The sequence below is a fragment of the Alteromonas sp. RKMC-009 genome, from assembly GCF_003584565.2.
GTDB lineage: Bacteria > Pseudomonadota > Gammaproteobacteria > Enterobacterales > Alteromonadaceae > Alteromonas.
Genome location: NZ_CP031010.1, coordinates 807,402 through 1,038,087 on the forward strand (window position 1 = coordinate 807,402; position 230,686 = coordinate 1,038,087).

Genomic DNA, 230,686 nt, shown 5'->3' on the forward strand with positions numbered 1-230,686 from the left:
AACGAGCTGCGTACTGACTGAACAGTCTGACGATAGGTCAGTTCCAGATCCTGACTGGCAGAAATGTAGTTAAACTTCGCCTGCTCAGTTTGTCCCGATACGCTCAGGCCCTGGAATATTGGTACGTTCAGTTGCACACCAACGCTGTAACTGTCGAGGTACGGCGTGGTGTTGTCGATAACTTCGTTACCTACAGTCGTTGTACTGTGAGTTTTGTCCTTACCTGCAGACGCAGTTAAATCCAGTGTTGGCAGGTGACCGGCACGGGCAGAAGAAATGTCTTCTTTCGCAATGTCCATTGCCAGGCGGTTAACCAGTAACGATAAGTTCTTCTCTTCGGCGGTTTCCAGCCATTCATCCGGGGTGGCCGGTTGTGGCATGGTTGCAGAGAAGTTCTCTGTGTTGAGTTCGTACAGTCTGTCGTGGTACTTACCGGAAATTACACGAAGTGCTTCAAGTGCCAGCTCGACAGCATTTTCTGCCTGAATTTCCTGAGCAATAGTATTGTCGTAGTTAGCTTGCGCTTCATGGACGTCAGTGATCGCCGTTAAGCCCACTTCAAAACGTTGCTTGGTTTGTTCAAGTTGACGTTCAATGGCACTTTTCTGAGCTTTAACAAATTCCAGACTGTCTTTTGCACGTAACACATCAAAATAGGCAGTGGTTACCCGTACAATCAGTTGCTGCATGGCAGAGGCCAGAGTGGCGTCACTTTGTTCTGCTACTTTTTCCGCGCGGTCCAGACCTACCCAGTTGGCATGGTCGTATAATGACATGGAAAGGTTCAGGCCATAGCTGGTGGTATCACTGTCGGAGTCGATCATGGTGATACCTTCGCCTAAAAACTGGGCACGTTCAGCAGAAGACGTGGTATAACCTACGGTTCCTGAAATTTGTGGCAGTAAAGAGGCACGGCTGATGGTAATACCGGAGTAGGCAGCGTCCCGTTGCGCTTTGGCCTGATTTACAACCGGATCATTTGCCAGTGACTGCTGATATACTTGCAAAAGGTCGTCTGCAAATGCCGTTGCCGGAACACCTGCGGTAATACCTAATCCAACCATCAACGATAAGAGTGTTCGTTTCATTAATGTGCCTTCCTGTAATTATTGACGGTCCACTGGACTCATAAGCTATGAAGTGTATGAAATCACTCCGTAAACCGGTAGTCTGTTCTGGTAACAGGGCGTGTTTAACTGTAACAGAATATGTTATCGCCGCTTTTCTCTGTAAGCTTGAGTACGGCTTTTTACCAGAAAACCAAAATGGTGATTAAACAGCCGGTTTCAAGTTGACCAGTATCATAAGGCTTTTACATGCGAGAGTGAATGTAAATGAGCAAAAAAATCGGGATGTTTAACTCAAACGATATAAAGATTGAAGCAAAAACGCCACTGTATCAGGGCTTTTTTAAAATGGTGCGTTACGACTTCAAACACAAGCTGTTTGCCGGTGGATGGAGCGATACAGTGCGCCGTGAAATATTTGAACGGGGTCATGCCGTTGCCGTGTTGCCTTACGATCCTGATACGCAGGAATTCGTACTGATAGAGCAAATCCGGATAGGGGCAATGGCCACCAGTGACAACCCCTGGTTAATTGAAGTGATCGCCGGCATTATCGATGAAGGTGAAACCGAAGCGGATGTGTGTTGCCGCGAAGCTGAAGAAGAAGCCGGTATTGTACTCAGGCAACTGAGTAAAGCGACCAGTTACCTAGCCAGTCCGGGCGGCACCACGGAACGTATTCATATTTTTATGGCCACCACGGATGCCACTACCGCCAGCGGTATTCACGGCCTTGATCATGAGTCAGAAGATATCCGTGTTCACCGTGTAGCAGAAAAAGACGCCCTTGAATGGCTGGAAAATGGCCGCATTGACAACGCTGCTACCATAATTGCGCTACAATGGTTCTTCATGCATAAAAAAGTACTGTTGAAAAACTGGAGTCAGGTTTGAATCAGACAACGCGAAAATATGTACCACATCTTCCCAGCATGCAGGCACTGTGTGAACTGAACTACAGCCGTTTCCTGCGTTTGCTGCCGGACTGTGATACCGAATCGCTTGTCTACCGGTTTTCCGTGGCTGAGCAGTTCACTTATCAAATTACCATTGATGAGGCTGCCCGTTACACCACCACGCTGACGGTTTCTCAAAACAGTACCGGCACGCCGGAATATCTGAAACCGTCTATGTCTGTCAGGTTGTATCACGATGCCAGAATGGCTGAAGTCATCACCAGCCAGAACACCGGCGCGTTTGCCCCGTCATACGATTATCCCAACAGCAAAATGCGCCAGCGCAATGAGAAATTGATGATTAATATCTTTCTTGCAGAATGGCTGCAGTTTTGTCTGAAAAATAAACCTGTGGTATCGGCCCCGGTTTAATGCGGCTGCTGCAACTTTCCGACTGTCACCTGTTCGCCGATCATGCTCAGACAGGATACGGTGTAAATCCTTATCAGTCATTGAGCCGTGTGCTTGAATGTGCCGCCGGGGAATCGCCGGACTATGTGATAATTACCGGCGATGTGAGCGGCGATAACAGCGAAGAAAGCTACCGGCATTTTTTGTCACTGATGGACCGGTATCTGCCCGGCTGTGAATGGCGGGTCATTGCCGGAAACCATGACAGTAACACTCACTTTGAAGCTATATTCGCTGATCACATTCTTCATGCCGGAAACGCCTGGTGTATCGATAACTGGAAAGTACACGGGCTCGACACCCGTTTTCAGGGCGCCCGGGGGCAAATTCTGCCGGCAGAATTGCAGGCGGTGAGTGCAGATATCAACAGTACCGCTAATTGTTTTCACTTACTGGCACTGCATCATCATGTTTTGCCTAGCGGTAGCTGGATGGATAAACACGCATTAGAAAATCCGCAGGATCTGCTAGCCTGGCTTGAGTCCGCTACCGGTATCGCTCTGGCAATACATGGTCATGTGCATGCCGGATTATGCTATGAAGCCGCAGGGATACCCGTGCTGTCAGTACCGTCGACCTGTTGGCAATGGCAGCTAAACCCTGAATTTGGCACTGCTGCGTTACCCCCGGGATTCCGGGAAATTATGTTGTCGCCTGATGGCGAATGGACCTCTTCAGTCAGGAGAATTGAATGATTCACGTGTTGTACCTGCACGGCTTTCTAAGCTCACCTAAATCAGTAAAAGCGCAGCAAACTCTTGCCTGGTGTGAAAAGCACCGGCCGGATATCACGCTACATATCCCGCAACTGTCGAATTACCCTTCTCAGGTGGGGCAGCAACTGACAGACTATATTCAGGCTCATCCCCAACTGACAGAAACGGGTCTGCGCGCCATAGGCAGTTCAATGGGAGGCTATTTGTCTACCTGGCTGGTGGAGCAGTACGGCGGCAAAGCGGTATTAATCAATCCTGCGGTAAAGCCATTCGAATTGTTGCTTAAGTACGTCGGTGAGCATGTTAACCCGTATACCGGTGAGCCGTTTAAGATTGTGCAGGATGATATGGCGGTGCTGAAGGCAATGGACAGCGAAAGTTTAGCGGCACCGGAAAGCTATAGGGTACTGCTGCAAACCGGTGATGAAACCCTTGATTACCGCCAGGCTGAGGAAAAGTACGCTGACAGCGACCTTATCATTGAGCAGGGCGGCGACCACAGTTTTACCGGTTTTGAAAAACACCTGCCGGCTATTTTCCGCTTTCTTGATTAAAATCCGGCAGGGGGCTGTGTTGCAGCTTTTCTACAAAAAAGCTGAATTGTCTGCGCTGGACATAGTCTACCGGGCCGGTTGAGCGCCCGGCAGAATGCTCTCCGCCCGGAATGATCAGCAAATCAAAATCTTTGCCGGCTTTTACCAGTTTGTCGACGACCTGCATGGTTGACGCCGGATCTACGTTGCTGTCCTGTTCGCCGTTAATTATCAATAAGTTGCCTTGTAAATCCCCGGCATGTTCCATCGCCGATGAGGCCACATAGCTCTGATCGACAGGGTATCCCATCCACAGTTCATTCCAGCTGATTTTATCCATGCGGTTATCATAGCAACCGGCGTAGGCAACACCGGTGGTATAAAATTCAGGGTGGAACACCAGCGCACCCAATGTACTCTGGCCGCCTGCAGAGGCACCGTAAATGCCTGCGCCTTTTGAAATATCATACCAGGGATATTGAGCGGCAGCGGCTTTATGCCATTTTATCCGGTCGGGAAAACCTGAATCGCCAAGGTTTTTCCACGCCACATCATGAAAGGCTTTCGAGCGGTTTGCCGTCCCCATGCCATCCATCTGCACCACAATGAAACCCATATTTGCCAGCGCCTGCATACCAATGATTTTATCGCCTCCGGAATGGTAGCCAAACGGCCAGAAACTTTTAGGCACGAAACTGTCATGGGGGCCGGCGTAGATATTCTCTATCACCGGATACTGCTTTGTCGCATCGAAGTTCTGTGGTTTCACAATCAGGCCCCAGATGTCTGTTTTATCATCCCGCCCTTTTGCCACAAATACGTCAGGGGCAGTAAACCCGGCAGCGGTCAGGCGGGAAATATCCGGCTTCGCCAGTGTGCGCAGTAATTTGCCATCTTTTGTGCGTCTGAGTTCGGCCACATTGGGCAGGTCGGGTCTTGAATACACATCCACATACCACTGCATATCATCAGAGAAGCGCACTTCGTGATTTGCCTTCGCGCCGGTAAGTGGTGTCAGTGCCGTACCGTCAAAATTGATCCGGTAGTAATGCATGAAGTAGGGATCTTCGCCTTCATTCATGCCACTGGCAGCAAAATAGATCTGGCGGGCTTCATCATCAACATGCACCACTTCCCGCACCGGCCAGTTCCCCTGCGTAATTTGTTGCGGCTGGCTGTCATTATCCCCGTCATATAAATACAGGTGGGCATAGCCGTCCCGCTCAGATAACCAGATTCGCTCTTTGCCCGCCTTGTTTACATCGTGATAAAAGCCTCGCCAGCGGTTGATAAAGGTCTCAGCGTTCTCTTCAATGGCAACGGTTGCACGGCCGGATTGTTTATCCACCGTGATGATGCGTTCCTGCTGGTGGCCGCGGCGGGTGTAGTGAAACGAAAACGCACGGTTATCCTTATGCCAGTAAATACCGCTGATGATGTAAGCCTGATCTGTCAGTGAACGTGCCACATCCTGTTGTGATGATGTTGTCAGGTTAATCAGTACAGGCTGGTCGGCATCAACACGGTCACCGGGCTTGGGGTAGAGCTGTTTAACCACCTCAGGCTGCAAGCGGTTTTCAGGCGCTGCCACCACCCGTGTCACATACCGGGCTTCTCCCGGCACAAAACGGATGACCACCAGCGCGTCATTTTCGCCGGACCATTTTACCGAAGCAATGTCGTACTGATTTTCTGCAGAGCCGTCTGAAGTTTGATAAACAATGTCATCGTTGCTGTTTTTTATTACCAGGTTATAGCCTTCCTGCATGGCCCGGTATTTACCATCCGGTGACGCCGACTCCATATCATCCAGCGAAACGGTTAAATCCCGAACCACGCCAAACGCTTTGGGGCGATAAAGGTCGTACTCCTGCGCTCGGCAATCTGCACGGGACAAACTGCATTGCCAGTTCTCATAGTCCATACTGAAATGCAGGGTGTCATTTTCATTATCAAGCGTGACATGAGACAAGGGTAAATCTGATGGCAATACTTCACTGCCCAGGGCAGCCGACAGTCCTCTGGCAATGATGTCATGGTCAAACGCTTTCACCGGCTTAGCACCGGATACGGACTCACTGAACCAGGTGAAGCCGCCGGCTACTGTTTTGCGGTAAATGAATGTCTCATTGTCTGGTTGCCAGTCTGCGGGGAAAACAATGTCGCGGGTGAGGGTCTTCCAGTTTTCCCTGAGTGACACGGCAGCTTCAAAGTCAGCAGCGTCCGGCGATGATGCTTGTGAGGCAGGGGTGTAAGTGACAATAAGAGTGGATAACAAAGCTAAATGCGCAAATTTCACGGTTTCTCCCGGTTCTTTTTATTTTTTCTTCGTCCTGAATAATGAGACATCAGATTACGAAGTTTTCCGGGCAAAGGTAAAGCGTCTCTGTCTGCGTCAGATGCCCGCCGGACGCAAACGGGCAATTGCTCACATAACTGATGCCTGCTAACATCGTTTAAAACTGTGGCACGCCCGTGCCTATAATAAACAGCGTCCTGGAATAAGCAGCACTATGTCTAATCAATATAATTCCGAAGCGATAGAAGTCCTCAATGGTCTGGACCCGGTTAAACGCCGTCCGGGCATGTATACCGATACGATGCGGCCAAATCACCTCGGTCAGGAAGTTATCGATAACAGTGTGGATGAGGCGCTGGCCGGACACGCGACGAATATCAAAGTTATCCTGCATGAAGATCAGTCGCTGGAAGTCATTGACGATGGCCGGGGTATGCCGGTAGACATTCACCCGGAAGAAAAAATGTCCGGTGTGGAATTAATCATGACCAAGCTTCATGCCGGCGGTAAGTTTTCCAATAAAAACTATGCTTTTTCCGGTGGTTTGCACGGGGTAGGGATTTCTGTTGTTAACGCTCTGTCTACCCGCGTCGAAGTGGTTATCCGCCGTGACGCAAACGTCTATCAGATTGATTTTGCCAATGGTGAAAAGGCGGAAGAGTTACGGGTTATCGACTCCTGTGGTCGCCGGAATACCGGTACCCGCGTAAGGTTCTGGCCTGATCCTCAGTATTTCGATTCTGCTAAATTCTCTGTTTCCCGCTTAGTGCACAACTTACGTGCTAAAGCGGTGCTTTGTCCCGGGCTGCGCATCCGCTTCGACAACAAAGTAAGCGGCGATACCACCGAGTGGTATTTTGAAGATGGCTTGCGGGACTATTTGTATCAGGCTGTGCAGGAGTTTGAAACGCTGCCGGCAGACACGCCTTTTATCGGCAACTTTTCCGGCAATGCCGAGGCTGCGGACTGGGCTGTCATGTGGCTGCCTGAAGGTGGCGAACTGGTTACCGAGAGTTACGTAAACCTTATTCCTACTGCTCAGGGCGGTACCCATGTTAACGGTCTTCGTCAGGGCCTGCTGGAGTCTATGCGGGAATTTTGTGAATTCCGTAATCTGATGCCCCGCGGTGTAAAATTGTCCCCTGATGATATCTGGGACCGCTGTGCTTACATTCTGTCGACGAAGATGCAGGATCCCCAGTTTGCCGGTCAGACAAAAGAACGTTTATCCAGCCGTCAGGCATCAGCGTTTGTGTCCGGCGTGGTGAAGGATGCTTTCAGTTTGTGGCTGAACCAGCATACTGATGTGGCAGAGGCCCTGGCGGAAATGTGTATTAACAACGCCCAGCGTCGTTTGCGCCAGAATAAGAAAGTAGCCCGTAAGAAAGTGACGCAGGGCCCGGCACTACCCGGTAAGCTCACGGATTGTTCCGGTCAGGATATTACCCGTTCAGAACTGTTTCTGGTGGAAGGGGATTCTGCGGGTGGTTCTGCCAAGCAAGCCCGTGACCGTGAGTTTCAGGCCATTATGCCGCTGCGGGGAAAAATTCTGAACAGCTGGGAAGTCGAGTCTTCTCAGGTACTGGGTTCACAGGAAATTCACGATATTTCCGTTGCGTTGGGTATTGACCCTGACTCTTCGGATTTATCCGGTTTGCGCTACGGGAAAATTTGTATTCTGGCTGATGCCGACTCAGACGGTTTGCACATTGCCACGTTGTTGTGTGCCTTGTTCGTTCGTCACTTCCGTGCGCTGGTAGATGCCGGTCACGTATACGTTGCCATGCCGCCGCTGTTCCGCATCGATGTGGGTAAAGAAGTGTTTTACGCGCTGGATGAAAGTGAGAAGCAGGGTATTCTTGATCGTATTGAAGCTGAGAAAAAACGCGGCAAAGTGAACGTGCAACGCTTCAAAGGTCTGGGTGAAATGAACCCTATCCAGTTACGTGAAACCACCATGGATCCAAATACCCGCCGGTTGGTTCAGCTTACCATTGATGACAGCACTGAAATGTTAGAGATGATGGATATGTTGCTGGCTAAAAAGCGCTCCGGTGACAGAAAGTCCTGGCTGGAAAGCAAAGGGAATATGGCCGAAGTGGTGTAATGCCCCGCTGCCTTTATTAATACTAAAAATAGCCACATCTGTGGCTATTTTTGATTCTGGATACCGCGTTGAATACCCGGCCGGATTATTTATCCAGTGCCAGCCTGACACCCAGGCCTACCAGTAATGTGCCGGTAAATTTGTTTAAATAATTCAGGTATGCCGGGTTTTCCCGCAGTTTTTTACTGATAAAGGCTGATGCCGTCGCCAGGCACAGGCCATATACTGAACTGGTGACGACGAAAGTCAGCCCCAGAAGCAGAAAGCTGGTGAAGTGACTGGTACTGTCAGGTGCAATAAACTGAGGCAGAAAAGCAAGGAAAAACAAAGCAACTTTCGGGTTCAGTGCGTTGGTTATCAGGCCCTGGCGAAATACGCCGCCAAAACTCTGATCTGTGAGCGGACCGTTACCGCCCAACCCCGACTGACGGGTGAGCACCATTTTAATTCCCATATACACCAGGTAAGCGGCGCCTGCCCATTTTACGGCTGTAAACGCAACCGGTGAGGCAGTGATTAATGCAGACAGACCCACCGCCGCCATAAGCGTATGACAAACCGCACCGGCAGAAATGCCCAGTGCAGATGCAATACCCGTACGTTTACCCTGCGCCATACTTCTGCCCAGAATATAGAAAGTGTCCGGGCCGGGGATCAGGTTCAGCATAATGCTGGCTAGCACAAAGGCTTCAAAATTTTGAATACCGGACATGTAAGGCTCCTTTCTTTAACGGGTGAGTTTCATATCAATATGGGGAATACCGTCTTCCAGATACATGGTGGATGTCGGCGTAAAGCCAAATTTTCCGTAGAAACCTGCCAGATGTTCCTGTGCGCCGATTTCAATATCCTGCTCCGGCCAATATTCAGCGCAGTACGCTAATGCTTTTTCGATCAGAGTGTATCCCTGTCCCGAACCGCGACACTGGCTGGTTGTCAGCACCCTGCCAATACTGACTGAAGGATAGCTGAGCCCGGGCGGTAACAACCTGGCGTAGGCGACTATGTCTCCGTTCTCATAACCAAGCAGGTGACGAACACCGGCCTGAGTATCTTTATCATCCAGCTCAGGATAAGGACAATTTTGCTCTACGACAAACACATTTATTCGTGCCTGAACCAGGGCGTACAGTTGGGTGGTTGTTAGCTCACCGAAAGTCAGGCATTGCCAGTTGAGCATAGTATTATCTGCATTGTCTTTAAAATGAATAAGGGAAATGTATCAGGCTTACCGGATTATTGCACCGGCATTCCGGAAGCATAGTCCTTCATTTCACCTGCATATCAGGTGGCACTCTGGTCAATCTTTGCTAATTTTTGTATGAGGCGGCAATCAGGCTGCCTTCTTTTTTAGCGATCCGGCTTCGGAACATTTTTCAATGAAAGACATCAGCTTACACGATAACGGATTTGAGGCCGTTTTCAGGGCCTCAAAAGATGGTCTGGGTATTTTCCGCGAAGGTATATTCTTCGATTGTAATCAGTCGATGCTGGATCTGGTCGGTATCGCTGATAAAGAACAGTTCATCGGCCTGACACCTTTCGATTTTTCCCCTGAATATCAGCCTGACGGTCAGGTGTCGGCTGAGAAAGGCGCAAAGCTCATTGAGCGTTGTATGGAGGAGGGGAGTTTACGGTTTGAATGGCTGCATTCTAAATTCAGCGGAGAGCCATTCTGGGCGGAGGTCATCATCACAAAAATGATGATGAACGACGAAGTTGTGGTGCATGCAAACTGGCGGGATATTTCTGAAAAGAAAAACCTTGAACTGGAAATCGCTGCACAGAAAGATGCCTTTGAAACACTATTCAATGAGTCAGTAGACGGATTATGCCTGCTCACCAGCGAGCACTATCTGGATTGCAACCGCGCCTTTCTCGATCAACTGGGATTCAGTACAAAAGAGGACATTATTTGTCTGACGCCCATGGATATTTCGCCCGAATATCAGCCGGATGGCCGGCCGTCTGAAGAGGCTGCCGTAGAGATCATCGAAAACGCATTTAATAAAGGCAGTGTGCGGTTCGAATGGGTGCACAAAAAAGCCTGCGGGTCCGAATTCTGGTGCGAAATTATTGTCACCCGAATTACTCTTGGCGGAGATGATGTGCTGTACGCCATCACCAGGGATATATCTGAAAAGAAAGCACTGGAATTACAAATTGTAGAGCGCAATGCGGCTCTGAAAGACTCCAATGCCAGTCTTGAAACCATGATCAATGATTTGAAGCAAACTCAGGATAAGTTAATCGAGTCGGAGAAAATGGCCAGTTTAGGGTCACTGGTGGCGGGGGTGGCTCACGAAATAAATACGCCGGTAGGCATTGGCCTGACGGGGGTAACCCAATTAATGGAAGAGTGCACAGATATCCGTCAGCGTTACGAGAAAGGCAGCCTGACAGAAAACGACTTCGAAGACTTCCTTAACAGTGCCAATGAAATCGCTGATATCGTGAAAAAGAATCTGGTAAGAACCGCTCATCTGGTGAGAAGCTTCAAGCAAGTTGCGGTGGACCAGACCAGCGAGGAAGACCGCGAGGTGAACCTGAAGCAATACTTCGATGAAGTGGTGTTCAGTCTTGCCTCGGTGTTACGAAAAGCCAGTGTCGTGGTTGATATTCATTGCCCTGATAATCTCAATGTTATTACTAACCCGGGTTTGTTGTCTCAGGTACTGACCAATCTTATAGTCAATTCAGTCAATCACGGTTTCAGTGAGCGTGACAGCGGACATATTGCCATGACGCTCAGTGAGCTGAACAGTCACGAATTTTTGCTGGTGTACAAAGATAACGGTAAAGGGATCAGCGAGGAAAATGCACCGAAAATCTTCGACCCGTTTTTTACTACGCGGCGGGGTACCGGCGGCACCGGACTCGGGCTAAATATCACTTACAATATTATTACGAATGCATTGGGCGGAAGCATCAAATGCAGAAGCAAAGAAGGCGAAGGCGTAGAGTTTACCATTCAGTTCAAAGTGACTGACCGGCTGTTGTAATGTTCAGCCCTTGACCAGTGACAACGCATTTGCGGTAAGAAAGCGGGTGTTATTCCGTCCGCCTTTTTTCGCCGCATAGAGTGCGTCATCAGCTCTTTCCAGCACCACATGCCAGCCGAGATCGCCCTGTTCCATGGTGGCCATTCCCACACTGACAGACAAGGGAAGGGATTCGGTTACCATACACAAGGGCGTTGACTGAATAGCGAACCGCACCCGTTCAGCAATGGCTTTCACATCGCTGACTTTCAGCCCTGCCAGCATGATCACAAATTCCTCGCCGCCAAGACGGAAGTGATAGTCGTACTCCCGTGTGGCTTCCCTGGCGACATTCGCAATATGACGAATGGCTCTGTCACCGGTTGTGTGTCCGTACTGGTCGTTTACATTTTTAAAAAAATCGATGTCGAAAGTCACAAACGCGAAGGATAGCTGATTACGCTGGCAGCGGATAAATTCTCTGCTGGCAGATTCATTCAGGGCATGACGGTTAAACCAGCCGGTAAGCGCGTCGGTTCTGGATACGGTTTTAAGGGTGACTTCCCGTTTCCAGGCGTGAACAAATATTAATCCCAGTGTCAGGCCGGAAATGTACAACAGCACAACCAGTGAATTAGTGGTCTGAATAATATCGTTACCAAGGAACTCAAGGTGGTCAGGGAAAAGAAGAATTGCCACAGCACTGCCGGCGGTGTGAACAATGAAAAGCAGAATAATCGTCATGACAGCCCAATAACTCTTACCATGGGCCGAGTGTCTGAAGCGCCACAAGTGGAAGACGCTCAGCAGGTTTAATGTCAGCATAACCGGGTAAATGGCCAGCATGCGGAATTCCACATTGCTGCTGATTGCATCGTTAAAATGCATCAGCAAAACAAAAGCTGAAAACACGCCAATGGAAAGGTGGCTGTTCACCGAGCGGGTTTGGGATGTAATCCCGCTGAGCACAAAACCATGGGCGGCGATGTACAGTGTGTTAGATAATACAGGGGTAAGAAGCCAGGGAACGGTGCGAACTGACGCAACAAGGATTAACAGGCTGCAGGCAAGAAAACATACACCGGCCAGGGACCAGTCACGCATAGCTTTATCAGCGGTGTTGGTCAGAAAGAGAGCTGACAGCGTAATAGCCATCATTGCACTTAGTAAAACCGTGCAGAGGGAAAGCGTAAACAAGTCCATGTGAGTTCCACGTCAGGGAAGAAATATCGAAATCCGTGATATGGAAAAGTAATTTGCAGCAATACCGGATGCAATTCAATACTAATGCGATGAACGGATTAAGATTGATCCGAATCCGGGGTAAGGTTAGTTTCAATGAGATACCCGCTTAAACAAGGACATTCACACCCTATGACATCTCCCCGTGCAATCAGCCAGTCAACCCGCGCCATTTTGTTCGATCATGACGGTACCCTCATTGATTCTGAACAGGTGCATTATGAAATCTGGCGAACCGTGCTCCGCCAGCATGGTGTGAGCCTGAGTGAAGCTTTTTACAGTGATGTAATGGCCGGTATTCCTGTTGCCCAAAACGCGGTTGATGCAGTGACAATGTTTAATCTGCCCGTTGCCGCAGAAAGTCTGGCGGAAGAAAAACATGAACAAACCCGCCGGTATCTTGCCGGGCAGCCTTTTCCTCTGATGCCTCACGCGGTACAGACCATTAAAAAGTGTTACCAGAGCGGCTATCAACTGGCCATTGTGACCGGTGGAAGCCGTATTTCAGTAGAGCGCACGCTGGAGGCCCGGAACCTTCGTCATATGTTTTCCGCAACAGTATCCGTTGAAGATGTGACTGACAGCAAGCCGGCACCGGATTGCTATTTACTCGCCATGAAAAAGCTGGGACGCCAACCCCATGAATGTGTAGCCGTTGAAGACACTGAACATGGTATGCGGGCAGCGGTGAACGCCGGTGTGCCATGCGTCGTTATACCCACTGTCCATTCAGCCGGACACAATTTTAACGATGCCACATCCAGATATTCATCCCTTCAGGCATGGTGGATGTTAGAGTCCTGATTGTCTGAAGACATACCGGGATTGAATTTATTCCGGAATTCACAAAGAATAATAACCTTCGGTTTAAGAGGCGGATCCGTTTGCGAATATTACGTGGTGTCATTATAGCGTTGCTGGTGAGTGTATTGCTGGTGGCGGGACTGATTGTACTGATGATAGAAAGTGAACCTGTGGTTGATGTAAAAGCAGCGGAACAGGTGGCAGATGCCGATACTGTACATGAACTGCTGGCTCAGCTGGAATCCAGTGTTTCAGATCGCCATCAGGGCCACACTATTACCATCACAACTCAACAGTTTGACTCCATTGTGGGCTTTTTACAGCGTGCTACGCCGGACTTCCGCGGTAAGGTAACTGTGCACCCCGATGCCACCCGTTTACAAGCCAGCATTGCTATTCCGGTGGATTTATTTGACAGTTACCTGAACGTTGATGCCACGATTTTGCCGGCTAATTTTCTGTTGCTGGATGAAGTGAAAATTGGCGATTTACATATACCCGGACATCTGGCGGTAGGGTTGGCCGAGTGGCTGGTTAACCGCTGGACTAAAAGTGATATCGCCACCCAGGCAAGGGAGCAGATTGAAAAAGTCAGTATGACTGAACAGGAAATGATGGTCAGTCTGCGTCCTATGGACGGCTTCCTGCGCAATCTGAACGAAGTCAAAAATGGTTTATCGGTGGATCAGGACGACGAGCTCCGGGACTTAACGGCCTATTACCTGCGCTACATCTCGTTTCAGGATATTACCCTGGCGGATACCCCGCAACCGGCAGTGGATTTTATCCGCCTGACCATGAAACGCGCTGCTCAGCGAAGCACACCGGAAAACGCGGCGGAACATAACCGTGCAGCCATTCTGGCGCTGGCAATTTTTATCGGCCATCACCGGGTTGCCAACTTTGTCGGAGACGTTCAGCCTGATGCCGATAAAGCTCTGAAACCGTTAACGCCACCATTATTGCGGGGCCGCAATGACCTTGCCAGGCACTTTCTGATTTCCGCTGCATTAAAAGTATTAAGCGAGCAGGGTGTCACACTGGCAATCGGCGAATTTAAAGAGTTGATGGACCGTGCTATGGGCGGAAGCGGTTACTCTTTCGTGGATCTGACTGCTGATATGGCCGGCATTGAGTTTGCGCGTGTGGCAACGTCACCGGTTCATGCTGTCCGGGTGCAGCAACTATTATCTGACATGCATGACGACGATGTGATCATGCCGCCGGTTGACGGTCTGGCAGAGGGATTGTCGAAAGACCAGTTTATTGAACAGTTTGAGCGGGTAGACAGCGACGCCTACCTGCAGGAAGTGGCAAAGATAAAGGCCCGTCTTGCAACGGTGCCTCTTTACCAACTTGAAGACAACTGAGGGCGGGTCAGGCTTTGCCTACCGCCTGAAACTGTGACAGGGTCGTCAGCGCCAGTTCTATCTTTTTCACCAGCGGAGCCAGACCGGCTTTGAAGGTCGCTTCGTCAGCGTCTTTGATGGCCTGCCAGTCGCGGGCGATTTCTTCCACGTAGGGCGAGAAACGCTTTGCCTGTGTTTCAAATCCGCTGTCTTCTGCGAATACTGCCTGAAACTTGCCTTTCTGAACCTGTTGTAACTGGTCCAGCACCGCATCGGCATCTATCGCTTTGCGGTAGAGGGTTTGTAAGGTTTCCTGAAGTTGTTCGTTAATTGCCTGCATGACTTTCCGGATTTCTGCTAAAGTTTATGAGTGTATGGTCGATAACGATATACCCGTACTGCATCATTAATGATGGAGTACGCTGATGAAGGTGGGCAATTCTGCCTACTTTTTTACTTTGCTACAAGCAACAAAGGAAACTGGTATGGATATACAAGGTGCTGGTGCATCTGCAACATCCGGTGCGTCGCTTGAGTTGGCCTCTCTTAAAATGGCGAAAAGCCAGCAACAACAAGAGGGACAAGCAACGCTTCAGCTGCTGGAATCAGCCGCTGACGTACCAAAACCGTCATCCGGTAATCCGTCGTTGGGTGCCAACGTCGATACCTACGCGTAATTACGGGTGAATATGTAAGTCGACAGGCGTTTTGCCGGGCTGGCCACCGATTTCTCTGGTGAGTTTCGGTACCAGAAAACCCGGTAAGCGCTTTATCACTTCCGCCATTAATGTTCTGGCTTTATCGTCAGGTACTTCAAAGTGGGCCGCGCCCTGTACTTTATCCAGCAAATACAGGTAGTAGGGCATCACGCCTGATTCAAAAGAGGCTTCCTGCAAATCCACCAGTGCATCAGCCGTATCATTAACGCCGTTCAATAATACTGCCTGATTGAGCAGCGTCACGCCGTGTCTGCGTAATGCATGTAAACGGTCGTTCAGTGCCGGACTGAATTCATTGGCGTGGTTAGCATGTAATACCAGAATTGTTTTCACCGGCAATGACGTTATCCAGCCAATGAACTCTGCGTCCAGTCGCTGGGGTAGCACCACCGGCAGACGCGTATGAATTCGTAATCTGCGGATATGAGGGATCCGTGTTATTTCACCGGCCAGCCAGGCCAGATGGGTATCTTTTGCCATCAGCGGATCACCGCCCGAGAATATGACTTCGTTAATGGCCGGATCGGCAGCAATATAAGCAATGGCGTTTTCCCATTCCTGTTTGCTCACCGCATTGTTGGCGTAGGGGAAGTGGCGACGGAAGCAGTAGCGGCAGTTTACAGCGCATCCGCCTTTTACTATCAGCAGTACGCGACTCTGGTACTTATGTAATAAACCCTTACCGGCAGTGTCATGTTCATCCAGCGGGTCGGTACTGTAGCCCGGGGCGGCTTCAAATTCCTGAGATAAAGGCATTACCTGGCGGAGTAACGGGTCATGCCAGTTACCTTTTTCCATCAATGAGGCGAAGTGGCGGGGGACGCGCATGGGAAATAACCGTCTGGCAGCGCCGTGATGACCCAGCTGATCTACATCGAGATCCAGATAGTCCAGCAGGTCTTCCGGGCGGGTAAACGCCATTGCAAGATCTTTTTGCCAGTTTGTCTCTACAGACAGCCGATTTTTAGGTATTATTTGCGCCACTTCGTATTTACACCTTATGTATTGGCAGAGAAAAATATGGCTTTTTACAGCACTAACGAATTCAAAGGCGGCCTCAAGATCATGCTTGACGGCGAACCTTGTAACATTCTGGAAAACGAATACGTAAAACCGGGTAAGGGTCAGGCTTTTAACCGCGTTAAAATCCGTAAGCTGATCTCCGGTAAAGTTCTGGAAAAAACGTTCCGCTCCGGTGAAACCGTAGAAGGCGCAGACGTGATGGATACGGAACTGGCCTACCTGTACACCGACGGCGAATTCTACCACTTTATGAATAACGATACATTCGAACAAATCGCAGCAGACGAAAAAGCGGTTGGCGAAAACGTTAAGTGGCTGAAAGAGAACGATGTGTGCACCATCACACTGTGGAACGGCTCACCTATCACAGTCACACCGCCTAACTTTGTTGAGCTGGAAATCACTGAAACAGACCCTGGCCTGAAAGGCGATACAGCGGGAACCGGCGGCAAGCCTGCTACGCTGTCTACCGGCGCTGTTGTTCGTGTACCTTTATTCGTTCAAACCGGTGAAGTTATCCGTGTGGATACCCGCTCCGGCGAGTACGTATCACGGGCGCAGAAGTAATCTGAACCCGCTGCCGGCCGGTACGCACTTACGTGCACCGGCCGGATATATTCTTATGCCCTCTCCGGCCCGATAATTCCCGTATCCGATCACATGTCATCAAATACTCCCTGGCAACCCACCGCATCGCTGAATAATTTGCGTGAGCGGGCTGAACTGCTGCGCCAAATCCGTGATTTCTTCGCCTGCAGAGATGTGCTCGAAGTCGATACACCATTGCTGAGTCACGGGACTGTTACCGATGTACATCTGGCTGCCTTTTCAAGCGAGTTTGATCACAGCGTGACAGGCAGCAAGGAAACCCTGTATTTGCAAACGTCGCCGGAATACGCCATGAAACGGTTATTGTGTGCAGGCTACGGTTCGATTTATCAGATTTGCAAAGCGTTTCGCCATGAAGGGGCAGGGCGCTTTCACAACCCTGAATTTACTATGCTGGAGTGGTACCGTACCGGCTATGACCATCATCAGTTGATGGCAGAAATGGACACCCTGCTGCAACTGACATTGTCGACCGGAACTGCGGAAAAAATCAGTTATCAGGATGTATTCCTCAGGGAATTAAACGTCGATCCTCTTACCGCCACAGTGGACCTTCTGCAGCAAACCGCTTTGCAATGCGGGCTGGATATGCATGCCGGCATGCCGGAAGACGCAGACACCCTGCTGCAACTGCTGTTCAGTCTTTACATCGAGCCCCGTATTGGCGCTGCCGTACCCTGTTTTGTTTATGGCTTTCCAGCCTCGCAGGCAGCACTGGCAAAAGTGAATGAAGATGACGCCCGTACTGCTGATCGTTTCGAAGTGTATTTTAAAGGCGTGGAACTGGCGAACGGATTTAACGAACTGGCTAACCCTGCAGAACAGCGTCAGCGCTTTCTTAATGATAATGCACAGCGCCGTCAATCCGGTTTACCGGAACTGCCGGTGGATGAGCATTTCCTCTCTGCGCTGGAGCAGGGATTACCTGACTGCGCAGGTGTGGCGCTGGGCATCGACCGTTTGCTGATGCTGAAAACCGGTGCTGAACATATTCAGGACATTATTGCGTTTCCTGTATCGCGGGCCTGATACGCCACTATCCATACTTTCACCGTTAATTCTGCTTTTTTTCACCCTGAACGGCAGTTCATCCCACCGTGAATTCTCGTTTTTTAAAATGATATGTTATATCATCGATAAACTGCAGGTGTTGTCGATAAATTGCCGTTGACCTCAATGTGAATTCGTTTAAAAATGTTATAACATCACAAAATAGATAAAAGCAGTAACGGATTCAACCATGCATACTCCCTCTCTTATCGCTGTTGCTATGATGACAGCATTCAGCAGCGCCGCACTGGCCACTACTATAACCGGTAAAGTCACAGATCAAGCCGGCGCTCCCGTTGCAGGAGCAGAAGTCTCAGTAGAAGGTTCAAGGCGCGTAGTCTATACCGACGAAAATGGCATTTATTCAATGGATAATGTCACCGCTCAAGACGTCCATATTCATGTGGCAACGCCGAAATATCTGCATGGTGATAAAGATTTAGGTCCTGTTTCTGAAGACCAGCAGGTTAACTTTACGCTTCTGCCAGCTTCCATTGAAAACATCACGGTAACCGCTACCGCTATGCAAACTTCTGTACTGGAAAGCGTGACGCCGGTATCGGTTATCAGCGCTGAAGAACTGCGCAGAAAACAACAGCCGACTTTGGGTGAAACGCTGAAAACCGTTCCGGGTGTGCATTCCAGTTACTTCGGACCAGTCTCAAGCAGTCCGGTCATTCGTGGTGCCGGTGGTCCGCGGGTTAAAATTGTGCAGAACGGCCTGGATGTATCTGATGTATCACGAATTGGTCCTGATCATAACGTAGCGGCCAGCACGTCCAGTGCCACTCAGGTGGAAGTACTGCGCGGTCCTGCCACATTACAATATGGCTCCGGCGCGATCGGCGGTGTGGTCAACGTGGTTGACAAACGTATTCCTCAGGAAATGCCATACGGCACAGAAGGGGAAGCAGAAATGCGTTATTCCACTGTGGACAACGGTAAGTTCGGTAAGGTGGACGTGACCACCGGAACCGGCAATGTGGCATTTCACTTCGATGGTTTCAAACGCAAAACCGATGACGTGGATATTCCCGGCTACTCAGAGGCTGAGCCGGATGATGATGCCACCTTCGGCACACTGGCCAGTACAGATATGGATACAACCGACTTCAATGCCGGTATCAGCTATGTAAAGGATGAAGGCTTCTTCGGCTTTTCTGTAGAAAAACTGGATAACCTGTATGGCGTGCCCGGTCATCATCACCACCACGAAGAAGAAGAGGAAGCGGCAGAAGAAGAAGGCGCAGAAGAAGGTACCAAAATTGATGTGGATATGACCCGCTATCAACTGGCGGGTGAATGGCATTCGCCCACTGCCGGCATTGATAACATCCGGTTCTCTGCTGCTTATACAGACTACACCCACGTTGAAATTGAAGATGGCGAAATTGGTACGCAATTTAATAATGAAGGCGTGAATGCCAAGCTGACGATTGCCCATACCGGTATTGCCGGATGGCATGGTGTATTTGGTTTCCAGCTGACGGACAGCGATTACGAAGCGATTGGTGAAGAAGCATTTTCCCCGCCAACCAGCACAGATACACAAGCTGTTTTTCTGATTGAACAGAAGAAAGTGGGCGACGTGACTTTTGAGTTGGGTGGTCGTCTGGAGCAAACCTCCTACGATGCAGATGACGCTGAAGTAGAACTTCATGTGGAGCATCTTGATGAAGAAGAGCATGAGGAAGAGGAAGAACATGAAGAAGAGGCTATGGTCTTCAATTTCCCTGACTATGACTTCACCAGTGTTTCGGTTTCTGCCGGTGCAAACTGGGAGTATCAGCCGGGTTACTCTGCCGCACTGACATTATCCCGTAATGAACGTGCGCCAAGTCAGCAGGAATTGTTCTCCGGTGGTCAGCACATTGCGACCCGGACTTATGAAGTCGGGTTGGTGTATCAACTGGATGATGAAGGTGAGTTATCTGACACGCTCAGAAGTGTAGATGAAGAAGTCAGTACCAACCTGGATCTCACATTCCGTAAATTCAGCGGCAACTGGGGTTACACTGCGTCACTGTTCTACAACCAGGTAGACAACTACATTTATGAAAGTGGTACAGGCCTGATTGCTGTAACCGAAGAGCATGAACACGGGGAAGAAGGGGCAGAAGAGGAAGGTCATGAGGAAGAGGGCACGCCGGTGTACTACTTCCGGCAATCCGATGCTGACTTATACGGTATGGAAGCCGAGGTGTTCTACAACATTACCGGTGAATGGCGTGTGGATTTATATGGTGACTACATTCGTGCCAAACTGGATAACGAAGACTTGCCACGCATTCCGCCTTTGCGTATCGGCTCGTCAATCCGTTATCAGGGGCAATCACTTTCCGGTGAAGTGGGTGTGGAATGGTATGACGACCAAACCCGTACTGCACCGTATGAAACTGCAACTGATGGCTACACCTTGCTGAACGCCAGTGTTGAATATGACATCGCATCTGCCGGGGTGGACTGGGTGCTCTTCGCTACTGCAGACAACATCACAGACGAAGAGGCCCGTGTACACACGTCGTTCCTGAAAGACTTAGCGCCGCTGCCCGGCCGCAACTTCTCGGTGGGTGTAAGAGCCGTGTTTTAAGTCCCTGGCATGCCGGCATGGTGATGTGTGTGTTCGTGTAGTAACTGAATCTGTCAGTTTGCTGCGTGAAGCCGGGCCGGCGAGACGCTATACTGACTCCCGTTATGGTTTTCCATTGCGGGAGTTTTTTTGTTAAAGGGCACATCTTTGATTCTTTCTACATCGCGGCTGCGTCTGCGCAAGCCGGTGGCAGATGATCGCAACTGGATTTTTGCGTTAAATCACGATCCTCTGTGGCTTCGCTTCATTGGAAACCGGGGCGTCCATACACTTAAAGATGCGAACCGGTATATTGATAATGCGCTGGTGCATTTTGAAAATCATGGCTATGGCCTGTTTGCCGTAGAAGATAAATTAACCGGTAAACCGTTGGGGATGTGTGGTTTGATAAACCGCGGTATTTTCAGTGCGCCTGATTTAGGATTCGCCTTGCTGCCGCAAGCCCGCGGGCAGGGGATAGGTGGCGAAGCCGGTGAAGCGGTTATCAGCTATGCCAGAGACACCCTTGGCGTGAATTACCTCACTGCGATGACTCATGCTGATAATACGGATTCTCAGAAACTGTTAATGAATCTGGGCTTTAAGAAGCGGGGCAATCTGTTTATGTCAGGTGTCTTTGCGCAACATTTTTTCTGGCTGGATTTAAAAACGCGGCAGCGCTGAATTTACGCGCTGCCACAGCGTCAGCTTTTTTACACCGCCGGAAGTAAAGTGACAGATTTCAAAATGATGGGCTCTTTAGGGGAATTCGGTTCACCCAGTGCAGGCTGATAGTCCAGCTCTACTTCCATCATTTTTTCCACAACAGCTTCGCCTTCCACAATCATACCAAACACGCTGTAACCCCAGTCTCTGCCGGGGTCAAGGTTGGTATTGTCATTCATGTTAAAGAAGAACTGTCGTGTCGCTGAATGCGGGTCGTTCTGACGTGCCATGGAAACCGTGTACATTTTGTTGCTCATGCCACTGCCGGATTCGTTGAAAATCGTGCCGTAATCCGGCTTTTCATCAAACTCAGCATTGTAACCGCCACCCTGGACAATATAGCCGGGTACAACACGGTGGAAGATGGTGCCGTTATAGCTTTTCTTATCAACGTAACGCAGGAAGTTATTCACGGTGATAGGCGCACGGCGGCGGTACAGTTCGACGACAAAATCGCCCATTGTGGTTTCCATTTTCACCCGCGGGTAATAATTGTCCGGCTGAATTTGTGAGCCGTCATCTTTTGGTTTTGCTGCAATAACCGGAGTGGTTACGACAACTAAAGCCAGCAGCAAAGCACGCAGCATAGCATTCTCCCTTTAGCGTTTTGCACAACTTAAAATAACAAACTTCTGATGGCTGGCAACTTGCGTTACGCCACCAAACAAGCGCTTTAATTTAACATGGTAATCGAGATGGCGGTTACCCACCACCACCAGATGTCCGCCTCTGGCCAGACTGGCTTTGGAATCTGAAAACATTTGCCAGGCAATGTGGTCGGTTATCGCGTTCTGCTGATGAAATGGCGGGTTGCAGAACACTTTACTGAATCCGCCCTCTTCAGCCTGTTTCAAGGCGTCAAGGCAGTTCGATGGCACAAATTCACATTGCGCCAGTTGTTCAGGAAAGTTTTCTGCCACGTTTTGTCTGGCTGAGGCCAGCGCCATGAATGACTCATCAACAAAGGTGATCCGCGCCTGTGGTGCCAGTGCCAGCGCGTTCAGACCTAAAATGCCGTTACCGCAACCAAGATCAATAACCCGTTCGTTGTTGGTCACGTTCATATGATCAATCATGAACCTTGCCCCGATGTCTAAAGAGCGTCCGGAGAATACATTGGCATGGTTGGAAAGTGTCAGCGTTACGCCGTTCTGGCTTTTCGCTGTCCAGCGCACCGGATAAGGAGACTTTACGGGCTTTTTCAGTATCGCTTCATCCGGCTTTGCAAAAATAAGGCGGGATTTTTTCTTTGCCAGTGAAGTGGTGGTGTGACCGGTGTATTTCTCAAACAGCTCCAGCACATTTTTCGTAATGGCCTTCACTTTCGCACCGGCCACAATACGAGTTTCAGGGGTAATGACTTCCTGCAACATAATCAACTGATGTTCCAGCAACGCAAGAGTGCGGGGTATCTTTATAATCACCGTTTGCGGCTTTTCTGGCAACGGAGCAAGGCAATCAGCAGCTTTCAATGGTGAGGCTACCAGTCCGTTGTCATCCAGTGTGGCGGCAATATTATTACCTTTCAGGTTGTCAGCCAGCGAGCGGTGAGCAATCCATGAATCTGAAATCCAGCAGGGATTATGACTGGCATACCAGCAGCCCAGGGTGCCGAAGTCATCATTAAATATGATACATTTGCCGGGGCCTTCAGGAGCTTCTGAGGCAAGATAGTCGATAATCAATTCATCGGCGCTGTCCCAGGCCTGTAAACTGATATGCTGATGTTTTGCCGGGTGGCGTATTAAGTTCAGTTCGCGGTCGCGAAAGACAAAGGCTGTGTTGTCGCTCATGGTAACGTTAATCGGGTTCCGGATTTATGCAATTTTCACTATTCGATGATGGCTGTAACGCCGGCGCTGCGCCTCAGAAACTGGCGTTACCCGGCGCGGATGTTACTTACATACCGGGCTGGCTCGGGCCGGATGATGCTGACGCGTTGTACGCATCGCTGGCCTCATCGTTAAACTGGTCACAGGATACCATTAAACTGTTTGGTAAGCCGGTTAAAATTCCGCGTCTGCAAGCCTGGTACGGGGATGCTGTCAGCGAGTATTCCTACTCCGGCCTGACGATGGTACCGCGCCCCTGGACCGCTGATCTGCTGGCGTTGAAAACCCGTTGCGAAAATACCGCTGGTTGCAAGTTTAATAGTGTGCTGGCGAACTGGTACCGGCACGGGCAGGACAGCATGGGCATGCATGCTGATGATGAAAAGGAACTGGGCGTACAGCCGGTTATTGCATCTGTGACTCTCGGTGAAGCGAGGCCCTTTTTATTTCGTCACCGCAGTGGTGCTCCGTCAGTGAAGGTCAGTCTTGAGCATGGCTCACTGCTAATCATGCAGGGAGACACTCAGCGCAACTATCTGCACGGCATCAACAAGACGACCCGGCATGTTGATGGTAGAATTAATCTAACTTTCCGATTTATCTATCCCGCTGTGCCGGAGCAGAACCCATGCAAAATGTAAAACAGTTTATCGAACAGCAACTTAATGATGCTCTCACACCTGTGTATCTTGAAGTGCTGGATGAAAGTCATATGCACAACGTACCCGATGGTGCCCAGAGTCATTTCAAAGTAACGGTGGTGTCAGAAGCGTTTGTTGACGTACGTCGGGTGCCCCGTCACCAGAAGGTGAACGGGTTGCTGGCCGAAGCTTTACAGGGGCCGGTACATGCACTGGCTTTGCACACGTATACCCCTGAAGAATGGGAAGCCAGAGGCGGCAGTGTAACCCCGTCACCAGATTGCCTGGGTGGCAGTAAGTTGGGATAGTTTTCCATCATTTTTGAAGAGAAAAAGAGCACGCAGGTCGTGCTCTTTTTTGTTTCTCTTGACCCGCCCGTGCCCCGTCCGGAAGAGGACAGATCTCAAACCGGCGTCCGGTTCTGTCACTTGTCTAAAAATGTTAAACAATAGTTGTAAAATGATATCGATGTCATTAATGTAAAGGTTCTAAAGTGGGTGTAACAAATAATTAACTTCTTGCAGGCTCAACGGGACCAACGTGTTGAGCCTGTTTCTTACCGGAGAGAGGAAACAATAATGACTTCGTCACTTACCCGTCGACATTTTCTTAAAGCTGGTCTGGGCGTAGCCGGTGTGCTGGCAGCGCCGGGACTGATGGCCAACGCGATGACCGGAGGCTGTAATGCAGCTTCAGGCAGACCTTACGGCGTACAAATGTACATGCTGCGCGACATGTTTGCTAAAGATCCCGCCGGTACAATTAAAAAACTGGCCGCAGCCGGTTTCAAGCAGCTTGAAATGTTCGGTGTAGGTGGTTCAGTGAATGCAGAAGGCGCGCCGCTGTTCGGTTTAAGCATCGATGATATGGCAGATCTCATGGCAGAATATAAGCTGACAGTGCCGTCTGTACATATTAATTCCGACCTGGAAGACATTGAATATATTAAGGAACTGGGCAGCAAACTGAATATCGATTACTTCATCGAGCCCATGGCCGGCGAGTTCCTGAATTTCAAAGATGGTAAAGTAAACCTGAACACCCCTTCTTCTGTTGACGAAGTTAAAGCTATTGCTGCAAGACTGAACAAGCGTGGTCAGACAATGAAAGAGCTTGGCTTTAAATTCGCATATCACAACCATAACTTTGAGTTCGATAAAGTGGACGGACAGGTGATTTTCGACATCATGATGGAGAACACCGACCCGGAGCTGGTTAAAATCGAGCTGGATTTAGGTTGGGTGGCTGCAGCCGGTCATGATCCTGTTGCCATGCTGAATAAATACAAAGGCCGTGTTATCGGCTGTCATATGAAGGATTACGACGGTTCCGTTCCGCTGAGTGACGATCCGCGTATGATTATTCCTGAGATGTCACGCATCTCAACCCCGGGAGACGGCAAATCAGACTTTGCCGCCATCGTTAAACACCTGAATGAAAATAACGTGAAGTATCGTTACGTAGAAGTGGATGTAACTGATACGCCGTTTGAAGATGCTGTGCGCGGACTCTGTCATCTGAGTGCGTTAGGTTAACCGTGGATCAGAATAAGGAGCGTTTGTTATGAAAAAACGGCTGTTTGCGTTGTCTGCTGTTGCAGCAGTAATGTTAAGTGCATGTGGTGAGAAAGTGGCTGAAAGTCCTGCGCCGGTAGCTGAAGATGCATCACCGCAGGTAACGGTTAAAAATGGTACGCTGCAGGGCGTTAAAGATGATGATATCCGCGTTTTTAAAGGGATCCCTTACGCAAAACCTCCGGTAGGTGAAAATCGCTGGCGTTCTCCTCAGCCCGTTGCAGACTGGAACGGTGTGAAAGAAGTGCTGGATTACGGCAACGACTGTATGCAAAAGCCGTTTCCAAGTGACGCTGCGCCGCTCGGTAAAGAGCCTGCCGAAGATTGCTTGTACGTGAACGTATGGGCACCGCAGGAAGATGATATCAAGCGTCCTGTGGTTGTGTGGATCCATGGTGGTGGTTATGTAAACGGTGGCGCATCGCCTGCCACCTACGACGGTAGCGAGTTTGCCCGTGCCGGTGTGATTTTTGTCAGCTTTAACTACCGCCTTGGCCGTTTTGGTTTCTTCGCACATCCGGCGCTTTCAGCCGCTGAAGAAGGTCCGTTAGGCAACTACGGTTTTGAAGATCAGATAGCCGCCATGCAATGGGTGAAAGATAACGTGGAAGCTTTCGGTGGCGATAAGAATAATGTCACCATCATGGGCGAATCTGCCGGCGGCGGTTCTGTACACAATCTTATGCAGACACCGGGTGCACGGGGCACCTTCCAGCGGGCGATTATTATGTCCGGTGGCGGCCGTTCATTAACCGGCGAGCGCAGCTTAACGGAAGAAGTAAATGGTCAGCCCTCTGCGGAGCAGATAGGCGTTAATTTCGCTGAAAAGAATGGCATTTCCGGTAATGGCGCAGAAGCGCTGGCTGCTCTGCGGGCATTGCCGGCAGACAAAGTGGTAGATGGCCTGAATCTGATGGCGCTGTTCCAGCCTCCCGGCGGTGTACCGACGTATGTTGGCGGCCCCATTGCTGATGGTGACATTGTACAGGGCAGCACCCAGTCATTGCTTGAGCAGGGCAAAGTCGCGAAAGTGCCGGTAATGGTGGGTACGACCAGCCAGGATATCGGATTCAGCATGTTCCCGGATAAAGAGGCATTGTTCGCCTCATTCGGTGAGTATGCGCAGGCAGCGAAAGATGCCTATGATCCTGAAGGCACCGGTAAATTACAGGATATCGGAGCTGAAGTGGCACAGGACCGTATGATGCAGGAGCCTGCAAGGTTTGTTGCAGAGCGTATGACGGACCTGGACGAAAACGTGTACATGTACCGGTATGGTTACGTAGCAGAAAGTGTCCGTAACGGGAAGGGCGCACCCCATGCCAGTGAGATCCCGTTTTTCTTTAAAACGGCTGACGTGAAGTATCCGGATGCCACTGAGCAGGATCTGAATGCCTCTGAACTGGTTTTCGACTACGTGGTGAGCTTTATCGAAAATGGTGACCCGAATGTTTCCCGGTTGCCGGAATGGAAGCCTTATGACAATGAAGCGCATAACATCATGACGTTCACCATGGACGCTACAGCGGTGCATGGTGAAGACCCGTGGACAGAGCGTCTGGATGTGGTTCAGCGTTCAACCGAAGCGGCTCAGGCTGCCATGCGTTAACCGTGTTTTCAGCGGTATTTCAACGTAAAAGAGCGCATAGAAATGCGCTCTTTTTGTTTTCATTATCTGTTTGTTACGCCCGGGCTTTAAATCAGACCACTATACCAGATTCAGAGCAGTCAATGTTCCGAATGCCAGTGCTGTTACCGGTAATGAAACCAGTGTGGACACGGCAATAATACTGGCAGCCAGCCGGTGGTCTCCGCCCATATTTCTTACCATCACATAGCTGGCAGCGGCTGTCGGGGCAATCGACAGTAGCAGCACAATCCCCAGGCTCATTCCGGTAAATCCGGCAAGATACGCCAGCCCTACCATCAGCGCGGGATAAAGAATGCATTTGCTCACTGTACTAAGGGTGATATTAAACCAGTCGGCGGAGAATGATCGGAATTGCAGCGAGGCGCCGGTACAGATGAGCGCAAGCGGTAAGGTCAACTGGGAAACATATTCGCCGGTTTTAAGAATGGCGTCAGGCAGTGTCCATGAGTAATAGGAAAAGGGCAGCGCCACGACAATGGAAATGATCAGCGGATTTTTAGTGATCCCCTTGATTTGTTTGCTCACAGAGCGGTGGCCGGTCTGATAAAAGTTAAGCACAATCACCGACAAAATATTAAATAAAATCGTGATACAGCCCAGGTATACAGAGGCGGCAGCCAGCCCTTCGGGCCCGTACGTATTGGCGCAGTAAGCCAGACCGATAATACCCATGTTGGCTCTGAAACCGCCCTGAACCACTACGCCTCTTGCCTGATAGGGCGTCACCGTCATCCTTGCCGTAAGCACCAGCAGAGCACACATGATGAGTGTGCCGGCAATACCTACCCCAATCAGCGGAAAGTTTGCGGCATGGGCAAAGTCGGCCTGACTGATAGACAAAAACAGCAGTGCAGGTAATGTGACGTTGAAAACCAATTTAGAACCGGCTTCAACAAAGCTCTCGTTCAGCCATTTTATGCGGAAAAATAACCAGCCCATCAGCAATAAAATCAGCACGGGTAATAAGGTTTCAGTGATAAAGGAAAACATGGGCAGTCAATACAGGAGATGATGGCGGCTATTATATCAAGATTTTCGATACTTGAAGGCGTTGTAACAGCAAAATCTGTTGTATTCAGCGTATAGATTCTTCCGGTAAAGCGATCCAAAGCTGCACTCAAAAGGAATAAAGACTATCTGTCAGTGACCCTTCGTTTCTATGCAATCCGATCACATCAGGCCATCCGTGTTGCGACTTATGGCTTTTGCCGGACTTTCCGGTTTGTTTCTGCTCGCGGCATGGGTACATTTTGATCCCGTGCCCGCCATCGATAAAAGCATCATGCTGATGTTCCGCCGGGCCGGGGACCCGGGGCAGCCGGCCGGGCCGTTATGGCTTGCGGTACATTTTCGTGACATGACCACTCTGGGCAGTAACTGGTTTTTAATTGTAATTACCGGCCTGGCAGCTCTGGTGTTACATAAAAAGGGGCTGACCCGTCACGCTGTTTTTCTGATAGCAACGGTACTGTCCGGTATGGTTGTCAGTTTTGCGCTGAAGTATGGATTTCACCGGCCCCGGCCTGAACTGGTTCCTCATATTACGAAGGTGTACACCAGCAGCTTTCCCTCTGGTCATGCCATGATGTCATGTTTAACGTATCTTAGTCTGGCGTTCACCGGTGCATCAGTGAGCGGCAACCCGTCATTGACCCGCTGGTTTTCCGGTATTGCCATGTTGATTATTTTGCTGGTCGGCATGAGTCGTGTGTTTCTGGGGGTTCACTGGCCTACTGACATTCTCGCAGGCTGGTGCGCGGCTATCCTCTGGTTGTCACTGGCTTTAATGACAATGGCACCCGGACGGCAAAATGGCTGAATCATTTACTGCCTGATGTGGCTTTTACTACCCGTTCCGCCACATCAATCAGGCGACAATTCTGATCCATCGCTGTTTTTTGCAGGCGACGGTAAGCCTGATCTTCGGTTAATTGCCATTGCTGCATAATAAGCAGTTTGGCACGGTCGATACATTTTTGATCGGTAATCGCCTGGCGGGCTTCCTCCAGTGCAACTGACATGTTTTTGATGTGTTCAGTCTGATCGCATAACAAGTCGTAAAAAGACCGGTGTGCGGATAAATTTTCCGCATTGGAAATGGTATCCGGACCAGACATTTCTGATCCCCGTAAGCCAGGCATTTGCGGATCAAACAGCATGGTCAGTGGTGTGCCCGTTGGATTAGGTTGTTGTTCCAGCGTTTTTACCCGTTGATGATGATTTTTCAGCTCGGCATCTGCACGACTGACCAGCTCTGAAGCCAGTGAAATGAGTTTGGTGGTCAGAGCTTCGTCAATGGATTGCATGGCATCAATGCGGGTCGTGGCAATGTCATACCATACTTCACTGATTTGTCCGTCAATGGGACTGCCATCAGCCAGTTGTTTTATCATTGTCCGCAGGCGGGTAAGGTCGGCCTGGGCATCGCTCTGACAGATGTCTTCCCATTGCTGCAGCGTTTGCGGATCGGCAAAAGCCGTAAAGATGTCAAAACTGTGTTGCTGGTCCTGCTGGAGTTGTTCAAGGCGGTCGCATAATGATTTATTAAAATGAGTTTCAGCAAAGCCAATAGCGCCCCATGCCCGTTCCTGTCCGGCCAGTTCTTTGCCTTGTAAAAAATTGAACAGCGCCACCAGAAGCCGGGTGATATCCGGATCACTTGCCACGTCAGCGGCCTCAAAGATAACTGAGAGTAAACCCGTTACCAGCCGGCAGTATGCCTGTGTTGACTCAAGGGATGTCAGTGCCTGTTCAGCTACCTGATCCCGCAGGGAAGAAAGGTTATCCAGCCCTTGTAGCGCCATGGTGATGCTTACCAGTAAGCGCATGTTGGCGGCACTTTCGTCGCCCGAGAGATAGAGAGATTTCAACTGGCTGCGTAAGGTTTGGTCGGCAAAATTACTGTCTGCAATCTGATCTTCCCGTTGCTGACCAAACCGTTCCCCTTTCGACGCCAGATATACGTTACTGATACCGCGCTCCCGCTGGAGTTGATGGATCATGTCTTTCACTGAGGTCACCAGTTTGCAGTTGGATGCCAGTTGATTAAGTGCGTGAATTTCGGCGTGCTTTGCCGCCAGTAGGAACCGTTTTGTCGCTTCGCTGAATACTGCCATGGTGGTGGTGGTGTCTTTCTGTGGTGGTCGCAATCGACGTTGCCTGTTTATAAGATTTAGCAAAGCCTGTTCCACCATTTTAACCTGTTGATAATAAAGGGTTAGTTTCCTTGAGCTAACTTTTTAATATGCAATCCGTTTGGCTTTGACGGAATTTTCCCCGTTTCACCGGAAATTGCGGATCTTCATTGTGCGCGGATGAACTTTTTTGGTGCAATCAATAAATGAATGGTCAGCAAGTCACACGCTAATATTCATAACTGTCAGAAAAATAATGACAATTTAAATCTGGCCTTTTCCTTGCTGTTTAAAATTGCAACACGGGTTTTTGCATACAACACAATGTAAACTTGGATAACGGCGTCCAATACCACACTGGAAACAGTGCATGGTTGGGCGTTTTTTTGTGCCCGCATTTTGTTGTGTGCAACACATGTCAGCGACTAAACAACATACAACAAAAAGGTATACACAATGGCTTACTTACTTCCGAATGAATTTGTAACCAAGATGGTGGATGCGGGTGAATCCAAAATTTACATGTCTACCCGTGATACATTAATCCGCGGTTATATGGCCGGCGCAATCCTTGCTCTGGCAGCGGTTTTTGCAATTACGATTGCTGTACAAACCGGCGTATTTTTAATTGGTGCGGTGCTGTTTCCTGTTGGCTTCTGCATGCTTTATCTGATGGGATTCGATCTGTTAACCGGTGTTTTTGTACTGACACCACTGGCCTGGCTGGCAAAACGGCCCGGCGTCACCTGGTCTCAAATTCTCCGCAACTGGGGGCTGGTATTCTGCGGTAACTTTGCCGGTGCACTGACAGTGGCGTTCATGATGTCATTCATCTTTACCATGGGCTACAACACTGATGGTGGTGCTATTGCAACAAAAGTAGCCGGTATCGGTGAAGCCCGTACACTGGGTTATGCTCAGTACGGTATGGAAGGCTGGCTGACCATTTTCATCCGTGGCATGTTATGTAACTGGATGGTATCACTGGGTGTTGTAGGTGCCATGATCTCAACCCACGTGAGCGGTAAAATCTTTGCCATGTGGATGCCAATCATGCTGTTCTTCTTCATGGGCTTTGAACACTCTGTGGTGAACATGTTCCTGTTCCCGTTCGGCCTGATCATGGGCGGTGATTTCTCTGTAATGGATTACTTCTTCTGGAATGAAATCCCGACTGCTCTGGGTAACCTGGTCGGTGGTCTGGCGTTTACAGGTTTAACACTGTACAGCACGCACTTCCGTACTGCTCCCAAGCGTAAGCTGGCTGCGCAATCTGCACCGGTAGCAACAGATTCAAAACCTGCTGCAGTTTAATGAAGATTTGCCGGATATTCTCCGGCACACAGGGCTTGCCGGACACTGTCCGGCAGGCTCAATTCAAACCTCTCACTGAGCTGCTTCAATATGCTTAGTTTATCCATCGGTCAATATTCCAGTGCAGGGGAAAAGCCGCTGAACCAGGACAGTTATGGTTTCAGGCTTCCCGAAGGTGATTTGCTTACATTTAAAGGCGCTGCGGTGGCACTGGCAGACGGCATCAGTACCAGTTCAGTGAGTCACATTGCCAGTCAGGTATGTGTTAAACAGTTTCTCGAAGATTATTTTTGTACTTCAGATACCTGGACGGTCCCCCGTGCGGCTACGCAAGTTATTACAGCAATAAATCGCTGGTTACTCGGCCAGAGTCGCAACAGTCCCTATGCCGGCGAACCGGACAAAGGTTACGTTTGCACATTCAGTGCACTGATTTTCAAGCATCAACGTGTATATGTATTTCATCTGGGGGACGCCAGAGTGTACCGGTTGCGGGGCAGGGTGCTGGAGCAACTTACCCGCGACCACCGTCAGATGATAAATGGTGAAAAGCACTATTTGTCCAATGCCATGGGTATTAGTGAGTCACTACAACTTGATAAAGACAACCGCTCACTGAAAGAGCAGGACTGCTTCCTTCTGCTCACAGACGGTGTGTATGAGTTTATCGATGAGGCCAGCCTCTGCAGTGTAGTGACTGAATATGAGCATGATCCGGATGAAGCAGCGAAGAAGCTGGTGGAAATGGCCTTTGCCAGAGGCAGTAACGATAACCTGACAGCTCAGATAGTCAGGGTAAATACCCTGCCTGCAGCCAATACCAGTGCGGCAGGGCATGAAGAGGAAGAACTGCCCATTCCCGGCGTGCTGCAAAGCGGGAATTTTCTCGATCAGTTTAAAATTGTCCGCAATATCTATCACAGTGCCCGCAGCCACGTTTACCTGGCTCAGAACACAGCAGATGGCAGCCAGGTGGTGCTGAAAGTGCCTTCTGTGGAAATGGCACACGAACTGGCCCATCTTGAAGCATTCAGGATGGAAGAGTGGATAGCAAGGCGAATTCACAGCCAGCATGTAGTGAGCGCCCCTGATCAGCAGGCTGCAAAAACGGCATTATATACCGTGACAGATTTTGTGCCGGGACAAACACTGGCCCAGTGGCTGAATGATAACCCACAGCCGGATTTAGAAACTGTCCGCATGATCATTGAGCAGGTCGCCAGAGGATTGATGGCATTGCATCGCAAAGACGTTCTCCACCGTGATATCCGGCCTGAAAATATCATGATTGATATCAACCATCACATCACACTGGTGGATTTAGGTGCGGCTTCTGTTGCCGGCATCAATGAATTTGCCGGTGATAATGATGATATTCCCGGTACAGCTATTTATGCCGCACCGGAGTATTTTCTTGGTCAGGGGGGCAGTGAACAGTCTGAGCAGTTTTCGCTGGCGGTGCTGACTTACTATTTGCTCAGTGGCCGCTTCCCTTATGGCACGCAGGTTGCCAAATGCAGAAGCGTGACATCACAACATAAATTGAAATATGAAAGCGTGTTAGATCCGAACCGGAGCATTCCCTTCTGGCTTGATCACACTTTAAGAAAAGCACTGCATCCCAATCCGCTCAAGCGCTATGACGCACTTTCAGAGTTTGTGTATGCCCTGAGACATCCCGATGCAAAATTTCTCAGCAGCGAGAGACCGCCTTTACTGGAGCGTAATCCCGTTGCTTTCTGGCAGGGAGTCAGCGGTTTACTCCTTTGTCTTATCCTCGTTCTGTTACTGGAACGATTTTCACTTATCTAACCCGTGGAGCCCACTATGATTACTGACAGACAGCAAGTCACCGCAATGATTATGAGCGCAAAAGTCACTAAAGGCATTAAATGGTCACAGGCCGCAGAAGTGATCGGCGAGTCGAAAGAATGGAGTACTGCAGCATGCCTGGGCCAGATGGCTATGACCAAAGCGCAGGCTGAAGCCACCGGTGAACTATTCGGGTTAACTGAAGAAGCCGTCGCCTGGTTGCAGATTGCACCTTATAAAGGCTCTCTGCCAACGGCGGTTCCTACTGATCCGTTAATTTACCGCTGGTACGAACTGGTGAATGTGTACGGCACCACACTGAAAGAGCTCATTCACGAAGAGTTTGGCGACGGCATTATGAGTGCCATCGATTTTGAAATGGACTTAACCCGTGAACCTGATCCTAAAGGCGACCGTGTGAAAGTGGTGATGTCAGGTAAATTCCTGCCGTACAAAACCTACTGATCGCAGTCGTAACTTAAGGCGAGACGGCATCATGAAACTCAATGGTGCCGCGTCATGCTTTTAAAAGGATATTTTGAAATTAAATTATTTACGTACCACGTAAAGAAACCAGCCTACGAATACTGAAATCAGAATTGCGAAAAAACCAAGCAGGGGCAAAATCGAGAATACCCAGCGGCGAACTTCTTCAGGCTCTGCTTCCACGCCGAGTGGCAGGTACATTAACCCCACAGATGTAACGATGAAAATGGAAAGTGCTGAGGTAAGCGTGGCGCGCCAGAATGGCCTTGGCATGAACCAGTTCACGATAAAGGCGACAACAATGGCTACACCTGCCAGAAGATATGCAATCAAGGGAGCTCCGTATTAGCTTAGCAAAAACGCACAGTTTGACAGGTCGCCCGCCAAATGCAATTGCTGAACTCCGCTTTTGCACGGCAAATCATGGATGATTATCAGCGGGCAGGTGCAGGTTCAAGAAAGCCGCAGGCAAGCAAACGCTGTGTCAGGGCGACGCGCACATCATCACCTATTTCACCCGGGATATCAGCAACCCTGAACGCAGACGTGGTTATCATGAATTGCAATTGTGCTTTTACGCCGGGGTGAATCAGTATTTGTTCGCCGGGAACAGATAAATCAAGAATCTTGTCTGTCTCTACTAACTCAGCCATGGCAAGGGGGCTGCGCTGAACATAAGTATTTACGGAGACAGGATGCCGCGCATTCACTGACGGCGTCAATTTTGGCATATCCTGAATCAGTCGTGCCCGCTGGCGTTTAAGTGATTCCATTATAAACTGATCGTGTTGAGCAGCACTCAATAAGCTTTGCAGATGCTCCTTTACCTGTTGAGAAACCTGCTCCAGTGCATTATGTGACGCAAGGCAGTCCGCTCTCGGGCCTATATCTTTCCGTAACGGCAAACTAACTTCAGTTAAATGGTCCAAAACAGCATTAACTGTATCCCTGACGGTGACCGGGACAAAGCCAATGGATAAGTGGATTGACTCTGAAGTCGACTGCACAGTGTGAACGGTGCCCCGTGGCAGATAGATAAGATCGCCTGCCTTCACATCGACTGTTTGATAATGGGGCATTTGAGGAGGGAGTGAACCCGCCTTTTTCCATCGGGTAGGAAAGGAAGGCGGTGCGTCGGAAATGAACCAGCGTTTTGTTCCTTCCAACTGTATAACAATAACATCCACCTCATCGTGATGCACCGGAGCCTGTGCGCCCTGATGACTCCAGAATACGACTACACTGACCGGTGATTGAATAAGCTTTTCAAGTGACCGGGTAAAATTCGTAAGGTCAGGTGACAGTCCGGTGACATCGGGTATGCGGACTGTGTAGTCACGCTTAAAGTGATCAGAAATCAGCTGATAAAAAGCTTGTTCGTTTTCAACTTCTGTTGCCGCAGGTGGGGGCAGCTTGGGGGCATGAGAGTGACAGGTTACCGCAGGAGCATACCGGCGATGTCCCTGAAGTAATTTTTCCCTTGGAGATGTACCTCCAATCGCTGCTCTGAAAGGGTTGTTGTCTTTGATTATTAGCGGCTTTTTACCTACGTAGGAATTGAAGAAATCGTCGTAACTGACCGGGTTCAGGACCCTTTGCAGCGCGTCCCTGGCGTCTGAAAGCATTGGTTTCCCTCCAAAAATTCTTATACTACATTAAGAACGTTTGGATAAATGTAACCTTTTGTAAAGAAATTTGAACAGTGGAACACTTAGTGAATTCAGCTCGATTTATTTTCCCGTTCCAGCCTCATTCCGATTTATTTTGTATTTGTGGGGACTACCCACACCAGAATGAACGGTCACAGTAAAGGCACAATTTCACAGGTGCAATTACTGAAACCGTCCCCGGCTTCATTTGCTTGCCGGCCGGTTAGCTTTGTAAAGTGTAATCGAGAGTGATTTTCGCGTTCAGCAGTTTAGAGATCGGGCAGTTTTCTTTTGCGCCCTTCGCGATATCTGCAAACTTATATTCATCAATCCCGTCTACTTTAGCTTCAAGGGTTAATGCAGATTTCGTTACGGTAAAGCCATCACCGTCTTTTTCCAGTGTGACCTCAGCATCAACTTTTAGATCACCGTTTTGATAACCTGCATCTGATAACGCAAACGACAACGCCATGGCATAGCAACTGCTGTGAGCAGCAGCAATCAGTTCCTCAGGATTAGTACCGCTCTTGTCTTCAAAACGTGTATTAAAGCCATAAGGCTGATCAGACAAGGCACCACTTCCTGTGCTCACATGACCTTTGCCTTCTTTACCTAGTGGCTGATAGCGCGCAGAACCAGTTTTAACAATAGACATAATTTCTCCTTAGCAGAACGATGCAGAGGAGTGTCGGACAAGTGGCGGATTCGCATTTAAAACCGTCAGCCGCATGGATGCGGCTGCCGAGCGCCCAGGGATGGGTTTACAGCGAGTTTTAAATGCGAATCCGCTTCATGGCCGGGTACACTCCGGTGTACTACCGCCAATGCAGTCCTTATACCGCAAGCTATACTTTGTGCTGCAGCCCTTGCCGTAAAAGAGCTTTAGATTGTCGGACTATACTTTCGTTATTGCTCATCAACCTTCTTTTACTGTAACCCTTACAGAGCCGCTGTACCTTTTTCTGGCAGCGCACACTAACAACGTGACAGCCGGTTTTAACATTCTGTTAAAGGACTTTGCAGGTCGATGGTGATAGAATCGCCGACCGTTTTTTAACCATGTACTGAATAATTGGACACCCATGTTTGATTTGATTAATAGCAAAGACAGCAATGTTAAAAACGACGTGCTGTCTGGCATTACTGTCGCACTGGCTTTAGTACCTGAAGCTGTGGCATTTGCCTTTGTTGCCGGTGTAGAACCTATGATTGGTTTGTATGCGGCCTTTATGATGGGCCTCATTACGTCTGCCATCGGTGGCCGTCCGGGCATGATTTCCGGTGCAACAGGGGCCATGGCCGTTGTAATGGTGGCACTGGTTGCTGAGCATGGCGTGCAATATCTTTTTGCTGCTGTGGTGCTGGCAGGTTTGCTGCAAATATTGTGCGGGGTATTCCGTCTGGGTAAGTTCATCCGGCTGGTACCCTATCCGGTGATGCTGGGCTTTGTAAATGGCCTGGCTATCGTTATATTCCTTGCCCAGTTAGGTCAGTTTAAAGTGCAAAATGCGTCGGGTTCACTGGAATGGATGCAAGGCACCATGCTTTATATCATGCTGGGCCTGGTGGGGCTGACAATGGCAATCATCTATCTCTTGCCCAAGCTGACAAAGGCTGTTCCTGCCTCGCTGGTGGCTATCGTCACGATTACGCTGCTGGTACATGGTCTGGACTTAGAAGCCCGTACCGTTATCGATTTTGTCCGTGATTTATTACCGGCAGATCAAAAGGCCACGGCCACGCTGGCCGGTGAGCTGCCAACCTTCTCTATCCCTATGGTGCCGTTCACCTGGGATACGCTGATGATTATCCTGCCAACTTCAGTCATTTTATGCCTCGTTGGTTTAATTGAATCACTGTTAACACTCACGCTTATCGATGAGATGACAGATACCCGTGGTCGCGGAAACAAAGAATGTATTGGTCAGGGTGTGGCGAACACCGTGAACGGTTTCTTCGGTGGTATGGGCGGTTGTGCCATGATTGGACAGTCGATGATCAACATCAACTCAGGTGGTCGTGGCCGTTTGTCAGGGATTACTGCAGCGGTTGTACTGCTTGGCTTTATCCTGTTTGCAGCGCCGCTGATTGAAATGATTCCCCTTGCTGCACTGGTTGGCGTCATGTTTGTGGTGGTAATCGGTACCTTCGAATGGGCATCGTTCCGCATAATCCGTGGTGTGAATAAGGAAGATGCATTCGTGCTGTTCCTGGTAACAGCGGTAACCGTTATCTCTGACCTCGCCATTGCTGTTGTTGTTGGTGTGATTGTGTCGGCACTGGTCTTTGCCTGGAAAGCGGCACGGTACATTGAAGCGAAAACCCACATCGATGACGATGGCTGGAAGGTTTATGAGCTGCGCGGACCGGTTTTCTTTGGTTCGATTCATCACTTTAAAGAGTTGTTTGATGTAGCTAATGACCCGAATGACGTGGTGATCGATTTCAATAACAGCCGAATCTGGGATTCTTCCGGTATCGATGCGCTGGACAGTCTGGCCGGTAAATACGAAGAGCAGGGTAAAAAGCTGCACATCCGGCATATCAGTTCAGAGTGTCGTGGCTTGCTTACAAAAGCCGATAAGTTTGTTGAAATTAATGTCAATGAAGACCCGCGTTATCGGGTAGCAACGGATAAATTAGGTTAAGCCGGTTGGTTGCGCCTGAGGTTACCGGTCAGGATAAGGTTGGCACTAAAATGGTGCAATTGCAGTGTTAAGGTGCGTGTTTCCGGAAGCAGAATACGCATCTGAATCGCGCAGTTTAAGCTAACTTATTGATCTGTAGACATTGCTCAAACTGGCATCATATCTGCTATATCCAATACATAACCGTAAGTGATATCACGTAGATATCCACATAGCGTGAAGTTAAAGGCCGGCAAGAGCCTGACGCTGTGTATGGAAACAATTTGTGCACGTTAAGTGCGTATCAGGCAAAGAAGCCCATGTTCAGTTTATCTGAGTGTGGGCTTTTTTTATGGCTCAAAGAAAGGGTTAAACAATGACAACATCAACAACACATCCAAAAGTACTCGTTATCGGTAACGGGATGGTTGGTCACCACTTTGTCGAACAACTGGTCGCCAGTGAGTACCCCTGTGACATTACAGTGTTAAGTGGCGAAAACCGTCTGGCATATGACCGTGTTTATCTTTCTTCGTGGTTTACCGGTGCAACGGCAGCCGATCTGGCCATGACAGATGAAGAAACTTATACCAAGTGGGGCGTTAACTTTAAGCTGAATGCCCGGGTCGAAAGCATTGACCGTAAGAACAAAACCGTCAGCACCAAAACTGACACCTTTGATTATGATGTGCTGGTGATGGCAACCGGTTCATATCCGTTTGTTCCACCTATTCCGGGTAACGACCAGCCTCATTGTCTGGTCTACCGGACCATTGAAGATCTGCAGGCCATTGAAGCCTCTGCTGCCGTCAGTAAAACTGGCGTGGTAGTAGGCGGAGGATTGCTGGGTCTTGAGGCAGCAAACGCACTGAAACAAGCCGGTGTAGAAACACACGTGGTTGAGTTTGCGCCTCAATTGATGGCCGTTCAGCTGGACGGGCAGGGCGGTGATCTGCTGCGCACTAAAATTGAAGATTTGGGCGTAACAGTACATACACAAAAAGCTACCCAGGTGATTGAGGCCGGTGAACAAAGCCGCTACCGCATGGTGTTTGCCGACGGCTCATACTTAGAAACTGACATGATTTTATTCTCTGCCGGTATACGCCCGTCGGATGCCCTGGGCCGGTCAGCGGAGCTGGCAGTAGGCGAACGTGGTGGTATTGTCATTAACAATCAGTGCCAGACATCTGACCCCGACATCTATGCTATCGGTGAATGTGCGTTATGGGACAACCGTATTTTTGGTCTGGTTGCGCCCGGCTACACCATGGCCCGTGCGGTTGCAGCAAACATCGCCGGTAAAGAAGGTGAGTTTGCCGGTGCAGACATGAGTACCAAACTTAAACTGATGGGCGTAGAAGTTGGCTCTATTGGTGATGCACATGCCAGAACCCCGGGCGCACTGAGCTATACCTATCACAACCAGCCAGACGGCGTATATAAAAAGCTGGTGGTTGATGCGGCACAAAAGCAGGTTATCGGTGCAGTGCTGGTAGGTGATACCAGTGATTACGATACCTTATTGCAATACGCGTTAAACGGCATTGAACTGCCTGAGCACGCTGAATCTCTTATTCTGCCTTCTTCGTCAGACAAGCCTGCTCTGGGCGCTGACGCGCTGCCGGATACGGCGACTATCTGTTCCTGTCACAACGTGGCGAAATGCGATATTTCGGCAGCCATCGACGGCGGTTGCTGCAGTGTTGGCGACGTGAAGTCAGCGACCAAAGCGGCAACGGGTTGCGGTGGTTGTGCAGCACTACTTAAAAATGTGGTGGACAGCGAGCTTGAGAAACGTGGTGTGGAAGTGTCGAAAGCTATTTGTGAGCACTTCAACTTTACCCGCCAGGAGCTTTACCACATGGTAAAAGTGGAAGGGATCCGAAGCTTCGATGCACTGCTTGAAAAGCACGGTACCGGTTTGGGCTGTGACGTATGTAAGCCGGCAATGGGTTCTATTCTGGCTTCAGTATGGAATGACTACATTCTTACGCAAACTAATTTGCCGCTGCAGGACACCAACGATACCTACCTGGGGAATATGCAAAAAGATGGCACCTATTCAATTGTGCCCCGCATACCCGGCGGTGAAATTACCCCTGAAGGTCTTATCCTGATTGGTGAAGTGGCGAAGAAATATGGTCTGTATACCAAAATTACCGGTGGTCAGCGTATCGATTTATTCGGTGCCCGTGTAGAGCAGTTACCTGATATCTGGCAGGAACTGGTCGATGGTGGTTTTGAAACAGGCCACGCCTACGCCAAAGCACTGCGTACGGTTAAATCCTGTGTGGGCAGCACCTGGTGCCGCTACGGTGTTCAGGACTCGGTAGGTCAGGCTATTGATCTGGAAAATCGTTACAAAGGCCTGCGTGCACCTCACAAAATTAAGTTTGCAGTATCAGGTTGTACCCGTGAATGTGCAGAAGCACAGGGCAAAGACATTGGTGTCATTGCAACGGAAAAAGGCTGGAACCTGTATGTGTGCGGGAATGGCGGTATGAAGCCCCGTCACGCAGATTTATTCGCCACCGATATTGATGATGAAACGCTGGTGAAATATATCGACCGTGTACTGATGTTCTACGTGAAAACTGCTGACAGATTACAGCGCACATCTGTGTGGATGGAAAACCTCGAAGGCGGACTCGATTATCTTAAATCTGTCGTGATTGATGATGCCCTGGGTATTTGTCAGGAGCTGGAAGATCAGATGCAGGCTGTGGTTGATGCTTATCAGTGCGAATGGAAAACCACACTGGAGTCGCCTGAATCACGTAAGCGTTTCCGTCAGTTTGTGAACAGTAAAGAAAGCGATTCAAACATTCAGTTTGTAGACGAGCGTGGTCAGATCCGCCCTGCCACAGAGGCAGAGAAAATTGCGGGTACATCGCGTATTCCGGTAGAACTGGTTTAAGGAGATAACATCATGCAAGCATCTGTAGAAATTATGCCGCGCTGGCACGACATCTGTGAACAAAGTGACCTGGTTGCCAACAGTGGCGTTTGCGCCCTGATTGACGAACAACAGGTTGCTATCTTCGCCCTGAATACAGCCGGCGGCACCAACCTTTATGCAGTCTCAAACTGGGACCCGGTAGGTAAAGCCAATGTGATGTACCGCGGGATTGTCGGTTCTGTTAAAGGTGAAGCCGTGATTGCCTCTCCTTTGTACAAAGAGCATTACTCTCTGGTGACGGGGAAATGTGTCGAGAATGAAGCAGTCAGCCTGTCTGTATACGATGTCCGTCTTGAAGACGGCCGCGTACAGGTTGCATTGTAAGATTCCGGTTTAAAAGGTCTGCTGACCAACATTAAAAGCACAGGTAACTACCATGAATCACGCCCGCGCCACAGTAATTTCAGTACAGTCTGCCCCTAAGAGTGTTGCCAGGACACCAACGCTTGCGCAGACAACGTGCCCTTACTGTGGCGTTGGTTGTGGTGTGGACATCACGCTGGAAACAGCAGGCAATAAAACAACGCTTAAATCCCTTACCGGTACGCCTGAACATCCGGCCAACTTCGGCAGATTGTGCGTGAAAGGCACCAACCTGCTTGAAACCAATGATCTTAATGGCCGCCTGACTCAGCCTCAGATGGGCGGCAAGCCGGTATCCTGGGACACTGCAACCAGCGCCATTGCTGAAAAAATGCAACAGGTGATTGATGAGCATGGACCGGATGCTGTGGCGCTGTATGTTTCAGGACAACTGCTCACTGAAGATTACTACGTCGCCAATAAGTTTATGAAGGGGTATGTTGGCAGCGCGAACATCGATACCAACTCACGACTTTGTATGTCTTCTGCGGTTGCCGCGTATAAACGCGCTTTCGGGGAAGATATCGTACCGTGCAACTACGAAGACCTGGAGCAGACGGATTTGCTCATCCTTACAGGCAGTAACGCCGCCTGGACACATCCGGTGCTGTTCCAGCGTATGGAGCGGGCAAAACGACAAAATCCGGATATGAAAGTGGTTGTGGTTGACCCGCGGGCAACAGATACATCCACGCTGGCCGATTTGCACATTCCATTAAAACCGGGCACTGATGCGGTGCTGTTTAACGGTCTGCTGCATTTTCTGGCACAAAACGGTGGCCTGGATACTGATTTTATTGCCGCTTCAACCAGTGGTTTTGAGGCGGCACTGTCCAGTGCGGCAGAATATTCGCTGAGCCGTGTGGCTGAAGAATGCGACGTACCGGAGCACGATATACTGGCACTGTTTACGCTGTTCCTCGAACGTCAGCGGGCCATTACCTTTTTCTCTATGGGCATCAATCAGTCCACCAGTGGTGTAGATAAAGGTAATGCCATTATCAACTGCCATCTGGCAACAGGCAAAATTGGCAAAACAGGCAGCGGTCCGTTCTCCATCACCGGACAACCTAATGCCATGGGCGGCCGCGAAGTAGGCGGGCTGGCGAACATGCTGGCTGCTCACATGGATATTGATAACGCGCAGCACCGTGATCGGGTACAACGTTTCTGGCAATCGCCCCGTATGGCTGATAAGCCGGGGTTAAAAGCGGTTGATCTGTTTAAGCGGATTAATGAAGGCAAAGTGAAGTTTGTCTGGATCATGGCCACCAACCCCGTGGTGAGCATGCCAAACCGCTGTGAAGTCGAAGCGGCACTGAGCAAATGCGATATGGTTGTGGTATCGGATATGGTGACTAAAAACGATACTCTGAAGTTTGCTCATATTGCGCTGCCGGCATCCGGTTGGTCAGAAAAAAACGGTACAGTAACCAATTCAGAAAGACGTATTTCTCGCCAGCGCGGTTTAATGAAACCGGCAGGTGAATCCAGACATGACTGGCAGGCCTTATGTGCTGTGGCTGCTAAGATGGGGTTTGCAGAACATTTTGATTACCAGCACCCGGCTGAAATCTTCGATGAACATGCCCGCCTGACCGCTTTTGAGAATCACGGCAACCGCGCTTTGGATTTGGGCGGTCTTAGCGGTTTAACAACTGCAGAATACGATAACTTCCGTCCCGTCCAGTGGCCGGTGCCGGAAAAAACAGTAGCCGGCGCGACACGCTTGTTTGCTGACGGCGCGTTTTTTACCGCAGATAAAAAAGCCCGGTTTATCGCGATTTCCCCCTGTTTACCCGAACAGCAAACCACAACAGCATTTCCGTTTGTGCTTAACACCGGTCGCAGCCGTGACCAGTGGCATACCATGACCCGTACCGGTAAAGCAGGGAAATTACTCAAGCATGCACCGTATTCTCAACTGTCTTTGCACCCTGAAGATATAAAAGCGCTTGGACTGTCAGCACAGGAACTGGTTGCTGTGAACAGCGCCTGCAATACCGGTGAGCCGGTTATTTTACCGGTGGTTGAAGACAAACAGCTGCGTAAAGGCAATTGCTTTGCGCCTATTCACTGGTCTGCTACCTGGGGCTCTAACCTGACACTTGGTGCGTTATTCAATGGCGCCCACGATCCCTTATCCGGACAGCCTGAACTGAAACAGGGCGCGGTGAGTGTTGCTGCAGTCAGTTTTAATTTACACGGACAAATGATTATCAGCGACGCTGATGTGGCAGCGGCTCTGTCTCCGGCTTTTGATTACTGGGCGAAAACTACCACTGACGGCGGCACGGCCTTCCGCATCGCCAGCAATAACGACACCGGGAGTCTGTTCAGCAATTTGAAAAGCGTGCTTCCCGCGCACTGGTTACTCGTTACCCGTCAGCATGAAAAAGGTCTGACGGTCATCGCAACCAGTGAGAATCGTTTTGTTTTTGGTTTATGGCTGGAAAACAGCTACCGGGCTTTACCTGATGAGTGGCTGGACAGTTGTCTGCAACAGGACGACATCTCTTCAGAGCTGCTGGCTAATCTGTTGCGCGGTACACCTGATGAAGCGTTCCTCAACGGTAAACTGGTATGCAGTTGCTTCTCCGTTCGGGAAAAAACCATTGAAACTGCCATACAGGCAGGTTGCTCATCAGTCGACCGACTGGGCAATGAACTTAAATGCGGTACTAACTGCGGTTCCTGCAAACCGGAACTGCAAAAGATGATCGACAGTTATTCTTCTACTCAAACTGCAAAAGCAGTAACACCTGAGGTAATTCTCCATGATTAATTCAGCCATCGCAAAACTGCCGCAAGTGTTCTTCCGTAAGCTGATGACCGGCCAGCAACGTCACCGTGTCATGCAACCAGTGACGCCGGCATCCCTGACGGGTGAGAAAAAGCAGGGGCAGGTATTTATTGTCGGCGCCGGTCCGGGCGATGCAGAGTTGCTGACCATCAAAGCATGGAAGTGCCTGCAGCAGGCTGATGTGGTGTTATTTGACTGGCTGGTAGATGAGTCTGTCATTGCAGAAATTCCCCGTCATGTAAAAACGGAATTCGTGGGTAAGCGGGCAGGCAAACATTCAATGGTGCAGGATGACATTTGCAAGCGGGTGGTTGAGCTGGCGCAGTCAGGATTAAATGTGGTGCGGTTGAAGGGCGGGGATCCGGCAGTTTTTGCCCGTACCTGTGAGGAAACCGCTGCGCTTGAAGCCGCTGACATTCCGTTTGCCATTGTGCCCGGGATCACTGCCGCTTCAGGGGCTTCGGCTTATACAGGGATTCCTTTGACAGAGCGCAACTGCGCTCAGTCGGTGACATTGACCACCGCCAGTTTTAAAGATAAAAACCAGATGCCCGACTGGACAACGCTTGCTGATACCATGCAGCGTCAAACTGTTGTGGTGTATATGGGGTTGTCCCGGTTGAGCAAAATCACGTCTGAGCTGGTGAATGCCGGTATTCGTGAAACCCTTCCGGTGGCGGTGATTGAGAACGCTTGCACTCCCAACCAGCAAGTGATCACCGGCACTGTTTCTTCTATCGCTGAACAGGTAACGTCAGCAAACCTGCAAGGTCCTGCTTTGTTGATCTTCGGAGAGGTGGTAAAGTCTCGCCAACAGGTCTCCACAGCGCTGCTTCAGCAGGTAACCCATGTCGCAGGAATTTAGTCAGTACATCAAAATAATAGGAAAGGGTCAGAAAGGCAGCCGTAGTCTGACCCGCGAAGAAGCATTCACCGCGATGAGAATGCTGCTGGCCGGCGAAGTGACCGGTGATCAAAGGGGCGCATTTTTAATGTTGCTCCGTACCCGCGAAGAAACCCCCGAAGAAGTCATTGGTTTTGTTCAGGCATGCCATCAACTTATCCCGCAAGATTTAGCCACACTCAAACCTGACGTAGATATTGGTTGTTATGCCGGTAAAAGACGCCAGTTGCCCTGGTACCTTTTATCTGCAGCTTTGCTGGCAAAAACAGGCAAACGGGTTTTTCTGCACGGTGCCCATGAACCCGGTTCCGGTCGGTTATATGCCAGCCACGTGCTGCCAACGCTGGGCTTACAGGCTGTGACATCAATCAGCGAAGCGAAGTCTCAACTGGACAGCTTCAATGCCAGCTATCTGGATTTAGGCGTGGTTCTGCCGCCGCTGAATACGTTAATAAAGCTCCGGGAAGTTTTTGCGCTGCGTTCCTGTGCGAATACGTTGGCGCGGTTACTGAATCCTACGGTAGCCCCGTATTGTGTGCAGGGTGTTTATCATATGCATCTTGATCATAAACACCGGCACGTCAATGAAGCCTTCACGGCGTGGGATTCATTGTGTTTCCGTGGGGATGGTGGCGATCCGGAAGTGAACAGTGAAAGGCCTACGGACTTGTTTATTACCCGTAAAGGTGAAACGGAAACGGCGGTGTTACCTGCTTTTACGGAAAAGTGGGCTATGAAAGACAGGGAAATGGACATTGCTGATATGCTGGCTTTCTGGCGCGGCGATATTCACCATCAATATGGTGAGCAGGCCGTTCATGCGACCCTGGTGAGCTATCTGATGCTGACAGATTCCTTGTCATCAGAGGAAGCCGCGAAGCAGGCTGTTACTCTCTGGCAAAACAGAGACAAACAAGCTTTACCCTTCACTCAGTCTTTGTAAGGCTAAATTCTTCATCTTGCCGTTACCGGCAATATTCTGCATTTTATGGCGCAAATCAGGCAGTTTAACTGCCTTTTTTGTTGATTTAATGTTTATTTTGCACCTTAATGATACACGTCGGCGGGTTTCTATTTGCATCCCAATTGAGCGCAATGCGCGCTTTTTGTGCACAAATTTGAAACAGCCTTTACCTTTCCTAATGCTGTATTTTTCTAAGTGACTGATATTAGTATCTTTTAATTTTTGGCATACCTGATGCAATAACCAATTTGCGAAAGTTACTGCTTATTAAAAGAACATTAATAGTAACGCGCTCACAACTTATTCATGCTCCAAAGTGATTTGGAGTGCGGCAACGAAGCCCACCACCTTAGCGGTCATTCGCTAAGGTGGTGGGTTTTTTTTTGGCAACGAGGAACCCACATGAAAGCGTCAAAACCGTTATTTGGTCTGACAAAGAAAGTAAAAACGCTGGCATCTACGCTGGCTCTGTCGTTGACAATGGCAGGCGCAAGCGTCTCAGCTGTTACAGCACAGGAAATTGACTGGCCCGAGAAAGAAGAACTTAAATTCGGCTTTATCAAACTGACTGATATGGCACCTCTGGCTATTGCTTATGAGAAAGGTTTCTTCGAAGACGAAGGTTTGTATGTCACGTTGGAAGCGCAGGCAAACTGGAAGGTTCTGCTCGACCGTGTTATTGACGGTCAGCTGGACGGTGCACATATGCTGGCCGGACAGCCTCTGGGTGCAACCATCGGTTTCGGTACTGAAGCGCACATTATTACTGCATTCAGCATGGACTTAAACGGTAACGGTATCACCGTCTCCAACGACATCTGGAAGGAGATGGAAAAGCACATCCCTCAGGAAAACGGTCAACCAGTTCACCCGATTAAAGCGGATTACCTGAAGCCGGTAGTCGACAGTTACCGTGAAGCGGGCAAGCCTTTCAATATGGGCATGGTATTCCCGGTATCTACCCACAACTACGAGCTGCGTTACTGGCTGGCGGCCGGTGGTATTCACCCGGGCTTCTATGCACCGCACAAAGGTGACACATCCGGTCAGATTGATGCTCAGGCACTGCTGTCTGTGACACCTCCGCCGCAAATGCCGGCCACCATGGAAGCGGGTACCATTTACGGTTATTGCGTAGGTGAACCCTGGAACCAGCAAGCCGTGTTTAAAGGCATTGGTGTACCGGTTATTACCGACTATGAAATCTGGAAAAACAACCCGGAAAAAGTATTCGGTGTCAGCAACGAATGGGCCGAAAAGTACCCGAACACGCACCTTCGTGTGGTAAAAGCGATGATCCGTGCAGCGATGTGGCTGGATGAAAACAACAACGCTAACCGTCCTGAAGCGGTAAAAATTCTCTCTAAACCTTCATATGTAGGTGCAGACGAAGCGGTACTGGCAAACAGCATGACAGGTACATTTGAATACGAAAAAGGCGACAAGCGTGAGGTGCCTGATTTCAACGTATTCTTCCGCTACAACGCTACTTACCCGTACTACAGCGATGCGATCTGGTATTTAACGCAAATGCGTCGTTGGGGTCAGATCTCTGAAGCGAAACCTGACAGCTGGTATATGGACATGGCGAAGAAAGTTTACCGCCCTGACATTTATGCCGTTGCTGCTAAAGCGCTAATCGCGGAAGGTAAAGCGAAAGCTGCAGACTTCCCTGATTTCGACTCAGAATCTGGTTTTAAACCACCTCAATCAGAATTCATTGACGGCGTAACGTACGACGGTACTAAGCCCAATGCTTATCTGGAAAGCTTTGGTATCGGCCTGAAAGGCGACACCGTACTTTAATTACGCATACGGGAGACGAACATGAGCAAGTCAGCGTCATTAGTCACATCCATTGGATTAAAAGAAGGCAATATGGGCAAGGTCATATTATCAAACCTGCAAGCGTTGTTGTTGCCAGTCATTGGTTTACTGCTTTTCCTCGCCGTCTGGAACGGGGTAGCAAAAACCATCGATACGTCACTGGGCCAGTTCCCTGGTCCGGCACAGGTATGGACGCAGGCGCTGACCCTCATGGATGAACACAATGCGCAACGTGAAAAGGCTGACGCATTTTACGAGCGTCAGGAAGAACGTAATGCTGCGCGGGTAGCAAAGGACCCGGACTATGTACCGAAAATTCGTCCTTTTACCGGCGCACCAACCTTCTTTGATCAAATCTGGACAAGCTTGTACACCGTTATGGTCGGCTTTTTTATTGCGTCGGTCATCGCTGTACCGGTAGGGATCATGTGCGGACTAAGCAAGTCTGCTTACACCGCGATTAACCCTCTTATCCAGCTTTTCAAACCCGTGTCTCCGTTGGCCTGGCTGCCATTGGTAACGATGGTAGTCAGTGCCCTTTATGTGTCAGACGACCCGATGTTTTCAAAGTCATTTGTCACTTCTGCATTCACGGTATCACTGTGCTGTTTGTGGCCAACACTGATCAATACGGCTGTGGGTGTATCTAACATCGACAAAGACCTGGTGAATGTAAGCCGCGTACTGCGTCTCAAGCCGCCTACGCACCTGACTAAAATTGTTTTACCTGCCTCAATTCCGATGATCTTTACCGGTTTGCGCTTGTCGCTGGGTATTGGCTGGATGGTATTGATTGCCGCAGAAATGCTGGCACAAAACCCGGGGCTGGGTAAGTTCGTGTGGGATGAGTTCCAGAACGGCAGCTCAGAATCACTGGCCCGAATTATGGTTGCTGTACTGACTATCGGTGCCATCGGCTTCGTACTGGACCGCATCATGCTGATGTTTCAGCGCATGGTGAGCTGGGACAAAAACAGCGTATTACGCTAATCAGGAGAAACAGATATGACTGCAAAACATCTTGAACTGACGCAGGTAGGTATCGATTTTCCTACCCCGAAAGGCCCGTTCACTGCTTTACGGGACGTAAACCTGAAAATCAGCAAAGGCGAATTCGTATCATTAATCGGGCACTCAGGGTGTGGTAAGTCCACCGTACTGAACATCGTTGCCGGTTTACATCAGGCAACTTCCGGCGGTGTCATTCTGGACAACGCAGAGGTGAAAGAGCCCGGTCCGGAGCGGGCGGTAGTATTCCAGAACCATTCTTTGCTGCCCTGGCTGACCGTTTACAAAAATGTAGAGCTTGCTGTTAAGCAAACTCTGCGTGGTAAGTCTAAAGCCGAAATCAAAGACTGGGTGATGCACAACCTTGAGCTGGTGCATATGACCCATGCGATCGACAAGCTGCCTTCGGAAATTTCCGGCGGGATGAAACAGCGTGTTGGTATTGCCCGCGCACTGGCTATGGAGCCCAAAGTACTGCTCATGGACGAACCCTTCGGTGCCCTTGATGCACTGACCCGTGCCCATTTGCAGGATTCACTGATGGACATCCATGCTGATCTTGGTAACACCGTCATCATGATTACCCACGATGTGGATGAAGCCGTTTTATTGTCTGACCGCATCGTGATGATGACTAATGGTCCGGCAGCAACGGTTGGTGAAATTCTGGATATTAATCTGCCAAGACCACGGGATCGTCTGGTGCTGGCAGATAACCCGGAATACAACCATTACCGCCATGAAGTACTCACCTTCCTGTACGAAAAACAGAAAAAAGTTGAGCCGGTAAACAGCCGTCAAAAAGATTCAAAAAACACTAAGGCTACATCAGCAAAAAAGTCTGATGCTGCCTGACTAAAGCACACAATTTAATAAAAACAATAGGATAGCTCAGCCGCAAGGCACGGGCGGGCTATCTCTGTCTCAAAATCAGAGGAACACACGATGAAACTAACTGCAATGTACCCGCGCACACTGCTTGCTGTTGCGCTCACAGGTGTCTTTTCCCCGGCTATGGCAGCCGACTGGTATGACGCAATGAAAGAAACCACTGCTACGGCAGCGTTTAATTTGCGTTACGAAGGTGTGCAACAGGATAATGCGCTGGCTGACGCCGATGCCCTGACGTTACGTACGATGGTGGGAATCACATCCGGTAGCTACAAAGGTTTTTCTTTCACTGCTGAAATGGAAGATGTGCGTATTGCCTTAGGGCAGGGCGATTACTCAGTGCCACCGGCCGGTTATCAGGCGGGAGAATATTCCGTTATCGCAGACCCTGAAACCACCGAGCTGCACCAGGGATTTGTGCAATATAAAAATGAAGGCTTGACTATCAAAGGTGGTCGCCAGATCATTGCACTGGACGGTCACCGCTTTGTCGGCCACGTGGGCTGGCGTCAGGACTGGCAAACCTTCGACGGGGTAACCGCAAAGTACACGTCCGGTAATATGTCTGCATTTTACGGGTATGTTACCCAACGTAACCGTATTTTCGCTGAAGCGGCAGACCTGGACAGTAAAGATCACCTGCTGAACCTTTCTTACAGCAGCGATATCGGTAAGTTCACGGCGTATGCGTACTTACTGGAAGTGGATAACGGTATTGATAACGGACTTGATACTTACGGCATCAGCTATGCCGGCAGCACCGCAACGGACTCCGTGAAGTGGATTTATAATGCTGAATATGCCACGCAAACCAGCGATACCCCGGCGGCCAGCTATGATGCCGATTATTACATGTTAGAAGGTGGTGCAGTGGTTTCCGGCATCACGGCTAAAGTGACTTATGAAGTGCTGGGTTCAGACAACGGCATGTACGGCTTCTCTACACCGCTGGCGACCCTGCATAAGTTTAACGGCTGGACGGATCAATTCCTTGCTACACCGGCACAAGGTCTTGAAGACCTGGCCTTTACCGTCAGTGGCGGTCTGGCAGGTGGTAAATGGCTGGCAGCTTACCACGCGTTTGATGCAAATGAAGCCACTGAAGGCGTCAGTGATCTCGGTAGTGAAATCAATGTACAATACGTTACAAAAGTAGCTGAGCATTTCACACTGGGTCTGAAATACGGTACGTATTCTGCCGGTGATATTAAAGTGGACACTGACAAAGTATGGGTTTGGATCGGCGCGAAATTCTAAGTCATGAAACCGCAGGGTTAGTACTCTGCGGCGGCAAGTCATCCAGAATGGGGCGGGATAAATCCCGCCTGACACTGAATGGTTTGACGCTGCTGGATGCTACCCGGCAAACATTGTCAGGTGTTTGTGAGATGGTTTACACCCTTGGCAAAACAGACTGCGATTTTACCGATTTATACGAAGATAAAGGGCCGGCTATGGCCCTTTTCAGTATGCTCGGCCAGGCCCGTATTCAGGATGGTGCCAGATTACTGGTTATGCCGGTAGACATGCCCCTTTGTACGGTATCGTGCCTGCAGGCAATTCTGCAGGAGAGCCGACAGCGTGAGACCAGCGTATATACCAGTGATGCTATCATGCCACTGGTGATCTGCTACTCGCAGCAGGGCATGAATATCCTCAAACAATGCGTTGAAGATCAATCCTCATTATCCCTGCGCAGATTACTCAATTGTTTCGGCTGCGAAGCGGTAGACCTGCCACAATTTACTGACGAATTGATGAATGTGAACAACCCTGATGACTGGCAGAAGGTGCTGGACAGAAAAGGCAGTGAGTAGGTTTGTCTGAACGAAAATGAAAAATTACGTAAAGTGGTGAATGCGGCGGTACCTTATATGATGCGATTCCGGCCGGCTTTTTTTGCATCGTAAAGCGCTCTGTCAGCCTCATCAAATGCCTGCTCAAATGGAGCGCCTGTAGTTGCTTCAGCAACACCGAAACTACAAGTGGCAGTGAACTCAAAACCAGCAAACGAAAGTTGTGAGATGTTTTTTCTTAACGTAGCGGCAACCTGTCTGGCCCTCTGTACATTTGTCCGGGGTAAAAGTAAAACAAACTCGTCTCCGCCAAACCGTCCGAACACATCACTTTTGCGTAATTTTTTACGCACACAAATAGCAATCTCTCTGAGTACATTGTCACCCACAGAGTGCCCGTAGGTGTCGTTAATCACTTTGAACTTGTCAACATCAAACACAATCAGGCTGACCGGCTTGTCGTAACGTGACGCGTATTTCAGCTGCTGTTCAGCCAGAGCCGTGAAGTGTTCACGGTTTAAGGCCTGTGTCAGATAATCTATATGTACTTTTTCAAACAGTGCCCGGTTGTCTGCTGCCAGTGCAGGGACGCACATAGTAAAGTAAGCACTACAGGCGATGACATTGATGCCGAACTGGTAAATATAGGCCTGAGTGTCTACACCAATAACCGCCACTATTGCCGCAGTTAAAACACTCACTGCAGCCAGGCTGATACTGGCTCTGAATGGCGTCTCAGTAAATACAATCCAGGTGACAGGAATTGCGAGAAAGAAAATGAAGCATGCTATCTCCTCTGAGTTAAGCCATTCCGCCGTGATTAAAATTATGCTTAATAGCAAACCTGTCAGTACCAGTTTCCAGATAAACGTAGAAAGGGCTTTCGGGCGATCATAAAAATTAATTTCCGGCATGAATGAGTGACGTGGAAATAAACGGGTGACTATGCTGGCAAATATCGGGGCCATGACCACAACGCCCGTCATATCCCCAATCCACCAGGCAATCAGGCTGTCGACGCCATCGTAAGAATAAATCAGAGCCAAACCGCTTGCCGCCAGAATCAGACTGCTGACAGCGGCAATCAACAAAAATCTGGTCACAAGAGTGACTAAGTTAAAAGACGCTGAAAGCGCCATCTGGCGCTTAAGCAGTAACGCGCCTCCACCATACAGGAACGTGTGCAGGGTGGCGAAGATACTGCCGGAAGCTAACAGTTCTGCGGTATCCCTGGCCGTATTAAATAAGCTGTTTTCCCAGAATGTAGAGAACATGCAGGCAAGCCATACAGCAAGCGTTGCAGATCTGCTTCCCATGAGTAAGAAGGCCGCAAAGGTAAGTCCGGCAGGAGGAAACCAGAGACTCGCGTGAGGTGCATATTCCAGAAATACAGACAGCCTCCAGAGTAATAACCACAGTGGAAGCAGCAGACAACATTTAATGACAGCAGAGAAATTTAACAAGGATCCAGCACAGCATACGAGTATCTATACTTCCATCATAAAACGACCCTCTTGCTGTTCCAAATAAAACTGGCGTTTTTACCTGAGGACCAAAATGAAAAGAGGAAAGTACAGTGCTTGTTGAACCGTGTGAGAGCGATTTGCAGACATCCCTCAGCTCAACCAGGCTATGCCCCGTCACCGTTTTTCAGCCATCCCTTCTCAACGGCCAAATCAAGCTGTTCGTTCACATAGCGCCATAAGCCCGGGGCGGCTTGCTGCAAGTGGGCGTTGCGGGCAAGAATTTTCTCTTTCGCTACCCCGTGACGCACCCAGCTTCCGCCTTCTGCTGCCATGTTCTGAAACACCGGTAATACTCTGTCCATGGCTTTGGCAAATTTAGCATCGGGGGTTTCTGCAGCTTCAAACTCGTGCCATAACGCCAGCAAGATTTCCCCCTGGCCCCGGGGAAGTAATCCGAAGATGCGCTCTGCGGCGGCAAATTCTTTTTCTTCCTGCTCAGCATGATCGGCCGCTTCAGCAAAAGCGAACATATCACCGGCGTCGATTTCAACCAGGTCGTGGATAAGAATCATTTGTATGACACGGTGAATATTCACGTTTTGTTCTGCGTAGGGTGCCAGCACCGATGCCATTAACGCCACGTGCCAGCTGTGTTCGGCGCTGTTTTCCTGTCGGTCACCATCGCAGGGCAGACGGACCTGACGTTTTACAGCTTTGAGATTATCGAGCTCACGGATAAAAGCGGCCTGAGCCTGAATATCTGTCATAAAAAGCGTTCCTGTGTAGCAAAGAAAAAACGCGCCGTGCGGCGCGTTTTAAGTGATTTATAAAAAAACTTACTGTGTAGACAACCACACGATCAGGTCTTTCACGTCATCCATGGTCATGCCCTGGGTGAACGTTGCCTGATAACGGCCATTCACGATAAATGATGGCGTACCACGAACATAGGCACGGTATTGATCCTGCAACTTGATGTTCTTTTTCACCATGTTGTTTACGCCGAAGCTGGCGGCCAGTTTATCGAACTCAGCCGGATCAACGTCGTTTACTACGAACAGGTTTTTCAAATCAGCCAGGTTTGTCACCGGTGCACGTTGCTCATGAATATACTTGAAGATTGCGCCGTTCAGCTTGTCTTCTTCTTTCATTGCACGGCCAATCATCATGGCACGGGTAGCATCGTTCTGTGCTTCTTCTGAGGCACCGGGCATAAAGTTTACGTGAATTTTTGTGAACTTGGTGCCGGCAGGCAGATCTTTCTTAATTTCAGCTACAACCGGCTCGAAGCGGTAGCAGTGACCACACCAGAATGAATGGAATTCATACACTTCCGGTTTGGCTGTCGCCGGTTCATCCAGTACTTTATAGTGCGTACCTTCTTTCCATTTAACGTCATCTGCACAGGCCTGCAAAGGGATCATCAGTGCCGCCAGCAGAAATAAACCTATTTTTTTCATTGTTTAACAATCCGTAAAACCAAAATACAAAAAAAGAGTACCACAGCAATTCCCGTCCGGGTAGCGTACGCGACAAGTCGCTCACATCTCAGGGCTAGTAACCCAGTTTTAACGGCGGTTCATGCAGGGCTGCCAGCTGTTCCTTCAGTGCCAGAATTTGTCCCTCCCAGTATTTGTCTTCGGCAAACCAGGGGAATGCACGGGGGAAAGCGGGATCTTCCCAGCGCTGTGACAGCCATGCCATATAGTGCACCATACGCATCGCCCGCAGAGGTTCTATCAGGGTAAGCTGGCTGTTATCGAATGAATGGAATTCTTCATAGGCTTCAACCAGCACATCAAGTTGCAACATCTGTTGCTGCCTGTCACCGCAAAGCATCATCCACAAATCCTGAATGGCCGGACCGCTGCGGCAGTCGTCCAGGTCGACAAACATGGGGCCGTCGCGCCACAAAATATTGCCGGGGTGGCAATCGCCATGTAAGCGGATAAGGGTTGAATTATGGTAGCGCTGGCGGGTTTCTTTGATCAGCGGATCGAGAATAGCGAAAAAAGCGGTTTCCAGATGTGACGGCAGCAAGCGGCTGCGGGTGAGTACATCTCTTGGTGCATCCAGAAAGCTCTGAGTATTCAGCTCAGGCCGGTGAACAAAGGGTTTAGCCTGAGCCACACGGTGAATTCGGCCAATGAAGCGGCCCATCCATTCAATCTGGTCAAGGTTGTCGACTTCAAACTGTCTGCCGCCTACCGATGGAAATACCGCAAAGCGGAATCCGCAAGCCTGCTGCATAGTTTTGCCATCGATGGCAAGCGGGGCTACCAGAGGAATATCGGCACTGGCCAGCTCCAGAGCAAAGGCGTGTTCTTCGAGGATCTGTTCATCTGTCCAGCGACGGGGTCGGTAAAATTTGACCACCAGGCGCTGACCGTCTTCGGCTTTAAACTGATATACGCGGTTTTCGTAACTGTTCAGCGCCAGTAAACCGGACTCAGGATAAATGCCACAGGTTTCCAGCGCGTCTAAAACTGTATCCGGGCTGAGCCCGGAAAAGGCGAAATCACCCTGGGGTGTTTCACCGGTAGAGGAATTTTGTTGGTTCATTGACTTCCACAACATTGCCCTCAGCGTCCTGAGTACGGACACGGAATGATATTTCCGTTACCGCCTCGCTGAGGTTCTTCGGAGAGGTTTCCAGAGATATTGGCATACTGAAGACTTCTCCGCCACCCACAGTCACGGTTGTGTCACCCAAAATGTTGTAATCGGGCAGGCCTTCAACCTGAATGGTATAGGTGTGGGTGTCCTGAGATTTATTCAGAATCTTAATGGTATAGACGTTTTCCACGTTGCCTTTGCCGTTTTCCCTGTACAGAGAATTACGGTCGCGGATTAAATCCACTTCCAGCGGCGTGCGTGTGGCAATGTCGGCAATCAGTAACCCGACCATCAGCAGCAGGACAATCAGATAGCCTATCAGTTTAGGTCGGACGATATGGGTGGTTCCGCCGGTCAGCCTTTCCTCTGAGGTAAAGCTGATAAGCCCCTTCGGATAATTCATTTTTTCCATAACGCCATTGCAGGCATCCACGCAGGCGCCACAGTTAATGCATTCGTATTGCAAACCGTTACGGATGTCGATACCGGTGGGACACACCTGCACACATAAGTTACAGTCGATGCAGTCCCCTAACTGTTTTGTCGCCAGATCTTCATGACTGAGTTTGCGGGGGCGGGGCCCGCGTTTTTCACCACGGTTATAATTGTATGACACGGTGAAAGTGTCTTTATCAAACATGGCAGACTGGAAACGGGCATACGGACACATGTGGGTGCACATGATTTCACGCATCCATCCGGCATTACCGTAGGTGCAAAAGGTAAAAAACAGAATGGAAAATACTGACCAGAAGCCGGCATTGAAGGTGAAAAAATCGATAAACAACTGTCCGATTGGCGTGAAGTATCCCACAAACGTCAGTGAGGTCAGCAGGGCAATGGCAATCCAGGCGCTGTGCTTAAGTGTTTTGCGCCAGAACTTGTCGAAGTCCATGGCCCTTTCATCCAGCTTGATACGCTTATTTCGGGGACCTTCGATTTTCTCTTCGCACCAGATATACATGTAGACCCAGGTAGTTTGCGGGCACATAAAACCACACCACACGCGGCCTGCAAATGTGGTAACAAAAAACAGGGCGAAAGCACCGACGATAAATATGTAAGCCAGCAGGGTAAGGTCCTGAGGCCATAAAGTCAGGCCGAAGATGGTAAACCGCTGCTCCATGATATCGAGAAGAATGGCCTGATGGCCGTCATAGCGGATCCAGGGGATCACGGCGAATAAACCCAGGAAGATAAAACCGAACAAGCGGCGGAACGTTTCGATGGGGCCCTTCACCGCGCGCACATAAATCTGACTGCGTGCAGACTGGCGTTTATGACTTACGCCGCCGGCGGGCTGGTGTACTTTTACCGTGGATACTTGTTTAACCTGAATTTGTTCGCTCATGAGGCAACCTTAACTGGCACAGGTGTGTAGTGTACTGCGGGCAGTATAACAAGTGTATGTCTGTCTCACTTAATATAGATCAAATAAACCCCTTCTGTGCATACTACTCAGGCTTATAAAACCTCATAAATAAGTATGAAAACAAATCTGTTGCACTTGCCCTTGAGCGGTTAAATTATCTACAGGGCTAATTGTCACCAATGATTTATTACCGGGCGGGGAACGGGCCGGGGTAGTCAGAAAACAACAGGAAAAAGTAAAGCAGATGTGGCGTAGTTTTGTGGTAGTTTCAGAGATTGTAGTACTGGTCTTTGTGCTTCGGTTACCCTTCGTCCAGTACATGTTTAAAGACGCACAGGACGTGGTCGGCCAGTGGTATGCCTATGTGGCTACCTGGCAGGACAGAAATGAACTGGCTGAGCTTCATACTATCAGTGCTGCACAACGGGACCAGCTTCGTCCCTTCCAGCAGGAATATGTGGACGGTATCATGGCGAGCCGCCACAGTGTGCAAATATTCCATAAGAAATTCTGCGGTACAGACAACATTAATCCTTATATCCACGGTGCGCAACTGGCGCAGTTTTGCCACTCAATAGAGACCACCGGCCTGCTGGTGATGGACTACTGAACGCGGTTCAGCTTCCATTCATCTTTTCATGCTTTAATAACGGTGATTTAGCGGAACAATCTGCTTAATCACTGCTCTAACAAAGTGTCTGCTTATTGTCCGTGCGGGAATTCGCATAAGAGGCGTGGTAAATCCACTCAAAGCAGGCACCGGATAACCGGAGAATGTTTTCGCCGCCCGCGGGCAACGCGGCCGAAATTATCGGGGAGATGCAAAGCATGAACACATTGATTAAAACTGCACTGGTTTCTCTGACCGCCGGCAGTTTACTGCTGTCTGTACAGACATGGTCTGCCACCACAGAAATTACCTGGGAAAAGCCGGAGAAGTACACTGATGTACGTCCTGCTAATGAAAGCCGGGTGAAATTCCGCGAACGAACATTTAAAGCGCTGGACGAATACTTCGCTAAACTGGCAGAGAAGCTGCCTGAAAAAGACAAGCTGGCGATCACGGTGACAAATCTGGATCTTGCCGGCCAGGTGTGGCCAAGCAGCTTTGTCTTTGGCAACGCCACCGGCACCGATGTTCGCATTGTGAAACGGGTGGACATTCCGCGTATTAAATTCAGCTACACCCTCACTAACGAAGCGGGCAAAGTCGTGAAGAGTGCAGATGTCGACTTAAAGGATATGGGATTTTTAGATAACCCCCGTACCTTCACTCAAAATACGCACCTGGGTTACGAAAAAGCCATGATTAAAGAATGGTTTAACGAAGAGATGGCCAGCGCGCTGGTACAAAACTAACCCGTTATCTCACCACTTTTTTCAGTGCCCTGAATCCCCGGGGCACAACCCCTTTCTTGTACATCAATTTTCTCTGATATTCCTGCATCCCTTTACTGTCAGGCAGTACAGACCATGTGGTCAAAAAATTACCGCTGCTGGCCAAAAAATTGTCATTTCTTTGTAGTAATTTCTTTATACTCTGCAACTGCACTTTGGGATAGTTTCTAATTACAAGCAGGAGCACTAATAATGAAAGCACCAATCCTGCTTCCTCTCGTATTGGGGATATCAGCATCTGCCATTGGCGATGAACTGCTTATTTCTCAGTATGTTGAAGGGAGTAGCTCTAATAAAGCGATAGAAATCTATAACCCGACAGACAGCGCGGTATCACTGACTGGTTATACACTGTCCATCTATTTCAACGGAAAAACTGCAGCGGGCGCGAACATCGAACTTTCAGGTTCAATCGCAGCGCAAAGTACACAAGTTATTGCCAGTTCAAGTGCCGGAGACACTTTGAAGGCATTGGCTGATGTGCTGACTTCACAGTCCATGTTTAATGGTGATGACGCCATTGTTCTGACTGACAGCAGCGGTAACGTTCTGGACAGTATTGGCCAGGTTGGCGTTGATCCCGGTTCCTCCTGGGGCAGCGGCAGTGTAACCACAGCGAACGACACACTCATACGTTTAAGCAGTGTTGCCGGTGGCGATACTGACCCGTTTGATGCCTATGATACGTCGGAATGGGAAGGTCTGGCTCAGGATGATTTCACAGGCCTGGGCAGCCACGATTACACCGGCAGTGGTGATGAAGGCGGCGATGATGGCAGTGGCACCGGCGGCGGTGACGAAGACTTAAGCGGTGTTTGTACAAACTGTCCTGATCTGGACAAAGTTGCAGATGCCGGCGAATTTGATGCTGCTTCATACTACGCAGCGGTTCAGGCTGAAATCGATGCCAGTTCCGACACCTCAGTTATCCGTCAGGTACTCAGTGAAACCATTTCCGGTCAACGGGTGCTGACTTATTCTCAAGTCTGGACGGCATTAACGGAAACCGATGAAGATCCTGCAAATCCGGATAACATCATTCTGATTTATTCCGGCAAATCGATTCCTAAGTCAGAAAACGGCTCCGGCGAGTATTCCAGCCAGCCTGACTACTGGAACCGTGAGCACAGCTGGCCAAAGAGTCATGGTTTCAGCAGCTCGTCAAATGAAGCTTATACCGATATTCAGCACCTGCGTCCGTCTGACATTACTGTTAACAGCAGCCGCAGTAACCTGGATTTCGACAATTCCGACAACGCCCTTTCAGAAGCGCCGGCCAACCGTATCGATAGTGACTCTTTCGAGCCACGGGATGAGGTAAAAGGCGACATCGCGCGGATGATGATGTACATGGATATGCGCTATGAAGGCGCCGGCAGCGATGTTACGCCTGACCTGGTACTGGTTGACCGTATCACCTCAAATGGTGAAGCAGCGCTGGGCAAACTGTGTACGCTGATTGCCTGGAGCAATGCTGATCCTGTAGATGCAGACGAAACCCGTCGTCACAGTGCCATCTATGAATATCAGGGCAACCGTAATCCGTTTGTCGACCACCCTGAATGGATCGACTTATTTTACGATGCAGACAGCTGTGGTGATGTAACAGCGCCCGATCCTGAGCCGGACCCTGAACCGGAGCCGGAGCCCGATCCGGAACCACAACCTTCCGGCAGCGGTGCACTGATGCTTACCGGTGTATTTGACGGCCCGTTATCCGGCGGTACACCTAAAGGTATCGAATTACTGGTAACGCAGAACATTGATGATCTCAGTGTGTGTGGTGTCGGCGGCGCGAATAATGGTGGCGGTTCTGACGGTCAGGAATTCACTTTCCCTGCGGTATCAGCTGTGGCCGGCCAGTTCATTTATGTTGCCAGCGAAGCCACAGGGTTCGCAGATTTCTTCGGTTTTGCACCGGATTACACCAGTGGTGCTATGTCTATCAACGGTGACGATGCCATTGAAGTCTTTTGTGACGGCGCGCTGGTAGATTACTACGGTGACCGTGATACTGACGGCACGGGCACAGACTGGGATTATCTGGACAGCTGGGCTTACCGTACCGGCGGCAGTGCTTCTTCAACGTTTAACATTGCAGACTGGCAGGTTGCCGGTACCAATGTGTTTGACGGTGAAACCAGCAATGCCACTGCGGCAATGCCTTTCCCGCTGGGTTCTTACGTAGCACCGGCCACAGAGCTTTTCTTCTCTGAATACATAGAAGGTGGTTCAAATAATAAAGCGGTTGAGATTGCTAACCTGACATTGTCTGACATCGACCTGAGTACATACGATGTGCAGATTTACTTTAACGGGTCAGCCTCTGCCGGTCAGACATTCACATTAACCGGCACACTGGCTGCGGGTGATGTATTTGTGCTGGCGCATACTTCTTCGGAAGATCCAATCCTGAATGTGGCAGACATGACCAGCGGCAGCGTTCAGTTCAACGGTGATGATGCTGTTGTGCTGCGTAACAATGGCGTGATCATTGACAGTATCGGTGTTATCGGAGAAGACCCGGGTTCATACTGGTCTGGTGGTGACGTGCGTACACAAAACCGCACGCTGGTACGCAAGTCTTCTGTTACGGAAGGCGACAGTGATGCCTATGATGCGTTCGACCCCAGTGTTGAATGGGATGCGTACGCTCAGGATACCTTCGATTACCTCGGTTTCTACGGCACCGGCAATGATGATGGCGGCAACGCATCATTAGGTATTTGCGGTGACGAAGCGACATACATCAGTGCTGTACAGGGAAGCGGTGACAGCTCACCACTTTCAGGTCAGAGCGTGATTGTTGAAGCCATTGTAACCCACGTAACTCCGGCTCTGGACGGTTTCTGGATTCAGGAAGAGAGCAGCGACGGTGACGGCGACGAGACAACCTCTGAAGGTGTGTTCATTGCCAGCGCTTCACTGGCCGGCTCTGTCACTGAAGGTGAGATTGTCCGTTTAGCGGGTACGGTTGGTGAAGACTACGGCCGCACAATGATCACTGCCTCTTCAGAAGCCCTGTCCTGTGGTTCAGGCTCTGTGTCTGCAGTGGCGATTACTCTGCCTATGACAGATGCTTACGGATTTGAAAAATATGAAGGTATGCTGGTAACCAGTAACGAAAACTGGGTGATCAGCAATATCTATCCGTATTCTGACTTTGGTGAAATCTGGGTGTCTACAGAGCGTCTGTTCAACCCGACACAACTGTATGCACCGGGTTCTCAGGAAGCGGCAGACCTGGCGACAGCCAACGGGCTTAACAAGCTTATCATTGACGACAATGCAGACGGTTATGCGTCAGAGTGGATGCTGCCTGCAGGTGGTTTCACACCTTACAACACTATCCGTTCCGGCGACCTGATCACCGGTGTAACCGGCGTGATGGACTATGGCTATTCTGCATACCGTATCCGTCCGGTTGAGGTGCCGTCTTTACTGGCAGATAACTACCGTGAAGATGCGCCAGTGGTATCTGAAGGTAACCTGAAAATTGCCAGCTTCAACGTACTGAACCTGTTCAACGGTGACGGTAATGAAGGTGGTTTCCCAACAGAGCGCGGTGCAGATTCCTATGCAGAATATCAGCGCCAGCTGGCGAAAATTGTCAACGCGCTGGTAGCCATTGATGCTGACGTACTTGGTCTGCTGGAACTGGAAAATGACGGTTTCGGTGCTGACAGTACAGTGGCTCATCTGGTTGATGCGCTGAATGCGGAATTTGGTGAAGGCACTTACGCCTATGTAGATGCCGGTGTTGAACAGTTAGGCACCGATGCGATTACATCAGGTATTCTGTATCGTCCTGCCGTGGTTACACCTTCAGGTGCACCGCAGATTCTGATGGAAGCGAACAGTCCTTCTGATGAGGAAGGCGTGTTGTTTGCAGACTACGGTAACCGTCCGTCTCTGTCACAACTGTTTACTCACACTGAAAGTGGTAAAACCTTTGTGGTTGATGTTAACCATCTGAAATCGAAAGGTTCAAGCAGCAGCTGTCAGGAAGACGGTAATACCGAACAGGGTTTCTGTAACCGTAAGCGTACCCGTGCCGCCATGGCCATTGCACAATGGTTACAAAGCACTTATCAGGACACGCCGATGATCCTGCTGGGAGACTACAACGCTTATGCTCAGGAAGATCCTGTGCAGGTACTGGCAGAAGCCGGTTTTACCGACACCGTGTCTGAATTGAAAGGCAGTGCGTCTTACAGCTATACCTATGACGGCCTTGTGGGTACGCTGGATTACATGTTCAACAACGCCGCTGCCCGCGATATGCTGGTGGATGTCACTGAATGGCACATCAACAGTGATGAACCGGAGTTCTTCGATTATAACGAAGAATACAAGCCGGCTTCATTCCTGAACGAGCTGCCGTTCCGTGCGTCTGACCATGATCCGGTTATCGGTACTTATCAGCTGGACGCAGATGTGCAGGCAGTGACAGGTGACTGGGACGGCGACGAAGACGTGGATAACAATGATATCCGCAGTTTCATGTTTGCTATCATCGCCCGTCAGGCTATCGACATGGCTTTCGATTTAAATAATGACGGCAAAGTGAATACCCGTGACATCGCAGTAATGCGTTCGTTATGTACACGCAGCCGCTGTGCGACGGAAGACGCGCAGAACAACGGTGCCCGCCGCAATCTTGGGGCGCTGTTACGCAGCAGATAAATACTACTGATTTGATATAAATGAAAAGGGCGCCTTGCATTGCAGGCGCCCTTCTTTTTTATCTGTGGCTATTGTTGCCAGTGATGATTAGCGGTAATCAGCGGTAGTCAAACTCACTGCCAGTGACAGCAAGTACATTCTCAGCGCCGCTTAACATGGCTGACAAGTGCGCGTCCCGCCGTGGCAAGATACGTGCAACGTAAAAATCTGCACACTTTTGTTTCGCTGCGGCAAAGGTGGGATTGTCTCCCTGCGCGGCTTTATCTGCCATGCTGTACCAGCACAGACCAGTTAATGAATACGCTGTGTATGCCAGATAATCACAGGCCGCAGCCGCTACAAATACCGGATCTTTGTCCAGGCAGGCAGTGGATGCATCCATCCAGCTGCTCAGCAGAGTCTGTGCATTCTGTCTGGCGTCTGAATCTGTCATAGCGTCAACAAGTCCGGCAAAAACGTCGTAAGTCGCTTTCAGCATGTTGCCGCCATCGCGGGTCAGTTTACGGCCAATTAAATCCAGCGCCTGTATGCCATTGGTACCTTCATACAACTGGGCTATACGCACATCCCGCATCAGTTGCTCCATGCCCCATTCCCGGATGTAGCCGTGTCCGCCAAATATCTGGATCCCCAGGCTGGTGGTTTCCAGCCCCATATCAGTGAAGAATGCTTTGCAGACCGGGGTCAGAAATTGTAGAACCTGACCGGCGTGCTGTTTCTCGTCCTCTGTCCCGTAGTGCTCCGCATCCATATACTTTGCATACAACAGTGATAAAGCGCGGCTGCCTTCCGTTAACGTTTTCTGGGTGAGCAGCATGCGGGCCACATCAGGCTGAAATACAATAGGATCGGCTTTCGCGTCCGGTTGCTGAACGCCTTGTGGCGCTCGGCTTTGCAGCCTCTCTCTGGCATATGTCAGCGCGCCCTGGAAAGAGGCTTCTGCAGCACCCAGCCCCTGCAGACCTACCTGAAAACGGGCATCATTCATCATGGTAAACATACAGGCCAGCCCCTGGTTTTCACCGCCAACCAGCCAGCCTGTCGCACCATCGAAATTCATCACACAGGTGGGACTGGCTTTGATCCCCATCTTGTGTTCAATACTGCCCACAGACAGCGAGTTAGCTTCACCCGGTTCTCCCTGACTGTCCGGCATAAACTTCGGCACCAGAAACAGGCTGATCCCCTTCACACCTTTCGGCGCATCAGGTAAACGTGCCAGCACCATATGGACAATATTCGACGTCCAGTCGTGGTCGCCGCCGGTGATGAATATTTTACTGCCGGTGATGCGATAGCTGCCGTCGTCCTGCGGCTCAGCTTTTGTGTTCAACAAAGCCAGATCAGTACCGGCCTGAGGCTCTGTCAGGTTCATGGTTCCGGTCCACTCTCCGGACACCAGCTTAGCCAGATAAGTGGCTTTTAAATCCTCACTTGCATGGCGGCTGACAGCCAGAACGGCGCTTTCTGTCAGCATAGTCGTCAGGCGCCAGCTCAGGTTGGCTGAGTTCAGCATTTCATGCACCGGCACCGCCATGGTGTAGGGTAATCCCTGACCTTCGTAATCCACCGGACCAAGCATGGCGTTCCAGCCATTGGCAACATACTCTTCATAGGCCGCAGCAAACCCTTGCGGCGTGGTTACGGCACCATTTGCAAACGTACAGCCGGCTTCGTCACCGCTGCGGTTTAGCGGTGCCACCACGTCTTCTGCAAACCTGGCTCCCTGAGTGAGCACTTCGCTGGCAAGCTCAAAATCGAAATCTTCCAGTCCGGTCGACTGATAATGGTCACTGACGTTCAGCCAGTCCCGCAACAAAAATTGAAAATCCGCCAGTGGCGCCTGATATTGCGGCATGATTCACTCCAAAGTTAAACGCTTGTTTGAATTTTAACATTATATGCACAAACTCACCGGACAAGATAGCCTGCAGGTTTTAATTTTAGTGTTTGTCATCTGAATGAAAGCATAGTCTATGAGCTGAGAAAGGGCAGCGGTAGCCGTAGCAGCGTGAATTGAGCAGGCCGGTTGCGGGGTAATCCTGATTATCCCTTTAAGCGTAGTTATGTGATGACAAAAAGCGCCTGGTCAGATTCTCTGAGTACAGGCATGTGATTTACAGGGAATGAATTGCAATTTCGTAAAGATATAAACGGACTCCGTGCGCTGGCAGTGATTGCCGTGGTGCTTTTTCATTATCAACCGGAATACCTGCCCGGCGGCTTCGCCGGCGTCGATGTGTTCTTTGTGATATCCGGTTTCCTGATGACTTCAATTATCAGCAGGGGGCTGGATAAAAACACCTTCGGTACCTGGCGGTTTTATTGCGCCAGAGCTAAACGCATCGTTCCTGCTCTGACAGCGGCTTGTCTGGTATTACTGGTGTGCGGCTGGTTTGCTGTCACGCCGGTTGATTATGCCGCGCTGAGTAAGCATATTGCGTCCAGCCTGACTTTTGTTTCGAATATTGTGTACTGGCAGGAGGCCGGTTATTTTGATGCCGCATCGACGCAAAAATGGTTGCTGCACACCTGGTCACTGTCTGTGGAGTGGCAATTTTATCTCCTTTATCCACTGATACTCATCGGGTTGCGTAAGCTGTGCGGCAGTGAGTCTCTCAGGCATGCTGTGCTGGCTCTCACTCTGCTGGCCTTCTTAGTTAACCTGTGGCTGTCTTTTGCTTATCCTTCAGCAAGCTATTTTTTAATTTCTGCACGGGCCTGGGAAATGCTGGCCGGCGGAGTGGCATTCTTCTATCCGTTAAATGTTTCAGACAAAACGCGGGGTTACCTTGCACTGGCGGGACTGGCGCTCATCGCAATAACCTATTTTGTTATCAGCGAAGATAATCTCTGGCCCGGCTATCTCGCATTCTTTCCGGTTGCCGGCACGTTTATGGTTATTCAGGCGCGGGACGAAAAAAGCGTCATCACCACCAATATCATCAGTCAGAAACTGGGATTATGGTCTTACTCCATCTATCTCTGGCACTGGATCATTGTAGTGGCGAACACTATCTACCACCTTGAACTGTCTTTCTGGATTTTTGTTGCCCTGACTACTCTGGCAGGCTGGTTGTCCTACCGGCTGATAGAGCAGCACCACCGGCCCCGACGTTACTGGTTGATGTTCATCCTGACCCTTGCGGGAAGTTTATGGGTTTACCAGCAACAGGGAGCGCCGGAGCGTGTGCCGGAGAAATTCCGTCACGATGCTCTGTCTTACCATGAAACCTATTATGGCGGGGCGGGATACAGTGCCGATGAATGGATTTATTTTCATGCGAAGGGCAATGACTACAAGTTTATTCTGATTGGTGACAGTTATTCTCTTCAATATGGCCGTACGCTGCGTGACAGCGGGATCCCGGTGCTCGGACGGTTTTATCATGGCTGTCCCTTCTTTCCCACGCTGGCCAAATATGAAGAAGGCGGGGAACTTGAAGCTTGCTCAGATCAGTTTGAGGAAGTGAAACAACGGATAGAAGGTAACGACAAGCCGCTGGTTCTGGCTCAGTCATGGGACAGTTATCAGGAAAAAATCATGAAAAAAGACGCCAGTAATAAGCTGGAGCTTACCGAAGAAGAATATAACGACAAAGTCATAGCTGAAATGGAAACCTTTATCTCAAGGTTAGGTGACAGAAAGTATTTTCTGGTTGGTGTGCCACAAAAGGCGTGGGTAAATGCTTACGAATGTCTGGCCAGGCAGTCTCTTCCCGCCGCCGGCTTTTTTCCTGTATGCAGCAGTACCCAGCCGAAGCAGGACTATTCCGTTAACAGCCGCCTGAAGCAATTTGCTGAAGCGCACAGTAATGTGTGGTACGTGGATCCTGATGCCGCCCTTTGTGAAGGCGAAACCTGTACCATCATTGATGACGGGGAACCGGTTCACTCAGACCGCTCTCATCTGGCGGTGCACGGGGCAGGAAAAGTCTGGCAGGAATTGATGCAGGTGATGGCGTCTGCTGATGTCAGCCTGGCGACGGAGAAGCCCTGACCGCCTGAGATTGTCAATTATGAATCTGAACGCTGCCGGCACGGTTCATTTTTACTTTTCCGTCAACTGCAGGCATCCTGTTAGCCATTGTGAAGGCGAAAGCTGAAATAGGAAAAGTAATGCAACAATCATCACCTGTTTGCGTGGTCACCGGCGGCAGTTTAGGTATCGGTCTGGCCGTCTGCGAAAAGTTTGTGTCCGGGGGATATCAGGTCATCAATTTAGATATTCGTGATTTCGATAGCCCTCCTGAGCACGCGCACTGGATGCAGTGCGATGTCACCAGTGCTGCAGCGGTAAGTGACTGTATCAGTGACATTGCAGCGCGTTTCGGACGTATCGATTGTCTGGTAAGCAATGCGGGTATGCATTTCTCTGCCACCATCGAAGACACTACGCCGGAAGACTTCGAGAAGGTGTTCTCTTTAAACGTGAAAGGGGCCTATCATGCAGTACGCGCGGTGTTGCCGGTAATGAAACAGGCGAACAAAGGCGCAATCATCATTATGGCGTCAGATCAGGCGATTATCGGTAAGCGTAACTCTTTTGCTTATAACTTGAGTAAAGCGGCGCTGGCATCCATGGCTAAAACCACCGCGCTGGATTACGCGCCTTATAATATTCGTGCAAACGCGGTTTGCCCGGGCACAATCGAAACGCCTTTGTATCATAACGCCATCGATAAATATGTGGCCGCAAGCGGTGCGGATAAAGCAGAAGTGCACGCAGAAGAGGCCGCTGCACAACCCCTCGGACGGCTGGGACAACCGGAAGAAGTGGCAGCGTTAACATTCTTCCTTGCCAGTGATGATGCGGCTTTTATCACCGGCAGTCTGCAAAGTATTGACGGCGGCTATACCACACAGTAACCATGAAAATTATCGACGCCCATCTGCACTTTTTTGATTTACAGGCCGGTGAATACCGCTGGTTGTCCCCTGACAATCCACCATTCTGGCCAGATAAACCGGTTATAGCGAAAAATTTCTCTGAGTCTGATTTAGTGGTGTCAACCCCGTCTCAGCTTACCGGTTTTGTGCATATTGAAGCCGGATTCGACAATGCGAAGCCCTGGCGTGAGGCTGATTTCCTGGCGCAGCATTGCCATTTGCCTTTTCGCGCAGTTGCCGGTTTTGACTTGCTGGCAGGTAATAATCAGCATGTGATTTCAGAATTGCTCAAACGCCCTTGTATTACCGGTGTCAGGCATATCCTGGACGACGAAGCCGCGTCTGTTCTGAACGATGCTGAAGCCAAAGCGAGCCTGGCATTGCTGGCAGAGGCGGGATTGAGTTTTGATGCCCAGTTATCCTTGTATGACACTGCCGGCGTCCAGGCGCTGTCTGCTGTGGCTGCGGATTTTCCTGCCATGTCGTTCATTCTGAATCATGCCGGATTTCCGTTGGCAGATAACAATTTTAAGGTGTGGCAGGACAACCTGAAAGCCTTAAGCAGGGCTGATAGTATTGCCGTAAAACTGTCCGGTTGGGAAATGCATAACCGTCAATGGCGCGCGGATGATATTGCGCCGGTGGTGAACACCGTGCATCAGTATTTTGGCGAAAGCCGGGTAATGACAGGCAGTAATTTTCCCTTGTGTACCTGGCACAGTGATTACGATGCTTTCTGGCGCACAATAACGCGGGCAGTGCCCGCCGTATGTGCAGAAAAATGGCTGAGTGAAAATAGCCTGTACTGGTATTTTGGTTAGCCTGCCGGCTATTCAGGTAATCCACACCGGCAAGCTTAAAGATAAGGTCTGAGACTTTTATCCGATAGAAATACGGCTGTCAGGGTAGCGAACATGACGTTGTCTCGGACTTGCCAGCAAATAGGCGAGGGTAAGCGGCCCCAGCCGGCCAAGGAACATCAGCACAATAATAATGCCTTCACCGGCAGCGGATAAGCTTCCTGTCAGTCCTCTCGACAGACCCACCGTGCCCATCGCCGATACAGCTTCAAAGACGATATCCAGAAAAGGGGCATCTTCTGTGGTGGTTAGCAGAAAAATCGCCACCCAGGTTACACCGCCTGAAATCACCGTGAGGGCTAAAGCTTTAGAAACGGTTTCTGTACGGATGGTGCGCTGAAAAAGGGTTGGCGCGTGGTCGCGGCGCAGAAAATTGTAAGTAGCGGTCAGAAGTACCACGAAGGTTACGACTTTGATACCGCTGGCGGTACTCATTGACCCGCCGCCGATAAACATCAGCAGCAACATAAGGGTGACAGAGCCGTCTTCCAGCGCAGCGATATCCAGGGTGTTAAAACCCGCGGTTCTCGGCGTGACTGCCTGAAACCAGGAGGCCCACCATTTACCCGCCGCGTCCAGCTTGCCCAGCGTGTCCGGGTTATCGTATTCAATGACATAAATAAGCAATAACGCTACTACGTTGATGATGACCGTACCGGCTATCATGGTTTTACTGTAAGGCGTAAGCGTTTGCCAGCTTCGTTTTTTAACCAGATCTATCCATACAGAAAAGCCCAGTCCGCCGGTGATGAACAACGCGGTAATCGTGATGTTAACCACAGGATCGCTGACATACCGGGACAGACTGTCCGGCTGCAGTGCAAAGCCGGCGTTATTGAACGCGGATATGGTATAGAAGAAGGCTTCGTATGCGGCTGTTGACCAGCCTGATTCCGCCTGCCAGTAGCAGGTCAGGATTAGCATGCCTGCGGCTTCTGTTACCAGTGCAAAAAGAATAACGGCTTTGGCGGTACTGACCAGTGACGACGTGTCGGTTTCATTGAACGCTTCTTTCACCGCGCTTTGTTGCAGAAAACTTATCTTACTGCCTACCGCAACCAGTGTTACAACCGCAAAGGTCATTAAACCGAGACCGCCAAATTGAATGAGGCCGGCAATAACGGTTTGTCCGAAAAGGGTGAAGCCGGTTCCGGTATCCACAACGGCGAGCCCCGTTACAGTCACCGCTGAGGTGGCGGTGAACAGGCTTTGCGTCCAGGTGATTGGTGCTGTGGTGGCAAAGGGCAATTTAAGCAGCAGGGTGCCAAGAACGATAAAGCTCAGAAAGCTCAACGACAGGATAAGAGGCGGAGCCGCCTGAATTTTTCGCGCGCCTTTCGGCTTTCGTTCCAGCGGGCGGTTCGCCGGTAACCAGCGTTTCAATGTTTAAGTCTCGGCGCAATTTTTACCAGCAGTTCCCTGGGACCACTCAGCACCAGCTGATCTTCAGGTTTCAGCTGAAACGCCATGTCAGGCGTACAGTGTATCTGATGCTTACGCTTAACCATCAGGCAGTGAATATCGTCTTTGTAGCCGTTAATCACTGTATCCAGTGTCATGGGGGACTTTGTTTGTGGTACCACCACTTCTACAATGTAATGGCCGTGCCCCAAACTCAGATAGTCACTGACCATAGGGTAATTCAATGCCTGAGCCACGCGAACGCCCATCTCTTCTTCAGGGTGAATGATGCGGCTCACATCCAGTTTTGAAAGAATAGTGTGATGCGCCTTGCTGTTAGCCTTCACCCAGATATTTTGCACACCTTCATTTTTCAGGTTCAGCACACACAGCAAGCTGGCCTGCATATCTTCACCGATGGCGACAAGCACGGCATCACTGTCGTGAAGACTGAGTTCTGCCATTGCTCTTTCGTCGGTGGCGTCACAGATAAGGGTTTGGGTCAGTTCGGTAGAATATTGTTCAGCCAGCTTTTCATCGCTGTCGATACCGGTAACAGTGTGACCCAGATGGATCAGCTCTAAACTGGTGGTAATGCCAAAGCGGCCAAGGCCGATGACAGTAAAATGCGCCATAAGTGCTCCAGAAAACGGAAACGGCGTCGCAAGGATTGCGGCAACTGGCGTATGGTACGTGAGAGACTGGAAAAAAGAGCGGTTACTGAACGTGATAGTTAGTGGTTTCAACTATGTAAGCCATCGTTTTCCTGCGGACAGAAAAAAGCCGTTCAACGGATGAACGGCTCTGTAGATTTTAAATGCGTAACTGCGACTTATTTCAGTTCAGTCACTGACATGTTGGGGGAGCGGTAAACCACTTCATCATTCAGCTCGATACCAATTCCCGGTGTGTCCGGCGCTTCGATAAATCCGTTAACCGGTTGAGGATCCTGAATACATAACTCACGGTTCCAGGATTTTGTCGCGTAGGTGTGATGCTCGTGGATCAGGAAGTTAGGAATGGCGGTTTCAAGGTGCAGGCTGGCTGCCGTTGCCACCGGACCACCGCAGACGTGAGCCTGAATGCGCACATCGTAAATGTCGGCGTAGTCACACACTTTTTTCGCTTCGGTAAAGCCGCCGCACAGACCAATATCAGGCTGCAAAACGTCAAGAGACTGATCTTCCAGATACGGACGGATGCCCCAGCGGTTATACAAACGTTCGCCGCCGGCAATCGGCGCTTTCACGTTACGGGCAACTTTGTCATGCAGTTTCGAGTTCAGGTAGTTAACCGGCTCCTCGTAATACATACAGCCGAATTCTTCTACCAGTTCGCCCAGTTGAATAGCCGTAGTGGCACCCGGTAAGCTGTGGCATTCAAAAATAATATCGCCTTCGTCCCCCATGGCATCACGGATTGCCTGCAGACGTGCACGGAACAGTTTCATTTCACCTCTGGAAATGATCTTCGTGCGGTCATAATGGGTGTCGCCGTTAATGTCATAAACGATTGGGTCAACTTTCACCGCGGTGTAACCTTCAGCCATCGCCTTTTCTGCGGCACGGCCATATTCTTCAGGCTGGATCAGTTTGGTAATAGTGGTGTCCCAGTCGAACTGTAACTGACTGGCGTAAGAACGCAGCTTGCCGTTAGTCTTACCGCCAAGCAGTTGATAAACCGGCAAGCCAAGTGCTTTACCTTTGATATCCCAAAGGGCTGTATCCACCGCACTCATGGCGGCGTAAATGACAGGACCGCCACCTAAGCCCCAGAAGCTCTCACGGAGCATTTTCGACCATAGGCCTTCGGTGTTGAACGGGTTCCAGCCAATCAGCATGGCTTCTGCGATTTCTTTGATCATGTGCGCAGCAGCCGAATGTCCCCAGTCGTAAGCCAGACCGGCTTCACCAACACCGGTAATACCTTCATCGGTGTAAATACGCACAAAAACCGGATTCCATGGCGGACGTTCCGGGCACTCAATATCAAATATTTCAACTTTGGTAATTTTCATCTTTTGTCCTGAATGTAGTTGCTCAGACTACCGCGTCGCGCTGTTGCGGGAACGGGATTGTCATTCATAACACGGCGTAAACCCATCCATGGGGCTTCGACTGCCGCTTCCCTGCGGCAGACGGTTATGAATGACAAAACCCTTATCCCGCAGCGCCGCCGCGATAGCTGACAAGATTCCGTATAAACCGGTGCGCTATAAATGCCAGTCCCGTCCCCGCGAAAGTATAAGCTTATTCGCAGAATGTCGGGTCGAGTTTCCAGGCTTTTCTCAGCATCGCTGGCCAGGCTTTCTGGCCGCCGGTTTCGCCTGAGTGTACAATTTTTGCCTGATCATAAATGCCCTTTACAATGGGCTCGGGTATTTCAATCACTTCCTGACCGGATTGCATCAGTGACATTTGTATATCACAGGCGCGTTCCAGATCATAAAAGCGCATAAATGCGTCGCCTACCGTAGGGCCTAACGTCAAGCCGCCGTGATTGGGCAATAACATATGGTTGGTATCGCCCAAATCATCCTGTAACTGCTTTCTTTCATTATCATCAACCGCCAGACCTTCGTAGCTGTGATAGCTCAGCGACGGCAGGGAGAACAGAGAATACTGGCTCCAGGGCTTCAAACCACCTTTAACTGACGCCACGGCGATAGTGGCTTTTGTATGCAGGTGAATAACACATTTCGCATCTTCACGGACTTCGTGAATGGCGCTGTGAATGGTGAAACCGGCAGGATTGATCTGGTAGGGGGAGCCATCGAGAATATTGCCGTCGAGATCCACCTTCACCAGATTCGACGCGCGCACTTCATCAAATGCCAGACCAAAAGGGTTAACCAGATAATGCTGTGTACCCGGTACTTTAGCGGAAATGTGAGTATAGATAAGATCGCCCCAGCGCATGTTATCTACCAGCCTGTAGCAGGCGGCGAGATCGACGCGGGTTTGCCATTCTTCCGGCGACACCTTGTCTTTCAAACTGAAATGTTCAAGCTCAAACACGGGTATCACTCCTTTTATGTCCTGTTGATACAAAGTAGCAGACGGACTGACAGTCAACAATGCCAGTATCGTCTGACTTATTATTTATCATCCGGAGGAAAAAGCAGAGACGTTGAGATTTACTCTCCGGACTGGTTCGCTGTGGTGGTGTTACCACCGGCTGGTTGCGTATTCTGATGCAGTATTGTGACGCTGTCACGCAGCGGGATCAAATGATCGCGATTTTCCATGTCTTTGATATTGATTGAAAAAACATCACGCTTTACCCAGCTGAGTGATTCGCCGGTCCAGCCGGGCGAGGGAAAGTCGTCAGTGATGTTGTCCAGGCCGGCTTGCTGGGTGCATTCGTACACGGCCATATTCTGGCTGGTGGTCAGCACAAGTTTACCCACTTCCACATTTACACCGGTTTGTTGCCAGACCTGTTCATGCAGGGCGCACTGTTCACTTTGCTCTTCATTGATGCTGGCCAGCGGCATGGTCAGAAGACCTCCGGCGTTTTCCAGCAGTAATGCGTATTTATCTGTTTTGATCACACAGGCGAGAGCGTCATGAGCCGGTAAGGTGGATTCAACTGAACGGCAAACCGGGGGCGCGGGAACCTCAGAGCAGCCAAAAAGCGGCAGAAGTAACAAAACGACTGATGAGCGAATCCTAAAAAGCATACAACCAGGTAAAATAAAATTTAAATAATTATAAACAAACAGACCGGCGGCCTGATTTCATCAAGAGTTGTCCGGCAGTATAACAACAATAACAACAGCCACGTACCAAGGCTTGTTTTAATTTCTCAGTGCATGGAATAGAAATGCATACACAGTGTCAGCATCGCCCGACTGTGCAGTTGAGAAACGTTGATAGGAATCAGAGATGTCGAAAAAGTCCTTTTTGTCCCCGTTACTGGTGGGCGTTGTCGCGTTAGGTGCGTTCTTAATTTATATCAATCTGCCTGCTGAAGAATCTTCCTCAGGCGGAGGCCGTTTACCTTCTCCCGTTCGCGTGACTGTAGTAGCCAAGCAAACCTTTCCGGTGACGATTGAGGCGCTGGGTACAGCCAATGCCAACGAGTCTGTCACGATCACGGCGCAGCAGACCGACCGCGTTACGGACGTAAAGTTTGATGACGGTGATACGGTAAAAACCGGGCAATTACTGGTTCAGTTGAATAATGACGAAGAGCTGGCCCGCATTGTTGAACTTGAAGCGAACATTGTGGAAGCGAAAAGTCAGTATGAGCGGGTAGTGAACCTGGCGAAAACCCGCGCGGCATCGCAACAAATACTTGGCGAACAGCAAGCCAAACTGAAAGGACTTGAAGCGCAACTGGATGTTGCGAAGTCTCAGTTGGATGAGCTGCAAATCCGTGCACCCTTTGCCGGTCTGCTTGGCATCCGCAACATCAGCAAAGGCTCACTGGTACAACCGGGTGATGCTATTACCACGCTGGACGATATCAGCATTATTAAGGTCGATTTCAGTGTGGCAGAAGGGCAGCTGGCCAGCCTTTCTCCCGGTCAGCGGGTTATCGCACGGTCCGTAGCGTATCCGGGAGAAGATTTTGAAGGCACCATTGCCACTATCGGTTCCCGTATCGATCCGGTGTCACGCTCTGTTCTGGTAAGAGCACACATTAAAAACGAACCGGTGAAAATCCGTCCCGGTATGCTGCTTCAAATCACACTGGAAAAGCAGGTTCTGGAAACACTGGTTATTCCTGAAAAAGCGCTGGTGCCCATTCAGGATAAGCAGTACGTATTTGTCGTGAATAACGATGTGGTCGAGCAACGCGAAGTCATTATCGGTGAGCGTAAACCCGGTATCGTGCAGGTTGTCGACGGCCTGGTCAGCGGTGAACGTATTATTACCGAAGGCACGTTACGTGTGCAGGAAGGCTCTGCCGTTCGTGTACTGAATGCTGAGGGAGTGTAACCATGTGGTTATCTGATGCTTCCGTAAAAAGGCCGGTGTTCGCATCGGTGATTAATTTGCTGGTGGTGATCTTCGGCATCGTGGCGATCAGTATGCTGTCGTTGCGGGAATATCCGGATATCGACCCGCCAATCGTATCAATCAACACCAATTACGACGGCGCTTCAGCCAACATTGTTGAAACCCGTATTACTCAGTTGCTGGAAGACCGCATCAGCGGGATTGAAGGGATAAAAAATATCACCTCAACCAGCCGCAACGGACGTTCGTCTATTTCAATTGAGTTTAAGCTGACCCGTGATATCGATGCCGCTGCCAATGATGTGCGGGAACGGGTGAGCCGTGCGCTGAACAACCTGCCTGAACAGGCTGATCCTCCCGAGGTATCAAAAGAAAGTTCAGACGAAGATGTTGTGGTGTGGTTTAACCTGCGCAGTACTAACCTGGATACCATGGAGCTTACCGATTATGCCGAGCGCTTCCTGGTAGACCGTCTGTCCATTGCTGATGGTGTGGCCAGGGTTCAGCTGGGCGGCGGCCGGACCTATGCCATGAAGGTGTTTCTTGACCGTAACGCCATGGCGGCACGTGGTATCACCGTTACCGACGTGGAAGATGTGATTCAGTCAGAAAACGTAGAGTTGCCGGCTGGTGAGGTCGAGTCCAATGACCGGGATTTTGAGGTGCGGGTAGCGCGCTCATTCTTAACGCCGGATGATTTTGCCCAGTTGACTGTTGCGGTAGGTAACGATGGTTATCTGGTACGACTGGGTGAAATTGCCAATGTGGAGCTGGCACCGGAGGATGACGAAAGTGAATTCCGCGGTGACGGTGTAAACATGATTGGCCTGGGGATCATTAAGCAATCGAAAGCCAATACCCTCGATGTGGTGCGTTCTGCCAAAGAGCAGATTGCTAAAATTGAAGAAACGCTGCCGGATAACATTTTCATTGTACCCAGTTACGACTCATCGGTATTTATCGAGGAATCAATCAACGAAGTATACAACACCCTGATTATCGCCATGATTCTGGTGGTGGTAGTGATTTACCTGTTCCTCGGGAAGGTCCGCGCAACACTGATCCCTGCCGTCACCGTGCCGGTGTCGATGATCGGTGCCTTCATTGTGATGTACATGCTGGGCTTTTCCATCAACTTGCTGACTCTGCTGGCGATGGTGCTCGGCATCGGGCTGGTGGTGGATGATGCCATCGTTGTGCTTGAGAATATTTACCGTCGTATCGAAATGGGAGAGCCGCCTTTACTCGCGTCTTACCGCGGGGCAAAAGAAGTAGGCTTTGCTGTTATCGCCACCACGCTGGTACTGATTTCTGTATTTGTACCGCTAATCTTCCTGGAAGGAAATATCGGGCGGTTGTTTACAGAATTTGCGCTGGCCATGGCCGCCGCTGTGGCTTTCTCCAGTTTTACGGCGTTATCGCTGTCTCCCATGATGTGCTCGAAATTACTGAAAAAGCAGTCGCGGGATAAGGGCTTCGGCAGCTGGCTGGATAAGCGCTTCAAGGCTATCGAGAACCGCTATGAAAGCAGTCTGGGTACTACCATCCACCAGCCATGGCTGATGGCCGTGCTGTTCATCATTACGCTAGTTCTCATCTGGCAGCTGTTCGGGAAAATTCCCGGTGAGTTCACACCGAAAGAAGACCGGGGGACTTTTTATATAATGGTAAAAGGTCAGGAAGGTGCGTCTTTTGAAAATACAGCGGAAAGCATGAGAAAAGTGGAATCGATTCTGATGCCCTACCGTGAAGAAGGAACCTTCGATCGCCTGCTGGTACGTGCGCCGGGCCGGGGCACCATGGCCGGGCTGGCTGTGGTAGGCGTGATCCCATGGGATCAGCGTGACTTCACGTCTTTTGAATTAATGGAAGAGGTGACCAAAAAACTGGAAGTGATTCCGGATGTCACTGCGTTTGGCGTAATGCGAAGCGGCATCAGTGGCGGGACAGGGCGTCCGGTCCAGTTTGTGTTGCAGGGCGACACCTACGAAAACCTGGTGGCCTGGCGTGATATCGTCATGGATAAAGCCAGAGACAATCCGGGACTGGTTCGCCTGGATTCCGATTACAAAGATACCTCTCCGCAGCTACTGGTGAATATCGACCGGGACCGCGCAGCCGATTTAGGGGTGTCGATTTCTGATATCGGCCGCACACTGGAAGTGATGCTGGGACAACGCCGCGTATCTACTTACCTGGACAGAGGCGAAGAATATTACGTCATCATGGAAGGGATAGAATCGGATTACCGCAGCCCCAGCAGCATTGATAATCTGTATGTCCGTTCACAACGCACCGGTCAGCTTATTCCCATGGATAACCTGCTGAAAGTGGATGAGCAGGCGACTTCGGCGCTGCTGAACCGTTATAACCGCATGCGTGCTATTACTATTGAAGCGAACCTGGCAGAAGGTTATACCCTCGGGGAAGCGCTGGCGTATCTGGAAAACATCGTTGCGACAGAACTGCCTGATGCTGTGTCCATTGACTACAAAGGTGAGTCCCAGCTTTATCATGAAGCCGGTAACTCATTTATCTTCGTCTTCATTCTGGCACTGGCGGTGACCTACCTCATTCTTGCAGCACAGTTTGAAAGCTGGGTGCATCCGCTGGTTATCATGCTTACCGTTCCTCTGGCACTGGTCGGGGCATTTATCGGCTTGTATGTGGCTGGCATGACAATGAATATCTACAGCCAGATCGGGCTGGTGATGTTGATTGGTTTGGCGGCGAAGAACGGTATTCTTATTGTTGAGTTTGCCAATCAGTTACGGGACGCCGGTGTTGAATTTGAAGAGGCACTAAAACGTGCTGCAGCCCAGCGCTTACGCCCGATTGTGATGACGGGCTTCACTACGGTATTCAGTTCGCTGCCGCTGGTACTGGCAACAGGCCCGGGATCTGAAAGCCGGATGGTGATTGGTATGGTGATATTTGCCGGCGTAATCGTATCGGCCTTTATGACCCTGTTCATCGTGCCTACAGCCTATGCTGCATTTGCCCGCAATACCGGGTCTCCGGAAGCCCGGGAAAAAGCACTGACAGAGCAGGATGCTGCTATTCCATACCGCAAAGGGGAGTTGGAATAACCGGTGAGTAAACGACAAATGGCCTGCCTGACGCAGGCCATTTTTTTATCCGCGGGAGACTATTTCAGCAACCAGACATTTTCCTGTGCCGGCACTTTGCCTTTCAGGTTGATTTCCTTACCCTGCAGTAATGTTAAGCTGTAGTGGTCGATGTAATGTTGTTCTACTTCGTTGCTGATCACTGAGAACGGCGGGCCATCAAGCTTTTGCTGGTCGTAATCAAAGGTCACCAGTAACTGGGGAGCCGTATTGGTAATTTCACGAAGATGAGCGGCATAGCGGACACGCATTTCAAACGGTAAGGCTACCAGTGCGGCACGGTCGTAGATGGCGTCTACTTTGCCTAGCATGTCAGCGGTAAGATCAAAAATGTCGCCGCCGAAAAGGGTGAAATTGGGAACGTCGTAGCGGGTTACGCCGTTCAGCTTTTCTGAATCAGGAATAATGTTTAACTGATCGAATAACTGAATGATCGCCAGATGGCTTAATTCTGCTGCCACCACTTCATACCCCTTCGACAAAAGCCAGGGAATATCCAGTGTTTTGCCGCATAAAGGCACAAAGATACGACTGCCCGGAGCCAGCGATAACTGGTTAATATTGGCAGTCAGATTCGGGTTCGCTTCAGGCTCATGAAATCCGGTTTCATTGTTTTGCCACTTTAACATCCAGAATTGCGGATCCATACATTCCCCTAAAGAAGATAAAAAAGCAGATTATCCTAACCAGTCCGGCAGGTAAATCACAGTCAGTACTAAAATACCGGACCAGGCGGCCAGAATGGCGGCAGCGCGGTAACTGATACCCCGCACCGAAGGCAGCTTATGTGCCGCATCGTTAGGTAAAAAGCGGGATAAAACAAAGGCTGAAGACAAGGTAATCACAAAACCAATCAGGTTCCACCAGAACCAGAATAACGGGTTACCGCTCAGCCACAAAAATACGTTTACCGCTACACCGGCCAGTAATCCGGCATTAGCGGCAGCAGGAGACACCTTGCGGCTGTGAATACCCGCCAGGAATGTGGCCAGCACCGGACCGTAAAAAACTGAACCGATTTTATTTATGGCCTCAATTACCGTCGGAGCAATGTTACCGGCATACAACGACAGCACCAGAGTGATCAGTCCCCACACAATACCGGCAAGGCGAGCCCGTTTCAGATAGGTCTCATCATCGGGTTTGGCACCGGTGATTCGGCAAATGTCTTCTGTGGTCACCGCAGCCAGACTGTTAATGGCAGAACTGAGCGACGACATAGCCGCAGCCAGAATGGCGACCACCAGAATGCCGACAATGCCAGCAGGAAGATAGTTAATGATAAAGACGGGCATCATCCAGTCGGGTTCGCCTTCCGGGATTTGCGCCTGTAATTCCGGCGTTGCTATGACAAGAGCCCCGATCACCAGGCCCGCAGCGCAATACAGCAATGTGACGGGAAAACGCAGAAAGGCTACGGTCAGCATCATTTTCTTTAAATCTTTTATGCTGTGGCTGGACAGCGCCCGCTGGGCTTCAGACTGATCACACCCGTAATACGAGGCATACAGTACAAGACCGCCAAACAGCATGGGCAGTAAACCGAAATCGCTGCCATTTAGTCCGGCTGTGCTGGTATTGGCTGCCTGCAGACGTTCCGGCGGAATGATTTCAAATACTTTGTCCCAGCCTCCGGCAGCGTCCAGACCCGCCCACAGACATAAAGCTGCGCCGGCAACGATGAGAATCATCTGAATGGCATCACCGTAAACCACCGCTTTCATACCACCCATTGCTGAGTAAATCAGTGTGATCACCCCGATAACCAGAATAGCGTGGAACTGGTTCAGTCCCATGGTGCCTTGTAATATCAGGCTGATAGCGTAAATCATAATGGCAGTGGCGAAGGAACGGCTGATCTGAAAGACGAAGCTGATCAGCAAACGGGTAGAGCGGGAGAAACGCTGTTCAAGATAGTCATAGACACTTACCACACCGGCGTTGTGTAAGGTGGGCAACAAGCGCCAGAGCATAACAATTACCGCCAGCGGCAAAGCCAGTTCGTAGCTCAGCCAGATGAGACCGCCACCTTCACGAAGTCCGACAAATGCGGGGGCGGAAATGAAGCTGATAGCGGATAGCTGGGTTGCCATGACAGAGAGTGTCAGTGTGGGCCAGGCCAGTGAGCGCCCGCCGAGAAAGTATTCCTGCCCGGAATGCTGATGCCTGAACCTGAGTCCTAAAAACAATAATCCCAGTAAATAAATACCTACTATGGAATAGTCCAGCCACGTCATTCCTTTCTCCTGAATTTGCTTCCGCTGCCTGCGCGTAATGAGGTAACACGTTGAATATAAAGGGGCAGAGTGTTGATGATATTTCAACCATATCACACTGTCAGAAAGAGTTAAGTGCAGAATATATACAGATAAGAGAAAGGAAACGTTCAGACGGGCGGGAATAAAAAAGGGCAGCCGCAGCTGCCCCTGTATTTTTGACGCTGTGATTAAGCCGTCAGCTTAGCCGCTGCCGCTTTTAATTCAGTCGCGATTGTGTCGTCTTTTACTTCACCGGTTTCCATATCGAAAACATCGTAGAAGTTAGCCACAGATACCGATGCTTTTACGTTTCCGCCGAAGAAACCTGCAGAACCGGTTGCTGCTGCCAGTACAGACTTCGCGCCGCCGGGACCCGGAGAAGATGACAGATAAACGGCTGGCTTGTCGCCGTATACCGCGCGGTTGATACGGGTTGCCCAGTCAAACAGGTTTTTAAACGCTGCCGGGTAGTGACCATTGTGCTCAGCAAATGAGATAACCAGGGCATCAGCGCCGGCGATGTCATTTAAAAACTTCTGTGCGCCTTCAGCCTGACCAATCTCTTTTTCTTTATCTTCACTGAACATAGGAACATCATAATCATTGATGTCCAGAACGGTAACATCAGCACCTTCTACCAGCTTTGCCGTGTAGGTTGCTAACGCCTTATTAATTGAGTTTTTGCTTGTACTTGCACCAAATGCAACAACTTTCATGAATTGAATCCTTTTTGAGTTTTTCGTTATCAATACAATACGTTTTTTATCGTAAATGGATAAGTGCTAAATACAAAATGGTTCGTTCGATTTTATGAAATGAACGTTTTTAGCTGAAATAGCTTGTTGCATATTGTGCCAACGGAATTTAAATTCAGTCCGGATATTGTATGATGCTGAGTACGCTGCCAGCAGAGTCTGAATATTACCAGCGTCGTCAACTACATGTAGGATAGTGAATGTCTTCAGTGCCAGCAGGTCCTTTAATACCTGCGCAAAAACGTGCCACCCGGATTGCTTTTTTCAGCGCAGGATTCATTACTGCAGCCTGGGCGGCCATCATTCCATTTATTAAGATAAACCTCGCCATTGGTGACGGTACCATGGGACTGATGCTGTTATGTCTGGGCGCAGGAGCGTTAGTTGGCATGCCTCTGGCCGGTAAATTCTCATCTCAGCTTGGCTGCAAGCCTGTACTGGTGGCTTCTATGTCATGCTTCTCACTGCTTTATCCGGCACTGATCTGGCTGGACTCCGTTACTTTGCTGGCTGTTTTTCTGGTGCTCTTCGGGTTGTGCGTAGGCACCACTGATTGTGCGATGAATATTCAGGGCGTTGCGGTAGAAAAAGAAGCGGATAAGCCGCTGATGTCGGGTTTCCATGGCTTTTACAGTCTGGGAGGCATGAGCGGCGCAATTTTAATGACAGCGATTTTATCTTCCGGTGTCCCGGTGGAGTTGGCCAGTGCAGCCGGTGCGGTAATGTCAGTGGCCTTTTTGCTGGCTGGCATAAACGGATTCAGAACCGGCAAGTCACAGGAGCCGGCGGCATTTTTTGCGCTGCCAAAAGGTGTGGTAGTACTGATTGGTATCGTGTGTTCCATTGTGTTTCTGGCCGAAGGGACTGTGCTGGACTGGAGCGGCATTTATCTGACTGAATACCGTGACGTTAGTCCTGAGAACGCCGGGTTGGGTGTTGCCTGTTTTTCTGTTGCCATGACGTTAGGACGCCTGGCCGGGGATAAGATCACCAGCATACTGGGACCAAAAATGATGGTACTGGGAGGCGGCGGCATTGCAATTACAGGTTTTGCATTATCACTTCTGGTGCCGCTTCCAGTGGCAGCGCTTACCGGATATGTCCTGATTGGTCTCGGGTGTTCCAATATTGTGCCCATCATGTTTTCGGCCACGGGTAAGCAAAAAATCATGAGCGAAGCGTCTGCGGTAACAGCTGTATCAACACTGGGCTACGTGGGTGTTCTGGCAGGGCCTGCTCTGGTGGGCTTCGGGGCACAGGTTTACGGCCTGCCTGCGGCATTGGGTGTGATTGCTGTGTTACTTTGTGTTGCTACTGCCCTGGCCGGAAGAGTCAGGGTATAGGTGTTACTGCTGCCTGAGGCTGTTTGTATCGATCACCCGGTCACAGAGCTTTTCCAGTTGTTGCCGGTCGTGGCTGATAAAGAGCAGCGTACACTGCCGCTCACGGCAGCTTGATACCAGTAACCGTGAGACCACTTCACTGGTTATGGGGTCCAGCCGGGAGGCGGGTTCATCGGCGACCAGGAAGGCTGGTTTCAATAGCAGCGCCCGCAGCAGGGCTACCCGCTGTAATTCGCCGCCGCTGATCATGCCTGCGTGCCGTTGCAGTAACTGCCGGGAAAGCCCGAGTTCATTAATCAGCGGGTCAAGTTCACTGTCGTCCAGTTGGTGGAGGCGGATAACATCGTCCAGAAGCTGAATAACAGGCACGTTTTTAGCGAAAGCATTGGGCGGATCCTGATAGATTTTCAGCATGTTGTGACGGGCCAGTGGCTCAGCAATGTGTCGCTTACCGTCTGCCGGAAGTAATCCCAGAAGTACATTCCCCAAGGTGGATTTTCCGCTGCCACTGTCACCGGTTAAGCCGACAATTTCCCCTTTCCCTAATGTTAGACTGACATTATCAAATATAACGTCGGTGCCACGTCTTATCGCGCAGTTCTGTAGCGTAATTAGTGGATCAAAACTCCTTTTCTTAGTGCTCAACGGAATCCAGTTTTCCGGTAAGGCATTGAGCAGGGCTTGTCCGTATGGGGAGCGCGGAGTATTCAGCACGCTGCCCGCTGCACCGGTTTCCAAAACCTTACCTTTCTGCATAATGATGACTTTACCGCCAAGCAGCTTTGCAAGGCTCATATCATGTGTGATCGTGAGCAGGCTACCCGTTTTAGCGAACTGACGAAGCTCTTCCCCGAGAACCGCTTTGTGATGACTATCCAGTCCTTTCGTCGGCTCGTCGGCAATCATGATTCCGGCAGACGTTGCCGCGACACAGGTATAAGCGGCCCGCTGCGCCATACCGCCTGATAGTTGTGACGGTATTTTATCTGCTGCCTGAATCAGTCCGGTGCGTCCGAGTGCCCCATTAACCGATGTCTGAGTATTGTCGCCGCTGAGATTTCTGATAAATCTGAATACTTCGCCAACCTGCTGCCGGAGTTTCATCAGAGGGCTCAAGGCTTTCACCGGTTCCTGTGGCAACATGACAATGGTTCGTCCCCACAGTGAAGACGGTGTCTGCGTCGCATGCGACTGCAACATGTCATGTCCGGCGGTGAGCACTTTACCGGTGGCCTGAAGATTCCGGGGTAAATCTCCCATGATGGTGTGAGCCAGCAAGCTTTTTCCTGAGCCGGTTTCTCCGATAATCGTTACCGGCTCGCCGGGGCTGACGGTGAAACTCAGGTTGTCTACCAGTGTGCCTTCTGAAGAAACGATGGTCAGATTTTCTATTTGAAGCACAGAATTCATGGCTGTTTACCTGCCAGAAGCTGGAAAGCAAAAACCATTAAAAACAGTGCTGCAATGGGCTCCAGTAACAGCCAGGGCGCTTTATAGTAATACGGAAATAGTTCCACAATCATCAGGCCGAGTTCCGGCGTGGGAGGCTTGAGGCCGACGTACACAAATCCTGTTGATGACATAGCAATGACCGATGTCGCTGCGCCGAAGGCGGAAAGAGAATACACATCGGGTGCAATGGCAGGCCAGATATGACGTTTGAACAGATACCACTTTCCGAAGCCGTGCAATGCTGAAGACTCCAGTTCTTCTCCCTGTACAACCGGCAGAGTAATGGCTCTGACGAGTCTGAAAAACTCTACCCACAGCACCAGAGATATGGCGATGTAGATCATCAAAAATGAACCGGGCACAATTGCAGCAAAAACGAGGATCAGAACCAGCCCGGGCAGTGCCAGAATCGTGTTGGCCAGAAAATTCAGACCTGTATCCAGCCAGCGCCGGTACCAGGCAGCGGCCAGACCGCAGGCTACACCGCTTACTGCTGCGCTGAAAACGCAGATTATCGCCAGCGCAAATGAAATCCGCATTCCGCCGCTCAGACGGGCAAGCATGTCGCGGCCAAAATGATCAGTACCTAGCAGGTGTTCTGCGCCCGGCGCGGCGAATGCATGACGCAAATCCTGTGTATCAGGATCGGTGCCGGCAAGCGGTGCACAAAAGGCAAAGACAGCGAGGCATAACAGAATTACCATGCCAGCCCGTTGCTGCATGGTTAGCCTGTGAAAAACAGACATCAATTTTCCAGCCTCGTTCTTGGGTCAAGGTAGTGCTGGCTGATATCCACAAGAGTGTTTATCGCCACAAACAACATACCCATGACCAGCGCTGTGCCCTGCAACATGGGAATGTCTCTGGCAAAAACAGCGTGAGACAAACCATGGCCTATACCCGGCCAGGCAAACAGGCTTTCCACCATGATAACCCCTTCAATCAGGCCGATGAGCTGAATACCCATAAAAGCCAGGCCGGGTACGATGACGTTTGGTATTACATGGCGGGTGAAGGCTTGTGCATAGCTCAGTCCCTTGGTGCGGGCAAAATGAAAGTAAGCACTGTTAACGGCCTGGCGGGTACTGTTGCGGACTACCCGGTTAGATACTGCTGCCAGGCTGAGTGCTAAAGTCAGTACCGGAAGTACAGCGTACTCAGCGCTGCCGAATCCGGCCACAGGAAACCAGTTCAGCTCCATGGAAAAAATAAAAATGAGTAACAGCCCCAGACAAAATACCGGCTGGGAACGGATAAATGTTGATGTGATGAGTGAAGCCTTGTCTGGCACAGTTTCGGCTTTTGCACCACACAACAGCCCCACAGGAAAGGCAATGAGCGCTGCTGCAAGAATAGCCCAGAACGCCAGCACCAGAGTAAAGCTCATCTGGTTTTTTAACTCATGGACAACCGGCGCGCCGGTCACCAGGCTTGTACCCAGGTCTCCGGTGATCAAATCTCCCAGCCACACCAGATATTGCTGAAAAGCAGGCCGGTCAAGTCCTAGTTCAGCGTTCACCGCATTGGCAGCAGCGGTGCTGACTGCATCATCGCCATAGCGTCCGGTTGCAATTTTATAGGCCATATCCCCCGGCAGCAGGCGGGTAAGGATGAACGTGAGTGTGCCCACGCTCCACGCCATCAAAAGGCACTGACCAAGTCTGGAGAGTAGTATTTTCAGCATTTATTTACTCTGAAAGCGCATCTGGTCGATTCTGAACGAACGCTCATAGGGGTCGAAACTGAAATTTCTGACCCGTGAAGATGTGGCTGATTGCTGAACATAAAATGCCACCGGAATAAGCGGCATATCTTCGTTCAGCGTGCTGATAAGTTCTTTTTGCAACACATAGTAGTTGTCATCCGGCTTACCGGACGCCAACTGATTAACGATGGAAAATACCCGGTCATTGCTCCAGTTCATAGGGCCCCATTCTCCGCCTTCAACCGAGGTGAAATCGGCCAGTAAGATGCCCAGAGGGTCCGGAATATTGGCGAAGTTGCGCGCCAGCAAAGCGGTTTCCAGTGTGCCGTCGCTGTGACCTGAAGGTATGGCGCTGGCATTCTCCATATGCACCGCCAGCTCAACACCAGCCTCCCGCCACTGAGCCTGAATCGCAGTGGCAATGGTGATAAGTTCCGGCCGGTTTGCATAGGTAATCATCGATAAAGACAGCGGCTTACCGTCACGGTAGCGGATACCGTCATCACGAAGTTTCCAGCCTGCTTCATTAAGCAACGTTTTTGCTTTTTCAATATTTGTAGCAAGTGGTGGTAAAGAAGCATCATGCCAGGTGCCCATGGATGGCCCGAACAGTTGATTAGCTTCAGCACCTTTTACATGGAGAATCCCTTCTGCGATGGCCTGACGGTCAATGGCCAGGCTCAGCGCCTGCCTTACCCGCACATCACTGAGTTTTTCGTTTCCGCTGTTCAGCTTGACCAGAGTCGTTCTGGGGATAAATCGGGTGTGCACATTTACATCCGGGTCCTGTTTCAACATCTCTGTTGCCGGCGGATCGAGATTAAAAACAATATCTGCCTGGCCCGTTCTTACCATGAGGGCACGGGTTTCTGACCTGTGTCCGGTTACATAGTCAACGGACTCGATGGTTGCAGGGCCATTGCGATATTTTTCAAAACGCTTAGCTTTAATGTTATGGGGCGGTATGAAATCAGTGATTTCATAAGGACCCGTACCAATCAGTGCCTTCATCCGGTTAAATTTGCCAAACGACGCGGGCGATAAAATTGCTGTCGTGTAGTTGGAAAGCAGGGAAGGAAAAGGCCGGTAAGGCGATTTAAGTGTAAAACTCACCGTCAGCGGGTCAACGATTTCAATGTTGGTGACGATATCGACCGGAAAGGGAGCTGGCTTTCCCAGCGCCACAGCAAGGCTCTTTCGAACCGACTCTGCGTCCATCAAAGTGCCGTCGTGAAATGTTACGCCGGGTCTGAGATGAAATGTCCAGCGGGTCAAATCTGCATTGCTTTTCCAGGAAGTTGCCAGACCCGGTATCAGGTTCCCATCATTATCCACGTCTACCAGTGTTTCTATAATTTGCATCCGGGTATACATATAACCAGCGGAAGCCGGGTCCAGATTAACCGGCTCAAAGGGGCCGCTGATATGTAAAGTCGTGTCTTTGGGCGCAGGTGTACAGGCCAGAATAAATGAACTTAATAAGAATAGAAAAATAATTTGTCGCGGCGCAGTCAACGTGATTTCCGGTCAGGTCAGGCTGGATTATTTATATGTAGTATATAAATAGTCAGCCAACGAATTCCATGTTTTACGTCAGCTGACACAATTCAGGAGATTAGCAGGATTATCGCGGTGGCGGGGTGAACGGATGATGCTCTGACTTACGAAATCTGCCTTTACGTTTCCCGCAAAAGTATTTTGTCATTATTACTGTTTTTGTTAATTAGACTATCCCTCAAACTGCGCTTCATTTTTCTGCGACTGAACCTGCTTAATCTGAATTCAGTCGTAAATCGTAAAGATTGAGTATTTTCATCCCAATACTCATTTCATAGAACATGAAGGAGCAATTTATGGAATCCCATTCATCCATGCCTCAATTAGGCGCGGGTACTTTCCGGTTAAAAGACGACGTGGCATACAACAGTGTGAAAGATGCCCTTGAAGTCGGTTACCGTCATATCGACACTGCACAAATTTATGAAAATGAAGAAGCGGTAGGCCGTGCATTGAAAGACAGCGATATCAGCAGAGGCGAATTATTTGTCACTACCAAAGTGTGGAATAACAAGCTGAACAGCAAGGACTTTCTGCCAAGTGTGAAGGAAAGTCTGGAGAAATTACAGGTCAGTTATGTTGATCTGCTGCTGATCCACTGGCCTTCTCCTGAGAACGGTGAGTCCATGGAAGAGTATTTAGGTGAACTGGCGAAAGCGAAAGCGCAGGGCCTGACCAGACACATCGGTGTTTCTAACTTTACTATTGCCCACCTGGAAGAAGCGCAGCAGATTTTAGGAAAAGGGGAAATTTTTACCAATCAGGTAGAGGTACACCCGCATTTAACTAACGACAAGCTGCGTGCATACTGTACGGTAAATGATATTCATATCACAGGTTATATGCCGTTTGCTGTTGGTAAAGTATTGAAAGACGAAACGGTGATACAAATTGCTGAGAAGTATGAAGTGTCACCCGCCGAAGTTGTGATTGCATGGGAACTGGGGCACGGTCTGGCGACCATCCCGTCATCCACTAAACGGGAAAATCTGGCGACAAACCTTAAAGGGGCATCGCTGACTCTCGCTATCGAAGACATGGATGCCATCGACAAATTAAACCGCAATGAACGTGAAGCGACGCCGGACTTTTCACCTGAGTGGGATTAATCCCTGACAAAAAAGGAACTGATGATGACTGTATGTGTAATTGCCACCGCAAGGACATCGCTGAGTGATGCAGCGAAAGTGACTGCATTGTTCGAAACGTTGCAGGAACACTCACGAAAGGAAGAAGGCTGTATTCAGTATGATCTTGGGTTACGTGAAGTTGACGAAGAAGTGGAAGTGCTGGTGATGGAGCAGTGGACGTCTCAGGCGGCGCTGGACGACCACATGACTCTGCCTCATTTCACAGCTTTTCAGGAAGTGTCTGAAGGCCTGATTAAAGACATCACAATGCATGTGTATACGCTGCATTCATGAGATTGTGTTCAGTGCCTGAGGTTGTCAGGCACTGAATTTTTTTATTTTGCCATACCCCACAAAAACGTATCGGGTTGCCACATTTTGCCGTTGTCGAAACAGAAGCCGTTTTCTCTGTCCTGCGCAATGAGGATAGGGCCGTCGAGGTCGACAAAGTCAGCGCCGTCACACAGCAAATAAGCCGGCGCCATTGCCAGCGATGTGCCTACCATACAACCTACCATGACAGAGAAATCCATTGCTCTTGCGGCTTTGTACAGAGCGGCAGCTTCGGTGAGACCGCCGGTTTTATCTAACTTGATGTTGATGCTCTGATAGCGTTTGCGCAATACGTCCAGCCCGGCTGACGTATGGCAGGACTCGTCGGCGCAAAGTGGAATTGGGCATTCATAATGCTCAAGCACTTCATCGTTCTCTGCCGGTATGGGTTGCTCAATGAGTACAACATTACAGGCTTTCAGCGGTTCAGCCACGGCTTTTAAGTCTTCGATGGTCCAGCCTTCGTTAGCATCCACAATCAGCCGGCTTTCCGGCGTGACTTCGTGAATAGCGCGGATCTTGTCAACAACGGCATCGGGGTCCAGCTTCACTTTGATTATTGGCGCGCCTTTGAGTTTACGCGCAGACGCCTGCATATTTTCGACAGTAGCCACACTGATAGTTTGTGCGGTAAAGCAATGTGGCGTAACGGGTAAATCAAGTAGTTCAGACACCGGTTTGCCGGTTACTTTTGCGGTTAAGTCCCACAGGGCACAATCCAGCGCATTGCGGGCAGAGCCGGCTGGCAGCAATTCCGGTAGTCCTGCATGATCTTCAAGGCTGACAATGCTGGCCCTGACCTGTTCTAACTGGGCTGTAACCGATTCGATGGACTCGCCGTATCTGCCATAGGGCACAGACTCACCATACCCGGTATGCTCGCCGTCACTCACTGAAACATGTATCACATCGGCTGCTGTTTTGGCTCCCCGGGAAATGCGAAACACCTGCGCAAGCGGAAAGCGTTCGTGTTTAATTGTAATTGTTAATGCCATCAGAGGTTCCCGATAATTTCGCTGACACCAAAACGTACCGGGTCGGTACACGGTAAGCCTAGTTTTGAAGCCGTTTCTTCACAATATGCCTTAGCTTCAGCTTCACTGACACTGGATGTGTTCACTGCAATGCCAACAACTTTCACGTCCGGATTCGTTAATCCGGCAGCATTTACAGTCATTTCGATGACAGCTTCCAGTGTCGGTTGGGGATAGTGAGGTAACCCCCGCATATGTGAACGGTTCAGCGCATGGCAGATCACCAGTGCATCAGGTTGGGAGCCGTGCAACAACCCTAAACTGACACCGGCAAAGGCAGGATGGGACAGGGAACCTTGTCCCTCGATAATATCCCAGTGGTCTTCGTCGTTGTCAGGGCTGAGTGTTTCCACTGCACCGGATATGAAGTCTGCTACCACACAGTCGATAGCGACGCCTTCTCCGGCAACCAGAATGCCGCTTTGCCCGGTAGCACGGAAAGTCGCTTTCTGACCGGCTTCTTCCAGCGCTCTGGTCAGACACAGTGAAGTATACATTTTGCCCACAGAGCAGTCGGTGCCAACTGTCAGCAGACGCTTGCCTGTACGTTTGATGCCTTTTCCTGTTTTGAAGCGGGCTGTGGGATGACGGATATCAATAAGCTGGCGATCACAACGCTGCGCGGCTTCCACCACGGCGGGGATGCTGGTGAGTTTATCGTGCAGGCCGCTGACAACATGCATGCCGGCTTCAATGGCTTCTACGATTGTAGGAACCCACGCTTCATCAATAAAACCGCCGCTGTTTGCAAAGCCCAGCACAAAAGTGTTGGCGCCGGCATCAACCGCCTCATCAATAGTCATTGACGGGCAGCCGGTGGTGACCTCGCAACCCGGCAAACGGTATTCACCGATGCAGGCATCCGGGTTCCAGTCAGCCACGCTTTTTGCCATTTTTATGCTGAGCGGATCGGTGGCGTTGCCAATGAAAAGCAAATAAGGAGGAGTAAGTACCATAGTGCATCCTGAAAATTCTGAGAAGAAATCACTGTAAGGTCAGTGTGTTATTTCAGGCAGTGTAAAAGGCCGGAGAGCCGGTGATAAGTAGTAACTTTTGGTAAGGGTATAACGTCAGGTTATCTGTCCGATAATGCCGGACAGTGTATCGAGAAAACTTTCACACAGTTTGGATACCGGACGGCTGTCCAGAGAAAGCGCTTTTACGGTGAACGTCAGTGAAGGGGCGAAGCGGGCGATTCCGGTTTTTTCTGTCTGATTACCCTCAGCGGTCAGTCTGTCAACAATACAGCATCCGAGACCGGCATCTACCAGCCGCGCGGCGATGTAATAGGTATCCACCTGGATTTGCGTTTTAATATCCAGGCCGGACTGTTCTATGTGACGCCAGGCCATTTCTCCTAACGGTCCGCTTTCCCAGATCCCGATAATATCCAGGTTTTGTAAATCACTGATGGTCAGTGTTTCCGGCGCTTCGCTGAAAGCTTGTCTGGGATACATCACTACCATTTCCTGTTCGCATAACGGACGTTCTGCCACGCCGGGCAATTCGGGAGATGAAAACAGTACGGCGGCATCGCATTTGTGCGCCAGAAGGGTTTGCAGCGCTTCCTGGTTATGAACGGTTTTAATATTCAGGGCTACATCCGGATGTTGCCGGCGGAACATTGCCATGGTTTGGGGAAGTACGTTGAAACCCAGCGCAGGAGTAACAGCAATATTGATGATGCCACTGCGTCCCCGTTGAATGTTATTGGCAAGCTGCTTAACCGTATTCAGTTGCTTATAAATTTTGCTGATTTCCGGAAACATCATTTCTGCTTCCGCTGTGGGCGTTAACTTGCCTTTGTTACGGTGAAAAAGGTCGAAGCCAAGCTGTTGCTCTGCATGGGCCAGTACTTTAGACACTGATGGCTGAGACACATACAGTAAGTTAGCAGCGCCGGTAATGGAGCCGGTGGTATAAATGGCATGAAATACTTCAATATGGCGCAAACGCATATCACTTTCCCTGGTTCAGCAAAGGCCTGAAAAACCATTTAATGAAATTCGCAGCGGGATGACAAGGTCACGAAGACAAAAAACTCAGGAGGGGAGGGCCGCGCAACAGCAAAGAAGTGCAGAAAACAAAACAGCCACCCGAAGGTGGCTGTATTAATGATAACTTATCAGCAAGTCTTACTCGTCCAGGAAGCTGCGCAGTTGCTCTGAACGGCTTGGGTGGCGAAGTTTACGTAACGCTTTCGCTTCAATCTGACGGATACGCTCACGGGTAACGTCGAACTGCTTACCAACTTCTTCCAGCGTGTGGTCAGTGTTCATGTCGATACCGAATCGCATACGCAGCACTTTTGCTTCACGGGCTGTCAGACCGGCCAGTACTTCCTGGGTCGCGTCTTTCAGGCTGCCGCCGGTCGCTGAATCGAGGGGCTGAATAATGGTGCTGTCCTCGATAAAGTCACCCAGATGCGAATCTTCATCATCACCGATGGGGGTTTCCATGGAGATGGGCTCTTTGGCAATCTTAAGCACTTTACGGATTTTGTCTTCCGGCATTGCCATACGTTCCGACAATTCTTCCGGCGTTGGCTCACGACCCATTTCCTGCAGCATCTGACGGGAGATACGGTTCAGTTTGTTAATGGTTTCAATCATGTGAACCGGAATACGGATAGTCCGTGCCTGGTCAGCGATTGAACGGGTGATCGCCTGACGGATCCACCATGTTGCGTAAGTCGAGAACTTATAACCACGACGGTATTCGAACTTATCAACCGCTTTCATCAGACCGATGTTACCTTCCTGAATCAGATCCAGGAATTGAAGGCCACGGTTGGTGTATTTTTTCGCGATTGAAATAACCAGACGTAAGTTCGCCTCAACCATTTCTTTCTTCGCACGGCGGGCTTTCGCTTCACCGATAGACATGCGACGGTTGATGTCTTTAATGTCAGCGATAACCAGACCAGTTTCCTGTTCTACGCTGTTCATCTTGGAGACAGAACGCTCGATATCTTCTTTGTAGTTTTGCAGCATGCCGGTGTAAGGCGCGCCTGAAGATAACGTAGCTTCTAACCAGTCTGTAGTGGTTTCGTTGCCAGCAAATGCCTTAATGAAATCTTTCTTAGGCATCTTTGCGTTTACAACGCAGTACTTCATGACCAGACGTTCCTGGATGCGTACTTTGTCCATCATGTCGCGCATGTTTTTAACCATGCGGTCAAACTGCTTAGGTACTAAGCGGAATTCTTTGAAGACTTCGCTGAGTACGCCAATTTCTTCTCGGGATTTCTTGTCTGCACGGCCATGCTTTTCAATAACAGCACGGGTTTTCAGGTATTGTTCACGAAGCTTGCCGAACTTTTCACGGGCAACTTCCGGATCAACGCCGCTATCGTCCTCGTCGCTGTCATCATCGTCGTCGTCATCATCGTCATCATCTTCGTCGTCTAACTCTTCAGCTGACAATTCAGAACCGATGTGGGTAGCGGTAGGTGCGAGATCCTGCTCTTCGTTAGGATCGACGAAACCGGAAATAATATCGCCAAGACGAATTTCTTCCGCTTCAAATAAATCCCATTGTTCCAGCAGGTAAGTGATGGCTTCAGGGTATTCAGCAACAGAGCACTGTACCTGGTTGATACCGTCTTCGATACGCTTGGCGATTTCGATTTCGCCTTCACGGGTCAACAGTTCAACGGTACCCATTTCACGCATGTACATGCGGACAGGGTCGGTTGTACGGCCAATTTCACTTTCTACGGTTGCCAGCGCCTGAGCTGCAGCTTCAGCGGCATCTTCATCGGCGGTGGTTTCTTGCATGAGTAATTCATCGGAATCCGGTGCGGACTCTGAAACCTGAATACCCATATCGTTGATCATACTAATGATGTCTTCGATCTGATCTGAATCGACGATATCTTGTGGCAGGTGGTCGTTTACTTCTGCAAAAGTTAAGTAACCTTGTTCTTTACCTTTTGCAATCAGGAGTTTAATCTGAGACTGCTTGCTTTGAGCCATATAACCTACACTTCTCACATTGAATTAATAAGCAAAAAAGCACGTTCAAGAGCCGGAAAAATCCCGTCTTGTCCATGCTTGCTATCGTTTGTTACCGCACCTGTCAGAACATCGGCTATTGTAATTTCGGCCTGAATTATGCATCTTATACGTCTCAAGATTGCATCAAGGTAAGCCCGATGTTTTCTATAAAATCTGCTTGCAGCGAATTAGCCAGTATAACAGAAAGACACTATTTTTGACCAGACGTTCAGCGTGATTTTTCGCCAGAACTTTATCCGGCGGCCTCGTGAGCTACGACTTCTGACGTTCTTTCATCAATAAGGTCAATTCTGTTTTCTCTTCCTGAGAAAGCGGCTGCATACGCGACCGTGAAATCAGCGTCTCAATTCTGCTGTCGAAATGCCAGTCGAGCAGCTTTGCAAAACTGTCGCAATACACGGTATCTGCGTCATCTTCCTTAATCAGGTGTTCCTGTAACAGCAACTTCGCGATGACAGAAGAATGGGGATGGTCACGGAAGTTTTCAAGGACCTGGGCGGTGGTGGATTGTGGGTTATTTAAACAGTACCGGTGAATATCGATAAGCACGTGAATTCCGGCAACACCACTTTGTGCCAGTACCTGTGGCGAGCAGTGGGTGTGTCTGGCTGCCAGTGCCGGGTTATCCAGCAGTAACCGCACCATCGTGCGGACCGGCGATATCTGGGTCTTTTGTTGGGTGTAGTGGGAATCCTTTGGTTTTGACGACTTTTGCTTTGCCTGTTGCATATCCTGCTGCAAACGAAAGCGGTCATATTCACCCACATGTTTCGCCAGCTCTTCCTGCAACATGGCTTTCTGACTGTCACCCAGTACCTGGTCTATCAAAGGCTGCGCAGCGGCTTTCAACGCCACTTTACCTTCCGGCGTGCCGACTTCATGCTGTTTCAGCAGTGATTCAAAAAAGAACCGCGATAAGGGCATGGCGTCATCGAGTAATGCCATAAAGGTATCTTTGCCCGTCTGGCGAACCATGGTATCCGGATCTTCACCGTCAGGAAGAAACAGGAATGTCAGTTTCACACCATCTTTTAATGCGGGTAATGCATTTTCAAGTGCCCGCCAGGCAGCTTCACGCCCGGCACGGTCACCGTCGTAACAGCACACAATGTGGGAAGTGGTGCGCATCAGCATACTGAGGTGCTCCGGCGTCGTTGCTGTGCCCAGTGCTGCAGTGGCAATATGGATATCGAACTGGCTCAGCGCAACCACATCCATGTAGCCTTCCACTATCACCACTTTATCGAGGTGGCGCTGGCTTTGTTTCGCCTGATAAAAGCCAAACAGCTCGTAGCCTTTGTGAAAAATCCGTGTTTCCGGAGAGTTAAGGTACTTCGGGCCGCCGTCATCCAGCACCCGGCCGCCAAAGCCGATCACTCTGCCACGGCGATCGCGGATAGGAAACATGATCCGGTCACGGAAGAAGTCATATGTCTTGCCGCGATCATTTTTGTTTACCAGTTTCAGATCCAGCAACTGCTGAGCCCGTTGGGGATCTGTGCCGAAGGTTTTCAGTACGCCATCCCATTCTGACGGGGCGTAGCCGATTTCCCAGTGCTTTACAATATCACCGGATAAGCCCCGGCCTTTCAGATAATCAATTGCTTTGGGGCTGTTGGCGTGCTGTCTTAACTGTTGCTGAAAATAGCGGGTGACAGATTCCATCAGCGCATAGTCATCCTGTTGCTGCTGACGCTTCTCTTCTGTCATTGCCGGCCGGCTGCTCTGCTCCCGCGGGATCTCTAACCCGTGTAACCGTGCCAGTTCTTCAATCGCTTCTACAAACTCCAGCCGGTCAAATTCCATGATAAAGGAGATCGCATTGCCGTGAGCGCCACAGCCAAAACAGTGATAGAACTGTTTATCCTGACTGACGGTAAAAGAAGGGGTTTTTTCATTGTGAAACGGACAACAGGCCTGATAATTCTTACCCGCTTTTTTCAGTTTCACACGGCTGTCTACAATGTCGACAACATCGGTACGGGCTAACAGATCATCAATAAAATCGCGGGGAATTCTTCCGGACATGCAGTATATGTAACCTACGGGTATATAACAGAAACAGTAACAGCTGATCAGTGCCTGAGCGCGATGTCAGAAGGGTCAGCAAACGTGGGTTACTTTATCAGGGAGAGAAGAAGGCGCAACCTTTTCGTATTGCGCCTGATCTTTTTAAACGGCTATCTGAACTGACTCAGGGGTTTACGCGTTCAGACGCGCTTTGATTTTTCCACTCAGTGCGCCCATGTCTGTGCGGCCCTGAACTTTTGGCTTCAATGCACCCATGACTTTACCCATGTCCTGCATCCCGGTGGCACCGGTTGCAGCCATAGCTTCGTCAATCAGAGCAGCCACTTCTTCATCAGTAAGCGGTTGTGGCAGGAAAGATTCTAAAATTACGATTTCCGCACGTTCTGTGCTGGCCAGATCATCACGATTTGCCTGATCATACTGGGCGGCCGCGTCGGCACGCTGCTTAACCATCTTGGTTAAAATTGCCAGAATGGCGGTATCATCTACAGTGATTTGCTCATCAATTTCTTTTTGCTTGATGGCGGCCAGTGCCATACGAATTGTGCCAAGTTTCAATTTTTCCTTGGCGCGCATGGCATCTTTTTGTGCGTTTTTTAAATCGTCAATTAAAGCCATAGTATTTTTCTTTCCTGATGTCGGGCTTATCAGAAGGACAGGGCGGGCAGGACGGGAATCACTTTTTCAGTGGTCCTGAGACAGCAAAGGTGCCTTAAGGCACCTTTGTTAAGCCAACACTATCTTAGTAGAGTTTTACGCGACGTGCGTTTTCGCGAGCCAGCTTTTTCAGATGACGCTTTTTAGCAGCCGCTTTTTTACGCTTACGTTCCCAAGTAGGCTTTTCGAAGAACTCACGACGACGAACTTCTGACAAAACACCTGCTTTTTCACAAGAGCGTTTAAAACGACGAAGAGCGACATCAAACGGCTCGTTTTCTCTAACTTTAACGATAGGCATTAAATTCTCACCTCAAAATTTTCAAGACTGTAGCCGGGCGTGAAAGTGTGCGATAAATCGACACCCGGGTTAAAAATGGTGCGAAATTCTATTCTTTTCTGAAGGGAAAGTAAAGCCGGTAGTGTTAATAAATTAACCAGCGATCGCAGATTTTTAGCTGAATCTGATTCGCGATCCTCGCATTTACCGTTTTCAGGGTGAACGAATAACGGTAAACTTGCCCGCCCTGCACCACCATAAAGAGGTTTATCAATGCGTATTCTGGGTATCGAAACATCCTGCGACGAAACGGGCATCGCGGTTTACGATGACGAAAAAGGATTGTTGTCCCACGAATTATACAGCCAGGTTAAATTGCACGCCGACTATGGTGGTGTGGTTCCCGAACTGGCATCCCGCGACCATGTGCGTAAGATCATACCACTGATCCGCAAAGCATTGAAAGACGCTGCCACTGAAGGTGAAGACCTGGACGGCATCGCATTTACTCAGGGACCGGGCCTTGTTGGTGCATTATTAGTAGGCTCATCCGTAGGTCGCGCACTGTCTTACGCATGGAATATCCCGGCCGTGGGTGTGCACCACATGGAAGGGCACTTGCTGGCTCCTATGCTGGAAGAAAATGCTCCCGCGTTTCCTTTCGTGGCGCTGTTGGTATCCGGTGGTCACTCGATGCTGGTGAATGTGCAGGGAATTGGTCAGTATGAAGTGCTGGGTGAGTCCATTGACGATGCTGCAGGTGAAGCCTTTGATAAAACCGCCAAGTTACTGGGTCTGGATTACCCTGGCGGTCCGCTGCTGGCAAAGCTGGCAGAAAGAGGTGAGGGTGGACATTATAAATTTCCCCGTCCGATGACAGATCGCCCCGGCCTGGATTTCAGCTTCAGCGGATTAAAAACCTTTGCCGCTAACACCATCCGAGATGCCGACGACTCTGAACAAACTAAGGCTAATATTGCTTTCGCCTTTCAGGAAGCTGTTGTTGATACCCTTATCATTAAGTGCAAGCGTGCGCTTAAACAAACCGGTCTGAAGCGGCTGGTCATTGCCGGTGGTGTCAGTGCCAATACGTATTTGCGTGAGTCCATGGAGTCGCTGATGAAAGAACTCCGTGGCGAGGTGTTCTATCCGGGACTTGCTTTTTGCACCGATAACGGCGCCATGATTGCCTATGCCGGCATGCAGCGCTTAAAGGCCGGACAATTCTGTGATTTATCCGCCGCCGCCAAACCCCGCTGGCCACTGGATTCTTTGCCCGCGGTGTAAGTTGCGAACTTTGCGGTCAGTGAATTGTTGTTGTCATAGTCCACTTTTATACTGTGCCAAGTATTAAAAGACGGACAAAACAATGAAACGAAAAGGACTGTGGGCAACACTATTGCTGGCTGTACTGACAACCGGCGTGCAGGCGAAGGATGACACGCCTTATGTGGTGATGATATCCATAGATGGTTTTCGCCACGATTATGTGGAAAAACACAACGCGGCCAATATAGCTCAAATTGCGAAAGACGGGGTGCGGGCTGATAAGATGATTCCGGTGTACCCGTCCAGCACATTTCCCAATCATATTTCTATAATCACCGGTTTATTACCCGTTCACCACGGTATCGTAAATAACGCTTTTTACGACAAATCCCGCCCTGTAAAAGACAGTTATGCCCGATACTCCATGGGAAAAGGGTATGGCGATTCGACCTGGCTATCTGGTATGCCTTTCTGGAATCTGGTGGAATTTAACGGTTTGAAGGCGGCTACGTATTTCTGGCCGGAATCTGATGCCAGAATTAACGGCAATCTGCCGTCTTATCACTACCACTACTCTAAATATGCGGATTATCAGGGAAGAATTGATCAGATAACCGAATGGTTGTCTTTACCTGAAGTATCGCGGCCGCATTTTATTGCGGGCTACTTTTCACTGGTGGATACGCAGGGACACGATTTCGGGCCGGATGCTAAAGAAACCTATGACGCTGTTCAGCTCATAGACGGTCTGATTGGCCAACTTTATGGCAGAATCAAACAGCTGGATATCCCGGTTAACCTGGTGCTGGTGTCTGATCACGGTATGACTGCTATCCGCCAGAAAAGCAAGGTGGTGGAGGCTGAGCTTGGGATCAGCGACAAGTTTGCCGTTGAGACCCGCGGTTCACAGGTACTTATCTATGGTAAAAAAGGCACAACGGAGCAGGAAATCAGTGTACTGAAGGCGTCTTTAGAAGATGCCGCCAAAGGGCGTTACTCGGTGATGTCCGATTCCCGCAGATCTGCTGTTCATATGGAACGGGATCAGCGTACCGGCGATATTATGCTGGAAATCCGGCCGCCGGGTTACTTTGTCAGCGACAGCACGCACGACGGTAAAGGCGCTCACGGTTTTGATGCAACACTGGACGACATGGCTGCCACCTTTATTGCTGCAGGTCCTGACTTCAGACAGGGGGCGATCATACCGCCGATGAAAAACCTGGAAATTTATCCTGGCCTGGCAAAGCTGATGAAGCTGGAATATGTGCCTGAAACAGACAGTGGCAGCGACATCTTTAATCTTGGTCTGGCTGAGCAATAATCTGACCCGAACCGCGGGGGCTGAAGCGTCGCTCAAAGCACCCAGCGGTTACCGGAATGATCAGAAGAACTAGCAGTACACCTACCAGCGTATTCCATCCGAAATGCTTGTATAAAAGGCTGGATAGGGTAATACCGGCCCAGCCACCCACATAGTAAAACAGTGTGTACAGAGCATTAGCACGGCCCTGTCCGCCGGTAAGTTTACCGTTGAGTGCACCCACAGCAGCGGCATGAATGGTGAAAAAGCCTGCGCACAGTAAAATCAGCCCGACAGTGACAGCCAGCACCGAGGGAAGCAACAACATAAACAGGGAAATACACAGTACAGCAGCACCTGTCAGTAAGGTGTTACCGCTGCCGATACGGTTACTGAGCTTGCCTGTCACCGGACCAATCATCACGCCGGTAAGATACACCAGATAAAGCAGGGTGGTGTCTTCAGTGGTGAATGCAAAAGGCGGCTGAGTAAGGTGAAAAGGCAGAAAATTAAATACTGATGAGAAGATGCCGAATCCGCTCAGCGCACACAGGTACAGTCGTAAAAGCGGCCACTGCCTGACAAGTTGAATGTAACGGACAGCGGGCGCTTTCGGGTCAGACTTTTCGCGCTTATCACGGGGAAGACCGTAAAGAGCCAGCGAAAAGGCAATGAGCGTGAACAGACTGGTTGCAACAAATGCATAACGCCAGTGCTCCGGAGAAAACGCCCAGCCACCCAGTAACCGGCCGCCTAGACCGCCGGCAACGGTAGCTGACACATATGCACCCATCACAACATTCAATTTTTCAGGGGGCAGTGAGCGGGAAAGCCAGGCGACGATACAGGTTGTCAGTGACGGAACGAAGATACCCTGTACGAATCTTGCGGCAATCAGTACATTCAGGTTGTCTGTGGCCGCACAAATCAGTCCGCACAGAACAATGGCGGTTCCGCCTGTTGCGATGACGGGTCGAACCGGAAATTTATCTGATATTAATCCGAAAGGCAGGTTTGCCAGCGCTATGCCCAACACCACTGCCGATACCGTGAAAGACACCATGACCAGGTCAGTATTAAAGTCCTGACGGAGTACCGGAAGTACCGGTTGAGTAATATAGATGTTGGTGAACGCGGCACAGACCAGCATGAAAATGATGAACTGCAAGCGGGTTTGCGCCCGAAAATGCATGATGTTTTCTCAGATTATAGAAAGAAATGAAGAGTTTGCCGGTAAACCGGTCACATCGTTATTCTGGCAGTGTGCGGTTTTATTTTAAACGTACTTTATCCCACACTTTACTTTCTTCACCTTTGAGCAGGCGTTGAATATTGTCTTTGTGCCGAAAGATAATGAGCACCGACAACATGATCACCGGAACGGTGTACATAGGTTTGATAAACCAGGTAAATAACGGCGCCAGACTTACCGCAATAATGGCTGCCAGAGAGGCATAGCCCCAGACAAACATGACCAGCAGCCAGGTCAGGATGAGCAAGCCTGCCAGTTCCGGGCCCAGTGGTAACAGAACACCAAAAGCGGTAGCCACGGCTTTGCCACCTTTGAAGCCGAAGTACAGCGGAAAAATGTGTCCCAGACAGGCCGCAACGCCAATAAAACCCAGGGCAACAGGTTCAATGCCCATCCAGTAGCTGCAATATACCGGTACCGTGCCTTTAAACACGTCCATGAATAATACCAGGGCTGCCGGAACGCGGCCGCCGAGTCTGAATACATTGGTGGCCCCGGGGTTATTTGAACCGGCGGCGCGGGGATCTGGAAGCTGGTATAACCGGCAAACCACAACGGCGCTGGAAAGCGAACCCATCAGGTAAGCGATACAGACCATAAGAATTACCAGGGCGATCATTTGTTGCAGACACTATCAATACGTTACATGCACGCAGACTAACAGGAATCGCAGGTAAAATACCAGCAAGGTTTAGTGACCACAGGGGCAGTTGTGGTAAAGTGGCGGCCACCACTGTAAGGCTAGCCGCAGGCGCTGTAACCTATGCCACAAACGCAACACATTATTCTGTCCGGTCTGAAAGTTGATACCCTGATCGGGGTGTATGACTGGGAGCGGACCCGCAAAACCACACTATTGTTTGACGTGACCGTACAGGCGGATCTGTCTGCGGCAATGCAAAGCGATGATGTAAAAGACACTATTGATTATGCTTTGCTGGCAAAAGCCATTCAGGATGCCGCCGCCGATCAGACCTTTGAGTTGCTTGAAGCCCTGGGCGGCCATGTGATTAACGCTGTCTTTAAGAGCTTTCCTGTCGGGCACATTAAGTTGGCGATCACCAAGCCGGATATTCTGCCGGATGTGAATACAGTGACAGTGGTCTTTGAACAGAGTCGTGGTGACTGATGCACCTTATTACCATCAGTCTGGGCACTAACGTTCAGCGTACCTGGTACGCCAGACAAGGGTACGTTTATTTAAAACGTCACTTTTCTGCGGTAACGTGTTCCAGAATGTTTGAAAGTGAAGCGGTTGGCTTTGATGGTTCACCGTTTTATAACTGTGTGATCAGTGCTGAAACGACTTTAAGTCCCGGTGATGTGAATGCCACGCTGAAAGCGATTGAGCGTGAAAATGGCCGGACTCACAGTGAAAAAAAGTATTGTGCTCGCACTCTGGATTTAGATCTATTAACCTACGACAACGTAGTGACAACGCACCCTGTTGCGTTGCCGAGGGCAGAAATTTTGCACAATGCATTTGTACTGCAACCCCTTGCAGAACTGTTGCCTGACCACGTGCACCCCGTAACAGGAAAAACCTACCGGCAGTTGTGGCAGGAATACGATCAAACTTCCCAACGGCTATGGCCAATCGATTTTACATGGAGTGATTCTTAGGGATGACGCTTTTTGAAATTATTATTCTTGCCCTGATCCAGGGGATAACTGAATTTTTGCCAATCAGCAGTTCGGGACATTTGTTGTTGCCGGCGGAACTGCTTGGCTGGGATAGTCAGGGGCTGGCCTTTGATGTGGCTGTTCACGTAGGCAGCTTGCTGGCTGTTATGGTGTATTTCCGTCAGGAAATCGCGCAAATGACAGTGGCCTGGCTGACTAGAGGATTTACAAAGAATCAGAATACCGACAGCAAGCTTGCCTGGTATGTCATTCTGGCGACTATTCCTGCTGTGCTTGTGGGCCTGGCACTGGATGACTGGATTGAAATGAATGCCAGAACTGCGCTGGTGATAGCAGCCACAACCATTATTTTCGGACTCTTATTGTGGTATGCCGACGTGAAAGCGACACACACACAGTCGCTGGAAAATATCACCATGAAACAGGCGATCATCATTGGTCTCGCTCAGGTGATGGCGCTGATCCCGGGCACATCACGCTCTGGCATTACGATGACGGCCGGGTTGATGTTAGGTCTGGACCGCGAGAGTTGTGCGCGTTTTTCTTTCTTACTGTCTATTCCGGTCATTCTGGGAGCCGGTACGTTAAAAACCTTTGATTTAGTTCAGGCGACAACAGCAGTAGACTGGAGCGCATTGCTGTACGGTGCGGCATTCTCGTTCATCAGTGCCTATTTATGTATTTTCCTGTTCCTGAGCTGGATTTCCCGCATCGGCATGCTGCCGTTTGTTATCTACCGCATGATTTTAGGCGCGGTGTTGCTTTGGTTCGTGTTCGCTTAACCTGCATGGAGAATTAGAATGTCAGAGACCATTTTTACGAAAATTATCAACAAAGAAATTCCCGCTGATATCATTTATGAAGATGATCTGGCGCTGGCATTCAAAGACATTAATCCGCAGGCGCCGGTGCATTTTCTGGTGATCCCGAAAAAGCCCATTGCAACTATTAACGACATTACAGAAGATGATCGTGCCGTGGTCGGGCACTTAAGTTATGTGGCTGCGAAAGTAGCCGCAGAACAGGGCTTCGCAGAGCAGGGCTATCGTACGGTAATGAACTGCAATGAGTTCGGTGGTCAGACGGTCTATCACATTCATCTGCACGTACTGGCCGGTAAGCCGCTGGGCTGGCCTCCGTACACTGAAAAGCTGAAAACAGCGCTGGAATAAGCAGGAAGTCACAGAGAATTGTGACCTCCCGACGAGCCCTGCAATAACATGCAGGGCTTTTTAATTTCTATAATCCCAGAACGTCTTTACCTTGTTTAAAGGTAATATCGACAGGAATATTAGCGGCTTCGAGCTTCGCCAGGTCAGACGCTAGTTCAGGTTTTATGATCCCCATTTCGTCCACCAGTTTTGCGACACCGTCGTAATCGCCGTCACCCTGATAAGTTAGTATTAACCGGCTTAGTGCTTCTACCGCGCTGCCCATTTTTTCCATGTTTACGCTGTAGTAGCCGTCTTCATCTTTGGTAAACGCGCCTTGTTGAGCAAAGAAGTTAAACCGGATCATGTTGGCTTTGCCGTGGGCAGAGCTGGCACCGAAACGCACAGAGCGGAAAATCCCGGCAAGGAAAGTCACGTAGTAATCTTCAAGTACACCTTCAGTGATCTCGCCTTTTTCAAGCAGGCTCTGCACCATGTATAAACCGAGAATGTCAGCTTTCCCTTCTTCAAGGGCTGATGCATGTTCTTTCAGTGCGGCACGCACGGTGCTGCTGCCGTCCAGCGTGTTTTTGATACCCAGACCATGAGCAACTTCATGGAACATGGTATTGGCAAAAAACGCGTCGAAGGTGATGTGATTTCGCTGTTCAGGGTTGATAAGTTCATCTGCAATGGGCATGAGGATCTCGTCGAACTTGGCGCGCATGGCGTTTTTAAGCTGCAAGCGACGTGTTCCTTTTGCCAGCTGTACCCGTTCATCATTTGGCAGATTAATCGCTATGGTTTTACTGCCCGCATTGGAGTGGCCTGCGTAGTAGATGACATCATAAGCGTTTAGATCAGCATCGGAGCCGGGCATTTCTGCTTTGTAGGCATCCGGTACCGGTAAGCCTTTTTGTAACTCCGGCAAAAACTGCGCGTATTTAGACAGTTTGTCACTCCAGGCCAGGTCTTTAATCAGAACATAAGCTTCAAAGGCGGCACGGTAACCGAAAAGCTGATCTTCGTAGGTTTCAATGGGGCCAATCACCAGTTCAACAGGATTGGTTTTCATGTCCATCCAGGCCATATCAGATGCGTAATAATCGTTGCTTAACAGGGCGTCTGCCCGCAAATTCAGGTAATTCGCAAATTCTTCATTGCCGGCCAGTTTTGCGGCTTTTCTCAGCAGTGCTGCCGCTTCGGTGAGTTCAGGTTTGTATGCGTCTGAGTAGGGTACGCTGTAAAGAGAGCCGTCGTCTTTGCGTTTTACCAGCGAATAAAGGCCGTCCTTATCTGCAAAGTCTGCTGCCGCGAACTCCTCTTTAGTCATGTCGTGAGGATAGAATTCTGCGCCGGCAGGCTTGCTGTCTGTGTTTTTAAGAAAAGCGGCGTCACCGTTCAGGCGATCCCAGGGGCCATAATTAATATCTGCAAAACGGGCAACGTCTTCGTTATTGAAAGACTTCAGGAACGTATCTTTATCGCCACTGAACGCCTGCTTCCAGAAAAGTCTGTCCATGATGACTGAGGCATCGATGAGCAGCGAAAGCATGTCCTTCTGATCATCAGAAAAACGTGACAGATCAGTCGTTAATTCGACAGGCTTATAAATAGATAGACGGGCAGGGTCGACCAGCAACTGGCCGGATTTTTCAGAAGCAGATTGCGCTTCAGGTGTATGGGTGGTTGTCGTTTCCGGTGCTTTTGAGCAGGCTGACAGCGCAAAAACGGCAGCAGCGACGGCAATACTCAAACGGGCTTTACGGGTATTCATTATCATCGTTATTTTTCCAAACAAGTTTGTCCCACCGATTGATACACAAAACATTGTGCATGTTCAACATCTGCTGCGGTCACTTGCGCTGAATATCCGTCTGTTAAGGGGAAGTCCTTTTAACAACTTACGCCGGCATGACTCATAAAAAGTTTAAAAAAAAGCCAGATTTAACAAAATTTATACAAACTGGCGTTTTAATATCTGCTAGGGTAATTTAAAAATGCTGATTAAAAACAATAATTTATACTAAAGTATAAGGTGTCACAGTGGAAGCGCTACTCAAAAATAATAAAAGTCAGTTCCTCGATATTTTTACAACAGTATCCGGTCATAAATCGAATCTGGTGAGTCTCAACAGCTGGTGGGATAAGGTGGCACTGGTCGGCAAAATCAATTCTCTGAATGTACCCCAGAGTTTGCTCAGCAATATGCTGGAAACAAAAGCCGAATTCAGTGAACTGCAGGAAATCCTTATAGAAAATCTGCTGTCTGAAAACATGCAGCAATGCGGAGTAAAAAATCAGGCTGTAGCGCAAACTCTGATTGATATACCGGTCCGAAATCTGTTTGAACGCACTGCAGACGTTGGATTTCTGGCAACAGATGCTGACATACTGGCATTCCTGAGTGACAGCACAGATCACGTACCGGATACGTCAGCCATAGTAAAACGCCTGACTGAATATGCTGCCAAGTATTCTGTCTATGATGACATTATGTTGTTTGATGAGACCGGACAGTTAAAAGCACAGATGGATACAGGCGCAGATATTTCCGGCGACGATTCGGTGATTGCAGAAGTACTGACCGGCGAACATGAATATCTGGAAATTTGTCGCTATTCTCCTCTGAGGCCTGCCTTCCCCTTGTCATCCCTTTTCCTTGCGCCTGTGAAAGATCCTGAAACCCAACGTGTTACCGGCGTTTTATGCATGAGTTTCAAGCTGGAAGGTGAGATGCGCAGTTTGTTTGCCGACCTGGATGACGGGTCCGGTGCGATCATGGCACTGCTCGATAAGCAGGGAAATACACTGGTGTCGGCTGACGAAACTGTGCTACCCCGGGGGACGGCGCTGAATGTCAGTCGCAGCAATCAGATCATTACTCTGGGTAACCATGAGTACTACTGTACCGTAGCCCGGACACGCGGCTATCAGGGCTATGCCGGGCTTGGCTGGCAAGGATGTGTATTGCTGCCGTTTGCCAGCATGTCGGCACATCCTGAAAACAGTGATGAAAACAGTGACGATGTTCAGCGCTGGCAAGGCTTTTCACCGGCATTGAGTAACATACGTCACAAGGCGAAAATTGTGACTGAGGACTTGGATCTCGTTGTGCTTAACGGACGGATAGCTGCTGCCCGCAGTGATGCTGACGAGTTTATTCCTATTCTTGAAGAGATCCGGCAAATTGGCCGGCAAATGCAAACAATTTTTACCGACTCAGTAAGTCAGTTGATGAATACTGCGCTGAACACGCATTACGACGGACTGATTTTTCAGGCTGCTCTTGCCATCGATATCATGGACAGAAATCTTTATGAGCGGGCTAACGATTGTCGCTGGTGGGCACTTACCGGTTTGTTTCAAAGCGTACTCAACAAGAGGCAGATTTCCCCTGATGATGCTGCAGCAATGGCCGGCGTGCTCGGCTATATTAACGATCTCTATACTGTTTATACCGGCCTGTATATTTATGACCGGAATGGAAAAATCGTTGCTGTTTCCCGTCCGGCAATGAAAGCGCTGGAAGGAACCACGGTTCATGCTGATACTGGGGCCGGACAGGTGTTTAACCTGAAAAGCTCGCAGCAGTTTTGTGTATCAGAATTCGTGCCCTGTCATTACTATGAGAGTAAGCACACCTACATTTATAATGCTGCGATTACCAAAGACGGCCAGGTAAATGGTGGGATTGGACTGGTATTCGACAGCGGACCCGAGTTTAAACAAATGCTGGAGGATGTCACCGGCGGGGAAAATGACGGTATATTTGGTCTGTACACCGACAGGAACGGGCATGTGATCAGTGCCACTGACAATGCAAACTGGAAAACTGGTGACAGAATTACATTGCCGGATACTATCAGTAAAGGTGGTAACGGGCACAAAGGTGCAGGTATTCATGAGATTAACGGCGAGGAATATATTCTGGCTTTTGCTGTATCAAAAGGCTATCGGGAATATAAAACGTCAGACGGTTATCATAATGATGTTATCGCTATTATCGGTGAGCCAAATCAACCGGTAAAGTCACAGCAATAAAAAATGGCTGCCCGGGGCAGCCATTTTTGTCTGTATTAATGCACAACTATCAGAATGCGTAAGTCAGACCAACATGGGCTGCCCGTCCACGTGAACGGAATGCTGATGCGCCCTGGTAATCTTCATCCAGCGCGTTTTCAACGCGACCAAATACGTCCAGGTGCTCATTAACACTGTAACGTGCGCTCACATCTACCAGTGCATAGTCTTTCAGCTTGACGCCACTGTCGACAGCATCAGCGACCAGACGGACGTTAGCTTCTGCGGTCAGTGCTTCGTACTGATACATAACCCCTAATGAACCCAGTTGCCGTGGCCGGCGGCTTCGTTGAGCGCCGGTGGCATCTTCGGTATCGTTATAGGTATAGTTAGCTTTCAGTAACCAGGCGTCTGTTACCGCCCACTGACCAATCAGCTCGACACCGTCAGAATACGACGTGCCGGATTCCTGCAGATAGCCGGAGTAAGTGGCGAGATCAAAAGAAATGGCGTCTTCGATTTTTTGATCGAAGTAAACCACCTCAACAGATGTGCCTTCAGACGGGGTAAATTGCAGGCCGATCTCGTAACCTTCGGAGGTTTCTTCTTTCAAATCGATGTCTGAAGCAGGGGCATAACCGAAATCACGGTTGTACTGAATTTCGTACAGGCTCGGCGCGCGGAAACCCGTTCCGTATGCTCCACGTAATTTCAAATCACCCTGTTCCAGTGCCCAGATGTATGCAGAACTGAGACGGAAACTGACATGTTCGCCGAAATCTTCGTTATCATCGTAGCGAACGCCGGCGGTGGTAAATAAGTTTTCAGTGAATTTGCTTTGTAGTTCCGCGTAGTAACCGGTCTGTGTACGGCGTTCTCCGGAAGATGTAATGCTCTCTTCCTCCCAGTCGATACCGTAAACTACGTTGTTCTCAGCATTTACCTGTGTATTACCCAGATATTCGACACGCTCGATATTCCCTTTCGTGAAGTAGCTTTGCTCGCCGAGAGTCAGGTTTTCACGCTCTACCAGGCTTTTAGAGTACGCCAGTTGCTGGTTACCTGAATCTGTTTCGTAGTTTGCATTCACGCGAAAGTTGGTCTGTTTGAAATTGCTCTGACAGTCGTCTACGTAACCATCGCTGTAGCAATGGTCAAACTCACCTTCACCGTCGTTATTGCGGACAACAAAACCCAGAGATAAATCTTCAACCGGACGAACATTCACGCGGGCGTGCACGGTGGTATTTTCATAACCGTCATCATCCTGCAGGGTGGTGTCGTCCAGACGTGCGTTAAAGCCATCCGTTGAGTAATCAGATACTGACAAATACCCATCAACCCGTTCTGTACCTGCACCCACTTCACCGGCAATGTTATTGGTGTTATACGCGCCGGCAGAGGCGGACACGCTGCCAAATGTACCTTGTTCAACACGGCCGGTCTGAATGTTGATAACACCACCGGCATCTGCACCATATACCAGGCCTTGTGTACCACGGAGGATCTCTACCCGCGATACATTGGCGCTCTGTAACTGACCAACATGTGGTTGAACTTGTGTGCCGGTTGGATCAGAGATGTCCACGCCGTCAATACGGATAAGCGTACGGTAACCTTCTTCACCACGGATCCGCAGTGCCGACGTCGAACCGATACCGCCGCTGTCAGTCACATGAATGGATGGCTGAATGCGCAGTACTTCTGCCAGGTTGGCATAACCGCGAAGTTCGATTTCTTCCTGCGTAACAACAGATACGGAGGTTGCCAGTTGCCGCAGTGGCGTGGCAACACGGCTTGAAACGACAACGTGTTCAATAGTGTCTTCTGTACTGCCTGCGTCTGCCGCCATAACAGATGTGGCAGCGCAGCTCATAGCAACGGCCAGGGCCAGTTTGCTGGTTTTCATGTGTGTTCCTCAATCTTATTGATGTCAACGATTGAAGGAGGGAAAGGGAGTGCGGAAACGTAAAGTCAGTTTAGCCTGAACATCCGGCATGGTGTTACATGCAGGAATGAAATGCATAAGGTAGTCACGAACAATGCAATCCGATGAAGCCCTCCGCTTCATTCGTAAAAAAACTGTCTGACAGGCCGGTGTCGGGCTGAATGCATTAACTGCATTGTACCGTTGCGGGGGCAGCGGTGGATTAGAACCACACTTCCCGTTTACCTTACCCAAATACACATCGGTGTGTACCGGTAAGCACCTGAAACAGCGGGCGCAACCTTACAAACAGGAGAAGCTAAAGTCAATGTGAACAGGCGGTTTGGCACTAAATTTACGGCCTTTCCATGACCCCGCTCACTCTGCCAACAACTTGTGCCAGGCGGGGTCTTTGCGAAACAGTGACCATACCAAACCGCAGAGCGTCATTCTCATCGGTAAGCCGGGGATAAACCCCCTCTGCACAGAATGCTGCAAACAGATCCGGAGCGCGGGGATGTGGCATGGTGCAAAAGAGCGGTGTGCCCGAACATTTAACGCCGAAGTGGGTTGTCAGTAAGTTACCCAGCCACAATGCAGACTCGTTGAGTTGACTGCGCTGAGCTGATTGCCATGATACATCGTTAAATGCTGACTCCAGCACATGCAATGCCGGCCCGTTAATCTGCCAGGGGCCCAGTACCGCTGAGCAACGTTCCCGCCATTGACGGGACGCAAACAAAAAGCCGGCGCGGAGGCCGGCAAGGCCGAAGAATTTCCCTGCCGAGCGTAACACCAGTAAGTTTTCCCCGTGCAGAGACTGCAACATGGAATGTTCCGGTGTGCAGTCCATAAACGCCTCGTCGATAAGAAGGAGGCCGTTCAGCGCATGCAGTTGTTCCTGAAGGGTAGCGAGTGTGGCTCTCTCTTCAAGTTTGCCTGTCGGGTTGTTCGGGTTTATCACTACAACAATATCGCCGCTTGTCAGTGTGGTCAGATGAGGGAGATGCCGGTACCGGTAAACCTGTATGCCAGCATCTGTCCAGGCTTTTTCATGTTCCTTGTAGCCCGGATGCGGCACCCATACACGGGATGGTTTGCGCCCCGCGCGGCTGACTATGGCAGGTAAGTGCTGAATAACGCTCTGTGACCCGGCAATCGGTAAAAGGCTGTCACAGCCGTAATAGTCTGACGCTGCCTTAAGAAACGAAGGGGTAACTTCGGGCAGACGGTGCCAGGCTGAAGACGGTAAATCCGGTAGCGGATAACTTTCCGGCGCAATGCCGGTAGATACGTCCAGCCAGTCTGCAACCGGCCGGTTATATTGCTGTGCGATTGCATGCAGGCGGCCACCATGCTCAAGCGGTGACGCAGAAGATGATGGAGTTAAAGGTGATGACGTCAAAATGAAAGTGCTCCGGCAGCGAATATGGCGGAAAAAACTGATATTACGACACAGAATAACACTGCAGCTTTACTTACCAGAGTGAGACTTTGCCGGATATGCTCCGGCTCTGGTTTGCTGCCGCTGCCCAGTTGCGGTGCCGGCACAGATACACCGTGATAAACCGGCGTTCCGCCTCCGATGGTCACGCCCAGCGCATGTGCGCCGGCAGCCATAACCAGCCCGCCATTAGCACTTTTATAGGTTGATGATTGTTTCCGGCTCTTAGCCAGGTTGGTAAACAACTGTCGCGGATGTTTTTGTATTAAGTAGCCTGCAGCAGAAAGCCAGGCGCCGGGCAATGCCATCATATCGTCAGCTTTCGCAGCAGCCCGTCCGAAGTAAAAGTAACGGGCATTTTTGTAGCCCCACATGGCATCCAGCGTGTTCACCAGCCGGTGGAGCAGGGCGAATGCAGGTCCTCCGGCTGCGAAATAAAACAACCCGGAGATAACAGCGTCATTCCCGTTCTCCAGCACGGATTCAACCGTGGCGCTGGCCATCTCGTCTTTGCTCAGGCTGGTTGTATCTCTGGACACCATATAACCGGTAAAGTGTCTGGCGGTGGTGAGGTCGTTCCTGCTCAGCGGTCCGGCAATCTGCAGCGCATGAACACGCAAACTTTGCAGGCCGGTACATAAATAAAGCGTCAGTGCGCTGAAAATAACGTACAGCCAGCCGTTCAATGTCCATTGTAAGTAAAGCACAAGGCAGAAGGCCGGTACGGTAAGCAACATTAGCGCCAGCGAACCGGTAACGATACTGAATGATGACGCCGGAGCACGGTTAAGAAAATGCTCAACCTTACCGGCAAGGGTACCGAAGCCAACCAGCGGGTGAAAGCGTGCTGGCTCGCCCAGTAACCTGTCAAGGAGCAGGGCCAGCCACAACACCAGCGGGATGACTACCCATTCATTCATTAGAGGCGTAAAACCGACGTGCTTTGTCTATGCCTTCACACATACTTTCTACTTCCCCGAGCATGCGGGTGGTCATGCGGTGAACTTTGTCTGCATCCGGAGTGAGAATAAATGCATTCTCTACGGCGGGAATATTGGGCCATTTTTGCCAGTCCATTTTGTCCGGCTGTCCCCGCCCGTGGGTTGAAGGTTGAATAATGATCTGTGGTCTGGCTGACAACACCTGCTCGAGGCTGACCTGAGGATAATCGTCATCAATACTTGCAAAAATATTGTCTCCGCCACATACCGCGATTTGTTGCTGCAACCAGGCTTCGCCGGCAACCGTGCGGAGAGGCCGGGCCCACAGTTCATAAAATACGCTCACCGGCATGGCAGAGTTATACCTGTTTTTTAAGGTTTCAAGACGCATAAGGTAGTCATCTGCAATGCGGTTGGCGGTGGAGTCCCGGCCTGTGATTTGACCTAACAAGCGGATCTCTTCTGCCACGTCTTCCAGTTTGCCCGGTTGGGTATACACCACATTAATATTGTACTTTTCCAATCGCAGTAAATCTTCAGCAGGATTACCGGTTCGCCAGGCAACCACAACATCCGGTCGTAACTGAAGGATTTTTTCAATCTGTAAGCGGGCGTAGTTGCCAATTCTCGGAATGGATGAGGCAGCCTGCGGGTAATCGGAATGGTCGGTGGTGGCAATGATTTGATCGCCGGCACCGATTTCATACATTGACTCAACCAGATGCGGCGCCAGCACGATTAACCTGAGTTGTTGTTTCTGTAAATCGTCAGCACGGACGGCGACAGACATAAATAAACAGAGAAAAGGCAGCAGAAAGCGCAATCTCATCACCAGTCGATTCCTTTTTGCGCTTTAATGCCGGCGTCGAAGGCGTGTTTGCGGGATTGCACTTCACTGACAGTATCTGCGATATCGATAACTGCGCGGTGGCAGGCACGTCCGGTCACGACCACGCTCTGGTTTACCGGGCGGTTTTTCAGGGTATCAATGACGTCATCGAGGTCAAGATACTTGTAGGTCAGCATGTAAGTAATTTCATCCAGCAGGACCACATCAATGGACGGATCGTTGAGCCAGACTTTCGCCTGCTCCCAGGCTTTGGTGGCGGCTTTAATATCTGTGTCTTTGTCCTGAGTTTCCCAGGTGAAGCCGGTTCCCATCACGTGGAAGGGTACACCTACCTGTTGCAGCAAATCCCGTTCGCCGCAAGGCCAGGTGCCTTTGACAAACTGCACCACGGCAGCTTTCAGACCGTGACCTGCTGCCCGCGTGACAGTGCCGAAACCCGACGTTGACTTGCCTTTACCGTTTCCGGTGATCACAATCAAAATGCCCCGTTCTTCCGTGGCCTGTGCAATGCGCTCGTCTACTTTCTCTTTTTGCGCCTGCATGCGCTTTTTATGTTTATCCTGTTCACTCATGTTTTTGTACCTTTTACGTTTTCAGGGCCGTGCCTGACTCTGATGTTCTGATCGCCACGCACTATACGTGGTTACCGGCTGACAATGGATTACGTTAAATTCAGGATTGCGTTAAGTTTCGTCCAGTCCAGATACTCGTCACACATGCTGGCAAGCCGCGCGATTTCCCGCTCCTGTTGAACCTCGTAAGGCACGGCTAAATCTGTTTTTAATCCTGCCCAGTCAATAATGTGCTGCAACGCTTCCGGCGAATCAAAAATGCCGTGTAAGTAAGTACCTGCTACCTGATTATCGTTGCTGATACAGCCATCTTGTCCGCCATTTTTTAGTATGGCAAAGGGCGACTGCCCCGGGGAAACGGTGCTTCTTCCTGCATGGATTTGATAGCCGCTGACAGGAATACTGTCTGCCTGATGCAAACAGAGTTGTCCTTCGTCACGGGTCAGTTGCTTTTCTTTTTCAAGACGGGTGGAGACGGGCAGATATCCCAGTCCCTGACTGCTGCCGGCTTTATCTTCTATTCCGTCCGGGTCGTGAATGTCTGTGCCCAGCATTTGATAGCCGCCGCAAATTCCCAGTACTTTTCCCCCGTAGCGCAGATGCCGGTTAATATCGTGGTGCCAGCCGCACTGGTGTAATAATGCCAGGTCGCCGCGAACATTTTTGCTGCCCGGTAAAATGATGAGATCAGCGGGGGGCAAGGGACTGTGTTGCGGCACAAACTGCAGGTTGATTTGCGGATGGGTGCGCAACATATCGAAATCTGTATGGTTGCTGATGCGGCTGAAAACCGGCACAACCACGTTCAGAACCGCCTGTTCAGGGTTTGTATACTGAGAGGCCTGAATGGCATCTTCAGCGGCCAGTTGCAGGTTGTGCAGGTAAGGCAGTACCCCTAAAACCGGTTTCCCGGTCTTCTTCTCAAGCCATGTCAGTCCTGATTCCAGCAGACTGATATCGCCGCGGAATTTGTTGATCACCATGCCGCATATTCTTTCACGCTCACTGCCAGAGAGCAGCGCAAGAGTGCCCACCAGTTGGGCAAACACACCACCCCGGTCAATATCAGCAACCAGAATAACCGGACAGTCCGCAGCTTCGGCAAAGCCCATATTCGCAATGTCACGGTCGCGCAGATTAATCTCTGCCGGACTGCCTGCACCTTCAACAATTACCCGTTCATACTTAGCGGTGAGTCTGCGGTGCGATGCCATGACGGCTTCCATGGCGATGGTTTTGTACTGGTGGTAGGGCGCAGCCTGCATGTTGCCAATGGCTTTACCATGCACAATTACCTGTGCGCCTGTGTCGGAAGATGGCTTCAGCAGAATAGGGTTCATATCCGTGTGCGGTGCAATGCCCGCTGCCTGTGCCTGCACTGCCTGCGCACGGCCAATTTCACCACCTTCTGCTGTTACCGCACTGTTTAAGGCCATGTTTTGCGGCTTGAAAGGGGCTACGGTGTATTGTCTGTTCTTCAGACACCGGCACAGGGCGGCAACCAGCATACTTTTTCCGGCATCGGAAGATGTGCCCTGAACCATTAACGTGGTATGACTTTTATATCCCATTTATCTGTCTGCTCCGTTTACAGCCGGTGGCGGTACGCCAATGAACTGAATGGCAGGCAGGGCATCAGCATAATCGCCAATAGTTATCCGGGTCAGACTACCGTAGCCGATAGTCAGGTGTTGATATACGCTGGCCTGTTGCCAGTCGATATTCAGTAACCGGGCGATGATCTGGCGAATCACACCGCCATGGGTGACAACCAGACAATGTTGCCCTTTTACATCGTGCAGCAGGGTATGCCAGGCGTCCATCACACGTTGATGGAATTCTGCAAGGGGTTCTCCTCCCGGCAGCGGACAGGCAACCGGTTGTTGCCAGAATGCTTCCATCGCCGGCCACTTATCTCCTGCGTCATCAAAGGGCAGGCCGTCCACATCACCAAACCGGCATTCTGCGATGCCGGACAGCAAAGACAGTGGAGCTGTCAGGGCTTCACTTAATGCCACTGCACCTTTGCGGCAGCGCTGCAAAGGAGAGGAAATGAGCCGCTCTGCGCCGCTGACATGAGGCACTTGAGACATCATCTGCTGTAAACCGTTGTCACTGAGAGGCACATCGGTTTCGCCGTAAAGTGCCGGTTTCCCTGCTACTTCGCCGTGTCTGATTAAGTCGATTGTGGTGATCACTGTCCGGTTCCTTTTTTCAGTGACAGGGGCAGACCGGCAGCCACAAAAGTCACGTTGTCAGCCGCTAAAGCCACCGCCTGATTCAGCCAGCCGGCAAGATCGACAAATCTGCGGCTGACAGCATCAGCAGGAATGACGCCAAGACCCACTTCATTCGCCACCACGAAGGTAGGGCCGGTACGGGTACTGAGTACATCTGTAAGTGCGCTGAACAGTGCCGTAAAATCCTGATCCGGATAATGATACAACTGATTATTGAGCCACAGTGTCAGGCAGTCGGTAAGCACGATATCGTCTGCAGGCAGTGCAGCCAGTGCCTCTGCCAGTAACAGCGGCGCTTCAACAGTTTGCCAGTGTGCTGGACGGTCCTGGCGGTGGCGTGCAATACGTAACTGCATCTCCTCATCCAGGGGCGTCGCTGTAGCGATGTAGTGAACTTGTTGCACACTTTGTGCAGCGGCTTGTTCTGTAAGAGTCTGTGCGTAGCGGGATTTGCCGGAACGGGCGCCGCCGGTAATAAAATGGATCACAGGGTACCTCCGGCTACGGCTGCGAAGAACAGATAAATCAGCAACTCCTGGCATTGTTGGGCTGCGCCGAGGGTATCACCGGTAAACCCCTGAATGTGTTTTTGCATACGATTTTTCAGCACGCTGCGCATCAACAGGCAGGCTGCAAGCAGCAGCAGACTGTGCGCTAACGGAATAAACAGCAACATCAGACCGCCGGTAATAAACAGAAATGCCATTGAAGCTGTATTGTAAGGCACTGCAAACGGCATGCTCTTGCTGGCTTTACCGCTGAGATCGCCGGTGGCATAGGGAAGATGCTGCACATGGCTTAACGCGAATGCCCTTGAAAGCGGAACGGCGGTCAGTAATGCCGGGAGCAGCGCATCCTGTGCAGCCAGTACCGACAGCAGTAACCATTTGCCCACCAGTGCGCCGGTGAGTGCGCAAACACCGTAAGTACCCAGCAGGCTGTCTTTCATGATTGTCAGTTTGTGTGCTCTGTCCCGGCCGCCGCCGAATGCATCGGCCGTATCGGCAAGACCATCCTCATGGAAGGCGCCGGTGAGCATAAGGCTGAGTGCAATCATCAGAAAAACACTGATTTCAGGGGCGAAGACTAACGACAGCACACTGTAAAAAGCATAGAGAATAAGGGCGACTAGCCAGCCGGTAAGCGCAAAGTATTTACCGGCATCGTGCATGGCTTCGTCGCTGTAGGCTACATATTTGCCCACAGGGATACGGGTGAAAAAACTTAACGCCAGCAGAAAACTGGCAGTATGCCGGTTAAACCCGGAAATGCGATGACTCATTTACAGCACCACTTTCGCACTTTCAAAAGAGGCCATGTCGTTATAGAAGGACGCAGCAGCTTTTAACAGCGGTAACGACAACGCCGCGCCGGTGCCTTCGCCCAGCCTCAGGCCTAAATCCAGCAAGGGCGTGGCATTCAGTTGCTCCAGCACAAACTTGTGCCCCCGTTCCGCTGAGCAGTGACAAAACACCATATAATCCCGCACTTCGGGGGCAATTTTTGTCGCCAGCAGCGCCGCAGCAGAGACAATAAATCCGTCGACCAGAATGAGCTTGCCCGCCTGTGCGGTTGCCAGCATTGCGCCTGCTATCTGCCCGATTTCAAAGCCGCCGGTGTGAACCAGTGCCTGTTCAGGACTGACGGGTAAATTCCCGCAGGCAGTTTCAGTTCTGGCCATTGCCTGTTCCAGCAAGTTTTGTTTCACTGTTAACTGAGAGTCGTTAATGCCGGTGCCTTTGCCGGTCAGATTTCTAACCGGTTCGCCGGTGAGTGCGCTGATCAGAGCGGCTGCCACACTGGTGTTGCCAATGCCCATTTCGCCAAAGCCCACCACATTGCAGCCTTTACCGGTAATGCATTTAGCCACGTCAGCACCATGCAGGATGGCCAGTTCGGCCTCCATGTCAGACATGGCGGGTTGACGGGAGATGTCATGACTACCGGAAGCAACCCGTTTAACGATGTAATCTTCATGGGATACCGGGAGGGCTTTAATCATCCCGCAATCTATGACTTTCAGAGCCAGCCCGTTGGTGGCACAAAAGGCATTGATGGCTGCGCCGCCATTGAGGAAATTCAGCACCATCTGCTGAGTCACAGTCTGCGGGGCAATACTGATATTATGGGCAGCAATACCGTGGTCGGCAGCGAACACCAGCATGGCCGGTTGAGTAATGTAGACAGGTTGGATCGTTCCCTGCCATTGCATCAGCGCCAGTTGCAACGCCAGTGACTCCAGTTGGCCCAGTGCTCCCGGTGGCTTGGTTTTGCCATCTATATGCCCGCGGATCAGCGGTTCCGGTTCGCGGTTTAATGGCGGGACTGACCAGAATGTACTTTCAAATATCGACATAAATTATGACTTGTCCTCAGGTCTGACGCTGTCGCATGACCAGCAGAAAGAAAACACTGCCGATGGCCGACGTGATAATACCGATGGGAATTTCCCTTCCGGTAAAGGCAGTGCGGGCGAATACATCTACCCACACCATGAAAAATCCGCCGAGCAGCGCGCAACCAATAAACAGGATGCGGCTGGTGACGCCCAGCCAGTGCCTGACAATATGCGGGATCATCAGTCCCACAAAACCAATGCCACCGCAGTAGGAAACAATGGCCGCTGTCAGAGCGGCGCAAAGGAGTAAACATAAAACGCGCATCCTGGTGACGTTTACGCCCAGCGTACGGGCACTTTCATCGCCCAGCAGTAACGCATCAATCTGCGGTCCGTAGAGGTACAACACGCCGGTACTTACTGCCACAATCAACAGCATGGCCCAGGCATACCAGCCTTCCACCCGCGCCAGCGATCCCATGAGCCAGAATACCACCTGGTTAGCAGCGAAAGGGTCCCCGACAAACAGTAAAAACTGGCTGAGTGCACTGAGCATGAAAGACACGGCAACACCAGCCAGTAACATGTGTTCTATGCGTCTGCCGAAAGTAGTGTGTGACAACACCTGCACCAGCAGCACTGCCAATACCGCTCCTGCTAACGCAGATGCGGGCAGGGCGAAGCTGTACATTTGTGCCGGAAAACCGGCTTCGCTGCCGGCAGGGCTGTTAAACAGCAGGGCGGCAACGGCTGCACCGAGTCCTGCGCCTGCAACAACGCCGAAAAGATAAGGGTCGGCCAGGCCGTTCCGTGTGACATTCTGCAGTGTTGCGCCGGCTACAGACAAACCTGCACCCACAAGAAAGCCGGTGAGTACGCGGGGAGCACGAATTTCCATAAAAATCGCCTGATCAACCGGATCGGCACATTGTGAGAATACGCACTGAAAAATCGTATCTGCGGATAATGATGCTGCACCAAAAAACAGTGACAGAACAGGGGCTGAAAGTGCCAGTAATACCAGCAGGATCCATTTAAACTTCATGGGATTGTCCTGAATGCTGTTGCCATTGATGCTCAGTATTTTGTGGCATGAACTCTACGCGGGCAGAGCCGGGTGAATGACCTTTATGGACGGTACAGGGGATCCTGAATGTGTCACTCAGCCTTTCTGCTTCCAGGACCTGTTCCGGTGTGCCGGTGGCAATGGCTTTACCGTTGTTGAGCAAAACAACGTGATCGCAGTAGGCGGCAGCCAGATTTAAATCATGCAAACTGACAATCACGGTTTTCCCGTGTTGCTGACAAAGACTGTGCAGCAAATGCAGAACCTGGTGCTGGTAATACACGTCAAGGTGATTAACCGGTTCATCCAGCACTAATAGTGATGCGCCCTGTACCAGAGCTCTGGCGATAAGACATCGTTGTTGTTCACCCCCGGACAACTCACTGAAAAACTGGTCCCGTTTATCGCTCAGGCCTACATCGTTCAGTGCGCAGTCTATCACCTGCATGTCGGCTTTGGTGTAACGTGATAGCAGGTTTTTATGGGGAAGCAAGCCCATAGTAACCACCTGACGGCTGGTGAGGGCAAATACCGTATCGTTTACCTGATTGACCACGGCGATTTGTCTGGCGAGTGCCTGAGGAGAAAGGGTATTAAGGTGCTGGCCCTGCCATATTACCTTGCCTTCACTTTGCCGCTGGACGGTGAGGATTTTCAGTAAACTGGTTTTGCCCGCCCCGTTGGGGCCCAGAACACCGTGAAACTGACCACCGCAAAAGGATAAGGTCATATCATCAAGAATGACTTTGTCACCGGCTTGTAACCGGATGGCTTCAGTTTGTAAAGCCGTGGTTGTGGTCATGGTGTTCTGCCGCGTCAATCCGGGCGCAGGAGAAAACACCGGTCAGAACCGGTACAGGCAAGGTCTCCTGCCAGAAGATGTGGCAGAGACAGTGTCACTGTCTTCGTGTTTTCCCGCACGAGTTAAGTATTTAAATGGTTATATTTGCACCATGATGTCTGTCAAAAGGCGCAAGGCCGGAGTTTGGTATCTGACTTTGCTGACAGGCAGCATTACAGTTGCGGGTACAGTTCCGGATTTTCACCGGATTCCCAATCAGGCTGCTCATTATCTGATGAGTACAGCACCTCCGGAATGTGTGCCGGAGTCTAGCAAGTTTTCTGCTGGCTGACGAGTTCGCTGATACATATATCAACGATTTACCTGCCTGTTCATGCCACAATACTTTAGGAGAGAAAACGTATGACAGAAGAAACGCCTGTATATGACCTGTTTCAATAAAATCGCATTTGCAGGATGCAGATTACTTATTCTGCTGATATATTTTCATTAACACGCTTTAATGATGGCCTGGTCGTTCCACTGCGAAGGATTGCCGGATTTCCACATACCTCTCGGCTACTCTATGCTTTCAGGCAAGTGGCTTACAGACACTAAAAAGGTAGGTATATGTCAACACAAAACGCGCTTCTCACGATTCTTGTTGAAAAGATTAATAACGATACACTGGTACTGCCCACTTTACCGGCCATTGCGCTGAAAGTCCGTAAGGCAGCAGATGATCCGAACGTGAATCTGAATGCCATGGGAGACGTTATCGGCAAAGATCCTTCTTTAAGTATGCGGATGATCAAAATTGCCAACAGTGCATACCTGGGCCGTACTGTTAAAGTCACATCCATCGGTCAGGCGGTAACCCGTATCGGCCTGCGCCAGATTAAAAACATTTCCACTGCGCTGGCAATGGAACAGTTGTTCGTGTCCAAGAATGATGTCGTTGCCAAACACCTGAAAAAAGAATGGGCTTCAACGGTTAATGTAGTGGCCTATTCTATGGCTACGCTGCAGCTTTACATCAACCGCACGAAGAACCGTGAGCTGAGCCTGGACACCATGACCCTCGCTGCTCTGGTGCACAACATTGGCGTACTGCCTATTCTCACAGAAGCGGAACGCCACGAAGAGGTGTTTGCGAATCCGACCTTCCTGAATGTTGCCATTGATAAGTTGTCCGGCCGGATTGGCGGCAGCATCATGCGAGCCTGGGATTTCAGTGATGATTTCACCGTGGTAGCCGAGCAATGGCGGGATCTGTCAGTCATACCGGAGAAGCTCTCTTACTTGGATTTTGTCCGTGTTGGTGCAGCGCTGGCGGGTAAAATGGAAGGTCAGAAGGATGCCGTTCTGAATCTGGCAATTCAGCGTGGCGTAATTGAAGACATTAAAGAACTGACCACTGACGAATATAAAGAAATGTGTGTTAACGCCAAGCAAGTCTTCGCCTGAGCTTAACTGTAATATCTGACCGGCAGCGCTGTTGCCGGTCTGAATCTTCCGCTCATCCCCTGATAGCATCCACGTACTTTCTCACTTTTTCTGTTCATATTCCTGTTCATTCGCTCACGGATATTCTTTTTATCCCGGACAGAGTCGTTTTCAGGTGAACGATGAATTCGTTTGTGCGCTATAGCGCACAGTGGTAAACTTTGTAGTCTGTGTTGTGCGTTATAGCGCACATTTTTAATTTGACGGAGAATATTGTGTCCACATCATCACTTCCAGGGCTGAGCCATATAACTGCCGGACTCACCGCCGTTATCGTGGGATACAGCAGTGCAGTGGTGCTGGTAATAAAGGCTGCTCAGGCTTCCGGAGCAGATGCGGGCATGATTGTCAGTTGGTTGCTGATGCTCGGGCTGGGTATGGGCATCACCTGTATCGGCTTTTCCTGGTTTTATAAAGTGCCGGTGGTTACGGCATGGTCCACGCCGGGCGCTGCTTTTCTCATTGGTGCTGCAGGCGGATTTTCGCTGGCAGAAGTCATCGGGGCTTTTGTCATCGCGGCATTGCTGGCACTTATCGCCGCCCGTAGCCGTTTTATTACTAAGCAAATAGAGCGCATCCCGCCTGCGGTATCTTCGGCCATGCTGGCGGGTATTTTACTGCCCGTATGTCTGGGCATATTTTCTGACGCGCCGGAGCATCCGCTTCTGGTGGTTATATTTATCAGTGTGTATTTGCTGGGTACGGTGTGGTTTCCCCGCTATAGCATGCTGATATTGCTCGCCGTGGCACTGGTTGCTGGTATGTGGGTGGCCGGTGAGCCTGCAATGGCGTTTGAGTGGGCCTGGCCGGTACCTGTATGGGTCGCCCCGGCATTTACCCTTTCAGCGACAGTCAGTCTGGCTGTGCCGTTATTTCTTATCACGCTGTTATCGCAGAATTTGCCCGGCATCGCTATCTTAAAAAGTTATGACTACCATCCGGATGTGAGACAGGTTCTGTCAGGGGTGTATGTGGTCAATCTGATCACTGCACCTTTTGGGGGTTTTGCACTGAATCTGGCAGCCATTACTGCGGCGATTTGTATGGGGGAGAACGCGGGAACAGACCGGCAGCAACGCTATAAGGCCGGAATCATGGCCGGAGCAGGTTATTTACTCTTTGGTGTACTGGCTTCGCTGGTGGTGTATTTGTTCAGCCAGATGCCGCTGGTGGTTGTGCATCTGCTTGCCGGACTGGCTTTATTCAGCACACTACAGGCATCATTGATCAAGGCGCTGGATGATCAGGCTCACCGTAAAGCGGCTTTGTTGACTTTTCTTTGTTGTGCATCCGGCATCACTGTGGCTCAGCTTGGGGCACCGGTATGGGGATTACTGGCTGGTTTATGCGTGCTGGGGCTGGATAAACTGCAGGCCCGCATTAAATCAAAGCGGGCCTGAGCTGGGTAAGCTTAACGTTATTCGTCGTTGAGCTTCAACGTGGTGCGCATGAAATCGAGGAACTGACACAGTTCGGCTGACATCAGTGCAAACTCTGCATCCATACGGGCTTCAACCTGATCTTTAGGAATATCTTCAGATTCTTCTTTTAAACGGTCAGTAAATTTCACCCGTTTAAATGAGCCGTCTTCCGCGATGGTTGCTGTGAGTACTTCCTGCCAGGCAAAGCCGACTTTCTGAACCAGCTTGCCGTTGTCCAGGTGCATTGTGATTTCTTCGCTGTCCAGAGGCTGGTTTTTACAACGGATCACACTCTCCAGATCGTCTGTCGACTTCAGCTCTGCTTCTTCAAGCAGTTCAATACCTTCAGGCGCGCCATCTGTCAGCCAGTGGGTCAGCTCTGATTGCAGGCTGCGGCGGGCCAGTGGTACCACAGGCAGTGACGAAATGGCTTTACGGACCAGAGCCAGCCAGGCTTCAGCTTTACCGTCTGCAGACGCGTCTATTACGACCATTTTTTCAGGAATAGAAATGAAGCCGTGGGTGTACGTGTTACGCACGAACGCCTGTGGCAGCAGTTGGAAAATGATTTCCTGCTTCAGATCCTGCTGTTGTTTTTTGCCCACCGGTGAACCGGTTTCTGCTTCGATGTGTGCGACCTTGTCAGCCAGTTCAGCATTGACCACTGAAGAGGGCAGAATTTTTTCCTGTTTCTTTACCGTGATCCAGTAGCGTTCCTGCACTTTGTGGAACATCACGCCTTCTTTTCCGGCCTGAGAGAAAGGCGAAGCAAAGCCCATAGTGGCGGTGTCCTGTTTACCACAGGGACGGAAAGCGTTATCCATCAGCATACGGCTGAGATCATCATCGTCCAGAGAAAGTGGTTGAGTAAGCTGATAGGCTTTGAGGTTTTTAAACCACATAGAAAATACGTCCTGATCCAGATTGTTTTTATTAAGGGCGGCAAGCGTACCAATGCCAGCGTTTTGCTGCAACGCTGGGCTGTGGTTTTTAGTAAAGATCAGGCGTGTTTATCAGGAAAGCGGATAACGTAGCGGAGGCCTTTTTCCGGTTCGCTGAAAGCTTCAATCGAACCGTCCAGCGTTTGGGTAACCAGGTTAAACACGATATGTGTGCCCAGACCACTGCCACCCTGGTTTCGCCGGGTTGTGTAGAAGGCGTCGAACAAATGAGTTAAAGCCTCTTTACTCATTCCTTTACCATCATCCTGATATTCCATCACGATATGACCGCCATCACGGGACACGGCCAGCGAGATATGTCCTTCTTCTATATGCTCAAAGCCGTGCATCAATGAGTTGATCATCATATTGGTGACAATCTGGGCAATGACGCCGGGCGCGCAGAGGATCTCAAGATCTGCAGGACACTGAATATTGACCTGATGTCTGGTGTTCTTAAAGGTAGGCTTCAACGACTGCAAAATTTCATGCAGGTAGCTGTTCAGATTGAAAAGACGCTCTGCTTCACTGGTCTGATCTACTGCGACCTGTTTAAAACTGGCAATCAGATCAGATGCCCGGTTCAGGTTGCTCAGTAGCAGGGTGGACGCCTGTTCGGCTTCATCTATGAAAGCATTCATGGACTTGTTCGATAACGTTTTGTCATCGAAGGCGGCCCGTAATGATACCAGGCGCTCATTCAGGTAACTGGCAGCGGTAACACTCACGCCGATGGGGGTATTAACGTCATGGGCGATACCGGCTACCAGACCGCCAAGTGATGCCATGCGCTCAGATTCCACCAGTTGATCTTTGATCAGATTGAGCATTTCCATATTTCTTGCCAGTTCAGTATTCCGCTTCCGCAATTCATCTTCAATGTACTGACGGTTTTCGTTTTCCTGGCGCAGTTCCCGCTGATTAGCGATGAGCTCATCTTTTTGTTGTTCAAGATCGAGCATAATTTGCGATAAGGATGCGGTTTTTTTTGCAACTTCCTGCTCCAGGATGAGGTTCTGATCATCCAGTTTTTTATTCGCCTGGCGCAGAGCTTCCCGGGTACCTTTCAGCTTTTCCTGGGAGTCGACGAAGTCGTCGATAACCTGATTAAAAGACTGTTGCAGCATGCGTAATTCGTTGTCTTCGCCGTCTGTCACCTGAATTTTAGAATCTTCCGGATGTTCAGGATCGAAAGTCGTCATTTGCCCGGTCAGTTCTGCCAGTGGCTCAGAGAGCATATGTTTAAAGGCCGTCATGAACAGAAATATCAGAAAAGCGGTTTTTACAATGGCATTACCGATAAGGAAGAAAATACCGACTTCGATGCGGCTTAAAATGATGTCGAAGCTGGAGTAGAGGGTTACATCACCGACGAAAGACTCCCGGCCGGAAAACTCAAAAATGAGCGGGAAGCTGTAACTGAAAATACCGCCGGGGTGGTCCTGCATGATACCTGTTTGCACAGGGCTGCCGTTGCTCGGAATAGTCTGACCTTCATCGGCCACCAGATCGCCGTTTTCATCCCTTACCTGAACGCCTTCAATAGTAGGGAGTTTAGTCAGGCCTTCTGCAATGATGCGGGCCTGAACCTTGTTCAGTTCCCAGTTGGCCCGTGTCAGGCTTTCTGCAAAGGTATTTTTGAGGGTACGGAGTTCACTTTCGATGTGATTTTTTGTACTCAGATACTCAGTGAAAATTTGTCCCACTGTAACGATGAGTGTCAGGATGAAATACACCGACAGTACCCGCGTGAGCAGCTTGCGCGACAATCCTGTCTTAACTGTGGCCATCCAACCGTAACCTCACCGTGAAATCCTGATTCCTGCTACACAGAATAGGCGTAAAAGCTTGAATTAACAAGCGAGATGATATTCGACAAAAGCATAAAAAACCGTAATCTCCTTGACACATAAATGTAATCGTTTTAATAAAACTGTCACAGATCACCTTAATAATAGCGGCGTTTTGTTATGAGCAGGAAAATATCAATGTCCCGTACTGTCTTGATAGTGGAAGACGAAGCGCCAATTCGCGAAATGCTGAAATTCGTTCTTGAGCAATCAGGTTTTGATACCGTTGAGGCTGAAGATTTTGATGTGGCACAACAGAAAATCTGTGAACCATATCCGGATTTGATATTGCTTGACTGGATGTTACCGGGCGGTTCCGGTGTCCAGCTTGCTAAAGGATTGAAGCAACATGAGTTTACCCGTGATATTCCCGTTATAATGTTAACGGCACGGGGTGAAGAAGAAGATAAAATCCGCGGGTTAGATGCCGGTGCCGACGATTACGTCACCAAGCCATTCTCTCCCAAGGAACTTATCGCCCGTATTAAAGCGGTAATGCGACGTGTGACACCGACGTCCAGTGAAGAGCCTATTGAGTTTAATGGTCTGAAACTGGAGCCGATTTCTCACCGTGTTATGGCGAATCATGATCCGTTGGATATGGGGCCTACAGAGTTTAAGTTACTCCACTTTTTCATGACTCATCCGGAGCGGGTGTACAGTCGTGAATTGTTGCTGGATAACGTGTGGGGCACGAACGTCTACGTTGAAGACCGTACCGTTGATGTGCACATCCGTCGTTTACGGAAAGCCATTTCTAAGCACGGACATGACGCGATGATTCAGACAGTACGTGGTGCAGGTTACCGGTTCTCTACCAAATTGTAATCTGACGGCGCACCGGCATACGTTGCGTGCGCCGCCCGACATTGTCACAATAGCCTTCACATTAAAATAAGGCCTTCAATTACATGTACTATCCTTTTTCCTGGCTGAGAAGCGCAATTCGCCTGCTGGCCTATTTGCTCGTCTTCGCGCTGGTGGGGTTGTACCTGGATGACATGTTATTCGCCATTACGCTGGGCGCGCTGGGGCTGCTGATAATCAACTACTGGCAGCTTTTTAAGCTCAACCGCTGGTTATGGCATAGCCGGAAAATGTCTCCGCCCACGGTCAGCGGGGTGTGGGAGCATATCTACGAAGGTATTTATTATCTCCAGCGGCGAAACCGCAATAAAAGGAAAGAACTCGGGGAGCTGGTAAAGCGTTTCCGTGAAGGGTCGGAAGCCTTACCTGATGCCGCAGTGGTGGTGGATTCCAAGGCCTGTATTATCTGGTGCAACCGGCTGGCAAGACTGGAAATGGGGCTTAAATGGCCCGGCGACGCCGGCGCACGTATTGATAACCTTATCCGGCATCCTGAATTTATAGAATATTTTCATGCCGGCGATTTCAGCCATCCTATCGAAGTACCCGCACCGGCAAACCCCAGTAAAACATTCGAATACCGGATCATGCCCTATGGGGAAGAGCACCTGTTGCTGATTGCCCGTGACGTGACCCGTGTTAGCCAGTTAGAAGAAATGCGTAAGGATTTCGTGGCAAACGTTTCACACGAATTACGCACGCCGCTCACCGTGATCTCCGGTTATCTGGAATTGTTACCGGATAATGAAGACAATCCCATGGTGACCAAAGCGCTCAAAGAAATGAACGCCCAGACTCACAGAATGCAAAACCTGATTGAGGATCTGCTGGTATTGTCACGCATCGAAGCCAGCTCTGAGCGTATCTACGAAAATAAAGTCAATATGCCTTCCATGTTCCGGCAACTGGAAAAAGAAGCGCAGACACTTAACGCAGAAAAAGGTCATACCATACGCTTCCATATCGACCCTGAACTCTGGGTTTTCGGGGTGGAAACAGAACTTCGCAGTGCCTGTTCTAACCTGGTGTTTAATGCTGTGCATTACACGCCGGCCGGGGGCGAAATTGATGTTTACTGGAAACGGGATGATCACGGCGCGTTATTTGCGGTGGTGGATAACGGTGACGGTATTGAGCAGAATCATCTTGCGCGGCTGACTGAGCGTTTTTATCGTGTGGATAAGGCACGTTCCAGAAAAACAGGTGGTTCCGGTCTGGGCTTATCTATTGTGAAACACGTGCTCAGCCATCATAATTCGCAGCTGGATATCACCAGTACAGTAGGCGAGGGGAGTCAGTTTTCTTTCCTGCTGGACGAAGAGTTAATTACGGAGAAGTCATGAGCCGGTTTACGGCCTTAGTTCTGTTCCTTTGCTGTTCTGTTATCTTCCGGGCCCATGCCGCTGAGCCTGTGCCGGAATATAGCCGCAGCCCGGGCGTGGCAGGGAAAATTACCTCCGTAGGGTCTGATACGCTGGCCAACCTGATGACCCTTTGGTCGCAGGAGTTCATGGAAATGTATCCGCAGGTGAAGTTTCAGATCCAGGCTTCCGGTTCTTCTACTGCGCCGCCGGCGCTGACAGAGGGCACGGCGACGATCGGCCCCATGAGCCGTGAAATGAAACCTTCGGAAATCCGCGATTTTGTCCGTGAGCATGGTTATCCGCCTACGGTGCTGAAAGTGGCCATGGATGCCATTGCCATTTTCGTCGAGCGTCGTAATCCGGTTGAAGGCCTGACACTGGAGCAGGTTGACGCTATCTTTTCTGCTACCCGTTATTGTGGCGCCGGCTCACCGGTGACAGACTGGTCAGAACTCACCGGGAATTCAGCAAACAGCCCTTCACCCATTCGCCTGTTCGGGCGAAATTCTGTTTCCGGTACTTACGGCTTGTTTAAACTCATGGCGTTATGTGACGGAGATTTCAGGACGACAGTGAATGAACAGCCCGGTTCTGCTTCCGTGGTACTGTCGGTTGCAACCAGTCAGCATGGAATGGGGTACGCGGCCTACGGGTACAAAACCGCCGGTGTAAAGGCGCTGTCAATTGGCGAAAGCGTGGATTCACTGGTGCCCTTGACCACAGAGACTGTACGTAACGAAACCTATCCTTATGCCCGCTTTCTCTACCTGGTAGTGAATAAAGCACCGGGAAAACCTCTGCCCACACTGGAGCGGGAGTTTCTGAAGTATGTACTGTCAACACAAGGGCAGCTGCAGGTTCAGCGTGACGGCTATTTTCCTGTCAGGGAAGATGTATTACTTCGCCAGCGCCGTCTTCTGGACAACGTTCAGCGTTAAAAACGCCATGATGGCTGTCATTTTTCCTTCATACTTTCGTTTAATTGTTACCGGCAAACTCGCCGGAGTGCCGCTTTTTTAACGCTAAACAACGTATCCAGCCTTTAATTCCCCCTGTGACGGGAAATAATAAATTAAGCAAAATCATATACTAAGATTTTTAATCATCCTACAGGTCTGATTTAGATACTAAAAGTTCACTTTTCACTGTGAAAGTTTTGTGACAACGCAGAAGTGTAACAAATGTGTCATTTAGCTTAGGTAAAGTGCCTGCGTTTTCTAAATCCATAATTATATTTGCACTTGGAGAGATGAATGGAACTTAAGCACTTATTTCAGGCTTCAGCAATCGCAGCAGCGCTTGTTTTAGCCGGCTGTGGTGGTGACATCAATATCAGCGAAGGCGACATCGACAACAGCGTTACAAATAACAACGGAAGTAGTGGCGATTCTGGTTCAGGTGATTCTGGCGATACTGATACTGCACCCGGCGAAGTGAGCTCAGGTCTGAGCACTCAAGTTTCAACTGCATTTGACAGCGACGTCACTGTTCGCGTACTGTCTGGTCGTTTAACTGCTGATGACGCAGACGACAGCGGTAACATTACTCTGACTAACGACACCGTATGGGCGCTAGACGGCGCGGTTTTCTTCGGTAGTGACAACGCAGACAGCGTAAACCTGGTTATTGAGCCGGGCACAACTATCTTCGGTCGCAGCGGTAACGACTACATGGTTGTCAGCCGTGGTTCTACTATTGAAGCAAACGGTACTGCAGCAGCACCGGTAATCCTTACTTCAATTGAAGACGTAGTTGGCGGTGACGCTCAGCCTGGTCAGTGGGGTGGTCTGGTATTGTTGGGTAATGCGCCATCTAACCAGTGTCCTGATACAGGTGACTGTTCTCTGCAAATCGAAGGTGCTGAAGAAGGCGCGGTATTCGGTGGAACAGACGATACAGACAGCTCCGGTTCAATCAGCTACATGGTTATCAAGTACTCAGGTTTCGAAATTGCACCGGATAACGAGCTGCAAGGTCTGACTATGGGGGGTGTGGGTTCAGGTACTTCTATCGACCACATCCAGGTACACGCATCTTCAGATGACGGTATCGAATTCTTCGGCGGTAGCCCGCAACTGAAATATGTTCTGATCACTGGCGCTCAGGATGATTCATTAGACTGGGATAACGGCTTCACCGGTAAAATCCAGTATGCATTCATCGAGCATGCCACTGACGATTCTGACGCAAACCGTGGTATCGAAGCGGATAACGACGGTTCAGATCCGGCTAACGAGCCTCAATCTAATCCTATGATTGCTAACATGACAATCATTGGTAATAACTTCGACGGTGACGACGATTCAGAAGGTGTTTACCTTCGTGAAGGTACCGGCGCACAGATCTACAACATGGTTGTAACGGGTCCTGCTGGTATGGGCGAGTGTTTCGAAGTTGAAAACGTGACTGAATCTCAGGCTAACCTGGCTGACGGTACTATCACGATTCAAAACTCTGTTATGGCTTGTCGTAACGGCGAAAACTTCAAGAATGACGACGGTGCAGTTGACCTTGAAGACTGGTTCCTGAACACCATGACAGGTAACTCTGTATCTGAAGCTATTGCACTGAATGCAGACGGTTCTCCTACTTCAGGCAGCCCGCTGTTAGGTGCCGGTGCTGATGCATCTCAGATTGACGGTTTCTTCGATGCAACTGACTACATCGGTGCGTTAGACGGAACAACTGACTGGCGTGAAGGCTGGGCATTTGGTTACGGCGGCGGTGAAGTGACCGGCGTAGTTGAAACTGTAGAAGGTTGCCCTACCGGTACGTCTGAAATCACTTCTGTTGACGGTACAACCACAACATGTGAACTGTCTGGCCGTATTACTTCTGACCTGACACTGACTGAAGGCAACATGTATGCTCTGTCTGGTGCAGTATTCATCGGTAATGACAATGCTGACAACACCACACTGACTATCGAAGACGGTGTAACACTGTACGGTGCAAGCGGTAACGATTACCTGGTAATCAGCCGTGGCTCTAAAATTGATGCGCAGGGTACTGCTGCAAACCCAATCACTTTCACTTCACAAGCTGATGTGGCGTCTGACGCCGGTGAGCCTGGTCAGTGGGGTGGTCTGGTAATGCTGGGTAACGCGCCATCTAACCAGTGTCCTGAATCTGGCGCATGTTCACTGCAAATTGAAGGTGCAGAAGAAGGCGCAGTATTCGGTGGTACAGACACTGCTGATAACTCAGGGACTATCCGCTACGTGCGTATCATGTACTCTGGTTTCGAAATCGCACCGGACAACGAGCTGCAAGGTCTGACTATGGGCGGTGTTGGTTCAGGTACTGATATCAGCTACGTTCAAATCCACAAATCATCTGACGATGGTGTTGAGTTCTTCGGCGGTAACGTTGACATGAAGTACGTAGTACTGACTGACAACCAGGACGACAGCATTGACTGGGATAACGGCTTCCAGGGTCGTATGCAGTATGTATTAGTGCGCCAGGCGACTGACAACTCTGATGCAAACCGTGGTATCGAAGCTGACAACGACGGTTCAGACCCGGCTAATGAGCCACAGTCTAACCCGACTCTGTCTAACGTCACTATTATCGGTAACGAGTTTGACGGTGATGACGATTCTGAAGGTGTTTACTTACGTGAAGGTACAGGCGCTCAGCTGTCTAACTTCATCGTAACAGGCCCTGCAGGCATGGGTGAGTGTTTCGAAATCGAAAACGTTAACGAATCACAAGCTAACCTGTCTGACGGTACAACAACCTTCACTAACTCTGTTATCGCTTGTGAAAACGACGAGAACTTCAAGTTTGATGACGGTGCAGTTGACCTGGAAAACTGGTTCCTGAACACCATGACCGGCAACGCAGTTGTTGCTACTCAGGCTGAAGTAGTTAACGGTATCTACAGCATCACTGATGCAGTAACGCCTAAAGACTGGACTGGCGACACGTTCTTCGACAATGCTGACTTCGTAGGTGCAGTATCTGAAGACAACGACTGGACAGCTGGCTGGACTGTTGGTCTGGAGTAATCACTCCTAATCCCACCATCAGAGCAGGCACGTTGCGGTAAAAGTAACGTGCTTGCTTTTTAAGTATTAAAAGCATCGATTTTTATCGTTGTATTGTAAGAACGCTTTTCCACGAGGTTTACAATGAAAAAGCCTGCAATCAGGTTTCCTGTCAAACCACTGAGTCTGGCTGTACTGGCAACATTATCTGCCAGCATCGCGCCCGCAGTTGCTCAGGAAACCAATGACGAAGAAGTCATTGAAGAAGTGGTTGCCACCGGCACCCGCTTAAAAGGTACGGCGACTGCCGTTATGGAAGAACGTAAGAACCAGGCGTTTGTTGCGGATATCATGGGTGCTGAGCAAATCTCTCGTACCGGTGACTCAGATGCGGCATCAGCATTGCGTCGTGTAACAGGGTTGACCCTGGTTGACGGTAAGTTCATTTACGTTCGTGGTCTGGGTGAACGTTATTCATCTACCCAGTTAAACGGTCTGGCAGTACCAAGCCCGGATCCTACCCGTAACGTTATGCCTCTCGATTTATTCCCGTCTTCTATTATCGAAAGCTTATCGGTTCAGAAAGCGTATTCGCCTTCAATGCCGGCTTCGTTTGGCGGTGGTAACGTAGATATCCGTTTGCGTACCATTCCTTCCGATTTTGTGATGAGTGTGCAGGGCCAGTTAGGTTACAACTCCGATAACTTTGACGATGCCTACATGTACAATGGCGGCAGCGATGACTGGATGGGTAAAGATGACGGCACCCGTGCCATGCCTGCTGATATTGCAGCCCAGTATGCCAGCAAAGACTTTCTGGATGATTTAAGCCAGGAGGAATCTGTCGCGCTGTTTAAGCAATTAAACCGTGACTACGACCCTGTACTGGAAAGTGTTGACCCTGATATGAAAGGCAACTTCTCCATCGGTAACAGTTTCGATTATAACGACGACTGGCGTTTCGGTTTCCTTGTTGCTACCGGTTATGACCGTTCTACCAATGTGAGTGAAGAATACATCGGTGAGCAGCCACTGCGTAACGGCGATGAAATCCGTATGGTCCGTTACTACGACGAAGTGAACACTACAGAGAAATCTGTGAAGTGGTCTTCACTGTTTAACGTCGGTATCGACTATAACCGCCAGCACCGCGTGGATTACAGTGTTATTGTACTGAGCGATACCCGTGACCAGATCCGTGACATGATTGGTAATACGGCGAACATCACGTTGTCTGATAACCAGCGTGTTCGCAAATATGAAGTGCAGTACGAAGAACGTAAACTGTTCACCAATCAGATTCGTGGTACCCATACGTTCCCTGAACTGGGTTTCTTAGGGTTTGACTGGAAATACTCGTTGGGCCGTTCACTGCGTGACGCGCCGGGTAATATGGAAGCCCGCTTCCTGCTTGAAGACGAAAACCTGGATGGTATTTACGATCGTGAAACCGAAAGCAGCGTGAGTAACTCTACCGTTGCCGGACGTTATTCATTCCAGGGTCTTCATGACCGCGTAGAAAACTATGCCTACAACTTCAACTATCCGCTGATGGTAGATAAGTGGGAGATGGAATTTAAAGCGGGTGGAAATTTCCTGACCAAAACCCGTACTGCTGAAAACCGCCGTCTTGACGTGAGCACCCGTGCTTTCTCTGATACCTCATTGCTTACCGGCTATGAGTTTGACGAAGTGCTTGACGATGAAGCGCTGGACAATGCCAGCTACACCACACAGAACCTGCTACGTGACACCACCGTTGCCGGTGATGACTATGCCGCCGGTCAGAAAGTGGATTCGTATTACTTCGAAGCGGATCTGTTCTGGAACAACCTGTGGCGCTTCAGTGGTGGTGTGCGTTACGAAGACTTCCGTCAGGCTGTTGTACCTTTTGACCCCCGTACAAACCAGTTTGACTTAACTGATGATGCAGACCGTTCACAGCTGGCGTTTGCTGAAGCCGATTTCTATCCGTCTCTGGCAGTGACTTATTTCCTTGAGCAGGATATGCAGTTGCGTTTCAGCTACGGTAAAACGGTAGTACGTCCTGACTTACGTGAAGTGTCTTCCGCTACCTACATCGATCCGCTGACTGAAAACCCTGTGGGTGGTACGCCGGGTCTGGAAACCACGTCCATCGATAACTTTGATATTCGTTGGGAATGGTACCGTGAGGCCGGTAACAACCTGTCTGTAGGTTTGTTCTACAAAGACATGGATACACCTATTGAATCTGTTCAGTCACCTGCACAGGACGGTCCGCCGCTCATCCGTATCGCTAATGCCGAAACCGGTAAGATGTACGGTGTGGAAGTGGAGTTCCTGCAAGGGCTTGAGGTGATCGGTGACGGCGTATGGGACAACCTGTTCCTGTCCGGTAACCTGACGTTAAGTGACTCTGAGATCGAGCTTGATCCGGCAGCCATTGAACAGCAAACCGGTGTGTCTACATCTATCACTAATACTACGCGTGCAATGACAGGTCACTCTAAATGGGTAGTCAATACGCAGTTAGGTTACGACTCAGATAACGGCGAACACTCTGCATCTTTAGTCTATAACGTGTTTGGTCCGCGTATTCTTATTCCCGGCATCGACGGGTTCGATGACAGCTTCGAGCAGCCTTTCCACTCTCTGGATGTGGTGTACAAGTGGTACCCTGATTTTAATACCACTGTCACATTGAAAGTGCAGAATATGCTTGATCAGGAAAAGAAAATTGAGTTTGAGGACACACTCCTAAGGTCCGAAACCGTGGGAACGTCTTTCAGTCTGGCTTATCGCTATGACTTCTAAAATCAACTCAAAAAGAGCCGCATCAGCGGCTCTTTTTTCATCACCTCCCGTCGGATTATGACAGAGGAAATATGACAGTCATGTAATAAAACTGTCATAGAAAGTTCCTATCCTACGCGCAGAAATTTACGCTCGGTTAAATCCGATTCCTTTTAACAGTAAGGTTTGAATGTATGAAGCTTTTCAACTCGTTGCTGCTGGCGAGCGCCCTGACGGCCACTACCGCCATGGCACAAGACGATAGCGTCTTGAAACCCGTTGTCGATGAGGCTGCAAAAATCAATGAAAGTGCAGCTAAATCACAAGACAAAATCAACAATATCGCTGACCAAATCGATAATAAACTTCAAACGTTCAAAACGTTGAATAAAGAAATCGAAGGACTGGAAGTTTATAACAACCAGCTGCGCAAACAGATTGCCAACCAGGAACAGGAAATGGCTGATCTGAACGCATCAATCGACGAAGTTTCAGTTATCGAGCGTCAAATCACGCCGTTAATGATTCGTATGATTGACGGTCTGGAGCAATTCGTTGCCCTGGACGTGCCTTTCCTGGAAGAAGAGCGTGCCAAGCGTATCGCTGACTTAAAAGACATGATGGATCGTGCTGACGTGTCTGCCTCTGAGAAATTCCGTCGTGTTATGGAAGCCTACCAGGTTGAGATGGATTACGGCCGCACTATGGAAGCTTACACCGGTATCCATGAAATTGACGGTACAGAGCGTGACGTTGAGTTTTTACGTCTTGGCCGTACTGCACTGATTTACCAAACCCGTGACGCTGGTAAGCAAGGTGTTTGGAATAAACAAACACGTCAGTGGGAAGAACTGGACAGCAGCTACCGTACACAGATCACTAAAGGTCTGCGCATGGCGAAGAAACAGCTTGCACCAGACCTGTTAATGCTGCCTGTTGCAATCACGGACTAAGAGGTATTGACCATGTTAAAGCAGATTAAATTTTTAGCAGCTGGTCTTGCCGCTGCAACATTAAGCTTCGGTGCAATGGCAGAAAACGACCGCGCACTGGATCTTGATGCCCTGTTGAAGCAACTGGAAGAAGGCCAGTTCGCCCAATCACAACAGAATAAGCAACGTGAACAGGAATTCGCACAACAGCGTGCTCAGCAGGACCAGATCCTGGCTGATACCCGCAAGAAGCGTGATCAGGCGCTGGCGAATTCAGAAAGTCTGGAAACTCAGTTTGAAGAAAACGAATTTAAACTGGCCGATCTGAATGCCGCTCTGGATACCCGTTTAGGTTCTTTGAAAGAACTGTTCGGTGTACTGCAGCAGGTTGCCGGTGACACCAAGAGCAAATTCCAGAACTCTGTTGTTTCCGCTCAAATCCCCGGCCGCGCTGAGTTTCTTGACAACATGGCACAGTCAATGGGTAAGAGCTCAAAGTTAGCGTCTATCGAAGAGATTGAGCGCGTATGGTTTGAAATGCAGCGTGAAATGACTGAGTCAGGCAAAGTGACTAAGTTCGACACGTCTGTTGTTGAAGCCGGCGGCGAGAAAGTTAATAAAGAAATCGTACGTGTTGGTCCGTTTGCACTGGTTGCTAACGGTAAATACCTCGACTTCAACGGCATCACCGGCACAGTAGCTGAACTGGTTCGCCAGCCGGCTGACCGTTACGGCGATTCTGCACAGGCGCTGCAAAACTCAAACGGCGAACTGGTTGAGTTTGGTATTGACCCTACAGGCGGTTCTATCCTGGGTCTGCTGGTTCAGGCACCTGATCTGAAAGAGCGTGTAGAGCAGGGCGGTGAAGTGGGCTACATCATCCTTATCGTAGGTGCTATTGGTCTGCTTCTGGCGATTGAGCGTCTTATCAGTCTGACGCTGATTAACGCGAAAGTACAAAAGCAACTTAAGCGTAAAGAAATCAAAACTGACAACCCGCTGGGCCGTGTACTGAAAGTACGTGAAGATCACCCTAATGCGGATGTTGAAGCGCTGGAATTGCACTTAACAGAAGCGATTTTAGGTGAAGTACCAAAACTGGGTCGTAACCTGACCATTATCAAGATTATCTCAGTGGTTGCGCCTCTGATGGGTCTGTTAGGTACAGTAACCGGTATGATTAACACCTTCCAGGCAATTACCCTGTTTGGTACCGGTGACCCGAAACTGATGGCAGGTGGTATTTCTACCGCACTGGTAACTACAGTACTGGGTCTGGTTGTAGCAATTCCTATGACATTGTTATACGCCATGCTGAATACCCGTAGTAAGAATATCGTGTACGTGCTGCAAGAGCAGGCGTCTGGTGTTATCGCAGAGCGCGCTGAGCGGGGCTAAGCCATGATCGCATTTCTCGAAGCCATTCGTGATTTTACAGAGACAGGGGGCCAGGTTCTCCTGGTCATCGGTCTGCTGATTTTCATCATGTGGTTACTTATTCTCGAGCGTGCGATGTACCTGCTGATTTGGCACAAGAACTTTAAGAAACAGGCCGTAGCTGAATGGAAAGCCCGCAGTGATCGTTCCTCCTGGTTTGCTGAGCAAGTACGCCAGAAAACGATTTCTGCACTGACCATTCGTTTACGGGGCAGCATTCCGATTATTCAGGCGCTGGTGGCATTGTGTCCGCTGCTGGGTCTGATGGGTACGGTTACCGGAATGATTGAAGTTTTTGATGTAATGGCCATCTCCGGCTCGGGTAACGCCCGCTCTATGGCATCTGGTGTATCTAAAGCCACTATCCCGACAATGGCGGGTATGGTTGGCGCGTTGTCAGGCGTATTCGCCTCGACCTGGCTGAACCGTATGGTGAAGACCGAACGCACACACTTAGAAGACGCCTTGATTATTGATCGCAAAGGCTAAGCCTTTCTGTCAGGAACCTTATTATGAAGCAGCATTTTCAAAATCTGATTGACGAAGAAGAAGCCACAATTGATATGACGCCCATGCTGGACGTTGTTTTCATCATGCTTATCTTCTTCATTGTAACGGCGTCTTTCGTGAAAGAAGCCGGTATCGATGTAAACCGTCCTGAAGCGGCCACCGCAGTAAAACAGGATCGCGCTAACATTCTTATCGCGATTTCTGATACCGGTGAAATCTGGATCAACAAGCGTCGTGTTGACGTACGTGCGGTACAGGCCAACATCGAGCGTCTGCATGCTGAAAACCCGCAGGGTACTGTGGTGATTCAGGCAGATCAGAAGGCCACCACCGATACGCTGATCAAAGTTATGGATGCCTCCCGTGCGGCGGGTGTTTACGAAGTTTCAATCGCAGCACAAGAGCCTTAAGCCATGCCACGATTTATCATCGCATTTGTCATTTCGCTGGCGATTACGCTCGGCCTGTTCTTCTTGATGCAATCACTCATCAAGATGGGCGGCAGTGCGTTAACAGAGCCACCAAAAGGCAGTGTGCTTGACTTTGTGCGGGTGAAGAAAGAGGAAACGGTTGAACAAAAAGACCGTAAGCCCCGGAAGCCACCACCGCCAAAAGAGCCACCGCCGCAAATGAGTTCACCGCAAATGGATTCGCCTTCGCCTGACGCCAATGGTACGTCTATGGACTTCGGTGGTGATGTTGGCGCTGACGTAGCCCTGGACGGCGGCTTAGCACTTGAATCCGGAGACGGTGAGTATCTGCCTATCGTTAAAGTTGCGCCGGTCTATCCCCGTCGTGCATTGCAGCGTGGTATCGAAGGTTTCGTTATTGTGGAGTTTACGGTAACCAAACAGGGTACAGTGCGCGATCCGGTTGTTGTAGAAGCTAACCCTTCGGGCATATTTGAGCAGGCTGCGATGGATGCCGCCATGAAGTTTAAATATAAGCCCCGTGTTGTTAACGGTGAAGCGACTGAAGTGTCCGGCGTGCAGAACCGAATCACCTTCCAGATTGACGGGTAAGTACTATGAAGAATCATTTATCCAAACGTTTGGTTTGCGCTTTTTCACTGGCCTTAAACCTGGCAGTTGTACCCGCCGTTGTTATCAGCGCGCAGGCACAGGCTCAGGAAGTTAAAGCCAGCGAAAAGAAAACCCGCAAAGTACCGACTTTGCGTGGCAAAGTTTACGAACAGTTAGCCCGCGCTCAGGCGGCCGGCGATGAAGGAAATATTCCTGAAGCCATTGCCATCCTGGATGAGGTGAAAGGCAAAGACAGTTCGATGAACAGCTACGAAAAAGCCATGATGTATAACTTCTACGGCTTCATCTATTACAACGATGAGCAGTACGATAAAGCATTAGACAGCTTTGCGCAGGTGGTGGAGCAGCAGCCGATCCCTGAAAAGTTTGAGATGACGACCTTGTTCAGTCTTGCTCAGTTAAACCTGATGCAGGGTAACTACGACAAGAGTATTGCATATCTTGAGCGCTGGGAAGCATTGAACGACGGTGTCGTTCCGCCTAAGAATCTGATTTTAAAAGCTCAGGCTTATTATCAGAATAAGGAATACGCTAAAGCCGAACCGTTCATCACTAAAGCGATTGCTGATCATGAAGCTGAGGGCATGCTCCCTGATGAGAACTGGCTGATTCTGCAGCGGGCCATTTACTATGAACTGAAACAGCCTGAAAAGGTGAAGAATGTTCTGATTAAACTGGTGAAGTTGTTTGACGAGCCCAAGTACTGGATCCAGCTTGCCGGCATGTACGGTGAACTGGGTGAAGAACGCAAGCAACTGGCAATCATGGAATCAGCTTATCAGCAAGGTTACGTGGAATCGTCTGCCGACATCTTCAACCTCGCACAGCTTTATTACTATCACAAAGTCCCTTATAAAGGCGCTTTGCTGATGGAACAGGCGATGAAAGACGGTACGCTGGAAAAGAACCTGCGTAACTTACGTTTCCTTGGCCAGAGCTGGACCCTTGCCAAAGAGCAGGATAAAGCCATTCCGGTGATGCAGTCTGCCGCTGAATTGTCAGAAGACGGCGAACTGGATGCCCAGCTCGCACAGGTATTGCTGAATGCTGAACGCTGGGATGATGCCATTACCGCTGCTGACCATGCTATTGAAAAAGGTCAGTTACGGAATCCGGGTATTGTATATCTGATTAAAGGCATGGCACTGTACAACAATAAGCAGTACGCCAAAGCACTGGATCAGCTTGCTGAAGCTGAAAAGCATCAAAAGAGCAAAGCAATGGCACAGCAATGGAAGCGCTTTGTACAGTCTGAGAAGACTCAACAGGAAGCGATGGCTGAAATTTGATAAGTGTTAAATGCTAAGCCCGTTGCATGCCACACGGGTACAAAGAGGCCGGTTGTCCTGATAAAAAAGGGATAACCGGCCTTTTTTATGTTTGTAAGATGTCATTTTACTTTCATTTACATAGCGCATGTCAGCGACTATGCTCATGGCTCGTGATTCCGGCTGTCCGGCATAGTATTTATTCTGCGTGTTGCGGATTCATTCCTATGTATATGTTTGGTATACGTAGTTTTTTCTCCACCTGATGTATAGTTTTGTAAAGCGTGGATAGTAGCCCGTGTTAGTTAGCCGGGCTGTCTGTCGTCATGATAGCTGAATATGAACGGCAGTTTTTTGAAAGAGGGCATTTTGTCATGTCAGATGAAAGTATCATTAATGAAAACAGTTATAACCTGACGCCGATGCTTTATGACGTCCGTGGTTTTTTTATTCTGACCCTGGCGTACCGCAATACCTTATCTTCCCAGGTCCGTTTTTTTGCCGAAAACCTTAAAGGTAAACATCTTGAATGTGCTATCGGTACCGGTACATTCACCCAAATTTGCATGAAACATGCGCGAAAAAAACAGAAAGATCAGCCGTTTTCACTGGTAGGCGTAGATTATTCCAAAGCCCTGATGGGGGGCGCGAGGAAGAAGCTGAAAGGGGCTGAGCTGGCCATCGAAGATCTGAGAAATATGAGCTTCGAGGACGAAACGTTCGATACTGCGAATCTGCCAAACGGTTATCACACCATTGGCGGGATTGAAAAAGCCATGCATGAAATTGTCAGAGTGCTGAAAAAAGGCGGTACCCTCTACATGAATGTGCTGCTATATCCCGGTGAAGGGTTTATGAATAAAATCAGTACGAAGGTGAACGATTACGGACAATCTATTGGTATCCTTAACCGTCCTTACACGCGGGAAGAAGTGCTGGCCAGTTTACCTGAGTTCGGACTGCGTCTTGACAGTGAGCACATCAGCCAGAACTGTATTTTCCTTAAAACCACAAAAATCTGATATTCCCTTCCAACAAACCCGGCCAGCAAGCCGGGTTTGCTTTTAAAGCATCATTTCACTACAGTGAAAACTCACTAATGAACAAGGATGCTGTCATGAGTGGTCTTAAACGACTCGCACAAATCACACTTTTATCTTCAATGCTTTCAATGTCTGCTGCGGCTGATGAATTCAGTGAGGTCTACCGTGCGTTTAAGGAGGCGGTGGAAAAAGATGACATCGTACTGAGTACGGCGCTGGCGAAACAAGCCTGGCAGCTGGGTCAGCAAAAATACGGTGCTGACAGCGAAAATGCGGTGAAGCTCAGGCATTCCTACGCCAATATGCTCGCACAGCAGGACTATATGGATGAGGCTGTCAGCCAGTTCAAAGCTGTACTGGAGCAATACGATTCGCTGTATGAAGAAAACTCCCCTGCGTTACTGAATATGCACATCGATATTCTCAGTGCAGTGAATAAGCTTAAGGGCATGGATAAGGCTAAAGTCAGCTTTTCACAACGGCTGAGTCGTTACATCATTCTCAACATGGACGACATCCAGTTTAAAGATGATGCTCAGAAGGTTATGACGCATTACCTTGCTGCCACAGTAGTTATCAATTCAATCTTAGGAGTGACCAACAACGCAATATTGCGTTTCTATAAAGACAACCTGAGTATCGTTGATGGCTTTTGGGGGGATAAAGATTTACGGACTCTGGAATCCCGCTTGTTGCTGGGTTTGGTGTATGAGAGTTATAACCACCGTTCTGCGGCCATCGAGAATTATGAGATTGTTGCTGATACCTTCGACAGTAATCTTGATTTCTCCCATCCGTACGCATTGAATGCCCATGCGAAACTGGTCGGTTTGTATGAGAAGAAAGGAGAGTCAGATAAGGCTACAGAGCACTGCCGGGCGATAGGGAAAATGAAGCCGTGGTCAGATGATCAGGAGCCCGAGCCGCTTTATCGTGTAAACCCGGATTATCCGGTGTCTTATGCAAGGCGGGGTAAAGACGGCAGTGCAGTCCTGTCATTTACTATCGATGATGAAGGCTTTGTCCGTGATATTGAATTGATAGAAACTGACGGTGGCAGCATGTTTGGTACCGCAGCAATAAAGGCGCTGGAACACTGGCGTTATGCTCCCAGATTTGTCGGTGGTAATGCGGTTGCAACGAAATCGCGCATGGTCAGAATGGATTTTAAATTGGGTTGAGTGGGCTGCACAGGGGTTATTTCTCCTCCACAAATCCGGCGTAAAAGACTGATTCTTCATTCTCAGAAGAGGCATTATCCGCTTTTTCTTTAATGCTGATAATGTCATCTTTTATGGTCAGGAATTTCTCTGCCAGTGCCGGATCAAAATGAGAACCTGCGTTATCGCGGATGTAGTCAAAAGCGTCGCTGACGCTCCATGCTTTTTTGTAAGGTCTTATCATGGTCAGCGCGTCGAACACATCAGCGATAGCAACGATACGGCCTGACTCGGGAATATTTGTCCCTTTCAGTCCATTCGGGTAGCCAGAGCCATCCCAGCGCTCATGATGACTCACCGCCACTTCAGCAGCCAGTTTGAACAACGGTGAATGGCTGTTAGATAAGATATCGTGACCGATTTGAGCATGGGTCCGCATGATCACCATTTCTTCGTCTGTCAGCCTCCTGGGCGCTTTCAGAATGCTGTCGGGAATGCCTATTTTTCCCGTGTCATGCATAGGAGCTGCATGTTCCAGCAATCTGGCTGCTTCCACAGACCATCCCGTGGCAGTGGCCAGCCTCCTGGCATAAGCCGCCATCCGCCAGATATGCAGTCCCGTGTCGGTATCGTTATAGTGACCCGCTGCAGCAAGCATACTGATAGCACTCAACTGACTTACCTGAAGTTCTTTTGTCCGTTCCTCCACTTCCTGGCGGGTGACCCGTTGCTGATGGGCAAGTGAAATATGGGTCTTTACCCGGGCCAGCACAATGGCGGGTACAATAGGCTTGGCAATATAGTCCACTGCGCCGGCGGCGAATCCGCGCTCTTCATCTTCACCTTGCCCGAGCGCCGTGACAAAAATCACCGGGATGGAGGCCGTGGCCGGATCTGCTTTCAATCTCCGGCACACTTCCAGACCATCCAGATGGGGCATCATGACATCAAGCAAAATAAGATCGGGAGGGGCTTTACTGACAATTTTCAGTGCAATTTCCCCCGACGGTGCCACCTTTACCTGATATTGATGGATCAGTATATCTTTGAGAATATCAATGTTTGCCGGTTCGTCATCAACGATTAAAACACTAAACGCTTTCACTTTACGCCCACAGTTATTGCCCGTTTACTAATGGCTGCAAGAGCACAGCCGCAGCTTCAAAATCGTATTGAGATACTTTCTGTATTGCCTGTTGCAGCACCCAGCGATGGGGAGACTGCTGATGTTCACTATAGAGTTGTTGCAGGTTGTCCGATGCTTTTGCATCGTAGTCTTCCAGTAAGTTTAGTATAAATTGAACTTGTGACGTGAAATCCTGTTCATTTTCTTGTTTTTCCTCAACATTGCTCAGTGCATCCAGGCTGGCAACGACTTTCTTCAACGTCATATCCAGCTCTCCGGCAAGTTTGGGAATGGCGGCGTGAACCAGCTCAGCCGGAGTATCCTGCTGCAGCAGTGCGCCGAGCATTTTCTTCAGTGGCTTCGCGCCAATCGCTGAGGCATCTTTTCTGATCCCTGCAAGAATTTCCACCGGCACTGATGACTGTTGCTGCAGACCTTCAACAAGGAAGTCAAAGGGGGTATTTCCGCTGACACTGTATTTCCGGTAAAAACTCTGAAGCAGTGACGCATAGGGATCTTTTATGTCGTCGAAGTCATCGCCGGCGTGTTCTGCTTCGCCGGTATAAATCATGTAATTATCGAGAGTACGGAGTAGATCATCATTGCTTACCGGCTTGGTGAGCAAGGCACACATTCCGGAATCACTGATTAAATCTTCAATGGCAGAGGCATCTTCTGTGGAAGTGCAGATAATCGGGGTGGTCAGGCTGTTGCCAAATACAAGACTTTCAGCCACTTCCCAGCCGGGAATGTCAGGTAATTTATTGTTCAGAATAATGGCGTCAAAGGTCAGCTGTTTACACAAGGTGATACAGTCTGCGCCGGAAGAGACACTGGTAGCTTTAATGCCGGCAGAATTAAGTTGTTGGGACATTACGGTCTGACTGATGTCGTCGCTGTCAGCTATCAGTACATGTTTGCCGTTGAGCCTGCGCTCAACCAGGCCAATGTCGTCCAGTGAAGTGAAACCCGTTTGAGCGTCCTTAATCATTGCTCCCTGATTGAGGAAGTCGTGCATAGAACGCTGGGTAAACGGAAGTTGCATCACAGCGGCATCAGACAATCCGTGACTGATCAGAAGATGACGCATCTCCTCCTGATTGCCCGGGGTGAGGATGCGCAGGTGAGAATAATCCAGTTGTTTCGAGCGGAATGCCTCAGCCAGTTGTTTCATCCGCTCTTCCGTAATTTTATCTGCAACAACCAGCAGGTGGGTGGTTTGTTCCGGCAGAGATTCAGCACGGTGAGTTGTGCAGTGTTCATGAGGAACCATCAGCGTTGATAACGTTTTTTCCACCAGCCCCACTACCGGTAAAAGGGCATCGTTCAGACAGCAAAGGGTAAGAAACTGGTGGGCACCTAAAGGCGGCATAGTATTGCTGGTTCCGGCCAGAGGTAACACCAGATCAATACTGAACTTACTGCCTTCACCGGGAGCGCTTTCTACCGAAATGGTGCCGTTCATCTGTTCGACAAGGTGGCGCGTAATACTCATGCCCAGACCGGTGCCGCCGTATTGTCTGGATATAGACGCGTCGGCCTGAGTAAAGGGGTCAAACAGCTTTTTTTGATGGGCATCACTGAGACCGATACCGGTATCTGTAACGCTTAATTTAACCGATACCTGTTGTCCCTGACGGGGTTGTAATTCAACCGACACAATAATTTGACCCTGCCGGGTGAATTTAACGGCATTACTGACCAGGTTATTGAAAATCTGCATCAGGCGGTTTTCATCGCCCAGCAGAGGCAGGCTCATATCGCCGCCCATATCAAAAAGCAGTAATAACCCTTTGCTGACAGCTCTGTCCTGAAACAAATTCGACACTTTTTCCAGTAAATCGTCGAAGATGAATGGCTGAATATCTAAATCCAGCTTACCCGCTTCAATTTTGGAATAGTCCAGAATGTCGTTAATGATGCCCAGCAGAGTGTTGGCACTGTTGGTGGCCTTTTGCAGATAATCTTTCTGTTGAGTATTAAGAGGCGAGTTCAGCACCAGATGAGTAAGGCCCAGTACGGCATTAAGCGGCGTGCGGATTTCGTGACTCATGTTTGCGAGAAATTCGCTTTTCGCGTTATTTGCCCGCTCAGCCTGAGAGAAGGCATCCCGCATGGCTTGCTCAATATTCTTACGTTCGCTGATATTCCTGAACACACCGACGTGTCCCCGTATGTTACCCCTGTCATCCTCCAGTGGCACGGCAGTGATAGAAACCGGAAACATAAGCCCGTTCTTATGGGTGAAATAAGTTTCTTCTGAAAAATAAATTTCACCTTTCTTAATGGTTTGAATAAGAGGGCTTTGCTGTACCGGAATGAACTTTTTATCCGGTGACTGGAACTGCACGGTGTCGTGGAAACGTCTGTTTCTCAGTTCATCCATAGTCCAGCCGAGCAGGCGACTGGCTTCCGGATTAAGAAATTCAATAGTACCGCTGCGGTCAACAGCGAAAATGCCCTCACCGATAGAGTCGGTAATGCTCTGATAAAAACGCTGGCTGTCGGATATACGTTCCTCCAGCAGTTTCTGATGGGTAATGTCTGTCATGATGGCGACGTACCGCTCAGCTTGTCCGGCGTTGCCTTCGATTGGCACAATGGTGGAGGACACCCAGAATGTCTCGCCGTTTTTTCTCAGATTGTGCACTTCGCCGTGCCACACCTCGCCAGCCCGCACCGCGCGCCAGATTGGTGTATAGAAACTCTCTTCGTGATAACTGCTGCGGATAATTTCGAGGCTTTTGCCGTTAAGCTCCTTCTCTTCATAGCCTGAAATCTCACAGAACTTACTGTTGGCGAAGAGGATTTGCTTTTCATTATCCACCACCACAATAATCGCATGCTGGTCGATGGCACGGCGCTGAACTTCTACTTCATGCAGTGCTTCATTACGTTCTCTGGCGAGGTCAGCCATCAGCTCTGCCAGTCCGTTCAGTGAATCTGTATCTTCTGATAATTCCGGCTTGGCCAGGCCTTTCAGCAAGTCATTTGCCGCTATTTTCAGTTCCCGTACTGCCTGCTTTTGCTTAACCGCATCACGGCGGGCCAGCTCCAGTGATTCAGTGAGCTCCTGAGAGCTTAAACGGATACTGCGGTCGCGGATTTCCATGTCTCTTTCATGGGATTTGTAGCTGGTATCGACCCTGTCGACGAAAGGCATCAGACCCTGTAATAAGGTCAGAACCGCCGGTGGCAGTGAATCGTCAAGGGCATGCTCCAGCAGCGTATCAAGCCATTGTTCAGCCTCTTCAATGGTCTGAAAGCCCATGGTTTTCTTGATTTGTCTGAACAGCAACCTGTGCATCAGTCAGTCGTTCCGAAAAGCGTGACAATCATTGTCTGGTTATGCAATTTGCAGGGGCCCGGGGCCGTGAGGGGGCCAAACTCTCCGTTTGAATAGAATCCGCAAACCGGCAGGTTCTGCCCGAGTGCACTGGTTATGGCCTCTACTTCTTCTTCCACCTGATCGCCCATGACAATTTTGCGGGCTAGACAACTGACTACCAGAGCAAAAGCCGGCTTAAACTGATTTTCAACACTGAGACTGAAGGACTGCGCTGCATCTTCCACACCGCTTATCAGATCGTTTGTGGAAGCATGCATGAGCCTGAGATAGGCACCCTGTTCAATCTTTCCTCCCAAAATCAGGCTGCCGTCTGATTCGTTGACATCATAGAGTACGCGGAGTAACCCGGAGGGCTCGTCATAGCTGTCCATCATCTCAAGGGGAAAAAGTAGCCCTGATACGGGCAGGCGACTGGCTGAACGGCCCAGGTATTTTTTATAAATATCCAGAGCAGGTGTGCCGTCCAGTTCATACAAAATGTTATTTTCGCTGCGGGTAACCTGACGGATCGGGCCGAAAGACTGCCACCCTCCGATAACGGCCTGGCTGACGGCAAGATTGTCTCCGTAGAGTCCGGCTGCAACCACATCATGATCGCTGATCCCTTGCGGAGAGAGTGTAAAGGTCTGCACATAACTGGCGTTGTCACCGGCCATGCCACCACATATCAGTAAATCTGTTCCGAGCACGTGGTGTAAGCCGTCGAACATTTCACCGGGTACGAAGTCGATACCGCGGGTAAAAATAATAACGGCTTTTAAGTCGTCGCCACGAAGCGATTCGCCAAGGGCTTTACCGCAGTTAAAATAATCTTCTTCATGCACCTGACTGACGGCAATATGAGCAAATCCTTTACCTTTAAGATCGATGCGGGTGAAAACTGCGCTCTGTTCACGCACATCGCCGGCAGTAATTTCTCCGCTGGTACCACAACCTGCCACCGGTACGCCTGAGGCGATGATGTCAGTGAGCAAAGATGATGAGGAGAAAAATGCAGGGCTTGCGAATACCAGCAGTAAATCGCAGGGCGCTTTAATTGCCTGCAAAATAGCATCATCTTCCGTTTGGGTACTGCGAATAATGTGTTGGGTAACTTCCATGCCGCAACAACCGTGGCTAACATAAAAAATATAGAATAAATCTAGCGCGACCTTACGGGTAACGCCATAAATTTACTGAAATTTAATGCGCAGGATCAACCGGGACGGGACATCCGCAGGAAGACAAGTCCGCCAAGACAACCCGCCAGACATTGTAAAGCCAGGCCGGCAGCAGAACGGGCGCCGGCGATAAGTGTGACATGCATTACCGGGTACATGGCCATCAACAGAACCAGCATCGCCACGCCACCGGCCAGTGGCAGCAGCCACCTCAGACGGGTGAAGTTTCCTGTCAGCCAGCCGCACAGAGAGAAAGCGATAAACAGGGCGGCGGCCGTGGCAGAACCATACACAGGTAACAGACCAAAGATATCTTCGAATGTTGTTTGTAACCAGAGCGGGAGGGGAATGACCACGTCTAACCGGAGCAACTCAAGCAGTACCATTTGCGTATGGAAAACGCTTGCCAGGCAGTAACAAAGCAGCCAGGCGGGGAAAAAAGCCAGTGAAAACGATTTTGCAGTTGCTAACGGCATGTTGTTCAGACGATTTTTCGATGTATAGTGCGAAACTGATTTATCGCATCTTTTCACGCCATGCTACAGATCACAAGAGGAACGATACAATTCCATGTTTGAAAACACGCTCGTTGCTATCACTCTGACCATTCTCGCTTTGCCCGCTTTTGCTGAAGACATTCGTTATCAGGCAAAGCGTATTGCACCATGGACGATACACTATCCCAAAGCGCTGGAACCTTTACCTGATGGCCGGTTACTGGTCACTGAGCGTGAGGGCAATGTGGTGATCCTCGGAGGAGAATCGCGGCTGGTCAGGGTACCGCTGGCGTTGCCTGACCTGTACGTAGCCGGACAGGGGGGGCTGCTGGATATTGCGCTGGCGCAGGACTTCGACTTGTCCGGACGTATCATACTGACATTTTCTCAGGGAACAGAAACGGCGAATCATCTGGCAGTGGCCACAGCAACGCTTCAGAACGATACCATTACCGGTATCGACGTCGTGTTTTCAGTTTCGCCGGATAAAGACACGCCGGTTCATTTTGGTGGTCGTCTGGCAGTGCTGAATGACGGCACCTGGCTGGTGTCATCCGGTGACGGTTTTGATTACCGGGAGCATGCACAGCGGACTGACAGTCAATTGGGCAAAATTCTGCGAATCCGCGAGGATGGCGCCGCGCCGCTTGATAATCCATTTTATGATACTGCGCCCTATATTTATTCAACGGGCCACCGCAATCCTCAGGGACTGGCTATCGATGAAGATGCCGCCGTCATCTATGAACACGAACATGGTCCCGACGGGGGCGATGAGATAAATATACTCCGCCCGGGACTCAATTATGGCTGGCCGGTAGCGACATCGGGCAGAGACTATTCCGGTGCCCGTATTTCACCATTTACAGATTATGCCGGCATGGAGTCTCCGCTGGTTGAGTGGACTCCCTCTGTGGCGCCGTCTGCCATGGTTTTTTATAACAGTGATCTGTTTCCCGGCCTGAAAGGGCAGTTGCTGGTGACTACGCTGAAAGAGCAGTCCGTCATCGCTGTGGATATGTCAACCACGCCTGCCCGTAAAACAAAATTGTTTGCTACTATTAATCAGCGTTTACGGGACATTGAAATTGATCGTAAAGGCGCAATCTATGTACTAACCGATGGTGAAAACGCCACCGTTTTGCGAATTGCACCCCTCTGAATCTAATAATCATTATTTTTGTAGTTCCATATATTTATAAATTTTGTGAATGGTGGTGATAGGCGTAACAAGGGTGCAGTCCGGTGTTATTTTATACTGTGCGCCGATATAATTCCGGCGTCGATAACGTGTAGTCAGGCTCAGGACCGTTGAATCCTTCCAGCCTGAGTAACAAGGAGGAAGCAATCGTGTTAAGTGAATATCGTAAACATGTTGAAGAACGTGCTGCTGAAGGTATCCCCCCTAAACCCCTGAATCCGGAGCAGGTTGCCGGTCTGGTCGACTTACTGAAAAATCCGCCTGCTGGTGAAGAAGAGACGTTATTAGAACTCATTTCTGAGCGTGTTCCTCCGGGCGTGGATGAAGCGGCTTACGTTAAGGCCGGTTTTCTGAGTGCCATTGCGAAAGGCGAAGACAGTTGTCCCCTTATTGATAAAGAAAAAGCGGTTGAACTGCTGGGTAACATGCACGGCGGTTATAACATCGCTACACTGGTAGAGCTGCTTGATGATAAAGAACTGGCTCCGCTGGCGGCGAAAGAACTTAAACATACCCTGCTGATGTTTGATGCCTTCCATGATGTAGATGAAAAACGTAAAGCGGGCAACGAATTTGCTGCTGATGTGATGACATCATGGGCAGAAGGCGAGTGGTTTACTGGCAGGAAGCAAATGGAAGACAAAATCACTTACTCTGTCTTCAAAGTTACCGGCGAAACCAATACTGACGACCTGTCTCCGGCCCCGGATGCATGGTCACGCCCTGATATCCCTTTGCATGCCCTTGCGGCTTATAAAATGACCCGTGACGGTCTTGAACCGGAAGAGCACGGCGTGAAAGGCCCGATGAAGCAAATCGAAGAGGTAAAAGCCAAAGGTTATCCGGTCGCTTTCGTTGGTGACGTTGTGGGTACCGGCTCCTCACGTAAGTCAGCCACCAACTCTGTTTTGTGGTTCTTCGGTGAAGATCTGCCGGGTGTGCCTAACAAGCGCGGTGGTGGTGTCTGTATCGGTTCTAAAGTAGCACCAATCTTCTTTAATACCATGGAAGATGCCGGCGCACTGGTATTCGAAGCCGACGTAGAAAAAATGAACATGGGTGATGTTATCGACATCTATCCCTTCGAAGGTAAAATCACTAATCACGAAACCGGCGAATTGCTGGCGGAGTACAGCTACAAATCTAAGGTAATTCTGGATGAGGTTCGTGCCGGTGGCCGTATTAATCTCATCATCGGTCGCGGATTAACTGAGCGTGCCCGCGAAGCGCTGGGTATGGGCCCGTCTGATCTGTTCCGTAAGCCGGAGCAACCCGCCGACACCGGTAAAGGCTTCTCCCTTGCACAGAAAATGGTTGGCAAAGCTTGTGGCGTGGAAGGTATCCGTCCGGGTACTTACTGTGAGCCGAAAATGACCACTGTGGGCTCTCAGGATACTACAGGCCCGATGACCCGTGACGAACTGAAAGACCTGGCCTGTCTTGGCTTCACGGCGGATCTGACCATGCAGTCTTTCTGTCACACCGCGGCTTATCCTAAGCCGGTAGACATCGAAACTCAGCACACCCTGCCTGACTTCATCATGAACCGCGGTGGTGTCTCCCTGCGTCCCGGTGACGGAATCATCCACAGCTGGCTGAACCGTATGCTGCTGCCCGACACGGTCGGTACCGGTGGCGACTCGCACACCCGTTTCCCTCTGGGTATTTCTTTCCCCGCGGGTTCCGGTCTGGTTGCTTTTGCTGCGGCTACCGGTGTGATGCCGCTGGATATGCCTGAGTCAATCCTGGTTCGTTTCAAAGGCGAGCGTCAGCCCGGCATCACCCTGCGTGACCTGGTTCACGCGATTCCTCTGTACGGTATCAAGCAGGGCCTGCTGACGGTAGAGAAGAAAGGTAAGATTAACGCATTCTCCGGCCGCATCCTTGAGATTGAAGGTCTGGAAGACTTAACGGTAGAACAGGCTTTCGAACTGTCTGATGCCTCTGCAGAGCGTTCTGCAGCAGGCTGTACAATCAACCTGTCTGAAGGGTCCATCGCCGAATACCTCAAGTCCAACATCACCATGCTGCGCTGGATGATCAATGAAGGTTACGGCGATCCCCGTACGCTTGAGCGTCGTGCTCAGAAGATGGAAGAGTGGCTGGCGTCGCCATCTTTGATGCGCGCTGACGCAGATGCTGAATACGCAGAAGTGATTGAAATCGACCTGTCAGAAATCAAAGAGCCCATCGTGTGCTGCCCGAACGACCCGGACGATGCGAAAACACTGTCTGAGGTTGCCGGCGACAAGGTGGACGAAGTATTCATCGGTTCCTGCATGACCAACATCGGACACTTCCGTGCCGCAGGTAAACTGCTGGAGCAGTACAACAAAACCATTCCAACCCGCCTGTGGATTTCTCCGCCCACTAAGATGGATAAAGCCCAGTTGATGGAGGAAGGTTATTACAACATTTACGGCCGCGTGGGTGTTCGTACCGAAATGCCGGGCTGTTCACTGTGTATGGGTAACCAGGCGCGTGTTGATGCCGGTGCCACGGTACTGTCTACTTCGACCCGTAACTTCCCTAACCGTCTTGGTGATGGTGCCAACGTATACCTGACTTCTGCTGAACTGGCAGCTGTCGGCGCGATTGTTGGCCGGATCCCCACGGCTGCAGAATACATGGAATATGCCGGTAAAATCGACTCTATGGCAGCCGATGTATACCGCTATCTGAACTTCGATAAGATGGAAAGCTTTAAGAAAGCAGAAGAGGATGCAAAGGCTAAGATCATTCCGACATTGAATGTTGCCTGACTTGAGTTATAAACTATCGGGCCGGGTACCTCAGGGACCCGGCTTTTTTTGTCTTTGCAAGGAAGAAATAATGAAATCATTCATGGTGCTGAGAAATTGCCTGCTTATCTTGTGTGTTGCCCTTGCTGCATGCCAGAGTGCTGCGCAGGAGCCGGTTGAATTTGACACTGCCGCCATTGAAGTGGCGGGTAAATCGCTGCCGGTGGAGTTTGCAAACACACCAGAGCAACGGGCACGTGGCCTCATGTATCGCCAGTCTTTATGCGAAGATTGTGGCATGCTGTTCAGGTTTGTGCCGGTGAGGCAAGCCAGTATGTGGATGAAAAATACATTTGTACCGCTGGATGTGGCATTTATCGACGGGAATGGCGTGATTACAGATATAAAACCGCTGATGCCGCATGACTTAACGTCTGTGGGAGCATCGAAAGCGGTGATGTACGCGCTGGAAATGAATCAAGGGTGGTTTGCGGCAAATAATGTTCGTGTCGGCGACCACATTAGTATCAAAATTTAACACATCAACGTGTTGGGAAAACCGGAGAATACCGTGACGAATCCTCTTAATATCGCCAAATTTGGTGGTACGAGTGTTGCTACTTATCAGGCTATGCAAAACTGTGCCAGAATCGTGGCTGGCAATGAGGCGACACGCATTGTTGTCGTCAGTGCTCAGGCAGGCGTAACAAATCACCTTGTCAGCATTGCGCACACAGCGTTGACCAGCGAGCAGATCAAAGACACCTGCCAGGCTATCATCGACATCGAAATGGCTGTGCTGGCACAAATTAAAAACAAAGATTCGGTCAGTGACAAACTGGAAGACTTGTTTGAAGAACTTCGCGGTCTGGCGAATCATGAAGAAATTTTGCACCGCGACGATTTAAAAGATCAGCTGCTCTCTATGGGCGAACGTATGTCGTCGTTGTTGTTCAGTGCGGTTCTGGCAGAACAGTCGGTGACTACTCTGAACTTTGATGTGCGTAAAGTACTGCGTACTGACAGTGAATTCGGTGAAGCCGTTCCGCAACTGGAAGACATTGAGCAGTTAGCTGAACAATTGCTGCGCCCGGAAATTAAAGACGCAATCGTAGTGACTCAGGGATTTGTCGGTGCCAACGAAGAAGGCAAAACAACCACGCTGGGTCGTGGTGGCTCAGACTTCACTGCTGCCTTATTGGCTGAAGCACTGAAAGCTGATACCTGCGAAATCTGGACCGATGTAACGGGTGTTTACACCACGGATCCCCGTATTGTTTCTGCAGCCTATCCATTACCTGAACTGAGCTTTGAAGAAGCGGCAGAGATGGCCACATTCGGTGCCAAAGTTCTTCACCCGGCCACTATGGAACCGGCGCTGCGTAAAGATATCAAAGTGTTCGTGGGTTCCAGTAAAGAGCCTGAAAAAGGCGGCACATGGATCATGCGCGACTGCGAAGTTGAGCCTCCGTACCGTGCGATCACCCGCCGTAAAGAGCAGGTGATGGTAACGGTTAAAACGCCGAAGATGATGTATGCTCAGGGCTTCCTGCAACAGGTTTTTGCTATAATTGCCAAGCATAAACTCAGCGTAGATCTGGTAACGACTTCAGAAATTTCTGTGTCATTCACGCTGGATAACCCGGCTAACTCTGTGGCATCCCGTTTGAATAAAGAAACCATTGCAGAGCTGGAAACGATTTGTGATGTAACCGTTGAGAAAGGTTTCGATCTGGTTACCGTGGTCGGCAATCACATGCAAACAGCGAAAGGTGTATCCAGCCGTATTTTCGCGGCAGTACATGATTACAATTTGCGGATGATTTGCTTCGGCGCAAACCCCCACAATTTGTCATTCCTGGTGAATGAAGAGAACAGCACTGACATTGTGCAGAAACTGCATAAAGAGTTGTTTGAATAATAAGAGGAGGGCAGTTATCAGACTGCCCTTTTTAATGCATGCCTGATTCCCTTTCAATCCGTTCTTACAGCAAGCAAACAACGGGTCACAGTCACGACTTTCATCAGCTCGTGCTGCCCCTCAGTGGTGTTATCAATATTGCCGCAGGGGACATAAAGGGGAAGGTCGCACCCGGTGAATGCGTAGTTATCCGGCGTAACACCCTGCACATATTTACTGCCGAAGAACAGGCCAGGTTTGTTGTGGCAGACTTACACGAGTTACCCGATAACCTCTCAGATGCAGTTGCCAGCGTTTTTGCTGTCAGTAAGCCCATGACATCGCTTTTATCTTTTATCGCAACCCAGCTTGAACACAGAGTCAGTAGTGAGGTGGAAACACTGATGCTGCAAATTTTTCTGGCGGTGCTTGCAGAACAGGAGCAGGGCGTTGCATTAGACCCGCGGATCCGGAATGTGGTGGAGTTTATTGAAATCCGGCTCAGTGAGTCTCTCACCATAGAGGATATGGCTTCTGTGGCGTGCATGAGCGGGACTCAGTTCAAAAAGATTTTCAGGGCACAAACGGGGAAAACGCCGGCACGGTATATCACGGCATTAAGAATGGAGAAGGCGAGAGCACTGCTTATTCATACCGATATGCCGGTACAGCGGGTGGCTGAAGAAGCCGGTTATCAGGACCTTTCTGCCTTCAGCCGCCGTTTTTCTGCCTATTTCGGACTTCCCCCGTCTAAAATGCTGCAGTAATCAATGCCCCTAATTGCGTCTTTGCAACACCATGAAGCGTCCTTTCTGCAAAGTGCTTTTCAATTCGCCTGTTTATACTGTCTTTAAATTCATCATTTATTAAAATTTTCATGTCTGAACAGCAACACCTCTTCCGCTGCGTGCTGGCTATTATCATTGCCAGTTTTTTATGGGGAACCACAGGGACCGCCGCCAGCTTTGCGCCGGATGTCAGCCCCCTCGCCATTGGCGCTGTGGCAACGGGTGGTGGCGGTTTTCTGATGCTGTTGAAATCTTCCGGTCCGCTGCTCAGGCAACGGGGTTTATTGTTTTCTCAATATAAATACGTTTTCTGGGGAGGTCTTAGTGTGGCCGTCTATCCACTGGCCTTTTACTCTTCAATGCGTCTGGCCGGCGTCGCCATCGGTACAGTCATATCCATTGCCAGTGCTCCGTGCTTCGCAGTTTTAATGGAGCGGTTTATTAACGGCAGGCCTGTAACGGCAAAATGGATGCTGAGTTTTTTGCTCGGGTTTGCCGGGATCTTGTGCCTGGTCATGGCTAAACCACACGCTGATACTGCTGTAGCCGGTGATCAACGTGAATGGGGGATTCTGCTCGGCTTGTTGGCAGGCTTAACCTATGCCGCCTACTCATGGACAGGTAAAACTATGATAGTCAACGGCGTGCGTTCAGATGTCGCCATGGCAGTACAATTTGGAGTTGCTTCCTGTCTTCTGCTGCCCTCATTGTTCTTTACCGGAGATAATCTGCTTGCCTCTTCCGGTAATATTACGGTTGCCCTGTATATGGCTCTCATCCCTATGTTTGGCGGCTATCTGTTATTCGGATACGGATTACAAAAAATAGATGCGAGTATTGCCACGCTGATCACGCTGCTTGAGCCGGTGGTCGCCACGTTACTGGCTGTGTGGATGTTGTCTGAACGGTTTTCACTGACCGGATGGATGGGGATTGGACTTATTGCGGGTTGTATTGCTGTGCAGATGATAAAGGGCGGACGGAAAGCTAAGCGCCGCCGGCACGCAGAGGTGCTTCAGTCTGACCCTCAGTAATAAAGCAGTCCCGTCCCGATGACTTCGCCCTGTACAGGGCGTCATCTGCTTTCTTAAGCAACTTTTCCGGCAGCAGGGGTTCCCCCTCTCTCTGCCAGGCAATACCGGCAGACACAGTGACTATATGCTTACTGTCATCTCTGCTTTCGTGGGGAATGTTTGCCAGTCTGATCCCGTTCAGTAAGGTTTCTGCAACCTTGACAGCTCCCTGCGCAGAGGTTTGCTGAAGCACGATAAGAAATTCTTCTCCGCCATAACGGACAACGATATCTGTGCCGGTGCGGGTATTTTTACGCAGCAGAGCGGCAACCTGTTTTAACACTTTGTCACCGCCTGCGTGGCCATAGTGGTCGTTATAACGTTTGAAATAATCTACATCGGCCAGGATAACGGCAATATTACCGCCTCCTGCTCTGACCGGCAGAGGGAGATTTCTGAAATAACTGTCCAGGTGCCTCCGGTTCGCAAGCCCTGTCAGGGGATCGGTATTGCTGATCTTTTCCAGTTGTTTGTTGTGCTGGAGTACCTCGTTGCGCTGATGATTTATCAGGGCGAACATCTCATTGAGCTTACGACCCAGCCGGAAAGCTTCATTGCGGCCTCTGTATGGCGTCTGGCGGGAAAAGTCCCTGCTACGCATAGCAAAGCTTACGTTGTCGTGAATACTGGCTATCGGCGCGATAAGTTGCCGGTTTACCCACAAATAGAACACTGCAATTACAGTCAGCGTGATCAGAATCCCGGCAATTAGGCTGGCATCGAACAACGAATTATCATATTGCCTTGGTCTGGGTTGTATCGACAGAGCAAAAAGCGGGGTGTTCTGCAGACTGTTGATGACCAGATACAGTCTGCCTTTAAATGGCTGTGCATGCACCGGGCTGCCGGATGCAAAGTTCAGTGAAAATGCTTCAGGGTTATCAGGCAGAGCTTTTTGCGAGTGAAAGATAATGTCACCTGCCATACCCGGCGTAAGTGAATCGACAAACTGTTGATCGATAAAGCGCCACAGCACCAGTGTACCGGCTGGTTCGCCATTTTCATCAGAAGGTAACACGGGATGAAAAATTGCCACTGCAGGATTCCCCGCAATGCGGGTGAAAAGAGTGTGGGCAGATGGCTGTGCCGGTGCTTCATTACCGGCGCTGTTCAGATTCAATTTCGTCGAAGATGACAGGTTCTCCGGCACGAGTTCTGTGCCGTCGTCACGATAACTTCTGCCACTGATTAATTCACCGCTTCTGTCATAAAGGTACCAGCCATTGATATGAATTCGCCGGTAGGATTCGGGGATGAGATAATTTTCTTCAAACCAGTCACTGTCTCTGTGCATGGCGGCGTTATACATTGCATCCCATACGGCACTGTCGTAGACCAGATTGTGCAAAGACTCCAGTTCCTGTCGTACCTGAGAGGCGACCCTTTCAAGGTCCTGACGATCACCCTCCTGCGCCATTGTTTCAAATGCTGGCAGGATGTAGTAATAGCGGATAAATGCTTGAGCACTGAGAATAGTCAGGCACGCCAGAAGGATGCCCAGCATAAGCTGGGTGCGCAGCGTGTTGAATTTAATCATTCGTCGGGGCAGCATTGGTCGTTTTGCATCTTTACAGTATAAACGCTGTCAGCAGCTTTGCCTGAAAGCCAGGCAGAAAATAAAAAAAAGGCGCGTCCTTACGGACGCGCCTTTGCATTGAAAAATGTGAAAAATTACACTTTAAACTGTCGGATAGATTGCTGCAGTTCTTCAGCCAGACGGGCCACCTCTGAGCTGGACTCAGAAGTCTGCTGCGCACCGATAGTGGTTTCTTCAGCAATACCAACAATGGTTTCCAGTTTCTCACTGATTTCCTGAGAAACTGTGTTCTGTTCGCGGGCTGACTGCTCAATTTGAGTACTGACATCATAAGCCTTGCGAACCGCATCTGAAATCACGTCCAGCGCTTTCGTTGCATTGTCTGTTTGTTCAACACACACAGCCGTCTGCTCTTTACCCTGATTCATGACTGACACGGCTTTTTCTGCTCCGGCCTGCAGCATTTCGATCATAGCATTAATTTCCTGCGTCGATTGCTGCGTGCGTGAGGCAAGGGTACGCACCTCGTCAGCAACAACCGCGAAGCCACGACCCTGCTCTCCGGCACGGGCAGCCTCAATAGCTGCGTTTAGAGCAAGCAGGTTGGTCTGGTCGGCAACACCACGGATAACATCCAGAATGCCACCGATGCTTGCACTGTCCTGATGCAGTTTATTAATAACTTCAGCGGCTTGCTGAACGTCCTGGGCAAGTACTTCAATAGTGCGTTTGTTTTCCAGTGAAATAGTACGTACTTTTTCGGCTTCGCTGTCCGCGTGGCGGATTTCGTTCAGCGTGTCTTCCGCACTCTGACTGACCAGTTGAGAAGTGCTGTGCATCTCTGTAGTTGCTGTTGCCACCTGGGCGATTTGCGACTTCTGGTTCTGAATAGAATGGGTCGTTTGCGTTGTTACCGTTGATGTTTGCTCAGAAGCTGCAGCCAGTTGCTCTGCACGGGTATTGATACCGGTGATTAATGACTTCAGGTTGGCAATCAGCTTGTTACAATTCTTCGCTAACTGACCAAATTCGTCCTCAGCAGTGTCATCCAGACGGTGGGTTAAATCACCGGAAGATGCGACGGTCAGCAGTTCGTTCACGCGGTTTAACGGACGGGTAATGGCAATCACGGTCCAGTATCCGATAACAATGGCTGCTGCAAGCGATGCAAGAGCGACAATGATAACGATGGTATTACCTGAGGTAACTTTCGAAGATACCTGCTCATCAATATCATCTGCTTTCTGATCGGCCTGCTTAAGTAAGGCTTCCAGGGCTGCGATACCTTCCTGACCATTTTTGTCAGAACGGGCCAGTGCCTGTTCGGCTGCATTGCGGAATTCCAGACGCGCTTTTTGTAACTGCAGCACACCGTCTGAACCCGTGATAGCATCAATGGCGTCGTCCACCAGGCCTGAGATTTCATCCAGCGTTCCTGAAGTATCACTGCCGGCCGCCGTCGCCTGCATGTTGTTCATGAGTTCGCGGACTTTACCCACGGTGAGCTCTACTTCATTGCCCAGTACCTGTGCCCGCACCAACGTCTGGGTTTTGGCATATTCGTTAGCAACGGTAATAAGACCAAGCAAAGTGCTTTCCAGCTCACCACCGATATCTGAAGCTTGCTGAAGGGCACGGTTTGCAGCGACTGCATCAGATTCAGAGAAATCCAGCAGGTAGGTAGAGGCGTCGTCGGCATTATCTTCCACATCACCAACCTTGTCGAAAATGGCATTACGCATTTCCATAGACTGACGGTGATTGCTGTACATGGCTTCGACGTTAGTCACGTATTCATTATAAGATTCACGGACACCGGTAAGACTGCTCTGCATGGCACTGTCATCAGACAATACGGAATTCAGCGCTTTTAATTCAGCATCAAAGTCGGCTTTGCTGCCGGTAAACCGTGCATATTTGTTTTCCAGACCGGTGACCTGCTCTTCGATATAAGCTTCGAAGGTGACCCGGCTCATATTCAGAAAACTCGCTTTTAATGAGTTGCTGCTTGAAAGGGTAGGTACCGCGACCCGGTTAACCTCATCAACCGCTGATCCCACAGCGTTGAGGTTAATGAGTGACGACACACTGATAATAATTAACAACAGACTTATAGTGATAAATCCGCCGATAATACGCATTGCTACCGTGATTTTCATCCGAACTCCTGAAACACAGTTTTATTTATTGTTGTAGTCTATCAGTTGTGTTCTTTATGACTGATATGAAGGACGTGACATGACCTGCCATCTTTTAGTTACTCTCCGCAAGTTTTTATCGACAAAATATTCCTATACTTTAGTCGGAATTGTTGCGGTTTAAAGTGATTGTAAACAGATTTTGCACGTAAGAGCCATAACTATCGTATAAACCAACGTATCTTGCCACTTTCTGAGGTATTCAGGCTGATACACTTATCAGTTCATTAGTTTCCAGTCGCAGCGCTGTCAGGGTATTGCCCCATACGTAGCCGGTATCAAGCCCGGTGATTTGTTCTGAACCGGTTTCTCCCTCAAGTGCCGCCCAGTGTCCGAAAATGATGCGTTGTTCAGCGCAAAGTGCAGGGTTGGGGATAGAAAACCAGGGGGTGAGGTTGGCCGGAGCATCATCCGGGTGATGCTTACAGGCAAAATCGAGATATTTCTGATCCTGTATAAACCGCATGCGGGTACAGGCGTTGATAATAAAACGCTGTCTCTGTACACCTTTCAGTGTGTCTTTCCATTCGAAAGGACCATTGCCGTACATATTTTCCAGCAAGGTTTTCCAACCGCTTCCTTTGAGAACCGTACTGATTTCATCACTGTAAGCGAGTAATTGGGCGGGAGACCAGCCGGGATAAAGTCCTGCGTGAACCATCGTGGTGTTTTCCCTGACAGCCATGGCCAGGGGGAACTGACGAAACCAGTCAACATAGTCGCCCAGTTTTTTGCTTTTTAACAGCGGGTCAATACGATCGCTTTTTTTGGCCTTTTTAATGCCCTGAGATACGGCCAGGAAGTGCAGGTCGTGATTACCCAGCACCGTGCAGAAGCGGTCGCCCAGATCCATCAGATATTTTACCGTGGCATGGGAGTCTTCTCCCCGCGCGAGCACATCACCCACCGCAAGAAGTGTATCTCTTTGCTCATCAAAACCGGCTTTTTCTAAAAGGGCCATCAGGCCACCGAAGCAGCCCTGAATATCCCCGATAACGAGAGTTTGTGATTCACTCATGGCAGCATCCTGTCTTATTGATTACGGGCATGTGCCGGTATACCAGCTAATTGAGCGCGTTCGGCACACTTAAGCTGAATATATGAATGGGCACACGAAAACGCTGACCGCTTTCATTTTCCATTTCGTAATGGCCCTGCATACTGCCCACAGGCGTATCCAGTAATGCGCCACTGGTATACTGATATTCACTTGCCGGGTCGATATGGGGCTTTTTGCCAACAACCCCTTCACCCTGAACTTCAGTATTCTTACCGTTACCGTCGGTGATAAGCCAGTAGCGGCTCAGCAACTGAACGCGGGCATCACTGTGGTTACGGATAGTAATGTGGTAAGCAAAGGCGTATTTGTCAGGCCCGCTGGCCGGGTGATCCGGCAGGTGCCGTGTGGAAACGGAGACGATAATGCCTGGCGATGCCTGCATATCAGCATTCCCCGTCCCGTTTTGCTACCAGGTTGGCGACGGCAGCAAAATCTGTCAGTGATAATGTTTCAGCCCTGGCTGTCGGTGACAGACCCAGCGCTACTAATTCTTCTTCGCTCACCCAGTCGCCCAGACTGTTACGGATAGTCTTCCTGCGTTGATTAAACGCTGCAGAACAGACTTTTTCCAGTAACGTGACTGATGTGACTTCTACAGGAGGCTGGCTGTGTGGGATCAACCGCACCACCGCAGAGTCTACCTTCGGGGGCGGCTTGAATGCACCGGGAGGCACATGCAGAACCGGTACTACTGCGCAGTAGTATTGTGCCATTACCGACAGGCGGCCATAGTTTTTAGAACCCGGGCCGGCGGCAAGGCGGTTTACCACTTCCTTTTGCAACATGAAGTGCATGTCCTGCACTTTTCCGGCAAAGCTGAACAGGTGGAACATCAGCGGCGTGGAAATGTTGTAAGGCAGGTTACCGAATACTCTGAGTTTGCCTTCAGGGTCGGGCATGTCGGGCAGCAGCGTAGAGAAATCGAGTTTCAGCGCGTCTTTTTCTACGATTGTCAGCTTACTGCCATGAAACGGATGATGACGCAGCCGTTCGGCAAGATCCCGGTCCAGTTCAACGACGGTAAGTTTTGAAACTTCTTCACAAACCGGATCGGTCAGTGCACCCAGACCCGGTCCGATTTCAACCAGATTTTCGCCATCAACAGGGTTAATGGCACTGACAATATTGCCAATGACATAATCGTCATGCAGGAAATTCTGGCCAAATCGCTTTCTGGCGGTATGACCTAAATGTGTTTTGCTCATTGTTGTTTGTTCGCTAACTCAATAGCTTTTTGCATAGCTTTTCTGAAGCTGCCTGCATCTGCTTCACCGGTGCCGGCTAAGTCACAGGCAGTGCCGTGGTCTACCGACGTCCGGATGAAGGGCAGGCCCAGCGTAATATTGACCGATGCGCCAAATCCTTTGTATTTAAGCACCGGTAAACCTTGATCGTGATACATTGCCAGTACGACATCGGCATTGTCCAGATATTTAGGTTGGAAAATCGTATCGGCAGGTAACGGACCGGTAAGATCCAGACCTTCTTCCCGCAGTTCATCAAGGGCAGGGATGATGGTGATTAATTCTTCAGTACCCAGATGACCACCTTCGCCGGCATGAGGATTCAGGCCGCAAACGTAAATTCTTGGCTTCTGAATGCCGAATTTAAGTTTCAAATCGGTGTTGATGATATGAATCACTTTATTCAGGCGATCTTTGGTGATGGCCTTTGATACATACTCCAGAGGAATGTGGGTGGTGGCGAGCGCTACATTAAGGCCGTCAGTAGACAATAACATCACCACATCCATCGTATTCGACTGATGAGCGAAGTATTCTGTGTGACCACTGAAGGAAACACCGGCTTTGTTGATGATACTTTTGTTTACCGGTCCGGTAACCACCGCATCAAAGCCTTCTTCCATATTCGCCTGACAGGCCTGCCGCAGGGTTTCAACTACGTAATGACCGTTGTCGCTGTTCAGCTCACCGGGAATCACAGCTGTCGCTGTATCGATTTGTTGTAAATACAGTGTGCCCGCCGGCTGGATGGCATTGTTGCCGGCATCATACGGCTGCAACTGAAGGGGCAGCCCGAGCAGTTGCGCACGGGCTTTAAGCATGTCGCCATCACAGAACACTACCAGCTGGGCGTCCCACTGCTCCTGTGCCAGAGCAATGATGAGGTCAGGGCCGATACCTGCGGGTTCGCCGGGAGTGACTGCTATTCTGATTGGCTTCATTTAACTAACCTGTTTTATTCCAGTACTTCGATGTAAGCAGCATCACGCATTTCACGCAACCAGGCTTCTGACTCTTCTTTAAATTTACGGTTGTACAGCAACTGAGAAGCTTTATCTTCTTTGCGTTTTTCTGTTGCATCGTCGAAGCGGCGGTCAAGAAGCTGCATTAAGTGCCAGCCAAACTGCGAGCGTACAGGCTGGCTGTATTCTCCCGGCTCAAGGCCTGCCAACGCTTCACGGAATGCCGGTACATAGATGCTTGGATCTGACCAGCCTAATTCGCCGCCTTTCAATGCAGAACCCGGGTCTTCAGAGTATTCTTTTGCCAGCTCGCCGAAGTCGGCTTCACCGTCGATAACTTGCTGACGGAATTTCACCAGCATCTCACGGGCTTTTTCGTCGCTTAAAATGATAGACGGTTTTATCAGAATGTGACGGGCATTCACCTCTTCAATGGTCACTTTTTCAATACCGCGGGTATCGATGACTTTCAGAATATGGAAACCGGCACCACTGCGGATAGGGCCAACCAATGCTCCTTTCTCTTTACCCTGAACCGCTTCGGCAAACAGGGTCGGCATGGAGTTAATGTTCAGCCAGCCCATATCACCACCTTCCAGAGCGTTAGAACCTGAAGATGAAGTAATCGCGATTTTGGCGAAGTCAGCACCACCTTCGAGGATTTCGATAACTTTGTCTGCACGGTCACGGGCGCTGGCAACGTCTTCGTCAGTGGGGCTGGAAGGCAGGCCAATCAGAATGTGGCCAAGGTTATATTCAGCCTGCTCGGCACCCTGCTGATCCATTAATTTCACCAGACCACTGATTTCCTGAGGTGTGATGTATACCCGGCGGCGAACGTTAGCACGGGTCACTTCGCCTACGATCAGCTCTTCACGCACATCTTCACGGTAATCGTCGTAAGCAATGCCCTGCTGACGAAGTTCGTTGCGTAAATCTTCTACCGACGCGCCCTGTTGTTGAGCGATATTGGCGATGGTTTGCTCCAGTTGGGGATCACTGACCTGTACACCCATACGTTCAGCCATTTGCATTTGCAGACTTTTGGTGATCAGGCGTTCAATTGCCTGAGTACGTAAAACACGGTCTGAAGGTAAAGCTTGTCCCTGTGCTTCTGCGTTACGCTTAACATCTGCAATCAGGTCTTCTATTTCACTTTCCAGAATAACGCCCTGGTCAACGATAACCGCTACGCGGTCAAGTGAAACAGGTTGCGCCATGCTCATAAATGAAAACAGGGCACTGATACAGATAGCGCGGATAATGAACTTCATAATCACTCTTTTTATCGGTTTATGCTTTGCTGCCGGCTGCGTTTACCAGCCGGGCGCATTAATTTAAACTATATGGCTGCCGGTAGCCAAATAATCCGTTCGACAACATATTATTGCCGGTGCTTCCTGAACCCATTCCTTTGAAAATGAATTGCATGGAAATACCGGAATCGAATTCATCGACAGATTGCGCACCGTCGGCGGCATAACGGTTACTTAACTGACGCTGGGCAACAATCTGAATGGCCCAGCAACAGGATTCATACTGCACACCGAAGTAGTTTTCTACACTCCGGTTCAGGTCTAAATCACGGTATGTCCGGCCGACAAGTTGCCAGCGGTCGGATAAAGGCCAGGCGGCAGACAGTCCTACTTGGTCAATGGTTTCGCCGGAGAGTTCCCTCACATAGCGGTGCGTCAGCTGAATCAGCTTACTGCTGCTTTCCCTGTATTCAAACGTGGTGCTTGCGCGCTCTACTTTATCGGTTTCTGTGGCGATTTGAAAATCAGTATGGAAGAACCATTCATCATTTACCCGCCAGTCCAGCTCTGCGGCCAGCGCTGAACGGTCACCTTCTTTTGTCGCGGCAATGACTTTGTTTTCATCGAGGTAGAATATCTGACCCACACTGAGTACGAATTGTTCCCGGTTAGTCTTATCCAGCAGGCGACTGGTTAACGCCACGGTAACCTGATTATTGTCGCTGATACGGTCAAGACCGGTAAATTCCTGACCACGGAAAAGACCTTCCACGTCAGTCAGCCACAGAGTGGTGTCGTAGAATCCGATCCCCTTCTGATCTTCGTAACTGGTATACAGATACTGTATTCGCGGCTCAAGGGTCATCGACATGTCTTTACTGAACCAGCTTTCGTCATTCTCGAAATACAATGCGCCGTAAAGTTTTCCCTGTCCCAGCGTCCGGTTCACTTTCTCTTCCAGTCCGGTTCCTTCGATATTTTTCTGGCGATAATAAGTATTCAGCATGCTGGCTTCGGCGGAAAATTCTCCCCACTGTCGCTGAAAAGGTATCGCCAGTGTGGGCGCAGCGTGGAATCGCATCGCGGTGGGCGCATCCGGTGAGGTATTGTCAAACCAGGCAAGCTCTGAATCCAGGCGGAACTCAAGATAACGGGCCAGCGGATGAACATAATTCAATTTGGCTTCAGGCAGTGCACGGTAGGTGTCTGTGTAATCGCCAATAATTTCGAAGTCTCTCACGTTCACCGAGAAAAGCACTTCATCAGAACTGTAACTGACAGACCCTGTCCGGAACAGGTGAGTATCGGCACGGTTATAAAAATCACTGCCTAAATCAACAATGTAGTTGTCGTCGCTCAGTCCGTTAACATTCACTGAGGCGGTCCAGTTATCTGCGAAGTTCCCTTCGTGGAATACGCGGTAGAAATAGCGGTCCGGATTCTCTGCCATGTCATTGTCCTGTGGCAGATATTCCATATTCAACTGGCTGTAACTGGCTGCTGACATATGACGGAATTCCGTCTTCAGCTGCACGCCACGGGCACTCATAACCCTGGGAGACAGCGTCATGTCATAGTTCGGTGCCATATTCCAGTAGAAGGGCTGTTCGTAATCAACACCGGTATTACTGGAGTTAGACACCTTGGGAAACAGAAAGCCGGTCTGACGCTGATTTGTGATCGGGAAGGCAAAATAAGGCAGATAAAATACCGGCACATTGCCCAGATAAAAGCGGGTGTGCTTGGCTTCACCCCAGGCTTTGCCCCGGCGGATACTGATTTCAGACGCGCGGATCAGCCACTCTTCTTCACCTTCCGGACAGGTTGTGAAACTCACATCACGCAGAACAAGGCCATCCTGAGTATTTAACGCAATGGTACTGGCATCGCCGTGGCCGTTTGAACCGTTAAGATGATAAACCGTGTTTGACATAGTCAGGCTTTCATCTTTGGAATCAACATCCACGCTGTCAGAGGCCACATGCAACTGCTTATCTGCGTATTCAACATCGCCCTTGGCATACAATTGCTGGCCGTTGTTATTGATCTGCGCCTGATCGGCACGGATAGTGGCAGAGTCTGAAGTAATATCGACGTTGCCGGAAAACAGAGCAACTTCCCGTTCAATGATTTCAGCACGGTTAGCCTCAACTTTCACTTCACCGGCCGGCATCAGCTTTTTACTGGAAAAACTGACCGGTGGCACAGGGCAAAACCCGGGCGAATCGTCATTTTTTTCGGCCGGAGACCGTGATTCTTGCGCCAGCGCGGCGGTGCTGCTCAGTGCGACAAGCAGAAAGGAGGCACAGGTTTTTTTCATGCGTCTGTGGGAGGCCTGTTTCGTGATCACAATGATATGTGACGGTGTCCTGAATCGTGGGTTCACTAATGCTTTCGCCAGCGAACCATAAAGTAAGCAATTCTAAGCACTTCTGGTGTCTGAGCCAACCGTCAAAGCTAAAAAATTGAAAAGTTTTACAGTGTTTTTGTCAATTCAGTGTTTTTTGACTTTGATCTTTACGGTTTGACGCCATATCTCATCGTTAATGTCATAAATTCCGTTTACTGTGCCGTCAGGGCAGAGTATCAAGTCAGGCAGCATTGCTATACAGTATTCATTAGCTGCTTTACGTCAATCAGGAGAAAGGTTGTATGTCTTTTTGGGGGAAAATCCTCGGCTTTGTATTTGGTTTTATGTTCCTGAAAATACCGGGAGCGATCTTAGGTTTAATCGTGGGGCACTTCTTCGATAAGGCTTACAGTCAGGATTTTAATCAGCTCGGCGGATTTGGTCGTTTCTTTACTGACCAGTCCGGAATGAAGCAGCAGGCAGTATTTTTCCATGCGCTCTTTTCTTCACTGGGCCACCTGGCGAAATCCGATGGTCAGGTTACCGAGCGGGAGATAAAAATTGCTACGGTACTGATGGATGATATGCAGCTGACCGGCGATGCCCGCCGTGAAGCCCAGCAGGCATTCCGTGAAGGTAAATCATCCGCTTTTCCGCTGGCAGATACACTTAAAGGCCTGGTTGAATCCTGCCATGGCCGCCGGGACATACTGCAAATGTTCCTGGAAATCCTGATTCAGGCTGCGTTTGCCGACGGCACGCTGTCCACACCAGAATACAAAGTGCTGGAAAAAGTCGCCATGGCGCTGAATTTCAAGCGTAAAGATCTGGATTTTCTGATTTCTGCTTATGAAGCGGAAATTCGATTCCGTCAGCGCGGCGGGCAGGGTGGTCAGCACGGTCATCAGCAACGTGCACAGTCATATTCTGACACCCAGTCGCTGGATGATGCTTACAGTATTCTCGGTGTAACCGCGTCGGATGATGAGAAAACCATAAAACGTGCTTATCGCAAGCGCATGTCTGAGCATCATCCGGACAAACTGGTATCAAAAGGCTTACCGCAACAGGCGCTGGATATTGCCAAAGCCAAAGCGCAGGATATTCAGGCTGCCTATGAACTTATCAAAGAAAAGCGCGGGTTCTGATCCGGCATGGCAAAAGAGTTACTGAGCGACAAAAACCGGGCGTTAATTGACGAGTTCACCGATATGCTCTGGTTAGAGAAAGGGTTGAGTGAACATACCCAGCAGAGCTACCGCACTGACTTATCAAAACTGGCTCTGTTCTGTCAGGCGAAAGAGAAGATAGACGATATCAGCCTGCTGTACACTGAATCAGTGCAGGCCTGGTTACAGTACCGTCATGAGGCCGGCTTGTCTGCCCGCAGTACCCAGCGGGCCATGTCTGCCATGCGTGCGTTTTATATTTACCTTATCGGAAAGCAGGTACGTACCGATAACCCGGTGACTCAGCTTGCTAATCCGAAGTTGCCGAAAAAATTGCCTTCGTCATTAAGTGAAGCTCAGGTGGATGATTTGCTCAATGCGCCAAACCCTGAAGATCCGGTAGAGTGCCGTGACAAATGTATGTTGGAAGTGCTTTACGCTACAGGGTTGCGGGTCAGTGAACTTATTGGCTTACGGCTGGATCAGGTGAGTATTCAGCAAGGTGTTGTCAGGGTGACCGGTAAAGGCAATAAAGACCGTCTTGTGCCGCTGGGAGAGGACGCTGTCGACTGGATAGAAACCTACTGTAAAACCGCCAGACCTGAACTGGTAAAACACCAGACAGATGTACTTTTTCTCAGCCTGCGGGGCGTGCAGATGACCAGGCAGACGTTCTGGCACCGCATTAAGCACTACGCCTCTGTTGCCGGTATCACACAACATTTATCGCCGCACACGTTGCGCCACGCATTTGCCACACATCTGTTAAACCACGGGGCTGATCTGCGGGTAGTGCAAATGTTACTTGGTCACAGTGATCTCTCTACCACACAAATTTACACCCATGTTGCCACCGAGCGGCTGCAAAACCTCATTCATACCCATCACCCGAGGGGATGAAGGTTTGCTTGTGCAGGTATCATGGAACGGAGTCTGATTATATCTGCGTCACTGACACCATTTTCAGTCATGTATGCCGGCCATTCCGATACAAGTTCAATTACTTCCTCAATAATACGGCGCGCTTTAAATGTTTTCAGGCCAAAGCGGCGGGACTGGCTCAGTGCGTTATCGATATTGCTACGTCTGCCCTGGTCACCGATACCCATACCGTGTAATAAGCTGTTATTGACGGGCAGAACATCATAGGCTGGAGACAAGCGCCACTGGCGGGTTTCAAATTCGTAGAGAATCGCGTGATTACGCGTATGGTCATCAGTATTGCCTGTCAATATATTGAAAACCATCCGGTAATACAGTTCGTGCGCATCGTAAGGGTTTGCGCTGTGCTTCCTGAGAAACTCAGCCAGTTGTCCATAGGTGTATTGATTTCTCAGTGAGGAATCACTCACTTTCCCCGTGTGAAACAGAGAGTTTGCGCTGAGAAAATGGCATACGGGTACGCCATTTTTCACATCAAACCGCTCAACGAGCAGGACATCACCGGAGCCGGTATTGACGACACTGGTGGAGGCAACCCGCACCGGCAACTCCGCCAACATTTTCATGCTGGCATTTTCCACTCTTACAATGTTTATGCGGTCATCGGGCCGGTTAAATTTCGCCAGATAGAGCTTTCTGTCATCAGAAACCACGGTTTTTGGTCGCGCGCCGCCCATACTTACGCCATATTCGAACGCTTTTTTGGCTTCAGTACTGATTTCTTCGTCGGCGAGTATGGCGTCTTTTGTTCTCAACAACATAGGCAGTTTGCCAAGATGGTTTTTATTTACCTTATGTTTGGAGCCTGTCTTTGACAGACTGAAAACCAGTGAGCCTACTCCCATGCCAGATCCGGCCAGAAGAAATTCCAGTTTATTTTTCGGTACTGTACTGTGAATAGAAAGGATGACTTTCTCACCCCAGGAGTCTGCGCCTGCATCTGCCAGTGCGCCAAACAGACCATGATTAACGGAACTGCTGAATTCACTCTCTGAGAGCGGTAAGTTAACAGGATCTAAGGGAAAGGCATCATCGCGAGAGAGCCAGGATTTGCCATAGCGAAAACGCCCGCTTGCAGAACTGGTATCCAGTTCAACAATTCCGCATATAACGGGTTTACTTTCAAGTCCGTCAACAAACACATACGCTTTAGAAGTCATTGTCCAGCTCCGTGTACTTCCTTGATTTTCTTACTAAAGCGGCATTGTTTTCATTCAATTTTTCGTCAATCACCACCTGAAAGTCATCGATTAATTCCAGTTGCTCCAGCACCATGAGCAAGCTTGATACACTGACATTTCTGCCATTCTCAATATTTGAGATTGTGTTTCTGCCTACGCCGCACCTTACAGCCAGTTCCTGTTGGTCCATGGATTCAGACCTCCTGCTTTGTACAAGTTTGCCAATGCTGTGCAGGAATAAATTGGATTTTTGCATGGTTTAATAAGCATAAGGTGGATTTTGTTTGCATTATAGTGCATCCATTACCTGATTCAATGTTTAAAAAGGCAAACGTAAACTGTCTAATGATTATAATTTAATGCATTAGCGGGCACCTGACACGACCTTAACCGGATGTAGCTTCCTTCACACCGCTCCCTTTCTGCGGTGAAAGAATGATCACGGACTTTCAGATAACTTTTGCCGGGGTGAGATTGTGATAGTATTGCATAAGAATCTGTTTACGTATTTACACATGCGGGCGACTGGCCTGCGTTCCGGGAGTTTTTGTGAAGAATATTCGTTATGCCGTGATGGTTGCGTTAGGTATTGTGCTTTCAACAGGGTGCTCGGCAGAATCTGATGCATCATCTGAATCCACCGGAAAGGCGGCAAGTCAGCCTGCGGCGACTGTAAACAGCAGTGCAGAGCAGGCGGTCAACGATAAAGTAAAAAGCATAGTGGGTGTTGAACCTGAAGCTATTGCTAATTCTCCTGTTGACGGTTTGCTGGAAGTGACTGCGGCGAATCAGGTGTTTTATGTAACAGAAAATGCAGATTATATGATGTTCGGTCACATGTACGATGTGAACGCGGGCATGAAAGATCTTACCGAAGTGGCGCTGGGTCAGGTTCGTCTTGATGCCATTGCACCGTTCGCTGATCAGGGCATCGAATTTAAAGCTGAAAACGAAAAGCATGTGATGACGGTCTTTACCGACTACACCTGCGGCTATTGTAAGAAGTTACACCGAGAAGTAGATGAGTTAAATGAGGCCGGTATTACTGTACGTTATCTTGCGTGGCCCCGTGCCGGACTGGGTACAGAAAACTATGAAAATATGGTTTCTATCTGGTGTGCAAAGAATCCTCAGGAAGCATTGACCCGCGCGAAATCAATTGCTAACCCGACCTTTGCAAAAGAAGATTGCGATAATACTGTCGCCGAACAATTTGTTGCCGGCCGTAAACTGGGGATCCGTGGTACTCCTGCCATCATTTTCGACAACGGAACCATGTTGCCGGGTTATAAGCCTGCAGACGTCCTGATCCAAGAAATCGCACAAACTGAATAATATGTCGTTACCCATTGTGAGACGGGAGCTTTGTTCTGACTCCCGTTTGAGTACACATCTGCACCCTGTACTTGACAGGGTGTACCGCGGCCGCGCTATCCGGAACATTGACGAGCTGGATAACGCCGTAAAGCAACTCTCCCATTTCAACCTGCTTAAAGGTATCAACGCTGCGTCGGCTTGCCTGGTTGATGCTATCAAAACGCAAAAGCGGGTCACCATTATCGGTGACTTCGATGCCGACGGTGCAACTTCCACCGCTGTTTGTATACTGGCGCTGCGCCAGTTAGGCTTGCGGCAGGTAAACTATCTTGTGCCTAACCGGTTTGATTTCGGCTACGGCCTCAGTGAGCAGATTGTCGATGTCGCGTATGAGCAGGGCACCGATATCTTACTTACCGTTGATAACGGTATTGCCTGCCTTGCCGGTGTGAAGAGGGCGAAAGAGTTGGGGCTCACCGTTATCGTGACAGACCACCATTTGCCCGGAAACACGCTGCCTGATGCCGATGCGATTGTGAATCCCAACCAGCCGGGCTGTGAATTTCCTTCAAAGAACCTGGCCGGCGTTGGCGTAGCCTTTTATCTGATGCTGTCTTTACGGGCAGCGTTACAGCAACAAGGCTGGTTTGAAGGCAAGCAGGCGCCTAACCTGGCAACGCTTCTGGATATCGTTGCCGTAGGCACCGTTGCCGATGTTGTTGCGCTGGATAAGAATAACCGTGTTCTGGTGTATCAGGGCCTGCAACGCATTCGCAGCGGACATTGCCGGCCGGGCATTCAGGCTCTTTTCGAAATTGCTAACCGCAATAAGCCGCTGGCTTACCTCACCAGTACCGATCTGGGATTTGTTATCGGGCCCAGGCTAAACGCAGCCGGACGGCTGGACGACATGGCGCTGGGAATAGAGTGTTTACTCTGCGATGACCCGTTGCAGGCACGCCATATGGCAGCAGAGCTTGACCGTCTGAATTTACAACGGCGGGCCATAGAAACCGAAATGAAAGAAGAGGCGGAAGCGGCACTGGCTTCTGTTTCTGTGGGCGAGGACCTGCCTCCTGCACTGGTGATGTACCAGCCCCATTTCCATCAGGGCGTCATTGGCATTGTGGCAGGGCGCTTAAAAGAAAAGCATCACCGGCCGGTTATTGTATTTGCCAACCAGGATGACAACACCATTAAAGGCTCTGCGCGCTCCATTCCCGGTTTGCATATCCGTGATATTCTGGATGAAGTGAATACCGGCTGGCCGGGTGTGATCGACAAGTTTGGCGGCCATGCTATGGCGGCGGGTTTAAGCCTGGCAACAGATGCGCTGGCTCAGTTTGAAAAGGCGTTTCATCATGTAACCCTGCGTCATCTGGCGAATATTGATTGCGAAAGAAAAATACTGTCTGATGGTGAGCTGGCTGCTGACGAAATAGATTTAAGCCTGGCCCATGCCCTGCGTCAGGCCGGCCCGTTCGGTCAGGGCTTTGATGCCCCTAAATTTGACGGTGTGCTGGATATTGTTGATCAGCGCATGGTAGGGGAAAACAAAAATCATCTTAAGCTGGTATTCCGTAAGGCCAATGGTGAAGAAGTAGACGGCATTGCGTTTGGTGTTGACACCACAGTTTGGCCAAATGCCGGTATCCTGCGCGCACAGGTGGTGTATCAGCTCGATATAAACACCTTCCGGGGACGGGAATCAGTTCAACTGCTTATTGAAGAGATCGTGCCCGGTGAATGACGGTAAGACACTCACAGAGAAGCATCAGGCGCTGACCCACAGTGAAAACTGTAAAGTCGTCTCTCACGTTCAGCGTGAAGAAGGCGAGTGGGTGCGTCATACGTTGATGCTCGAAGGCGTGGACGTGCCCTTCATTTTCCGGCGTAAACAACAGTATCAGTCACTCAAAGGGGCCAGGGTCAACCTGACCTATTACCGTCAGCAGGAGGAAGTGGCGGGTATCCCTTTTGAAACAATGAAAGTGGTCCGGATCAAGCGGAGTTAACCCCCAGATGAGTCAGCCAGAGTGGTCAGATGCTTATGTGCTCCACCGCCGTCCGTACCGGGAAACGTCCTATATTGTTGATTTCTTTTCCTTGCAAACGGGTAATGTCAGCGCGGTAGCGAAAGGCGTGAGAAGCAGCAAGAATGAGCGCAAAAGCTTGTTGCAACCCTTCCGTAAAGTGCGCATCCAGCTCAGCGGAAAAACCGATCTTAAAAACCTCAGACAAATTGAAAGTGACGGGCCGGTGCCTATGCTGGCAGGGAACGATTTGTTTTGTGCCATGTATTTAAATGAAATACTTAACCGTGTCATGCCGGCGGGCCTGGCCAGTGATACGGTGTATGCCCAATATGAGCACGCCCTGAATTCCCTTATCGTTCAACCTGATATTGAAAAAACATTACGTGAGTTTGAGTTTTCTCTGTTAGAAGAAATGGGTATGCTCGCGGACTGGTTTACTGACGGGCTGAGCGGTGAAGCCATTGAACCTGATGGCTGGTATTTGTATTCGCCGGAACAAGGGTTCGTGGCCTGTCATCAGCCAGGACATAAACACCGGTTGCCGGGAACGGCGCTTATCGAATTAGGACACGGTGAATGGACTGCGTTGTCGCGACGGGCTGCGAAACTGATCAACCGCCAGGCACTGCATCAATTGCTGGGCGGTAAACCGTTAAAAAGCAGAGAATTATTTCGCGCTTAAGCGGTGGCTGACGCCTATTTTCCTGAGTCAGCGGGGAACTTCTTTGCTACAATCTTCACACTTTATTGCCAGGGTTATCTATCCATGAACGACATCTTACTGGGCGTTAACATTGACCATATTGCCACGCTGCGAAACGCGCGGGGTACGAATTATCCCGATCCTGTTCATGCCGCTGATGTGGCCGAGCGGGCAGGCGCAGATGGGATCACTGTGCATTTACGGGAAGATCGCCGTCATATTAAAGATCGTGACGTGGATTTACTGGCACAAACGATCAACACCCGTCTGAATCTGGAAATGGCAGTGACAGACGAAATGCTGCAGATAGCGTTGAAAACACAGCCTGCTTTTTGCTGTCTGGTGCCGGAAAAGCGTGAAGAGCTGACCACAGAAGGTGGCCTGGATGTCGCCGGTAATTTTGAGGCAGTGAAAAACGCTTGTACCGTGCTGGGTGAAGCGGGTATTCAGGTTTCCCTGTTTATTGATGCAGACGAGAAGCAAATTGATGCGGCCATTGAATGTGGTGCGCCTTATATCGAAATTCACACCGGTCAGTATGCTGAAGCAAAAAATGAGCGTGAACAGGAAGTGGAACTGGCACGGCTTAAAAAAGGTATTCACTATGCCGCTAAAAAAGGCCTGAAAGTTAACGCCGGTCACGGCCTGCACTACCATAACGTGAAGCCTGTCGCCGCCATTCCTGAAATCATTGAGCTGAATATCGGTCACGCCATTATTGCCCGTGCGGCGTTTGATGGTCTGGCAAAAGCCGTCGCTGATATGCGTGCGCTGATGCAGGAAGCCCGTGCAGGAAAAGCAGGCTGAACATGGCCATTGTGGGAATGGGCACGGACATTGTCGAAATTGCCCGTATAGAAGACGCTCTGTCCCGTTCAGCGCGGTTAGCCAGTCGTGTACTGACTGAGCAGGAAATGGTTATCTTCGGAGCCAGCCCTGAACCGGCAAGATATCTGGCTAAGCGGTTCGCGGTGAAAGAAGCAGCGGTAAAAGCATTGGGCACGGGGATTGGCCGGGGGATCAGCTGGCATCATATTTGTGTTGGTAATAATGAGTCCGGCGCCCCTTTTCTGACCTTTAGTGATGAATTTGCTAAACGCTGCGAAGAAAAGGGCGTTGTTCGCAGTCATGTCTCCATTTCTGATGAGCAGTATTACGCTACTGCTACTGTTATTTTAGAATCTTAATTATGGTCAGTTTCTATAAGCCGGCAAAGTCGTCGAAAAAAACACAAACCGGTAAAACCGTCACCGTTCAACGTTGGGACATGACCGGACAAGGTGTGTGTAACGACAGCAAACCGGTACTGTTTGTTGATGGTGCGCTGCCTGGCGAAAAAGTTGATGTGCTGGTTACACAACAACAAAAGCGCTTCGCAAGAGCGTCGGTAAAAAAAATCCTCACGTCCAGTCCTCATCGGGTAACACCCTTTTGCGACCTCGCTGATCGTTGTGGCGGTTGCCAGTTGCAACATGCAGATGCCGATGCGGCACTGACATATCGTCAGGAAGCGCTGGATAGCTGGTGGAAATTACAGTTTGGTTTAGATCACATTCCCTGGACCGCAGCGGTTACCGGAGAACGTCGCGGTTATCGCCGGAAGGCCCGGCTTGCCACAGACGCACGGAATGACAAACAGTTTAAGTTAGGTTACCGGGAAGAGCAGGGTAAGCAGGTGGTGGATGTTGACCAGTGTCCTGTACTGCAACCCGGATTATCCGCGTTGATTGCGCCTTTAAAAGCACTGCTATCGGGTCATTCTGCCCGTAAACATGTGGGCCATGTCACCTTACTTGCCGGCGATAATGTGAATGCTGTTTCTGTGCGGCTGACCAAACCCATGTCCCCGGCATTCGGCGATGCACTGATAGCATTTGCCGTTGAGCACAAAGTAAACATGACCGTGGAAGGACAGGAAGGCACGCTTACATTGCATAAAGAAGCGGAGCTGTATTGCACCACAGAGCCCGGATTGAGTTTGTCTCCGGCGGCAGATGATTTTGTTCAGGTAAACGGGCCGGTTAACGCTAAGATGGTGGCGCAGGCCATGGAATGGTTGAATCCGCAGCCCGGTGAAAAAATTGCTGACTGGTTCAGTGGTCTGGGGAATTTTTCCCTGTCGCTGGCAAAACGGGGAGCACAGGTGCAGGCCGTTGAAGGCGTGGCTGAAATGGTGCAGCGGGCTAAAGAAAATGCGTCAAAACAGGGCGTAGACAATGTGAACTGGTTGCATCTGGATTTGTCTGATGAACAGGCGGTAGCTCAGGCTCTGAGCGGCGGTTTTGATAAACTGTTGCTGGATCCCTCGCGGGAAGGCGCGTATGCCGTTTGTGAAACCCTGACACGACAACGGGTAAAATCAATTTTGTATGTTTCTTGCAATCCGGGTACTCTGACAAGAGATGCGCAGTGCCTTCTGGCGTCCGGGTATGCAATCGAGCGCGTGGGGCTCATTGAAATGTTTCCCCAGACCCGACATCTGGAAGTCATGATGTTATTAACGGACCACAAGAACAAAGCATAAGCGAGTTGATGTTTTATGGTATCAACACGAAAAGTACACGAGCCTGACAGACCGTCATTTGAAGCCTGGTTAAATAGTCTGTCGCTAAGTGATACTACAAAAGAAAAATTAAAAGCAGTGTCCCATATGCCTGACCGTCTGCTGGTCGGGCAGGAAATGGTAGAAATTCTGCATCAGCTGAACATGGATGATGCCACGCTTCAGGCGGCACTGGTGTATCCGTATTGTGAAAAGCACAATCTCACCGATACTGACGTGCTGGCGGAGTTTGGTGAGGAGATCAGCGATCTGATCAATGGTGTCCGCCGCATGGACGCTATCAAAACCCTGCATAGCCGTCGCCGGAATGAATCTTCCCTGTCTGTTCCTGACGAACAGCATATCGACAGCATCCGCCGGATGTTACTTGCCATGGTGGAAGATGTCCGCGCCGTGGTAATTAAGATGGCTGAACGGATTTGTGCACTGCAACAGGTTAAAAAAGCCGACGAAGAGACCCGGGTGCTGGTGGCCAGAGAGTGCGCGACGATTTATGCGCCGCTGGCAAACCGTCTGGGTATCGGTCAGTTAAAGTGGGAACTGGAAGACCTGGCTTTCCGCTACCTGCATCCGAAAACCTATAAAGATATTGCTCAACAGCTGGATGGTAAGCGCAAAGAGCGGGCAACCTACATTCAGAATGTCGTGTCTGATTTGCAGGCGTTGGTGGATAACGAGCATATCAAAGCGGAAGTCTACGGCCGCCCTAAGCATATCTACAGTATCTGGAAAAAGATGCAGAAAAAGCATCTTACTTTTGAGCAGCTTTTTGATATTCGTGCGGTACGCATCATTGCTGAACGGTTGCAGGATTGTTATGCCGCATTGGGTACCGTACACGCAAACTACAAACATATTCCCAAAGAGTTTGACGACTACATCGCCACACCAAAACCGAATGGATACCAGTCTATCCACACGGTTATTGTGGGGCCCGAAGGCAAACCTGTTGAAATTCAAATCCGCACTCAGCAAATGCATCAGGATGCAGAACTGGGTGTGGCAGCCCACTGGAAATATAAAGAAGGGTCTACCGGAAAGGCATCCGGTTACGATGAGCGCATTAACTGGCTACGCCGCATTCTTGCCTGGCAGGAAGAAGTGGCGGAGAGCGGCGATCTGGTCGAAGAATTACGTAGTCAGGTATTCGACGACCGTGTGTATGTGTTTACCCCGAAAGGGGATGTAGTCGACCTGCCACAGGGTGCGACGCCGCTGGATTTTGCCTATTACATTCACAGTAACGTTGGTCACCGGTGTATTGGTGCTAAAGTAAACGGGCGTATTGTGCCATTTACCTACCAGTTGCAAAGCGGTGACCAGGTAGAAATTCATACCGGTAAAGAGCTTAACCCGAGCCGTGACTGGATGCATCCGGGGCTCGGCTATGTGCATTCATCCAGAGCCAGAGCGACTATCCACTCTTTCTTTAAAAAGCAGGATAAAGAGAAAAACCTGCTGGCCGGAAAGGAAATGCTGGAACGGGAATTATCCCGTGCTCACTTGCCGGTGAAAGTACCTGCCGAAGCGTGTGAGAAGTACAATCTCCAGCACGTGGACGATCTCTACGCTGCCATAGGTGTGGGTGATATCCGTGTGATGACAGTGGTGAATCATATTCAGCACCTGCTGGAGCCGGAACCGGCAGAAGAGCCGGAAATCAGTCCGAAGGTGAAAACCCGCAAGAATGCCGGCTCTAAAGGCAAGCAGGATACGGTAGTCATTGAAGGGGTTGGTCATCTGATGAGTCAACTGGCGAACTGCTGTAAGCCTGTACCCGGTGAATCCATTATGGGTTATATCACGCAGGGGCGGGGTGTCAGTGTGCACAAAGAAAACTGCGATCAGTTGCAGCATTTGTTAGAACAGCATCCTGAAAGACAAATCGAAGTCAGCTGGTCGACACAGTTAAATGTGGGTTTTGAAACCGGTATCGACATTTTCTGTTCAGACCGGACTGGTCTGCTCAGAGATATCACTACTGTACTGGCAAACGAGAGTGTGGCGCTGCTTGGCGTTAACAGTCTGAGTGATAAAACCCGCCAGACGGCGATGATTTCTATTTCGGTAGAAGTGCCGGACCGTCAGGTCTTATCAAAAGTGATGACCCGGCTGTTGCAGTTAAAAGGTGTAGTTGATGTCAAACGTAAAACCGGTTAACGGTAACGCTGAGGCGTTCTTCGAAGCCACCGATCCCGCATTGCCTGCGCTCAAATATGCGCAGGCCTTGCAGCAGCGCTGTCGTGACGTGGGCTTTGACTGGCACGAAACACAGCCGGTGCTGGATAAAATAAAAGAAGAAGTCGATGAAGTTCAGCAGGAACTGGATGCAAGCCCGGTGGACAAAGGCCGGCTTCAGGAAGAAATTGGCGATGCTTTGTTCGCCATCGTCAATTTAGCCCGCCATATGGATATTGATGCCGATCAGGCGCTGCGTGAAGCCAGTGAAAAATTCCGCTACAGGTTCGAACATGTGGTTGCGCTGGCCAATGAAGAAGGCCGGGCACTAGCCGGTTACGACTTACCGTCTTTAGAATCCTTCTGGGTAAAAGCTAAAGCGGCTGAGCTTGCAAAGCAGAAATCTCGTTAAGTAACGCATAAGGTGCTTCAATCCAGTCGGGATTTTCAAATGAGTAAGACAGCACGTTTGATTCCAGCAGATGCACAACCCGCTTCCCCTTTTTGACCATGTCCCATGCTTTGCGGTGCTCAGGATAGCGGTTAAATATTTTCGCCAGTTCTCCGGATTTCAACAGCCTTGTCAGCCCGTCCTGCAATCTTTGCTGTAATTCGGGCGCGTGAGGGGCGACAAAAAAGTATTCGTAGCTGGGGTAAATGATCAGATGATTCTGCTCAATAGTCAGCTTATCGCTGTTGTGATAGGACAAATCTCTGTATACCTCCACCACATTACGGGGAAAATAATCGATGATCCCCTCTTCGAGACTGCGGTACATAGTAGTGTACCAGTCACTCCAGCTGATACTGGCAACTGTAAAATTGTGATACTGCAAAATTTTAGTGTCCGGCCAGTCACTCCCCTGAACCGATGTCATCAACTTAATACCATCAAGGGTCTGCCCCGGGCCAAAGGCATTTTGCTTATTTTTATTGATCACGAAAATGCGGTGACCACCTAACCCTTGCAGTAAAGGGAACCTTACCGGCAGTAATTGTTGTTCGAGTTCATCAGTGGTCACACTCCACATGATGTCGCTTTCACCCCGAAGCAGCGTGAGAATTTGTCGTCCCTGCGGCATGGGGAAGGGATGTCTCTCAAGGGTGACAGCACCGTAGTCATCTTCAGTGACGCGCAGTGCCGCGCGCATCACATCAATATTGTACACGCCGTAGGTCGGACCGGCGAAGGATTGGGTAAAGGTATAAGTTTGAGACAACACGGGGGCGCTGCACATGAAAGAGCACAGTAAAGTGATGCATAGAAGCAGCCTCTGTCTGACATATCGTGTTTTTATAAGCAAAGTTTGTTGTGTGCCGGATGTGTGCGTAAACACTATTTACTCTAGCTTAATAATTAAGCGATGCCAGTTTTTTATTTAATTGTCAGAAATTTCCCGTCAGGGGTTCGCTTTTTATTCAAATCCTGTATAATTCGCGCCCTGCCCAGTTACGCCCACCTTTGGGAAGGTGGAAGAATCAATGGGCTCGAAGGGGTCCGGTCATTGATTTTAATTAGATTTCCGGCTGTTCCGGTAATCTGTAACGAAGAATTTTTCGGGTGATTTTGAAATGAAAACTTTTGTTGCTAAACCAGAAACGGTACAACGTGACTGGTACGTGGTAGATGCCACTGACAAAACTTTAGGTCGTCTTGCGACTGAAATTGCACGCCGTCTGCGTGGTAAACATAAAGCTGAGTACACTCCTCACGTTGATACTGGCGATTACATCGTTGTTATCAATGCAGAGAAAGTGACTGTAACCGGTAATAAAGCGAAGGGCAAAATGTACTACGCGCACACTGGTTACCCAGGTGGTCTGAAAGAGACAAACTTTGAAAAGCTGATCGCTCACAAGCCAGAAATGGTTATTGAGAAAGCAGTTAAAGGAATGTTACCAAAAGGCCCTCTGGGTCGTGAAATGTTCCGTAAAATGAAAGTTTACGCTGGTGCAGAACACAAGCACGCAGCTCAGCAACCACAAGTTTTGGACATCTAAGGAGCATTTGACATGGCAGATACTCAATACTACGGCACAGGCCGCCGCAAAAGTTCTACTGCTCGTGTGTTCCTGCGTCCGGGTACAGGCAGCATCGTAGTTAACCAACGCGCGCTGGATACGTACTTTGGTCGTGAGACTGAGTGCATGGTTGTTCGTCAGCCTCTTGAGCTGGTAGAAATGACTGAGAAGTTTGACGTTTACGTTACTGTAAAAGGTGGCGGTTCAAACGGTCAGGCTGGTGCAATTCGTCACGGTTTGACTCGTGCTCTGATGGAGTATGATGAAGCGTTACGTCCTGCACTGCGCAAAGCTGGCTTTGTTACTCGTGACGCTCGTCGCGTTGAACGTAAGAAAGTTGGTCTGCACAAAGCACGTAAGAAGCCACAGTTCTCCAAGCGTTAATTCGCTTACTACTGTTATCAAAAACCCGGTCATCGACCGGGTTTTTTTATGCCTGTATTTTATTTACTGATAAGTTTGTCCGGTGTTTCTGCTGCACGCTGAAACACCGGAAAGACTCTGATTAGTCGCGCTAATCGCGGTAATTCAGCGCCGGCTTTCGATCTCCCAGCAGAGCTTCATATTCCACTTCTGATGCACGACGGTCAAATTCTGCTTTTGCTTCTTCAATAACTGCAGGTTGTTCGAATAATTTTATCGCAGTGAGAGCCAGTGTGCTGGCCGCAAGCGTCATACCTTTCTTACCGATGGACATGCCACCGGCAGCAACCGCCTGCCAGCTGTGGGGTGGTGTACCCGGAACCCAGGTTGCTGCACGCAATCCGGCTGTAGGTACCTGCCAGCTCACATCACCCACATCTGTTGATGCAGACCAGACAGGGATATCCTCTGAAAACTTCGCAACCTCACTTTGCTGGCCTTTCGCTTTCATGGCCGGTTTACCCAGTGACGGACGAATTTTATCAGCGAAGTTTTCTTCTTCAGCGCTGTAACTGATCCCGCCGAATGCGTGCATGCTGTTATCCATCTGGCGGGCCAGCGTCAGATTAGGCAGAATGTTCCAGGTGCCGCCAACAACTTCCTCTTCCATTTCTGTTTCCGTTCCCAGTGCTGCGGCTTCTGCTATTTTTTCCAGACGTTTCCATAAAGACAGTACCACTTCAGGTTCGGGGGAGCGTACGTAATAATAAACTTCAGCAAAATCGGGCACGATGTTCGGAGCGGCACCACCGTTGGTGATCACGTAGTGGATGCGGGTGCGGTCAGGTACATGTTCACGCATCATGTTTACCATCATGTTCATTGCTTCTACTGCATCCAGCGCGGAACGACCCCGTTCCGGCGCAGCCGCAGCGTGAGCCGCAATACCACGGAAGCGGAACTTTGCACTCTTGTTGGCAAGAGTGGAAGAAGCTTCGGCAGAGTTTCCGTCTCCCGGATGCCAGTGAAGTGCCACATCTACATCATCAAACAAACCTTCACGTGCCATATACACCTTTCCGGAACCACCTTCTTCCGCCGGCGTACCATATACCCGGATTTGGCCAGCGGTACCGGTGGCTTCCAGCCAGTCCTTCACAACCAGCGCAGCACCCACTGAACCACCGGCAAACAGGTGGTGGCCGCAGGCATGACCGTTGTGCATGCCGCTCTGTGGTTTTTTATCAGGAATCGCCTGCTGGGACAAACCGGGCAGAGCATCCATCTCTGCCAGCATGCCGATGACCGGACCATCGCCACCCCAGGTGGCTACGAAAGCGGTGGGCATACCTGCCACGCCGGCTTCAACGTTAAAGCCATGTTCACGGAGGACAGTCTGCATTAATGCTGAGCTTTGTGTTTCTTTATAGCCAACTTCGGCCCAGTTCCACAATGAGTCTGAAATGTTCTCCATTTGAGATTGATGATCAGCAATGGCGTTCTTAACAAACGTTGCGTCATCTTGCGCAGCAAAAGTGAAGTGTGTGCAAAAGGGCAGGGTGACCCAGAGAATTTTACTGAGTGTTCTCATGATATTAGTGACGCTCCTTGCTTTAATTAACCGGTTAATTGTGAATTTCGGGGCGGAGGTTTAATTATTATTAAATTCCCGCCGGAAAAACGGTTTTCCGGAACTGATAGACTATACTGAAGTCCGGCTGAAGATTTGACTCCGGTTCCGGCTTATTATTGAAATTGAACGGCAATACGTTCGGGTTTCATCATTGTGTGACATTCACCATACATCATGTCACTACAATGATAATAACAGGACAGGAATCATTAAATTTTTAAAAGGTCTTTGATTAAGCGCAGGTTATCGTTTTTTAATCGTTGATAAAACCTTGTAACAATAAGGGCTTTTCACTTATCATCTTTGGTCGAAATAATTATAAAGCATCGTGACGCTCACAACAGACGGGCGCTGACAGTGCAAATCAAGACAGGCCGACTGATACCGGTACGTAACTTTAATGTTAAAAAGTTGCTCCGGTATCAAAATCCAAATCTGGAGAATTGTGGATGAGTAACGTATCAGTAGATGCAAAAGACTCTGCACTCAACGGAAGCCAACCGGACAACACCCGCCGCCGTTTTTTAACGGTAGCAACTTCGGTGGTTGGTGCTGTTGGTGTTGCAGGTGCAGCGGTACCTTTTGTTACTTCCTGGAACCCGAGTGCGAAAGCCAAAGCCGCCGGCGCAGATGTTGAAGTGGACATCAGTGCGATTGAGCCGGGTCAGTTAATTCGTGTTATGTGGCGAAGCAAACCGGTCTGGATTGTACGCCGTACCCCGGAAGTGCTGGAAGAACTGGCCACTCACGAAGACAGTCTTCGCGATCCTGAGTCTGAAACAGAGCAGCAACCTGCATTTGCTAAAAACCGCTACCGTTCTCTGAAAGAGGAATACCTCATTCTGGTAGGTATTTGTACTCACCTTGGCTGTTCTCCGCAATACTTGAAAGACGGTGCCTTCGAAGAAGCCGTAGAGGGTGTACCCAGCGGATTTTTCTGTCCTTGTCACGGTTCCAAATTTGATATGGCCGGCCGTGTATTTCAGGGCGTACCTGCACCACTTAACCTGGTGGTTCCGCCTTATCAGTATGTTAACGACACCACCGTTATCATCGGTTCAGAAGCGGAGGCAGTTTAATTATGAATGCTTTTTTAAACTGGATTGAAGAGCGTATCCCGATGATGCGTGTGGCGAATATGCACGCCATTCAATATCCTGCTCCACGTAATATGAACTTCTGGTACGTATTTGGTTTTCTGGCCACCATCGTGCTGGTCAACCAAATCGTAACCGGTATCTGGTTAACCATGAACTTTAACCCGACGGCGGAAGGAGCATTCTTCTCTGTCGAGTACATTATGCGTGAAGTCGATTTCGGCTGGATCATCCGTTATATGCACAGTACCGGCGCATCTGCGTTCTTTATTGTGGTGTATATGCACATGTTCCGCGGCATGATTTACGGCTCCTATCAGAAACCCCGTGAGTTGCTGTGGGTTTTCGGTATGTTTATCTACCTCGCGTTAATGGCCGAAGCCTTCATGGGCTACGTACTTCCCTGGGGCCAAATGTCTTACTGGGGCGCACAGGTTATCGTGTCTCTGTTCGGTGCGATTCCGGTGATTGGTCCGGACCTGGTCATCTGGATTCAGGGCGACTATGTTATCTCCGGTGCTACGCTGAACCGCTTCTTTGCTCTGCACGTTATCGCTCTGCCACTGGTCATTGTCATTCTTGTGTTCCTGCACATCATTGCATTACACGAAGTGGGCTCTAATAACCCTGACGGTGTGGCCATCAAGCACAAGAAGGGCTCTCTGCCTGAAAGTGAAAAGACTAAATACGAAATCCACGAGTACTACACCAGTAAATATGACATCGCTGATGATGTGGTGCCCTTCTTCCCGCACATCGTGCTTAAGGATTTAGTGGCGTTCAGTATCTTCCTTTTCGTATTCTGTTACATCATGTTCTTTGCGCCAGAAATGGGGGGTAAGTTCCTTGAACATCCAAACTTTGAAATTGCTAACCCGCTGAAGACGCCGGAGCATATTTTCCCTGTGTGGTACTTCACACCTTTCTACGCCATCCTCAAAGCGGTGCCGGATAAGCTGTTTGGTGTTATTGCTATGTTTGGTGCCATTGCGGCCCTGTTTGCACTGCCGTGGCTTGACCGTGGACGGGTGAAGTCATGGCGTTACCGCTGTGGCCTGCACAAAGTCAACTTGCTGCTTTTCGCTGCGGTATTCGTATTCCTTGGTTACCTGGGCGGTACACCACAGGAAAACTGGAAAATCATTGCTTCTCAGGTGGCTACCGTGTTGTATTTTGGTTTCTTCGTGGCACTGTTCTTATACAGCAAAAATGAAACGACGAAGCCTGTACCAGCGAGGATCCCGAAATGAGAAAACTAATGTTGTTACTGGCATTCCTCGTACCGGGTATGGCGATGGCTGCCAGCGGAAATGTCCATCTGGACAAAGCGCCAGTTGATTTAACCGATAAAGCGTCGTTACAGCGCGGTGCCAAAATCTTTATGAATTACTGCCTGGGTTGCCACTCTATGCAATACCAGCGCTATCAGCGTACCTTCACCGATTTAGGTATTCCTGATGAGATTGGTCAGGAAAACCTCCAGTTTACCGGTGAGAAGGTGACGGATTACATCACCCGTTCTATGCCTGAAGAAGCAGCTGCTACCTGGTTTGGTGCGGCGCCGCCTGACCTGACGCTGGTGAACCGCGTCAGAGGCTCCGACTGGATTTATACTTACCTGCGCAGCTTTTATGTTGATGAAAGCCGTCCGTTTGGTGTGAACAATGTGGTATTTAAAGATGTAGGTATGCCTCATGTCCTTCAGCCGCTTCAGGGCACGCCCCGTTTAACCCATGAAGAAACCATGGTTGACGGTGAAATGAAAGAGCAGTTTGTGGGTATTAAAACCGATGGTGACGGTGCGCTGAGCACAGAAGAGTACGATCAGGCGATTGCTGACCTGGTTAACTTCCTTGCATACAGTGGCGAACCGTTCCGCCTGCAATCCGAAGCTATCGGAAAGTGGGTACTGGTGTTCATTGTTGTGCTGTTCATCTTCGTTTTCTTACTGAAGAAAGAATACTGGAAGGAAGTGCACTAATTTCTGTTAATTTGTGTATAATACGCAAGGGGGCATTCCGCCCCCTTTTTTAGCATTTGTTTCTGGTCGCAATACGGCCGGGCAAGGTAACACTCTCGACGGAGGAAAATGAATGGCCGTAGCCGCGAATAAGCGTTCAATCATGACGTTGTTCTCAGATACTATTGACATATATAGTCACCAGGTTCGTATTGTTTTGGCGGAAAAAGGTGTGGGTGTTGAAATTAGCTACACTGATCCAACTAACCTGCCTGAGGATCTGATTGATCTGAACCCCTACGGTACTGTGCCAACCCTCGTTGACAGAGAGTTAGTGTTATATAAATCCCATATCATCATGGAATACTTAGATGAGCGTTTCCCTCATCCTCCATTGATGCCGGTATACCCTGTTTCCCGTGGTCAGAGCCGCTTGATGATGCACCGCATCGAACAGGACTGGTATTCTCTGGCTGCGCGTATTTTCCGTAATGAAGGTGATGTAGAAGCTGCACGTAATGAATTACGTGAAGCGTTGCTTTCATTAGGTCCTATCTTTGCTGAAATGCCATTCTTCATGAGTGAAGAATTCAGCCTGGTGGATTGCTACCTGGCACCGCTGTTGTGGCGTTTACCTGCGTTGGGGATCACTCTGACCGGTAATGGCAGTAAAGAAGTGAATGCATACATGAACCGCATTTTCTCCCGCAGTTCTTTCAAAGCTTCTCTGACTGATCAGGAACGCGAAATTCATAATCCGTTATGAGTAAAATGACATCCAATCAGCCGTATTTGCTGCGTGCATTTTACGAATGGATTGTAGACAACCAGTTAACGCCCTACATTGTGGTAGATGCCACGGTGGATCGTGTTGATGTTCCGCAGGAATTCATTAAAGACGGCCAGATCGTGCTTAATGTTTCTCCTTCTGCGTGCGTTAACTTCTCGCTGGATCTGGACGCTATTTCGTTTCAGGCTCGTTTTGGTGGGCAACCCCGCCAGATCTATATGCCTTGCCATGCTGTACTGGCAATCTATGCCCGTGAGAATGGCGCAGGAACTGTTTTTGCCGTTGAAGATGAAATGCAGGCGCCTGAACAGTTGAGCGATGACGATACTGACACGCTGAACGGACCGTCTTCCGACGTTACCGATGGCGATTCTGAGAACGCGCCGGTGCCGCCGAAGAAAGGCAAACCTACGCTGAAAATCATTAAATAAAAAAATCCGGCCTCCGCGCCGGATTTTTTAATTCTGTTTAATACTGTTTCTTAAAAGTACTGCTGTTGTGATCTGGCCGTGAGCAAACCGGGAGGATCCTGCGCCAGGATAAATGCTCCATACAACAACAGAGAGCTTTATCATGGCAAACAGAACCCTTCGCTACACAACCCTCTGCATGGCCACCCTGCCGGCATTTACTTTAAGCGCCGCTGAAGTAGAAATATCAGTGGAAAACCTCACCCGGGGTATCGCATTCACACCTTTATTCATAGCAGCACACAGCAGCGACACCCATCTGTTCGTGACCGGTGAAGCAGCAAGCACAGAATTGCAGGCTATGGCGGAAGGCGGTGATATCTCAGGGCTGGAAACAGTGGCGGCCGGAGCGTCTGCTGATATGGTCAGTAATCCCGCTGGCGGATTACTTATGCCGGCAATGACCACATCTGCCATGCTGACCACCACTGACGGCAATACCCAACTGAGTCTGGTAGCCATGTTGTTGCCCACCAATGATGGCTTTGTTGGTTTAGACAGTTGGACCATACCGGAAACTCCCGGCACCTACATGATTTACCTGAATGCCTATGATGCCGGTACCGAGGCCAATGATGAAGTTCGCGGTAGCGGCGTACCCGGTGAAGCAGGTATGCCGGTTCCTCCTCCTCTGGAAGCGTTAGTCGGCACGGACGGCACCGGGGTGAATGCCACTATCACCAATGCGACCGTTCATATCCATCCCGGCAATCTGGGAGACGATATGCTAAGCGGTGGCATGAGTGATGTTCAAAACACGGTACAGCGCTGGCTCAATCCCGTAGCCAGAGTGGTTGTGACGGTAAGTGAATAGGAGTGGATATGATGAATCAACGGATAATACGCTTAAGCGCACTGACCGTCGCTTTATTCACCCTGGCGGCGTGTTCAGATGACGATGATGAAACCGTCGTTGAACCACCGGCACCAGAAATGCGCACTTATGAAATAACCGTAACCAATCTGACCGCTGCACAACTATTCTCGCCGGTCGCGGTGATTGCCAGTGACTCTGTGACTCTGTGGCAAACCGGCAGCGCTGCATCGGACGGGCTAGCCATGCTTGCCGAAGGAGGAGACAGCAGTGCACTGACAGCACAGGACGAGACGCTGGTTGCAGAAGCCGGTACTGAGCCATTGATGCCCGGAAGCAGCGAAACCTTTATGCTTACCATGGAAGCCAGTGATTCTGCTTTGTTGAGTGTTGTCACTATGCTGGTAAATACCAATGACGGATTCACAGGAATAACCGGGTTGGATTTATCTGCGCTGGTGACAAATGACGCGCTTACCATGTTGCCCCATGTCTACGATGCGGGTACAGAAGACAATACGGAGGCGGCGGGCACTATACCCGGTCCGGCAGATGGCGGGGAAGGTGTCAGCGAAGGCAGAGAGGCCCTTGATGCTGTCACATTTCATGGCGGCGTTGTCAGTGCAGAGGATGGACTGACAGACTCTGTTCTGGGTTCAGAACACCGTTTTGACAATCCGGCGATGAAATTAATTATCACCCGGGTGGAATAAAATACCGGCACCTCCGGTCTGTTTCTATGCGAGTCATTGCATATGAAAACAGCCGGAGGGAAGATGATTTTGTTAACTCAGCATGATCAGGCTCAATCACAACGGATCCGCAAGTGTCTGGAGGCACTGGGACACCAGTGTGTGACAACGCTTAGCGACCCCTGTGAGGCAATCTCGGCAAATCAATTTAGTCTGGTGGTTCTGGATATTGTATTGCCCGGCCGCTGCGGACTGGATGTATGCCGTCAAATCCGCCGGCAATACCCTCTGCTGCCTGTCATTATTGCTACCGCATCTCAAAGTGAAACTGACCATATCCTCGCGCTGGAACTCGGCGCAGACGATGTGGTGATGCTGTCGTGCCACGACAGGGTTTTACAGGCAAGAGTGAAAGTGCAGCTTCGCCGCTATCGTCCTGAATATGAGGAAAAGCCGCCGGAATGTCATCTTTTGCAGTCTGGCAGGTTATCTCTGGACATCAAATCCCATCAGGCAAGGATCGGCGAAAGGGCTCTGCCGCTTACCGCTACGGAATTTATGTTGCTTGCGCATTTTGTCCGTCATCCCAATCAGGTATTCAGCCGTAATCAGCTACTGGAAACAGTGTGGGGTCATCAGCTTGACTGCTATGAACATACCGTGGTGTCACACATCAACCGGTTGCGCAGTAAGCTGGCTGCAGATGAGAGCGTGGCCGCTATGCTGGAAACCGTGAGGGTAGTAGGATACCGCTTTACGCCCCGGCCGCCGGTAAGTAGTCTCCGGCAGCATCGTGCGTCTGCTGACAGATATTCTGCAGCCACGTATTAAGACGTGGCTGCCGGGGCGTGAATATGCTCAGGTTAAAAGCAGTGACGCAGTTCCCAGGAAGGCAAAAATACCCACCACATCGGTAATGGTTGTCAAAATAACGCTGCCGGCCAGCGCAGGGTCGATTTTCAGACGTTTCATGATCATGGGTAAGGTTGCACCGGATAGCGCAGCGGCAATCATGTTGACGAGCATGGCGAAGGCGATAACGAGGCCAAGCATAACATCCTGCTTCCACAGACCTATTACAGAAGCGATAAGTACTGCCCACATTACGCCGTTTAACAGGCCGATTGCCAGCTCTTTATTAACCAGCCACTTTGCGTTGCTGCCATTGACATGGCCCAGTGCCATACCACGGATAACCAGCGTGAGTGTCTGATTACCGGCTACACCACCCATGCTGGGAACGATGGTATTCAGGATAGCAAGCACGGCCATCTGGCTCAGTGTTGCTTCAAATAAGTCGCTGACCGCTGCGGCAAGGAGGGCGGTAACCAGATTCACAGCCAGCCATACGGAGCGGCGCTGGGTAGATTGTAACACCGGCGCGAAAGTATCTTCTTCATCATCCAGACCGGCCATACTCATCATCGAGTGCTCCGCATCCTCGCGGATAATGTCGACTACGTCATCGATGGTAATTCGACCGGCAAGGCGGTTTTTCTCGTCCACAACAGGGGCTGACAACCAGTTGTAACGTTCAAACAGACTGGCAACCTCACCGTCAGGCATATTAACAGGGATCGCTTCGGGATCATCATCCATGACCTCTGACACTTTATCGTCGGGATCCGCAGTCAGCAGGCGTGCTACCGGCACAATGCCCACCAGATTGTCTGTGCGGTTGACCACGTAAAATGTATCCGTGTTTTCCGGTAGATCCCCTTTCAGTCTGAGATAGCGCAACACCACATCAACAGTTACGTCAGGACGCAACGTAATGGTGTCGGTGTTCATGATAAAACCGGCGGTTTCTTCACCGTAAGACAGCGCCTGTTCTGCCCGGTGTCTGTCCTGAGTATCCATGGACTGCAGAATGTCCTGCAATACTTCATCCGGCAGACTGCTTAACGTTTCCGCCAGGTCATCGGTGTCCATTTCTTCAAGGGCATCAACAACCTTCTCAGGCACCATCTTGCTGATAATACCGTTACGTACATCTTCTGACAGTTCTTCTAAAATATCGCCGTGAAAATCGCCGTCTATGAGGTCCCAAAGTTCATCACGGGTCCGGGTCGGGCTGGATTCAAGGATCAGGGCAACATCGCTGGGTGGCAGCTCATGCAGCATTTTGCGCACAGAAACAAAACGGCCGTCATTTAACGCCGCATTCAGAGCCCATAGCTGGCTTTGTGCTGATTTGCTTTCGAGTGCTTCTGCCACGGAAATCCTTTGAGAAACAAACAGGGAGGTAGATAAAGAATACCTTACCCTCCGGAAACTGTCATCGGGAAAGCGGCGTATATCTGCCTGCGAATCGTCACAAACAGTCCGTTTGCACAAATTGTGAGCATCGGGGTGATTTATTGCTGCTGCGCTTCGCTTTGCTCTCTGCGCATCTTTTCAAACAGGGAGGGTTCCCAGGGACGCATCGCCAGCAACATACCAATATGCGTTCGTTCTGAAACCGGTAAAGATGAATCAGCATCGTTTAATTCTGCCGCTTCCGTTGACAGTTGCTTCAGGCGCTTCTCAATGATCCGGATGGATTCCTCTGAATAGCGGCCGCGGATGTATAGCCTGAACAGCCAGGGCTCACCCCGCTTCGGCGCCATGAACTTCACCATAACTTCCTGTTCCATAAACTGTGCTAACGGTCCTCCCGGGATCCAGCGGAAATTCTGGCCAATGCGCAGACGGTACCGGTTGCCGGGCAAAAGTTCTATCAGCCTGAGTTTATCGAGCTTTGCCAGCAGCCTGACACCTTCCAGTGGGTCTATCTCATAATGACCGGTGATATCGTCAAACTGCCATCCGTCCCTTACCAGCACGGCCATAAGCAAAAGCTTCGGGTTAGCCAGTAACTCTTTTTCCTGCTCTTCTGTTAACTGGGACAGGGCGGGCTGTTCCCGTTCGCTGAGTTGAAACAGTTCACTGAGGGTCAGGTCCATCACATCGCAAATTTGTGCCAGTCTCTCCAGAGTAAAGGCTTCCTGTGCAAAACATCTTTTAATGCTTGCCTCACTCAGGTCAAGGCGCTCCGCCAGTGATTTATAAGTAAAACCCCGCTGCTTCAAACTGCGTTTCAGGGTGCCGATGAGTTGCTTAATCTGCTGCATAGTATTAATAAGTGATACTTTTGGTGTTGAAATAGTCTACATCAATTATTTGAGTTTATTAATGTTCTTCTCCGAACTACTGTGAATACACAGTCACTACTGAGGAACTGAAAATGAAACATGGATTGATATCAGGTTTAGCAATACTGACACTGAGTTGCGGTGTAATGGCCGACGACTCAATACAACACAGCGGTCAGGCAAGTAAACACAGTGTGCTTGCAGCAACGGAAAGTGTGCAAACAACAGCATCAGTGGCCAGCGCTGTATCGGTTGCACCGGTCGTGTTAAGTGTGGGAGTGGCAGTGATTGCGGCAGATTCAGCCCACTCCGTTCACCATAGCATTGAGAAAAGCAATAAACCTTTACCGGTGACAAAACGGGTGATTACTGCAGACCCGGCCCCCAACGTGGTGATAAACCAGACTATCGTGACACAGGGGAAAACTCAATGAGGTCCGCGATAGCAATGCTTGCGTGTCTGGCGTTGCCTGTGTTTGCCGGCAGTCAGCAAGAAGCACCCCGCCGGCATGCGCCGGAGGCGATTATAAAGTTTGCAAAGCAAACCGAGCATTATCTGGCTGAGCAGGGAGCCTATGCGGCGATCATTGCGCGGGTTGGACGGGCGTCTGAAGACTTGCCTGAAGGTATTTCATTTACCCATACGGCAATTGCACTGTATTCCGATGTTACGCTGGATGACGGCACGGTAGAGCAGGGGTATGCAATACACAATTTATATCAGCTGGCAGATAAGCCGGGTACAAGCGTACTGAAAACGGATTATCCGGTGGATTTCTTTTGGGGAGCGACGGAGTTAAAAGCCGGCATAATTATTCCCGATTGGGAAGTGCAGCAGAAAATTGTTGCCCTGTATGCGCAGGACAAAGCGAAATTGCTTCACGAACCGGCCTATTCCGTCATAGCGAGTCCGTTTACGGAAGGAAAGCAAAACTGCACTGAGTACACCCTTGATGTGCTGAATGCTGCTATTTACGACACCACTGACAGTCATCGCCTTAAAAACAATACGCAGGCATGGTTTAAAGCACAGCCGGTGAAGGTTAACAAAATGAAGTTGCGGTTAGGCAGTTGGGTGAGCAGCGGTGTGTCGTTAAGCGACCATCCTGGCGCGATACAAACCGCTACGTTTACCACAATTGCTAATTATCTGGAAAACAATCAACTGGTGGCACATCAAACCGTGCTGTATGCCAGTCACTGATATAAAACGGAGATCATCATGAACGCAAATAAACCAACGAAAGCCTTTTTTATTGCTTCTGTTATTGCACTGCTGACAGGATTTGCTGCTTACATCACCGGACTACTGAATGCCGATATGCCACTTAATGAAAAAGGCTACTACTTTGCTGTATTTCTCTTTGGACTGTTTGCTGCCGTGTCTGTACAAAAAACAGTGCGGGACAAAATGGAAGGCATACAGACAACGAAAATATACCTGATGTTGTGCTGGTTTGGCCTTGGTGCTGCTATTGCACTGTTAGTCATTGGTTTGGTAAACGCCAACCTGTTGCTGAGTGAAAAAGGATTTTATGGGATGGCTTTTGTACTGAGTTTGTTTGCCGCGACTACGGTGCAAAAAAATGTCAGGGATAATGCGGCAGCGGAATAAGATGTGAAGTTGAAAGCTCAGATCGCAGGATCCGGGTCTTTAACATAGTCAGACAGGACGTGATTGAATTTATCTATGAAGCCCGGGTCCACAGATTGTTTACTGAACATGAAGTGGACGTCCTGTACGTTAACGGGCTTATTACTGATTTCCAGTTCGAGGTGCAACTGTTCAGCATTAAAGCTAATCACTCTGATATCGTCCAGCACCAAATCGACACGGCCTCTGTTCAGAAACTGTAACCGCCGTTTAACGGAATCCAGATGAATAAGCTGCGCGCTGTACTGCTCAGTGACTGTTTCATTAAACCAGTCGCCGAACCACCCACCGGTATTTAACGCCAGGGTTTTGCCTTCCCTTAGTAAGGTTTCAAGAGATTTGCCGGCATATTCGTTATGATGGGAAGGATGAAAGGCAAAGCTGATGGTTTCTTTGCGGTAAGGAACAGAAAAATAGTTTTTCAGTGCTCTCGCCGGTGTGAAAGCTGCACCTGTAACTACATCAATTTGCCCCAGTTCTATTTGCTGAGTGACCCGTCTTTCAGGCAGGATCTGGCTTTCCAGTGCATAATCCAGCTTGCCTAAAACCGACTTCAACAATTGGTAGTCTTCACCGGCCGGCTCATTATTGTCTGTTATGTACAGATAAGGAGGCCAGGCTGTACCACCGGTTGTCAGACTTTTTCTGTGCTCAGCACACCATACAGAGCTTTGATAAGCCATCGCTGTCAAAAAGATGATTAAACTGATGAAACGTTTCAACGGGTTTGCCTTTAAGCCTTCGCCGGCACTACACACTCAGTGGTGTGCCGGCGCTATTCATCTTCGTTAAATCTGCCTGCAATTAATGCCTCAACAGCATCCATTGCAGCTTCAGCATCAGGACCTTCAGAGATCACAGTAACCTGTTCCCCCTGATGACTTTCCATCATCATCAGTCCCAGTACACTATTGGCATTAGCCTGCTTATCGCCTTTTTGTAAAATAACTTCGGCATCGAACTGATTCGCCAGTTGCACCAACTGCGTTGCAGCCCGGGCATGCAGGCCCAGTTTATTAACAATAGTCAGAGATTTCTCTATGCGCATTATTTACTTTGCTCCCTGTGGCGGATCTGGACATCAGGATGAGATTCCCGGAAGTTTTTCGCCAGTGATTCCGCTACATAAACTGAACGGTGCTGTCCGCCGGTACATCCGATAGCGACTGTCACATAACTGCGGTTATTCCGTTCAAGGTGCGGCAGCCAGGTCGTGATGAGGTTCTGAATCTGCCAGATAAATTTAGTCACAATAGGCTGGGAACTGAGGAAAACCTGAACCGGTGTATCCAGGCCTGTCAGGTGTTTTAAATCCGGCTCCCAGTGAGGGTTTGGCAGAAAACGGGCGTCAAATACATAGTCTGCATCTTTGGGAATACCGTGTTTAAAGCCGAATGATTCAAATACCAGAACAAGTCGTGAGCTTTTCTTACCGAGGATACGCTCGCGGATTAATTCTGCCAGCTGGTGGATGCTCAGAGAGTCGGTATCAATATTCAAATCCGCTCTTTCTGCTACGGGGGCCAGTAATTCCCGTTCTGTCTGAATGGCATCAGACAATGATTTATTCAGTTTGGCCAGCGGGTGTAACCGGCGGGTTTCGCTGAACCGGCGCACCAGCATATCGTCACTTGCGTCAATATATACGATGGTGACAGTCCATGACTGAGGCAGGTAGTCGAGAATTTCAACCAGCTCAGAAGGCTCTTTAGGCAAGTTCCTGACATCAATACTCACAGCTACCTGCTCGTATTCATCGGCGACAGTGTGTGTCAGGGCTGGTAGCAGATTAACCGGAATATTATCGACGCAGTAATACCCCAGATCCTCAAGGGCACGAAGTGCTACTGATTTTCCTGAACCTGAACGTCCGCTGATGATAATTAACTTCACGCCGTTTCTCCTGAAGTCACGTGTTGTCGGTGCGTATTACACTAAGTTACTGTAATGCGCGAATAATATCATCACTTGTCTGAGCTTTGCGGATAGTTTTTATGGTTTCTTTATCGCTGAGTTTCCCGGCAACCATGGCCAGAGTTTGTAAATGTCCTTCGGTTTGTTCCTGAGGGACAAGCAGAGTAAAGAAAATATCCACAGGTTTATTGTCGATTGCATCAAAATCGATGGCGGGCGTGCTGGTAACCACAATGGCGATGACTTTTTCCAGTCCGGCCAGACGACCATGGGGGAGGGCAATGCCGTTACCTATACCTGTGCTGCCCATTCGCTCACGGGCCAGCAGGCTACTTAACACGGTGGCTTCGTCTACATCGGGGTTATTTTTAGCTGCAATCCCGCTGATGATTTCGAGAATGCGTTTTTTGCTATTGCACTGGACCGCACACTCGGTGCGGTCCAGGCTGACTATGGCTTGTATATCCATGAATTCAATTAGTGCTTTTTAAGCTTTTCCTTGTGTTTCAGGACCTGCCTGTCGAGTTTATCGACCATGCTGTCAATGGCAGCATACATGTCCTGATTTTCGGAAGAGGCGAAGACTTCCGCGCCGCTAAGATGAACCGTTGCTTCTGCTTTTTGGCTAAGCTTTTCAACATTTAAAATAACGTGCACATTTGATATGTGGTCAAAATGACGTTCCAGTTTGCTGAACTTAGTATCGACATAATTACGCAAAGAATCAGTGATCTCAATGTGATGACCAGAAAGGTTGATTTGCATATTTCGTCTTCCTTATTTTGAGCAGCCTTAAGTTAGATAAGGCTTTTGCGTTGGTTAGACGGCGGGATCGACAAGGATTCCCGGTACTTTGCTATTGTTCGCCGGGCAACCATAATGCCTTGATCGGCCAACAACGAAGCAATCTTGCTGTCACTCAGTGGCTTGCCTGGATTTTCAGCGGCAACCAGCTTCTTAATCAGGGCGCGAATCGCTGTCGATGAACACTCTCCACCTGATTCAGTGGCAACGTGGCTGGAGAAGAAATACTTCAACTCGAAAATACCACGGGGCGTGTGCATGTACTTCTGCGTTGTTACCCTGGAAATAGTAGATTCGTGCATATCTACCATTTCTGCGACATCATTCAGCACCATTGGTTTCATCATTTCAGGGCCATGCTCAAAAAAGCCCATCTGTTGCTGAACAATACAATTTGCTACTTTCAGCAGCGTATCGTTCCGGCTCTCAAGGCTCTTAATGAACCATTTAGCTTCTTGCATGTGAGAGCGGATAAATTGTGAATCGCTGCTGTTTCTTGCTTTACGGCTCATTGCAGCGTACTGCTGATTAACACTGAGCTTAGGCAGGCTGTCGGGGTTTAATTCTACAACCCAACGGCCATTTTTCTTCGCAACCGATACATCCGGAATGACATATTCGGGTTCTTTCGTAATTAATGCACTGCCCGGACGGGGATTAAGCGTTTGCAGCAAACGCATCGCTTCCCGCAACTGATCTTCTTTCAGGCGGGTTTTACGCATTAACGTACGGTAGTCTTTACTGCCCAACAGATCGGAATGCTCTCTGAGCAGCAGTTTAGCTTCTTCCAGCCACGGTGTTTCCGGTGCAAATTGTGCCAGCTGAACTAACAAGCACTCCTGCGGTGTGCGGGACCCGGAACCGAGAGGATCAAAAAGCTGAATACGTTTAAGTACACACTCAACCTCATCTTCTTCAACGGGCTCTTCCATATCTTCACTGTTAACGCTTTGCAGAATGTCGTCAACGGTAACCGTGAGATAGCCGGACTCATCAATAGAATCGATGATCGCCAGTGCAATGGCGCGGTCTGTATCAGAAAAAGGTGTCAGACGCATTTGCCACAGCAGATGGTCCTGAATATTTTCGGTGGTTTCACCCTGAAAGATTTGTTCATCGTCGCCACCGGAAGGGCCGGGCGCGGGTGCAGAAGACGCAGAAATGTACTCATCCCAGGTACTGTCGATGGGCAGCTCGTCCGGTAAATCATTCTTTTCCAGTGCTTCCCCGGTATCCATGCTGTCAGAAGATGAGGCTGATGCAGACTCTTGCATGCTGTCATCATTATCGATGTTATTTTTCTCAATTACATCGTTGTCGGAGCTGTCGTCGACTTCCAGCAAAGGATTAGAGTCGAGGGCTTCCTGAATTTCTTGTTGTAAGTCCAGCGTAGACAACTGCAATAGCTTGATCGCCTGCTGAAGCTGAGGCGTCATTGTCAGTTGTTGGCTAAATTTTAACTGTAAAGATGGTTTCATCTACGTCTTATATAAACTCTAAAAAGGACATCCGGTTGTAGCGGTGTGAGTGCCGGTGGCGAAATCTCCGCTAAATGCTCATCCCGATATCTTAACTATAGCCTGAATTGCTCACCAAGGTATACATCACGAACTTTTTGATTACTTAATACCTGTTCTGCGGTGCCCTGAGCAATCAGTTCTCCATGACTGACGATATAGGCCTCTTCACACACATCAAGGGTTTCCCTGACATTGTGGTCGGTGATGAGGATACCGATACCTCTGTCCCGTAAGTGCTGAATGATCTTCTTTATATCATTAACCGAAATCGGGTCAACTCCGGCGAAGGGTTCATCGAGCAAAATAAATTGCGGATTGGCTGCCAGTGCGCGGGCAATTTCAACCCGGCGGCGTTCGCCACCCGACAAACTCATACCTGTGCTATTACGTATATGGTTAATATTAAATTCATCAAGTAGTGCATCCGCTTCCTGCTCACGTTGATGACTTTTTAAGTCTTTACGCGTCTGCAATATCGCCATGATGTTTTCATGTACGGTCAGCTTGCGGAAAATGGATGCCTCCTGGGGCAAATAACCAATTCCCCGGCGGGCACGTTCGTGCATTGGCTGGTGAGTCAGCTCCTGCTCATCTATGAGGATTTTGCCTTTATCCAGCGGCACAAGACCGACAATCATGTAAAACGTTGTGGTTTTACCTGCACCGTTAGGACCCAGCAGACCTACTATCTGTCCGGTAGAAACCGATAAACTAACGTCACGGACGACCTGGCGTGATTTATACGACTTTGCCAGATGAGTCGCACTCAGGGTTGCCATGTAACTCAGTTACCCTCGTTTTCGTTGCTGTCTGAAGTCTTGTTCTCTTCCTTCAACTCTTTAACTGTGTCAGGACGGAAAACCGTGGTTACCCGGCCGTTGCTGTTACTTTCACCGCCGGTTGCCAGAAGTTGCTCTTTTGACATGTCATAGGTGATGCTATCTCCCTGGACCATGCTGGTATCTTGCTGGATTTTCGCATCACCTTGCAAGGAAATAAGTTGTTTGGCGACTTCGTAGCGAATTTCATTTGCGCTGGCTTTTACCTTTGCACCGTCATCCAGGGTTTGAGAATAACTGGCTGGTTTTCCGCGGGCGATAAAAATTTCTTTTCCTTCGCCTTCACTGGCGATGGCTTCCACTTCATCTGCGGCAATAATGAGTGAACCCTGGGTGATTTTCACATCGTCTTTAAAAACCGATTTTTTCTTCTTACCGTCGATAAACTGTGACTTGGCATCCACGGTAATCGGCTTTTCAAAATCACCGGAGCCGGCCATTGCCTCACCGGCAACAGCAAGCAGCGTTATTACTGCAAAAAGGCTAACTGCCCGGGGAATAAATTGTCTGCACATGATCAATTAACTCATATTGTTGGGTACGCAGGTTCGCATTGAAACCGTTACTTTTAATGATGGTCTGTACGCCGCGTATATCTACCGGCTGGTCTGAAGTCATGGTTTTGTCATCCAGATTCACCTTAATAAAATTGGTTGTGATGGTCTGGATAAACTCTTCAGGGTTCAGGCTTTTTATCAGCACATTGTCTTCCAGCTGGATCAGGTCATCGTTGTAGAGTGTGCCTTCATCAGCGGTAACTTGCCATGGGGCCTCGTCATCATTCACATAGACAGTGTATTTGGGTTGGTCGAATAACACAAAGCCTAGTTGGTCGTAATGCTCCATAGAGGCGGCAAAGACTTCGTGGTTGAGTTTGCCTTCTTCGTTGTACAGCGTGGTTGTCAAATTCTTTGCTTTATAGGCAGGGCGTAAGGCGTCTGCACCGGCTTTTTTCGCCGGTGCCTGCTCTTCTGCCATCCATACAGGAAGGTACATCAGCAGCGCCATAACAAACAGCGCAGAAATACTGATCCCTAAACGGTTCATACACTGGCCCCGTGTATGGTGTCCAGCGTACCGAGCGCTTGTAAAATTACATCACAGACTTCCCGTACTGCCCCGAATCCACCATTTTTTGTGGTGATCCAGTTCGCTTCGCGGGTAACGGCCGGATGGGCATCTTTCACCGCAATTTTTGTTTCGGCAAACCGGTACATGCCAAGATCCGGCATATCATCACCGATAGCTGCGACCTCTGATGGCGCCAGATTCAACATTTCGCACAACTGAGCCATAGCCGTGGCTTTATCTTCCTGACCCTGAATAATGTGCTTCACATTCAGGGCGGTCATGCGATTCTTTACAATGGCCGAGTCGCGGCCGGTTATGACAGCAACGTCCACACCACTGTTTATTAATGCTTTAACGCCATAGCCATCGCGGGTGTGAAAGGCTTTTAACTCTTCACCATTGTTGCCAAGGTAAATTCTGCCGTCAGAAAATACGCCGTCGATATCACAAACGAGCAGTTTTAGCCCTTTGAGTTTTTCAAACCGCTCTTCACTGATCACACCGTAAAAAGTGACTTCATGTCCCATCAGAGAACTCCTGCTTTAAGCAACATATGCATGTTGAATGCGCCCACTGGGTAATGATTTTCATCCACCACCATCAGCGCACTGATCTTGTGTTTTTCCATTAAATTTAACGCTTCCACTGCCAGTGTACCGGAGCGGGTAGTTTTCCCGCCGCGGGTCATAACATTGGCTACCGGAGTAGTATGAATGTCGGTTCTGGCGTCCAGGATTCGTCTCAGATCGCCGTCGGTAAAAATACCGCTGAGTTTGCCGCTGTCATCTGTAATACCTGTCATTCCCAGACCTTTAGAAGATATTTCCAGCAGAGCCTGTGAAATGGTCGCGGCAGACGATACAAGAGGAAGAGCGTCGCCGGTCAGCATGATATCGCCCACTTTGAGTAACAGTTTCCGGCCCAGACTGCCGCCCGGATGAGAGAGGGCGAAATCATCTGATGTGAATCCTTTAGCATCCAGTAGTGCAATGGCCAGCGCGTCACCCATTACCAGCGTTGCTGTAGTACTTGAGGTCGGTGCAAGCCCCAGCGAACAGGCTTCTTTTTCCACACTGATATTGAGTACCACATTGGCATGCTGGCCGAGGGTGCTTGATTCGCTGTTCGTCATCGCGATGACAGGCACAGACAACCGCTTGACCACGGGAAGCAGGTTCACCAGTTCGCCGGTTTCTCCGGAATTTGAAATAGCCAGCAATATGTCTGTCTGACTGAGCATGCCGAGATCGCCATGATTGGCTTCGCCCGGGTGCATGAAAAAGGCCGGTGTGCCTGTACTGGCAAGAGTCGCAGCAATTTTGCGTCCGATGTGGCCGGATTTCCCCATGCCGCACACGACGACTTTGCCTTTGCATTCGGACAACAAGGTGCAGGCTTGCTCAAATTTATTGTCCAGCCGGGATGCCAGCGCACTTACTGCGCTGGTTTCAATTTCTATGACCCGTCTGGCTGACGCGATATACGGTGAATTACTCATTTAACCAAATAACCAGAATTGATACGCCACAAAGCATAGTACAAAGATGCCACCTTCCAGGCGGCCTAACTGGCGTTTGCCGATAAAATTAAAGCTCAGGAAAAATAATAACACTGTGAGACCAAACATCACCCACATGTCTCTGTTATACACATTCTCGTCCAGTAGCCCGGGAGCAATGAGTCCCGGCATACCTAATACTGCCAGCAGATTAAAGATATTCGAGCCGATAACATTTCCCAGTGCCAGATCGCTTTCACCTTTCAGTACACCGGCCACACTGGCGGCCAGTTCCGGTAAGCTGGTGCCCAGCGCTATGATTGTCAGACCGATTACCAGGTCGGACACTCCGAAGAAATGGGCGATATCTACTGCTGCATTCACCATAAAATGGGCGCTGAGTGGCAGTAACACAATACCCACGCCAACCCACAACACCGCAGAACCGGTATTTACACCATCGGGAATTTCTCCGTCAGTTTCTTTCACCAACGGATCTTCTTTATCTACCTGTAATGAAATCCAAGCCATACCTGCGAGTACAAATACAAACAGGCCGAGGAGAATCATGCCTTCCAGGTGAGCCAGTTTGCCGTTATTAAGAAAGAACATGGCAAGCACGGTTACACCAAGCAGAACCGGGAATTCACGTTTTAAAGTAGAGGAAGAGACGACGAGCGGTTTGACCAGGGCCGTGATACCCAGCACAAGGGCAACATTGGTAATATTCGAGCCCAGCGCATTACCTACCGCTGTGTTCATATTGCCATTTGAAGAGGCGATAGCTGATACAACAATTTCCGGTGCTGATGACCCCATAGCGACAATGGTTAAACCAATCATCATGGGGGAGATTCCGATATTTTTCGCCAGTGCGGAAGCGCCATAAACGAAGCGGTCGGCACTCCAGCTAAGTACAGCAAGACCCAGCAGGAAAATACAGATAGAAAGTATCACAAGTTACCATTCGTCCTTTGTTTTTTCGGATTGTCGCAAAAAGTACAGCATTTGCATACGGTTTAGATAGAATACCTGCTAATACGGTTGCAACTGGTTATAAGTGCAACAGTTGCTGTTGCTTTTCCGCTATCTGCAAGCATATTTCTGCTCTGTATCAACAACATCAATGTGATAAATCATCCGGATTGTCAAAAACTGTCAGCATGATGACAAAAGTGTAATCGCGCTGTGACGGTTTTTTTTACGTACAAAAGAGAGTGGTCAGTCTTGAGGCTGGCTCTGATGGCATGATTCTCGCTGGCAAGCTTGCCGGAACCGGAGAAATTTGCGCAGACAGTGGCAATAAAAGCAAGCGTAAAGTTTTCGAAAAATGCGAACACACCTTGTAACTTTTTCGTTTTGGCGGCTGTCCTCAAATGAAGATACAATGGTGTATGTAAAATCGGGTAGTAGCATTTTCTGCTACCGCCGGCAAAGAACATAAAGGGAAGGCGCGTCTTCAAGAATATGGGAAATTTAGTGGAAATAGATAACATGACATTCCGGCGCGGATCCCGCGTTATCTATGACGGAGTGTCGATTGTTGTTCCCAAAGGCAAGATTACAGCGGTAATGGGCCCGAGCGGAATCGGCAAAACGACTTTGCTGAAATTGATTGGCGGGCAGCTCCCGCCGGATGAAGGCGATATCCGCTTCGATGGCGACAGTATTGTTTCTATGAGTCGCAGCGAGTTATACAAAACCCGTCGTCGCATGAGCATGTTGTTTCAGAGCGGAGCGCTTTTTACTGACATGACGGTACGCGACAACGTAGCGTTTCCGCTCAAAGAACATACAAAGCTAAGCGATGATATTATCAACACCATTGTCGCACTTAAGCTACAGGCTGTAGGGTTACGTGGTGCGGCAGATATGATGCCCAGTGAACTGTCCGGTGGTATGGCCAGACGTGCTGCACTGGCCCGTTCTATTTCTCTGGATCCGGATCTCATCATGTATGACGAGCCTTTCGCTGGCCAGGACCCCATCTCCATGGGGGTGCTGGTGAAATTGATTCGTGAACTGAATGATGCCCTTGATGTCACCAGTATCGTAGTGACACACGATGTCACGGAAGTGCTTACCATTGCTGATTACATCTACATTCTGGCGGATAAGCGCATTATCGGTCAGGGCACTGCCGAAGAAATTCAAAACAGCGATTCTGCGCTGGTTCAGCAGTTTCTGAATGGTGAAGCCGATGGACCGGTGCCATTTCACTATCCGGCGAAAGACTTATCCGACAGTTTGTTCGGGGGTAAGTCATGAAGTTTCTTCAACAAACCGGCGCTGCAACCATCGCCAAAGTCGCTGCAATTGGCCGTGCAGGCATCATGCTTTCCGGTGCCTTATTTGCAGCTCCCAAAGTTAAGAATATCTCACTGACCATTCGTCAGCTTTATGTTGTGGGTGTGCAATCACTGCTGATTATTCTGGTATCAGGCCTGTTCATTGGCATGGTAATGGCTTTGCAGGGCTATACCATTCTGGTGGGTTATGGAGCTGAAGGCAGCCTGGGGCCCATGGTCGCACTGTCATTGTTACGGGAATTGGGACCGGTGGTCACCGCATTACTATTTGCCGGTCGTGCAGGTTCTGCATTAACCGCCGAAATCGGGTTAATGAAAGCCACAGAGCAATTATCCAGTCTGGAAATGATGGCGGTGGATCCTCTTCGCAGAGTGGTTGCTCCCCGTTTCTGGGCCGGCATGATCGCTATGCCGTCACTGGCAATGATATTCAGTGCGGTTGGTATTCTGGGTGGTCACCTGGTTGGTGTCGACTGGCTGGGTGTTGATGGCGGTAGTTACTGGTCGTTGATGCAATCAACGGTTGAATGGCAAAAAGATGTGGTCAACGGCGTCATAAAAAGCCTCGTGTTTGCCCTGGTTGTGACCTGGATTGCCATATTTAAAGGATATGATTCGGTTCCGACCTCAGAAGGCATCAGTAAAGCCACGACGGAAACCGTTGTTTTTTCATCATTAGCTGTATTGGGGTTGGACTTCGTACTCACTGCCCTGATGTTCGGAATTGAGTAGAGGATAGAAATGAATAAGTACAAAACGGAAGTGATGGTTGGTGTATTTGTGGTGCTGACTATTGCAGCCACCTTATTGCTGGCTTTGAAAGTGGCAAACCAGACCATGACCAACGCAGGCGACACGTATAACCTCTACGCCAAATTCGACAATATTGGCGGCCTGAAAGTGCGCTCTGCGGTAAAAGTGGGCGGTGTGACAATTGGTCGTGTAACAGATATTCATCTGGATAAAGAAGACTACACGCCGGTTGTGACGCTGAGCATTTCGACCAGTTACGAAGGATTTCCTGATACCAGTTCGGTATCCATTCTGACATCCGGCCTGCTGGGTGAGCAATACGTCGGATTTCAGCCCGGTTTTTCCTTCGACGGGGTTGAAGAGCTGAAAGACGGTGACTATTTACAAGACACCAAGTCTGCGCTGGTGCTTGAGGATCTGATTGGTCAGTTCCTGTTCAACCGCGGCGGCAGCAGCGACAGTAACGAATAATTGAAACAATTTCCGTGATGCGGGGGTCTGATTCTTTAAGGCTACCGCACCACAATAAGGACACAATTTTAGGAGATTAAGTGTTGAAAAAGCTTTTATTGATTGCCGGCTTACTGGTTGCAAGTGTAACTGGCGGGGTGCAGGCCCAGGAAGTTAACGAACAAAACCCGTACGCACTGGTTAAAGAAGCCGGTCAGAAAACCTTTGATCGCATCAAAGCCAGTCAGGCGCAGATCGAGAAAGATCCTGAAGAACTGCGCACCATCATGAAAGAAGAGTTGTTGCCTCATATCGATTATCAGTTCGCGGCTTTTAAAGTGCTGGGTAAATACTTCAAGTCAGTACCCAAAGATAAATTATCAGAATACGTTCAGGTATTCAGACAGTACCTTATCACGACTTATGCGGTAGCAATGGGCTACTACGACAATCAGAAAGTGACTTTCGAGCCTGAAGGAGACTTTTCAGATAAAAAGTCTGTAACTGTGCGCGCTGTGGTTCAGGATCCCGGTCGCCCGGACATTAAAGTGGCATTCCAGGTTCGTAAGGACAGCCGGACTAACGAATGGAAAGCCTATGACATGGTCGCTGAAGGCATTAGCCTGCTGGACAGCAAGCGCAGTGAATTCGAACCTATTCTGCGTCAGGAAGGCATTGATGCCGTGCTGAAATTAATGCGTGAGAAAATCGAACAGCCTGTAGGCGAGCAAGTTAAGCAGGCACAAGATAAGGATGCTGCGTGAGTCTTTTTCAGCTAGGTGAAAATGGTATTGTGCATATTCACGGTCACCTCGACCGTGATACACTCGCTAAAAATTGGTGGGACATGTTAAGTTCCGCTGAAAAATCCGCTCTGGCAAAGCAGGGGCGCTGCATACTCGATTTAGGGGATGTAGAGCGAATCGACAGTGCCGGTCTCGCCTGGTTGATAAACGCTGTGCGTGACGGCAAAGGCAATCACGTAGATGTAGTACTGGCACAGGTGCCGGAGAAACTACTGAAACTGGCTAAAATCAGCGACGTCGATACCCTGTTGCCCGTAGAATAATACGTTTCCAAATCTAAGAGTTAGCAGACCATGGAATTATCTGATATCGAAACTTTGCTGAAAGACAAGCTGGGTTTAACTGAAGTACACGTTAAAGGCGAAGGTTCACATTTCACTATTATTGCTGTCAGTGACAGCTTCAATGAAATGAGCCGCGTACAGCGCCAGCAGGCTGTTTACGGCCCGCTGCAGGACAAAATTGCCGATGGCTCAATGCATGCCATTTCTATTAAAACCTTCTCTGAAGCAGACTGGCAGCGTGAGCGTCAGTTCCACGTACCTCAATAACGGTAAATACATCTGTGGATAAACTCGTAATCAAAAAGAGCCCGCCACTGAATGGCGAAGTACGTATCAGTGGTGCTAAAAACGCTGCGCTGCCGTTATTATTTACCCCGCTTCTTACTTCTGACACGTGTCGTTTTACGAACGTACCTGCACTCAGAGATATCAATACCACCACGGCTTTACTGAAAGAACTGGGTGCAGAAGTCTCCCGGCCGGCAACGAATGAAGTGGTTATCTCATCTGCATCATTGAACAGTGTTACTGCATCGTATGACCTGGTGAAAACCATGCGTGCCTCTATTCTGGTGCTGGGGCCTTTACTTGCGAAGCAGGGAAAAGCGAATGTTTCCTTACCCGGAGGCTGTGCTATCGGCGCACGTCCGGTGAATTTGCATTTGTCAGGTTTAGAACTGATGGGTGCAAAAATTGAAGTCGACGAAGGTTATATTCGCGCTGAAGTAGACGGCCGCCTGAAAGGGGCGCGTATCTTTATGGATATGGTCAGTGTCGGGGCCACGGAAAACCTGATGATGGCAGCTGCACTGGCAGACGGTACCACTGAGCTGGAAAACGCTGCCCGTGAACCGGAAATCGTCGACCTTGCTAACTGTCTTAATCAGATGGGGGCAAAAGTTAAAGGTGCTGGTACCGATCATATCACCATAGAAGGTGTGGAACGCTTAAACGGTTGTGATTACCGTGTACTGCCAGACCGTATTGAAACCGGAACGTTCCTTGTCGCTGCAGCTGTATCCGGTGGCAAAGTTAAGTGCCTGGATGCTGCGCCGGATACGCTGGAAGCCGTACTTAATAAGTTACGACAGGCTGGTGCCGTTATAACCACAGGTGATGACTGGATTGAACTGGATATGCAAGGGAGAAAGCCTAAAGCGGTGCAGGTGAAAACCGCCCCTCATCCGGCTTTCCCGACAGACATGCAAGCGCAGTTTGTCACGCTGAACTGCGTGGCAGAAGGTTCCGGTGTGATTACTGAAACCATCTTCGAGAACCGTTTCATGCATGTGCCCGAGTTACAACGCATGGGCGCTGAAATCGCGCTTGAAGGTAACAGTGCGCTGACGAAAGGGACATCGCGATTAAAAGGTGCACCGGTGATGGCCACTGATTTACGGGCATCAGCAAGTCTGGTAATTGCAGGTTTGATTGCTGACGGTGAAACCCACGTGAGCCGTATTTATCACCTTGATCGTGGCTACGAAGGCATTGAAGAAAAGCTCAGTGGTTTAGGGGCTAACATTACCCGCGAAAAAGAATAACCAGACAAGAACATCGTTACAGTTTACCTGTTTACGATTGCTCTTACCGGATCTTCGGAAAACGTAATAAAAAGTCAGCGCCACCAAGCTGACTTTTTTGTACCTCACATTCCCCGTCATGCCACAGCATAATGCGCCTGACGATGGCCAGACCCAAACCGGCCCCGCCACGCTCACGGCTTCTTGCTGCATCAGGCCGGTAGAATGGGACAAAAATCTTCTCTATGTTTTCTTCGCTTACCCCGGGCCCGTCATCTTCTACATGCAAAACAATGTGGTTACGGTTGTCACTTACCCGGAGCCGCACTTCCGTGCGGGCGTAGTGGATGGCATTTAGCAGCAGATTTTCAATAGCCCTGCCAATGTAATAATCGTCCCCCAGAACCACTAAACCGTCATTGTCCGCAGTAACTGAAACTGAGATGGCGGTATTTCCGGCAGTACGTTCTGCTAAATTTTCCGCCATTGCCCTTAACGGGATCTGACTGACATTCAGTTCAGGCTGACGTCCGTCGTGGCGCAAATAGTCCAGCATTTCCTGCACCATACGCTCAAGTTCATTCACGTCTTCCCGCATCGCCTTCCACCCTTCTTCATCAGCGGGACGTTCTGTTGCCAGCGCAAACTTAAGCCGCGCCAGCGGGGTACGCAGTTCGTGCGCGACTGCACCGGTCATTTCTTTATGCCGGTTAAATAATTCGGTTACCTGTGCACTGAGCTGATTTAACGCTTTAGCGATAGGCGCAACCACCGAGCGTTTAGGCAGCCATATTTTCCCGAAAGATCCATCGGCGTTAACGTTGCTCAGGCCGCGGGTAATGGTGGTGAGATCCCGCCAGAGTGGCCAGAGCCAGAGTGCAATCAATGCCCCGAGCAGAACGTAGAAAACCGTTGAATACCAAAGGGCACGTGAAAGAGAGCCGGTAACCGGCAGGGTCAGTTCATACAACGTGGTGTCGTCTGCGCGGGCGTATAACTGTATTGAGTCCTGATAGAACAGGGGAACGACTTCGCCGTTTTCCAGCGCCTGTTCCGATGCCGGACTGAAAGCCAGTGAGGCGGCAGGGATCACTCTGGGTTCCAGTTTTGCGCCGGCAAGCCAGGCGGCTCTTTCCTCCGGTTTCCTGGCAACAGTTTCCAGTGCAAGGACTATATCCGTTGCCTCGTCACTCAGGCCTTCGTCTGATGTAAAAAATAACGGTTCCAGCGCGGCACTTAACCCCGCCAGAGCAAGCGCGATAAAAAGATAAAGGCTCAGGAAAAGGCGGGTCACTTTAATCCCACGCATCTGCGACGAAGAAAAAGCCTTTACCCCAAATCGTTTTTATACGGTAAGGGTTGCTGGGATTATCGTGAAGCTTTTTCCTGAGTCTCGACACCCGAACGTCAGCGGAACGGTCGAGGCCATCATATTCTCTGCCGATGATCTCTTCGTAAATGGTGTTCCTGTCCACCACTTCAGAGGGGTGACTGGCGAGCAACCATAACATATCGAATTCGTGACTGGTCAGGGTGATTTCTTCACCGTGTAATAATACCTGTCTGGCCGCTTTGTCGACGGTAAGGTTCCCATACGTCAGAACCGGTTCACGTCCCGCTTCATTGGGCCGTCCGGCAGATTTGATACGACGCAGGAGTGCATGAACACGTGCCAGCAGAACTCTGGGTTCTATGGGTTTGGTGACATAATCGTCTGCGCCGATTTCCAGTCCAAGCACCTGGTCGAAATCATCATCCCTGGCAGTCATAAACAGCAGCGGGCCTTCATAATGACGTCTCAGATGCTTGCAGAGTGTAAAGCCATCATCACCCGGTAACATCACATCCAAAATGACCAGTGACGGCTTTTGCAGCTTTACTGTTGAAATAAGCTGACTACCGTCAGCCATTGCAGTAACGTCAAAATGATGCTGCTGAAGAAAATCTTTGACCAGCGTGCGTAAACGGGCGTCATCTTCCACAAGGACAATATGTGACATCAGAACAGACTCCATGGATCACGAACCCGTTTTCGCTTTTCTTTTTGTTTCCATTTCACCAGCAATTTTTGGGAATAGATAACATCGCCACGGGTATTTTTTATAAAAATCCAGCTGTCATGCTTTAGCCGGACAGTCTGAGGCGGCAGGCTCCCTGTACCGCAGAAAAGCTGCTTCTCATCTGCATAAACACAAAATTCATTATCAACGGCATGCTGTGGTACATGAATAGTGATGCGCATTTCACAGGGCTCTGTTTGTTGCTCTCCAACACATATCTGGGGCATGATCTCCCAGCTTTCTCCCCGTGCCGTGTTGCAGAGCAGAAAAGTAAATACGAGTATTATTGTTATGATCTTCCCTGACACACCCGGCTCCGCTAAAACTGGTATGTCAGGCCGGTGAAGACCGTGAGAATATCATGACCGGTCAACAACGGGCTTTCCGTCACCGCGTCGGGAAGATACTGATAACGGGTAAAGGCCAGTAAGCCCCAGTGTTTGTTAAACTGCCTGGTTACCGCTACATTGACACCCGGCCTGAATCCGCTGCCGGCACTGTACCAGAGCCGCTTATCTGGAGTGTCCTTTCCATCAATACCATAGTAATAGTCGTTAAATGTCCTGTTGTTCCATACCAGTTGCGGACTGACACTGAACAGCCATTTCTGCCAGCGGTGACTGAAACGCCAGGCAATACGGGCCTTTACACCCTGGTGGATCCCTGCGATGTCTTTCTCTACAGAAAATTGCCACTCGTTGGCGGGTGAGCTGCCGGCATGGAGCCGTACTCCTGCATGTCCGCCATTTCTGCGATCTGCAATACTGTCTACGTTGATCTCTGTATTGGCTTCGGCGGCCGGAGTGACAGCCAACTGCTCACGGGAAAACAGCTCTGCCGGGGTGGCATCGAAACCTTCATAGGAAAAGAAAGGACGGGCTTCACGATCGATAACCAGATAGGCATCAACAGACAAACCCGGCTGGTTGCTTTGCCATTGATAACCGAATTCAAAATTATCAAAATAAAAGGACTCAGCGTACCAGGCTATATCGCCAATCAGAACGAGTGACTGTGTACTGCCGCCCCTCAACGGATTAGTCCGGCCGCCAGCACCAACGGCCGCGGCTACCCGCCACTGACCAGTATCAATGCATTCACCTTTACTGTTGCATCCGCTCGCTGCGAGGGCCGGGCCTGTGAAAAGGGTGCAAATAAGAATGAACAAACGAATTTTCAACAAACAAAACTCTTCAGGTGACGTACCGGTAATCTGATGCAGCCATCAGATTAGCCTGCCGGCGGATTGCAAGAAAGGGGCAGTTACAATTTAAAACAAATCTGTACGCTTTGGATCTGACGAATTGTGTCAGGGCAGGTATGCTGGCTGCATATTTTCTCAATCAGAATTAACAAGTGGTTTACATCGTCAGTAAACGTTACGGGATAGTTCGGGAAAATCACTGAAAAGAATATTAAATAATACTGAATTGCTTTTGCCGGCTGTCAATTTTTTGCAATCTGTGGTACATATACTTTTGCCTGAGTTGACAGTTATCTTTTTAATCTGTCTACCGGTCGAAAAAGACAAAAAAATAACAAGTCCATAGGCATTTCTGGTTTGTATTAAGAGGTAACTGATTACCCGGTTAAGCATTTCAGAGATAGACCTGACGAATCCATCTCAATTTGTTTGTATAGACACAATACAAGTATGTGGTTCAGGGAAGTGTCAAAATTAATGGATAAGATTGAATTTATTGGGGTTCGCGCGTGAGTAATGTAATTTCAGTCCGGCAACAGTTCCGGCGGGTACTGAGTACTGATCCAAAGGATGCTATACCAGCAGTGTTGTTCAGCCTGATGGTGGCCACTATCGTATTTATCGGTGAGCCGCCTTATGCACTGGCTAAAGAGCCTGATTTAGAAAAAACAGCACAGACAGAGAGGCATTGTCCTGACAATCTTCCCTGCCAGACAATGAAAAACCGGAGTTAAACTCCGGTTTTTTTTGTGTCAGACGAACGTCTCCGGCAACAACCGGAAAGCATGAGGAGGTCTTTATGAAGCCGGTTGCCCCAGCTCTGCCACTGTTGCTGAAATCATCATATTTTCCCCGCCACGGCTGATGTTCAGCTCGAGTGTTGTACCGGGATCTGTTTCGGCAATCATATCCAGTGTTTTCGATGCACTTTCCAACTGTATACCGTCAATAGCCAGAATCACATCTCCGGCCCGCAAACCGGCCTGATCTGCAGGGCTGCCGTTGGCCACTGCCGTGACTTCGATACCGGGCGTTCCACGATATTCGCTTCCAAGGAAGCCCAGTTGTCCGCGGATCACCTTGCCATTCTGGATGATGTCATCCATTACCCGTCGCGCCAGTTCATAAGGGACCGCAAAGTTGATACCGTCCACGTTACGCACGCCGTTACGGGAATCCCTGACCTGGAAGTTGGCGTTGGTAATGCCTACCAGAGTACCGTTGCTGTCGACCAGTGCGCCGCCGGAGTTCCCCTGATTCAGTACCGCATCTGTCTGAATAAAATCAACGTAATTAGACAGTCCGTTTCGTCCGGCGCGGCTGACAATACCATGAGTAATAGTTTGGCCGAGATCGAAAGGGTTGCCGATGGCCATGACCATGTCACCGACGTGCAAATCAGGCTCGTCCATCTGAGGAATAACATGCAGGCTGTCCGCATTCACTTTAAGCACGGCAAGGTCAGTAAGCTGATCAGTACCAACAATCTGGGCTTCCAGTACACGGCCGTCCTGCACAGCAACAAAAATGCTGTCGGCATTTTCAACGACGTGGTTACAGGTTAACAGGTAACCGTTCTCTGTCATGATGACGCCGGAACCCAAACTGGCCCGTTCACGTGCACGGTTACGGAAAATGCCGGTGTCGTTTTCAATACTGACACTGTAGATGTTTACAACAGCAGGCGCGGAGCGGCTTAATGCTGTGTAATGAGATTGCCTTGCCGGACGGGTAGTGTTGCCGGAGAAAAAGTTGTCACCAAAGCCTGTACCGCTTCTTAAATCCGGCATGAAGACCAGCATAAGTGCTGCTACTACAAGGCCCAGTACGATAGATTTGATGATAAATAAAAAGAATTGCTTGCCTGCCACGCCTGACTCATTCCATTTTGCCTCTTAACATTATGAACGAGGCGGGGTTCATTAATGTTAAGGATATCACCTAAATGATTGAATACCAATCAGGTCATCGGTTTAGCAAAAACAAAACGGGCCGGCAGTATTCGCTGCCGGCCCGCTGTATCTTCACTGCATTTTAATTGCTTAGCGAATGACCAGATAAATGGTGGCGGAGCCCCGTCTGACATTCAGTGCAATGACATTTTCACCGGAATCATCCAGTTTCTCACGGAATTCCGCGACAGTGGTCACTCGTTGGCGGTTAACACCAATGATCACGTCTTCAGGCTGAAGGCCGATACGTGCTGCAGGCGTGTTGCGCTCGATTTCAGACACTTTCACACCATCGTTGCCGGCTTCGTCTTTTCCGTTCACCAGTGTTGCACCTTCAAGCGCAGGGTGAATGGTTGCGGCAGTCACTTTGCTGTCAGCTGCATCGTCGAGCACCACGTTCACGGTTTTTTCTTCGCCGTCACGAATAATCGTCAGCTCAACTTCAGCGCCGGCACCCATACTGGCAATTTTGGCAGCCATTTCACGGAAACTGTGAAGACCACGACCATTCACTTCAGTGATAATATCACCGGCTTTCAGGCCACCTTTTTCAGCCGCAGACTCCGGCGTTACTTCACGAACGAAGGCTCCGCGGTTAGCACTTACGCCCATCGCTTTTGCCAGTCCGGCATCAACATCATTGCCGGTAATTCCCAGCAGTCCGCGACGCACTTCACCAAATTCAGCAATCTGATCCACGAGGTTTTTCATCATATTGCTTGGAATAGCAAATCCGATACCTACGTTGCCACCGTTAGGCCCGAAAATGGCCGTGTTGATACCCACCAGCTCACCGCGCAGGTTCACCAGCGCACCACCGGAATTACCACGGTTGATGGCTGCATCGGTCTGAATGTAGTCTTCATAACCGCCAATGTTCAGGCCGGAGCGGCCCATGGCTGAAATGATACCGGAAGTAACGGTTTGTGACAGACCGAACGGATTACCGATAGCTACTACGTAGTCGCCAACACGCATTTCATCTGAGTCAGACAGGGGCAATGCCGTCAGTTTTTCCGCTTCAATTTTCAAAAGTGCGATATCACTTTGTTCATCAGCACCCAGCTTTTTGGCTTTAAATTCGCGGCCGTCACTCAGTTTTACGGTAATCTCGTCGGCGTTCTCAACGACATGGTTATTCGTAACTACGTAGCCTTTTTCCGAATCGATAATGACGCCGGAACCTAGCCCTTTAAATGGTCTTTCCTGAACCTGCTCCTGCGGGCCGCCAAAGAAGTAGCGGAACATTTCCGGTACCTGCCGCGTGGCAGTTTGCGTACCTTCTACGGAAATGCTCACCACAGCCGGCATGGCTTCTTCAAGCATGGGTGCCAGTGAAGGCACTTCCTGTTTTTTATCATCGCCGAAGAAAGGTAACGCAGCGCCTGCCGTGGCAGACATACCCAAAGTACTGGCGACAACACTGGAGACAACCAACATCTGGCGTAGAGATTTCTTCATATTCGCTTACACTCCTCATGTTTCATGCGATATGGTTACTATCACTGACAGACTCAGGTAAGTGAGAAAAAGTTCCTGAATCAGTCCTTTTCTGCGGTAGAACGACCGGCGTTGCCGACAAACAAACCGGAACTTGCGTTAGCAAAGTCTTTAGGCTGAGTGTCAGAAACCGGTGCAGGTTTGCTCTTTTCTCTCCCCTGCATATTGTTACGTAAATAGGTAGTAGCCTGCTCACCATAGAAAGGTACGCCCGGCGCATCGCCGTCTTCGCCCTGAGTAAGCAAGGTTTCATAATCAGCAACCTGTTGCTTTAATGCCTGGCATTGCTTTTCAATAGACTCAACCGCCTGACGGGTCTGGTGAATGTGATGTGTCGCTTGCTGAGACATCAGTTCCTTAATATTTTGCTCTGCCTGTTTAGCCGAACCGGAAGCGCCGTCACGGGTATACATATAACGGGCAACAAAGAAGCCGATAATCAGGCCCGCAATCAGCAGGGCAACAGGAATTAAAACGTCCATTCATTTCTCCAAAAATCTCTGTGTTCATAACTATTTGAGTTAAGCACAGTAAAACAATCACTCATGCCGACTATAGCAAGTAATGAGCGTGAATGCGCATTGCGAATTGTTGCAAAATGCGGATATGGCGATAAAGTTTGATTTCGTCGTTTTTTTCGACGATTCAAAGCAAATCATTGCCTGTAAACCTTATCTGCAGCCCGGCATTGCGTTATGATAGTGTCTTATTCAGGTTTATACGGTATTTGGTTTTACTTCGACCAATACCACCCCGCATAACACACAGCGCTGCGATTCTACCTGTATTTATCCGGAATTTAAGATCAGATTTTGTTTTTTCAAGGAGGTCGGTGCAGCGGACCTTCTGCCTACCTTCTATCGGGAGTAGTTTCGGCGATGACGCCATGGGAAAAATATCAGCAAGATTTGCAGTTGCCCACGTTTAAACATGATCCTGCGCAGGAAAATGCAGTCAGAGCGCTTCAGCGGTTATACGATGATCTCATCAAAGCGCCGCCATCTTCCGGATTCGGTGCAAGCATCAAAAAACTGTTCGGCAAGCAGCCAGTATCAAAGCCGGTAACCGGTATTTATTTTTACGGCGGTGTAGGCCGGGGTAAAACGTATCTGGTCGATACCTTTTTTGAATGTCTGCCTTTCAGTAAAAAATCACGGGTGCATTTTCACCGTTTTATGCACCGCGTTCATGACGAGCTGAAAACCCTTCCTAATGAACCGGATCCGCTGAAAATTGTGGCTGACAGACTGGCCAGTGAAGCCCGTGTAATCTGTTTCGATGAATTCTTTGTGTCCGACATCACCGATGCCATGATTCTTGGCACCCTGATGCAGGAGTTGTTTTCCCGTGGGATAACCCTGGTAGCGACATCGAATATTGTGCCTGATGAACTGTATAAGAACGGCTTACAGCGGGCCCGCTTCTTACCGGCTATTGATCTCATTAATAAACACACTGAAGTGATTAATGTGGACAGTGGTATTGATTACCGGCTTCGTACTCTGGAGCAGGCAGAAATTTTTCATTCACCGCTGGATGCCGATGGCGATAAGCACCTGCATGAGTATTTTGAGCAACTGGCACCGGAAAATTATCAGACCGGCGAGATGATAGAGGTGAACAACCGTAAAATACCTACCCGCCGCAGTGCTGAAGGGGTGTTGTCTATCGAGTTTTCCGCACTTTGTGAAGGGCCGCGCAGCCAGAGCGACTACATTGAATTGAGCCGCTGTTATCATTCGGTGCTGGTTGCCAACGTGAAGCAAATGGGAGCAAATAACGATGACACCGCCCGCCGTTTCATTGCGATGGTGGATGAATTCTACGAACGCCACGTTAAACTTATAATGACCGCCGAAGTGGGACTGGAGCAGCTGTACACTGAAGGCCGGCTGAATTTTGAGTTTCGCCGGTGCCTGAGCCGCCTGAAAGAAATGCAATCCAGAGAATATCTGGGCAGGGAACATTTACCCTGAGTTAGCGGGCGAACACTGTTAACTCAGCGGCAAAGCCGGTAAACTGCACGACAATTTTTAAACTGTGCCTGAATTTTTTCACGGGCATTGTCAGATAAAAGTACGATACAGAGACCTAAGATGGGCAGAGCATTTGAAGTAAGAAAGAACGCCATGGCCAAAACGGCTGGCGCAAAAACCAAAGTTTATTCTAAATACGGTAAAGAAATTTACGTGTGCGCGAAGAACGGTGGTCCTGACCCGGATACCAACCTGTCGCTCAAGCGTCTGATGGAAAAAGCGAAAAAAGATCAGGTGCCGAGCCACGTTATCGAAAAAGCCATTGATAAAGCTGTAGGTGGTGCCGGTGAAGATTTTGTGCCTGCACGTTACGAAGGCTTCGGTCCGGGTAACTGCATGGTGATTGTTGACTGTCTGACTGACAACAATAACCGCACCATTACCGACGTTCGTAATTGCTTCACTAAAACTAATGCCAAAATCGGTGGTCCCGGTGCAGTAGCTCACATGTTCGACCATCAGGCGATTTTCCAGTTTGCCGGTGATGATGAAGATGCCGTGCTGGAAGTATTAATGGAAGCCGATGTAGACGTGACTGAAGTGGAATGTGAAGACGGTAAAATTACTGTTTATGCACCCCATACAGAGTTCTACAGTGTGAAAACTGCATTGACTGAAGCGTATCCTGATATCACCTTAGATGCCGAAGAAATCAGTTTTATTCCACAGACTGAAGTAGAGATCAGTGAAGAAGATATGCCCATGTTTGAGAAATTCATGGACATGCTGAACGACTGTGATGACGTGCAGGACGTTTATCACAACGCCATCACGCCAAACTAAGCTGTACAAGACAATTTAAAAAGGACTTCCGTTTGAAGTCCTTTTTTTGTTTGTGAACAAGTATTATGGTCGCTTACGTGTAAAAACTTCTGTAGAATGCGCGCCGGAGCTGGCCTGGCAATCGCTGCTCTCGCAAGAGAGGGGAGGAAAGTCCGGGCTCCACAGGGCAGGGTGCCAGATAACGTCTGGGCGGCGTGAGCCGACGACAAGTGCAGCAGAGAGTAAACCGCCTAAGCGCGTAAGCGCCGGTAAGGGTGAAAGGGTGCGGTAAGAGCGCACCGCGCCACTGGTAACAGTGTGTGGCATGGTAAACTCCACCCGGAGCAAGACCAAATAGGCCTTCTATACGTGCGGCCCGCACGGAAGGCGGGTAGGTTGCTTGAGCCTGTGAGTAATTGCAGGCCTAGAGGAATGATTGTCCACGACAGAACCCGGCTTATGGCCAGCTCCCATTTCTAAAAACTCCAAAAAATCTTTTAGATCCTATCTCGTTGAATTGGCTGGTTTTCGGTCGATAGTTCATAATAAAGTATCAGTTAAGATAATATTTACCTGTAGAGAACTAATACAAATCGCGCTTTAATACGTAGGCATCGGGACAAATTAATTTGCAGGACAGAATAGCCAGAGGTTATCTGAAGCAAATTACTACAATAAGTATTTACCCATAAGGAGATCTCATGGGACAGGCAAAGTTAAGCATTCTCGCTACCGCAGTTGTGTTGGGATTAACCGGTTGTGGTGGTTCAAGTTCAAGTGTTGATGATACCCGCGAACCGACAAACACCGCGCCGGTTGCCGAAGCCGGCAGTGCGCAGGACGTGGCGACAGGCACCGAAGTTTCTCTGTCAGGCGCAGGCAGCTCTGATGCCGATGGTGATTCTTTAACATACACGTGGGCATTTACATCTGTGCCTTCAGGCAGTGATGCAACCCTATCCGGCGCGTCCGCTGTTTCTGCTGCATTCACACCGGATGTAGACGGTGAGTACATCGTTTCTCTGGTGGTTAACGACGGCACAGTAAACAGTGCTTCCGACACTGTCGTGGTAACTGCCACCGCTGCGAATACCGCGCCGGTTGCTGATGCCGGTGCCGATCAAAACGTTCCGACTTCTTCAGTTGTTACTTTAAATGGTGGAGACAGTACAGATGCAGATGGCGACAGTCTGACTTTCAGCTGGTCGTTTTCTTCCCAACCTGCCGGCAGCACTGCTGAATTAAGTAATGCTGCGTCTGCATCACCTACCTTTACACCGGATGTTGACGGTGAATATACCATTGCTCTGACAGTCAACGACGGCACTACAGACAGTGAAAGTGACGACGTAATTGTCACGGCCAGTACCGAAAATTCTGCGCCTGTAGCAGAAGCCGGTGCTACTCAGAACGTTACACTGGCAACCCTGGTAACATTAGACGGTTCCGCCAGTAGTGATGCTGACGGTGATACACTGACTTATTCCTGGACCATTGCTTCAGCACCTGAAGCTAACACCGCAGTACTTGGCGGAGCAACGACAGCTGCCCCGACCTTTACGCCGGATGCAGAAGGTGAATATGTTGTTTCACTTATTGTAAATGACGGCACAGTTGATAGTGCTGAAGACAGTGTGACTATTAATGTGGCGAGTGGTAACTCGGCACCTGTAGCGAATGCGGGTGAAGATCAGAATGTTGCAACTGGCGATACTGTTCAACTTGACGGTGCGGCAAGTACTGACTCGGATAATGATGCATTAACTTACGCATGGAGCTTTGTTTCAAAACCCACAGACAGTACAGCGACACTGAATGACGATACTGCTGCAGATCCTACATTCACTGCGGATTTGGCGGGTAGCTATGTATTGTCGCTTGTGGTTAACGATGGCACGGTCAGCAGTGCTGCAGACAACGTGCAAATTGAAGCCGTTGATCCACGGGTGAGATTATTCCGTAAGAGCGGTTCGTCGGATACATATAATGAGTTCAGCGTAAGCTCTCAGTTTGCCGGTAACTTCTCCCGTGAAGTCTCTGATCCGCCTCCTGAGTCTGTTACTCTGGTTACCCTGAAGTTGCTTGCTGAAGGTGGCGATTTCACCGTAACAAATGTGTCAGCCTCAGATTCACGAAACGTAGTTGTCCCATTCTTTACTGGTATCGAAAACGGTACGGTACTGACTAAGGGCACCGAAGTGATTGTGACTCTGGACTCTCCGCCTACAGGTGGTCAGGCAACCTCACTGACCTACACATTTGAGATTGAAGAAACAGGCGAAACATTCCTGGCGGTATACCAGTTCAGTACCACTACACCATAATGTGATACTCACTGAAAAACTAACGAAAATGCGCTCTTATGAGCGCATTTTTTATTGGAAGCGTTTGTGATGAATAGTGTTGTCGTTTGCGCTGTTGAGCATGAAATCAGGCACTGAACGATAGCGGGGTGAATTGGTTGCACCGTTGTTTTGTTTAGCACTGTGCCAGCTGAATTGGAATAATGTCATCTTTCCATCCTGACCGGATGCAATAATAACCGGCGTTTTCTTTGTCAGTGCGCCGCAACTTTCCGTAATTAAATCCTGAACCTTTTCCTCAATAACAGCTTGTAACGAGGTATTAAGGAAGACGGCATTACATACATTAACTTGTGCGGCTAATGAAAGTGCACTGGTGGCACTAAGAGGCATAACACGGCTGGTCAGTAGCAAAGGGTCATTGTCTTCAGTGGCTCTCAGCTCATTTATCCAGTCGATATTCACCGGGAGCCAGTGGATGTCGTGCTGAGACGGGGTTAACTGCCGGCAGGTTTGTTTGACTGTGCTCATAAGATTGCCTGCAAACGCCCTGTGATGCTCACCAAAACCGTGAATAACAACTGCTATAACGTGGTTTGACATCTTGTCCTCTCTGACATTCTTATTTATTTAAAGTGTTTATGCAGATACCAGTGAGCCATTCAGGCGGTTTCTCTCACACTTTTTAAGAATAAATCTCATTAATTTTCAAATAATCAATGGTGATTGAAATTTGTGCTTTCTCTGCAGGTGTTGTGTTTCAATGGCTTAGCTGACACAAGATAGCCATATTGTGCTTTTTTTCTTATATATAGAGTGCTGTAAATAAGCCTTTAAGAAGCGGTCGCGATCTGCGATAGGCATTGATTTAACTGGCGTTAGCCGATATGGTTGGAAGCACAAAAGCAATAAAGTACTCAAAAATTTTTACCCGGATTAGGAACACCCGTGACGCACCCCGCCGCACTTATTGAACGCATCGTTCAGGGTGATAAAAATGCAGAAAGGCAGCTCGTAGAAAATTACTATCAGGGGCTGCTTTTTATTTTATACCGACAAACCGATTCATTATCGCTGGCTGAAGATCTCACTCAGGATACATTCGTCGTTGTTCTCAGAAAATTGCGCGATGGTGATCTCCGCAATCCGGATGCGCTGTCTTCTTTTATTCGCCAGACAGGTATTAATACGCTGATTGCCTACCGGCGTTTGCAAACCCGCAGACAAACTGATGTTTCACATCTTACCGACACGTTTGCTGCGCAAAACCCTACTTTGCTGCACCAACTGCACGAGCGTGATGCGTCAAATCTGGTTCTCCGGGTGTTAAATCAACTGGGTACAGAAAGAGATCGGGAAATTCTCAGTCGTTTTTATCTGCATGATGAGGACAAAAGCACCATTTGCGACAGTCTGGATTTGACGCCGGCTCACTTTGACCGTGTATTATTTCGTGCAAGACAGCGTCTCAGACAACTTATCGAAGGTGATGATGAAGCTGCTTCCAATGTCAGGCAGATTATCGATGGTGTCATCGTGCTGATGCTGCTTGCGCCTGTAGGCGGGCAGAATGCTTTTTCTCCGCAATTTATCTCTTTTACGGAAGAGGTGAGAGTTTCCGTCTCTCACAAGCACTTTAATGGACAGAATGGCCGGATACCACAATCAGGCCAAAAAACTGACCAGGCCTTTTATGTCTGAAAAATATAATGATGAATTCACCCGGCGTTATCTTGCTAAGCAGCTGACTCTTGATGAAGAAATTGCCTTTGAAGTTGCTATGCTCGATTCAAATGAGCTGACGGAACAAGTGATACTTAGCCAGTCACTAAGTCAGGCTGTACCTGATGTGGCCGTATTACCTCAGAAAGTCAGAAAGACAGCCTCGTTGCCAGCATGGGGAGCTTTTGCTCTCGCCGCCGGAATCTCAGCCTGGATTTGGCTACCGGCAGCTCTGGTAACATCCGGACCGGAAGTGAGTCCGGCAATTGTTTATCTTGAAGATTTTCGTAGTCACGTGACTCAACCTGTGACTTTACATTTCAATGACGGTGAGCAATTTAAAGTCATCGTCAGTGATGCACCGCCAGACTTTAGCGGCTCTGTTTACGCACTCCTGACCAATGCAAAGGGAGAAGAAATTGAGTCGCGGCTATTGAAGCCGAATGATAATAATGAAATCACGCTGGTTATCCGTGCCGGAGATATCGATAACGGAAATTATCAGCTGATTCTGTCCCGTCATGGTGGCAATAATGATAATACTGAGATCAACCGGTTCTCCCTGGAAGTAAAAAAGGACTAAAAAATGGGTGGTGAAGATAGGGATTATCTTTTCGGAAAAACACGGATGCCGCTGCCTGCTAAAGAGGAAATTGCAGAGATGGTCGCTGCAATTATTCCCTGGTCCGATCCCATTTCCGAAACGCCTGAGGCTCCTTACACCTCTGCTGGCATGCAAGCGTTACTGACACCGGTCAGTGAAAACCCTGTTCACCCTCCGGAGCAGTCAGTAAGCGAAAATGTTGTCAAAATTCCTCTGAATCCCGGCAAGTTACCGGCAGGATTTACTTATTGGGGGCAGTGGATAGCCCACGACATTATTTCACCCACTCATCCGGCACAGAATCACTATTCATCAAGGCAAGTCTCTCCGGCTTTGAATATGGACAGCCTCTACGGTGAATCAGGAAGTTTACCTCCGCACTGGCTTACCGATGAGCAGGGCTTTTTCAGATTGCCTGATAATGACTGGGATTGTTTGCGCGATAATTGTGGTACGCCCCTGCTGTTCGAACCCCGTAACAATGACAATGCGATAATTCTTCAATTTCACAGTCAGTGGCAGCGCATTCACAACCGTATACTGGGAAGCTTATGCCAATCGCCGGAGCGCGAGTTACCTCACCTCTGCGAGGACGTGTCATGGTTTCGTAAAGCGCAACAAATTACCGTCGCTTTATTTCACCATCTGGTTATTCATGAATGGTTGCCTGCCATTCTGGACCGGCAGGTTTATGACTATTACTTTTCTGAACAGCCGCCCGCTGTCACCATACTCGGGAGCGACGAATACATATCAAGAGTGCCCTATGAATTCAGTCACGCAGCGTTTCGTTTCGGGCACAGTATGGTGCGCGAAACCTATAAACTTCGTGGAAATGACAGTTTCACATTACATGCACTGCTGACTCATCAGGCTGAAAGAGGAAAGGCCATTCCGCCCATTGACTGGTCATTGTTTTTCGGCGAGTTTGCTCAGGAAGTTCAGCCTATTAACTTAATTGTAGTGTCCGGCATGGGTGGGATACCGGTTTCCCGTAATATCGCAGAGCGCAATATTGCCGCTGGCATGAAAGCAGAATTGATGACAGTTCAGGAGTGTAAACAGTATCTTGAGGGAGAATACCCTGAACTGTTTAAGGGCTGCGGATTGACAATGGACGACAGCGAGTCACTGCTGACAGAGTTGAAGATGGATCCGATGAATCAGGCATCACTGTTTTATACCCTTCACAGGGAAAACCGCCTGCCGCTCTGGCCATTTCTGCTCGCCGAATCTTCCGCTCAGGAGGACAATCCGGGGCACAGAATGGGAAAACTGGGCAGCGTAATTATCGCTGATGTATTACTGCATGCCATCAATGCCGCGAAAAAACAGTTATTCCCGCTAAAAGAAACACAACAAGAACTCGCCATTTGTCTGGATCAGTTCAGCAAGCAGTGTGGCGTAGAAAACGCAGCATCTCTTACTATGTCTGCAATTTTATGTAAAAAGGAGTAAACCACCGTGGAGTCTTTGAAAGACGGATACTGGCAAACCAGTAAAGCCGGCGTCAACTATGTTAATCACCGCACAATTGTCCCTTCGTTAAGTAGTTATCACCCTGAAGGGCTGGGACAAAACTATCCGGTAAAGTTCATCTTTGATGAGAAAAAAGGCACTTACCAGGTGGTTCTTGGCGGGTTATGGAATGGTACCGCGCAAGCTATTATGAAACTCAGCGAATTTAAGGTCATTGATAAATCGGGTATTTTTATTTCTAACACCATTCCTTTAGATGCAGCGCAGGGCACCGATGTGGCAGGTTTTAAATCGGTACGGGTTTCTATTGTAGCCTATGAATATGAGCATGAAGAAAAAACGGTACGGGAGTACACGTCAACACTCGCCTGGTTGAGAGATGGCCCGGCGGTCAACGACGGTGATCCGTCAGAGCTCATTCTGACAAGCTATCGCTGGAAACACGACGACTGAAAAAACGGCAGGAACTGACGAATGCGTTTTTCTACAAGGAATTCATTTATTGCAGGTATGCTCCGCAGAGCAGGCCTTGCAGCACCGGTCTTCTTTGTATTTGCGACGTCAGTTTTTGCTTCTTCTTCAGCTCCGCACACGTTGTGTGGGGAGCCTGCCGGATGGGCTGCGCTTAATCAGGTTTATGAGCAGGATGGTGTTTTCTTTCAATGTACCGGCCTTTCCGCGTCGGCATTAAACGTTAATGACGTTAAGCAGGCCTCTTTGTTGGCTTTGCTGGCTAAGTTTGATACCGGGTATGTTCAGCAAGGCCTGTCGCTGCCTGATGACTTAGCGGATCAAATCGGGGCGCAGTCTGTCAGTATTAATGACCCTTACTATCATGAGTGGTTGATAAGAAATCTGCTGATAAAACTGGAAAATATGGCCTACAGGGAAACAGCTTCGCTTGCGGCGGAAGCTATTTCAAGGGATGTTTTCGCCGGGTCTGCTTATGAAAACACAGTCAGGCTGATATACCTTCAAAGCACGTTTTCTATAGACCAATACGATAAAGTGAAGCAGATTTGTACTTCCCCGGATCTGCTGGCCAGCGTCAAAAATAATCAGCAGGAAGCTGTATTCTACGGGTTTTGTGGCTTTAATGATGTATTGTCTGAGGACTCGTCAATCAGAGAGTCCGGATACGCACAGTTGCAACTTGGTAGCGCGAGGATAATGGCTGATACCGATCCTCATCTTTGTGCACAAATAAATAATGGTCTGGCGAGTTATTTTCAGTCGGTGGCAGATTTACCCCGCACTGAACAGTTTCTGGAAGAGGGCATTGCCTGTTTACCAGCTCCGGAAAATTTGCAACAGCAGGAGATGCTGGACGATCTCACCAATAATCTGGCCTGGGTATACCGGCATCAGGGGAAGCTGCCTGAGTATCTTGCCACGCTCAGAGAGTCGGTTTACCGCCATACTTATAATCTGGCACCGGAAAAGCTTATCGTCAGCTATGCTAACCTGGGTCGGGCTTATATGCTGGTGGGAGATATTGAGAAATCTGAACGATATTATCAGCAGGTATTGCAGGTAAGTAATGCAGAAAACTTCACTACCGATTTCGTGGATACACTTATCTCTCTTGCCGGCATCGCGATTTCGAAGAATGATCTGGCATCCGCTCAAAGCTGGCTGGACGAACTGGCTCCTCTGCAGCACACCAGACTTCAGGAATCACGATACGAGGTTTTGTTGGCAAGAATAAGAGCAAGATTGTCGCCTGCAGAGTTTGACGAAGATGCCTGTGTAAGAGCATTAGGACATCTCACCGGCCAGTATTCTGTGACTCAACGTTCACAACTGATGAGTGACTGGCTGGAGGTGCTGTTACTGGTTAAGCGTTACGGGATGGCTAAAACTCTGATAGAAGACATCAGCCAGCATCGCCGGATGACATTGTCAGTGAGCCTGGCGCTTGCGAATGCCAGAATGACTCTGTTAAAGGCCGGTGGTGGCGAGCATCTTCCTGAAATCGCCGGAATTTTTTACGATGCATTCGCCAGTATTACGGAAGCTTCAACACGGTTCAGCAGTAATGAAACCGGGATGAGCTGGTTAAGTCAGTCCCGCAGACTGATCAACAATTACTTATCGGCCATTCTGCCTTCAGACGATGAGCGCATTATAGAGGAAGCTTTGTTTATCTCTGAAAGGTTCTCCGCGATCGTTTTCAACCGTCACAGAATGGCTCTGGCCAGCCAGAGTTATGAAAAAGTGGATGAGACATTGCAAAGCGAGTGGATGTTGGCAAACGCCGCTATGCCTGACCCCCAATCTTCAGCAGTTAATGATGATAAGCAATTTCTCAAAGATAAACTCTGGGAGCGTGTTCAACTGGCCGGTCAGCAAAGGGAGCTTAATGATAGTGAGCCTGTGCAGACATTCTCGTTAGATAAAATCCGTCAAGGTCTCGGAAATAAGCGGGCTATCCTGAAAATTTTTGCACTGGAGAATAAGAGTTGCGCCTATCTTATTTCAGGCCCTTACATAGAACAACAATGCGCATTCAGCCCGGATGCGCTGACTGCGTGGATAAGCGGCAGGCTGACGGAGTATCATGGCTTTGAAACCCTGTATTTACTGCCTGAAGGGCCGTGGAGAAATAGTTCTTTTGCCGCTTTGAATGATAAAACCGGAACCCGCTATCTGGGATTTGAAATGGGGCTCGTCAGGATCTTGTCTCTGATGGACTACCAGAGCGCCGGAGATGAAAACAGCGCCGCCGGTAATATTGTTGCTTTTACCAACCCCTCGAATCCGTCACCTGAATATATGTCTGATAGTGAGGCAATGCAGTGGCGCGCAGGGTTTCCTCCATTACCATGGACAGCGAGAGCAGCAGATGTACTGGCAACTTCCTTTCCTACAGTCCCCTTACAAGTGTTTACCGGTGATGATGCAACAAACGAAAGCATCACTTCCGCGGCTGCAAGAGATGCTTCCTTATTGCATGTAGGCAGTCATGCCTGGTATTCGCCGGAGTCGCCGGAAACCGTGGGGCTGGTTACTGCAACAGGCGATGAAAATGAACATCAGGGCTATATCTCCTATGAAAATCTGTTCTCTCATGTTTTTCACAACCGTTTGGTGGTTATCAGTGCCTGTGAAACGGAAATGGGCAAATCCTATCAGGGGATCGGGATGAGAAGTTTAAGCCACGGATTTCTCTATCAGGGGGCCGGAGCAACCATTTCAACGCTCTGGAAAGTGCCGGACCGGGCAACAGCTGAATTTATGCAACATTTCTATGTTTCTTTGGCCGGTAACGGAGGCGACATCGCGGATGCCATGCGAAATGCCAGGGTGCTGCTGGCGTCAAAGCGTCGATTCCGCGATCCGAGATATTGGGGGGCCTTTGTGTTTACTGTTACCGGTCCTGACTACGAATTCCTGTCATTAGAGCATTGATCTGCTTTTATTCCGGAGTCCGGTACGGCAAACTTTTCGCACAGTACGAATGCTGCTGTCAGTACCGTTATAAACAGCAAAGGCAGGAAGTATATTCCTGCATTAGTATCATAAGCGGCCTGAATTAAATAAGTCGCTATCGCTGCCCTGCAACCTGTCAGCAGGCCATTGAAAGCACAATCTACAGGCCTGAAAATCCGCCAGAGCATGTACCCCAAAGGCATCGCCAGTATCAGGAAACCCACAATACCTGTTGTCGCCATGGTTTCGAGGTAGTCATTGTGAGCCCGCTTAGACATCTTAGAAATGCCCAGTGCCATCGGTTTGTAGACATGCTGAATATAAGGGTAAGTACCGGGACCTGTGCCTGTCACCGGATGATCACTGATAACACTGATAGCAGTATTTCTGAGGTGCATTCTGCCATTGTCGGCCATTTTCTGGTGAGCAAAACGGTCATATACCGATGACTGCATGAAAAGAACAGCAGCTGCGAGTAACATTACCGCACCGGCAGCAATGCGCTTTACAGACAACCATTCTTTTACAAGTGATTTATGACGCAGCAGGAACATCGCGCCGGCGAGTCCTGATCCGCCGGCTAAGGCGACAATAACGCCACGACTGCTGGTATTGATAAGGGTAAGAGTAAGCACTATCAGAGTCAGAATCAGCGTTACAGTAACCATTCGGTTGCGGCGGCCCCTGATATTATCGGCCAGCACACCTGCAGAAAGTGCAATACCAAAAGCAATGTAAAGTGCATATTGGTTTTTATAGCTGAAGGTCCCTCTTATGCCGTCTTGCCACTTCAAATCCCATGGCGGAATGTTACCCACCAGTTCAAATTGACCTCCACTGAAGAAATTGAGCAAAGAATACAGTGCTGTGATGGTGCATCCGGTCACCAGAATAATAATTAGTTTGTGCAATCTCTCTTCTGAATGGCAGAGAAGCCATACCGAAGGCAAAAGTAGTGCTATTCCGAGAAATTTTATCCATTCAATCAGACTGGCCTGATAGTAAACAGACAGCCGTACTTCATTTTCCTGGCCATTTAACGTGTACCAGTGGCTCATGTGCGGGGACAAAAAGTCAGTGACGGTAGCGGGAAGCGGGATCAGATACAAGGCTGCGTATAAAAGCCATGCCGCGAACATTATTAAAACGTAACGGATGCTGCCTTTAAAATGGAATGAGGATGAGAGAACGGAGAGTGCAAAAAAAATACTGATACAAGCCGCGGCAAGCACCTGCTCCCATTTTAAATCAAGTCCGTGAAACCAGGGGAAAACAACAAACAGACTACCCAGTAATACAAGAGCGGCGCGATTTACAAACCTGTTTATCATTGATTTGTACCCGGATTGCCGGTAATCGCTTTTAATTTCGCCGTTGTTGCTCTGTCAGGTGAAATTTTTAAAAAAGGGCGTATCACATTATGGGTTTTCATGGCCTGAATCAGAATACGTTTCACCGGCTGTTGTCTTAATCCGCTTTGAATAACAGGAAGGGCGAGCTCGTTAATATCGGCAGGTAATTCCTCCCAGTGCGCAATCAGATAGCTACCCGCATTAATTTGCACTTCTTCTTCATTTGGCGCCAGCGGTAGCCATGTTCTGAGTAAATCATGATATGCGGTGACAGGTTGATCGTTTAGAGATGCATTCGCCATGGTAAGGGCAAATGCCTGATAATGTGCCGGCTGTAGTGCATGGATTCTGTTGATAAACGCGTTAAAAAACTCCGGCACGTTGTTTTCACCGCCAACCCGTGCAATCTGCAATTTGTGCAGGGCAAGTGAAGCCTGCAGATACGGGATCTCTGCTTCTCCCGGTTGCCGCATTGATAATCCGGTTAATGCTTCGCTGTAGTTTTCAAACGGAATGAGTGAATCTCCGGGACCCGGAAGCGCTGACCGGGACAACGCTTTTTCACCGGAAATCGTTTCAGTCAGCCGGTGCAGTTCGACATAATCTGACGCTAAAAACAAACACCAGCCGGCAAAAAGTAATGAGCCCGAAGCCAAAATTAGCCTTGTAAGCGATAGGGTAAGCGGCCCGAGTCCTTGATTTTCTTTGTTATCCAGAGTGACCTGATTCAAAATAGGGTACGCCATAAGTAAGACTGATGAGGCAACCGGCGGGACAGCGACCGGTTTACCTCGTTTATCTGTATTCTTGCAATTTGTATTTCAGTGCAACGAGTATTCCAACTTTCGCAGTTCGGGAAAAGATTTAAAAGGTTGCGCTTCAGGTGAAAGGTATAGGTAAAGAGCAAATGTAATTAAATTACACACTTTATATCTCTAAGTAGGATCTGTATCCTCAAAGTGTCGTAAAAATTTACACTGGTAACATTAAAGTCCCAAAGAAAATTGTTTTTAGGAAAATTGAATATTCGCCTTGATAGCCCTTTAAACGTCCAACATTTGTTACTTGCCAGCTACTAAACGGCAAGTATTTAATTGAGGCTATCTGTTTTACGTTTATAAATGTTTCATAAAACAATGCAAAATGTTCTTATTTTGTTAATTTTTGGTGCATCTTTCAGCTTGTTGTCAGCATTCTTTACAAAGCGAATTAAAGATACAAAGCTTAGGCAGTAAAACACGCCGAAAATGGTCAGTTTTTGATGCTTACATCAATATGTAACAATATGCTGTCAGGTTCACTTTATTATAAATAAAATAATTCACGCAGTTACTTCATGGGTTTTTCACGGAAGAGAGGAATAGCCTTTAATTGAAAAAGTTGGTATTTGTTTTGCTTTGCTTAGACTAATGGAGCAAGCGCATTCACGAGACTTCAAACAAATACCGTGAGTAACCGAATTATAGTTACCCAAAAATTAACGTTACACGCAAGGATGGTTCATCATGGGAAACGGCTTCGTTAGAAACAATATTAATCAATTTGCCGTAGTATACCGCTTTGTTGATTTTCTGATCATTCAGCTCACTTTACTGGCTGCATGTAATCTGTATGGTGTGCCCATTGACGTGCACTATCATTTGCTTGGCCTGATCGGAAGTACTACCTACCTGCTGTCTGCAGAACTGTTCTGGCTGTATCGTTCCTGGCGCTCAGGTACCTCTAAAGAACTGATTTTTTACACCGTTGTAAGCTGGTTTGTCAGTACTGTCGTGGTGCTTTCCTATCTCTTCCTGTCTAAAACGTCTGACGACTATTCCCGCGTTGCGTTGTCAGCATGGGTTATCGTTGCCCCTGTTTTCCTGTGCTCCTGGCGTATGTTTATGCGGGCATTTTTGTATCATGTGCGCAAGAAGGGCTTTAACAGCCGCTCTGTTGGCATTATTGGTATGAATGAGAATGCTGTTGCGCTGGCCAATGAGTTGAAACGTAACCCTCATACAGGTTTCAGGATTGACGGTATCTTTGATGATCGTGATACAGACCGTCTGGCTATTCCCGATGGTATGAAAGTAGAGGGCTCAATTAACGACGCTATTGCTGCGGTCAGAAATGGTGAGTTTGATCAAATCTTCATAACATTGCCGATGACAGCCAACAAACGCATTGAACAAATTCTGCATCAGTTAGGTGATACAAACGCTGAAGTTCACTTTGTTCCGAATTTCTTCATGTACAACATGGTGCATTCCCGTCTTTGTAATATTGGTAATTTACAAACAATCAGTGTGTTCGACACGCCCATGCGCGGAGCAACGACTGCGATTAAACGTGCTGAAGATATTTTCCTCGCAACGTGCATTCTGGCTGTCATTGCCGTCCCGATGCTATTTATCGCAGCGGCTGTGAAGCTGACATCTAAAGGTCCGGTCATTTTCAAACAGAACCGGTACGGGGTAGACGGGAAGAAAATTAAAGTATGGAAATTCCGTTCTATGACCGTTACTGAAGATGGTGATAAGGTCACTCAGGCAACCAAAGGCGACGCCCGGATTACCAAAGTCGGTGCATTTTTACGCCGCACCTCGTTGGATGAATTACCCCAGTTTATTAACGTTTTGCAGGGCTCAATGTCTGTTGTCGGTCCCCGTCCTCATGCTGTCGCGCACAATGAGATGTACCGCAAAACTGTTAAATATTACATGCTGCGTCACAGAATCAAGCCGGGTATCACGGGGTGGGCGCAGGTAAATGGCTGGCGTGGTGAAACAGACACCGTTGAAAAAATGCAAATGCGTGTGCAGTACGATCTGGAATATATTCGAAACTGGTCTTTGTGGCTCGACTTTAAAATTGTTATCTTTACTTTCTTTAAAGGCTTCGTGGGCAAAAACGTTTATTAACGGGTCTTCTCCCGAAGTCAGTTGCAGTAACAGTATCGGATAAACATGTGGACTAAAAGCCTGTACTTTGGCAGGAACATATTTCGGCACTACAGGCTTAGTTTTCTGTTTATCTTCGCCATCCTGATGGCAGAAACTGCTCTCAATCTTGCTATTCCTTATGTTGTTGGTAAGCAGTCAGCCGCCGCGGTAAACAGCAGTTTCACTTCTTTAAACGAACTCACACTTTACCTTGCTGCATGGTGTGTGCTTTTCGCTGTTCAGTCACTTCTGAAATTCTTTTCTACTTATCAGTTGAATGTATTGGGGGCCAGATTAATGGCCAACCTTAGCTGCAGGTTATATGACCACGTGCAAATCATGCCTATGAAGTATTTTCAGAATACGAATAAGGGTGATGTGTTGTCGCTGCTTACCTATGATTTAGGAACAGTGAGTTATTTCGTTACCAGTGTTCTGACAACCTTACTCCCCAATATACTGGTGCTGGTGGGAAGTGTGATCATGATGTATCTGATTGAACCACTGGTCGCCGTGCTTATCATCACCCTTGTGCCTCTGGTTTATGTCGTGACCAAACTGGTTGGCAGGCAGATTCATCCTTTGTCCAAACAAATCGTCCAGAAGCAGGCCGATACTCTGGCGATTGCCAGTGAGAATATCAGCACAATTTCCCTGATAAAGTCGTTTAACCGCGAAGAGGCAGAGTCCAGCAGGTATAAATCTCATACAGGTGAAGTACTGTCATTAAGAACCAGACAATTTCGTTATCAGGCCATGCTGCCGCCGCTGATTCAGT

At 49.6% G+C, this 230,686-nt stretch carries 211 protein-coding genes, 1 other RNA gene and 2 riboswitches (2 of these 214 only partly in view); of the genes, 115 read left to right on the forward strand and 97 right to left on the reverse strand.

Annotation, left to right across the window (positions count from 1 at the left end):
* Nucleotides 1-1,088, reverse strand: partial view of an outer membrane channel protein TolC gene (gene tolC, locus DS731_RS03525; RefSeq protein ID WP_119500025.1) — the 5' portion only. It extends 292 nt beyond the left edge of the window; only the first 1,088 of its 1,380 coding nucleotides appear in the window; it begins with the start codon at nucleotides 1,086-1,088; its stop codon lies off the left edge, out of view.
* A gap of 246 nt (nucleotides 1,089-1,334) precedes the next feature.
* On the opposite strand from tolC, the gene nudF reads away from it, so the two are divergent.
* Genes nudF through DS731_RS03545 form a run of 4 tightly spaced genes read left to right on the forward strand, consistent with a single transcriptional unit; the run spans nucleotide 1,335 to nucleotide 3,704 of the window.
* Nucleotides 1,335-1,961, forward strand: a complete 627-nt coding sequence (gene nudF, locus DS731_RS03530; protein ID WP_119500026.1) for an ADP-ribose diphosphatase — start codon at nucleotides 1,335-1,337, stop codon at nucleotides 1,959-1,961.
* A 38-nt stretch (nucleotides 1,962-1,999) separates the two neighbouring features.
* Complete coding sequence (locus tag DS731_RS03535; RefSeq protein WP_119500027.1) at nucleotides 2,000-2,395, forward strand: DUF1249 domain-containing protein; 396 nt, start codon at nucleotides 2,000-2,002, stop codon at nucleotides 2,393-2,395.
* Nucleotides 2,395-3,129 carry a metallophosphoesterase family protein gene (locus DS731_RS03540; protein WP_119500028.1) on the forward strand — a complete coding sequence of 245 codons (735 nt, stop codon included), beginning with the start codon at nucleotides 2,395-2,397 and terminating at the stop codon, nucleotides 3,127-3,129. Before DS731_RS03535 ends, DS731_RS03540 begins: the two co-directional genes overlap by 1 nt.
* Complete coding sequence (locus DS731_RS03545; RefSeq protein ID WP_119500029.1) at nucleotides 3,126-3,704, forward strand: YqiA/YcfP family alpha/beta fold hydrolase; 579 nt, start codon at nucleotides 3,126-3,128, stop codon at nucleotides 3,702-3,704. Before DS731_RS03540 ends, DS731_RS03545 begins: the two co-directional genes overlap by 4 nt.
* Here the strand turns inward: DS731_RS03545 and DS731_RS03550 are convergent.
* Nucleotides 3,682-5,487, reverse strand: a complete 1,806-nt coding sequence (locus DS731_RS03550) for a DPP IV N-terminal domain-containing protein (protein WP_442858448.1) — start codon at nucleotides 5,485-5,487, stop codon at nucleotides 3,682-3,684. The genes DS731_RS03545 and DS731_RS03550 overlap by 23 nt on opposite strands.
* A gap of 709 nt (nucleotides 5,488-6,196) precedes the next feature.
* Here DS731_RS03550 and parE point away from each other — a divergent pair.
* Nucleotides 6,197-8,089, forward strand: coding sequence for a DNA topoisomerase IV subunit B (gene parE, locus DS731_RS03555; RefSeq protein WP_119500030.1), 1,893 nt, complete (start codon nucleotides 6,197-6,199; stop codon nucleotides 8,087-8,089).
* Between the two features lie 85 nt (nucleotides 8,090-8,174).
* On the opposite strand, the gene DS731_RS03560 is transcribed toward parE, so the two are convergent.
* Nucleotides 8,175-8,801 carry a LysE family translocator gene (locus DS731_RS03560; protein WP_119500031.1) on the reverse strand — a complete coding sequence of 209 codons (627 nt, stop codon included), beginning with the start codon at nucleotides 8,799-8,801 and terminating at the stop codon, nucleotides 8,175-8,177.
* A gap of 15 nt (nucleotides 8,802-8,816) precedes the next feature.
* Nucleotides 8,817-9,269, reverse strand: coding sequence for a GNAT family N-acetyltransferase (locus tag DS731_RS03565; RefSeq protein WP_119500032.1), 453 nt, complete (start codon nucleotides 9,267-9,269; stop codon nucleotides 8,817-8,819).
* Between the two features lie 199 nt (nucleotides 9,270-9,468).
* Here DS731_RS03565 and DS731_RS03570 point away from each other — a divergent pair, with 199 nt between their 5' ends.
* Complete coding sequence (locus DS731_RS03570; protein ID WP_119500033.1) at nucleotides 9,469-11,091, forward strand: PAS domain-containing sensor histidine kinase; 1,623 nt, start codon at nucleotides 9,469-9,471, stop codon at nucleotides 11,089-11,091.
* 3 nt (nucleotides 11,092-11,094) lie between these two features.
* On the opposite strand, the gene DS731_RS03575 is transcribed toward DS731_RS03570, so the two are convergent.
* On the reverse strand, nucleotides 11,095-12,273 hold the full coding sequence (locus DS731_RS03575) for a GGDEF domain-containing protein (protein ID WP_119500034.1): 1,179 nt from the start codon (nucleotides 12,271-12,273) through the stop codon (nucleotides 11,095-11,097).
* Nucleotides 12,274-12,444: 171 nt separating this feature from the next.
* Here DS731_RS03575 and DS731_RS03580 point away from each other — a divergent pair, with 171 nt between their 5' ends.
* Together DS731_RS03580 and DS731_RS03585 are read left to right on the forward strand one after the other, a co-directional pair.
* Nucleotides 12,445-13,116, forward strand: coding sequence for an HAD family hydrolase (locus DS731_RS03580; RefSeq protein ID WP_119500035.1), 672 nt, complete (start codon nucleotides 12,445-12,447; stop codon nucleotides 13,114-13,116).
* Nucleotides 13,117-13,196: 80 nt separating this feature from the next.
* Nucleotides 13,197-14,486 (forward strand): hypothetical protein, encoded by a 1,290-nt coding sequence (locus DS731_RS03585; RefSeq protein ID WP_232373471.1) that lies wholly within the window; start codon nucleotides 13,197-13,199, stop codon nucleotides 14,484-14,486.
* Between the two features lie 7 nt (nucleotides 14,487-14,493).
* Here the strand turns inward: DS731_RS03585 and DS731_RS03590 are convergent, their stop codons facing one another.
* Nucleotides 14,494-14,805 carry a hypothetical protein gene (locus DS731_RS03590; RefSeq protein ID WP_119500037.1) on the reverse strand — a complete coding sequence of 104 codons (312 nt, stop codon included), beginning with the start codon at nucleotides 14,803-14,805 and terminating at the stop codon, nucleotides 14,494-14,496.
* 145 nt (nucleotides 14,806-14,950) lie between these two features.
* On the opposite strand from DS731_RS03590, the gene DS731_RS03595 reads away from it, so the two are divergent.
* Nucleotides 14,951-15,142 carry a hypothetical protein gene (locus DS731_RS03595; RefSeq protein WP_119500038.1) on the forward strand — a complete coding sequence of 64 codons (192 nt, stop codon included), beginning with the start codon at nucleotides 14,951-14,953 and terminating at the stop codon, nucleotides 15,140-15,142.
* On the opposite strand, the gene epmB is transcribed toward DS731_RS03595, so the two are convergent.
* Nucleotides 15,143-16,168 carry an EF-P beta-lysylation protein EpmB gene (gene epmB, locus DS731_RS03600; RefSeq protein ID WP_119500039.1) on the reverse strand — a complete coding sequence of 342 codons (1,026 nt, stop codon included), beginning with the start codon at nucleotides 16,166-16,168 and terminating at the stop codon, nucleotides 15,143-15,145.
* Between the two features lie 36 nt (nucleotides 16,169-16,204).
* Between epmB and efp the strand changes: the two genes are divergently transcribed.
* From efp to DS731_RS03620, 4 genes are all read left to right on the forward strand, one after another.
* Complete coding sequence (gene efp / locus DS731_RS03605; RefSeq protein WP_119500040.1) at nucleotides 16,205-16,774, forward strand: elongation factor P; 570 nt, start codon at nucleotides 16,205-16,207, stop codon at nucleotides 16,772-16,774.
* Between the two features lie 93 nt (nucleotides 16,775-16,867).
* On the forward strand, nucleotides 16,868-17,845 hold the full coding sequence (gene epmA, locus DS731_RS03610; RefSeq protein WP_119500041.1) for an elongation factor P--(R)-beta-lysine ligase: 978 nt from the start codon (nucleotides 16,868-16,870) through the stop codon (nucleotides 17,843-17,845).
* A gap of 211 nt (nucleotides 17,846-18,056) precedes the next feature.
* Nucleotides 18,057-20,456, forward strand: coding sequence for a TonB-dependent receptor (locus DS731_RS03615; RefSeq protein WP_119500042.1), 2,400 nt, complete (start codon nucleotides 18,057-18,059; stop codon nucleotides 20,454-20,456).
* Nucleotides 20,457-20,585: 129 nt separating this feature from the next.
* Nucleotides 20,586-21,119, forward strand: coding sequence for a GNAT family N-acetyltransferase (locus tag DS731_RS03620; RefSeq protein WP_232373472.1), 534 nt, complete (start codon nucleotides 20,586-20,588; stop codon nucleotides 21,117-21,119).
* Nucleotides 21,120-21,148: 29 nt separating this feature from the next.
* On the opposite strand, the gene DS731_RS03625 is transcribed toward DS731_RS03620, so the two are convergent.
* Nucleotides 21,149-21,748, reverse strand: coding sequence for a peptidylprolyl isomerase (locus tag DS731_RS03625; RefSeq protein ID WP_119500043.1), 600 nt, complete (start codon nucleotides 21,746-21,748; stop codon nucleotides 21,149-21,151).
* A 12-nt stretch (nucleotides 21,749-21,760) separates the two neighbouring features.
* Nucleotides 21,761-22,954: a methyltransferase gene (locus tag DS731_RS03630; RefSeq protein ID WP_119500044.1), complete on the reverse strand. Its 1,194-nt coding sequence runs from the start codon at nucleotides 22,952-22,954 to the stop codon at nucleotides 21,761-21,763.
* Between the two features lie 26 nt (nucleotides 22,955-22,980).
* On the opposite strand from DS731_RS03630, the gene DS731_RS03635 reads away from it, so the two are divergent.
* From DS731_RS03635 to DS731_RS03650, 4 genes are all read left to right on the forward strand, one after another.
* The gene (locus DS731_RS03635) at nucleotides 22,981-23,634 is read left to right on the forward strand and encodes an alpha-ketoglutarate-dependent dioxygenase AlkB family protein (RefSeq protein WP_119500045.1); all 654 of its coding nucleotides are present in this window, start codon (nucleotides 22,981-22,983) and stop codon (nucleotides 23,632-23,634) included.
* On the forward strand, nucleotides 23,622-23,942 hold the full coding sequence (locus DS731_RS03640; protein ID WP_119500046.1) for a BolA family protein: 321 nt from the start codon (nucleotides 23,622-23,624) through the stop codon (nucleotides 23,940-23,942). Before DS731_RS03635 ends, DS731_RS03640 begins: the two co-directional genes overlap by 13 nt.
* A gap of 270 nt (nucleotides 23,943-24,212) precedes the next feature.
* Entirely contained in the window at nucleotides 24,213-25,169 is a 957-nt protein-coding gene (locus DS731_RS03645; protein ID WP_119503285.1) for a TIM barrel protein, read from the forward strand.
* A gap of 28 nt (nucleotides 25,170-25,197) precedes the next feature.
* On the forward strand, nucleotides 25,198-26,817 hold the full coding sequence (locus DS731_RS03650; RefSeq protein WP_202980701.1) for a carboxylesterase/lipase family protein: 1,620 nt from the start codon (nucleotides 25,198-25,200) through the stop codon (nucleotides 26,815-26,817).
* Nucleotides 26,818-26,916: 99 nt separating this feature from the next.
* On the opposite strand, the gene DS731_RS03655 is transcribed toward DS731_RS03650, so the two are convergent.
* Nucleotides 26,917-27,849, reverse strand: coding sequence for an AEC family transporter (locus DS731_RS03655; protein ID WP_119500047.1), 933 nt, complete (start codon nucleotides 27,847-27,849; stop codon nucleotides 26,917-26,919).
* Nucleotides 27,850-28,045: 196 nt separating this feature from the next.
* Between DS731_RS03655 and DS731_RS03660 the strand changes: the two genes are divergently transcribed.
* Nucleotides 28,046-28,678, forward strand: coding sequence for a phosphatase PAP2 family protein (locus DS731_RS03660; RefSeq protein WP_161599089.1), 633 nt, complete (start codon nucleotides 28,046-28,048; stop codon nucleotides 28,676-28,678).
* A 1-nt stretch (nucleotide 28,679) separates the two neighbouring features.
* On the opposite strand, the gene DS731_RS03665 is transcribed toward DS731_RS03660, so the two are convergent.
* A complete protein-coding gene (locus DS731_RS03665) occupies nucleotides 28,680-30,008 on the reverse strand; it encodes a nitrate- and nitrite sensing domain-containing protein (RefSeq protein WP_232373473.1) in 1,329 nt (442 codons plus the stop codon).
* A gap of 441 nt (nucleotides 30,009-30,449) precedes the next feature.
* Between DS731_RS03665 and DS731_RS03670 the strand changes: the two genes are divergently transcribed.
* From DS731_RS03670 to cynS, 3 genes are all read left to right on the forward strand, one after another.
* Nucleotides 30,450-31,307 (forward strand): formate/nitrite transporter family protein, encoded by an 858-nt coding sequence (locus DS731_RS03670; RefSeq protein ID WP_119500049.1) that lies wholly within the window; start codon nucleotides 30,450-30,452, stop codon nucleotides 31,305-31,307.
* A 90-nt stretch (nucleotides 31,308-31,397) separates the two neighbouring features.
* Nucleotides 31,398-33,119, forward strand: coding sequence for a bifunctional protein-serine/threonine kinase/phosphatase (locus DS731_RS03675; RefSeq protein WP_119500050.1), 1,722 nt, complete (start codon nucleotides 31,398-31,400; stop codon nucleotides 33,117-33,119).
* 15 nt (nucleotides 33,120-33,134) lie between these two features.
* Nucleotides 33,135-33,584: a cyanase gene (gene cynS / locus DS731_RS03680; protein ID WP_119500051.1), complete on the forward strand. Its 450-nt coding sequence runs from the start codon at nucleotides 33,135-33,137 to the stop codon at nucleotides 33,582-33,584.
* A gap of 84 nt (nucleotides 33,585-33,668) precedes the next feature.
* Here the strand turns inward: cynS and DS731_RS03685 are convergent, their stop codons facing one another.
* From DS731_RS03685 to DS731_RS03695, 3 genes are all read right to left on the reverse strand, one after another.
* Nucleotides 33,669-33,938, reverse strand: coding sequence for a hypothetical protein (locus DS731_RS03685; RefSeq protein ID WP_119500052.1), 270 nt, complete (start codon nucleotides 33,936-33,938; stop codon nucleotides 33,669-33,671).
* 101 nt (nucleotides 33,939-34,039) lie between these two features.
* The gene (locus DS731_RS03690) at nucleotides 34,040-35,230 is read right to left on the reverse strand and encodes a JmjC domain-containing protein (protein ID WP_119500053.1); all 1,191 of its coding nucleotides are present in this window, start codon (nucleotides 35,228-35,230) and stop codon (nucleotides 34,040-34,042) included.
* A gap of 247 nt (nucleotides 35,231-35,477) precedes the next feature.
* Entirely contained in the window at nucleotides 35,478-35,909 is a 432-nt protein-coding gene (locus DS731_RS03695) for an OsmC family protein (RefSeq protein WP_119500054.1), read from the reverse strand.
* A 427-nt stretch (nucleotides 35,910-36,336) separates the two neighbouring features.
* Here DS731_RS03695 and DS731_RS03700 point away from each other — a divergent pair, with 427 nt between their 5' ends.
* The 11 genes from DS731_RS03700 to mobA all read left to right on the forward strand — a co-directional run bounded on the left by DS731_RS03700 (nucleotide 36,337) and on the right by mobA (nucleotide 51,420).
* Complete coding sequence (locus DS731_RS03700) at nucleotides 36,337-37,902, forward strand: SulP family inorganic anion transporter (protein WP_119500055.1); 1,566 nt, start codon at nucleotides 36,337-36,339, stop codon at nucleotides 37,900-37,902.
* 355 nt (nucleotides 37,903-38,257) lie between these two features.
* Entirely contained in the window at nucleotides 38,258-40,801 is a 2,544-nt protein-coding gene (nirB, locus tag DS731_RS03705) for a nitrite reductase large subunit NirB (RefSeq protein WP_119500056.1), read from the forward strand.
* A gap of 12 nt (nucleotides 40,802-40,813) precedes the next feature.
* On the forward strand, nucleotides 40,814-41,167 hold the full coding sequence (nirD, locus tag DS731_RS03710; RefSeq protein WP_119500057.1) for a nitrite reductase small subunit NirD: 354 nt from the start codon (nucleotides 40,814-40,816) through the stop codon (nucleotides 41,165-41,167).
* 52 nt (nucleotides 41,168-41,219) lie between these two features.
* Complete coding sequence (locus tag DS731_RS03715) at nucleotides 41,220-43,991, forward strand: nitrate reductase (RefSeq protein WP_119500058.1); 2,772 nt, start codon at nucleotides 41,220-41,222, stop codon at nucleotides 43,989-43,991.
* Nucleotides 43,984-44,874 (forward strand): uroporphyrinogen-III C-methyltransferase, encoded by an 891-nt coding sequence (gene cobA / locus DS731_RS03720; RefSeq protein WP_119500059.1) that lies wholly within the window; start codon nucleotides 43,984-43,986, stop codon nucleotides 44,872-44,874. Before DS731_RS03715 ends, cobA begins: the two co-directional genes overlap by 8 nt.
* Complete coding sequence (locus tag DS731_RS03725) at nucleotides 44,858-45,856, forward strand: glycosyl transferase family protein (protein WP_119500060.1); 999 nt, start codon at nucleotides 44,858-44,860, stop codon at nucleotides 45,854-45,856. The genes cobA and DS731_RS03725 overlap by 17 nt, the downstream gene beginning before the upstream one ends.
* 501 nt (nucleotides 45,857-46,357) lie before the next feature.
* Nucleotides 46,358-47,683: a CmpA/NrtA family ABC transporter substrate-binding protein gene (locus tag DS731_RS03730; protein WP_442858449.1), complete on the forward strand. Its 1,326-nt coding sequence runs from the start codon at nucleotides 46,358-46,360 to the stop codon at nucleotides 47,681-47,683.
* Nucleotides 47,684-47,704: 21 nt separating this feature from the next.
* The gene (locus tag DS731_RS03735; protein WP_119500063.1) at nucleotides 47,705-48,694 is read left to right on the forward strand and encodes an ABC transporter permease; all 990 of its coding nucleotides are present in this window, start codon (nucleotides 47,705-47,707) and stop codon (nucleotides 48,692-48,694) included.
* A gap of 15 nt (nucleotides 48,695-48,709) precedes the next feature.
* Nucleotides 48,710-49,567 carry an ABC transporter ATP-binding protein gene (locus DS731_RS03740; RefSeq protein ID WP_119500064.1) on the forward strand — a complete coding sequence of 286 codons (858 nt, stop codon included), beginning with the start codon at nucleotides 48,710-48,712 and terminating at the stop codon, nucleotides 49,565-49,567.
* Between the two features lie 90 nt (nucleotides 49,568-49,657).
* Nucleotides 49,658-50,860 carry an alginate export family protein gene (locus DS731_RS03745; protein ID WP_119500065.1) on the forward strand — a complete coding sequence of 401 codons (1,203 nt, stop codon included), beginning with the start codon at nucleotides 49,658-49,660 and terminating at the stop codon, nucleotides 50,858-50,860.
* Nucleotides 50,833-51,420: a molybdenum cofactor guanylyltransferase gene (gene mobA / locus DS731_RS03750; RefSeq protein ID WP_119500066.1), complete on the forward strand. Its 588-nt coding sequence runs from the start codon at nucleotides 50,833-50,835 to the stop codon at nucleotides 51,418-51,420. Before DS731_RS03745 ends, mobA begins: the two co-directional genes overlap by 28 nt.
* Before the next feature lie 53 nt (nucleotides 51,421-51,473).
* Here mobA and DS731_RS03755 read toward each other — a convergent pair whose 3' ends face one another.
* The 5 genes from DS731_RS03755 to ccoG form a co-directional block, all read right to left on the reverse strand.
* The gene (locus DS731_RS03755) at nucleotides 51,474-52,862 is read right to left on the reverse strand and encodes a GGDEF domain-containing protein (RefSeq protein ID WP_119500067.1); all 1,389 of its coding nucleotides are present in this window, start codon (nucleotides 52,860-52,862) and stop codon (nucleotides 51,474-51,476) included.
* 167 nt (nucleotides 52,863-53,029) lie between these two features.
* Nucleotides 53,030-53,632 carry an HD domain-containing protein gene (locus DS731_RS03760; RefSeq protein WP_119500068.1) on the reverse strand — a complete coding sequence of 201 codons (603 nt, stop codon included), beginning with the start codon at nucleotides 53,630-53,632 and terminating at the stop codon, nucleotides 53,030-53,032.
* 69 nt (nucleotides 53,633-53,701) lie between these two features.
* Nucleotides 53,702-54,325: a thiol:disulfide interchange protein DsbA/DsbL gene (locus DS731_RS03765; protein WP_119500069.1), complete on the reverse strand. Its 624-nt coding sequence runs from the start codon at nucleotides 54,323-54,325 to the stop codon at nucleotides 53,702-53,704.
* A gap of 94 nt (nucleotides 54,326-54,419) precedes the next feature.
* Complete coding sequence (locus DS731_RS03770; protein WP_119500070.1) at nucleotides 54,420-55,427, reverse strand: serine/threonine protein kinase; 1,008 nt, start codon at nucleotides 55,425-55,427, stop codon at nucleotides 54,420-54,422.
* Nucleotides 55,399-56,832, reverse strand: a complete 1,434-nt coding sequence (gene ccoG, locus DS731_RS03775; RefSeq protein ID WP_119500071.1) for a cytochrome c oxidase accessory protein CcoG — start codon at nucleotides 56,830-56,832, stop codon at nucleotides 55,399-55,401. Before ccoG ends, DS731_RS03770 begins: the two co-directional genes overlap by 29 nt.
* A 265-nt stretch (nucleotides 56,833-57,097) precedes the next feature.
* Between ccoG and DS731_RS03780 the strand changes: the two genes are divergently transcribed.
* The 3 genes from DS731_RS03780 (at nucleotide 57,098) to DS731_RS03790 (ending at nucleotide 62,937) form a co-directional block, all read left to right on the forward strand.
* Nucleotides 57,098-57,463, forward strand: coding sequence for a hypothetical protein (locus tag DS731_RS03780; RefSeq protein WP_119500072.1), 366 nt, complete (start codon nucleotides 57,098-57,100; stop codon nucleotides 57,461-57,463).
* Nucleotides 57,464-57,681: 218 nt separating this feature from the next.
* Entirely contained in the window at nucleotides 57,682-58,212 is a 531-nt protein-coding gene (locus DS731_RS03785; protein ID WP_181013648.1) for a DUF3016 domain-containing protein, read from the forward strand.
* A 231-nt stretch (nucleotides 58,213-58,443) separates the two neighbouring features.
* Entirely contained in the window at nucleotides 58,444-62,937 is a 4,494-nt protein-coding gene (locus tag DS731_RS03790) for an ExeM/NucH family extracellular endonuclease (protein WP_119500074.1), read from the forward strand.
* Between the two features lie 97 nt (nucleotides 62,938-63,034).
* On the opposite strand, the gene DS731_RS03795 is transcribed toward DS731_RS03790, so the two are convergent.
* On the reverse strand, nucleotides 63,035-64,795 hold the full coding sequence (locus DS731_RS03795; protein ID WP_119500075.1) for an acyl-CoA dehydrogenase family protein: 1,761 nt from the start codon (nucleotides 64,793-64,795) through the stop codon (nucleotides 63,035-63,037).
* 273 nt (nucleotides 64,796-65,068) lie between these two features.
* Between DS731_RS03795 and DS731_RS03800 the strand changes: the two genes are divergently transcribed.
* From DS731_RS03800 to DS731_RS03810, 3 genes are all read left to right on the forward strand, one after another.
* Nucleotides 65,069-66,937, forward strand: a complete 1,869-nt coding sequence (locus tag DS731_RS03800) for an acyltransferase family protein (RefSeq protein ID WP_119500076.1) — start codon at nucleotides 65,069-65,071, stop codon at nucleotides 66,935-66,937.
* Nucleotides 66,938-67,056: 119 nt separating this feature from the next.
* A complete protein-coding gene (locus tag DS731_RS03805) occupies nucleotides 67,057-67,806 on the forward strand; it encodes an SDR family NAD(P)-dependent oxidoreductase (RefSeq protein WP_119503289.1) in 750 nt (249 codons plus the stop codon).
* 2 nt (nucleotides 67,807-67,808) lie between these two features.
* The gene (locus DS731_RS03810) at nucleotides 67,809-68,648 is read left to right on the forward strand and encodes an amidohydrolase family protein (protein WP_119500077.1); all 840 of its coding nucleotides are present in this window, start codon (nucleotides 67,809-67,811) and stop codon (nucleotides 68,646-68,648) included.
* Between the two features lie 57 nt (nucleotides 68,649-68,705).
* Here DS731_RS03810 and DS731_RS03815 read toward each other — a convergent pair whose 3' ends face one another.
* The 5 genes from DS731_RS03815 to DS731_RS03835 form a co-directional block, all read right to left on the reverse strand.
* Nucleotides 68,706-70,070 (reverse strand): TrkH family potassium uptake protein, encoded by a 1,365-nt coding sequence (locus DS731_RS03815; protein WP_119500078.1) that lies wholly within the window; start codon nucleotides 70,068-70,070, stop codon nucleotides 68,706-68,708.
* Nucleotides 70,067-70,723 carry a potassium channel family protein gene (locus DS731_RS03820; protein WP_119500079.1) on the reverse strand — a complete coding sequence of 219 codons (657 nt, stop codon included), beginning with the start codon at nucleotides 70,721-70,723 and terminating at the stop codon, nucleotides 70,067-70,069. The genes DS731_RS03815 and DS731_RS03820 overlap by 4 nt, the downstream gene beginning before the upstream one ends.
* Before the next feature lie 197 nt (nucleotides 70,724-70,920).
* Nucleotides 70,921-72,105 (reverse strand): mandelate racemase/muconate lactonizing enzyme family protein, encoded by a 1,185-nt coding sequence (locus DS731_RS03825; RefSeq protein ID WP_119500080.1) that lies wholly within the window; start codon nucleotides 72,103-72,105, stop codon nucleotides 70,921-70,923.
* Nucleotides 72,106-72,337: 232 nt separating this feature from the next.
* Nucleotides 72,338-73,105, reverse strand: coding sequence for a class II aldolase/adducin family protein (locus DS731_RS03830; RefSeq protein WP_119500081.1), 768 nt, complete (start codon nucleotides 73,103-73,105; stop codon nucleotides 72,338-72,340).
* Nucleotides 73,106-73,224: 119 nt separating this feature from the next.
* Entirely contained in the window at nucleotides 73,225-73,641 is a 417-nt protein-coding gene (locus DS731_RS03835; RefSeq protein ID WP_119500082.1) for a hypothetical protein, read from the reverse strand.
* A 334-nt stretch (nucleotides 73,642-73,975) separates the two neighbouring features.
* Between DS731_RS03835 and DS731_RS03840 the strand changes: the two genes are divergently transcribed.
* Nucleotides 73,976-75,034 carry an efflux RND transporter periplasmic adaptor subunit gene (locus DS731_RS03840; RefSeq protein ID WP_119500083.1) on the forward strand — a complete coding sequence of 353 codons (1,059 nt, stop codon included), beginning with the start codon at nucleotides 73,976-73,978 and terminating at the stop codon, nucleotides 75,032-75,034.
* 2 nt (nucleotides 75,035-75,036) lie between these two features.
* Nucleotides 75,037-78,144 carry an efflux RND transporter permease subunit gene (locus tag DS731_RS03845; protein ID WP_119500084.1) on the forward strand — a complete coding sequence of 1,036 codons (3,108 nt, stop codon included), beginning with the start codon at nucleotides 75,037-75,039 and terminating at the stop codon, nucleotides 78,142-78,144.
* 59 nt (nucleotides 78,145-78,203) lie between these two features.
* On the opposite strand, the gene tmpT is transcribed toward DS731_RS03845, so the two are convergent.
* From tmpT to DS731_RS03860, 3 genes are all read right to left on the reverse strand, one after another.
* Nucleotides 78,204-78,830: a thiopurine S-methyltransferase gene (gene tmpT / locus DS731_RS03850; protein ID WP_119500085.1), complete on the reverse strand. Its 627-nt coding sequence runs from the start codon at nucleotides 78,828-78,830 to the stop codon at nucleotides 78,204-78,206.
* A 30-nt stretch (nucleotides 78,831-78,860) separates the two neighbouring features.
* A complete protein-coding gene (locus DS731_RS03855; protein WP_119500086.1) occupies nucleotides 78,861-80,420 on the reverse strand; it encodes a sodium:solute symporter family transporter in 1,560 nt (519 codons plus the stop codon).
* 209 nt (nucleotides 80,421-80,629) lie between these two features.
* The gene (locus tag DS731_RS03860; RefSeq protein ID WP_119500087.1) at nucleotides 80,630-81,157 is read right to left on the reverse strand and encodes an NADPH-dependent FMN reductase; all 528 of its coding nucleotides are present in this window, start codon (nucleotides 81,155-81,157) and stop codon (nucleotides 80,630-80,632) included.
* Nucleotides 81,158-81,396: 239 nt separating this feature from the next.
* Here DS731_RS03860 and DS731_RS03865 point away from each other — a divergent pair, with 239 nt between their 5' ends.
* Nucleotides 81,397-82,539 carry an MFS transporter gene (locus DS731_RS03865; RefSeq protein WP_119500088.1) on the forward strand — a complete coding sequence of 381 codons (1,143 nt, stop codon included), beginning with the start codon at nucleotides 81,397-81,399 and terminating at the stop codon, nucleotides 82,537-82,539.
* Between the two features lie 3 nt (nucleotides 82,540-82,542).
* Here the strand turns inward: DS731_RS03865 and DS731_RS22195 are convergent, their stop codons facing one another.
* The 4 genes from DS731_RS22195 to DS731_RS03885 are packed head-to-tail and all read right to left on the reverse strand — an operon-like array spanning nucleotide 82,543 to nucleotide 87,211.
* A complete protein-coding gene (locus tag DS731_RS22195) occupies nucleotides 82,543-83,949 on the reverse strand; it encodes an ABC transporter ATP-binding protein (protein WP_119500089.1) in 1,407 nt (468 codons plus the stop codon).
* Nucleotides 83,946-84,737: an ABC transporter permease gene (locus DS731_RS03875; RefSeq protein WP_119500090.1), complete on the reverse strand. Its 792-nt coding sequence runs from the start codon at nucleotides 84,735-84,737 to the stop codon at nucleotides 83,946-83,948. The genes DS731_RS22195 and DS731_RS03875 overlap by 4 nt, the downstream gene beginning before the upstream one ends.
* Complete coding sequence (locus tag DS731_RS03880; RefSeq protein WP_119500091.1) at nucleotides 84,737-85,675, reverse strand: ABC transporter permease; 939 nt, start codon at nucleotides 85,673-85,675, stop codon at nucleotides 84,737-84,739. The genes DS731_RS03875 and DS731_RS03880 overlap by 1 nt, the downstream gene beginning before the upstream one ends.
* Entirely contained in the window at nucleotides 85,676-87,211 is a 1,536-nt protein-coding gene (locus DS731_RS03885) for an ABC transporter substrate-binding protein (protein ID WP_232373474.1), read from the reverse strand.
* Nucleotides 87,212-87,549: 338 nt separating this feature from the next.
* On the opposite strand from DS731_RS03885, the gene dkgB reads away from it, so the two are divergent.
* Both dkgB and DS731_RS03895 read left to right on the forward strand, forming a co-directional pair.
* Nucleotides 87,550-88,362, forward strand: a complete 813-nt coding sequence (gene dkgB / locus DS731_RS03890) for a 2,5-didehydrogluconate reductase DkgB (RefSeq protein ID WP_442858438.1) — start codon at nucleotides 87,550-87,552, stop codon at nucleotides 88,360-88,362.
* 21 nt (nucleotides 88,363-88,383) lie between these two features.
* Nucleotides 88,384-88,677: a putative quinol monooxygenase gene (locus DS731_RS03895; RefSeq protein ID WP_119500093.1), complete on the forward strand. Its 294-nt coding sequence runs from the start codon at nucleotides 88,384-88,386 to the stop codon at nucleotides 88,675-88,677.
* A 41-nt stretch (nucleotides 88,678-88,718) separates the two neighbouring features.
* Here DS731_RS03895 and dgcA read toward each other — a convergent pair whose 3' ends face one another.
* From dgcA to rpsU, 7 genes are all read right to left on the reverse strand, one after another.
* Complete coding sequence (gene dgcA / locus DS731_RS03900) at nucleotides 88,719-89,711, reverse strand: N-acetyl-D-Glu racemase DgcA (RefSeq protein ID WP_119500094.1); 993 nt, start codon at nucleotides 89,709-89,711, stop codon at nucleotides 88,719-88,721.
* Nucleotides 89,711-90,706 carry an N-acetyltransferase DgcN gene (gene dgcN, locus DS731_RS03905; protein ID WP_119500095.1) on the reverse strand — a complete coding sequence of 332 codons (996 nt, stop codon included), beginning with the start codon at nucleotides 90,704-90,706 and terminating at the stop codon, nucleotides 89,711-89,713. Before dgcN ends, dgcA begins: the two co-directional genes overlap by 1 nt.
* Nucleotides 90,707-90,820: 114 nt before the next feature.
* Complete coding sequence (locus DS731_RS03910; RefSeq protein WP_119500096.1) at nucleotides 90,821-91,708, reverse strand: LysR family transcriptional regulator; 888 nt, start codon at nucleotides 91,706-91,708, stop codon at nucleotides 90,821-90,823.
* A 177-nt stretch (nucleotides 91,709-91,885) separates the two neighbouring features.
* Nucleotides 91,886-93,727, reverse strand: coding sequence for an RNA polymerase sigma factor RpoD (rpoD, locus tag DS731_RS03915; protein WP_119500097.1), 1,842 nt, complete (start codon nucleotides 93,725-93,727; stop codon nucleotides 91,886-91,888).
* 294 nt (nucleotides 93,728-94,021) lie between these two features.
* Entirely contained in the window at nucleotides 94,022-95,797 is a 1,776-nt protein-coding gene (gene dnaG, locus DS731_RS03920; protein ID WP_119500098.1) for a DNA primase, read from the reverse strand.
* 174 nt (nucleotides 95,798-95,971) lie between these two features.
* The gene (locus tag DS731_RS03925; protein ID WP_119500099.1) at nucleotides 95,972-96,418 is read right to left on the reverse strand and encodes a GatB/YqeY domain-containing protein; all 447 of its coding nucleotides are present in this window, start codon (nucleotides 96,416-96,418) and stop codon (nucleotides 95,972-95,974) included.
* Between the two features lie 124 nt (nucleotides 96,419-96,542).
* Nucleotides 96,543-96,758 (reverse strand): 30S ribosomal protein S21, encoded by a 216-nt coding sequence (gene rpsU / locus DS731_RS03930; protein WP_012517258.1) that lies wholly within the window; start codon nucleotides 96,756-96,758, stop codon nucleotides 96,543-96,545.
* 252 nt (nucleotides 96,759-97,010) lie between these two features.
* On the opposite strand from rpsU, the gene tsaD reads away from it, so the two are divergent.
* Both tsaD and DS731_RS03940 read left to right on the forward strand, forming a co-directional pair.
* Entirely contained in the window at nucleotides 97,011-98,024 is a 1,014-nt protein-coding gene (tsaD, locus tag DS731_RS03935) for a tRNA (adenosine(37)-N6)-threonylcarbamoyltransferase complex transferase subunit TsaD (protein ID WP_119500100.1), read from the forward strand.
* A gap of 82 nt (nucleotides 98,025-98,106) precedes the next feature.
* Nucleotides 98,107-99,330, forward strand: coding sequence for an alkaline phosphatase family protein (locus tag DS731_RS03940; protein ID WP_119500101.1), 1,224 nt, complete (start codon nucleotides 98,107-98,109; stop codon nucleotides 99,328-99,330).
* Here the strand turns inward: DS731_RS03940 and DS731_RS03945 are convergent.
* Nucleotides 99,305-100,501 carry an MFS transporter gene (locus DS731_RS03945; protein ID WP_119500102.1) on the reverse strand — a complete coding sequence of 399 codons (1,197 nt, stop codon included), beginning with the start codon at nucleotides 100,499-100,501 and terminating at the stop codon, nucleotides 99,305-99,307. The genes DS731_RS03940 and DS731_RS03945 overlap by 26 nt on opposite strands.
* Nucleotides 100,502-100,580: 79 nt before the next feature.
* On the reverse strand, nucleotides 100,581-101,180 hold the full coding sequence (gene plsY / locus DS731_RS03950; protein WP_119500103.1) for a glycerol-3-phosphate 1-O-acyltransferase PlsY: 600 nt from the start codon (nucleotides 101,178-101,180) through the stop codon (nucleotides 100,581-100,583).
* A gap of 144 nt (nucleotides 101,181-101,324) precedes the next feature.
* Here plsY and folB point away from each other — a divergent pair, with 144 nt between their 5' ends.
* From folB to DS731_RS03970, 4 genes are read left to right on the forward strand one after another with little or no spacing between them, the layout of a single operon-like run.
* Complete coding sequence (folB, locus tag DS731_RS03955; protein ID WP_119500104.1) at nucleotides 101,325-101,690, forward strand: dihydroneopterin aldolase; 366 nt, start codon at nucleotides 101,325-101,327, stop codon at nucleotides 101,688-101,690.
* Nucleotides 101,690-102,184, forward strand: coding sequence for a 2-amino-4-hydroxy-6-hydroxymethyldihydropteridine diphosphokinase (gene folK / locus DS731_RS03960; RefSeq protein ID WP_119500105.1), 495 nt, complete (start codon nucleotides 101,690-101,692; stop codon nucleotides 102,182-102,184). Before folB ends, folK begins: the two co-directional genes overlap by 1 nt.
* 2 nt (nucleotides 102,185-102,186) lie before the next feature.
* On the forward strand, nucleotides 102,187-102,987 hold the full coding sequence (locus DS731_RS03965) for an undecaprenyl-diphosphate phosphatase (protein WP_119500106.1): 801 nt from the start codon (nucleotides 102,187-102,189) through the stop codon (nucleotides 102,985-102,987).
* Nucleotides 102,988-103,005: 18 nt separating this feature from the next.
* Nucleotides 103,006-103,377: a histidine triad nucleotide-binding protein gene (locus DS731_RS03970; RefSeq protein WP_119500107.1), complete on the forward strand. Its 372-nt coding sequence runs from the start codon at nucleotides 103,006-103,008 to the stop codon at nucleotides 103,375-103,377.
* Nucleotides 103,378-103,444: 67 nt separating this feature from the next.
* Here the strand turns inward: DS731_RS03970 and DS731_RS03975 are convergent, their stop codons facing one another.
* A complete protein-coding gene (locus tag DS731_RS03975) occupies nucleotides 103,445-105,133 on the reverse strand; it encodes a dipeptidyl-peptidase 3 family protein (RefSeq protein ID WP_119500108.1) in 1,689 nt (562 codons plus the stop codon).
* A 269-nt stretch (nucleotides 105,134-105,402) separates the two neighbouring features.
* On the opposite strand from DS731_RS03975, the gene DS731_RS03980 reads away from it, so the two are divergent.
* Nucleotides 105,403-107,400: a cache domain-containing protein gene (locus DS731_RS03980; protein WP_119500109.1), complete on the forward strand. Its 1,998-nt coding sequence runs from the start codon at nucleotides 105,403-105,405 to the stop codon at nucleotides 107,398-107,400.
* Between the two features lie 49 nt (nucleotides 107,401-107,449).
* Here the strand turns inward: DS731_RS03980 and DS731_RS03985 are convergent, their stop codons facing one another.
* The 12 genes from DS731_RS03985 to DS731_RS04040 form a co-directional block, all read right to left on the reverse strand.
* A complete protein-coding gene (locus DS731_RS03985) occupies nucleotides 107,450-109,288 on the reverse strand; it encodes a TonB-dependent receptor plug domain-containing protein (RefSeq protein ID WP_119500110.1) in 1,839 nt (612 codons plus the stop codon).
* Nucleotides 109,289-109,454: 166 nt separating this feature from the next.
* Nucleotides 109,455-109,608: riboswitch (cobalamin riboswitch) on the reverse strand.
* A 53-nt stretch (nucleotides 109,609-109,661) separates the two neighbouring features.
* Nucleotides 109,662-110,711 carry a threonine-phosphate decarboxylase CobD gene (gene cobD / locus DS731_RS03990; RefSeq protein ID WP_161599090.1) on the reverse strand — a complete coding sequence of 350 codons (1,050 nt, stop codon included), beginning with the start codon at nucleotides 110,709-110,711 and terminating at the stop codon, nucleotides 109,662-109,664.
* A complete protein-coding gene (locus DS731_RS03995; RefSeq protein WP_119500112.1) occupies nucleotides 110,708-111,670 on the reverse strand; it encodes a cobalamin biosynthesis protein CobD/CbiB in 963 nt (320 codons plus the stop codon). Before DS731_RS03995 ends, cobD begins: the two co-directional genes overlap by 4 nt.
* Nucleotides 111,663-112,520 carry a cobalamin-binding protein gene (locus tag DS731_RS04000; RefSeq protein ID WP_119500113.1) on the reverse strand — a complete coding sequence of 286 codons (858 nt, stop codon included), beginning with the start codon at nucleotides 112,518-112,520 and terminating at the stop codon, nucleotides 111,663-111,665. Before DS731_RS04000 ends, DS731_RS03995 begins: the two co-directional genes overlap by 8 nt.
* Complete coding sequence (gene cobO / locus DS731_RS04005; RefSeq protein ID WP_119500114.1) at nucleotides 112,520-113,113, reverse strand: cob(I)yrinic acid a,c-diamide adenosyltransferase; 594 nt, start codon at nucleotides 113,111-113,113, stop codon at nucleotides 112,520-112,522. The genes DS731_RS04000 and cobO overlap by 1 nt, the downstream gene beginning before the upstream one ends.
* Before the next feature lie 89 nt (nucleotides 113,114-113,202).
* Complete coding sequence (locus tag DS731_RS04010) at nucleotides 113,203-114,684, reverse strand: cobyric acid synthase (protein ID WP_119500115.1); 1,482 nt, start codon at nucleotides 114,682-114,684, stop codon at nucleotides 113,203-113,205.
* Nucleotides 114,685-115,311 carry an alpha-ribazole phosphatase family protein gene (cobC, locus tag DS731_RS04015; protein ID WP_119500116.1) on the reverse strand — a complete coding sequence of 209 codons (627 nt, stop codon included), beginning with the start codon at nucleotides 115,309-115,311 and terminating at the stop codon, nucleotides 114,685-114,687. It lies immediately after the preceding gene.
* Nucleotides 115,308-115,841, reverse strand: coding sequence for a bifunctional adenosylcobinamide kinase/adenosylcobinamide-phosphate guanylyltransferase (gene cobU / locus DS731_RS04020; protein WP_119500117.1), 534 nt, complete (start codon nucleotides 115,839-115,841; stop codon nucleotides 115,308-115,310). The genes cobC and cobU overlap by 4 nt, the downstream gene beginning before the upstream one ends.
* Nucleotides 115,838-116,635, reverse strand: coding sequence for an adenosylcobinamide-GDP ribazoletransferase (locus tag DS731_RS04025; RefSeq protein WP_119500118.1), 798 nt, complete (start codon nucleotides 116,633-116,635; stop codon nucleotides 115,838-115,840). The genes cobU and DS731_RS04025 overlap by 4 nt, the downstream gene beginning before the upstream one ends.
* Nucleotides 116,636-117,709 carry a nicotinate-nucleotide--dimethylbenzimidazole phosphoribosyltransferase gene (gene cobT / locus DS731_RS04030; RefSeq protein WP_119500119.1) on the reverse strand — a complete coding sequence of 358 codons (1,074 nt, stop codon included), beginning with the start codon at nucleotides 117,707-117,709 and terminating at the stop codon, nucleotides 116,636-116,638. It abuts the gene before it with no gap.
* A 16-nt stretch (nucleotides 117,710-117,725) separates the two neighbouring features.
* Nucleotides 117,726-118,736, reverse strand: coding sequence for a FecCD family ABC transporter permease (locus DS731_RS04035; protein WP_119500120.1), 1,011 nt, complete (start codon nucleotides 118,734-118,736; stop codon nucleotides 117,726-117,728).
* The gene (locus tag DS731_RS04040; RefSeq protein WP_119503291.1) at nucleotides 118,726-119,559 is read right to left on the reverse strand and encodes an ABC transporter ATP-binding protein; all 834 of its coding nucleotides are present in this window, start codon (nucleotides 119,557-119,559) and stop codon (nucleotides 118,726-118,728) included. The genes DS731_RS04035 and DS731_RS04040 overlap by 11 nt, the downstream gene beginning before the upstream one ends.
* 164 nt (nucleotides 119,560-119,723) lie before the next feature.
* Nucleotides 119,724-119,865: riboswitch (cobalamin riboswitch) on the reverse strand.
* Nucleotides 119,866-120,168: 303 nt separating this feature from the next.
* Here DS731_RS04040 and DS731_RS04045 point away from each other — a divergent pair.
* Entirely contained in the window at nucleotides 120,169-121,005 is an 837-nt protein-coding gene (locus DS731_RS04045; protein WP_119500121.1) for an HDOD domain-containing protein, read from the forward strand.
* A 254-nt stretch (nucleotides 121,006-121,259) separates the two neighbouring features.
* Entirely contained in the window at nucleotides 121,260-122,444 is a 1,185-nt protein-coding gene (locus tag DS731_RS04050) for a benzoate/H(+) symporter BenE family transporter (RefSeq protein WP_232373475.1), read from the forward strand.
* A 17-nt stretch (nucleotides 122,445-122,461) separates the two neighbouring features.
* Here DS731_RS04050 and rdgC read toward each other — a convergent pair whose 3' ends face one another.
* Both rdgC and DS731_RS04060 read right to left on the reverse strand, forming a co-directional pair.
* The gene (gene rdgC, locus DS731_RS04055; RefSeq protein ID WP_119503293.1) at nucleotides 122,462-123,367 is read right to left on the reverse strand and encodes a recombination-associated protein RdgC; all 906 of its coding nucleotides are present in this window, start codon (nucleotides 123,365-123,367) and stop codon (nucleotides 122,462-122,464) included.
* A gap of 98 nt (nucleotides 123,368-123,465) precedes the next feature.
* Nucleotides 123,466-125,196 carry a sensor histidine kinase gene (locus DS731_RS04060; RefSeq protein ID WP_119500122.1) on the reverse strand — a complete coding sequence of 577 codons (1,731 nt, stop codon included), beginning with the start codon at nucleotides 125,194-125,196 and terminating at the stop codon, nucleotides 123,466-123,468.
* Nucleotides 125,197-125,394: 198 nt separating this feature from the next.
* Here DS731_RS04060 and phoB point away from each other — a divergent pair, with 198 nt between their 5' ends.
* From phoB to DS731_RS04125, 13 genes are all read left to right on the forward strand, one after another.
* Nucleotides 125,395-126,084 carry a phosphate regulon transcriptional regulator PhoB gene (gene phoB / locus DS731_RS04065; RefSeq protein ID WP_119500123.1) on the forward strand — a complete coding sequence of 230 codons (690 nt, stop codon included), beginning with the start codon at nucleotides 125,395-125,397 and terminating at the stop codon, nucleotides 126,082-126,084.
* 83 nt (nucleotides 126,085-126,167) lie between these two features.
* Complete coding sequence (gene phoR / locus DS731_RS04070; RefSeq protein ID WP_119500124.1) at nucleotides 126,168-127,466, forward strand: phosphate regulon sensor histidine kinase PhoR; 1,299 nt, start codon at nucleotides 126,168-126,170, stop codon at nucleotides 127,464-127,466.
* Entirely contained in the window at nucleotides 127,463-128,425 is a 963-nt protein-coding gene (locus DS731_RS04075; RefSeq protein WP_119500125.1) for a PstS family phosphate ABC transporter substrate-binding protein, read from the forward strand. Before phoR ends, DS731_RS04075 begins: the two co-directional genes overlap by 4 nt.
* 315 nt (nucleotides 128,426-128,740) lie before the next feature.
* Nucleotides 128,741-131,500, forward strand: coding sequence for a hypothetical protein (locus DS731_RS04080; protein WP_119500126.1), 2,760 nt, complete (start codon nucleotides 128,741-128,743; stop codon nucleotides 131,498-131,500).
* Nucleotides 131,501-131,623: 123 nt separating this feature from the next.
* Nucleotides 131,624-134,275: a TonB-dependent receptor domain-containing protein gene (locus tag DS731_RS04085; protein ID WP_119500127.1), complete on the forward strand. Its 2,652-nt coding sequence runs from the start codon at nucleotides 131,624-131,626 to the stop codon at nucleotides 134,273-134,275.
* Between the two features lie 173 nt (nucleotides 134,276-134,448).
* Nucleotides 134,449-135,207, forward strand: coding sequence for a DUF3450 domain-containing protein (locus tag DS731_RS04090; protein WP_119500128.1), 759 nt, complete (start codon nucleotides 134,449-134,451; stop codon nucleotides 135,205-135,207).
* A 12-nt stretch (nucleotides 135,208-135,219) separates the two neighbouring features.
* On the forward strand, nucleotides 135,220-136,584 hold the full coding sequence (locus tag DS731_RS04095; RefSeq protein ID WP_119500129.1) for a MotA/TolQ/ExbB proton channel family protein: 1,365 nt from the start codon (nucleotides 135,220-135,222) through the stop codon (nucleotides 136,582-136,584).
* Nucleotides 136,585-136,587: 3 nt separating this feature from the next.
* On the forward strand, nucleotides 136,588-137,112 hold the full coding sequence (locus DS731_RS04100) for a MotA/TolQ/ExbB proton channel family protein (RefSeq protein ID WP_119500130.1): 525 nt from the start codon (nucleotides 136,588-136,590) through the stop codon (nucleotides 137,110-137,112).
* A gap of 23 nt (nucleotides 137,113-137,135) precedes the next feature.
* A complete protein-coding gene (locus DS731_RS04105; protein ID WP_070123859.1) occupies nucleotides 137,136-137,543 on the forward strand; it encodes an ExbD/TolR family protein in 408 nt (135 codons plus the stop codon).
* Between the two features lie 3 nt (nucleotides 137,544-137,546).
* The gene (locus DS731_RS04110; RefSeq protein WP_119500131.1) at nucleotides 137,547-138,155 is read left to right on the forward strand and encodes an energy transducer TonB; all 609 of its coding nucleotides are present in this window, start codon (nucleotides 137,547-137,549) and stop codon (nucleotides 138,153-138,155) included.
* A gap of 5 nt (nucleotides 138,156-138,160) precedes the next feature.
* Entirely contained in the window at nucleotides 138,161-139,465 is a 1,305-nt protein-coding gene (locus tag DS731_RS04115; protein WP_119500132.1) for a tetratricopeptide repeat protein, read from the forward strand.
* Nucleotides 139,466-139,818: 353 nt separating this feature from the next.
* Nucleotides 139,819-140,466 (forward strand): class I SAM-dependent methyltransferase, encoded by a 648-nt coding sequence (locus tag DS731_RS04120; protein WP_161599091.1) that lies wholly within the window; start codon nucleotides 139,819-139,821, stop codon nucleotides 140,464-140,466.
* 95 nt (nucleotides 140,467-140,561) lie between these two features.
* Nucleotides 140,562-141,668: an energy transducer TonB gene (locus DS731_RS04125; protein WP_161599092.1), complete on the forward strand. Its 1,107-nt coding sequence runs from the start codon at nucleotides 140,562-140,564 to the stop codon at nucleotides 141,666-141,668.
* 16 nt (nucleotides 141,669-141,684) lie between these two features.
* Here DS731_RS04125 and DS731_RS04130 read toward each other — a convergent pair whose 3' ends face one another.
* From DS731_RS04130 to DS731_RS04145, 4 genes are all read right to left on the reverse strand, one after another.
* Nucleotides 141,685-142,752, reverse strand: a complete 1,068-nt coding sequence (locus DS731_RS04130; protein WP_119500135.1) for a response regulator — start codon at nucleotides 142,750-142,752, stop codon at nucleotides 141,685-141,687.
* Between the two features lie 13 nt (nucleotides 142,753-142,765).
* The gene (locus tag DS731_RS04135; RefSeq protein ID WP_119500136.1) at nucleotides 142,766-146,080 is read right to left on the reverse strand and encodes a PAS domain-containing hybrid sensor histidine kinase/response regulator; all 3,315 of its coding nucleotides are present in this window, start codon (nucleotides 146,078-146,080) and stop codon (nucleotides 142,766-142,768) included.
* Nucleotides 146,080-147,222, reverse strand: coding sequence for an FIST signal transduction protein (locus DS731_RS04140; RefSeq protein ID WP_119500137.1), 1,143 nt, complete (start codon nucleotides 147,220-147,222; stop codon nucleotides 146,080-146,082). The genes DS731_RS04135 and DS731_RS04140 overlap by 1 nt, the downstream gene beginning before the upstream one ends.
* Nucleotides 147,223-147,317: 95 nt before the next feature.
* Nucleotides 147,318-147,758: a hypothetical protein gene (locus DS731_RS04145; RefSeq protein WP_150154227.1), complete on the reverse strand. Its 441-nt coding sequence runs from the start codon at nucleotides 147,756-147,758 to the stop codon at nucleotides 147,318-147,320.
* A 94-nt stretch (nucleotides 147,759-147,852) separates the two neighbouring features.
* Between DS731_RS04145 and DS731_RS04150 the strand changes: the two genes are divergently transcribed.
* The 6 genes from DS731_RS04150 (at nucleotide 147,853) to DS731_RS04175 (ending at nucleotide 155,443) form a co-directional block, all read left to right on the forward strand.
* Complete coding sequence (locus DS731_RS04150) at nucleotides 147,853-148,941, forward strand: PQQ-dependent sugar dehydrogenase (protein WP_119500139.1); 1,089 nt, start codon at nucleotides 147,853-147,855, stop codon at nucleotides 148,939-148,941.
* Nucleotides 148,942-149,129: 188 nt separating this feature from the next.
* Complete coding sequence (gene acnB, locus DS731_RS04155) at nucleotides 149,130-151,742, forward strand: bifunctional aconitate hydratase 2/2-methylisocitrate dehydratase (RefSeq protein ID WP_119503294.1); 2,613 nt, start codon at nucleotides 149,130-149,132, stop codon at nucleotides 151,740-151,742.
* 67 nt (nucleotides 151,743-151,809) lie between these two features.
* Nucleotides 151,810-152,259 (forward strand): DUF192 domain-containing protein, encoded by a 450-nt coding sequence (locus tag DS731_RS04160; RefSeq protein ID WP_442858450.1) that lies wholly within the window; start codon nucleotides 151,810-151,812, stop codon nucleotides 152,257-152,259.
* Between the two features lie 33 nt (nucleotides 152,260-152,292).
* Nucleotides 152,293-153,642, forward strand: a complete 1,350-nt coding sequence (lysC, locus tag DS731_RS04165; RefSeq protein ID WP_119500141.1) for a lysine-sensitive aspartokinase 3 — start codon at nucleotides 152,293-152,295, stop codon at nucleotides 153,640-153,642.
* 38 nt (nucleotides 153,643-153,680) lie between these two features.
* Entirely contained in the window at nucleotides 153,681-154,388 is a 708-nt protein-coding gene (locus DS731_RS04170; RefSeq protein WP_119500142.1) for an AraC family transcriptional regulator, read from the forward strand.
* Nucleotides 154,389-154,498: 110 nt separating this feature from the next.
* Nucleotides 154,499-155,443, forward strand: coding sequence for a DMT family transporter (locus tag DS731_RS04175; protein WP_119500143.1), 945 nt, complete (start codon nucleotides 154,499-154,501; stop codon nucleotides 155,441-155,443).
* Here DS731_RS04175 and DS731_RS04180 read toward each other — a convergent pair.
* From DS731_RS04180 to DS731_RS04215, 8 genes are all read right to left on the reverse strand, one after another.
* Nucleotides 155,397-157,019 (reverse strand): sensor domain-containing diguanylate cyclase, encoded by a 1,623-nt coding sequence (locus tag DS731_RS04180; protein ID WP_161599093.1) that lies wholly within the window; start codon nucleotides 157,017-157,019, stop codon nucleotides 155,397-155,399. The genes DS731_RS04175 and DS731_RS04180 overlap by 47 nt on opposite strands.
* Before the next feature lie 134 nt (nucleotides 157,020-157,153).
* A complete protein-coding gene (locus DS731_RS04185; RefSeq protein ID WP_119500145.1) occupies nucleotides 157,154-159,178 on the reverse strand; it encodes a methyl-accepting chemotaxis protein in 2,025 nt (674 codons plus the stop codon).
* A gap of 241 nt (nucleotides 159,179-159,419) precedes the next feature.
* Nucleotides 159,420-160,235: a symmetrical bis(5'-nucleosyl)-tetraphosphatase gene (locus tag DS731_RS04190; protein ID WP_119500146.1), complete on the reverse strand. Its 816-nt coding sequence runs from the start codon at nucleotides 160,233-160,235 to the stop codon at nucleotides 159,420-159,422.
* Between the two features lie 46 nt (nucleotides 160,236-160,281).
* Nucleotides 160,282-160,659 (reverse strand): Co2+/Mg2+ efflux protein ApaG, encoded by a 378-nt coding sequence (gene apaG, locus DS731_RS04195; protein ID WP_119500147.1) that lies wholly within the window; start codon nucleotides 160,657-160,659, stop codon nucleotides 160,282-160,284.
* Nucleotide 160,660: 1 nt separating this feature from the next.
* Nucleotides 160,661-161,482: a 16S rRNA (adenine(1518)-N(6)/adenine(1519)-N(6))-dimethyltransferase RsmA gene (rsmA, locus tag DS731_RS04200; protein WP_119500148.1), complete on the reverse strand. Its 822-nt coding sequence runs from the start codon at nucleotides 161,480-161,482 to the stop codon at nucleotides 160,661-160,663.
* Complete coding sequence (pdxA, locus tag DS731_RS04205; protein WP_119500149.1) at nucleotides 161,479-162,462, reverse strand: 4-hydroxythreonine-4-phosphate dehydrogenase PdxA; 984 nt, start codon at nucleotides 162,460-162,462, stop codon at nucleotides 161,479-161,481. Before pdxA ends, rsmA begins: the two co-directional genes overlap by 4 nt.
* Nucleotides 162,463-162,476: 14 nt before the next feature.
* Nucleotides 162,477-163,757: a peptidylprolyl isomerase SurA gene (gene surA, locus DS731_RS04210; RefSeq protein ID WP_119500150.1), complete on the reverse strand. Its 1,281-nt coding sequence runs from the start codon at nucleotides 163,755-163,757 to the stop codon at nucleotides 162,477-162,479.
* 58 nt (nucleotides 163,758-163,815) lie between these two features.
* A complete protein-coding gene (locus DS731_RS04215) occupies nucleotides 163,816-166,059 on the reverse strand; it encodes an LPS-assembly protein LptD (protein ID WP_119500151.1) in 2,244 nt (747 codons plus the stop codon).
* A 332-nt stretch (nucleotides 166,060-166,391) separates the two neighbouring features.
* Here DS731_RS04215 and djlA point away from each other — a divergent pair, with 332 nt between their 5' ends.
* Both djlA and xerD read left to right on the forward strand, forming a co-directional pair.
* Nucleotides 166,392-167,237: a co-chaperone DjlA gene (gene djlA / locus DS731_RS04220; RefSeq protein WP_119500152.1), complete on the forward strand. Its 846-nt coding sequence runs from the start codon at nucleotides 166,392-166,394 to the stop codon at nucleotides 167,235-167,237.
* Between the two features lie 6 nt (nucleotides 167,238-167,243).
* Complete coding sequence (xerD, locus tag DS731_RS04225; protein ID WP_119500153.1) at nucleotides 167,244-168,158, forward strand: site-specific tyrosine recombinase XerD; 915 nt, start codon at nucleotides 167,244-167,246, stop codon at nucleotides 168,156-168,158.
* On the opposite strand, the gene DS731_RS04230 is transcribed toward xerD, so the two are convergent.
* The gene (locus tag DS731_RS04230; RefSeq protein ID WP_119500154.1) at nucleotides 168,143-169,360 is read right to left on the reverse strand and encodes a type II toxin-antitoxin system HipA family toxin; all 1,218 of its coding nucleotides are present in this window, start codon (nucleotides 169,358-169,360) and stop codon (nucleotides 168,143-168,145) included. The genes xerD and DS731_RS04230 overlap by 16 nt on opposite strands.
* On the reverse strand, nucleotides 169,350-169,571 hold the full coding sequence (locus DS731_RS04235) for a helix-turn-helix domain-containing protein (RefSeq protein ID WP_232373476.1): 222 nt from the start codon (nucleotides 169,569-169,571) through the stop codon (nucleotides 169,350-169,352). Before DS731_RS04235 ends, DS731_RS04230 begins: the two co-directional genes overlap by 11 nt.
* A 359-nt stretch (nucleotides 169,572-169,930) precedes the next feature.
* Between DS731_RS04235 and DS731_RS04240 the strand changes: the two genes are divergently transcribed.
* The 9 genes from DS731_RS04240 to DS731_RS04280 all read left to right on the forward strand — a co-directional run bounded on the left by DS731_RS04240 (nucleotide 169,931) and on the right by DS731_RS04280 (nucleotide 178,590).
* On the forward strand, nucleotides 169,931-170,716 hold the full coding sequence (locus DS731_RS04240; protein ID WP_119500156.1) for a DsbC family protein: 786 nt from the start codon (nucleotides 169,931-169,933) through the stop codon (nucleotides 170,714-170,716).
* 1 nt (nucleotide 170,717) lies between these two features.
* The gene (gene recJ, locus DS731_RS04245) at nucleotides 170,718-172,448 is read left to right on the forward strand and encodes a single-stranded-DNA-specific exonuclease RecJ (protein ID WP_119500157.1); all 1,731 of its coding nucleotides are present in this window, start codon (nucleotides 170,718-170,720) and stop codon (nucleotides 172,446-172,448) included.
* Nucleotides 172,441-172,713 (forward strand): hypothetical protein, encoded by a 273-nt coding sequence (locus tag DS731_RS04250; RefSeq protein WP_119500158.1) that lies wholly within the window; start codon nucleotides 172,441-172,443, stop codon nucleotides 172,711-172,713. Before recJ ends, DS731_RS04250 begins: the two co-directional genes overlap by 8 nt.
* 7 nt (nucleotides 172,714-172,720) lie before the next feature.
* The gene (recO, locus tag DS731_RS04255; RefSeq protein ID WP_119500159.1) at nucleotides 172,721-173,416 is read left to right on the forward strand and encodes a DNA repair protein RecO; all 696 of its coding nucleotides are present in this window, start codon (nucleotides 172,721-172,723) and stop codon (nucleotides 173,414-173,416) included.
* 84 nt (nucleotides 173,417-173,500) lie between these two features.
* On the forward strand, nucleotides 173,501-174,244 hold the full coding sequence (gene pdxJ, locus DS731_RS04260) for a pyridoxine 5'-phosphate synthase (protein ID WP_119500160.1): 744 nt from the start codon (nucleotides 173,501-173,503) through the stop codon (nucleotides 174,242-174,244).
* 2 nt (nucleotides 174,245-174,246) lie between these two features.
* Nucleotides 174,247-174,624: a holo-ACP synthase gene (acpS, locus tag DS731_RS04265; protein ID WP_119500161.1), complete on the forward strand. Its 378-nt coding sequence runs from the start codon at nucleotides 174,247-174,249 to the stop codon at nucleotides 174,622-174,624.
* A 2-nt stretch (nucleotides 174,625-174,626) separates the two neighbouring features.
* Complete coding sequence (gene rlmD, locus DS731_RS04270) at nucleotides 174,627-175,961, forward strand: 23S rRNA (uracil(1939)-C(5))-methyltransferase RlmD (RefSeq protein WP_119500162.1); 1,335 nt, start codon at nucleotides 174,627-174,629, stop codon at nucleotides 175,959-175,961.
* A gap of 15 nt (nucleotides 175,962-175,976) precedes the next feature.
* Nucleotides 175,977-178,160 (forward strand): GTP diphosphokinase, encoded by a 2,184-nt coding sequence (gene relA / locus DS731_RS04275; protein WP_119500163.1) that lies wholly within the window; start codon nucleotides 175,977-175,979, stop codon nucleotides 178,158-178,160.
* Nucleotides 178,138-178,590, forward strand: a complete 453-nt coding sequence (locus DS731_RS04280) for a MazG nucleotide pyrophosphohydrolase domain-containing protein (RefSeq protein ID WP_119500164.1) — start codon at nucleotides 178,138-178,140, stop codon at nucleotides 178,588-178,590. The genes relA and DS731_RS04280 overlap by 23 nt, the downstream gene beginning before the upstream one ends.
* On the opposite strand, the gene DS731_RS04285 is transcribed toward DS731_RS04280, so the two are convergent.
* Entirely contained in the window at nucleotides 178,553-179,416 is an 864-nt protein-coding gene (locus DS731_RS04285; protein WP_119500165.1) for a transporter substrate-binding domain-containing protein, read from the reverse strand. The two genes, DS731_RS04280 and DS731_RS04285, sit on opposite strands and share 38 nt — an antisense overlap.
* 334 nt (nucleotides 179,417-179,750) lie before the next feature.
* On the opposite strand from DS731_RS04285, the gene rplM reads away from it, so the two are divergent.
* Both rplM and rpsI read left to right on the forward strand, forming a co-directional pair.
* The gene (rplM, locus tag DS731_RS04290) at nucleotides 179,751-180,179 is read left to right on the forward strand and encodes a 50S ribosomal protein L13 (protein ID WP_070123948.1); all 429 of its coding nucleotides are present in this window, start codon (nucleotides 179,751-179,753) and stop codon (nucleotides 180,177-180,179) included.
* A gap of 12 nt (nucleotides 180,180-180,191) precedes the next feature.
* On the forward strand, nucleotides 180,192-180,584 hold the full coding sequence (gene rpsI / locus DS731_RS04295) for a 30S ribosomal protein S9 (protein WP_119500166.1): 393 nt from the start codon (nucleotides 180,192-180,194) through the stop codon (nucleotides 180,582-180,584).
* 130 nt (nucleotides 180,585-180,714) lie between these two features.
* Here rpsI and DS731_RS04300 read toward each other — a convergent pair whose 3' ends face one another.
* On the reverse strand, nucleotides 180,715-182,154 hold the full coding sequence (locus DS731_RS04300) for an amidohydrolase (RefSeq protein ID WP_119500167.1): 1,440 nt from the start codon (nucleotides 182,152-182,154) through the stop codon (nucleotides 180,715-180,717).
* A gap of 491 nt (nucleotides 182,155-182,645) precedes the next feature.
* Here DS731_RS04300 and petA point away from each other — a divergent pair, with 491 nt between their 5' ends.
* The 8 genes from petA (at nucleotide 182,646) to DS731_RS04340 (ending at nucleotide 188,850) form a co-directional block, all read left to right on the forward strand.
* Nucleotides 182,646-183,275, forward strand: coding sequence for a ubiquinol-cytochrome c reductase iron-sulfur subunit (gene petA / locus DS731_RS04305; RefSeq protein WP_119500168.1), 630 nt, complete (start codon nucleotides 182,646-182,648; stop codon nucleotides 183,273-183,275).
* A gap of 2 nt (nucleotides 183,276-183,277) precedes the next feature.
* Nucleotides 183,278-184,543, forward strand: coding sequence for a cytochrome b (locus tag DS731_RS04310; protein ID WP_119500169.1), 1,266 nt, complete (start codon nucleotides 183,278-183,280; stop codon nucleotides 184,541-184,543).
* Entirely contained in the window at nucleotides 184,540-185,274 is a 735-nt protein-coding gene (locus DS731_RS04315; protein ID WP_119500170.1) for a cytochrome c1, read from the forward strand. The genes DS731_RS04310 and DS731_RS04315 overlap by 4 nt, the downstream gene beginning before the upstream one ends.
* A 112-nt stretch (nucleotides 185,275-185,386) precedes the next feature.
* The gene (gene sspA, locus DS731_RS04320) at nucleotides 185,387-186,019 is read left to right on the forward strand and encodes a stringent starvation protein SspA (protein WP_119500171.1); all 633 of its coding nucleotides are present in this window, start codon (nucleotides 185,387-185,389) and stop codon (nucleotides 186,017-186,019) included.
* Entirely contained in the window at nucleotides 186,016-186,474 is a 459-nt protein-coding gene (locus DS731_RS04325; RefSeq protein WP_181013649.1) for a ClpXP protease specificity-enhancing factor, read from the forward strand. Before sspA ends, DS731_RS04325 begins: the two co-directional genes overlap by 4 nt.
* Nucleotides 186,475-186,652: 178 nt before the next feature.
* On the forward strand, nucleotides 186,653-187,327 hold the full coding sequence (locus tag DS731_RS04330) for a spondin domain-containing protein (RefSeq protein WP_232373536.1): 675 nt from the start codon (nucleotides 186,653-186,655) through the stop codon (nucleotides 187,325-187,327).
* A gap of 8 nt (nucleotides 187,328-187,335) precedes the next feature.
* Nucleotides 187,336-188,040: a spondin domain-containing protein gene (locus tag DS731_RS04335; protein ID WP_119503296.1), complete on the forward strand. Its 705-nt coding sequence runs from the start codon at nucleotides 187,336-187,338 to the stop codon at nucleotides 188,038-188,040.
* Between the two features lie 63 nt (nucleotides 188,041-188,103).
* Complete coding sequence (locus tag DS731_RS04340; protein WP_161599094.1) at nucleotides 188,104-188,850, forward strand: response regulator transcription factor; 747 nt, start codon at nucleotides 188,104-188,106, stop codon at nucleotides 188,848-188,850.
* A 27-nt stretch (nucleotides 188,851-188,877) separates the two neighbouring features.
* On the opposite strand, the gene mgtE is transcribed toward DS731_RS04340, so the two are convergent.
* Nucleotides 188,878-190,236 (reverse strand): magnesium transporter, encoded by a 1,359-nt coding sequence (gene mgtE / locus DS731_RS04345; RefSeq protein ID WP_119500174.1) that lies wholly within the window; start codon nucleotides 190,234-190,236, stop codon nucleotides 188,878-188,880.
* Nucleotides 190,237-190,376: 140 nt separating this feature from the next.
* On the reverse strand, nucleotides 190,377-191,132 hold the full coding sequence (locus DS731_RS04350) for a helix-turn-helix domain-containing protein (protein WP_119500175.1): 756 nt from the start codon (nucleotides 191,130-191,132) through the stop codon (nucleotides 190,377-190,379).
* A 113-nt stretch (nucleotides 191,133-191,245) separates the two neighbouring features.
* On the opposite strand from DS731_RS04350, the gene DS731_RS04355 reads away from it, so the two are divergent.
* From DS731_RS04355 to yiaA, 3 genes are read left to right on the forward strand one after another with little or no spacing between them, the layout of a single operon-like run.
* Nucleotides 191,246-191,587, forward strand: a complete 342-nt coding sequence (locus tag DS731_RS04355) for a hypothetical protein (RefSeq protein ID WP_119500176.1) — start codon at nucleotides 191,246-191,248, stop codon at nucleotides 191,585-191,587.
* A complete protein-coding gene (locus DS731_RS04360; RefSeq protein WP_119500177.1) occupies nucleotides 191,584-192,357 on the forward strand; it encodes a DUF2145 domain-containing protein in 774 nt (257 codons plus the stop codon). Before DS731_RS04355 ends, DS731_RS04360 begins: the two co-directional genes overlap by 4 nt.
* Nucleotides 192,358-192,375: 18 nt before the next feature.
* Nucleotides 192,376-192,768 carry an inner membrane protein YiaA gene (gene yiaA, locus DS731_RS04365; RefSeq protein WP_181013650.1) on the forward strand — a complete coding sequence of 131 codons (393 nt, stop codon included), beginning with the start codon at nucleotides 192,376-192,378 and terminating at the stop codon, nucleotides 192,766-192,768.
* 17 nt (nucleotides 192,769-192,785) lie between these two features.
* Here yiaA and DS731_RS04370 read toward each other — a convergent pair whose 3' ends face one another.
* The 13 genes from DS731_RS04370 to DS731_RS22010 all read right to left on the reverse strand — a co-directional run bounded on the left by DS731_RS04370 (nucleotide 192,786) and on the right by DS731_RS22010 (nucleotide 201,949).
* Nucleotides 192,786-193,529, reverse strand: coding sequence for a substrate-binding periplasmic protein (locus tag DS731_RS04370; RefSeq protein WP_150154229.1), 744 nt, complete (start codon nucleotides 193,527-193,529; stop codon nucleotides 192,786-192,788).
* 53 nt (nucleotides 193,530-193,582) lie between these two features.
* The gene (locus DS731_RS04375) at nucleotides 193,583-193,855 is read right to left on the reverse strand and encodes an HPr family phosphocarrier protein (RefSeq protein WP_119500180.1); all 273 of its coding nucleotides are present in this window, start codon (nucleotides 193,853-193,855) and stop codon (nucleotides 193,583-193,585) included.
* Nucleotides 193,855-194,700, reverse strand: a complete 846-nt coding sequence (rapZ, locus tag DS731_RS04380; protein WP_119500181.1) for an RNase adapter RapZ — start codon at nucleotides 194,698-194,700, stop codon at nucleotides 193,855-193,857. The genes DS731_RS04375 and rapZ overlap by 1 nt, the downstream gene beginning before the upstream one ends.
* 46 nt (nucleotides 194,701-194,746) lie before the next feature.
* Nucleotides 194,747-195,190 carry a PTS IIA-like nitrogen regulatory protein PtsN gene (ptsN, locus tag DS731_RS04385; protein ID WP_119500182.1) on the reverse strand — a complete coding sequence of 148 codons (444 nt, stop codon included), beginning with the start codon at nucleotides 195,188-195,190 and terminating at the stop codon, nucleotides 194,747-194,749.
* Nucleotides 195,191-195,198: 8 nt separating this feature from the next.
* Nucleotides 195,199-195,486: a ribosome hibernation promoting factor gene (gene hpf / locus DS731_RS04390; protein WP_119500183.1), complete on the reverse strand. Its 288-nt coding sequence runs from the start codon at nucleotides 195,484-195,486 to the stop codon at nucleotides 195,199-195,201.
* Between the two features lie 32 nt (nucleotides 195,487-195,518).
* Nucleotides 195,519-197,003: an RNA polymerase factor sigma-54 gene (locus DS731_RS04395; protein WP_119500184.1), complete on the reverse strand. Its 1,485-nt coding sequence runs from the start codon at nucleotides 197,001-197,003 to the stop codon at nucleotides 195,519-195,521.
* 95 nt (nucleotides 197,004-197,098) lie between these two features.
* The gene (lptB, locus tag DS731_RS04400; RefSeq protein WP_119500185.1) at nucleotides 197,099-197,824 is read right to left on the reverse strand and encodes an LPS export ABC transporter ATP-binding protein; all 726 of its coding nucleotides are present in this window, start codon (nucleotides 197,822-197,824) and stop codon (nucleotides 197,099-197,101) included.
* Nucleotides 197,825-197,829: 5 nt separating this feature from the next.
* Nucleotides 197,830-198,399: a lipopolysaccharide transport periplasmic protein LptA gene (gene lptA, locus DS731_RS04405; protein WP_119500186.1), complete on the reverse strand. Its 570-nt coding sequence runs from the start codon at nucleotides 198,397-198,399 to the stop codon at nucleotides 197,830-197,832.
* A complete protein-coding gene (lptC, locus tag DS731_RS04410; protein WP_119500187.1) occupies nucleotides 198,368-198,931 on the reverse strand; it encodes an LPS export ABC transporter periplasmic protein LptC in 564 nt (187 codons plus the stop codon). Before lptC ends, lptA begins: the two co-directional genes overlap by 32 nt.
* Nucleotides 198,928-199,482, reverse strand: coding sequence for a 3-deoxy-manno-octulosonate-8-phosphatase KdsC (gene kdsC, locus DS731_RS04415; protein ID WP_119500188.1), 555 nt, complete (start codon nucleotides 199,480-199,482; stop codon nucleotides 198,928-198,930). The genes lptC and kdsC overlap by 4 nt, the downstream gene beginning before the upstream one ends.
* On the reverse strand, nucleotides 199,482-200,453 hold the full coding sequence (locus tag DS731_RS04420; protein ID WP_119500189.1) for a KpsF/GutQ family sugar-phosphate isomerase: 972 nt from the start codon (nucleotides 200,451-200,453) through the stop codon (nucleotides 199,482-199,484). Before DS731_RS04420 ends, kdsC begins: the two co-directional genes overlap by 1 nt.
* The gene (locus DS731_RS04425; RefSeq protein WP_119500190.1) at nucleotides 200,454-201,410 is read right to left on the reverse strand and encodes a calcium/sodium antiporter; all 957 of its coding nucleotides are present in this window, start codon (nucleotides 201,408-201,410) and stop codon (nucleotides 200,454-200,456) included.
* Between the two features lie 191 nt (nucleotides 201,411-201,601).
* Nucleotides 201,602-201,949, reverse strand: a complete 348-nt coding sequence (locus DS731_RS22010; protein WP_119500191.1) for a hypothetical protein — start codon at nucleotides 201,947-201,949, stop codon at nucleotides 201,602-201,604.
* Here DS731_RS22010 and DS731_RS04430 point away from each other — a divergent pair.
* The 7 genes from DS731_RS04430 (at nucleotide 201,921) to murA (ending at nucleotide 206,599) form a co-directional block, all read left to right on the forward strand.
* Nucleotides 201,921-202,721, forward strand: a complete 801-nt coding sequence (locus DS731_RS04430) for an ATP-binding cassette domain-containing protein (RefSeq protein WP_119500192.1) — start codon at nucleotides 201,921-201,923, stop codon at nucleotides 202,719-202,721. The genes DS731_RS22010 and DS731_RS04430 overlap by 29 nt on opposite strands.
* Nucleotides 202,718-203,494, forward strand: a complete 777-nt coding sequence (gene mlaE, locus DS731_RS04435) for a lipid asymmetry maintenance ABC transporter permease subunit MlaE (RefSeq protein ID WP_119500193.1) — start codon at nucleotides 202,718-202,720, stop codon at nucleotides 203,492-203,494. Before DS731_RS04430 ends, mlaE begins: the two co-directional genes overlap by 4 nt.
* A gap of 9 nt (nucleotides 203,495-203,503) precedes the next feature.
* The gene (gene mlaD / locus DS731_RS04440) at nucleotides 203,504-203,986 is read left to right on the forward strand and encodes an outer membrane lipid asymmetry maintenance protein MlaD (protein WP_119500194.1); all 483 of its coding nucleotides are present in this window, start codon (nucleotides 203,504-203,506) and stop codon (nucleotides 203,984-203,986) included.
* Nucleotides 203,987-204,069: 83 nt separating this feature from the next.
* Nucleotides 204,070-204,729 (forward strand): MlaC/ttg2D family ABC transporter substrate-binding protein, encoded by a 660-nt coding sequence (locus tag DS731_RS04445; RefSeq protein WP_119503297.1) that lies wholly within the window; start codon nucleotides 204,070-204,072, stop codon nucleotides 204,727-204,729.
* Nucleotides 204,726-205,034, forward strand: a complete 309-nt coding sequence (locus DS731_RS04450; RefSeq protein WP_119500195.1) for an STAS domain-containing protein — start codon at nucleotides 204,726-204,728, stop codon at nucleotides 205,032-205,034. The genes DS731_RS04445 and DS731_RS04450 overlap by 4 nt, the downstream gene beginning before the upstream one ends.
* Nucleotides 205,035-205,064: 30 nt before the next feature.
* Complete coding sequence (locus DS731_RS04455) at nucleotides 205,065-205,322, forward strand: BolA family protein (protein ID WP_119500196.1); 258 nt, start codon at nucleotides 205,065-205,067, stop codon at nucleotides 205,320-205,322.
* Nucleotides 205,323-205,336: 14 nt separating this feature from the next.
* Nucleotides 205,337-206,599, forward strand: coding sequence for a UDP-N-acetylglucosamine 1-carboxyvinyltransferase (gene murA, locus DS731_RS04460; protein ID WP_119500197.1), 1,263 nt, complete (start codon nucleotides 205,337-205,339; stop codon nucleotides 206,597-206,599).
* A 43-nt stretch (nucleotides 206,600-206,642) separates the two neighbouring features.
* On the opposite strand, the gene DS731_RS04465 is transcribed toward murA, so the two are convergent.
* From DS731_RS04465 to DS731_RS04480, 4 genes are all read right to left on the reverse strand, one after another.
* Nucleotides 206,643-207,872 carry an ATP-binding protein gene (locus DS731_RS04465; protein WP_161599095.1) on the reverse strand — a complete coding sequence of 410 codons (1,230 nt, stop codon included), beginning with the start codon at nucleotides 207,870-207,872 and terminating at the stop codon, nucleotides 206,643-206,645.
* 1 nt (nucleotide 207,873) lies between these two features.
* Nucleotides 207,874-208,578, reverse strand: coding sequence for a response regulator (locus DS731_RS04470; RefSeq protein WP_119503298.1), 705 nt, complete (start codon nucleotides 208,576-208,578; stop codon nucleotides 207,874-207,876).
* Nucleotides 208,578-208,865: a DUF3019 domain-containing protein gene (locus DS731_RS04475; RefSeq protein WP_150154231.1), complete on the reverse strand. Its 288-nt coding sequence runs from the start codon at nucleotides 208,863-208,865 to the stop codon at nucleotides 208,578-208,580. The genes DS731_RS04470 and DS731_RS04475 overlap by 1 nt, the downstream gene beginning before the upstream one ends.
* Nucleotides 208,866-208,957: 92 nt before the next feature.
* On the reverse strand, nucleotides 208,958-209,821 hold the full coding sequence (locus tag DS731_RS04480; RefSeq protein WP_161599096.1) for a MipA/OmpV family protein: 864 nt from the start codon (nucleotides 209,819-209,821) through the stop codon (nucleotides 208,958-208,960).
* A 530-nt stretch (nucleotides 209,822-210,351) separates the two neighbouring features.
* Between DS731_RS04480 and DS731_RS04485 the strand changes: the two genes are divergently transcribed.
* Nucleotides 210,352-210,576 (forward strand): hypothetical protein, encoded by a 225-nt coding sequence (locus tag DS731_RS04485; protein WP_150154233.1) that lies wholly within the window; start codon nucleotides 210,352-210,354, stop codon nucleotides 210,574-210,576.
* Between the two features lie 63 nt (nucleotides 210,577-210,639).
* On the opposite strand, the gene DS731_RS04490 is transcribed toward DS731_RS04485, so the two are convergent.
* The 3 genes from DS731_RS04490 to DS731_RS04500 form a co-directional block, all read right to left on the reverse strand.
* Nucleotides 210,640-211,644: a trypsin-like peptidase domain-containing protein gene (locus DS731_RS04490; protein ID WP_119503299.1), complete on the reverse strand. Its 1,005-nt coding sequence runs from the start codon at nucleotides 211,642-211,644 to the stop codon at nucleotides 210,640-210,642.
* Nucleotides 211,645-211,884: 240 nt separating this feature from the next.
* Nucleotides 211,885-213,255, reverse strand: a complete 1,371-nt coding sequence (locus tag DS731_RS04495; protein ID WP_119500201.1) for a DegQ family serine endoprotease — start codon at nucleotides 213,253-213,255, stop codon at nucleotides 211,885-211,887.
* 80 nt (nucleotides 213,256-213,335) lie between these two features.
* Entirely contained in the window at nucleotides 213,336-213,776 is a 441-nt protein-coding gene (locus tag DS731_RS04500) for a ZapG family protein (RefSeq protein WP_119500202.1), read from the reverse strand.
* Between the two features lie 88 nt (nucleotides 213,777-213,864).
* On the opposite strand from DS731_RS04500, the gene DS731_RS22335 reads away from it, so the two are divergent.
* From DS731_RS22335 to DS731_RS04520, 5 genes are all read left to right on the forward strand, one after another.
* Nucleotides 213,865-213,993 (forward strand): hypothetical protein, encoded by a 129-nt coding sequence (locus DS731_RS22335; RefSeq protein ID WP_269748659.1) that lies wholly within the window; start codon nucleotides 213,865-213,867, stop codon nucleotides 213,991-213,993.
* A gap of 179 nt (nucleotides 213,994-214,172) precedes the next feature.
* A complete protein-coding gene (zapE, locus tag DS731_RS04505; RefSeq protein WP_119500203.1) occupies nucleotides 214,173-215,270 on the forward strand; it encodes a cell division protein ZapE in 1,098 nt (365 codons plus the stop codon).
* A gap of 120 nt (nucleotides 215,271-215,390) precedes the next feature.
* Nucleotides 215,391-216,113, forward strand: a complete 723-nt coding sequence (locus DS731_RS04510; RefSeq protein ID WP_119500204.1) for a YebC/PmpR family DNA-binding transcriptional regulator — start codon at nucleotides 215,391-215,393, stop codon at nucleotides 216,111-216,113.
* A gap of 105 nt (nucleotides 216,114-216,218) precedes the next feature.
* Nucleotides 216,219-216,567, forward strand: an RNA gene (gene rnpB / locus DS731_RS04515) — RNase P RNA component class A.
* 226 nt (nucleotides 216,568-216,793) lie between these two features.
* Nucleotides 216,794-218,416 (forward strand): PKD domain-containing protein, encoded by a 1,623-nt coding sequence (locus DS731_RS04520; RefSeq protein ID WP_119500205.1) that lies wholly within the window; start codon nucleotides 216,794-216,796, stop codon nucleotides 218,414-218,416.
* A 51-nt stretch (nucleotides 218,417-218,467) separates the two neighbouring features.
* Here DS731_RS04520 and DS731_RS04525 read toward each other — a convergent pair whose 3' ends face one another.
* Nucleotides 218,468-218,926 carry a hypothetical protein gene (locus tag DS731_RS04525; protein ID WP_119500206.1) on the reverse strand — a complete coding sequence of 153 codons (459 nt, stop codon included), beginning with the start codon at nucleotides 218,924-218,926 and terminating at the stop codon, nucleotides 218,468-218,470.
* Between the two features lie 417 nt (nucleotides 218,927-219,343).
* Between DS731_RS04525 and DS731_RS04530 the strand changes: the two genes are divergently transcribed.
* Genes DS731_RS04530 through DS731_RS04550 form a run of 5 tightly spaced genes read left to right on the forward strand, consistent with a single transcriptional unit; the run spans nucleotide 219,344 to nucleotide 225,611 of the window.
* A complete protein-coding gene (locus DS731_RS04530) occupies nucleotides 219,344-220,096 on the forward strand; it encodes an RNA polymerase sigma factor (protein ID WP_119500207.1) in 753 nt (250 codons plus the stop codon).
* Nucleotides 220,089-220,700: a hypothetical protein gene (locus DS731_RS04535; protein ID WP_119500208.1), complete on the forward strand. Its 612-nt coding sequence runs from the start codon at nucleotides 220,089-220,091 to the stop codon at nucleotides 220,698-220,700. Before DS731_RS04530 ends, DS731_RS04535 begins: the two co-directional genes overlap by 8 nt.
* A gap of 3 nt (nucleotides 220,701-220,703) precedes the next feature.
* Nucleotides 220,704-222,179 (forward strand): peroxidase family protein, encoded by a 1,476-nt coding sequence (locus DS731_RS04540; RefSeq protein ID WP_119500209.1) that lies wholly within the window; start codon nucleotides 220,704-220,706, stop codon nucleotides 222,177-222,179.
* A gap of 6 nt (nucleotides 222,180-222,185) precedes the next feature.
* Nucleotides 222,186-222,653: a hypothetical protein gene (locus tag DS731_RS04545; protein WP_119500210.1), complete on the forward strand. Its 468-nt coding sequence runs from the start codon at nucleotides 222,186-222,188 to the stop codon at nucleotides 222,651-222,653.
* Nucleotides 222,654-222,674: 21 nt separating this feature from the next.
* Nucleotides 222,675-225,611: a CHAT domain-containing protein gene (locus DS731_RS04550; RefSeq protein ID WP_119500211.1), complete on the forward strand. Its 2,937-nt coding sequence runs from the start codon at nucleotides 222,675-222,677 to the stop codon at nucleotides 225,609-225,611.
* Here DS731_RS04550 and DS731_RS04555 read toward each other — a convergent pair.
* Nucleotides 225,584-226,963, reverse strand: coding sequence for an O-antigen ligase family protein (locus tag DS731_RS04555; protein WP_119500212.1), 1,380 nt, complete (start codon nucleotides 226,961-226,963; stop codon nucleotides 225,584-225,586). The two genes, DS731_RS04550 and DS731_RS04555, sit on opposite strands and share 28 nt — an antisense overlap.
* On the reverse strand, nucleotides 226,960-227,604 hold the full coding sequence (locus DS731_RS04560) for a hypothetical protein (protein WP_150154235.1): 645 nt from the start codon (nucleotides 227,602-227,604) through the stop codon (nucleotides 226,960-226,962). The genes DS731_RS04555 and DS731_RS04560 overlap by 4 nt, the downstream gene beginning before the upstream one ends.
* An 885-nt stretch (nucleotides 227,605-228,489) precedes the next feature.
* On the opposite strand from DS731_RS04560, the gene DS731_RS04565 reads away from it, so the two are divergent.
* Nucleotides 228,490-229,887: an undecaprenyl-phosphate glucose phosphotransferase gene (locus tag DS731_RS04565; protein ID WP_119500214.1), complete on the forward strand. Its 1,398-nt coding sequence runs from the start codon at nucleotides 228,490-228,492 to the stop codon at nucleotides 229,885-229,887.
* 126 nt (nucleotides 229,888-230,013) lie between these two features.
* Nucleotides 230,014-230,686, forward strand: the 5' portion of a protein-coding gene (locus DS731_RS04570) for an ABC transporter ATP-binding protein (RefSeq protein WP_161599097.1). 920 nt of this gene lie beyond the right edge of the window; 673 of the gene's 1,593 nt are visible here — the first part of the coding sequence; it begins with the start codon at nucleotides 230,014-230,016; its stop codon lies beyond the right edge, outside the window.

Excerpts from the sequence above, each read along its gene's own strand:
- nudF (WP_119500026.1), top strand. The coding sequence starts at position 1,335 with ATGAGCAAAAAAATCGGGATGTTTAACTCAAACGATATAAAGATTGAA.
- DS731_RS03535 (WP_119500027.1), top strand. The coding sequence starts at position 2,000 with ATGCAGGCACTGTGTGAACTGAACTACAGCCGTTTCCTGCGTTTGCTG.
- DS731_RS03540 (WP_119500028.1), top strand. The coding sequence starts at position 2,395 with ATGCGGCTGCTGCAACTTTCCGACTGTCACCTGTTCGCCGATCATGCT.
- DS731_RS03545 (WP_119500029.1), top strand. The coding sequence starts at position 3,126 with ATGATTCACGTGTTGTACCTGCACGGCTTTCTAAGCTCACCTAAATCA.
- DS731_RS03550 (WP_442858448.1), bottom strand. The coding sequence starts at position 5,487 with ATGGAGTCGGCGTCACCGGATGGTAAATACCGGGCCATGCAGGAAGGC.
- parE (WP_119500030.1), top strand. The coding sequence starts at position 6,197 with ATGTCTAATCAATATAATTCCGAAGCGATAGAAGTCCTCAATGGTCTG.
- DS731_RS03560 (WP_119500031.1), bottom strand. The coding sequence starts at position 8,801 with ATGTCCGGTATTCAAAATTTTGAAGCCTTTGTGCTAGCCAGCATTATG.
- DS731_RS03565 (WP_119500032.1), bottom strand. The coding sequence starts at position 9,269 with ATGCTCAACTGGCAATGCCTGACTTTCGGTGAGCTAACAACCACCCAA.
- DS731_RS03570 (WP_119500033.1), top strand. The coding sequence starts at position 9,469 with ATGAAAGACATCAGCTTACACGATAACGGATTTGAGGCCGTTTTCAGG.
- DS731_RS03575 (WP_119500034.1), bottom strand. The coding sequence starts at position 12,273 with ATGGACTTGTTTACGCTTTCCCTCTGCACGGTTTTACTAAGTGCAATG.
- DS731_RS03580 (WP_119500035.1), top strand. The coding sequence starts at position 12,445 with ATGACATCTCCCCGTGCAATCAGCCAGTCAACCCGCGCCATTTTGTTC.
- DS731_RS03590 (WP_119500037.1), bottom strand. The coding sequence starts at position 14,805 with ATGCAGGCAATTAACGAACAACTTCAGGAAACCTTACAAACCCTCTAC.
- DS731_RS03595 (WP_119500038.1), top strand. The coding sequence starts at position 14,951 with ATGGATATACAAGGTGCTGGTGCATCTGCAACATCCGGTGCGTCGCTT.
- efp (WP_119500040.1), top strand. The coding sequence starts at position 16,205 with ATGGCTTTTTACAGCACTAACGAATTCAAAGGCGGCCTCAAGATCATG.
- epmA (WP_119500041.1), top strand. The coding sequence starts at position 16,868 with ATGTCATCAAATACTCCCTGGCAACCCACCGCATCGCTGAATAATTTG.
- DS731_RS03615 (WP_119500042.1), top strand. The coding sequence starts at position 18,057 with ATGCATACTCCCTCTCTTATCGCTGTTGCTATGATGACAGCATTCAGC.
- DS731_RS03625 (WP_119500043.1), bottom strand. The coding sequence starts at position 21,748 with ATGCTGCGTGCTTTGCTGCTGGCTTTAGTTGTCGTAACCACTCCGGTT.
- DS731_RS03630 (WP_119500044.1), bottom strand. The coding sequence starts at position 22,954 with ATGAGCGACAACACAGCCTTTGTCTTTCGCGACCGCGAACTGAACTTA.
- DS731_RS03635 (WP_119500045.1), top strand. The coding sequence starts at position 22,981 with ATGCAATTTTCACTATTCGATGATGGCTGTAACGCCGGCGCTGCGCCT.
- DS731_RS03640 (WP_119500046.1), top strand. The coding sequence starts at position 23,622 with ATGCAAAATGTAAAACAGTTTATCGAACAGCAACTTAATGATGCTCTC.
- DS731_RS03645 (WP_119503285.1), top strand. The coding sequence starts at position 24,213 with ATGACTTCGTCACTTACCCGTCGACATTTTCTTAAAGCTGGTCTGGGC.
- DS731_RS03650 (WP_202980701.1), top strand. The coding sequence starts at position 25,198 with ATGAAAAAACGGCTGTTTGCGTTGTCTGCTGTTGCAGCAGTAATGTTA.
- DS731_RS03655 (WP_119500047.1), bottom strand. The coding sequence starts at position 27,849 with ATGTTTTCCTTTATCACTGAAACCTTATTACCCGTGCTGATTTTATTG.
- DS731_RS03670 (WP_119500049.1), top strand. The coding sequence starts at position 30,450 with ATGGCTTACTTACTTCCGAATGAATTTGTAACCAAGATGGTGGATGCG.
- DS731_RS03675 (WP_119500050.1), top strand. The coding sequence starts at position 31,398 with ATGCTTAGTTTATCCATCGGTCAATATTCCAGTGCAGGGGAAAAGCCG.
- cynS (WP_119500051.1), top strand. The coding sequence starts at position 33,135 with ATGATTACTGACAGACAGCAAGTCACCGCAATGATTATGAGCGCAAAA.
- DS731_RS03690 (WP_119500053.1), bottom strand. The coding sequence starts at position 35,230 with ATGCTTTCAGACGCCAGGGACGCGCTGCAAAGGGTCCTGAACCCGGTC.
- DS731_RS03695 (WP_119500054.1), bottom strand. The coding sequence starts at position 35,909 with ATGTCTATTGTTAAAACTGGTTCTGCGCGCTATCAGCCACTAGGTAAA.
- DS731_RS03700 (WP_119500055.1), top strand. The coding sequence starts at position 36,337 with ATGTTTGATTTGATTAATAGCAAAGACAGCAATGTTAAAAACGACGTG.
- nirB (WP_119500056.1), top strand. The coding sequence starts at position 38,258 with ATGACAACATCAACAACACATCCAAAAGTACTCGTTATCGGTAACGGG.
- nirD (WP_119500057.1), top strand. The coding sequence starts at position 40,814 with ATGCAAGCATCTGTAGAAATTATGCCGCGCTGGCACGACATCTGTGAA.
- DS731_RS03715 (WP_119500058.1), top strand. The coding sequence starts at position 41,220 with ATGAATCACGCCCGCGCCACAGTAATTTCAGTACAGTCTGCCCCTAAG.
- cobA (WP_119500059.1), top strand. The coding sequence starts at position 43,984 with ATGATTAATTCAGCCATCGCAAAACTGCCGCAAGTGTTCTTCCGTAAG.
- DS731_RS03725 (WP_119500060.1), top strand. The coding sequence starts at position 44,858 with ATGTCGCAGGAATTTAGTCAGTACATCAAAATAATAGGAAAGGGTCAG.
- DS731_RS03730 (WP_442858449.1), top strand. The coding sequence starts at position 46,358 with ATGGCAGGCGCAAGCGTCTCAGCTGTTACAGCACAGGAAATTGACTGG.
- DS731_RS03735 (WP_119500063.1), top strand. The coding sequence starts at position 47,705 with ATGAGCAAGTCAGCGTCATTAGTCACATCCATTGGATTAAAAGAAGGC.
- DS731_RS03740 (WP_119500064.1), top strand. The coding sequence starts at position 48,710 with ATGACTGCAAAACATCTTGAACTGACGCAGGTAGGTATCGATTTTCCT.
- DS731_RS03745 (WP_119500065.1), top strand. The coding sequence starts at position 49,658 with ATGAAACTAACTGCAATGTACCCGCGCACACTGCTTGCTGTTGCGCTC.
- mobA (WP_119500066.1), top strand. The coding sequence starts at position 50,833 with ATGGGTTTGGATCGGCGCGAAATTCTAAGTCATGAAACCGCAGGGTTA.
- DS731_RS03760 (WP_119500068.1), bottom strand. The coding sequence starts at position 53,632 with ATGACAGATATTCAGGCTCAGGCCGCTTTTATCCGTGAGCTCGATAAT.
- DS731_RS03765 (WP_119500069.1), bottom strand. The coding sequence starts at position 54,325 with ATGAAAAAAATAGGTTTATTTCTGCTGGCGGCACTGATGATCCCTTTG.
- DS731_RS03770 (WP_119500070.1), bottom strand. The coding sequence starts at position 55,427 with ATGAACCAACAAAATTCCTCTACCGGTGAAACACCCCAGGGTGATTTC.
- ccoG (WP_119500071.1), bottom strand. The coding sequence starts at position 56,832 with ATGAGCGAACAAATTCAGGTTAAACAAGTATCCACGGTAAAAGTACAC.
- DS731_RS03780 (WP_119500072.1), top strand. The coding sequence starts at position 57,098 with ATGTGGCGTAGTTTTGTGGTAGTTTCAGAGATTGTAGTACTGGTCTTT.
- DS731_RS03785 (WP_181013648.1), top strand. The coding sequence starts at position 57,682 with ATGAACACATTGATTAAAACTGCACTGGTTTCTCTGACCGCCGGCAGT.
- DS731_RS03790 (WP_119500074.1), top strand. The coding sequence starts at position 58,444 with ATGAAAGCACCAATCCTGCTTCCTCTCGTATTGGGGATATCAGCATCT.
- DS731_RS03795 (WP_119500075.1), bottom strand. The coding sequence starts at position 64,795 with ATGCCGCAATATCAGGCGCCACTGGCGGATTTTCAATTTTTGTTGCGG.
- DS731_RS03805 (WP_119503289.1), top strand. The coding sequence starts at position 67,057 with ATGCAACAATCATCACCTGTTTGCGTGGTCACCGGCGGCAGTTTAGGT.
- DS731_RS03810 (WP_119500077.1), top strand. The coding sequence starts at position 67,809 with ATGAAAATTATCGACGCCCATCTGCACTTTTTTGATTTACAGGCCGGT.
- DS731_RS03820 (WP_119500079.1), bottom strand. The coding sequence starts at position 70,723 with ATGGCGCATTTTACTGTCATCGGCCTTGGCCGCTTTGGCATTACCACC.
- DS731_RS03825 (WP_119500080.1), bottom strand. The coding sequence starts at position 72,105 with ATGAAAATTACCAAAGTTGAAATATTTGATATTGAGTGCCCGGAACGT.
- DS731_RS03840 (WP_119500083.1), top strand. The coding sequence starts at position 73,976 with ATGTCGAAAAAGTCCTTTTTGTCCCCGTTACTGGTGGGCGTTGTCGCG.
- DS731_RS03845 (WP_119500084.1), top strand. The coding sequence starts at position 75,037 with ATGTGGTTATCTGATGCTTCCGTAAAAAGGCCGGTGTTCGCATCGGTG.
- tmpT (WP_119500085.1), bottom strand. The coding sequence starts at position 78,830 with ATGGATCCGCAATTCTGGATGTTAAAGTGGCAAAACAATGAAACCGGA.
- DS731_RS03855 (WP_119500086.1), bottom strand. The coding sequence starts at position 80,420 with ATGACGTGGCTGGACTATTCCATAGTAGGTATTTATTTACTGGGATTA.
- DS731_RS03860 (WP_119500087.1), bottom strand. The coding sequence starts at position 81,157 with ATGAAAGTTGTTGCATTTGGTGCAAGTACAAGCAAAAACTCAATTAAT.
- DS731_RS03865 (WP_119500088.1), top strand. The coding sequence starts at position 81,397 with ATGTCTTCAGTGCCAGCAGGTCCTTTAATACCTGCGCAAAAACGTGCC.
- DS731_RS22195 (WP_119500089.1), bottom strand. The coding sequence starts at position 83,949 with ATGAATTCTGTGCTTCAAATAGAAAATCTGACCATCGTTTCTTCAGAA.
- DS731_RS03875 (WP_119500090.1), bottom strand. The coding sequence starts at position 84,737 with ATGTCTGTTTTTCACAGGCTAACCATGCAGCAACGGGCTGGCATGGTA.
- DS731_RS03880 (WP_119500091.1), bottom strand. The coding sequence starts at position 85,675 with ATGCTGAAAATACTACTCTCCAGACTTGGTCAGTGCCTTTTGATGGCG.
- dkgB (WP_442858438.1), top strand. The coding sequence starts at position 87,550 with ATGGAATCCCATTCATCCATGCCTCAATTAGGCGCGGGTACTTTCCGG.
- DS731_RS03895 (WP_119500093.1), top strand. The coding sequence starts at position 88,384 with ATGATGACTGTATGTGTAATTGCCACCGCAAGGACATCGCTGAGTGAT.
- dgcA (WP_119500094.1), bottom strand. The coding sequence starts at position 89,711 with ATGGCATTAACAATTACAATTAAACACGAACGCTTTCCGCTTGCGCAG.
- dgcN (WP_119500095.1), bottom strand. The coding sequence starts at position 90,706 with ATGGTACTTACTCCTCCTTATTTGCTTTTCATTGGCAACGCCACCGAT.
- DS731_RS03910 (WP_119500096.1), bottom strand. The coding sequence starts at position 91,708 with ATGCGTTTGCGCCATATTGAAGTATTTCATGCCATTTATACCACCGGC.
- rpoD (WP_119500097.1), bottom strand. The coding sequence starts at position 93,727 with ATGGCTCAAAGCAAGCAGTCTCAGATTAAACTCCTGATTGCAAAAGGT.
- dnaG (WP_119500098.1), bottom strand. The coding sequence starts at position 95,797 with ATGTCCGGAAGAATTCCCCGCGATTTTATTGATGATCTGTTAGCCCGT.
- DS731_RS03925 (WP_119500099.1), bottom strand. The coding sequence starts at position 96,418 with ATGGCTTTAATTGACGATTTAAAAAACGCACAAAAAGATGCCATGCGC.
- rpsU (WP_012517258.1), bottom strand. The coding sequence starts at position 96,758 with ATGCCTATCGTTAAAGTTAGAGAAAACGAGCCGTTTGATGTCGCTCTT.
- tsaD (WP_119500100.1), top strand. The coding sequence starts at position 97,011 with ATGCGTATTCTGGGTATCGAAACATCCTGCGACGAAACGGGCATCGCG.
- DS731_RS03940 (WP_119500101.1), top strand. The coding sequence starts at position 98,107 with ATGAAACGAAAAGGACTGTGGGCAACACTATTGCTGGCTGTACTGACA.
- DS731_RS03945 (WP_119500102.1), bottom strand. The coding sequence starts at position 100,501 with ATGCATTTTCGGGCGCAAACCCGCTTGCAGTTCATCATTTTCATGCTG.
- plsY (WP_119500103.1), bottom strand. The coding sequence starts at position 101,180 with ATGATCGCCCTGGTAATTCTTATGGTCTGTATCGCTTACCTGATGGGT.
- folB (WP_119500104.1), top strand. The coding sequence starts at position 101,325 with ATGCCACAAACGCAACACATTATTCTGTCCGGTCTGAAAGTTGATACC.
- folK (WP_119500105.1), top strand. The coding sequence starts at position 101,690 with ATGCACCTTATTACCATCAGTCTGGGCACTAACGTTCAGCGTACCTGG.
- DS731_RS03965 (WP_119500106.1), top strand. The coding sequence starts at position 102,187 with ATGACGCTTTTTGAAATTATTATTCTTGCCCTGATCCAGGGGATAACT.
- DS731_RS03970 (WP_119500107.1), top strand. The coding sequence starts at position 103,006 with ATGTCAGAGACCATTTTTACGAAAATTATCAACAAAGAAATTCCCGCT.
- DS731_RS03975 (WP_119500108.1), bottom strand. The coding sequence starts at position 105,133 with ATGAATACCCGTAAAGCCCGTTTGAGTATTGCCGTCGCTGCTGCCGTT.
- DS731_RS03985 (WP_119500110.1), bottom strand. The coding sequence starts at position 109,288 with ATGAAAACCAGCAAACTGGCCCTGGCCGTTGCTATGAGCTGCGCTGCC.
- DS731_RS03995 (WP_119500112.1), bottom strand. The coding sequence starts at position 111,670 with ATGAATGAATGGGTAGTCATCCCGCTGGTGTTGTGGCTGGCCCTGCTC.
- DS731_RS04000 (WP_119500113.1), bottom strand. The coding sequence starts at position 112,520 with ATGAGATTGCGCTTTCTGCTGCCTTTTCTCTGTTTATTTATGTCTGTC.
- cobO (WP_119500114.1), bottom strand. The coding sequence starts at position 113,113 with ATGAGTGAACAGGATAAACATAAAAAGCGCATGCAGGCGCAAAAAGAG.
- DS731_RS04010 (WP_119500115.1), bottom strand. The coding sequence starts at position 114,684 with ATGGGATATAAAAGTCATACCACGTTAATGGTTCAGGGCACATCTTCC.
- DS731_RS04025 (WP_119500118.1), bottom strand. The coding sequence starts at position 116,635 with ATGAGTCATCGCATTTCCGGGTTTAACCGGCATACTGCCAGTTTTCTG.
- cobT (WP_119500119.1), bottom strand. The coding sequence starts at position 117,709 with ATGTCGATATTTGAAAGTACATTCTGGTCAGTCCCGCCATTAAACCGC.
- DS731_RS04035 (WP_119500120.1), bottom strand. The coding sequence starts at position 118,736 with ATGAAGTTTAAATGGATCCTGCTGGTATTACTGGCACTTTCAGCCCCT.
- DS731_RS04040 (WP_119503291.1), bottom strand. The coding sequence starts at position 119,559 with ATGACCACAACCACGGCTTTACAAACTGAAGCCATCCGGTTACAAGCC.
- DS731_RS04045 (WP_119500121.1), top strand. The coding sequence starts at position 120,169 with ATGTCAACACAAAACGCGCTTCTCACGATTCTTGTTGAAAAGATTAAT.
- rdgC (WP_119503293.1), bottom strand. The coding sequence starts at position 123,367 with ATGTGGTTTAAAAACCTCAAAGCCTATCAGCTTACTCAACCACTTTCT.
- DS731_RS04060 (WP_119500122.1), bottom strand. The coding sequence starts at position 125,196 with ATGGCCACAGTTAAGACAGGATTGTCGCGCAAGCTGCTCACGCGGGTA.
- phoB (WP_119500123.1), top strand. The coding sequence starts at position 125,395 with ATGTCCCGTACTGTCTTGATAGTGGAAGACGAAGCGCCAATTCGCGAA.
- phoR (WP_119500124.1), top strand. The coding sequence starts at position 126,168 with ATGTACTATCCTTTTTCCTGGCTGAGAAGCGCAATTCGCCTGCTGGCC.
- DS731_RS04075 (WP_119500125.1), top strand. The coding sequence starts at position 127,463 with ATGAGCCGGTTTACGGCCTTAGTTCTGTTCCTTTGCTGTTCTGTTATC.
- DS731_RS04080 (WP_119500126.1), top strand. The coding sequence starts at position 128,741 with ATGGAACTTAAGCACTTATTTCAGGCTTCAGCAATCGCAGCAGCGCTT.
- DS731_RS04085 (WP_119500127.1), top strand. The coding sequence starts at position 131,624 with ATGAAAAAGCCTGCAATCAGGTTTCCTGTCAAACCACTGAGTCTGGCT.
- DS731_RS04090 (WP_119500128.1), top strand. The coding sequence starts at position 134,449 with ATGAAGCTTTTCAACTCGTTGCTGCTGGCGAGCGCCCTGACGGCCACT.
- DS731_RS04095 (WP_119500129.1), top strand. The coding sequence starts at position 135,220 with ATGTTAAAGCAGATTAAATTTTTAGCAGCTGGTCTTGCCGCTGCAACA.
- DS731_RS04100 (WP_119500130.1), top strand. The coding sequence starts at position 136,588 with ATGATCGCATTTCTCGAAGCCATTCGTGATTTTACAGAGACAGGGGGC.
- DS731_RS04105 (WP_070123859.1), top strand. The coding sequence starts at position 137,136 with ATGAAGCAGCATTTTCAAAATCTGATTGACGAAGAAGAAGCCACAATT.
- DS731_RS04110 (WP_119500131.1), top strand. The coding sequence starts at position 137,547 with ATGCCACGATTTATCATCGCATTTGTCATTTCGCTGGCGATTACGCTC.
- DS731_RS04115 (WP_119500132.1), top strand. The coding sequence starts at position 138,161 with ATGAAGAATCATTTATCCAAACGTTTGGTTTGCGCTTTTTCACTGGCC.
- DS731_RS04120 (WP_161599091.1), top strand. The coding sequence starts at position 139,819 with ATGTCAGATGAAAGTATCATTAATGAAAACAGTTATAACCTGACGCCG.
- DS731_RS04125 (WP_161599092.1), top strand. The coding sequence starts at position 140,562 with ATGAGTGGTCTTAAACGACTCGCACAAATCACACTTTTATCTTCAATG.
- DS731_RS04135 (WP_119500136.1), bottom strand. The coding sequence starts at position 146,080 with ATGCACAGGTTGCTGTTCAGACAAATCAAGAAAACCATGGGCTTTCAG.
- DS731_RS04140 (WP_119500137.1), bottom strand. The coding sequence starts at position 147,222 with ATGGAAGTTACCCAACACATTATTCGCAGTACCCAAACGGAAGATGAT.
- DS731_RS04145 (WP_150154227.1), bottom strand. The coding sequence starts at position 147,758 with ATGCCGTTAGCAACTGCAAAATCGTTTTCACTGGCTTTTTTCCCCGCC.
- DS731_RS04150 (WP_119500139.1), top strand. The coding sequence starts at position 147,853 with ATGTTTGAAAACACGCTCGTTGCTATCACTCTGACCATTCTCGCTTTG.
- DS731_RS04170 (WP_119500142.1), top strand. The coding sequence starts at position 153,681 with ATGCCTGATTCCCTTTCAATCCGTTCTTACAGCAAGCAAACAACGGGT.
- DS731_RS04175 (WP_119500143.1), top strand. The coding sequence starts at position 154,499 with ATGTCTGAACAGCAACACCTCTTCCGCTGCGTGCTGGCTATTATCATT.
- DS731_RS04180 (WP_161599093.1), bottom strand. The coding sequence starts at position 157,019 with ATGATTAAATTCAACACGCTGCGCACCCAGCTTATGCTGGGCATCCTT.
- DS731_RS04185 (WP_119500145.1), bottom strand. The coding sequence starts at position 159,178 with ATGAAAATCACGGTAGCAATGCGTATTATCGGCGGATTTATCACTATA.
- DS731_RS04190 (WP_119500146.1), bottom strand. The coding sequence starts at position 160,235 with ATGAGTGAATCACAAACTCTCGTTATCGGGGATATTCAGGGCTGCTTC.
- apaG (WP_119500147.1), bottom strand. The coding sequence starts at position 160,659 with ATGCAGGCATCGCCAGGCATTATCGTCTCCGTTTCCACACGGCACCTG.
- rsmA (WP_119500148.1), bottom strand. The coding sequence starts at position 161,482 with ATGAGCAAAACACATTTAGGTCATACCGCCAGAAAGCGATTTGGCCAG.
- pdxA (WP_119500149.1), bottom strand. The coding sequence starts at position 162,462 with ATGAAGCCAATCAGAATAGCAGTCACTCCCGGCGAACCCGCAGGTATC.
- surA (WP_119500150.1), bottom strand. The coding sequence starts at position 163,757 with ATGAAGTTCATTATCCGCGCTATCTGTATCAGTGCCCTGTTTTCATTT.
- DS731_RS04215 (WP_119500151.1), bottom strand. The coding sequence starts at position 166,059 with ATGAAAAAAACCTGTGCCTCCTTTCTGCTTGTCGCACTGAGCAGCACC.
- djlA (WP_119500152.1), top strand. The coding sequence starts at position 166,392 with ATGTCTTTTTGGGGGAAAATCCTCGGCTTTGTATTTGGTTTTATGTTC.
- xerD (WP_119500153.1), top strand. The coding sequence starts at position 167,244 with ATGGCAAAAGAGTTACTGAGCGACAAAAACCGGGCGTTAATTGACGAG.
- DS731_RS04230 (WP_119500154.1), bottom strand. The coding sequence starts at position 169,360 with ATGACTTCTAAAGCGTATGTGTTTGTTGACGGACTTGAAAGTAAACCC.
- DS731_RS04235 (WP_232373476.1), bottom strand. The coding sequence starts at position 169,571 with ATGGACCAACAGGAACTGGCTGTAAGGTGCGGCGTAGGCAGAAACACA.
- recJ (WP_119500157.1), top strand. The coding sequence starts at position 170,718 with ATGTCGTTACCCATTGTGAGACGGGAGCTTTGTTCTGACTCCCGTTTG.
- recO (WP_119500159.1), top strand. The coding sequence starts at position 172,721 with ATGAGTCAGCCAGAGTGGTCAGATGCTTATGTGCTCCACCGCCGTCCG.
- pdxJ (WP_119500160.1), top strand. The coding sequence starts at position 173,501 with ATGAACGACATCTTACTGGGCGTTAACATTGACCATATTGCCACGCTG.
- acpS (WP_119500161.1), top strand. The coding sequence starts at position 174,247 with ATGGCCATTGTGGGAATGGGCACGGACATTGTCGAAATTGCCCGTATA.
- rlmD (WP_119500162.1), top strand. The coding sequence starts at position 174,627 with ATGGTCAGTTTCTATAAGCCGGCAAAGTCGTCGAAAAAAACACAAACC.
- relA (WP_119500163.1), top strand. The coding sequence starts at position 175,977 with ATGGTATCAACACGAAAAGTACACGAGCCTGACAGACCGTCATTTGAA.
- DS731_RS04280 (WP_119500164.1), top strand. The coding sequence starts at position 178,138 with ATGTCAAACGTAAAACCGGTTAACGGTAACGCTGAGGCGTTCTTCGAA.
- DS731_RS04285 (WP_119500165.1), bottom strand. The coding sequence starts at position 179,416 with ATGTGCAGCGCCCCCGTGTTGTCTCAAACTTATACCTTTACCCAATCC.
- rplM (WP_070123948.1), top strand. The coding sequence starts at position 179,751 with ATGAAAACTTTTGTTGCTAAACCAGAAACGGTACAACGTGACTGGTAC.
- rpsI (WP_119500166.1), top strand. The coding sequence starts at position 180,192 with ATGGCAGATACTCAATACTACGGCACAGGCCGCCGCAAAAGTTCTACT.
- DS731_RS04300 (WP_119500167.1), bottom strand. The coding sequence starts at position 182,154 with ATGAGAACACTCAGTAAAATTCTCTGGGTCACCCTGCCCTTTTGCACA.
- petA (WP_119500168.1), top strand. The coding sequence starts at position 182,646 with ATGAGTAACGTATCAGTAGATGCAAAAGACTCTGCACTCAACGGAAGC.
- DS731_RS04310 (WP_119500169.1), top strand. The coding sequence starts at position 183,278 with ATGAATGCTTTTTTAAACTGGATTGAAGAGCGTATCCCGATGATGCGT.
- DS731_RS04315 (WP_119500170.1), top strand. The coding sequence starts at position 184,540 with ATGAGAAAACTAATGTTGTTACTGGCATTCCTCGTACCGGGTATGGCG.
- sspA (WP_119500171.1), top strand. The coding sequence starts at position 185,387 with ATGGCCGTAGCCGCGAATAAGCGTTCAATCATGACGTTGTTCTCAGAT.
- DS731_RS04325 (WP_181013649.1), top strand. The coding sequence starts at position 186,016 with ATGAGTAAAATGACATCCAATCAGCCGTATTTGCTGCGTGCATTTTAC.
- DS731_RS04330 (WP_232373536.1), top strand. The coding sequence starts at position 186,653 with ATGGCCACCCTGCCGGCATTTACTTTAAGCGCCGCTGAAGTAGAAATA.
- DS731_RS04335 (WP_119503296.1), top strand. The coding sequence starts at position 187,336 with ATGATGAATCAACGGATAATACGCTTAAGCGCACTGACCGTCGCTTTA.
- DS731_RS04340 (WP_161599094.1), top strand. The coding sequence starts at position 188,104 with ATGATTTTGTTAACTCAGCATGATCAGGCTCAATCACAACGGATCCGC.
- DS731_RS04350 (WP_119500175.1), bottom strand. The coding sequence starts at position 191,132 with ATGCAGCAGATTAAGCAACTCATCGGCACCCTGAAACGCAGTTTGAAG.
- DS731_RS04355 (WP_119500176.1), top strand. The coding sequence starts at position 191,246 with ATGAAACATGGATTGATATCAGGTTTAGCAATACTGACACTGAGTTGC.
- DS731_RS04360 (WP_119500177.1), top strand. The coding sequence starts at position 191,584 with ATGAGGTCCGCGATAGCAATGCTTGCGTGTCTGGCGTTGCCTGTGTTT.
- yiaA (WP_181013650.1), top strand. The coding sequence starts at position 192,376 with ATGAACGCAAATAAACCAACGAAAGCCTTTTTTATTGCTTCTGTTATT.
- DS731_RS04375 (WP_119500180.1), bottom strand. The coding sequence starts at position 193,855 with ATGCGCATAGAGAAATCTCTGACTATTGTTAATAAACTGGGCCTGCAT.
- ptsN (WP_119500182.1), bottom strand. The coding sequence starts at position 195,190 with ATGGATATACAAGCCATAGTCAGCCTGGACCGCACCGAGTGTGCGGTC.
- hpf (WP_119500183.1), bottom strand. The coding sequence starts at position 195,486 with ATGCAAATCAACCTTTCTGGTCATCACATTGAGATCACTGATTCTTTG.
- DS731_RS04395 (WP_119500184.1), bottom strand. The coding sequence starts at position 197,003 with ATGAAACCATCTTTACAGTTAAAATTTAGCCAACAACTGACAATGACG.
- lptB (WP_119500185.1), bottom strand. The coding sequence starts at position 197,824 with ATGGCAACCCTGAGTGCGACTCATCTGGCAAAGTCGTATAAATCACGC.
- lptA (WP_119500186.1), bottom strand. The coding sequence starts at position 198,399 with ATGTGCAGACAATTTATTCCCCGGGCAGTTAGCCTTTTTGCAGTAATA.
- lptC (WP_119500187.1), bottom strand. The coding sequence starts at position 198,931 with ATGAACCGTTTAGGGATCAGTATTTCTGCGCTGTTTGTTATGGCGCTG.
- kdsC (WP_119500188.1), bottom strand. The coding sequence starts at position 199,482 with ATGGGACATGAAGTCACTTTTTACGGTGTGATCAGTGAAGAGCGGTTT.
- DS731_RS04420 (WP_119500189.1), bottom strand. The coding sequence starts at position 200,453 with ATGAGTAATTCACCGTATATCGCGTCAGCCAGACGGGTCATAGAAATT.
- DS731_RS04430 (WP_119500192.1), top strand. The coding sequence starts at position 201,921 with ATGGGAAATTTAGTGGAAATAGATAACATGACATTCCGGCGCGGATCC.
- DS731_RS22010 (WP_119500191.1), bottom strand. The coding sequence starts at position 201,949 with ATGTTATCTATTTCCACTAAATTTCCCATATTCTTGAAGACGCGCCTT.
- mlaE (WP_119500193.1), top strand. The coding sequence starts at position 202,718 with ATGAAGTTTCTTCAACAAACCGGCGCTGCAACCATCGCCAAAGTCGCT.
- mlaD (WP_119500194.1), top strand. The coding sequence starts at position 203,504 with ATGAATAAGTACAAAACGGAAGTGATGGTTGGTGTATTTGTGGTGCTG.
- DS731_RS04455 (WP_119500196.1), top strand. The coding sequence starts at position 205,065 with ATGGAATTATCTGATATCGAAACTTTGCTGAAAGACAAGCTGGGTTTA.
- DS731_RS04470 (WP_119503298.1), bottom strand. The coding sequence starts at position 208,578 with ATGTCACATATTGTCCTTGTGGAAGATGACGCCCGTTTACGCACGCTG.
- DS731_RS04475 (WP_150154231.1), bottom strand. The coding sequence starts at position 208,865 with ATGCCCCAGATATGTGTTGGAGAGCAACAAACAGAGCCCTGTGAAATG.
- DS731_RS04490 (WP_119503299.1), bottom strand. The coding sequence starts at position 211,644 with ATGCTGGTCTTCATGCCGGATTTAAGAAGCGGTACAGGCTTTGGTGAC.
- DS731_RS04495 (WP_119500201.1), bottom strand. The coding sequence starts at position 213,255 with ATGAAGAAATCTCTACGCCAGATGTTGGTTGTCTCCAGTGTTGTCGCC.
- DS731_RS04500 (WP_119500202.1), bottom strand. The coding sequence starts at position 213,776 with ATGGACGTTTTAATTCCTGTTGCCCTGCTGATTGCGGGCCTGATTATC.
- zapE (WP_119500203.1), top strand. The coding sequence starts at position 214,173 with ATGACGCCATGGGAAAAATATCAGCAAGATTTGCAGTTGCCCACGTTT.
- DS731_RS04510 (WP_119500204.1), top strand. The coding sequence starts at position 215,391 with ATGGGCAGAGCATTTGAAGTAAGAAAGAACGCCATGGCCAAAACGGCT.
- DS731_RS04520 (WP_119500205.1), top strand. The coding sequence starts at position 216,794 with ATGGGACAGGCAAAGTTAAGCATTCTCGCTACCGCAGTTGTGTTGGGA.
- DS731_RS04525 (WP_119500206.1), bottom strand. The coding sequence starts at position 218,926 with ATGAGCACAGTCAAACAAACCTGCCGGCAGTTAACCCCGTCTCAGCAC.
- DS731_RS04535 (WP_119500208.1), top strand. The coding sequence starts at position 220,089 with ATGTCTGAAAAATATAATGATGAATTCACCCGGCGTTATCTTGCTAAG.
- DS731_RS04540 (WP_119500209.1), top strand. The coding sequence starts at position 220,704 with ATGGGTGGTGAAGATAGGGATTATCTTTTCGGAAAAACACGGATGCCG.
- DS731_RS04550 (WP_119500211.1), top strand. The coding sequence starts at position 222,675 with ATGCGTTTTTCTACAAGGAATTCATTTATTGCAGGTATGCTCCGCAGA.
- DS731_RS04555 (WP_119500212.1), bottom strand. The coding sequence starts at position 226,963 with ATGATAAACAGGTTTGTAAATCGCGCCGCTCTTGTATTACTGGGTAGT.
- DS731_RS04565 (WP_119500214.1), top strand. The coding sequence starts at position 228,490 with ATGGGAAACGGCTTCGTTAGAAACAATATTAATCAATTTGCCGTAGTA.